The sequence below is a fragment of the Actinocorallia sp. API 0066 genome (assembly GCF_020991275.1).
Lineage (GTDB): Bacteria > Actinomycetota > Actinomycetes > Streptosporangiales > Streptosporangiaceae > Actinocorallia.
In genome coordinates, this window is the sequence record NZ_JAJLQY010000008.1 from 1 (window position 1) to 230,686 (window position 230,686).

The 230,686-nt window shown below is 73.7% G+C and carries 185 protein-coding genes, 3 pseudogenes and 1 riboswitch (1 of these 189 cut by a window edge); of the genes and pseudogenes, 87 read left to right on the plus strand and 101 right to left on the minus strand.

The annotated features are described in order from the left end of the window. Positions 1-254 precede the first annotated feature (254 nt). The 4 genes and pseudogenes from LO762_RS20425 to LO762_RS20440 all read right to left on the minus strand — a co-directional run bounded on the left by LO762_RS20425 (position 255) and on the right by LO762_RS20440 (position 4,375). On the minus strand, positions 255-1,466 hold the full coding sequence (locus LO762_RS20425; protein ID WP_230617431.1) for an acetyl-CoA C-acetyltransferase: 1,212 nt from the start codon (positions 1,464-1,466) through the stop codon (positions 255-257). A 15-nt stretch (positions 1,467-1,481) separates the two neighbouring features. Then, positions 1,482-2,348, minus strand: coding sequence for a MaoC family dehydratase N-terminal domain-containing protein (locus LO762_RS20430; RefSeq protein WP_230617433.1), 867 nt, complete (start codon positions 2,346-2,348; stop codon positions 1,482-1,484). 22 nt (positions 2,349-2,370) lie between these two features. Further along, positions 2,371-3,518 (minus strand): annotated as a pseudogene (locus LO762_RS20435) (acyl-CoA dehydrogenase family protein). Continuing rightward, positions 3,515-4,375: a CoA ester lyase gene (locus LO762_RS20440; RefSeq protein ID WP_230617434.1), complete on the minus strand. Its 861-nt coding sequence runs from the start codon at positions 4,373-4,375 to the stop codon at positions 3,515-3,517. Before LO762_RS20440 ends, LO762_RS20435 begins: the two are co-directional and overlap by 4 nt. A gap of 171 nt (positions 4,376-4,546) precedes the next feature. Between LO762_RS20440 and LO762_RS20445 the strand changes: the two genes are divergently transcribed. Beyond that, the gene (locus LO762_RS20445) at positions 4,547-5,710 is read left to right on the plus strand and encodes a CaiB/BaiF CoA-transferase family protein (protein WP_230617436.1); all 1,164 of its coding nucleotides are present in this window, start codon (positions 4,547-4,549) and stop codon (positions 5,708-5,710) included. Positions 5,711-5,741: 31 nt separating this feature from the next. On the opposite strand, the gene LO762_RS33570 is transcribed toward LO762_RS20445, so the two are convergent. Next, positions 5,742-6,446, minus strand: a complete 705-nt coding sequence (locus tag LO762_RS33570; RefSeq protein WP_230617439.1) for a GntR family transcriptional regulator — start codon at positions 6,444-6,446, stop codon at positions 5,742-5,744. Positions 6,447-6,747: 301 nt separating this feature from the next. Here LO762_RS33570 and LO762_RS20455 point away from each other — a divergent pair, with 301 nt between their 5' ends. Genes LO762_RS20455 through LO762_RS20465 form a run of 3 tightly spaced genes read left to right on the plus strand, consistent with a single transcriptional unit; the run spans position 6,748 to position 10,430 of the window. Continuing rightward, positions 6,748-7,221 (plus strand): MaoC family dehydratase, encoded by a 474-nt coding sequence (locus LO762_RS20455; protein WP_230617440.1) that lies wholly within the window; start codon positions 6,748-6,750, stop codon positions 7,219-7,221. A 27-nt stretch (positions 7,222-7,248) separates the two neighbouring features. Then, the gene (locus tag LO762_RS20460) at positions 7,249-9,270 is read left to right on the plus strand and encodes an AMP-binding protein (protein WP_230617441.1); all 2,022 of its coding nucleotides are present in this window, start codon (positions 7,249-7,251) and stop codon (positions 9,268-9,270) included. Further along, the gene (locus LO762_RS20465; RefSeq protein ID WP_230617442.1) at positions 9,267-10,430 is read left to right on the plus strand and encodes an acyl-CoA dehydrogenase family protein; all 1,164 of its coding nucleotides are present in this window, start codon (positions 9,267-9,269) and stop codon (positions 10,428-10,430) included. Before LO762_RS20460 ends, LO762_RS20465 begins: the two co-directional genes overlap by 4 nt. 199 nt (positions 10,431-10,629) lie before the next feature. On the opposite strand, the gene LO762_RS20470 is transcribed toward LO762_RS20465, so the two are convergent. Further along, complete coding sequence (locus tag LO762_RS20470; RefSeq protein WP_230617444.1) at positions 10,630-12,090, minus strand: PKD domain-containing protein; 1,461 nt, start codon at positions 12,088-12,090, stop codon at positions 10,630-10,632. Between the two features lie 177 nt (positions 12,091-12,267). Then, a complete protein-coding gene (locus LO762_RS20475; protein WP_230617446.1) occupies positions 12,268-12,453 on the minus strand; it encodes a hypothetical protein in 186 nt (61 codons plus the stop codon). Between the two features lie 6 nt (positions 12,454-12,459). On the opposite strand from LO762_RS20475, the gene LO762_RS20480 reads away from it, so the two are divergent. Next, positions 12,460-12,768 carry a hypothetical protein gene (locus LO762_RS20480; RefSeq protein ID WP_230617448.1) on the plus strand — a complete coding sequence of 103 codons (309 nt, stop codon included), beginning with the start codon at positions 12,460-12,462 and terminating at the stop codon, positions 12,766-12,768. A 5-nt stretch (positions 12,769-12,773) separates the two neighbouring features. On the opposite strand, the gene LO762_RS20485 is transcribed toward LO762_RS20480, so the two are convergent. Continuing rightward, a complete protein-coding gene (locus tag LO762_RS20485; RefSeq protein WP_230617450.1) occupies positions 12,774-13,670 on the minus strand; it encodes a helix-turn-helix domain-containing protein in 897 nt (298 codons plus the stop codon). A gap of 202 nt (positions 13,671-13,872) precedes the next feature. Here LO762_RS20485 and LO762_RS20490 point away from each other — a divergent pair, with 202 nt between their 5' ends. The 3 genes from LO762_RS20490 to acs all read left to right on the plus strand — a co-directional run bounded on the left by LO762_RS20490 (position 13,873) and on the right by acs (position 17,566). Beyond that, the gene (locus tag LO762_RS20490) at positions 13,873-14,790 is read left to right on the plus strand and encodes an alpha/beta hydrolase (RefSeq protein ID WP_230617452.1); all 918 of its coding nucleotides are present in this window, start codon (positions 13,873-13,875) and stop codon (positions 14,788-14,790) included. A 125-nt stretch (positions 14,791-14,915) separates the two neighbouring features. After that, positions 14,916-15,539, plus strand: a complete 624-nt coding sequence (locus LO762_RS20495) for a TetR/AcrR family transcriptional regulator (RefSeq protein WP_230617453.1) — start codon at positions 14,916-14,918, stop codon at positions 15,537-15,539. Between the two features lie 92 nt (positions 15,540-15,631). After that, entirely contained in the window at positions 15,632-17,566 is a 1,935-nt protein-coding gene (gene acs / locus LO762_RS20500) for an acetate--CoA ligase (protein WP_230617455.1), read from the plus strand. A 179-nt stretch (positions 17,567-17,745) separates the two neighbouring features. On the opposite strand, the gene LO762_RS20505 is transcribed toward acs, so the two are convergent. Beyond that, positions 17,746-18,519, minus strand: coding sequence for a LuxR C-terminal-related transcriptional regulator (locus LO762_RS20505; RefSeq protein ID WP_230617457.1), 774 nt, complete (start codon positions 18,517-18,519; stop codon positions 17,746-17,748). 248 nt (positions 18,520-18,767) lie between these two features. Between LO762_RS20505 and LO762_RS20510 the strand changes: the two genes are divergently transcribed. Continuing rightward, the gene (locus LO762_RS20510) at positions 18,768-21,089 is read left to right on the plus strand and encodes a hypothetical protein (RefSeq protein ID WP_230617459.1); all 2,322 of its coding nucleotides are present in this window, start codon (positions 18,768-18,770) and stop codon (positions 21,087-21,089) included. Between the two features lie 56 nt (positions 21,090-21,145). After that, a complete protein-coding gene (locus LO762_RS20515; RefSeq protein WP_230617460.1) occupies positions 21,146-21,412 on the plus strand; it encodes a hypothetical protein in 267 nt (88 codons plus the stop codon). 47 nt (positions 21,413-21,459) lie between these two features. Here LO762_RS20515 and LO762_RS20520 read toward each other — a convergent pair whose 3' ends face one another. The 4 genes from LO762_RS20520 to LO762_RS20535 all read right to left on the minus strand — a co-directional run bounded on the left by LO762_RS20520 (position 21,460) and on the right by LO762_RS20535 (position 26,154). Next, positions 21,460-21,789, minus strand: a complete 330-nt coding sequence (locus LO762_RS20520) for a hypothetical protein (protein WP_230617462.1) — start codon at positions 21,787-21,789, stop codon at positions 21,460-21,462. Between the two features lie 2 nt (positions 21,790-21,791). Beyond that, positions 21,792-23,465, minus strand: a complete 1,674-nt coding sequence (locus LO762_RS20525; protein WP_230617464.1) for a SulP family inorganic anion transporter — start codon at positions 23,463-23,465, stop codon at positions 21,792-21,794. Continuing rightward, the gene (locus LO762_RS20530; protein ID WP_230617466.1) at positions 23,465-23,800 is read right to left on the minus strand and encodes a metalloregulator ArsR/SmtB family transcription factor; all 336 of its coding nucleotides are present in this window, start codon (positions 23,798-23,800) and stop codon (positions 23,465-23,467) included. Before LO762_RS20530 ends, LO762_RS20525 begins: the two co-directional genes overlap by 1 nt. 191 nt (positions 23,801-23,991) lie before the next feature. Then, entirely contained in the window at positions 23,992-26,154 is a 2,163-nt protein-coding gene (locus LO762_RS20535) for an MMPL family transporter (protein WP_230617468.1), read from the minus strand. A 253-nt stretch (positions 26,155-26,407) separates the two neighbouring features. Between LO762_RS20535 and LO762_RS32675 the strand changes: the two genes are divergently transcribed. Beyond that, a complete protein-coding gene (locus LO762_RS32675) occupies positions 26,408-27,949 on the plus strand; it encodes a TetR/AcrR family transcriptional regulator (protein ID WP_308104250.1) in 1,542 nt (513 codons plus the stop codon). A 9-nt stretch (positions 27,950-27,958) separates the two neighbouring features. On the opposite strand, the gene LO762_RS20550 is transcribed toward LO762_RS32675, so the two are convergent. Beyond that, positions 27,959-28,918 carry an alpha/beta hydrolase gene (locus LO762_RS20550; protein WP_230617470.1) on the minus strand — a complete coding sequence of 320 codons (960 nt, stop codon included), beginning with the start codon at positions 28,916-28,918 and terminating at the stop codon, positions 27,959-27,961. A gap of 180 nt (positions 28,919-29,098) precedes the next feature. On the opposite strand from LO762_RS20550, the gene LO762_RS20555 reads away from it, so the two are divergent. Beyond that, positions 29,099-30,985: a propionyl-CoA synthetase gene (locus tag LO762_RS20555; RefSeq protein ID WP_230617472.1), complete on the plus strand. Its 1,887-nt coding sequence runs from the start codon at positions 29,099-29,101 to the stop codon at positions 30,983-30,985. A 6-nt stretch (positions 30,986-30,991) separates the two neighbouring features. Here the strand turns inward: LO762_RS20555 and LO762_RS33575 are convergent, their stop codons facing one another. Beyond that, positions 30,992-31,780 (minus strand): hypothetical protein, encoded by a 789-nt coding sequence (locus LO762_RS33575; RefSeq protein WP_308104252.1) that lies wholly within the window; start codon positions 31,778-31,780, stop codon positions 30,992-30,994. A 163-nt stretch (positions 31,781-31,943) separates the two neighbouring features. Between LO762_RS33575 and LO762_RS20565 the strand changes: the two genes are divergently transcribed. Further along, the gene (locus tag LO762_RS20565) at positions 31,944-33,428 is read left to right on the plus strand and encodes an MDR family MFS transporter (protein ID WP_230617474.1); all 1,485 of its coding nucleotides are present in this window, start codon (positions 31,944-31,946) and stop codon (positions 33,426-33,428) included. Positions 33,429-33,500: 72 nt separating this feature from the next. On the opposite strand, the gene LO762_RS20570 is transcribed toward LO762_RS20565, so the two are convergent. Further along, positions 33,501-34,421 (minus strand): triacylglycerol lipase, encoded by a 921-nt coding sequence (locus LO762_RS20570; RefSeq protein WP_230617475.1) that lies wholly within the window; start codon positions 34,419-34,421, stop codon positions 33,501-33,503. A gap of 162 nt (positions 34,422-34,583) precedes the next feature. Between LO762_RS20570 and LO762_RS20575 the strand changes: the two genes are divergently transcribed. After that, positions 34,584-35,786, plus strand: coding sequence for a CdaR family transcriptional regulator (locus tag LO762_RS20575; protein ID WP_230617476.1), 1,203 nt, complete (start codon positions 34,584-34,586; stop codon positions 35,784-35,786). An 82-nt stretch (positions 35,787-35,868) separates the two neighbouring features. Beyond that, positions 35,869-36,789 carry a TIGR03564 family F420-dependent LLM class oxidoreductase gene (locus LO762_RS20580; RefSeq protein ID WP_230617478.1) on the plus strand — a complete coding sequence of 307 codons (921 nt, stop codon included), beginning with the start codon at positions 35,869-35,871 and terminating at the stop codon, positions 36,787-36,789. A gap of 41 nt (positions 36,790-36,830) precedes the next feature. Here the strand turns inward: LO762_RS20580 and LO762_RS33130 are convergent, their stop codons facing one another. Further along, positions 36,831-37,214, minus strand: coding sequence for an Lrp/AsnC family transcriptional regulator (locus tag LO762_RS33130; protein ID WP_374201583.1), 384 nt, complete (start codon positions 37,212-37,214; stop codon positions 36,831-36,833). A gap of 132 nt (positions 37,215-37,346) precedes the next feature. Here LO762_RS33130 and LO762_RS20590 point away from each other — a divergent pair, with 132 nt between their 5' ends. Together LO762_RS20590 and LO762_RS20595 are read left to right on the plus strand one after the other, a co-directional pair. After that, positions 37,347-38,114: an AzlC family ABC transporter permease gene (locus tag LO762_RS20590; RefSeq protein WP_230617482.1), complete on the plus strand. Its 768-nt coding sequence runs from the start codon at positions 37,347-37,349 to the stop codon at positions 38,112-38,114. Then, complete coding sequence (locus LO762_RS20595) at positions 38,114-38,443, plus strand: branched-chain amino acid transporter permease (protein ID WP_230617485.1); 330 nt, start codon at positions 38,114-38,116, stop codon at positions 38,441-38,443. The genes LO762_RS20590 and LO762_RS20595 overlap by 1 nt, the downstream gene beginning before the upstream one ends. Positions 38,444-38,493: 50 nt before the next feature. On the opposite strand, the gene LO762_RS20600 is transcribed toward LO762_RS20595, so the two are convergent. From LO762_RS20600 to LO762_RS20610, 3 genes are read right to left on the minus strand one after another with little or no spacing between them, the layout of a single operon-like run. After that, entirely contained in the window at positions 38,494-39,588 is a 1,095-nt protein-coding gene (locus LO762_RS20600; RefSeq protein ID WP_230617486.1) for an acyl-CoA dehydrogenase family protein, read from the minus strand. Beyond that, the gene (locus LO762_RS20605; protein ID WP_230617487.1) at positions 39,585-40,775 is read right to left on the minus strand and encodes an acyl-CoA dehydrogenase family protein; all 1,191 of its coding nucleotides are present in this window, start codon (positions 40,773-40,775) and stop codon (positions 39,585-39,587) included. The genes LO762_RS20600 and LO762_RS20605 overlap by 4 nt, the downstream gene beginning before the upstream one ends. Next, complete coding sequence (locus tag LO762_RS20610) at positions 40,775-41,530, minus strand: SDR family oxidoreductase (RefSeq protein WP_230617488.1); 756 nt, start codon at positions 41,528-41,530, stop codon at positions 40,775-40,777. The genes LO762_RS20605 and LO762_RS20610 overlap by 1 nt, the downstream gene beginning before the upstream one ends. Positions 41,531-41,680: 150 nt before the next feature. Between LO762_RS20610 and LO762_RS20615 the strand changes: the two genes are divergently transcribed. The 3 genes from LO762_RS20615 to LO762_RS20625 all read left to right on the plus strand — a co-directional run bounded on the left by LO762_RS20615 (position 41,681) and on the right by LO762_RS20625 (position 45,362). Further along, positions 41,681-42,277: a TetR/AcrR family transcriptional regulator gene (locus LO762_RS20615; protein ID WP_230617489.1), complete on the plus strand. Its 597-nt coding sequence runs from the start codon at positions 41,681-41,683 to the stop codon at positions 42,275-42,277. A gap of 79 nt (positions 42,278-42,356) precedes the next feature. After that, a complete protein-coding gene (locus LO762_RS33955) occupies positions 42,357-43,853 on the plus strand; it encodes a pyridoxal-phosphate dependent enzyme (RefSeq protein WP_374201581.1) in 1,497 nt (498 codons plus the stop codon). A gap of 726 nt (positions 43,854-44,579) precedes the next feature. Continuing rightward, complete coding sequence (locus LO762_RS20625) at positions 44,580-45,362, plus strand: hypothetical protein (RefSeq protein ID WP_230617706.1); 783 nt, start codon at positions 44,580-44,582, stop codon at positions 45,360-45,362. 189 nt (positions 45,363-45,551) lie between these two features. Here the strand turns inward: LO762_RS20625 and LO762_RS20630 are convergent, their stop codons facing one another. Then, a complete protein-coding gene (locus LO762_RS20630; RefSeq protein ID WP_230617490.1) occupies positions 45,552-45,953 on the minus strand; it encodes a DUF3291 domain-containing protein in 402 nt (133 codons plus the stop codon). A gap of 68 nt (positions 45,954-46,021) precedes the next feature. Between LO762_RS20630 and LO762_RS20635 the strand changes: the two genes are divergently transcribed. After that, positions 46,022-46,600: a TetR/AcrR family transcriptional regulator gene (locus LO762_RS20635; protein ID WP_230617491.1), complete on the plus strand. Its 579-nt coding sequence runs from the start codon at positions 46,022-46,024 to the stop codon at positions 46,598-46,600. Between the two features lie 75 nt (positions 46,601-46,675). Here LO762_RS20635 and LO762_RS20640 read toward each other — a convergent pair whose 3' ends face one another. Beyond that, positions 46,676-47,116 carry a nuclear transport factor 2 family protein gene (locus LO762_RS20640; RefSeq protein ID WP_230617492.1) on the minus strand — a complete coding sequence of 147 codons (441 nt, stop codon included), beginning with the start codon at positions 47,114-47,116 and terminating at the stop codon, positions 46,676-46,678. Between the two features lie 14 nt (positions 47,117-47,130). Continuing rightward, entirely contained in the window at positions 47,131-48,006 is an 876-nt protein-coding gene (locus LO762_RS20645) for a TIGR03619 family F420-dependent LLM class oxidoreductase (RefSeq protein WP_230617493.1), read from the minus strand. A gap of 138 nt (positions 48,007-48,144) precedes the next feature. Between LO762_RS20645 and LO762_RS20650 the strand changes: the two genes are divergently transcribed. Continuing rightward, positions 48,145-48,906 carry a TipAS antibiotic-recognition domain-containing protein gene (locus tag LO762_RS20650; protein ID WP_230617494.1) on the plus strand — a complete coding sequence of 254 codons (762 nt, stop codon included), beginning with the start codon at positions 48,145-48,147 and terminating at the stop codon, positions 48,904-48,906. Between the two features lie 274 nt (positions 48,907-49,180). On the opposite strand, the gene LO762_RS20655 is transcribed toward LO762_RS20650, so the two are convergent. The 4 genes from LO762_RS20655 to LO762_RS20670 form a co-directional block, all read right to left on the minus strand. Continuing rightward, positions 49,181-50,722, minus strand: coding sequence for an MFS transporter (locus tag LO762_RS20655; protein WP_230617495.1), 1,542 nt, complete (start codon positions 50,720-50,722; stop codon positions 49,181-49,183). A gap of 495 nt (positions 50,723-51,217) precedes the next feature. Further along, complete coding sequence (locus tag LO762_RS20660) at positions 51,218-51,772, minus strand: TetR/AcrR family transcriptional regulator (protein ID WP_230617496.1); 555 nt, start codon at positions 51,770-51,772, stop codon at positions 51,218-51,220. Positions 51,773-52,042: 270 nt separating this feature from the next. Next, the gene (locus tag LO762_RS20665) at positions 52,043-52,558 is read right to left on the minus strand and encodes an SRPBCC family protein (protein WP_230617497.1); all 516 of its coding nucleotides are present in this window, start codon (positions 52,556-52,558) and stop codon (positions 52,043-52,045) included. A 73-nt stretch (positions 52,559-52,631) separates the two neighbouring features. After that, positions 52,632-53,555, minus strand: coding sequence for a glycosyltransferase family 9 protein (locus LO762_RS20670; protein ID WP_230617498.1), 924 nt, complete (start codon positions 53,553-53,555; stop codon positions 52,632-52,634). A 356-nt stretch (positions 53,556-53,911) separates the two neighbouring features. Here LO762_RS20670 and LO762_RS20675 point away from each other — a divergent pair, with 356 nt between their 5' ends. The 19 genes and pseudogenes from LO762_RS20675 (at position 53,912) to LO762_RS20770 (ending at position 101,787) form a co-directional block, all read left to right on the plus strand. After that, the gene (locus tag LO762_RS20675) at positions 53,912-54,949 is read left to right on the plus strand and encodes a 3-oxoacyl-ACP synthase III family protein (RefSeq protein WP_230617499.1); all 1,038 of its coding nucleotides are present in this window, start codon (positions 53,912-53,914) and stop codon (positions 54,947-54,949) included. Further along, positions 54,942-55,172: an acyl carrier protein gene (locus tag LO762_RS20680; protein ID WP_230617500.1), complete on the plus strand. Its 231-nt coding sequence runs from the start codon at positions 54,942-54,944 to the stop codon at positions 55,170-55,172. Before LO762_RS20675 ends, LO762_RS20680 begins: the two co-directional genes overlap by 8 nt. Further along, complete coding sequence (locus LO762_RS20685; protein WP_230617501.1) at positions 55,169-55,921, plus strand: 2-oxo acid dehydrogenase subunit E2; 753 nt, start codon at positions 55,169-55,171, stop codon at positions 55,919-55,921. Before LO762_RS20680 ends, LO762_RS20685 begins: the two co-directional genes overlap by 4 nt. After that, entirely contained in the window at positions 55,918-56,991 is a 1,074-nt protein-coding gene (locus tag LO762_RS20690) for an alpha/beta fold hydrolase (protein ID WP_230617502.1), read from the plus strand. The genes LO762_RS20685 and LO762_RS20690 overlap by 4 nt, the downstream gene beginning before the upstream one ends. Next, positions 56,988-57,731 carry a thioesterase II family protein gene (locus LO762_RS20695; RefSeq protein WP_230617503.1) on the plus strand — a complete coding sequence of 248 codons (744 nt, stop codon included), beginning with the start codon at positions 56,988-56,990 and terminating at the stop codon, positions 57,729-57,731. The genes LO762_RS20690 and LO762_RS20695 overlap by 4 nt, the downstream gene beginning before the upstream one ends. A 23-nt stretch (positions 57,732-57,754) precedes the next feature. Then, on the plus strand, positions 57,755-76,483 hold the full coding sequence (locus tag LO762_RS20700) for a type I polyketide synthase (RefSeq protein ID WP_230617504.1): 18,729 nt from the start codon (positions 57,755-57,757) through the stop codon (positions 76,481-76,483). 12 nt (positions 76,484-76,495) lie between these two features. After that, a pseudogene (locus tag LO762_RS20705) lies at positions 76,496-86,485 on the plus strand (type I polyketide synthase); the annotation flags it as partial. 8 nt (positions 86,486-86,493) lie between these two features. Then, positions 86,494-89,646 (plus strand): beta-ketoacyl synthase N-terminal-like domain-containing protein, encoded by a 3,153-nt coding sequence (locus tag LO762_RS33580; RefSeq protein ID WP_308104259.1) that lies wholly within the window; start codon positions 86,494-86,496, stop codon positions 89,644-89,646. Then, the gene (locus LO762_RS20720; RefSeq protein ID WP_230617506.1) at positions 89,643-91,529 is read left to right on the plus strand and encodes an HAD family hydrolase; all 1,887 of its coding nucleotides are present in this window, start codon (positions 89,643-89,645) and stop codon (positions 91,527-91,529) included. Before LO762_RS33580 ends, LO762_RS20720 begins: the two co-directional genes overlap by 4 nt. An 83-nt stretch (positions 91,530-91,612) precedes the next feature. Beyond that, positions 91,613-92,587: an LLM class flavin-dependent oxidoreductase gene (locus LO762_RS20725; RefSeq protein WP_230617507.1), complete on the plus strand. Its 975-nt coding sequence runs from the start codon at positions 91,613-91,615 to the stop codon at positions 92,585-92,587. 101 nt (positions 92,588-92,688) lie between these two features. Further along, positions 92,689-94,323 carry an ABC transporter substrate-binding protein gene (locus tag LO762_RS20730; protein ID WP_230617508.1) on the plus strand — a complete coding sequence of 545 codons (1,635 nt, stop codon included), beginning with the start codon at positions 92,689-92,691 and terminating at the stop codon, positions 94,321-94,323. Continuing rightward, complete coding sequence (locus tag LO762_RS20735; RefSeq protein WP_230617509.1) at positions 94,308-95,300, plus strand: ABC transporter permease; 993 nt, start codon at positions 94,308-94,310, stop codon at positions 95,298-95,300. The genes LO762_RS20730 and LO762_RS20735 overlap by 16 nt, the downstream gene beginning before the upstream one ends. Continuing rightward, positions 95,297-96,109 (plus strand): ABC transporter permease, encoded by an 813-nt coding sequence (locus tag LO762_RS20740; RefSeq protein ID WP_230617510.1) that lies wholly within the window; start codon positions 95,297-95,299, stop codon positions 96,107-96,109. Before LO762_RS20735 ends, LO762_RS20740 begins: the two co-directional genes overlap by 4 nt. Further along, the gene (locus tag LO762_RS20745) at positions 96,106-97,683 is read left to right on the plus strand and encodes an ABC transporter ATP-binding protein (protein ID WP_230617511.1); all 1,578 of its coding nucleotides are present in this window, start codon (positions 96,106-96,108) and stop codon (positions 97,681-97,683) included. The genes LO762_RS20740 and LO762_RS20745 overlap by 4 nt, the downstream gene beginning before the upstream one ends. Positions 97,684-97,776: 93 nt before the next feature. Next, positions 97,777-98,964: a cytochrome P450 gene (locus LO762_RS20750; protein ID WP_230617512.1), complete on the plus strand. Its 1,188-nt coding sequence runs from the start codon at positions 97,777-97,779 to the stop codon at positions 98,962-98,964. Continuing rightward, on the plus strand, positions 98,961-99,167 hold the full coding sequence (locus LO762_RS20755; RefSeq protein ID WP_230617513.1) for a ferredoxin: 207 nt from the start codon (positions 98,961-98,963) through the stop codon (positions 99,165-99,167). The genes LO762_RS20750 and LO762_RS20755 overlap by 4 nt, the downstream gene beginning before the upstream one ends. Next, positions 99,164-100,336 (plus strand): acyltransferase, encoded by a 1,173-nt coding sequence (locus LO762_RS20760; protein WP_230617514.1) that lies wholly within the window; start codon positions 99,164-99,166, stop codon positions 100,334-100,336. The genes LO762_RS20755 and LO762_RS20760 overlap by 4 nt, the downstream gene beginning before the upstream one ends. Positions 100,337-100,370: 34 nt before the next feature. Continuing rightward, positions 100,371-101,585 (plus strand): cytochrome P450, encoded by a 1,215-nt coding sequence (locus LO762_RS20765; protein ID WP_230617515.1) that lies wholly within the window; start codon positions 100,371-100,373, stop codon positions 101,583-101,585. A 7-nt stretch (positions 101,586-101,592) separates the two neighbouring features. Then, entirely contained in the window at positions 101,593-101,787 is a 195-nt protein-coding gene (locus LO762_RS20770) for a ferredoxin (protein ID WP_230617516.1), read from the plus strand. A 95-nt stretch (positions 101,788-101,882) separates the two neighbouring features. Here the strand turns inward: LO762_RS20770 and LO762_RS20775 are convergent, their stop codons facing one another. After that, positions 101,883-102,356, minus strand: coding sequence for a MarR family winged helix-turn-helix transcriptional regulator (locus LO762_RS20775; protein WP_230617517.1), 474 nt, complete (start codon positions 102,354-102,356; stop codon positions 101,883-101,885). A 43-nt stretch (positions 102,357-102,399) separates the two neighbouring features. Further along, positions 102,400-102,957 (minus strand): Type 1 glutamine amidotransferase-like domain-containing protein, encoded by a 558-nt coding sequence (locus LO762_RS20780; protein WP_230617518.1) that lies wholly within the window; start codon positions 102,955-102,957, stop codon positions 102,400-102,402. A gap of 167 nt (positions 102,958-103,124) precedes the next feature. On the opposite strand from LO762_RS20780, the gene cysS reads away from it, so the two are divergent. Both cysS and LO762_RS20790 read left to right on the plus strand, forming a co-directional pair. Next, positions 103,125-104,525, plus strand: a complete 1,401-nt coding sequence (cysS, locus tag LO762_RS20785) for a cysteine--tRNA ligase (RefSeq protein WP_230617519.1) — start codon at positions 103,125-103,127, stop codon at positions 104,523-104,525. Positions 104,526-104,663: 138 nt separating this feature from the next. Then, the gene (locus LO762_RS20790) at positions 104,664-106,082 is read left to right on the plus strand and encodes a hypothetical protein (RefSeq protein ID WP_230617520.1); all 1,419 of its coding nucleotides are present in this window, start codon (positions 104,664-104,666) and stop codon (positions 106,080-106,082) included. Between the two features lie 35 nt (positions 106,083-106,117). On the opposite strand, the gene LO762_RS20795 is transcribed toward LO762_RS20790, so the two are convergent. The 9 genes from LO762_RS20795 to LO762_RS20835 form a co-directional block, all read right to left on the minus strand. Then, positions 106,118-107,164, minus strand: a complete 1,047-nt coding sequence (locus tag LO762_RS20795; protein WP_374201582.1) for a ParB N-terminal domain-containing protein — start codon at positions 107,162-107,164, stop codon at positions 106,118-106,120. Between the two features lie 81 nt (positions 107,165-107,245). After that, entirely contained in the window at positions 107,246-108,631 is a 1,386-nt protein-coding gene (locus tag LO762_RS20800; RefSeq protein WP_230617522.1) for an aldehyde dehydrogenase family protein, read from the minus strand. 39 nt (positions 108,632-108,670) lie between these two features. Beyond that, positions 108,671-110,260 (minus strand): class I adenylate-forming enzyme family protein, encoded by a 1,590-nt coding sequence (locus tag LO762_RS20805; protein ID WP_230617523.1) that lies wholly within the window; start codon positions 110,258-110,260, stop codon positions 108,671-108,673. Next, positions 110,257-110,520: an acyl carrier protein gene (locus tag LO762_RS20810; RefSeq protein ID WP_230617524.1), complete on the minus strand. Its 264-nt coding sequence runs from the start codon at positions 110,518-110,520 to the stop codon at positions 110,257-110,259. The genes LO762_RS20805 and LO762_RS20810 overlap by 4 nt, the downstream gene beginning before the upstream one ends. A 58-nt stretch (positions 110,521-110,578) precedes the next feature. Beyond that, a complete protein-coding gene (locus tag LO762_RS20815; protein ID WP_230617525.1) occupies positions 110,579-112,147 on the minus strand; it encodes a pyridoxal phosphate-dependent aminotransferase in 1,569 nt (522 codons plus the stop codon). A gap of 20 nt (positions 112,148-112,167) precedes the next feature. Continuing rightward, on the minus strand, positions 112,168-113,010 hold the full coding sequence (locus tag LO762_RS20820; protein WP_230617526.1) for a TauD/TfdA family dioxygenase: 843 nt from the start codon (positions 113,008-113,010) through the stop codon (positions 112,168-112,170). After that, entirely contained in the window at positions 113,007-113,714 is a 708-nt protein-coding gene (locus LO762_RS33585) for a cupin domain-containing protein (RefSeq protein WP_230617527.1), read from the minus strand. Before LO762_RS33585 ends, LO762_RS20820 begins: the two co-directional genes overlap by 4 nt. A gap of 15 nt (positions 113,715-113,729) precedes the next feature. After that, positions 113,730-114,800, minus strand: coding sequence for an SIS domain-containing protein (locus LO762_RS20830; protein WP_230617528.1), 1,071 nt, complete (start codon positions 114,798-114,800; stop codon positions 113,730-113,732). Then, complete coding sequence (locus tag LO762_RS20835; RefSeq protein WP_230617529.1) at positions 114,797-115,603, minus strand: BtpA/SgcQ family protein; 807 nt, start codon at positions 115,601-115,603, stop codon at positions 114,797-114,799. Before LO762_RS20835 ends, LO762_RS20830 begins: the two co-directional genes overlap by 4 nt. A gap of 173 nt (positions 115,604-115,776) precedes the next feature. Here LO762_RS20835 and LO762_RS20840 point away from each other — a divergent pair, with 173 nt between their 5' ends. Genes LO762_RS20840 through LO762_RS20850 form a run of 3 tightly spaced genes read left to right on the plus strand, consistent with a single transcriptional unit; the run spans position 115,777 to position 120,003 of the window. Further along, positions 115,777-116,316, plus strand: a complete 540-nt coding sequence (locus LO762_RS20840; protein WP_230617530.1) for a hypothetical protein — start codon at positions 115,777-115,779, stop codon at positions 116,314-116,316. 40 nt (positions 116,317-116,356) lie between these two features. Continuing rightward, a complete protein-coding gene (locus LO762_RS33590; RefSeq protein ID WP_230617531.1) occupies positions 116,357-118,201 on the plus strand; it encodes an ABC transporter ATP-binding protein in 1,845 nt (614 codons plus the stop codon). Further along, on the plus strand, positions 118,198-120,003 hold the full coding sequence (locus LO762_RS20850) for an ABC transporter ATP-binding protein (protein ID WP_230617532.1): 1,806 nt from the start codon (positions 118,198-118,200) through the stop codon (positions 120,001-120,003). Before LO762_RS33590 ends, LO762_RS20850 begins: the two co-directional genes overlap by 4 nt. 18 nt (positions 120,004-120,021) lie before the next feature. On the opposite strand, the gene LO762_RS20855 is transcribed toward LO762_RS20850, so the two are convergent. From LO762_RS20855 to LO762_RS20890, 8 genes are all read right to left on the minus strand, one after another. After that, on the minus strand, positions 120,022-120,987 hold the full coding sequence (locus LO762_RS20855; RefSeq protein WP_230617533.1) for an LLM class flavin-dependent oxidoreductase: 966 nt from the start codon (positions 120,985-120,987) through the stop codon (positions 120,022-120,024). Continuing rightward, positions 120,984-122,000: an aldose epimerase family protein gene (locus LO762_RS20860; RefSeq protein ID WP_230617534.1), complete on the minus strand. Its 1,017-nt coding sequence runs from the start codon at positions 121,998-122,000 to the stop codon at positions 120,984-120,986. The genes LO762_RS20855 and LO762_RS20860 overlap by 4 nt, the downstream gene beginning before the upstream one ends. Positions 122,001-122,109: 109 nt before the next feature. Beyond that, complete coding sequence (locus LO762_RS20865; protein ID WP_230617535.1) at positions 122,110-123,093, minus strand: ABC transporter permease; 984 nt, start codon at positions 123,091-123,093, stop codon at positions 122,110-122,112. Positions 123,094-123,097: 4 nt separating this feature from the next. After that, entirely contained in the window at positions 123,098-124,129 is a 1,032-nt protein-coding gene (locus tag LO762_RS20870) for an LLM class flavin-dependent oxidoreductase (protein ID WP_230617536.1), read from the minus strand. 31 nt (positions 124,130-124,160) lie between these two features. Beyond that, a complete protein-coding gene (locus LO762_RS20875; protein ID WP_230617537.1) occupies positions 124,161-125,768 on the minus strand; it encodes an ABC transporter substrate-binding protein in 1,608 nt (535 codons plus the stop codon). 21 nt (positions 125,769-125,789) lie between these two features. Further along, positions 125,790-127,421, minus strand: coding sequence for an ABC transporter ATP-binding protein (locus LO762_RS20880; RefSeq protein ID WP_230617538.1), 1,632 nt, complete (start codon positions 127,419-127,421; stop codon positions 125,790-125,792). Continuing rightward, positions 127,418-128,221 carry an ABC transporter permease gene (locus tag LO762_RS20885; RefSeq protein ID WP_230617539.1) on the minus strand — a complete coding sequence of 268 codons (804 nt, stop codon included), beginning with the start codon at positions 128,219-128,221 and terminating at the stop codon, positions 127,418-127,420. The genes LO762_RS20880 and LO762_RS20885 overlap by 4 nt, the downstream gene beginning before the upstream one ends. A gap of 161 nt (positions 128,222-128,382) precedes the next feature. Next, the gene (locus LO762_RS20890; RefSeq protein WP_230617540.1) at positions 128,383-129,153 is read right to left on the minus strand and encodes an IclR family transcriptional regulator; all 771 of its coding nucleotides are present in this window, start codon (positions 129,151-129,153) and stop codon (positions 128,383-128,385) included. A gap of 142 nt (positions 129,154-129,295) precedes the next feature. Here LO762_RS20890 and LO762_RS20895 point away from each other — a divergent pair, with 142 nt between their 5' ends. Genes LO762_RS20895 through LO762_RS20905 form a run of 3 tightly spaced genes read left to right on the plus strand, consistent with a single transcriptional unit; the run spans position 129,296 to position 132,164 of the window. Beyond that, positions 129,296-130,495 carry an LLM class flavin-dependent oxidoreductase gene (locus tag LO762_RS20895; RefSeq protein ID WP_230617541.1) on the plus strand — a complete coding sequence of 400 codons (1,200 nt, stop codon included), beginning with the start codon at positions 129,296-129,298 and terminating at the stop codon, positions 130,493-130,495. Further along, positions 130,492-131,451: an ABC transporter substrate-binding protein gene (locus LO762_RS20900; protein ID WP_230617542.1), complete on the plus strand. Its 960-nt coding sequence runs from the start codon at positions 130,492-130,494 to the stop codon at positions 131,449-131,451. The genes LO762_RS20895 and LO762_RS20900 overlap by 4 nt, the downstream gene beginning before the upstream one ends. Continuing rightward, complete coding sequence (locus LO762_RS20905; protein ID WP_230617543.1) at positions 131,448-132,164, plus strand: class II aldolase/adducin family protein; 717 nt, start codon at positions 131,448-131,450, stop codon at positions 132,162-132,164. Before LO762_RS20900 ends, LO762_RS20905 begins: the two co-directional genes overlap by 4 nt. Positions 132,165-132,169: 5 nt before the next feature. Here LO762_RS20905 and LO762_RS20910 read toward each other — a convergent pair whose 3' ends face one another. From LO762_RS20910 to LO762_RS20925, 4 genes are all read right to left on the minus strand, one after another. After that, the gene (locus LO762_RS20910) at positions 132,170-134,086 is read right to left on the minus strand and encodes a WD40 repeat domain-containing serine/threonine protein kinase (RefSeq protein ID WP_255687313.1); all 1,917 of its coding nucleotides are present in this window, start codon (positions 134,084-134,086) and stop codon (positions 132,170-132,172) included. Positions 134,087-134,241: 155 nt separating this feature from the next. Further along, a complete protein-coding gene (locus LO762_RS20915) occupies positions 134,242-135,240 on the minus strand; it encodes an aldo/keto reductase (protein WP_230617702.1) in 999 nt (332 codons plus the stop codon). A gap of 2 nt (positions 135,241-135,242) precedes the next feature. Continuing rightward, positions 135,243-135,794, minus strand: coding sequence for a hypothetical protein (locus LO762_RS20920; RefSeq protein ID WP_230617545.1), 552 nt, complete (start codon positions 135,792-135,794; stop codon positions 135,243-135,245). Between the two features lie 85 nt (positions 135,795-135,879). Then, a complete protein-coding gene (locus LO762_RS20925; RefSeq protein ID WP_230617546.1) occupies positions 135,880-138,636 on the minus strand; it encodes a LuxR family transcriptional regulator in 2,757 nt (918 codons plus the stop codon). Positions 138,637-138,885: 249 nt separating this feature from the next. On the opposite strand from LO762_RS20925, the gene LO762_RS20930 reads away from it, so the two are divergent. Beyond that, complete coding sequence (locus LO762_RS20930) at positions 138,886-140,301, plus strand: MFS transporter (protein WP_230617547.1); 1,416 nt, start codon at positions 138,886-138,888, stop codon at positions 140,299-140,301. A 275-nt stretch (positions 140,302-140,576) separates the two neighbouring features. Here LO762_RS20930 and LO762_RS20935 read toward each other — a convergent pair whose 3' ends face one another. From LO762_RS20935 to LO762_RS20970, 8 genes are all read right to left on the minus strand, one after another. Next, a complete protein-coding gene (locus LO762_RS20935; protein WP_230617548.1) occupies positions 140,577-141,332 on the minus strand; it encodes an AfsR/SARP family transcriptional regulator in 756 nt (251 codons plus the stop codon). A gap of 144 nt (positions 141,333-141,476) precedes the next feature. Further along, entirely contained in the window at positions 141,477-142,862 is a 1,386-nt protein-coding gene (locus LO762_RS20940; RefSeq protein ID WP_230617549.1) for an L-serine ammonia-lyase, read from the minus strand. A 77-nt stretch (positions 142,863-142,939) separates the two neighbouring features. Next, positions 142,940-143,314 (minus strand): glycine cleavage system protein GcvH, encoded by a 375-nt coding sequence (gene gcvH / locus LO762_RS20945; protein ID WP_230617550.1) that lies wholly within the window; start codon positions 143,312-143,314, stop codon positions 142,940-142,942. Between the two features lie 25 nt (positions 143,315-143,339). Then, entirely contained in the window at positions 143,340-144,437 is a 1,098-nt protein-coding gene (gcvT, locus tag LO762_RS20950; RefSeq protein ID WP_230617551.1) for a glycine cleavage system aminomethyltransferase GcvT, read from the minus strand. Between the two features lie 329 nt (positions 144,438-144,766). Continuing rightward, a riboswitch (glycine riboswitch) is annotated at positions 144,767-144,864 on the minus strand. 151 nt (positions 144,865-145,015) lie between these two features. Beyond that, positions 145,016-145,891, minus strand: a complete 876-nt coding sequence (locus tag LO762_RS20955; RefSeq protein WP_230617552.1) for an amidohydrolase family protein — start codon at positions 145,889-145,891, stop codon at positions 145,016-145,018. Then, positions 145,888-146,871, minus strand: coding sequence for a 3-hydroxyacyl-CoA dehydrogenase NAD-binding domain-containing protein (locus LO762_RS20960; protein ID WP_230617553.1), 984 nt, complete (start codon positions 146,869-146,871; stop codon positions 145,888-145,890). The genes LO762_RS20955 and LO762_RS20960 overlap by 4 nt, the downstream gene beginning before the upstream one ends. Beyond that, the gene (locus LO762_RS20965) at positions 146,868-148,802 is read right to left on the minus strand and encodes an acetoacetate--CoA ligase (RefSeq protein WP_230617554.1); all 1,935 of its coding nucleotides are present in this window, start codon (positions 148,800-148,802) and stop codon (positions 146,868-146,870) included. The genes LO762_RS20960 and LO762_RS20965 overlap by 4 nt, the downstream gene beginning before the upstream one ends. Then, a complete protein-coding gene (locus LO762_RS20970) occupies positions 148,799-149,563 on the minus strand; it encodes a crotonase/enoyl-CoA hydratase family protein (protein WP_230617555.1) in 765 nt (254 codons plus the stop codon). The genes LO762_RS20965 and LO762_RS20970 overlap by 4 nt, the downstream gene beginning before the upstream one ends. A gap of 129 nt (positions 149,564-149,692) precedes the next feature. On the opposite strand from LO762_RS20970, the gene LO762_RS20975 reads away from it, so the two are divergent. Further along, positions 149,693-150,112, plus strand: coding sequence for a MarR family winged helix-turn-helix transcriptional regulator (locus tag LO762_RS20975; protein WP_230617556.1), 420 nt, complete (start codon positions 149,693-149,695; stop codon positions 150,110-150,112). A 66-nt stretch (positions 150,113-150,178) separates the two neighbouring features. Next, positions 150,179-151,918, plus strand: coding sequence for an amidohydrolase family protein (locus LO762_RS20980; protein ID WP_230617557.1), 1,740 nt, complete (start codon positions 150,179-150,181; stop codon positions 151,916-151,918). A gap of 13 nt (positions 151,919-151,931) precedes the next feature. On the opposite strand, the gene LO762_RS20985 is transcribed toward LO762_RS20980, so the two are convergent. The 7 genes from LO762_RS20985 to LO762_RS21015 all read right to left on the minus strand — a co-directional run bounded on the left by LO762_RS20985 (position 151,932) and on the right by LO762_RS21015 (position 159,038). Beyond that, entirely contained in the window at positions 151,932-152,447 is a 516-nt protein-coding gene (locus LO762_RS20985) for a hypothetical protein (RefSeq protein ID WP_230617558.1), read from the minus strand. A 73-nt stretch (positions 152,448-152,520) separates the two neighbouring features. Beyond that, positions 152,521-153,204, minus strand: a complete 684-nt coding sequence (locus LO762_RS20990; RefSeq protein WP_230617559.1) for an enoyl-CoA hydratase-related protein — start codon at positions 153,202-153,204, stop codon at positions 152,521-152,523. Positions 153,205-153,206: 2 nt separating this feature from the next. Then, the gene (locus LO762_RS20995) at positions 153,207-153,974 is read right to left on the minus strand and encodes a TetR/AcrR family transcriptional regulator (RefSeq protein ID WP_230617560.1); all 768 of its coding nucleotides are present in this window, start codon (positions 153,972-153,974) and stop codon (positions 153,207-153,209) included. A gap of 314 nt (positions 153,975-154,288) precedes the next feature. Further along, positions 154,289-155,434 carry a Gfo/Idh/MocA family protein gene (locus LO762_RS21000; RefSeq protein ID WP_230617561.1) on the minus strand — a complete coding sequence of 382 codons (1,146 nt, stop codon included), beginning with the start codon at positions 155,432-155,434 and terminating at the stop codon, positions 154,289-154,291. A 23-nt stretch (positions 155,435-155,457) separates the two neighbouring features. Beyond that, on the minus strand, positions 155,458-156,510 hold the full coding sequence (locus tag LO762_RS21005) for an ABC transporter substrate-binding protein (protein ID WP_230617562.1): 1,053 nt from the start codon (positions 156,508-156,510) through the stop codon (positions 155,458-155,460). 48 nt (positions 156,511-156,558) lie between these two features. Then, positions 156,559-157,560, minus strand: a complete 1,002-nt coding sequence (locus LO762_RS21010) for an ABC transporter permease (RefSeq protein WP_230617563.1) — start codon at positions 157,558-157,560, stop codon at positions 156,559-156,561. Then, a complete protein-coding gene (locus LO762_RS21015) occupies positions 157,557-159,038 on the minus strand; it encodes a sugar ABC transporter ATP-binding protein (RefSeq protein WP_230617564.1) in 1,482 nt (493 codons plus the stop codon). The genes LO762_RS21010 and LO762_RS21015 overlap by 4 nt, the downstream gene beginning before the upstream one ends. A 104-nt stretch (positions 159,039-159,142) precedes the next feature. Here LO762_RS21015 and LO762_RS21020 point away from each other — a divergent pair, with 104 nt between their 5' ends. The 3 genes from LO762_RS21020 to LO762_RS33595 all read left to right on the plus strand — a co-directional run bounded on the left by LO762_RS21020 (position 159,143) and on the right by LO762_RS33595 (position 162,147). Further along, on the plus strand, positions 159,143-160,345 hold the full coding sequence (locus tag LO762_RS21020; RefSeq protein ID WP_230617565.1) for an ROK family transcriptional regulator: 1,203 nt from the start codon (positions 159,143-159,145) through the stop codon (positions 160,343-160,345). A gap of 91 nt (positions 160,346-160,436) precedes the next feature. Beyond that, positions 160,437-161,444: a sugar phosphate isomerase/epimerase gene (locus LO762_RS21025; RefSeq protein WP_230617566.1), complete on the plus strand. Its 1,008-nt coding sequence runs from the start codon at positions 160,437-160,439 to the stop codon at positions 161,442-161,444. 115 nt (positions 161,445-161,559) lie between these two features. Beyond that, positions 161,560-162,147: an XRE family transcriptional regulator gene (locus tag LO762_RS33595; protein ID WP_230617567.1), complete on the plus strand. Its 588-nt coding sequence runs from the start codon at positions 161,560-161,562 to the stop codon at positions 162,145-162,147. A 22-nt stretch (positions 162,148-162,169) separates the two neighbouring features. Here LO762_RS33595 and LO762_RS21035 read toward each other — a convergent pair whose 3' ends face one another. Genes LO762_RS21035 through LO762_RS21055 form a run of 5 tightly spaced genes read right to left on the minus strand, consistent with a single transcriptional unit; the run spans position 162,170 to position 169,256 of the window. Continuing rightward, positions 162,170-163,942: an ABC transporter ATP-binding protein gene (locus LO762_RS21035; protein ID WP_230617568.1), complete on the minus strand. Its 1,773-nt coding sequence runs from the start codon at positions 163,940-163,942 to the stop codon at positions 162,170-162,172. Beyond that, entirely contained in the window at positions 163,939-164,751 is an 813-nt protein-coding gene (locus LO762_RS21040; protein WP_230617569.1) for an ABC transporter permease, read from the minus strand. Before LO762_RS21040 ends, LO762_RS21035 begins: the two co-directional genes overlap by 4 nt. Beyond that, positions 164,748-165,698: an ABC transporter permease gene (locus LO762_RS21045; RefSeq protein ID WP_230617570.1), complete on the minus strand. Its 951-nt coding sequence runs from the start codon at positions 165,696-165,698 to the stop codon at positions 164,748-164,750. Before LO762_RS21045 ends, LO762_RS21040 begins: the two co-directional genes overlap by 4 nt. A 52-nt stretch (positions 165,699-165,750) precedes the next feature. After that, positions 165,751-167,667 (minus strand): prolyl oligopeptidase family serine peptidase, encoded by a 1,917-nt coding sequence (locus LO762_RS33600; RefSeq protein WP_230617571.1) that lies wholly within the window; start codon positions 167,665-167,667, stop codon positions 165,751-165,753. Then, positions 167,640-169,256 (minus strand): ABC transporter substrate-binding protein, encoded by a 1,617-nt coding sequence (locus LO762_RS21055; RefSeq protein WP_230617572.1) that lies wholly within the window; start codon positions 169,254-169,256, stop codon positions 167,640-167,642. The genes LO762_RS33600 and LO762_RS21055 overlap by 28 nt, the downstream gene beginning before the upstream one ends. Before the next feature lie 252 nt (positions 169,257-169,508). Here LO762_RS21055 and LO762_RS21060 point away from each other — a divergent pair, with 252 nt between their 5' ends. The 4 genes and pseudogenes from LO762_RS21060 (at position 169,509) to LO762_RS33965 (ending at position 172,158) form a co-directional block, all read left to right on the plus strand. Next, a complete protein-coding gene (locus LO762_RS21060) occupies positions 169,509-170,489 on the plus strand; it encodes a patatin family protein (RefSeq protein ID WP_230617573.1) in 981 nt (326 codons plus the stop codon). Positions 170,490-171,013: 524 nt separating this feature from the next. Further along, positions 171,014-171,178, plus strand: a complete 165-nt coding sequence (locus tag LO762_RS21065; RefSeq protein WP_230617574.1) for a hypothetical protein — start codon at positions 171,014-171,016, stop codon at positions 171,176-171,178. Beyond that, a pseudogene (locus LO762_RS33960) lies at positions 171,151-171,720 on the plus strand (erythromycin esterase family protein); the annotation flags it as partial. The gene LO762_RS21065 and the pseudogene LO762_RS33960, both read left to right, overlap by 28 nt. A gap of 15 nt (positions 171,721-171,735) precedes the next feature. After that, entirely contained in the window at positions 171,736-172,158 is a 423-nt protein-coding gene (locus LO762_RS33965) for an erythromycin esterase family protein (RefSeq protein WP_374201584.1), read from the plus strand. Here LO762_RS33965 and LO762_RS21075 read toward each other — a convergent pair. Beyond that, on the minus strand, positions 172,067-172,777 hold the full coding sequence (locus LO762_RS21075) for a TetR family transcriptional regulator (RefSeq protein WP_230617575.1): 711 nt from the start codon (positions 172,775-172,777) through the stop codon (positions 172,067-172,069). The two genes, LO762_RS33965 and LO762_RS21075, sit on opposite strands and share 92 nt — an antisense overlap. A gap of 170 nt (positions 172,778-172,947) precedes the next feature. Between LO762_RS21075 and LO762_RS21080 the strand changes: the two genes are divergently transcribed. Both LO762_RS21080 and LO762_RS21085 read left to right on the plus strand, forming a co-directional pair. Further along, positions 172,948-174,111 (plus strand): acyl-CoA dehydrogenase family protein, encoded by a 1,164-nt coding sequence (locus LO762_RS21080; protein WP_230617576.1) that lies wholly within the window; start codon positions 172,948-172,950, stop codon positions 174,109-174,111. A gap of 41 nt (positions 174,112-174,152) precedes the next feature. Continuing rightward, entirely contained in the window at positions 174,153-175,337 is a 1,185-nt protein-coding gene (locus LO762_RS21085) for a thiolase family protein (RefSeq protein ID WP_230617577.1), read from the plus strand. 512 nt (positions 175,338-175,849) lie between these two features. Here the strand turns inward: LO762_RS21085 and LO762_RS21090 are convergent. Next, positions 175,850-176,518 (minus strand): TetR/AcrR family transcriptional regulator, encoded by a 669-nt coding sequence (locus LO762_RS21090; RefSeq protein ID WP_230617578.1) that lies wholly within the window; start codon positions 176,516-176,518, stop codon positions 175,850-175,852. A 148-nt stretch (positions 176,519-176,666) separates the two neighbouring features. Between LO762_RS21090 and LO762_RS21095 the strand changes: the two genes are divergently transcribed. Further along, entirely contained in the window at positions 176,667-178,283 is a 1,617-nt protein-coding gene (locus LO762_RS21095) for an MFS transporter (RefSeq protein WP_230617579.1), read from the plus strand. After that, entirely contained in the window at positions 178,280-179,821 is a 1,542-nt protein-coding gene (locus LO762_RS21100; protein ID WP_230617580.1) for a 4-hydroxyphenylacetate 3-hydroxylase N-terminal domain-containing protein, read from the plus strand. Before LO762_RS21095 ends, LO762_RS21100 begins: the two co-directional genes overlap by 4 nt. Before the next feature lie 56 nt (positions 179,822-179,877). On the opposite strand, the gene LO762_RS21105 is transcribed toward LO762_RS21100, so the two are convergent. Continuing rightward, positions 179,878-182,247 (minus strand): MMPL family transporter, encoded by a 2,370-nt coding sequence (locus LO762_RS21105; protein ID WP_230617581.1) that lies wholly within the window; start codon positions 182,245-182,247, stop codon positions 179,878-179,880. Between the two features lie 148 nt (positions 182,248-182,395). Here LO762_RS21105 and LO762_RS21110 point away from each other — a divergent pair, with 148 nt between their 5' ends. After that, positions 182,396-183,064, plus strand: coding sequence for a TetR/AcrR family transcriptional regulator (locus LO762_RS21110; protein WP_230617582.1), 669 nt, complete (start codon positions 182,396-182,398; stop codon positions 183,062-183,064). Between the two features lie 606 nt (positions 183,065-183,670). Then, a complete protein-coding gene (locus tag LO762_RS21115; protein ID WP_230617583.1) occupies positions 183,671-184,255 on the plus strand; it encodes a GNAT family N-acetyltransferase in 585 nt (194 codons plus the stop codon). A gap of 1,299 nt (positions 184,256-185,554) precedes the next feature. On the opposite strand, the gene LO762_RS21120 is transcribed toward LO762_RS21115, so the two are convergent. Beyond that, a complete protein-coding gene (locus LO762_RS21120; protein WP_230617584.1) occupies positions 185,555-186,205 on the minus strand; it encodes an HD domain-containing protein in 651 nt (216 codons plus the stop codon). 263 nt (positions 186,206-186,468) lie between these two features. Here LO762_RS21120 and LO762_RS21125 point away from each other — a divergent pair, with 263 nt between their 5' ends. The 9 genes from LO762_RS21125 to LO762_RS21165 all read left to right on the plus strand — a co-directional run bounded on the left by LO762_RS21125 (position 186,469) and on the right by LO762_RS21165 (position 196,259). Further along, a complete protein-coding gene (locus tag LO762_RS21125) occupies positions 186,469-186,684 on the plus strand; it encodes a heavy-metal-associated domain-containing protein (RefSeq protein WP_230617585.1) in 216 nt (71 codons plus the stop codon). Beyond that, the gene (locus tag LO762_RS21130; protein WP_230617586.1) at positions 186,681-187,622 is read left to right on the plus strand and encodes a hypothetical protein; all 942 of its coding nucleotides are present in this window, start codon (positions 186,681-186,683) and stop codon (positions 187,620-187,622) included. The genes LO762_RS21125 and LO762_RS21130 overlap by 4 nt, the downstream gene beginning before the upstream one ends. A 28-nt stretch (positions 187,623-187,650) precedes the next feature. Continuing rightward, positions 187,651-189,894 (plus strand): cation-translocating P-type ATPase, encoded by a 2,244-nt coding sequence (locus tag LO762_RS21135; protein ID WP_230617587.1) that lies wholly within the window; start codon positions 187,651-187,653, stop codon positions 189,892-189,894. Between the two features lie 259 nt (positions 189,895-190,153). Next, on the plus strand, positions 190,154-190,645 hold the full coding sequence (locus tag LO762_RS21140; protein WP_230617588.1) for a MarR family winged helix-turn-helix transcriptional regulator: 492 nt from the start codon (positions 190,154-190,156) through the stop codon (positions 190,643-190,645). Positions 190,646-190,738: 93 nt separating this feature from the next. Further along, on the plus strand, positions 190,739-191,569 hold the full coding sequence (locus tag LO762_RS21145) for an SDR family NAD(P)-dependent oxidoreductase (protein ID WP_230617589.1): 831 nt from the start codon (positions 190,739-190,741) through the stop codon (positions 191,567-191,569). A gap of 243 nt (positions 191,570-191,812) precedes the next feature. Continuing rightward, a complete protein-coding gene (locus tag LO762_RS21150; RefSeq protein WP_230617590.1) occupies positions 191,813-193,096 on the plus strand; it encodes a metallophosphoesterase in 1,284 nt (427 codons plus the stop codon). A gap of 287 nt (positions 193,097-193,383) precedes the next feature. Further along, positions 193,384-193,563, plus strand: a complete 180-nt coding sequence (locus LO762_RS21155) for a hypothetical protein (RefSeq protein WP_230617591.1) — start codon at positions 193,384-193,386, stop codon at positions 193,561-193,563. 217 nt (positions 193,564-193,780) lie between these two features. Next, positions 193,781-194,299, plus strand: coding sequence for a DUF6790 family protein (locus LO762_RS21160; protein ID WP_230617592.1), 519 nt, complete (start codon positions 193,781-193,783; stop codon positions 194,297-194,299). Between the two features lie 331 nt (positions 194,300-194,630). Further along, the gene (locus LO762_RS21165) at positions 194,631-196,259 is read left to right on the plus strand and encodes a GMC family oxidoreductase (protein ID WP_230617593.1); all 1,629 of its coding nucleotides are present in this window, start codon (positions 194,631-194,633) and stop codon (positions 196,257-196,259) included. 3 nt (positions 196,260-196,262) lie between these two features. Here LO762_RS21165 and LO762_RS21170 read toward each other — a convergent pair whose 3' ends face one another. Continuing rightward, complete coding sequence (locus LO762_RS21170; protein WP_230617594.1) at positions 196,263-197,033, minus strand: DUF3152 domain-containing protein; 771 nt, start codon at positions 197,031-197,033, stop codon at positions 196,263-196,265. Next, complete coding sequence (locus tag LO762_RS21175) at positions 197,030-198,490, minus strand: MFS transporter (protein WP_230617595.1); 1,461 nt, start codon at positions 198,488-198,490, stop codon at positions 197,030-197,032. The genes LO762_RS21170 and LO762_RS21175 overlap by 4 nt, the downstream gene beginning before the upstream one ends. 533 nt (positions 198,491-199,023) lie before the next feature. Here LO762_RS21175 and LO762_RS21180 point away from each other — a divergent pair. Continuing rightward, a complete protein-coding gene (locus tag LO762_RS21180; RefSeq protein WP_230617596.1) occupies positions 199,024-199,611 on the plus strand; it encodes a TMEM165/GDT1 family protein in 588 nt (195 codons plus the stop codon). A 50-nt stretch (positions 199,612-199,661) separates the two neighbouring features. Here the strand turns inward: LO762_RS21180 and map are convergent, their stop codons facing one another. Then, positions 199,662-200,429 carry a type I methionyl aminopeptidase gene (gene map / locus LO762_RS21185; protein WP_230617597.1) on the minus strand — a complete coding sequence of 256 codons (768 nt, stop codon included), beginning with the start codon at positions 200,427-200,429 and terminating at the stop codon, positions 199,662-199,664. Between the two features lie 52 nt (positions 200,430-200,481). Here map and LO762_RS21190 point away from each other — a divergent pair, with 52 nt between their 5' ends. Both LO762_RS21190 and LO762_RS21195 read left to right on the plus strand, forming a co-directional pair. After that, positions 200,482-200,751: a helix-turn-helix domain-containing protein gene (locus LO762_RS21190; RefSeq protein ID WP_230617598.1), complete on the plus strand. Its 270-nt coding sequence runs from the start codon at positions 200,482-200,484 to the stop codon at positions 200,749-200,751. Between the two features lie 85 nt (positions 200,752-200,836). Then, entirely contained in the window at positions 200,837-203,221 is a 2,385-nt protein-coding gene (locus LO762_RS21195; RefSeq protein WP_230617599.1) for an FdhF/YdeP family oxidoreductase, read from the plus strand. 14 nt (positions 203,222-203,235) lie between these two features. Here the strand turns inward: LO762_RS21195 and LO762_RS21200 are convergent, their stop codons facing one another. The 8 genes from LO762_RS21200 to LO762_RS21235 all read right to left on the minus strand — a co-directional run bounded on the left by LO762_RS21200 (position 203,236) and on the right by LO762_RS21235 (position 208,000). Next, on the minus strand, positions 203,236-204,258 hold the full coding sequence (locus LO762_RS21200; protein WP_230617600.1) for an ABC transporter permease subunit: 1,023 nt from the start codon (positions 204,256-204,258) through the stop codon (positions 203,236-203,238). Further along, positions 204,255-205,148, minus strand: coding sequence for an ABC transporter ATP-binding protein (locus tag LO762_RS21205; RefSeq protein ID WP_230617601.1), 894 nt, complete (start codon positions 205,146-205,148; stop codon positions 204,255-204,257). The genes LO762_RS21200 and LO762_RS21205 overlap by 4 nt, the downstream gene beginning before the upstream one ends. Further along, positions 205,145-205,537 carry a GntR family transcriptional regulator gene (locus tag LO762_RS21210; protein ID WP_230617602.1) on the minus strand — a complete coding sequence of 131 codons (393 nt, stop codon included), beginning with the start codon at positions 205,535-205,537 and terminating at the stop codon, positions 205,145-205,147. Before LO762_RS21210 ends, LO762_RS21205 begins: the two co-directional genes overlap by 4 nt. 80 nt (positions 205,538-205,617) lie before the next feature. Beyond that, the gene (locus tag LO762_RS21215; RefSeq protein WP_230617603.1) at positions 205,618-206,037 is read right to left on the minus strand and encodes a DoxX family membrane protein; all 420 of its coding nucleotides are present in this window, start codon (positions 206,035-206,037) and stop codon (positions 205,618-205,620) included. A gap of 230 nt (positions 206,038-206,267) precedes the next feature. Next, the gene (locus LO762_RS21220; RefSeq protein WP_230617604.1) at positions 206,268-206,900 is read right to left on the minus strand and encodes an HAD-IA family hydrolase; all 633 of its coding nucleotides are present in this window, start codon (positions 206,898-206,900) and stop codon (positions 206,268-206,270) included. A gap of 233 nt (positions 206,901-207,133) precedes the next feature. After that, positions 207,134-207,298 (minus strand): hypothetical protein, encoded by a 165-nt coding sequence (locus LO762_RS21225; protein ID WP_230617605.1) that lies wholly within the window; start codon positions 207,296-207,298, stop codon positions 207,134-207,136. A 19-nt stretch (positions 207,299-207,317) separates the two neighbouring features. Beyond that, on the minus strand, positions 207,318-207,722 hold the full coding sequence (locus LO762_RS21230) for a DUF2795 domain-containing protein (protein WP_230617606.1): 405 nt from the start codon (positions 207,720-207,722) through the stop codon (positions 207,318-207,320). 2 nt (positions 207,723-207,724) lie between these two features. Next, positions 207,725-208,000: a hypothetical protein gene (locus LO762_RS21235; RefSeq protein WP_230617607.1), complete on the minus strand. Its 276-nt coding sequence runs from the start codon at positions 207,998-208,000 to the stop codon at positions 207,725-207,727. Positions 208,001-208,213: 213 nt separating this feature from the next. Between LO762_RS21235 and LO762_RS21240 the strand changes: the two genes are divergently transcribed. Both LO762_RS21240 and LO762_RS21245 read left to right on the plus strand, forming a co-directional pair. After that, a complete protein-coding gene (locus LO762_RS21240; RefSeq protein WP_230617608.1) occupies positions 208,214-208,870 on the plus strand; it encodes a hypothetical protein in 657 nt (218 codons plus the stop codon). A gap of 199 nt (positions 208,871-209,069) precedes the next feature. Beyond that, entirely contained in the window at positions 209,070-210,101 is a 1,032-nt protein-coding gene (locus LO762_RS21245; protein WP_230617609.1) for a glycosyl hydrolase family 18 protein, read from the plus strand. Positions 210,102-210,105: 4 nt separating this feature from the next. Here the strand turns inward: LO762_RS21245 and LO762_RS21250 are convergent, their stop codons facing one another. Then, positions 210,106-211,278, minus strand: a complete 1,173-nt coding sequence (locus tag LO762_RS21250; RefSeq protein ID WP_230617610.1) for an ATP-binding protein — start codon at positions 211,276-211,278, stop codon at positions 210,106-210,108. A gap of 161 nt (positions 211,279-211,439) precedes the next feature. On the opposite strand from LO762_RS21250, the gene LO762_RS21255 reads away from it, so the two are divergent. Continuing rightward, positions 211,440-211,721, plus strand: a complete 282-nt coding sequence (locus LO762_RS21255; protein ID WP_230617611.1) for a DUF6343 family protein — start codon at positions 211,440-211,442, stop codon at positions 211,719-211,721. Positions 211,722-211,728: 7 nt separating this feature from the next. On the opposite strand, the gene LO762_RS21260 is transcribed toward LO762_RS21255, so the two are convergent. The 5 genes from LO762_RS21260 to LO762_RS21285 all read right to left on the minus strand — a co-directional run bounded on the left by LO762_RS21260 (position 211,729) and on the right by LO762_RS21285 (position 216,366). Next, positions 211,729-212,313: a helix-turn-helix domain-containing protein gene (locus LO762_RS21260; protein WP_230617612.1), complete on the minus strand. Its 585-nt coding sequence runs from the start codon at positions 212,311-212,313 to the stop codon at positions 211,729-211,731. A 110-nt stretch (positions 212,314-212,423) separates the two neighbouring features. Continuing rightward, a complete protein-coding gene (locus tag LO762_RS21265) occupies positions 212,424-213,455 on the minus strand; it encodes an FAD-dependent monooxygenase (protein WP_230617613.1) in 1,032 nt (343 codons plus the stop codon). Positions 213,456-213,789: 334 nt separating this feature from the next. Further along, entirely contained in the window at positions 213,790-214,101 is a 312-nt protein-coding gene (locus LO762_RS21270; protein WP_230617614.1) for a DUF6191 domain-containing protein, read from the minus strand. Between the two features lie 318 nt (positions 214,102-214,419). After that, entirely contained in the window at positions 214,420-215,619 is a 1,200-nt protein-coding gene (locus tag LO762_RS21275) for a serine hydrolase (RefSeq protein WP_255687462.1), read from the minus strand. Between the two features lie 78 nt (positions 215,620-215,697). Continuing rightward, entirely contained in the window at positions 215,698-216,366 is a 669-nt protein-coding gene (locus LO762_RS21285; RefSeq protein ID WP_230617615.1) for a TetR/AcrR family transcriptional regulator, read from the minus strand. A 145-nt stretch (positions 216,367-216,511) separates the two neighbouring features. On the opposite strand from LO762_RS21285, the gene LO762_RS21290 reads away from it, so the two are divergent. From LO762_RS21290 to LO762_RS21305, 4 genes are all read left to right on the plus strand, one after another. After that, on the plus strand, positions 216,512-217,828 hold the full coding sequence (locus LO762_RS21290) for an amidohydrolase (protein WP_230617616.1): 1,317 nt from the start codon (positions 216,512-216,514) through the stop codon (positions 217,826-217,828). Positions 217,829-217,957: 129 nt separating this feature from the next. Continuing rightward, on the plus strand, positions 217,958-218,551 hold the full coding sequence (locus LO762_RS21295) for a hypothetical protein (RefSeq protein ID WP_230617617.1): 594 nt from the start codon (positions 217,958-217,960) through the stop codon (positions 218,549-218,551). Positions 218,552-218,663: 112 nt separating this feature from the next. Next, positions 218,664-218,822: a DUF3073 family protein gene (locus LO762_RS21300; RefSeq protein ID WP_230617618.1), complete on the plus strand. Its 159-nt coding sequence runs from the start codon at positions 218,664-218,666 to the stop codon at positions 218,820-218,822. Beyond that, positions 218,823-219,191, plus strand: a complete 369-nt coding sequence (locus LO762_RS21305; RefSeq protein ID WP_230617619.1) for a metalloregulator ArsR/SmtB family transcription factor — start codon at positions 218,823-218,825, stop codon at positions 219,189-219,191. It begins immediately after the preceding gene. Between the two features lie 68 nt (positions 219,192-219,259). Here the strand turns inward: LO762_RS21305 and LO762_RS21310 are convergent, their stop codons facing one another. After that, positions 219,260-220,804: an acetate--CoA ligase family protein gene (locus LO762_RS21310; protein WP_230617620.1), complete on the minus strand. Its 1,545-nt coding sequence runs from the start codon at positions 220,802-220,804 to the stop codon at positions 219,260-219,262. Between LO762_RS21310 and LO762_RS33605 the strand changes: the two genes are divergently transcribed. Further along, a complete protein-coding gene (locus tag LO762_RS33605) occupies positions 220,786-221,844 on the plus strand; it encodes a phenylacetate--CoA ligase family protein (RefSeq protein ID WP_230617621.1) in 1,059 nt (352 codons plus the stop codon). The two genes, LO762_RS21310 and LO762_RS33605, sit on opposite strands and share 19 nt — an antisense overlap. Before the next feature lie 320 nt (positions 221,845-222,164). Here LO762_RS33605 and LO762_RS21320 read toward each other — a convergent pair whose 3' ends face one another. Next, the gene (locus LO762_RS21320; RefSeq protein ID WP_230617622.1) at positions 222,165-222,812 is read right to left on the minus strand and encodes a response regulator transcription factor; all 648 of its coding nucleotides are present in this window, start codon (positions 222,810-222,812) and stop codon (positions 222,165-222,167) included. Then, entirely contained in the window at positions 222,809-223,954 is a 1,146-nt protein-coding gene (locus tag LO762_RS21325) for a sensor histidine kinase (protein ID WP_230617623.1), read from the minus strand. Before LO762_RS21325 ends, LO762_RS21320 begins: the two co-directional genes overlap by 4 nt. A gap of 162 nt (positions 223,955-224,116) precedes the next feature. Here LO762_RS21325 and LO762_RS21330 point away from each other — a divergent pair, with 162 nt between their 5' ends. After that, positions 224,117-224,581, plus strand: coding sequence for a DUF6326 family protein (locus LO762_RS21330; RefSeq protein ID WP_230617624.1), 465 nt, complete (start codon positions 224,117-224,119; stop codon positions 224,579-224,581). Positions 224,582-224,617: 36 nt separating this feature from the next. Here the strand turns inward: LO762_RS21330 and LO762_RS21335 are convergent, their stop codons facing one another. From LO762_RS21335 to LO762_RS33135, 3 genes are read right to left on the minus strand one after another with little or no spacing between them, the layout of a single operon-like run. Next, positions 224,618-225,085 carry a YdeI/OmpD-associated family protein gene (locus tag LO762_RS21335; protein ID WP_230617625.1) on the minus strand — a complete coding sequence of 156 codons (468 nt, stop codon included), beginning with the start codon at positions 225,083-225,085 and terminating at the stop codon, positions 224,618-224,620. A gap of 56 nt (positions 225,086-225,141) precedes the next feature. Further along, positions 225,142-226,359, minus strand: coding sequence for a hypothetical protein (locus LO762_RS21340; protein WP_230617626.1), 1,218 nt, complete (start codon positions 226,357-226,359; stop codon positions 225,142-225,144). A 30-nt stretch (positions 226,360-226,389) separates the two neighbouring features. After that, positions 226,390-226,725: a PadR family transcriptional regulator gene (locus tag LO762_RS33135; protein WP_304523679.1), complete on the minus strand. Its 336-nt coding sequence runs from the start codon at positions 226,723-226,725 to the stop codon at positions 226,390-226,392. A 251-nt stretch (positions 226,726-226,976) separates the two neighbouring features. On the opposite strand from LO762_RS33135, the gene LO762_RS21350 reads away from it, so the two are divergent. Continuing rightward, a complete protein-coding gene (locus LO762_RS21350; RefSeq protein ID WP_230617628.1) occupies positions 226,977-227,801 on the plus strand; it encodes an aldo/keto reductase in 825 nt (274 codons plus the stop codon). A gap of 332 nt (positions 227,802-228,133) precedes the next feature. Here the strand turns inward: LO762_RS21350 and LO762_RS21355 are convergent, their stop codons facing one another. The 4 genes from LO762_RS21355 to LO762_RS21370 form a co-directional block, all read right to left on the minus strand. Next, positions 228,134-228,367 (minus strand): hypothetical protein, encoded by a 234-nt coding sequence (locus LO762_RS21355; protein ID WP_230617629.1) that lies wholly within the window; start codon positions 228,365-228,367, stop codon positions 228,134-228,136. 44 nt (positions 228,368-228,411) lie between these two features. Next, positions 228,412-228,741, minus strand: a complete 330-nt coding sequence (locus tag LO762_RS21360; protein ID WP_230617630.1) for a hypothetical protein — start codon at positions 228,739-228,741, stop codon at positions 228,412-228,414. A gap of 89 nt (positions 228,742-228,830) precedes the next feature. Continuing rightward, entirely contained in the window at positions 228,831-229,406 is a 576-nt protein-coding gene (locus LO762_RS21365) for a recombinase family protein (protein ID WP_230617631.1), read from the minus strand. Positions 229,407-229,847: 441 nt separating this feature from the next. After that, positions 229,848-230,686, minus strand: the end of a protein-coding gene (locus LO762_RS21370) for a ricin-type beta-trefoil lectin domain protein (RefSeq protein WP_230617632.1). Its footprint extends 1,417 nt past the window's final position; only the last 839 of its 2,256 coding nucleotides appear in the window; its start codon lies off the right edge, out of view — the gene reads right to left on this strand; its stop codon occupies positions 229,848-229,850.

Sequence of the window (230,686 nt, forward strand, 5' to 3'; positions counted from 1 at the left end):
AAGCACGCGCTTCCCGGCGAGGCCGAGCGCCACCGCCGTTCCGGTGAGCCCGACGATCAGTGTGAGCCAGTACATCGGCCCTGTCCTTCCGTGTCCGGTGGGTCCGCCCGTGGGGCGGCGTCACCGAGGATTCAGATGCCCCGCTGGTCGGGGCCGGCGCTGATGAGGTGCGGCGCTGTGCAGGATATGCGGCCGCGCGCGGGCGCGCGTAACCGGGGCGTCACCGCCACGCCGTACGGGACGTCAGCGGCGGCTCAGGAGACCCGCTCGAAGATCGCGGCGAGGCCCTGGCCGCCGCCGATGCACATGGTCTCCAGCCCGTAGCGGGCCTCGCGGCGCCGCATCTCGCGGGAGAGGGTGGCGAGGATGCGGGTGCCGGTGGCGCCGACGGGGTGGCCGAGGGAGATGCCGGAGCCGTGGACGTTGAGCCGGTCGAAGTCGGCGGCGCCGAAGTCCCATTCGCGGGTGCAGGCCAGGACCTGGGCGGCGAACGCCTCGTTCAGCTCGATCAGGTCGATGTCGGACAGCTTGAGCCCCGCCTTGTCGAGGGCGGCGGCGGTGGCGGGCACCGGCCCGATGCCCATGATCTTGGGCGCGACCCCGGCGACGCCCCAGGACACGAGCCGGACGAGGGGCCGCAGCCCCAATTCGGCGGCCTTGTCCGGGTGGGTGACGACACAGACGGCGGCGGCGTCGTTCTGCCCGCTGGCGTTGCCCGCCGTCACGGTGGACTCCGGGTCCTGCTTGCCGAGCACGGGGCGGAGCGCGGAGAGCGTCTCCAGCGAGGTGTCCGCGCGCGGGTGCTCGTCGGTGTCCACCACGACGGTGCCCTTGCGGGTGGTGACGGGCACCGGGATGATCTCCTCGCCGAACACGCCCGACCGCTGGGCGGCGACGGCGCGCTGGTGCGAGGCCAGGGCCAGTTCGTCCTGTTCGGCGCGGGTGATCCCGTACTGGCGGCGCAGGTTCTCCGCCGTCTCCAGCATGCCCCCGGCGACGGGGTAGTTCTTGCCGCCGGGGGTGGCCCGGCCGCGGTTGAGCGCGTCGTGCAGCATGACGCCGCCGCCCTTGGCGCCCCAGCGCAGGTCGGTCGCGTAGAAGATCACGTTGCTCATGCTCTCGGCGCCGCCCGCGACGATCACCTCGCTGACCCCGGCCTGCACCTGCGTCGCCGCCTGGAGCACGGCCTGGAGCCCGGAGCCGCACCGCCGGTCGACCTGCATGCCGGGGACGGTGATCGGGAGCCCGGCGTCGAGGGCGACGACCCGGCCGATGGCGGGCGCCTCGGCGGACGGGTAGCAGTTGCCCAGCACCACGTCGTCGATGGCCTCGGGGTCGATGCCGGTGCGGTCGAGCAGGCCGCGCAGCGCGACGGTGCCGAGTTCGGCGGAGGTCAGTGCCTTGAGGGAGCCGCCGAACCTGCCGATCGGGGTGCGGACCGGCTCACAGATGACTGCTTCACGCATTGGGGGAGTGCCTTCCTAGTCGAGGTCAACGGTGAGGCTGGTGCACGGCCCCGCTTCGACGCCGCCGGGCCCGTACAGGCCGAGCGCGACGCCGCCGTCGCCGGGCTCGCCGACGAGCCGGGCGGGCTGCCCGCAGAACAGCGGCGCCCGGTTGCGGTGCCGGAACCGGGTGACGCGGCCGGGCCCGCCCTCCAGTCGGAGCACCTCGGCGAGCGCGAGGGTCATGAGCGGGCCGTGCACGACGAGCCCGGGGTAGCCCTCCACGCGGGTGGTGTAAGGCCAGTCGTAGTGGATGCGGTGGGCGTTGGCGGTGGCCGCCGAGAACCGCATGAGGAGTGTCGGGTCGGTGGTGAGGTCCCACGTCCAGGCGTCCGCCCGCTGGAAGGGCGCGCCGGACGGCATCAGCGCGGCGGCGTTCGCGACCGGGGCGGCGGTGGCCGAGGGCGAGCCCGCCTCCCGGTAGATGATGTCCTGGTGCTCCTCGACGCACAGCACGTCGCCGTCGAGGAGCCGGGTCCGCACCACGACGACGACGAGCTCGCCCGACCGTCCGGATTTGCGCGTCACGGACTCGACGGACGCCTCGCGGGTGATCGTCGCGCCGACCCGCAGCGGCGCGTGGAACGCCACCGCGCCGCCCGCGAACATCCGCCTGGGCAGCTCCACCGGCGGCAGGAACGTGCCGCGCGCCGGGTGCCCGTCGAGGCCGACGACGGACGAGACGGGCCAGCGCGGCAGCGCCACCCAGTGCCACAGCGGCGGCAGCTCGTCGCCCGGCACCGGGGCGGGGAGCCCGTCGTCGAACAGCGCGGCGAGCGCGGCGACGGGGGAGGGGTCCACCAGTTCGGCGCTGGTGACGGTGTGCGGTTCCCAGTTCTCCACGGAGGGGTGGCCTTTCCGGAGGTCAGATGCGGTTGCGGGCGATGAGCTGCGCGGCGATGACGTTCCGCTGGATCTCGTTGGTGCCCTCGCCGACGATCATCAGCGGGGCGTCCCGGAAGTAGCGTTCCACGTCGTACTCCTTGGAGTAGCCGTAGCCTCCGTGCACCCGGATGGCGTCCAGGGCGACCTGCATGGCGGCCTCGGAGGCGAACAGCTTGGCCATTCCGGCCTCCATGTCGGCGCGTTCGCCCGCGTCGAGCTTCGCGGCGGCGTCCAGGGTGAGCAGCCGGGCGGCCTGCATCTTGGTGGCCATGTCGGCGAGCATGTTGCCGACGGACTGGTGCTTCCAGATCGGCTTGTCGAACGACTCGCGCTGCTGGGCGTACCGGACGGCGTCGTCGAGCGCCGCCTGGCCGACGCCGAGCGCCCGGGAGGCGACCTGGATGCGGCCGACCTCAAGGCCGCGCATCATGTGCGCCCAGCCCTGGTTCGGGATGCCGCCCAGGACGGCGTCGGCGGGCACCTTCTGCGCGTCGAAGACCAGCTCGCACGCCTCGATGCCGCGGTAGCCGAGCTTGGGGATCTTGGCCGAGACGGTGAGGCCCTCGCCCGGTTCGACGAGCAGCACGCTCATGCCCTTGTGCGCGGGGACGGCGTCCCGGTCGGTGATGCACAGCAGGCCGTACAGGCTGGAGTGCGCGGCGTTGGAGTCCAGGTCTTGGAGCCGGTGATCGTGTAGCCGTCGGCGCCGGGGGTGGCGACGGTGCGCATGGCCTGGAGGTCGCTGCCGCCGCCCGGCTCGGTCAGCGCCATCGTGGCGCGGATCTTGCCTTCGGCCATCTGCGGCAGGTACTTCGCCTTCTGCTCGGGCGTGCCGAACGTCCGGATCAGGTAGGAGATGACGGAGTGGCCGCCGGTCGCGCCCGCGAGGCTCATCCAGCCGCGCGCCAGCTCCTCGGTGACCCTGGCGAAACACGCGGTGCTGACCTCGGTGCCGCCGTACTCGGCGGGCACGAGCAGCCCGAAGAACCCGAGTTCCTTCATCTCGTCGATGAGCTCGCCGGGGTAGACGTCGTCCTGCTCGAACTCGCGGACGCGCGGGCGGACCCGCTCGTCGACGAACTCCGCGACCATCGCGACGATCTGCTGTTCGTCCTCGGTGAGCCTCATGATGCGTTCCCTTCGTGTTCGGTCCTGAGGAGCCGCCGGGCGCGGTCCAGCACCGGCTTGTCGATCATCTGCCCGTCCAGCGCGATCGCGCCCGCGCCCGCCGCCGCGGCGACGACCGCCTCGGCCCAGCGCACCTCGTCGGCGGTCGGCCGCAGCGCGGCGGCGGCGACCGGCACCTGGCGCGGGTGCACGCACAGCTTGCCGGTGCAGCCGAGGCGGCGCGCGTACCGGACGTCGTCGGTGAGGAGGCCGTCGTCGGAGAGGTTCCCGGTGACGCCGTCGACGGGCCCGGTGAGCCCGGCCGACGCCGAGGCGAGCACGAGCGCGGAGCGCGCCGCGTACAGGGCGTCCCGGTCGGCGGGGTCCACGCCGAGTTCGGCGGCGAGGTCGAAGCCGCCGAACGCGAGGCGCCGCACGCCGGGCACGGCCGCGATGTCCCGGGCGGCGAGCACGCCCCTGGCCGTCTCGATCAGGGCGATCAGCGGGGTGGCCGCGCCGAGGTGCGCGACGAGCCGCCGGACGACGGCGGGGTCCTCGGCCTTGGGCAGCATGACGGCGCAGCGGTGCCCGGCGAGCGCGGCGGTGTCGGCGTCGTGCCAGCGGGTGCCGTGCGCGTTGACCCGGACGGCGCAGGTGTGGCCCGCGGCGATCCACTCGGCGGCGTGCGCGCGTGCCTCGTCCTTGCGGCCGGGCGGCACCGCGTCCTCCAGGTCGATGATGACGAGGTCGGCGCCCGCGGCGGCGGCCTTGGCGAACCGTTCCGGCCGGTCGCCGGGGACGAACAGCAGGGTGGCGGCGTCCCGCGCGCGGCGCGCGACGGCGGTGAGCAGCCCGTCGTCTGGGCCCGGTTCTGTCATCTTCCAACTACCACCTGTCATCGGGCCGGTGCGGCACGGGGCGCTGTCCCGCAGACAAGTATCATATATTATGTTTCACCACCAAACAGGACGGCGGGCGCCCCCGTGCTGTGCCGATCTGGGCGCTTGTGATACCTCATATATGACACATCATGCGGAAAGTAGGCGGATATGGCGGAGTGGAACGACGGCGGCGCGGCGGGGCCTCTGGCCGGGGTCAGGGTCGTGGTGCTGGCGGGCATGGGCCCCGTCCCGTTCGCCGGGATGCTGCTCGCCGACATGGGCGCCCACGTCGTCAGGGTCGCCAGGCCCGCGCGCCGCGCCGCCCGCGCCCTCGGGCAGACCGACGGCCTGCGTGAGGACCAGGACGTGGTCAACCGCGGCGTCGCGACGGTCGAGGCCGACCTGAAGGACCCCGCCGACGTCGCCGCCGTGCTCGGCCTCGCCGCGCACGCCGACGTGTTCATGGAGGGCTACCGGCCCGGCGTCGCCGAACGGCTCGGGCTCGGGCCCGACGCGGTGCGCGCGGCCAACCCGGCAGCCGTCTACGCGCGGCTCACCGGGTACGGCCAGAGCGGGCCGCTCGCCCGCGCGGCGGGCCACGACATCAACTACGTCGCGCAGTCCGGCGCGCTGCACGCGCTGGCCCGGCCCGGCGAACCGCCGCGCCCGCCGATCAACCTGCTGGGCGACTACGCGGGCGGCGGCGCGTTCGCCGCGTTCGGCATCGTCTGCGCCGTCCTCGAAGCCCGCTCCTCCGGCCACGGCCAGGTCCTCGACGTCGCGATGATGGACGGGGTCGCGCTGCTCACCGCGCGGCTGCACGGCCTGCGCGCGGCCGGGCTGTTCCGGGACGAGCCGGGCACCAACTGGATCGACTCCGGCGCCCCGTTCTACGACACCTACGCCTGCGCGGACGGCCGCCACCTCGCGGTCGGCGCCCTCGAACCCGACTTCTACCGGGAGTTCGTCGCCCGGCTCGGCGTGGACACCGCGGACTGGCCCGCCCAGGACGACACCGCCGCGTGGCCGAGGCTCCGCGCGCTCATCGCCGCCGCGCTCGCCACCCGGACCCAGGCGGAGTGGACGGAGGTCTACGAGGGCACGGACGCGTGCGTCACCCCCGTCCTCACCTTCGAGGAGGCCGCCGCGCACCCGCACAACGCCGAGCGCGGCCTCTACCACCGGGTCGGCGGGGTGCTGCACCCCGCCCCCGCGCCCCGCCTCAGCCGCACCCCGGGCCGACCGCCCGCCGTCCCGACGACGGACCGCGCCGACCTGGCCACGCTCACCAAGTCCTGGCGGGCCGCCGACGGCGTGGGAAGCCCCGCGTGACGCGAGGCCGCCGGGCCGACACGGGGACGGCTCAGGCGGTTTCCCGGTCGTCCCACAGGCCGCGCTCCTCCAGGAGGTCGACGATGTGGTCGGCGCCCTCCAGGATGTGCGCGGTCATCACCGAGCGCGCCTTGCGGGTGCTGCGCTCGCGCATCGCCTCGATCAGCAGGGTGTGCTGCGCGTGGGCGGAGTCGATCCGGGATTCGAGGGTGGCGTAGAAGCGGTTCGGGAGGTGCTTGACGACGCCGGTGAGCAGCAGCGCGAGCCGGTAGGAGTCGGCGGCGAGGTTGATCTCGCGGTGGAAGGCGTGGCCGAGCCGGGTGACGAGGTCGGTGTCGCCCCGGCCCATCGCCTCCTCGTGCCGCTCGGTCAGCTCCTCAAGCCGGGCGATCGCCTCGGGTGTGATCCGCTTGGCGGCGCGCGCGCCGAGTTCGCCCGCGAGCTGCGCCTGGACCCAGAACAGGTCGCGCACGTCCTGGCGGGTGAAGGGCGCGACGACGAACCCGCGGCGCGGCACCTGCTGGACGAAGCCCTCGCTGCGCAGCGTCAGCAGACCCTCCCGGACGGGGGTGTTGCTGACGCCGACGGCCTCGGCGATCGGTTCGATGCGGAGAAAGTCGCCGGGCTTGAGCCGCCCCGACATGATCTGTTCGCGGACGTACCCGGCGACCTCGTCGGGAAGCTGGCGTCGCCTGTTCTGGTCAAGGGGTGCCACCACGCCGTCCGCCGTCCACACGATCGTCCCACCTTACTGAGCGGTATGTTAAAACGGATAATATACTGTGTCTGATGTTCTGGGACGGCATGTGATCATATCCGTGCGGTCTTATGGAGATGGACCCCGTGGACACCTGCCGTCCGCGGGGCTCTCCGGCGCCTGGTGGTGCGCCCTCCGCCTCGGTTTTTCTCCTCGCGGGTGACACCCGCCCGCTTCGCGTTTTCCGAATCTCCTTCGGCTCTGGGCATTGTTCGAACTTCGTGCATCATATATTGTGTCGCCACGTCACCTTGTCCACCCCGTAGAGGAGGGTCCCCTCATGCCAGGTCTGTACTTCGAGGAGTTCGAGCCCGGCGCCGTCATCGAGCACCAGACGCGCCGCACGGTCACCGAGACCGACAACGTCCTCTTCAGCACGCTCACCCTGAACCTGGCCCCGCTGCACCTGGACGCCGAGTACAGCAAGAACAGCATCCACGGCCAGCGCCTGGTGAACAGCCTGTTCATCCTCGGCCTCGTCTCCGGCATCACCGTGCCGGACACCACCCAGGGCACCACCCTCGGCAACCTCGGGTTCCAGGAGGTCAAGTTCCCGAACCCGGTGTTCCACGGCGACACGATCCACGTGCGCACCGAGATCGTCAGCAAGCGCGAGTCCAAGAGCCGCACCGACTCCGGGATCGTCATCTTCCGGCACTACGGCCTCAACCAGCGCGACGAGATCGTCTGCGACGCGACCCGCGCGGGCCTGATGCTGAAGCGCTCGGCCGCCGAGCAGCCCGCGCACGCCTGATCGCGGACCCCACGAGAGGACTCGCTCATGCATGAGGCCGAAGGGGCCGGCGGGCCGCGCACGCCCGCCTGGACGCCCGACGCCGCGCACCGCGCGCGCAGCAGGCTGCTGGCCGCCGTCGGCCGCCAGGGCCACGGCGACCTGAAAGACCTGCTCGACGCGTCGGTCGCCGACCCCGAGACATTCTGGCGCGACGTCGTCGACGACCTCGACATCACCTTCGACACCCCGTTCGAGCGGGTGCTCGACGACACCGAGGGCAAGCAGTTCCCGCGCTGGTTCCCCGGCGGGAAACTCAACGCGGCGACGCTGTGCGCGCACCGCCACGCCACGGGCCCGCTCGCGGACAAGACGGCCGTCGTCTACGAGGGCGACAGCGGACAGCGCCGCACCCTCACCTTCGCCGAACTGGACGCCCAGGTCCGCACGTTCGCCGCCCAACTCGCCGCGCTCGGCGTCCGGCGCGGCGACCGGGTCGTCCTGTTCGTCCCGGTGGTGCCCGAGGCGATCGTCGCGTTCCTGTCGATCGCGATGCTCGGCGCCGTCTCGGTCCCCGCGTTCACCGGCTACGGCGCGGAGGCGCTCGCGACCCGGCTGCGCGACTCCGAGGCGGTCGTGCTCATCACCTCCGACGGCACGACGCGGCGCGGCAAGAACGTGCCGATGAAGCGGACCGCGGACGAGGCGCTGGAGGCGGTGCCCTCGGTCCGGCACGCGGTGGTGGTGCGGCACACCGGCCAGGACGTCGCGATGCGTCCCGGCCGCGACGTCTACTGGGACGAGCTGCCCGCCGACCCCGAGCCGGTCGAGACGGCCGACACCGAGGCGAACGACCCGTACACGATCGTCTACACCTCCGGCACCACCGGCAGGCCCAAGGGCATCGTGCACTCGCACGCAGGGCTCGCGGTGAAGGCGGCCACCGACTTCGCTTACGGCTTCGACGTGCACGCCGACGACGTCGTCGCCTGGATCACCGACCTGGGCTGGCTGGTCGGGCCGCTCCTCATCACCGGGCCGCTCCAGCTCGGCGCGACCATCGTCGTGATCGAGGGCGTCCCGGACTACCCGTCGGCGGACCGGATGTGGCGGATCATCGAGCGCAATGGCGTCACCGTGCAGGGCATCGCGCCCACCGGCGCCCGCGCGATCAAGGTCGCCGACGACGGGCAGTGTTCATCAGGGGCCGGGCGCTTCGCGGGCCCGACTTCGTCGGGAGCGCCCGACCCCGGCCCGTATACCGGCCTGGACACGCTGCGCGCGTTCGTCTCGACCGGTGAGGCGTGGGACGAGCCGACCTGGTGGTGGCTGTTCGAGAAGGTCGGCGGCTCGACCCGGCCGATCGTCAACTACAGCGGCGGCACCGAGGTCGGCGGCGGCATCCTCATCGGCTACCCCTTCCTGCCGATGGACGCCGCCGCCTTCAACGGCCCGCTGCCCGGCGTGGACGCGGCCGTCTTCGACCAGGACGGCAAGGCGGTGACCGACCAGGTCGGCGAGCTCGTCATCCGGAACACCTTCCCCGGCATGACGCACGCCTTCTGGCAGGACCGCGAACGGTACCTGGAGACGTACTGGAACCGGTGGGACGACGTGTGGGTGCACGGCGACCTCGCCAGCGTCGACGGCCAGGGCGCCTGGGTCGTGCACGGCCGCTCCGACGACACGATCAAACTGTCGGGACGCCGCGTCGGCCCCGCCGAGATCGAGACGGCGCTCCTGCGGGACCCGAGGATCGCGGAGGCGGCCGTCATCGGCGTGCCCGACGAGCGGCGCGGCCAGCGGGCCGTCGGGTTCGTCGTGGTGCGCGGCGGCGGCGAGGTGGACCACGCCGACCTGGAGGCCACCGCGCTGGCGAACGCGGGCAAGTCGTTCGCGCCGGCGCTGCACGTCGTGAAGACGCTGCCGAAGACCAAGAACGGAAAGATCATGCGCCGCGCCATCAGGGCCCGGCACCTCGGGGACCCGGTGGGGGACATGTCGTCGCTCGACCCGGCGACGCCCCTGGAGGACATCCCCGTCGCGCGAGAGCAAGGAGAACGACAGTGACGAGCACCGACGAGAGCAGCGTCGAGGTCGTCCGCAAGGCGACCCGCGAACTCGCCAGGAAGTTCGACTACGAGTACTGGCTGGAGAAGGACCGCAAGCACGAGTACCCGTGGGAGTTCGTCAAGGCGTTCGCCGACGGCGGCTGGCTCGGTGCGATGATCCCCGAGGAGTACGGCGGCATCGGGCTCGGCCTCACCGAGTCGGCCGTCATGATGCAGGAGATCGCGGCTTCCGGCGCGGGTATGAGCGGCGGCTCGGCCATCCACTTCTACGTCTTCCCGCCCGCGCCGATCCTGCGGCACGGCTCGGAGGAGATGAAGCGGGAGTTCCTGCCGAAGCTGGCCTCCGGCGAGCTGCTCATGGCGTTCGCCGTCACCGAGCCGACGGCCGGTGTGGACACGTCGCGGATCAAGACCAAGGCCACCAAGATCGACGGCGGCTATGTGATCAACGGCCAGAAGGTCTGGATCACCAACGCGCAGAACGCGCAGAAGATCCTGATCCTTGCCCGGACGTCGCCGCGCACCGACGAGAAGCCGCTGCACGGCATGACCCTGTTCTTCACCGACCTGGACCGGTCGCGGATCACCGTCCGGGAGATCGAGAAGCTGGGCCGCGCCGCGATCGACTCCAACGAGCTGTTCATCGACAACCTCGAGGTCGGCGACGCCGAGGTGGTCGGCGAGGTCGACAAGGGCTTCTATTACCTGCTGGACGGCCTCAACCCCGAGCGCACCGTCGTCGCGATGGAGGGCATCGGCCTCGGCCGGGCCGCGCTGGAACTCGCCACGAAGTACGCCAACGAGCGGATCGTGTTCGACCGCCCGATCGGCAAGAACCAGGCGGTCGCGCATCCGCTCGCGGACGCGTGGATCCGGCTGGAGGCGGCCGAGCTCGTCTCGATGAAGGCGGCGGCGCTGTTCGACGCGCACGAGCCGTGCGGCCCGGAGTCGGCGGCGGCGAAGTACCTGGGCGCGGAGGCCGGCTACGAGGCGTGCGACCGCGCGCTCCAGGTGCACGGCGGCTTCGGCTACGCCAGGGAGTACCACGTGGAGCGGCTGTGGCGTGAGGTCCGCCTCCTGCGCAACGCGCCGTTCTCCCAGGAGATGGTGCTGAACTACCTGTCCACCCAGGTGCTGGGGCTGCCCAGGTCCTACTGAGAGGCGTCGCGGCGACGCGTGTCCGCTCCCCGAAGCCCGTGCCCCGCCGGTCCGCCGCGCGGGGCACGGGCTTTTTCGCGTCCCGGAATCCGGGGGGAGAACGGGAGAGGCGCCTCCCGGGGAGAAGGAGGCGCCTCGGTGAGGGGCGGCCGTCAGGGGTGGGCCGTCCGGTGGCCGTGAGCGGGGTGGGGGCCCACGGTCAGCGCAGGGTGACCTTGGTGCTGGCCTTGGCCGCGGCGCCGCCGGAGCAGTGCGCGGTCTGGCCGGTGTAGACGAACGCGGTGGAGCAGCCCTCGTTGTCGGTGACGACGACGGTGACGGTGTGGGTGCCCTTCGCCCCGTAGGTGTGCGAGACGGTGGGCTCCGTGGTGGTCTTGGTGGTGCCGTCACCGAACGTCCACCGGTACTTGGCGACGGTGCCGTCGGGGTCGCGGGACTCCTTGGCGGAGAACGTCCGGGTCAGGCCGTCGGTGCCGGTGACCTTGAGCGCGGCGACGGGGCCGAGGTTCGGCGTGAACAGGCCGGACGGGCCGTCGGAGAACGACACGCCGGAGTCGACGGAGGGCCGCGCCGACGCGGTCAGGCTCCCGTCGGGCTTCACGTCGTAGGTGTGGATGCGGGAGTTGCCCTGGGTGGTGAGGGCGTCGATGAGGAGCACCTTGGTCTCGTCCGGCGACAGGACGGCCCGGCCGGGCAGGGTGCCCGACGGCGTCGGGTACGGCGAGCCGGGCAGCGCGGTGAGCGCGCCGTCCGCGCCGATCGTGAAGCCGGAGAGCGCGCCCGCCGCCGACGGCACGTAGACGCGGGAGGAGTCGGCGGTGATGGCGAAGCCGTGCGGGAGCCCGACCGTCTTGTAGGGCGAACCCGGGGTCGGGGTGAGCTTGCCGTCCGCGCCGATCCGGTAGCCCGAGACGTCGCCGCCCATCTCGTTGGCGATGTAGAGGTGCTTGCCGTCCGGGGTGACGCTCGGCAGCGCGGGGAACGTGCCCGCCTTGTACTCGGCGATCTTGGTGAGCCCGCCGTCCGCGGCGATCTTGAACGCCGTCACGTTGTTGGCGATGAAGCCGGTGACGTACAGGTGGTCGCCGTTCGGGGTGATCACCGGCTGGCTGAGCGTGCTCAGGCCGGGAATGCGCGCCTCGGGCCTGCCCGTCGGCTTGAGGGTGCCGTCCGGCTTGATGTCGTAGGAGCGCACCTTGCCGTTGAGGCCGCCGATCGTGGCGAACACCCGCTTGCCGTCGGGGGTGACGGCCACGCCGATCACCGGTGTCTCGGTGTCGGTGGTGCCGCCCGGGATCTTGGTGAGCCCGCCGTCGGCGCCGAGCCGGAAGGCGTGGATCGCCTTGTCCTGGAGGCTTCCGACGTAGACGGTCTTCGCGTCGGGGGTGATCGCCAGCGCGAAGCCGGTGCCCGCCGCGAACGGCGTTCCCGGCACCGGCGTCAGTTCGACGTCGGCGCCGACGCCGAACACGCCGACGTCCATCGAGGCCGTCCCGCCGACGAGCAGGTACCGGGACGGGGAGGGGGCGGCCGCCGTGGCGGGCGCCGGGGCCGTCACCCCGAGCGCGGCGAGCGCCAGCGCCGTCGCGCTGAGCAGGGCGGCGGGCCGTTGGGGAAGGTTCCTCTCCCTGTTCTCCAGTCCATTCTTACGCGCAGTCATGTCCACCTCGGTCAGTTCGGGTCACGGACTTTCCATCCGTGTCGCCCTGACCGTAATGAGAGACGCCGAGCCATGGTGATCAGGAATCTGGACACTCTTTCGGAAAGTGACCGGGAATCCGGACACGTCATTTCCGCGCGGCCCCGCGAAAAAGCACACCCACGTTATCTGGAATTCTCACGGAGAACGGCGGCGGCCGCCGTCCGGGGCGTACCTGCGGATTCCGCTGACGGTCCGCGTCTGCGCCTCGCCCTGGGCCCGCAGCAGTTCCAGATAGCCCCTGACCTCGGTGACGGCGAGCATCTGCTCGCGCGCCGGGAGGGCGTCCAGCGGGCGGAGGTCGCCCAGACGTGCGTCGCCCAACTGCGGATGGAGGCCGCCCGTGACCCGCGCGACCCGCGCCTGGCCGCGCTGGTCGGCGAGCTGTCGGTGCGGGACGCGAACTTCCGGCGCTGGTGGGGCAGCCACCAGGTCGCGATCCGCGGCATGGGCACCAAGGTGCTGCGCCACCCCGTCGCGGGGGAGCTGACCCTGGACTGGGACACGCTGTCCTGCGTCACCGACCCCGACCAGCAGCTCGTCACCTGGACGGCGGAGCCGGGCACCCCCTCGCACGACGGACTGCGGATCCTCGCCTCGTGGGCGGCGAGCGAGGGGCACATCTCCGCCGAGTTCTGACCGCCCTAGCCCGGATCCGCGCCGGGCCTCCCCCGGTTCCGCCTCTGGCCGGACGTCCCGGAGCCGTCCGCCGTCCATGACGCGAGGATGCGCAGGCCGTCATGGGACGGCGTGCCGGGCTCGGCGGTCCACACGATCAGCTGCTGCTCCGGGTCGCTGACGCAGGCGAGTGCGTCCCAGTCCAGGGTGAGCTCGCCCGCCACCGGGTGGCGCAGCACCTTGGTGCCCTTGGCGCGGGTGGACACGTGGTGCTCGCCCCACCAGCGGCGGAAGTCGGGGTCGCGCGCCGACAGTTCGGCGACGAGGTCGGCCGTCCGCCGGTCCGCCGGATCGCGGCCCGCCTCCATCCGCAGCATCGCGACGGCGCTGTGCGCGATGTTCGCCCAGTCGCCGTGCAGCGCGCGCATTCCCGGATCGGTGAACAGCAGCCAGAGATAATTGCGCTGCCGTTCCGGGATCCGCGCGAAATCGGTGAGCAGCGCGGCGGCCATCGGATTCCACGCGAGAATGTCCATCCGGCGGCCGAGGACCAGGGCGGGCGTGGTGGTGAGTTCGTCGAGGAGCCGCCGCAACTGCGGCTGCACCTTCCGCGCCGAGCTCCGGCGGGGCAGCGCCGCCTCCTTGCCCGCGAGCTCGAACAGGTAGGCGCGCTCGTCGTCGTCGAGCCGCAGCACGCTCGCGAGGGCCGTCAGCACCGGCTCGGACGCGCTGCGCCGCCCCTGCTCAAGCCGCGTGTAGTAGTCGATGCTGATCGAGGCGAGCAGCGCCACCTCCTCACGCCGCAGCCCCTTGACGCGCCGTTTCGCCCCGCCCTCCGGCAGGCCCACCTCCTTCGGGCTGAGTTCGGCCCTGCGGGCGCGCAGAAAAGCACCCAGTTCACTCGGCCGCGCGTCGTCCCTCATACCCCCGAGTCTCGCACTACCCGCCCTGGGGTTGGGCGCCGCGCCCGAACGAAAATTGCCGTCTTGGGGAGGACAGGGGAGTCCCTGGACACGATTGCGGGGGACAGAATCGTCCCCTTGTGACGGATGTGCCCAGATGGCAGTGTCAAGAACGTGACAGGGAGTTCACGACCGTTATTCATCAAAGAAAAGGTAAAAGCCCATGAAGATGAACGTCACCTTTCCCAGCGCCGGACTGAACCTCGCGGGCCACCTGTATCTGCCCGACGACTACACCGGGACGGAGCGGCGCGCGGCCGTCGTCGTCTCGCACCCGTTCGGCGGGGTCAAGGAGCAGACCGCGGGCCTCTACGCCGAGCGGCTCGCCGGACGCGGCTTCGTCACCCTCACGTTCGACGCCGCCTACCAGGGCGAGAGCGAGGGCGAGCCCCGGTTCCTGGAGAACCCCTTCCAGCGCGCGGAGGACGTCAGGAGCGCCGTCACGTTCCTCACCACCCGCGGCGAGGTCGATCCCGACCGGATCGGCGCGCTCGGCATCTGCGCGTCCGGCGGCTACGTGCCCTTCGCGGCGCAGACCGACCACCGGATGAAGGCCGTCGCCACCGTCAGCGGCGCCGACATGGGCTCGCTGTTCCGCGACGGCCTAGGCGGCGACCAGGCCCCCGAGGTCCTCGCGGGCATGCTGGACGAGGCGGGCCGGGACCGCACCGCCGAGGCGCTCGGCGCCGAGCCGCGCCTGGCGCACGTCGTTCCGGAGACCGACGCGGACGCCGAGGGCGCGCCCGACCTGTACCGGGAGGGCCACGACTACTACCGCACCCCGCGCGCGGAGAACCCGCACGCGCCCAACTGGTTCGTCGCCCGCAGCGTCGACCAGATCGCCCAGTACGACTCCTACGCGCTGGTCGGGCTGATCTCCCCGCGCCCGCTCCTCATGATCGCGGGCACCGAGGCGGACACCGCCTACTTCAGCAAACTGGCGGTGGAGCGGGCCGGTGAGCCCAAGGAGCTGTTCTGGGTGGACGGCGCCAGCCACATCGACCTCTACGACAAGGAGGCTTACGTGCCGCTCGTCCTCGACAAGCTCACCGACTTCTTCACCCGCAACCTCTCCGCCTGACCCCGCCCGGCCCCGACGCCCGGGTGGGGCCGGTTCATCCCTATTGTGGTGACTTATGGGGATTTGGTGGAGAAATGGGGTGGGTTGGGGGCGGACGGGGGCAGCCGGTTCCTAGGTTGAGCTGCATGGGGAGCACCGGCGGGGGGATGTGTGAGGACGACAGGATCACCGGTGTGGCGCTGCGCCTCTTCGCCGAGGTCGGATACGACAACGTCGACACCCGGATGATCGCCGACGCCGCGGGCGTGGACGCGCGCACGGTGGCCGCGCACGGCGGCAAGAGCGGGCTCTACAAGCGGATCTTCGAGAACTTCTACCGGCGGCAGAGCACGATGCTCGACGAGGTCGAGCACAAGTACGCCGACGACCAGGAGGGGCAGCGCCGACTGCTGGAGGAGATCCTCGACTTCTACCTGGACCACCCGTACGAGATGGCGGTCTGGCAGCACCGCGGCATGCGGGACGCCGCCGACCTCGACGGGCTCGACGCCTACTACTGGAACATGGTCTTCCTGCGGCACCGCGAGGTGGTCGGCCGCGCCGTCGCCTCGCGCCCCGACTTCCAGATGCTGTTCAACCTGCTCGCGGGCGGCCTGCGCGGCTTCCTGTTCGGCGGCATCATCACCGGCGAGGGCGAGCTGCTCGGGCCGGACAGCCGCGAGGGCCGCCGCCTGTTCCGCGAGCAGATGCACCGGCTCCTCGTCCTCGTCGTCGGCGCGGGCCTGGTCGACGAGGCGGCCAGGACGTGACCGGGGCCACTACCCACTTTGGTGGCTAGGGCCCTCCTCCTCCGACGCCTACCGTGGGCGTCCCGACGGTCTCGGAGCAGAGGAGGAGGACTGTGGGGAACGCGTCTGTGGAAGAGCTGTTCGAGCCCGCGCCGGAGTTCAGGAGCGCGGCGAACCTGGGCCCCGCCGTGTACGAGGAGGCGGCGCGGGACAGGCTGGGCTTCTGGGCCGAGCAGGCGGGCCGCCTGGACTGGGCCGAGCCGTTCACCGAGGTGCTCGACTGGAGCAACGCCCCCTTCGCCCGCTGGTTCGTCGGCGGCAGGCTGAACGCCGCCTACAACTGCGTGGACAGGCACGTCGTCGCTGGCCGCGGCGACCGGGTCGCGCTGCGCTTCGTCGGCGAACCCGGCGACGAGCGCACCCTCACCTACCGCGAGCTCCAGGACGAGGTCTGCAAGGCGGCCAACGCCCTCACCGCGCTCGGCGTGGGCACCGGCGACCCGGTGGCGATCTACCTGCCGATGATCCCCGAGGCCGTCGTCGCGATGCTGGCGTGCGCCCGGATCGGCGCCCCGCACACCGTCGTGTTCGGCGGGTTCAGCGCCGACGCGCTGCGCAGCCGGATCAACGACTTCGGCGCCAAGCTGGTGATCACCGCCGACGGCGGCTACCGCAGGGGCGCCGCCTCCGCTCTGAAGCCCGCCGTGGACGACGCCCTGACGTCCTGCCCCGACGTCGCGCACGTCCTCGTGGTCCTCCGCACGGGCCAGGACGTCGCGTGGTCGCGGGGCCGCGACGTGTGGTGGCACGAGGCGGTCGCGGCGGCGTCGCCCGAGCACGAGGCCCCGGCCCTGGACAGCGAGCATCCCCTGTTCGTCATGTACACCTCCGGCACGACCGGCAAGCCCAAGGGCATCCTGCACACCACGGGCGGCTACCTCACCCAGGCCGCCTACACGTTCTGGGGGGTCTTCGACCACAAGCCCGACGACGTGTACTGGTGCACCGCCGACGTCGGATGGATCACCGGCCACTCCTACGTCGTGTACGGGCCGCTCGCCGCCGGGGCCACCCAGGTCCTCTACGAGGGCACCCCGGACACCCCGCACCGGGGCCGCTGGTGGGAGATCATCCAGCGGCACAGGGTGTCGATCTTCTACACGGCGCCGACGGCGATCCGCACCTGCATGAAGTGGGGCGCGGAGATCCCGGCGGGCTTCGACCTGTCGAGCCTGCGCGTGCTGGGGACGGTCGGCGAGTCGATCAACCCCGAGGCGTACCGCTGGTACCGGCGCACCATCGGCGGCGACCGCACGCCCGTCGTGGACACCTGGTGGCAGACCGAGACCGGCGGCCACATGATCACCCCGCTGCCGGGCGTCGCCGCCGCCAAGCCGGGCGCCGCGATGACCCCGGTGCCGGGCGTCAGCGCCGATGTCGTGGACGACGCGGGCAAGCCGGTCGCGCCGGGGGAGAGCGGCTACCTGGTGCTCACCGAGCCGTGGCCCGCGATGGCCCGCACGATCTGGAAGGACCCCGACCGGTTCGTCGAGACGTACTGGTCGCGCTGGGAGGGCTACTACTTCGCCGGGGACGGCGCCCGCCGCGACGCGGACGGCGACATCTGGCTGCTCGGCCGGGTGGACGACGTCATGAACGTGTCGGGGCACCGGCTGTCCACCACGGAGATCGAGTCCGCGCTCGTCGCGCACCCGGCCGTCGCGGAGGCCGCCGTGGTGGGCGCGTCGGACGAGACGACGGGCCAGGCCGTCGTCGCCTACGTGATCCTGCGGGAGGGCGCCGACGTCGGCGGCGACCTCACCGAGGAGCTGCGCGGGCACGTCGCCAAGGAGATCGGCCCGATCGCCAAGCCGCGCCGGGTGCTGCTGGTGCCGGAGCTGCCCAAGACCCGCTCCGGCAAGATCATGCGGCGGCTGCTGCGGGACGTCGCGGAGAACCGCGAGATCGGCGACGCCAGCACTCTGGCCGACGCCTCGGTCATGGACCTCATCCGGGACGGCATGACCGCCGCCCCCGCCGAGGACTGACCGGGAAAGAGGACCGAAGGACGGCGCCCCGGGGCGACGGGGTGCCGTCCTTCCCATCTCCACGGTACCCCCGGTACGGCCCTGGACGGCGCGCCCCGCCCCAGCTCCAGGGCCGTGTTCGCTTGCGCTCAGGGCGCTCGGGCGACCTCGGACTCCGTCGGGAGCGCGCCGGGGCGTGATCAGGCGCGGTGCCGGTAGAGGTGCACGGCCTCAGCGCGGGAGCGGGCGCCCAGCCGGGTCATGAGGGCGCGCATGTAGGTCTTGACGGTCTGTTCGCTGAGGCCCAGCCGGGCGGCGATCTCCGCGTTGCGCAGGCCCAGTTCGACCAGCTCGACGACCTCGCGCTGCCGGGCGGTGAGGAGGCCGTCGGCGGCGGGCTCAGAGGCGCCGAGCAGGCTGATGAGGTCGGCCCTGGTCTCCGGGTCGCGGGTGGTGCTCGCGATCGTCTGGAGGCGCTCCCTGAGCGGCGCGGGCAGGTCGGCGGGGGCGCGCAGCCGCCGGTCCACCTCGTCCCGGACGGTCAGCTCCAGCGAGATCGCCCGCGCCTCGGCCGCCAGACCGCGCAGCACGTCCGGGGTGAGCGCCGTGTCATCGCGGGTGCCCGCGTACAGCAGCCCGCCGATCCGCGGCCCCCGCATCAGCGGCACGACGGCGAGCCCGACGACGCCCTCGCCGAGCACCTGCGGGTCGTAGTCGTGCGTGATGTCGCGGGCCCCGGCGTACCGGGGGACGGCCAGCGGCCCGCCGCGCAGCATCGCCTTGCCGCCGAGCCCGCGGGTCGGCCTGATCACCAGCGACGTCAGCGCGGACGTCTCGCCGCCCGCGCAGAAGCTCACCGGCACGGTCCGCTCGCCGAACCCGCCGAACACCACGACCGAGGCGCGCTCGCGCAGCCTGCGCGCCGCCCGCGCGAGCAGGCCCTCGTCAGCCGTGCGCATCATCGCCGAAGACATCACCCGTACCGAACATGTGGCGCCGATCACTGGAAACTCCCCCCAATCATGACCCAACCCCCACCAATCAGCAAAGCCCCCGCTTACCGAGCCTGGTGGGGGCGCCGGACGTGCCGGGCGGGAGGCACCGCCCCCGCCCCCGGAGGGCCGCGACGGACGGGCCCGACATGTCGGTGATGCCGCAAAATCCCGTGCTGTGCAGGGGCGGAGTGCGATACTGCGGAGGGGCGGCGCGGTGGGGAGGGGATGTGCGGGGCGGGGTGCTGGTCGGGCTCGCGGTCGTGGTCCTGGCGATGGTCGCGGGGCTCGCCGTCGTCGTCGCGGGCGTCGGCGGCGAGACCATGGCCGCCGTGGTGGTGGGGGTCGTCACCGGGGTGCTGGGGCCCGCGCTGAGCGCCGGCGCGGCGTGGCTGTGGCGGAACCGCCGGTGGCGGGAGATCACGTCGGCGGCGGAGGCCGGGCGGGTGCTGGACGGGCTCGCCGACGAGGTGCGCGCGCAGTGGCGGGAGGAGGCGCGGGTGCGGCGGCTCCGGGACGCGGGCGGCCCGGCGGCGGCGCGGCGGCTCGGCGTGCGGTGGGAGTGGGCGGCGGGCGGGGTGACGGGCCGGCCCGAGGACGCTGTCGCAGCGGGCGGGTTCGCCCCGCTCGCGGGCCTGTCCGCGACGACCGCCGACGACCTGCGGGAAGGCGGCCTTGAGGAACTGTTCCGGATCTACGGCGGGCTGGCCTCGGGCCGGATGGTGGTGCTCGGCGGTCCGGGCGCGGGCAAGACGGCGGCCGGGGTGCTCACCGTGCTGCGCGCGCTGGAGCACCGGCGCGGCCTGGCCGAGGCGGAACGGGGCGGGGTGCCCGTCCCGGTGCTCCTCACCCCGTACGGGTGGGACGCCCGGCGGCCGCTCGCCGACTGGGTGGCCGAGCGGCTCACCCGCACCTACCCGGTGCTGCGGGCCGGTGAGCACGGGCCGGACACCGCGCGCAGACTCCTCGCCGAAGGCCATGTCGCGGTCTTCCTCGACGGGTTCGACGAGATGGCGCCGCGGACCCGCGCGGCGGCGCTCCGCGCCATCGACGAGCAGGCCGACTTCCGGATCGTGCTGCTCGCCAGGACCGCGGAGTTCGCCGCCGCCGTCCCGGGCGGGCATCTGCGGGACGCCGCCGCGCTGCGGCTCAGGCCCGTCCCGCCGCGCGCGGCCGCCGACTACCTGGCCCGCTGGCAGGTCGATCCCGCGCCCCCGGCCTGGCGGCGCGTCATCGACCGGCTCAGGGACGCGCCCGACAGCCCGTTCGCGCGGGCCCTGTCGTCGCCGCTCGCGGTGACGCTCCTCAGGGACGCGCGCCTGGACGACGCGGAGATGGACGCCCTCCTGGACGCCGACCGCTTCGGCACGGCGGCCGCGGTGGAGGAGCACCTCCTGGACCGGGTCCTGCCCGTCGCCTATGACAGGGCCGACCACCGGCTGCGCGCCTACGACGTCGCGGACGCCCGCCGCTGGCTCGGCCGCACCGCCGCCCGGATGAGCGCCGCCGGAACCCGGGACCTCGCCTGGTGGCGGACGCACGAGTGGACGCCGAGGGCGGCGCGGGTCCTGGCGATGACCGTGGTCGGCGGGCTTCTCGCCGCCGCTGCCGCCGCGCTCGTCGGCACCGTCGACACGTTCGGTGAGCGCACCACCGCGGGCCCGGGACCGGCCGCGGCGGCGGGCCTCGTCCTCGGTTTTGCGCTCGGCTGGGCGGCGGAGTACCGGGGCCGTGCCGGGACGCGTCCCGCCGCGTTCCGCCCGGGCATGGCGGCGGTCGCGGGGCTCGCCGTCGGGATGGCGGCGCTCCTCACCGTCGGCCCGGCCTTGGGGCCCTGGCCCGCCCTCGCCGTCGCGGGGGGCGCCGCCCTGGCGACGGGCGGCGCGGTCGGCCTCACCTCGGGGAACGGCCCCGGCTGGTCGCCGCGGCGCGCCGTGGGCCGGTCGGGCCGCACCGGCGCGGTGGCCGAGGCTTTTGTCCGTGGGCTGCCCACGGGGCTGGCCACCGCGGTGCCCGTCGCGCTCGCCACCGGGATACCGCTCGGCCTCCGGCTGGGCGCCGTGGCGGGCGTCTGCGAGGCGCTGGCGACGGGCCTGGCGTTCCTCGTGGCGTTCGCCCTCATCGACGGCCGCTCCGGTGCGCTGCCCGCGCTCCTGCCCACGGTCATCGACCCGGTGACGGCGTGGCGGCACGACGTCCGCAGGAGCGTGTCGATCGGCGTGGTGTTCGGTGCCGCGGTCGGCGGCGCGGCGGGCGTCACCGACGCGATCATCATGGCCTCCCACGAGACCCTGCCCGTCGCGCTGGGGGTGGGCGCCGTCACCGCGGTGGCGCTCGGCGCGGGCACCGCCGTCGCGGCGGCCCTCACCGTCTCCGACGCCTGGCGCACCGCGATCTCGTTCGGGCTGCTGTGGCTGCGCGGCGAAGCGCCCCTGCGGACCCTGCGCTTCCTGGAGGACGCGCATCGGCGGGAGGTGCTGCGCGTCGTCGGCCCCTTCTACCAGTTCCGCCACGCCACGCTCCAGGACCGGCTGGCCCCCGACCGGGTGTAGGGCCGCGTCAGGGCGTCAGGGGGCGGCACACCGTTGAGCACCTCTACATCGGGGGCGTGTGGCACCGGCCGTCGAACGGGCGCGCGCTGCCCGTGGTGCGGCCGTCCGACGAGGAGACGATCGGGAGCGTCCCCGTCGCCGACGGCAGGTCGGCGCTGATGGAGCGCCTCGCCGACGAACTGGAGGCGACGTACGCGGAGCGGGCCGCGCTCACCACCGTGCGGAACGGGATGCCGATCGCCCGCTGGACCCGGAGACGGAGATCGGCCCCCAGGTCAGCCCGGCCTGACACCCCGCTGGACGAACGAACGGCGAGGGCCTGACCCGTTCTGGGGGCAGGCCCTGGTGTGGCGGGGTGGTCGGGGGTGGGTCAGCGGGTGTGGGTGGAGCGGCGGAGGGCGGTGAGGCGGGGGCGGCGGCCCGGGGTGAAGAGGGAGAAGAAGGTCTGGGGGGTGCCGTCGGGGAGGACGGCGCGGCTGGTGGAGGGCAGGTGGCCGGACAGGCGGTAGGGGGAGCCGCCGGGGTGGGTGTGGCCTTCGGGGCAGGTGTGGGTGAGGTGGTAGCGGCCGGAGACGGAGCGGCGGGTGACGAGGGCCGTCACCCGGCGCAGGAGCGACGGGCGGCGCCAGGCGCCGGCGATCGTCCAGGCCGTCTCGGGGTAGGTGTCGCCGCAGTCGGGGCATTCCCAGTGAATCGTCATGGTCAGTGGGCCTTCGTGGGGATCAGCAGGTGTGCCCGCGCGTGCGCGAGCGCTTCTTCGGTCGAGGGGAAGACGAGGCCGTCACGGCGCAGCCGGTCGACGACGCCGAGCGGGGCCAGCACCCGTTCGTGCGCGGATTGCAGCCCGGCGAACAGCACGGTCGTCCCGTCGGCCTCAAGACGGGTCACCGCCTCGCCGAGCACCCCGGCGCCGGTCGCGTCCACCGTGGTGAGGTGCGACATGCGCAGGATCACCACCCGGGCGTCGGTGATCTGGGTGAGCTCGCGCGAGAGCCGGTCGGCGGCGCCGAAGAACAGCGGGCCGTGCAGCCGGTAGGTCACGATGTGGTCGGGGGTCTGCGCGAGTTCGTCGTGCGGCGTGCCGGGCTCCGGGTGCGCCTCCCGGTGCAGCCGCGCCGACCGGGCGACCGCGCGCAGCGCGAGCGCCCCGGCGATGACCATGCCGAGCACGACCGCCTTGACCAGGTCGAGCGCGAGCGTCGCGGCGGCCGTGAGCAGCAGCACCGCCGCGTCGCCCCGGGTGGTGCGGGCGAGCGCCAGCAGCGCGGTGACCTCGACCATCCGCACCGCCGTCGCCAGCAGCACCCCGGCGAGCGCGGCGAGCGGGATCTTGCCGACGAGCGGCGCGGCGGCGAACACGATGAGCGCCAGGATCAGCGCGTGTGACAGCGCGGCCAGCCGGGACGCGGCGCCGCTGCGCACGTTCACCGCGGTCCGCGCGATCGCCGCCGTCGCGGGGACGCCGCCGAACAGCGGGGTGACGAGGTTGGCGACGCCCTGCCCGAACAGTTCGCGGTCGGGGTCGTGCCGGGGCCCGGAGCCCATGCCGTCCGCGACCGTCGCCGACAGCAGGCTCTCCAGCGCGGCGAGCGCCGCGACGGCGAGCGCGGCGGGCAGCAGCGCGCCCCACGCGGACGCCGTGAGGAACTCCGCGGACGGCGCGGGCAGCGTCGAGGGCAGCGCGCCGATCCGCGTCACGGGGGAGTGCGCCACCTCCGCCCACACCGTCGCGAGCAGCACCGCCGGGAGCGAGAACGGGATCGACGGCCGCCACCGCGCGCCGAGCAGCATGGCCGCCGCGACGGCGAGCGCGAGCCCGATCGACGCCCACTCCGGATGCCGCGCGAACTCCGCGACGGCCTCGGCGGCGACCGCGACGACGTTCTCGCCCTCCGGCGTCGGCACGCCGAGCGCGGCGGGCACCTGCTGGAGCGCGATGACGGCGGCGATGCCCGCGGTGAACCCCTCGACCACCGGTGTCGGGACGTACCGGACGTACCGCCCCGCACGGCACACCGCGAGCAGGAGCAGGATGATCCCGGCGAGGAACCCGACGGCGAGCACCCCGGACGGCCCGAACCGGTGCACGACGGGCACGAGCACAACCGTCATCGCGCCCGTCGGGCCGGACACCTGGAGCCGGGAGCCGCCGAACACCGCGGCGAGCGCGCCCGCGACGATCGCGGTGACCAGGCCCGCCGCCGCGCCCATCCCGGAGGTGACGCCGAAGCCCAGCGCGAGCGGCAGCGCGACGATCGCGACGGTGATCCCGGCGAGGAGGTCGCGGCGCGGCTGGCGCGTCGCCTCCTTCAGGTCCTCGCGGACGGGCAGGAGGGAGCGGACGGAGGCGGCGAGCCTCCGGACTGCCTTCGGCATCAGCGCTGCTCGGCTTCCTGGAGTTCGGCGAGCAGCCTCTCCTGGCCGATGATCAGCTCGGTGAGGATGCGGCGGGCGGCCTTCATCAGATCGGACACGTCCGGCCCGGCCAGCTCGTACACGACGGTCGAGCCGTCCCTGGTGGCCCGGACGATCCCCTGGCGGCGCAGCACGGCGAGCTGCTGCGACAGGTTGGACGCCTCGATGTCGATCTGCGCCAGCAGGTCGCGGACGGGGGTCGGCCCCTCGCAGAGCAGTTCGAGCACCCTGATCCGCACCGGATGCCCGAGCATCCGGAAGAACTCGGCCTTTGCCTGGTACAGCGGAACCGGCACCTCGCGCCCCATCCTCACCGCCGCGCCTCGCCCGACGATAGAAACCTCACCCCTGTGTCCCGCCCGACGATAGATTGACTTGAAGAATTCTTCAACTCGTCCATCACCCGCGCCGCAACAAAGTGACGAGACTCTCACGAGCCCCGTCGGGCGGAGCCGGGGCCGCGCTCGGCGGCCCCGGCCTCGGTGGGTCAGGAGATCCCGGCGGGCTCGCGGGGGGCGGGCGCGGCCTCGGCGGCGGGGGCCGGGTGCAGCCTGGCGCCCTCGACGTCCAGGTCGGGCAGGATCCGGTCGACGGCCTTGGGCAGCCACCAGGCGGAGCGGCCCAGCAGGGACATGACGGCCGGGACGAGCGTCATCCGGACGATGAACGCGTCGACGAACACCCCGACGGCCAGCGCGAACCCGATCGACTTGATGATCGGGTCGTCCATGAACACGAACCCGCCGAACACGGTGATCATGATGAGCGCGGCCGCCGTCACCACGCGGGCGTTGTGGCCGAGCCCGTTGACGGTGGCCTGCTGGGCGGTGTCGCCGTGCACGAAGTCCTCGCGCATCCGGGACACGAGGAACACCTCGTAGTCCATGGCGAGGCCGAACAGCAGCCCGATGAGCAGGATCGGCAGGAAGCTGACGAGCGGCCCCGGTGTGTCCACCCCGATGAGGTCGGCGAAGTGCCCCTGCTGGAACACCGCCACGGTGAGGCCGAACGTCGCGCCGACCGTCAGCAGGAAGCCCGCCGCCGCCTTGATCGGCACGAGGATCGAGCGGAAGACGAGCATCAGGAGCAGCACGGAGAGGCCGACGACCAGGAGCAGGTAGACGGGCAGGGCGTCGGCGAGCTTGGCGGACACGTCGATGCCGAGGGCTGTCACGCCGGTCAACGCGACATCACCGAGCGTGATGGATGCGACCCCGGCGCGGATCGCCCGGACGGTGTCCTCGGTCTTGACGTCGGTGGGCCCGGTCGTGGGGATCACACCGAGGACGGCGGCGGTGCCCGTCGCGTTGGTCTGCGGCGGCGTCACCGCGAGGACGCCGTCGGTCCGTTCGATGATCGCCTGGGCCTGCCGGGCGGCGGCCTCGGTGGAGCGCCTGTCGTCACCCGTCACGACCGCGATGAGGCGTCCGTTGAAGCCGGGCCCGAAGCCCTCGCTGGTGAGGTCGTAAGCCTGGCGGCCGGGGGTGGACTCGGCCTGGGCGCCCGCGTCGGGGATCGCCAGGCGCATGTCCTGGAGCGGCAGCGCCAGCGCGCCGAGGCCGAGCACGGCGGCGAGCAGCACGGGCACCCGGAGGCGGGTGACGCCGCGGCCCCAGCGGAACCCGAACGCCTCCCTGGCCGGGGCGTCCTTCTTCGTCCGCTGCCCGCGCGAGAGGACGCGCTCGCCGACGAACCCGAGCACGGCGGGCAGCAGGGTGAGCGCCACGACGACCGCGACGGCGACGGTTCCGGCGGCGGCCAGGCCCATCGCGGTGAGGAACGGGATGCCGACCACGGACAGGCCCGTGAGGGCGATCACGACGGTCGCCCCGGCGAACACCACGGCCGACCCGGCGGTGCCGACGGCCCGTCCGGCGGCCTCGGGCCCGGCCAGGCCCTCGACGAGCAGTTGGCGGTACCGGGAGGTGATGAACAGCGAGTAGTCGATGCCGACGGCAAGGCCGAGCATCAGCGCGAGGATCGGCGCGGTGTCCGTCAGGTCCACCACGCTCGTCAGCGCGAACAGCCCTGACATGCCGACCGCGACGCCGACGAGCGCGTTCACCAGGGTCATCCCGGCCGCGACGAGCGACCCGAAGGTCACCACGAGGACGACCGCGGCGATGGCGATCCCGATGATCTCGGAGGAGCCCATCTCCAGCGGCGTGACCACCGCCTCGCCGCCGTGCTCGACCCGCAGGCCCGGCGCGTCCGCGCCGATCCCGGTGAACGCCGCGCGCTGGGCGTCGGTGATCTCGTGCGCCTCGTTCTCGAACTGCACCTGGACGAGCGCGTACCTCGCGTCCTCGGAGACCGCGCCCGTCGCGAACGGGTCGGCCGCCGAGACGACGCCGGGGACGGCCGCCGCGTCGTCGAGCACCGGCTTGAGCCGCGCGGGCGTCAGCGGCCGTTCCGTCTCGGACGCCACCACGACGGTGCCCGTCGCGCCCGCCGCCTGTGGGAAGTCGCGTTCCAGGGCCGTCATCGCGCGCTGCGACTCGGTGCCCGGCATTGTCAGTTCACCGCTCGTGGGGCCGCTGAAGGCCACCGCCGCGCCGCCGATCAGGGCGAGGAGCAGCAGCCAGACGGCGACCACCGCCCGTCGTCGCTGAAAGGACCACCGGCCGAGCCGGTAGAGGAGAGTCGCCACCCCGAAGACACCTTCCATGAGGGTTCGTGTCTGACCAAACGCCCCCATCGTAATTGTCCGATCGGTCAGCGCTGACCGATCGGACAAGCGCCGTGGTGTGGGCTTTCCCACGGTGAGGCTTTACGCCGCTCATACGCCCGTTGCGCAGAGTGGCTTTCTGGCGGGCGGTGATCGCGGAGCGTGGGCTTTGGGGCCATCATTTGCCGACAGATGTTGGTTTTCCGACAGTCGTCGGGAACGGTACCGTGGAGGGGTGACCGACCGCCCCGCCGCACCGTCCCCCGCCGCCCCGGCGCGGGGGAACCGCCGCACGCAGCGCACCCGCGCGCGCCTGCGGGAGGCGCTGCTCGACCTCGTCGCCGAACGCGGCCTCGGCCAGCTCGCCGTGTCCGACGTCACCAAGCGCGCCGACGTCAACCGCTCGACGTTCTACGAGCACTACACCGACGTGCACGACCTGGCGGCGGCCGCGTGCGCGCCGATGTGCGACGCGATCGTCGCGGCCGCCCCGGTGGTGCCGCCCGGCCCGGCGCCGTCCCGCGAGCCGCTCGGCCGGAACGCGCTCACCGCGCTGTTCACCCGGGTCGCCGAGCACGCCGACCTCTACCGGGCGCTGCTCGGCCCCGAGGGCAGCGCCCGCGTGATCGACACGGTGCGGCACCGCCTCGCCGCCGCCCTCCAGCACGGCCTCACCGGCGCCGACCCCGGCGCCGCGCCGCCCGACCCGCGCGCCGCCGCCCTCGCGGGCGCCCTCCTCGGCACCGCCGCCGACTGGCTGGCCCGCCCCCACCCCGAACCCGCCGCGACCCTCAGCGCCGCCCTCTGGCCCCAACTCGACGCCGTCGCCACCGCCCTGAACCCCACCCCGGCCTGCGACGGCACCCCGGACCCGGCGTCCGACGCCGCCGCGCCGCCGCCCGTCCGGGCCACCCCGACCCGCAACGGCCTCCCGGCGTCCGACGCCGCCGCGCCCCTGCCCGCCCAGGCCGCCTCGGTCTTCGACGGCCTCCCGGCGCCCGGTACCGCCGGGCCGCCGCCCGTCCGGGCCGCCTCGGGCTTCGACGGCGTCGCGGATCCGGCGTCCGGCGCTCCGGGGGTCCCCGGCGGCTTCGCTGATCCGGTCTCGGGCCTGATCGCGGACGGGGAGGGCGGCTCAGGGCGTGGGTCGTTCGGGATGCTGTGCGGGTTCGGGCGGCACTCGGCGGCGCGGGGGAGCGGGGAGGGCACCGCCGTGGAGGCCGTCGCCGCGGGGCGGGGGCACGCGCCGCTGCACGGGCAGCTGCTGGAGGCGGCGCTCGTGCTGTTCGTGGAGCGCGGCTACCGGGGGACGTCGTTGCAGGAGATCGCCAGCGCGGCGGGCTGCTCCAAGGCGTCGGTGCTGTACCACTTCTCGGACAAGAAGGCGATCCTGCGGGAGCTGCTGACGCCCGCGATCCAGGGCGTCGTGGAGCTGAACGGGCGGCTGCACGCGGTGCCCGACGACAGGGTGGCGCGGGTCGCGGTCGAGGGGTTCGTGGAGATCGCGCTCCGGTACCGCCGCGAGGTCGCGCTGCTCCTGTCGGACGTGCCCGAGGTCAGCGAGATCCTCGTCGGCCCGGTGGACCTCGCCGCCGTCCTGCTCGACGCGATGGCGGGCCGTTCCCGCGCGCCGGAAGCCGAGCTGCGGGCCTGGACGGCTCTTGGCTGCGTCGTCATGGGCTCGGCGGGCAGCACCGACCTGATCCTCCCGTTCGAGGAGATGCGCGCCCACCTCGTCCAGGCGACCCTGCGCGTCCTGGCCCTCCCGGACGGCTGAGCCGGGGCGTCAGGCGGCCCGGTCGGCGGAGGAGGGCAGCGACCGGACGAACGCGCCCATCTCGGTGAGCGACAGCAGGCCCTCGCGGCAGAAGTCGGCGAAGATCTGGAACACGTGCGGCTGCCGGTCCCAGACGACGAGGGTGACCGGCACCCCCGCCGCGTCCAGCCGCTCGGCCATGAGTTCGGCGTCCAGGCGCAGCACCTCGGTCGAGCCGCAGTGGATGAGCGTCGGCGGCAGCGCGGCGAGCTCCCCGTTGACGGGCGAGTGCGGCGGTTCGGGCGCGCCGCCCGCGAACAGCAGCGCGTTCAGCAGCGGCAGCCGGGCGCTCGGGATGTAGGAGTCGAGCCGGGCGTTGGCGTGCGCGAGCTTGCCCGTGTGGTCGAGGTCGGTGAGCGGGGACAGCGCCACGAGGCCGCCGGGCGCGGGCAGCCCCTCCCGGACGGCCTGGAGCGGCGTCGCGAAGGTGAGGTAGCCGCCCGCCGAGTCCCCGGCCATGACGACCTGGTCGGCGGTGTACCCCTGGTCGAGCAGGTACCAGTAGGCCGCGACGCAGTCCGCGACGGTCGCGGGCAGCGTCACCGAGGGCGCCATCCGGTAGGCGACCGACAGCGCGGGCACCCCGGCCGCCGCCGACAGCCGCGCCACAAGACGCCGGTGGGTGCGCAGCCCGCCCAGCACAAAGCCGCCGCCGTGGAAGTAGAGGATCACCCGCTCGCCGCGCTCCCGGGCCACGCCGGGGCCGTACACCCATTCCGCGCGGAACCCGTCGAACGGGACGGGCACCGTGACCGTCCGGCGCGGCGCGACGAGCACCCGCGACACGGCGTCGATCATCGGCGCGAACCGCAGCCCGCGCGGGGTGAGCGGCCCGAACCGCAGCAGCGGCCGCAGCCAGAACCGCAGCAGGAACACGAACATCCGCGCGGCCAGGCCGATGCCCCGCCGCTCCTCCACCGTGACCGCCACCCGGCACCTCCCACCAAGCAAGCACTCGCTTACCTCGCGCGAGGCTAAGCCGTCGAACCCGCCCCGTCAACCTTCCACCCCGGCCCATCAACGCCGGGCAAGGGGCCCTTGTGCCCTGGCTCACAGGGTGGTGGTTCGATAGCAAGGACGGATAGGCAGGACGAGCGGGAGGGGACGGCCGTGGGTGCCTACGCGGAGGCGTACCGGCGGAGCCTCGCGGACCCCGAGGGGTTCTGGGGCGAGGCGGCGGGGCTCGTCGACTGGACCACACCGCCCACGCGCGTCCTGGACGCCTCGGAGGCGCCTTTCCACCGGTGGTTTCCCGGCGGGGAACTGAACACCTGCGCGAACGCCCTGGACCGTCATGTGGAGGCGGGCCACGGCGACCGGACCGCGCTCATCTGGGACTCCGCCATGGTGCCCGCCAAACGCTCCCACACCTACCGCGAGCTGCGCGACGAGGTGGCGCGGGTGGCCGGGGCGCTGGCCTCCCTGGGCGTCCGGAAGGGCGACCGTGTCGTCGTCTACATGCCGATGGTCCCCGAGGCCGTCATGACGATGCTGGCGTGCGCCCGCCTCGGCGCGGTGCACTCGGTCGTCTTCGGCGGGTTCGCCCCCAAGGAACTCGCCGCGCGGATCGAGGACGCGGAGCCGAAGGTCGTCGTGGCGGCGTCGTGCGGGCTGGAGCCGAACCGGATCGTGGCCTACCAGCCGATCCTCCAAGAGGCGCTGAAGCTGAGCGGGCACCGTCCCGAACACGTCCTCATGCTCCAGCGCGACGCGCACCCGGCCGATCTCGGCCAGCCCGGCTACGTGGACTGGGCGGCCGTGGTGCCTTCCGCCGAGCCCGCCGAGCCGGTGCCGGTCGCCTCGTCCGACCCGCTGTACATCCTGTACACCTCCGGCACGACCGGTCGTCCCAAGGGGGTGCTGCGCACGGCGGGCGGGCACGCGGTGGCGCTCGCCTGGTCGATGGGCGCGGTGTACGACGTGGGCGCGGGCGACGTGTGGTGGACGGTCTCCGACGTCGGCTGGGTCGTCGGCCACAGCTACATCGTGTACGCGCCGCTGCTGGTCGGCGCGACGACCGTCGTCTACGAGGGCAAGCCGATCGGGACGCCGGACGCGGGCGCCTTCTGGCGGATCGTGGAGGAGTACGGGGTGAAGACGATCTTCACGGCGCCGACCGCGTTCCGCGCCATCAAGAAGGTGGACCCGAAGGCCGCGGAACTCGCCAAGTACGACGTCTCCTCCTTGACGGCGCTGTTCCTGGCGGGGGAGCGGCTCGACCCCGAGACGTACCAGTGGGCGTCGGACGTGCTGGGCGTGCCCGTCACCGACCACTGGTGGCAGACCGAGACGGGCTGGCCGATCGCGGCGAACCCGCGCGGGCTGGAGCCGATGCCGGTCAAGCCGGGGTCGGCGACGGTGCCGGTGCCCGGCTGGGACGTCAGGATCGTGGACGAGTCGGGCGCACCGGTCGAGCCGGGCCGTGAGGGAGAGATCGTCATTAGGCTGCCCCTCCCGCCCGGCGCCCTGGCGACCCTGTGGGGCGACGACAAAAGGTTCGTCGCCTCCTATCTGAGCCGTCACGAGGGCTTCTACCACACGGGCGACTCCGGCTATCTGGACGAGGACGGCTACCTCTTCGTCATGGGCCGCATCGACGACGTCATCAACGTCGCGGGCCACCGCCTGTCCACGGGTGCCATCGAGGCGGCGTTGGCGACCCATCCGGCGGTCGCCGAGTGCGCCGTCATCGGCGTGCCGGACGCGCTGAAGGGCCAGCTGCCGTACGGGCTCGTCGTCCTGAAGTCCGGTGTGGAGGTCGATAAGGAGGAGCTGCGGGCGGAGCTCGTCGCCGCCGTCCGCCGCGACGTGGGCGCCGTGGCCGCCTTCCGTGACGTCGCCGTCGTCCCGGCCCTGCCGAAGACCCGCTCCGGCAAGATCCTCCGCCGCACCATGCGCGGCATCGCCGCCGACCGGCCCGAACCCGTCCCGCCGACCATCGAGGACCCCGCCGTGCTGGACGCCCTCACCCCGCTCCTGCGCCGCCCCGCCGAGTAGCCGGGCTCACGGAAACGACGTGACCACCTCGACCGGCCCGTGCAACCGCGCGTTGAGCTCCGCGACGTCCGTGGCCGGAATCCACAGCTCAAGGTGCTCCGCCCCGCCCGCCTGCCGCGTCGGATACCGCCGCGCGAAGGCCGTCTCCACCCGGAACCGGGTGACGAACCCTGAACCCGCGGACTCGACGTTCCACTCCCGCGCGATCGTCTCCGCGTACGCCGCGTTGAGCACCGGGTAGAAGATCGGCTGGTCCGGAAGCCGCGGCGGCCAGGCCCGCATGTCGGCGCCGCGCAGCAGGTCCAGCTCCGCGGGCCCCACCGGACGCCACAGCGTGGTGGTGCCGTCCGGGTGCTCCGTGCGGCCCCGGTGGAGTGCGGCGAGGAAGGCCCGGACGACGGGGTCGGCCGGGTCCGGGTCGTCGATCCGGTCGGCGAACACGGCGTGTAGGCGGGCGCGGCCGAGGGGCTCGCGGCGCAGCAGCCGCCAGGTCCACAGGTTCGGGTGCGGCAGGTCGGCGCACGCCTCGGCCGGGCTGAGCAGCGCGATCGCCTGATCGAGCCGCTCGGGCGTGAGCGGCACGGCGGCGGTGCCGGAGCGGTGCCCGGTGACGGCGGCGAGGGCCGCGGCGGACAGGACGCCCTCGCCGTCCAGGTTGACCCGCTGGACGGTCAGCTCGCCGTCGAGTTCGTGGACGACTCCGTGCGCGAGGGGGCGGCGCCAGCCGTCCAGGGACGCTTCGAGGCGGGCCCGCTCGGCCTGCACCCGCTCGGGGGTGGTCCATGGCTTGTTCATGGGTCAAGGGTGGCAGGAGGGGCGAGGCGGGGTGAACGGGTATTTCGGATAGTTCGGCCGGGGGGAAATGCGCGGCGCTGTTTTGTCGTTGGCGACTCTTAGACTGCGTCGGGTCCCGCCCCCCGAGCCGGTCCCCCGAACGACGAGAGAGGCTTCCCCCGACGTGCAGCAGACCATCGACCTCGACGTCGCCAAGACACCAGCCGCCGGTGATGGTGATGAGGTGATGCCCAGGCACGTCAGGATCGCCATCGGGCTGCCCCTTCTCGCGGCGTTCGTGATGATCCTCAACGAGACGGTCATGGGTGTGGCGCTGCCACGGCTCATGACCGAGTTCACCGTCACGGCGGCCACCGCGCAGTGGCTCACCACCGGCTACCTCCTCACCATGGCGGTGATCATCCCGACGACGGGGCTGATCCTGCAGCGGTTCAGCGCCCGCACCGTGTTCCTCACCGCCACGTCGCTGTTCGCGGCGGGCACCCTGCTGGCGGGCCTCGCCCCGGTGTTCGGCGTGCTGCTCGTCGCGCGGACGGTCCAGGCGTCGGGTACCGCGCTGATCCTTCCGCTGCTCATGACCACGATCATGACCCTGGTGCCCGCGTCCCGGCGCGGCCGCATGATGGGCATGGTGACGGTCGTCATCGCCGTCGCGCCCGCCGTCGGGCCGACGTTCTCCGGGCTGATCCTGTCGTCGCTGTCCTGGCGGTGGCTGTTCCTCGCGGTCCTTCCGATCGCGCTGCTGACCGTCGCGCTGGGCGTCGTCCTGGTGCGGAACACCGACGAGGAGCGGCGCGCGGCGCGGTTCGACGTGCCGTCGTTCCTGCTGTCGGCCGTCGCGTTCGGCGGGTTGATCTACGGGCTGAGCGGCATCGGCGAGTCGGCGGCCGGGCACGCCCCGGTCTCCCCGGCCGTCCCGTTGGTCGCGGGCGCGGTGGCGCTCGCCCTGTTCGCGCACCGGCAGACGCGCCTCCAGCGGCACGACGCCGCGCTGCTCGACCTGCGGCCCTTCGGCGGGCGTGACTTCGTCGTCGGCATCGTCATGCTGGTGTTCAGCATGGGCGCGCTGTTCGGGGCGCTGATCCTGCTGCCGATCCACCTGCAGAACGTCCGCGGCCTCACCACCCTGGAGACCGGTCTCCTGCTGCTGCCCGGCGGCCTCGCGATGGGTCTGATCGCGCCGCTCGTCGGACGGCTCGCCGACAGGTTCGGCCCGCGCCCGCTCGTGCTGCCCGGCATGCTCGCGATGGCTGTCGCGCTGGTCGGCATGGGCCTGCTCGAAGCGGACACCCCGCTCGTGTTCGCCGTGGTGACGCACGTGCTGGTGAGCCTCGGCCTCAGCCTCGCGATGACGCCGCTGATGGCGTCGGCGCTGGGCTCGGTCGAGCCCGCCCTGTACTCGCACGGCAGCGCCATCCTGAACACGCTCCAGCAGCTCGGTGGCGCGGCGGGCACCGCCCTGTTCATCACCATCATGACGGTCAGCTCCAAGGCCGACACGGAGGCGGGCGTCTCCCCGCTGCGGGCCCTGACCTCCGGCATCCAGGACGCCTTCCTGTGGGGCGCGGGCCTCGCCCTCGTCGCCGCCCTCCTCGCCACCCTCGTCCGCCGCCCACCCTCCGCCCCCGACGCCCCCGCCCTCCACTGACCCGGATCCCCTTCCGGTGGAAAGGGGCGCGCGCCCGTCCCCTGAGCGGGGCGGGCGCGCGGGAGGGAAGGGCTAGAGGGGGAGGCCGTAGTTGACGCAGGTGGGCTGGAAGGCGGGGTCGTCGGGGCCGAGGGCGTTGAGGACGTTCTGGAGGGCGGGGCCGTCGGCGAAGAGGCCGATGTGGCCGACGGGGTTGCCGGGGCACTGGTCCTGGAGGAGGACGTTGCGGACGGCGGGCCCGTTGAGGAAGGCGTTGGTGTAGGGCGTGACGACGCGGTCGTGGCGGGTCTGGATGACGGTGTAGCGGGGGCCGGGCACGGTGTCGCCGTCGCCGAACAGGTCGCGCTGGAAGGACGAGTCCACCTCCTGCTGGACGAGGGCTTTGGCACCGAGCAGCGTCAGCACGCTGTTCGCGAAGCCGAGCAGGTTGAGGTTCCGGCCGAGCGTGGTGAGCCCGCTGAGCGTGGTGCCGTGGTTGCTGGGCGCCAGCGCGACGAACGCGCGGACCTTCGGGGCGCCGCCGAGCCGCTTCAGGTAGTAGTGCGGCATCAGCCCGCCCTGCGAGTGCCCGACGAGGTCGACCTGCGTGGCCCCGGTGGCCTGCAGCACCTGGTCGGTGAACTGCCGCAGCTTGTCGGCGGACGCCCTGATGTCGCCGAGCCCGCCGACGCGGCCCGCCGACAGCACCGTCATGCCGTAGTTGAACGCGTAGACGCAGTACCCGGCGTTGGCGAGAGTGGGCGACAGGACCGCCCAGTTCGAGCCGAGGTTGACGAACGTCGCGTGCACGAGCACGACCGGCGTCGGGTGCTCGGGGGACGGCACGCAGTCCCAGTCGTTGGCGCCCGCGACCTTGCCGGGGCTGGTCAGGAAGTTCGACACCGCCGTCTGGAGGGTGCCGACGGGCAGGTCGCCCGTCGCCTGGGCGGGCGCCGCCACGACGCCGACGCCGAGCACGGCGGCGGTCACGGCGGACAGGATTCGGTGACGCATCGGGAGGTCTCCTCGCGGGTGGGGGGTGGGATGCCCGAGGAGCGGGCGCCGGACGTCCCCGGCGTGTGACGCCGTTCACGGGAGCTACCGGTGCCTTTATGATCCAGCGGAGTCAGGTGACCGCACGCTGGGAGATCAGCCAGAGTTTCCGGGGGTTCCGCTGTGACGGATCACAAAACCGACCGGGCGCGCCGGGCCGCGGCGCGCAGCGTCCTCGCGAACGTGTCCGGCCTCGCCGACACGGTCACGCGACGCCTCGTCGCGGAGCTGGCGGAGTACCGGAGGCTGCCCGCCGAGGAGATGGCGGGCGAGGTCCGCGCCGTCATCGAGCGGACGACCCGGGCGTTCGCCCGGGTGCTGGACACCGGCGAGCCGTTCCCGCTCGAGCACCGCGCGGTGCTGCGCGCGTCGGCGGCACGCCGCGCGGAGGAGGGCATCCCGATCGAGGCGGTCGTGAACGCCTACCACCTGGGCGCGCAGGCGTGCGTGGAGATGCTGGGCCCCGGCCTGGCCCCGGAGGAGCTGGCGGTCGCGTACGGGTTCCTGCTGGACACGCTGCGGGTGAGCGTCACCGAGGTGACGGCCGGATACCTGGAGGAGCGGCAGGCGCTCATCGGGGAGCGCGGCGACGCCCGGCAGCGGCTGCTGTCCGCGCTGCTGGACGGGGCCGACGCGCACACCGCGGCGAGCCTGTCGGGGGCGGACCTGCCGCCCGCCTACCTGGTGCTCGCGCTGTCCCTCGGCGCCCACGCGGACGAGCGCCGCGCCGACGTCGACGGGTCGGTCGCGGCCCGGCGCAAGATCCGCAGGGCGCGGGCGGAGCTGGAGCGCAGGCTGGGCGAGCAGGTGCTGGTCCGGTTGCACGCCGACCGGGGGCTGGTGCTGCTGCCGCGCGCCACGGCGGAGCTGGACGCCGGGTGGGCGACGGCGCTGGTCGAGGCGCTGAGCGGGACGGCGGGCGCGCCGGTCGTCGCGGGGGCGGTCCAGGCGGCGCCCGAGGGGGTGCCGGAGGCGGCCCGGCTGGCGGCGGAGCTGCGTGACGTGGCGCTCGCCTTCGATCGTCCGCCCGGCGCGTACACGCTTGACGACCTGCTCATCGAGTACCAGCTGACCCGTCCGGGGCCCGCCCGGGACAGGCTCGCCGCGCTCCTCGCCCCGATCGCGGACAAACCGGAGCTGCTGGACACGCTCGGCCTCTACCTGCGCACCGACCTGAACCGTCGCAAGGTCGCCGCCCGCTACCGCATCCACCCGAACACCGTGGACTACCGCATCCGCAGGGTCGCGGTCCTGACGGGCCTCGACCCGACCCGGCACCGTGACCGCATCACCCTGACGGCCGCTCTCGCCGCCCGTACCGTCTGACCGGCCTCCGGCGTCGCGGCCGTATCCGGCCATCGGGAATGCGCAGTAAACCAGTCGGGTTAGTCGGGTTATGACTCTTGGTGTGGTTCTCTCGGTGACCGGCACGGCGAACGCCGTCGACAGCGCTGTCGAGCGCGGAAGGAGGGCGGCCGAGGAGGGCATCGGCTCGGTGTGGCTGGCGCAGCGGTTCGACTACGACGCGGTGGCGCTGGCCGGGATCATCGGACGCGAGGTGCCGGGCCTGACCGTGGGCACGTCCGTCGTCCCGGTGTTCGGCAGGCACCCGCTGCTCGTCGGCGCGCAGGCGCAGACCGCGCAGGCCGCGACCGGCGGACGGTTCCAGCTCGGCCTGGGCCTGGGCGCCCGCGCGTTCGTGGAGCCGGTGTTCGGCACCCCGTTCGAGCGGCCCGCCGCCCGGCTGCGCGAGTTCCTCACCGCGCTGCGGGCGTTCCTCGCGGACGGCGAGGTCGAGTTCGAGGGCGAGCTGATCACGGCGTCCACCCCGATCCCGGGCAAGCTCGCCGGGGCGGAGCCGCCGGTGCCGGTGCTCGTCGCGGCGCTCGGCCCGCAGTCGCTGCGCGTCACCGGGGAGCTCGCGGACGGCACGCTGCCCTACCTGGCCGGGCCCAAGGCGCTCGCCGAGCACATCGTGCCCGGCCTGACCGCCGCCGCCGAGGCCGCCGGACGGCCGCGGCCGCGCGTGATCGCGGTGCTGCCCGCCGTCGTCACCGACAAGGTGGACGAGACCCGCGAGGAGGCCGCCCGGCAGACGGCCTTCTACGACCAGGTCCCCTCCTACCAGCGCGTCATCGCGTTGTCGGGGGCGGAGCGTGCGGTGGACCTCGTGGAGATCGGCGACGAGGAGGCGATCGCCGCCGCCGTCGCGAGGTACTTCGACGCGGGCGCGACGGAGGTCGTGTTCAGCCAGACCGACCTGGCGGGCCCGGAAGCGGCCGACCGTACCTGGAAGCTCATCGGCGAGCTGAACAAGCAGCGCTCCTGACGTCGACGCGCGGGCCCCGGCCTTACGGGGCCCGCGCACGGTCAGCCCTTGATGCGCTTCATGGTGAGATGTGAATCCACCCGGGAGACGGCCGGAAGCAGCATGATCTCCTGGCTCAGGAACCGCTCGTAAGCGACCTGATCGGCCACGGCGACCCTGATGTAGTAGTCGGGCCTGCCGAACATGCGCCGGAACTCCAGCACCGCGTCCAGCGCCGCGACGCGCGCCTCGAACTCCTCGACGGTCTGGAGGTTGTTCACCGCGATCTCCACCGACAGCACGACCTCCAGCGAACGGCCCAACGCCTCGGGGTTCACCTCGGCCCGGTAGCCGGTGATCACCCCCGCGTCCTCCAGGCGCTTCACCCGGCGCAGACACGGCGGCGGCGTCAGCCCGACCCGCCGGGCCAGCTCCACGTTCGACATCCGCCCGTCCTCGGCCAGGTGGAACAGAATTTCACGATCCACCTGATCGAGTTCTGGATAGTTGCGCACAGGGCCTCAATTCCATAATGGTATGAAACCATATTAGCGGCGTTTCGAACTATTATTGCGTTCATGAATGACGCACGGGTTCGCGGGGCTTTCGCCGCGGCGGCGGGGGACACCGCCTCGGTCGGGCTGAGCCTCTTCCCCCTCGGCGTGAGCCTGGGCGTCCTCGTGGTGCACACGGGGCTCGACTGGTGGTGGGCCACGGTCTTCGCCGCCGTCGTGTACGCCGGATCGCTGGAGTTCCTGCTGCTCGGCCTCGTCGCCGCCGCGACCCCGCTCGGCCAGATCGCGGTGACGGCGCTGCTGGTGAACTTCCGGCACCTGTTCTACGCGCTGTCGTTCCCGCTGCGGCAGGTCCGCCCGCTCGGCCGGGCCTACGCGACGTTCGCGCTCACCGACGAGGCGTACGCGATGACGGCGGGGGGCCGCGCCCGTGGCTGGAGCGGCGCCCGGATCCTGTGGATGCAGGCGCTCTGCCAGCTCTACTGGGTCGCGGGCGCGACGCTCGGCGCGCTCGCCGGGGGCCTCGTCCCGGCCGCCCTGCACGGCCTCGAGTTCGCGCTGACCGCCCTGTTCGTCGTGCTCACGCTCGACGCGTGGCGGGCCCGGCGCGACCCGCCCGTCCCGCTGCTGGCGGCGGCGAGCTTCGCCGTCGCCGCCGCGCTCACCCCGGGAACGCCGCTCCTCACCGCGATGGGCCTGTTCACCGCGGGCCTGCTCGCCCGGCACGCGCTGGCCCGGCGGAAGGCGGCCCGGCTCCTCGTGGTGCCCGAGGCGCTGGCGGTGCCCGTCCCGGCCGCCGCCGCGCCGGTGCCGGAGAGGTGCGCGTCCTGATGTCCGGCACCCTCTATCTCGTCTCCGCCGTGGCCGTCAGCGCGGGCATCACCTGGGGCCTGCGCGCGCTGCCCTTCGCCGTCCTGGCCCCGCTGCGCAGGTCGGCCGCCCTGCGCGCGCTGTCGCTGCAGATGCCGGTGGGCCTCATGCTGATCCTCGTCCTGTACACGCTGCGCGACGTCGACCCCGGCACCTGGCGCACGCTCGCGCCGACGGCCCTGGGGCTTGCCGCCGCCGTCCTCCTCCACCTGCGGACGCGCAACGCGGTCGTCAGCATCCTGGGCGCGACAGCCCTGCACGTCACCCTCGCGACCCTCTGGCAGACCTGACGCGCGCGGGGCCCCGGACATCGCGTTCAGGGCCCCGCGCGCGGTGTGGATCAGGTGGGGAGGTCGACGAGCCCGGCGAGGTGCGCGCGGTGCGCGCCGGGCGTGCCGAAGGCGATCTGGTCGGCCTTGGCGCGCTTCAGGTAGAGGTGGGCGGGGTGCTCCCACGTCATGCCGATACCGCCGTGCAGCTGGACCGCCTCCTCGGCGGCGTGCACCGCGAGCTCCCCGCAGTACGACTGGGCGACGGCCGCCGCCAGCTCCGCGTCGGGCGCGCCCTCGGCGAGCGCCACCGCCGCGTACCGGGCCGCCGCGCCGCCGGACTCCACCTCGGTGAACAGGTCGGCGAGCCGGTGCTTGAGCGCCTGGAAGCCGCCCACGACCCTCCCGAACTGCCTGCGCTCCTTCAGATAGGCGATCGTCGCCCGCAGGCACCACTGCGCCAGGCCCGCCTGCTCGGAGGCGAGCAGCGCCGCGCCCGTCAGCAGGGCCCGCCGGAGCGCCGCCTCGGCGTCGGCCACGACGACCTCCCCGGCCGCCCCGTCCAGGACGACGTCGGCGAGCTGCCGCGTCATGTCGAGGGACACGACGGGCGTGCGCGCCACCGCGTCGGCGCCGACCGCGTACAGCGCGACGGTCGCGCCGTCCCGGACGGGCACGAGCAGGACATCGGCCTCCAACGCCCCGGCGACACTCGTCGCCGTGCCGTGCAGCAGCCCGTCAGGACCACGCCGCACCGGCAGCGGCACCGGCGTGTACGGGGACGCCGACAGCGGCACCGCGAGAGCCGCCGTCTTCTCCCCGGCCGCCAGCTCCGCGAGCAGCGGCCCCACGGCGTCGGCCAGCGCCACGGTCGCGACGACGGCGCTGGTGAGGAACGGCACGGGCGCGGCGAACCGGCCCAGCTCCTCCAGCACGACCCCCGCCTCGCGGGCCGACGCGCCCGCGCCGCCGTGCTCCTCCGGCACGAGCAGCCCGGCCAGGCCCAGGTCGGCGGCGAGCGCCTTCCACAGCCCGGCCACCACGGCGCGGTCGCCGTCGTAGAGCGCGGCGACGGACGCCGGGTCGCACCGGTCGGTGAGCAGCGCCCGGACCGACGCCCGCAGGTCGTCCTCGACGTCGGTGAACAGCAGGTCGAGGTCGCTCACTTGTCGAGTTCCTTCCAGGGGATGTCCTTGTCCACGCGCGGCTCCGACGGAAGCCCGAGGACCCGCTCGGCGACGATGTTGCGGAGGATCTCCGACGTGCCGCCCTCGATCGAGTTGCCCTTGGCGCGCAGGTAGCGGTAGCCCGCGTCCCGGCCGGTGAACTCCACGCCGTCGGGGCGCACGAACGTCCAGTCCGAGTAGCGCAGGCCGTCCTCGCCCAGCAGCTCCACCTCAAGGCCGGACAGCCGCTGGTTGAGCCTGGCGAAGGTCAGCTTCATCGCCGAGCCCTCGGGGCCCGGCTGGCCCTGCTTGAGCTTCTGCCGCAGCCGCAGGCCGGTGATCCGCGCGACCTCCGCCTCGACCCACAGCGTGAGCAGTCGGTCGTGCAGCTCCGGCGTCCTGCGCTCGGGGTGCGCCCGCCAGGTGTCGGCGACGACACCGACCATGCCGCCCCCGCGCGGGACGCCGCCGCCGCTGCCGATCGCGACCCGCTCGTTGTTGAGCGTGGCGTTCGCGACCCGCCAGCCCTCGCCCTCCGCGCCGAGCCGGTGCGCGTCGGGCACCCGCACGTCGGTGAGGAAGACCTCGTTGAACTCGGCCTCGCCGGTGATCTGGCGCAGCGGCCTGACCTCGACGCCCGGGTCGGTCATGTCGCACAGGAAGTACGTGAGGCCCTGGTGCTTGGGGACGTCGGGGTTCGTCCGGGCGACCAGGATGCCCCACCGGGAGTTGTGCGCGCCCGACGTCCACACCTTCTGGCCGTTGACGACCCAGCCGTCGCCGTCGCGGACCGCGCGGGTGGCGATCGCCGCGAGGTCGGAGCCCGCGCCCGGCTCGCTGAACAGCTGGCACCAGATCTCCTCGCCCGTCCACAGGGGCCGCAGGAAGCGCCGCTTCTGCTCCTCGGTGCCGAACGCCAGGATCGTCGGGGCCGCCATGCCGAGGCCGATGCCGTTGGCGCGCACGTTGTTGCCGGGCGCGCCCGCGCGCGCGAACAGCCGGTCCACCTCGGGCTGGAGCTCCTGCGGCAGGCCGAGCCCGCCGTGGCCCTCGGGGTAGGACACCCAGGCGAGCCCGGCGTCGTAGCGGGCGCGCAGGAACGTCAGCGGCTCGGTCGTGGCGGGGTCGTGCTCTGCCAGGAAGGCGGTGACCCGCGCCCGCACGTCATCGCGTGCGGTCTCGGACATCACACGCCTCCGGTCAGGGTCAGGCCGCCGTCCACCACGAGGATCTGGCCCGTCAGCCACGCCGCGTCGGGGGAGAGCAGGAACGCGACGGCGCCGCCGATGTCGTCGGGCACACCGAGGCGCTTCAGCGGGTACGGCGCGGCGACCTCCTCCTCGCGTCCCTCGTACAGGGCCGTCGCGAACTTCGTCTTGACGACGGCAGGGGCGACCGCGTTCACGCGGATGTCAGGGCCCAGCTCCACCGCGAGCTCCTGGGTGATGTGCCCCAGCATCGCCTTGGTCGCGCCGTAGAAGCCGATGCCGGGCGCGGGCTTGATCCCCGCCACCGATGTGACGTTCACCACCGACCCGCCGTGCTCCCGCATCCACGCCTGGTACGCCTGCTGCACCCAGGAGATCGTCGCCAGGCAGTTCACCTCGAACGTCTTGCGGGCGGCGGCCAGGTCCAGGTCGATCATCGGACCGTAGGACGGGTTGATGCCCGTGTTGTTGACCAGGAGGTCCGCGCTCCCGAACGCCTCCACGGCCCGCCTGACGGTCTCCGCCTGGTGTTCGACGTCGTCGGCGTGGCCCGCGACGCCCAGCGCGTGCTCAGGGCCGCCGAGACCGGCCACCGCCTCGTCCAGCGCGTCCTTGTTGCGCGCGGTGATGACGACCTTCGCGCCCTCCGCCACCAGCCGCTCGGCGATGGCGAGGCCGATGCCGCGACTCGCCCCGGTGACGATCGCGGTGCGTCCTGTGAATCTCAAGGTCATGACTGCTCTTCCGTCGTGCGTCGCGGTCGCGGGGCGCGCAGCCGCCCCGACCCGAGGTTACTAAGCGCTCGCTTAGAATGGTGAGGCCAGGGTGCAGCAGTACGGTTTTCCCGTCAACCCCGACCCCGATCCTCGGAGAGGATGGACGCGATGCCCGACACCTCCGACCTTCCCCGCGCCGACGCCACCCGCGCCCGGCTCATGAAGGCGGCCGTCACCGCGTTCGCCGAGAAGGGGTTCCACGGCACCACGACCCGCGACATCGCCACCGCCGCCGGGATGAGCCCCGCCGCCCTCTACGTCCACCACAGGTCCAAGGAGGAGCTGCTCTACCTGATCTCCAGATCCGGCCACGAGTCCACGCTCCGGCTGGTCGAGGAGGCCATCGGCTCGTCCGACGACCCGGTGGCGGCGCTGCGGCGGGTCGTCCACGACTTCGCCGTCCACCACGCCCGCGACCACACCGGCGCGCGGATCGTCAACTACGAGCTCGCCGCGCTCAGCCCCGAACACCTCGCCGAGATCAGGACGATCCGGCGGCGCATCGAACGCGAGATCCGCGCGCTGGTCGAGCGGGGCGTCGCGGCGGGCGCCTTCCACGTGCCCAACGCCAAGATCGCCGCGGTCGCGGTGCTCTCCCTCGGCATCGACATCGCCCGCTGGTACCGGGGTACGGGGGAGTGGACGCCGGAGGACGTCGCCGAAGGGTACGTACAGATCGCCCTACGCATCGTCGGCGCCGCCTGACGCCTCAGGAGCTCGGGCGGCCTGGGCGAGCTGAGCTCCGCCGCTGGCGCCTGATGCCGGGCGGGACCACGATGGGCGCATGACAGTCACCATGCGAGTGCCGTCGCTCGCGGACGTCGCCGCCGCCGCGCGGGCGATCGCCCCGTACGCGCGCAGGACGCCGCTGCTCGAAGCCTCACTCGACGGGCGGCCGCTGCTGCTCAAGCTCGAACACCTCCAGCGCGGCGGCTCGTTCAAGCTGCGCGGGGCGCTCAACGCGATCCTCGCCGGGCCGCCCCCGGCGCACGTCGTCACCGCTTCGGGCGGCAACCACGGGCTCGGCGTCGCGACGGCCGCGTCCCTGCTCGGCGTCGCCGCTACGGTGTACGTGCCCGTCACCGTCCCGGAGGGCAAGGCGCGCAGGATCGAGGCGGCGGGCGCGCGGCTGGTACGGCACGGCTCCACCTACGCGGAGGCCGCTGCCGCCGCCGTGGAGGCCGCCGACCGTCCGGGGCGCCGCTACCTGCCCGCCTACGACGACGCGGACGTGATCGCGGGCCAGGGCACCCTCGCCGCCGAGATCGTCGCGGACGCCCCCGAGGTCGACGCCATCGTCGTCGCCGTCGGCGGAGGCGGACTGGTCGCGGGCACCGTCCTGGCCGCGGGCCCCCGCTCCACAGTCGCCGTAGAACCCCACGGCTGCCACTGCCTGGCCGCCGCCCTGGCCGCCGGCCACCCCGTCGACACCCCCATCGATTCCATCGCCGCCTCCGCCCTAGGCGCCACCCGCCTAGGCACCCTCCCCCACACCCTCCTCACCACCCCCAGAACCGAGCCCCACACCAAAACCGATCCCAGCACCAGCACCAGCACCGAGGCCAGAGCCGGAACCGGGACCGGGGCCGGGGCGGGAACCAGCATTGGCAGCGAGGCCAGCACTGGAACCGAGCCCAGCACCGGCACTGGCACCGGAACCAGCACCGGGACCGGGGCGGGAACCAGCACTGGCAGCGAGGCCAGCACTGGAACCGAGGCCAGAGCCCGAACCGAGGACCGCACCGGAATCGAGGCCAGAGTCGGAACCGATCTCAGCACCGGGACCGGAGCCAGGGCCGGAACCAGCACCGGCAGCGAGGCCAGCACCGGAACCGAGGCCAGAGCCCGAACCGCGGCGAGCACCGGAACCGGCACCAACATCAGCACCGAGGCCAGAGCCGGAATCGAACTCAGCACCGGAACCAGCACTGGATTCGAGGCCAGGGCCGGAACCAGCGCCGGCAGCGAGGCCAGCACCAGAACTAGCACCGGCACTGGGGCCGGAGCCGGAACCAGCGCTGGAATCGAGGCCAGGACCGGAACCGGCACCAGGGCCAGCACCAGGACTGGGGTCCAGGCCGTGGGCGGGACCCGGGTGCGCTCCGTGCTGGTCTCCGACACCGACCTCCTGACCGCCCGAGACCTCCTCTGGGAGCACTTCCGCATCGCTGCCGAACCCGCCGCCGCAGCCCCCCTCGCCGCCTGGCTCATCGGCGCCGTTCCCGACGCTCACCCCTGCCTGGTCATCTGCGGCGCCAACACCGACTGGATCCCCGCCTGACCTCCTGACAACGCCCAGATCCCAGATCTTGCCAACGCAAAGATCCCGGCCCGCCAACCTCGACCCCCAAATCCTGTCACCGTCAAGATCCCACATCTCCCCAACAGCAAGATCCCACCCACCCCACCCCACCCCACGAGCGCGAGGCACAGAACCGGCACTGATCCGCTCCACAAGGGCAGGCACGGGAGGCACCGATATACCTCGCGAGGACGGGACTCGGGTGGAGCAACGATCCGCTGCGTGGCGTGGCGTGGCGTGGCGTGGTGCTGCGCTGCGTGGCGCTGCCTGGCGCTGCGTGGCGCGGCGCGGCACGGGGTGGCGTGGCGTGGCGCGGGGTGGCGTGGTGCTGCGTGGCATGGCATGGCATGGCGTGGTGCTGCGTGGCGTGGTGCTGCGTGGCGCTGCGTGGCGTGGCGCTGCGTGGCGCGGGGTGGCGTGGCATGGCGTGGCGTGGCGTGGCGCGGGGTGGCGTGGTGCTGCGTGGCGCTGCGTGGCGCTGCCTGGCGTGGCGTGGCGTGGCGTGGTGCGGGGTGGCGGGGCGGGGCGTGGCGGGGTGTGGGTGGGGTGGGGGATCGAGGTGTCGCATGAGGGTGGGGGAGGGGTGGCGGTTTGGCGCGTGGGGAGGGAGTGGGAGGGACGTTGGTCTGGGGGAAGGGGGCGGGTGGGCCTTGGCGGGGTGGGGGCGGTAGGGGAAGCTCGGGGTATCCGGAGAAGGGAACGGCGTTGAAGCTTCTGCCCGTTGTGGTGGCTCTGATGGTGGCGGGCACGGCGGCCTGTGCGGGTGACGACGATCCGCCGCAGCCGTCGCCCTCGCCGTCGTCCGCGTCGCCCACCGCGTCCGTGCCGTCCGATGGGACGCCCGTGCCCACCGCGACCGGTTCCGGGGTGCCGCCCGTGCGGCCGTCGCTGCTGCCGGGGCGGTACCAGCCGCTGTGGCCGTTCGCGAGCCTGGAAGCGGTGCGTGCCTGGCAGAAGGCGTACCAGAACGGCGGGGCGGACGCGTGGCACCTCGACGCCGAGCGCACCGCGCTCCGGTTCACCCGCGACCACCTGGGGTTCACCGACATCGACAGGGTGACCAGCCGCAAGATCGAGGGCGGCGACGCGCGCATCGGCGTCGGCTACCGGGCCGAGAGCAGGGACGCGACGGCCGCCGTCCTGCACCTGATCCGGGCCGGGTCCGGGGCCGACGCGCCCTGGGAGGTCGTCGGCACCGACGACGCCGAGCTCAGCCTCACCACGCCCGCCTACGCGTCACAGGTGACGTCACCGGTGCGGGTCGGAGGCAGGATCACCGGCGTGGACGAGAGCCTGCGCGTCACCGTCCTGCGCGCCGACAGCGACAAGCCGCTCGGCACGCACTGCTGCGTCCCGGCCGGAGGCCAGAACACCCCGTGGTCGTCAACGGTCTCGTTCACCGGCTCCGGTGTGCTGACGATCGTCGTCTCCACCGGCGGCCACCTCCAGGAGATCGAGCGGTTCGCCATCACCGGCGTCCGATCCTGACCCCTGCCGTCCTGACGCTGCCGCTCTGACGCTGCCGTCCTGACCCCCGGCCCGTCCCTACGCGGGCCGTCCTGACCCCGGCCGTCCTGACCCCCGGCCCGTCCTTACGCGGGCCGTGCTGACGCTGTCGTGCTGACGTCGGGGGTCCTTACGCGGGCCATTCTGATGCGGTCGTCCCGACGCAGGGGGTCAGGACGGGCGGGCGGCGCGCTGCTCGGCGATCCGGGCGCGCACGGTGTCCCAGGAGACGGGCAGGTCGGCGGGGGAGGAGTTCCAGAAGACGAAGGTCGACTCCTTCATGACGGAGCGCTTGCGGCGCATCGTCGACCTGTGCGGTTCCGTCCCGGCATATGCGCGGATGGCCTGCTCGTCGGTCCAGGCGGAGACCGTCCAGAACGTCCGGCGGAGCGGGTCGGCCTTGAGCGCGACACCGACCGCGCCCGGCGCGCGCAGCGCCTGCCGCCACAGCGCGAGCGACGCGAGGAGGAACCCCGGTGCCTGCGCGAGCGAGCGCACTTCGAGCCGTGACGCCATGACGACGACCTCCGGCGCGTCGGACGCCGCGACGGTCTTCCAGGGGAGCGTGGGCACGGGTTCCACCTTCCTCACGAACGATATCTTGTCAACGACAAGATCTAGGATGTCAGGTAAACTAGACGGTGGCAACATCTATTCCCCCGGAGGTGGACGACATCGGCAAGCAGGGTTATCACCACGGCGACCTGCGCCGGGTGATCATGAACGCCGCGGTCGAGGCCATCGACGCGTCGGGCACCGGCGGGTGGAGCATGCGCGAGTTGGCGCGCCGCGCGGGCGTCTCGCACGCCGCGCCCGCGCACCACTTCGGCGACAAGGAGGGCCTGTTCACCGCGCTGGCGACCGAGGGCTACACGCGCTTCGCCGAGGTCCTCGCCGCGGCTGGCGACGACCTGCTGGAACTCGGCGTCGCCTACGTCGACTTCGCCGCGGACCACCGCGCGCTCTTTGAGGTGATGTTCCGCCCCGAGCTGTTCGACGAGACCGACCAGTGTCTCGCCGCCGCCCGCCAGGCCGCCTGGCGGGCGCTGAACGAGGGCGCCCGCGGTCTCACCGAGACCGCCGGCGCCTCCGCCTCCGTCGCCGCCTGGTCCATCGCCCACGGCTTCGCCGAACTCTGGAACAGCGGCACCCTCACCCCCCCACCCGACACCACCGCCGGAGAATCCGCCCGCCCCGTCCTCAAAGTCCTCCTCCGCTAACCCCCACCCCACCAAGCCCGACGCCCCTCGGCACCCCAGCCCTGCGGGGGTCGTAGGGGCTTGGGGTGGGTGGGGTCAGGGGGTGGTGAGGGTGGCCAGGGCTCGGTCGGGTTCCCAGTGGGCTCGGAGGGAGGTGAGGAGGCCGTTGGGGTTGACGGTGTAGATGATGACGCAGTCGACGGTCATGGTGGAGTCGTCGGCGAGGGTTGTGGTGATGCGGGTGAGGTTGGCGCAGCTCGGGCCGTTGGCGAACGACTCGGTGGTGTGCGCGTGGAAGGACCGCATCATGCCGACGTAGCCGTCCCAGAACGCGGAGATGGCCTCCTTGCCGCGGTGGCCCCCGCCCGCGGGGTCGAGGAAGGACGGGCCGACGGGGTCCTCGATGTGCGCGTCGTCGGCGAAGAGCGCGAGCCACCCTTCCTTGTCCCGCGCGGCGACGCGGCTCTGTGAGTTCTTCGCGGCGGTCCTGGCGGGGTGGTCGGCGTCGGAGGCGTCCCAGGTGTAACCGGTCGTCATCTATAGAACCTGTTCTACTCGCACCGCGCGATGACGTTCTCGGCGAACGCCTCGAGATTGCGGATCTTGGTCTCCAGGGGCTCGGTGTCGGGGCCCTTGATGTACGGGACGCGGAAGCCGACGATCACGTCCGTGACGCCCTTGTCCTCCAACCGCTTCACGCCGTCCACGCTGTAGGCGTCGAACGAGATGACATGGATCTGGAAGGGCGCGTCGGCCTTGCCCTCCTCCGCGCGGATCCGCTGGAGCCGCCCGAGCAGCGCGTCGAGCTCCGCGCCGTCGCCGCCCGCGTGCATCCAGCCGTCGCCGCGCACCACCGCCCTGCGCAGCGCGGCCTCGCTGTGCCCGCCGACGAGGATGGGGATCGGCTCGGTGGGCGCGGGCGTCATCTTCATGGACGCGACGTCGTAGAACTCGCCCTTGTAAGCGAAGTACTCACCGCTGGTCAGGCCGCGCACGATGTCGATGCACTCGTCCATCCGGCGGCCGCGCCGCGCCCACGGGACGCCCAGCGCGGCGAAGTCCTCGGGCCACGGGCTGAGCCCGACGCCCAGCGTGAGCCGGTTCCCGGTGAGCGCGGCGACGGAGCCCGCCTGCTTGGCGACGAGCACCGGCGGCCGGATCGGCAGCTTCAGGACGAACGGCGTGAACCGCAGGGTGGACGTCACCGCGCCCATCGCCGCGGTGAGCACGAACGTCTCGATGAACGCCTTGTCCTCGAGGAACGTCCGGTCGCCGTCCCCGGTGTAGGGGTAGGTGGAGTCGGAGACCTCCGGATAGAGCACGGAGTCCGGAACGGTGATGCTGTGGTAGCCGGCCGCCTCCGCCGCGCGCGCGAGCGGCAGATAGTAGGACGGGTCGGTCATCGCCTCGGCGTAGGTGAACCGCATGCGCCGAGCCTACTAGAACACGTTCCAGTTTCAATGGGTCGAAACGAGGGGCCGGAACCGGCGGGGCGCCGCCACTCCCGCATTGACATTGACGTAACGTCAACTTGTACCGTCATGGTTCAGAGGCAGGAGAAACGCGTGGAGTTGTCGATCCAGGAGGTCGCGCGGATCACCGGGACGACGAGCAGGACGCTACGGCACTACGGCGACGTGGGGCTGCTCGCCCCGTCGCGCGTCGGGGCCAACGGCTACCGGTACTACGACCGGGACGCGATGGTCAGGCTGCAGCGCATCCTCCTGCTGCGGGAACTCGGCCTCGGCCTGCCCGCGATCGCCGAGGTACTGGCCCGGCAGACCGACGTAGCGTCGGCGCTGGCCGCGCACATCGGGTCGCTGCGGCGGGAGCGGGAGCGGATCGACAGGAGGGTCCGCGCGATCGAGCACACCCTTTCCGCGCTGAGCGAAGGAGCAGAACCGATGGCGGAAGAGATGTTCGACGGCTTCGACAACACCCGGTACCGGGAGGAGGTCGAGCGCCGCTGGGGCAAGGACGCCTACGCGCGCGGCGCCGCCTGGTGGGACGCCAAGACCGGCGCCGAGCAGGCGGAGTGGCGCCGCGACCTGGGCGACCTCCTCACCGACTGGGCCCGGCTCGCCGAGTCCGGCACCGCCCCGGACGGGCCCGAGGCCGCCGCGCTCGCCGCCCGGCACGTCGCCTGGCTCACCGCCGTCCCCGGCACGCCCGGCGAGTCGGGCGACGCCGAGGCGCTGCGGAACTACGTACTCGGCCTCGCCGCGATGTACGTCGGCGACCCCCGGTTCGCCGCCAACTTCGGCGGCGAACGGAACGCGGAGTTCGTCCAGCGGGCCCTGGAACACCACGCCGCCACGGCCCTGTGACGACGGCTCACCATGTCCCGGAGGCCAGGAGCCACCAACTCCCGACCCCGCCGTCCGGAGTACTAGCCTCCGGCCCGTGTTCGATGCAGTCCGAGGGGGCGCTTGCGACTGACTTCGTAGGGGAGCGCCCGCCTTGGGCCGTGTTCGATGTGGCGCCGGGGCGCTTGGGCGACCCCGACTTCGTCGGGAGCGCCCGCCCTGGGCCGTGTTCGATGTGGCGCTGGGCGACGTTGACTCCGTCGGGAGTGCTTCGGGGCGGGGGCTTTCGGCCGGGTCAGGAGGCTCCGCCCTGTTTCTGGCCCTTGAGGAGGAACCAGCTGGCGGCCGCGGTCACGAGGAGCAGGACGGCGCTGACGCCCGACGTGATCCGCAGGCCCTCGGTGAACGCCTCCTGCGCGGAGGCGAGCAGCGCCTGGCCCGCCGGCCCGCCCAGCGTGGCGGCGGCCTCCACCGCGCCGCCCATCGAGGCGTGCGCGGCCTCGGCGATCTCCGGCGGGGTGCCCGGCGGCACCGGGAAGCCCCGGTAGACGCCGGTGACCATCGAGCCGAGCAGCGCGATGCCGAGCGCCGCGCCCAGCTCGTAGGCGGTCTCCGCGACGGCCCCGGCCGCGCCCGCCTGCTCCTTCGGCACGCTCGACACGATCACCTCGGACGTCGTCGCGAACGACAGTCCCGCGCCGAAGCCGACGAGCAGCAGCGCGGTGAACAGCAGCGCGTACCCGGTGCCCTGCTGGAGCCACGCCAGCAGCACGAGCGCGCCGCCGATCAGGCCGAGCCCGCCCGCGACGACCGACCGCACCGACGTGCGGCGCACCAGCCAGCCCGCGAGCAGCCCGGTGACGATCGAGCCCGCCGTCGCGGGCAGCTCCGCGAGCCCGGCCCGCAGCGGCGACATGCCCTGGACGAGCTGGAAGTACTGGGAGAGGAAGAACACGAGGCCGGTCAGGCCGAGCACCGAGAACAGGTCGGCCGAGACGGCGGCGGAGAACCCGCGGTGCCGGAACAGCCGCACGTCGATGAGCGGCGAGGCGAGCGTCCGCTGGCGCCGCACGAACAGCGTCAGCGCGGTCACGCCGACCAGCGCGGCGAGCCCGGCCGTCGCCGACAGCCCGTGCCCCGCGAGGTCCTTGATCGCGTAGACGACGCCGATCATGCCGACGAGGGAGAGGCCGACGCTCGGCAGGTCCCACGGCCCCGGCGCCGGGTCCTTCGACTCCGGCAGCAGCTTCGCGCCGACGACCAGCAGCACCGCCATCACCGGCAGGTTGATGAGGAACACCGAACCCCACCAGAAGTGCTCAAGGAGGAACCCGCCGACGACGGGGCCGAACGCGGCGCCCGCCGAGGCGCCCGCGGCCCAGACGCCGATGGCCAGCGACCGCTCGCGCGGGTCGGTGAACAGGTTGCGGATCAGCGCGAGCGTCGAGGGCATGAGCATCGCGCCCGCGAACCCCAGCAGGGCGCGCGCCCCGATGAGCATCTCGGGGCTCGTCGCGTACGCGTTGAGCACGGACGCCGCGCCGAACGCGGCGGCGCCGACGAGCAGCATCCGCTTGCGGCCGATCCGGTCGCCGAGGCTGCCCATCGAGACGAGCAGCCCGGCCAGGACGAACGAGTAGGCGTCGCCGATCCAGAGCAGCTGGGCGCCGGTCGGCGCGAGGTCGGCGCTGATGAACGGGCTGGCCAGGCCCAGGACCGTCGCGTCGACGGCCACCAGCAGCACGGCGAGCACGAGCACGCCGAGCGCGGCCCAGCGGCCGCGCGGTTTCGGCTGGTCGACGCCTTCCGGCAGCGTCTGGTGCGATGCGGTGGACATGTTCCACGTCTCCTTAGACGGGTTTCGTGGCGGGGGATCAGGATCTTGTCGGCGTCAAGAAATGACGCCGTGTTGGGGTGGAGCGCGAGATCTTGTCGATGTCAAGACGCGACGTCATGTGAGGTGGCGCGGCATCTTGTCAGCGTTAAGTTGTTGCGTCGTATCGGGGTGTGGCGCGAGTCTTGTCGGCGTCAAGGCGCGGTGTCGTGCGAGGTGGTGCGGTATCTTTTCGGTGTCAAGTTTTTATGTCGTATTGGGGTGTGGCACGAGATCTCGTCGGCGTCGGGACGTGGTGTCGTGCGGGGTCGCGCGGCATCTTCGGTGTCAGTCAGTACGTCTTGTCAGTGGCAAGACTTGGCGCCCGGCCCCGGTCCTGGCCGGGGAATCGGATCTTGTTGATGTCAAGTCGTGAGGTCTTGCCAGTGTCAAGACATGGTGGGTCGCCCTGGCGAGAATCGGATCTTGTCGGCGTCAAGGTGTCGCGTCTTGTCGGTGTCAGGGTGTGGGGTCGCGGCGTTCGACGCCGCCGAGGAGTAGGCCGAGGATCATCGGGGTGTAGTCGCGGGGGGCGGTGCGCCCGGCCTGGATCGCCCACGCGGCGGCGGCGACGAGGCCGTAGAGGGCTTCGGTGAACCAGATCGGCGACATGTCGATGCGGAACTCGCCGGACTCCTGGCCGCGTCGGAACAGTGCCGAGATGCGGGCGTCGATCCGCTCCCAGCCCTCGTTCATCTCGCCCTCCTCGAAGAGCTGGTTCTCGGTGGACAGGAAGGCGATGAAGCCCGCGACGGGCCGGGTGCCCTCGATGAGCCGGGAGAGCGCCTCCCGGGCGGCGCCGTCGTCCAGCCGGGCGTCCGTGACGACCTGTTCGAGCTGGCGCAGGCCCAGTTCCTCCAGGGCCCGGATCAGCGCGTCCCGCCCGGCGAAGTGCCGGTGCAGGGTGGCCCGGCTGATCCCGGCGGCCTTGGCGATCTCGTCCTGTGTGGCGGTGGCCTTGCGCGCCAGTAGCTCGGCGGCGGCCCGCAGCACCGCGTCCCGATCAAAACTCATGAGACGACAATACACCGAATGAGACAGTAATGTCTCATTCGAGCGGCGAAGTGCTCAACCTCACGCTTCACGAGTGTGGCCGGGCGGCCTCGGCCGTGCCGGTGGAGGCCGCCCTACGGAACGGCACCACTTGCCCGGTGCTCCGCCACCCGGTACCTCGCGAGAGCCCGGTGCTCCGCTACCCGGTACCGCGCGCTGGTGGAGGTCGCCTACGGGACGGCGCCTTGCCTGGTGTCGCGCCGGTGGAGGTCGTCTTACCGGACGGCGTCTTTACCCGGTGCCGCGTCGGGCTCCTTGGCCTGCCGTGGTCCGGCTGGGCTTTGTCGTCCCGCGTGCCGCTGGGCGCTGCCGGGCGGCGGAGCGCTCCACGGTGTGCGCGAGTTCGCGCAGCATGAGCCGGTTGCGCACGTGCAGTACGAGTTCGCTGAGCGGGCCGTGCAGGCCCGCGCTGATGCCGCGCAGCGGGTGCTCGTCGAGGATCACGACGGTTCCGGTGCCCCACGGGATCAGCCGGATCGCGACGCGCACCGACCCGAACGGGCCCGCCTTGATCTCCATTTCGAGCCGCTCGGGCGGTGCGCAGATGCGCACGACGGTCCGGTCGGAGAGCCCGAACGGCCCGTACCGCGCGACGTACTGGAGCGACGCCCCTGGCGCGGGCCACCCTGGATCGACCTCCTGCACCTTCCGGGTGCCGACCACCCATTCGGCGTACTTCTTGCCGTCGCTCAGCACTCCCCAGACGATGTCCGGAGGCTGATCAATGAAGACTTCCCTCACCGCCATGTCCTGGCACCTACCCGAGCCGGGACAAGCCAGGGCAATGCCCCTGTCAAGGCCGTCCACCGGCATGCCGGACTCAGACGGCGTGCAGCGCGGACCTCGCGACGGACAGGACCTCCTGCGGGGTGACGCGCAGCAGCGCCGGATCGGGCGTCTCGGTGTGCAGCTCGGACGGCCTGCTGACGGACCCGTGCCACAGCGTGTGGTGGACGGGCCTGCGGGGCGGGCCGCGCAGGACGGGCGACACAGGGCCGTAGAACGTGACGGACGGCCGCGCGTAGGCGAAGGCGAGCCGCGCCACCCCGGTGTCCCCGCTGATGACGAGCTGGGCCTGGGCGACGAGCGCGGCGAGCCGTCCGGTGTCCAGCCCGGTCAGGGTGCGTCCGGTCGGCAGCCCCGCCGTCTCGGCGACATGCCGTGCCAGCGCGGACTCCCCGGTGCCCGCCGTGATGACGACCTTGTGACCGTCGGCCTCCAGCGCCTCCGCTGTCGCGGCGAACCTTTCGGCGGGCCACCGGCGGCTGCCTGACGACGCGCCGGGGTGGATCACGGTGGCGCCGGGAAGCGGGCTCGGCACGGGCGGCGGCGCGAGGTCGAGGTCGGCGGGATCGGCGGGGATGCCCCACCACTCCAGCAGCCTGCACCAGCGGGCGACCTCGTGTTCGTGCTCCTCCCAGCCGGGTCCGGGCACGCCGGGGGCGCCGAAGCCCATCCGGACCGAGGCGCCCGTCGTCGCGATCAGCTGCCTGCTGACCGGCCCGTTGCCGTGCAGGTCGACGGCGACCCTGGGCGGCGCGCCGCGCCACGGGAGCGGCGCGAGGTCCCACGTCGGCAGCAGCCTGTCCACCGCGCCCGTCAGCTCGATCAGCGGCTCCAGCGGGCGCGGCGCGGCGAGCACGATCTCGTGGTCGGTGAACGCGGTGCGCAGCGCGCGGTACGCGGGCACCCCGCTCAGGAAGTCGCCGAGCCCGAGCACCCGCAGCACCAGGACGGCGCTCATGGGCGCCCCCTCTCCGGCCGCCAGGACGCGCCTGGGGGCCCCGCGGGGGCGTGCGCCCGCTCCGGCGCGGCCCTGCGGGTGCGGACGCTCAAGGCTCCTCCTCAGACGTCGTCGTGCCCGGCGCCGCGACTCGACCCGGGGGCGATGGGAATGCCCGCCCCACCGGCCCGACAAACAGCGCCAAACCACATCTATCCCCTCCCTTTGCCACATCTGTGAACCGCGCCGCCCGCGCCGCGCCACCCCGTCGACCGATGTCCGAGATGTCACTTTTGGGGTGAGGTTAGGGGTTCTTTAGAGGGTTTTCTTAGCGTCCGGAGTGTTGTCAGCGGACCTTGGGAGAGGGGGTGCCCCCCGTGGGACGGACGATACGCGTGGTCGGCGCCGGGACGGCCCTGCCGGGGCCGCCCCTGGACACCGCGGCGCTCGCCGGACGGTTCGGGATGGACGGCCTGTGGCGGCAGTGGGTGGACACGTTCATCGGGACGCGGACCCGCCATCTCGCGCTCGACCTGGAGACCGGCGAGCAGCGCCAGACGCTCGCCGACCTCGCCACCGCCGCCGCCCGCGCGGCGCTGGACCGGGCGGGCCTGTCGGCCGAAGACGTCGACGTGCTCGTGCTCGGCACCGCGACGCCGGACACGCTCATGCCTACGGCCGTCAACGTCGTCGCCGACCGCCTCCGAATAGACGGTGTGCCCTCCTTCCAGCTCCAGTCGGGCTGTTCGGGCGCCGTCCAAGCCATCGACGTCGCCGCGGCCCTGCTCGGCTCGGGCAGGTACCGCACCGCGCTGGTGCTCGGCGGCGACGTCATCGCCAAGCACTACGACGTCACCGCCGACCTGGGCGCGCTGCCCCCCGACGAGCTCGTCAACTACGTGCTGTTCGGCGACGGCGCGGGCGCCGCCGTGCTCACCACGGACGACGTCCCCGGGGCGCCCGTCCTACGCGCCGTCAGGACCCGGCTGTCCGGCCTCGACAGGGAGCCGGGGCAGACGCTCCGCTGGTACGGGCTCGCCGACCGGCACAAAGCGGAGCCGCCCGCCAGCGAGGACTACAAGGCGATCGAGGAGCTCGTGCCCGCGCTCGCCGAGGAGGTCGCCGAAGAGCTGCTGGACGACCTCGGCTGGGACCGCGACGACATCTCTTATCTGCTTCCGCCCCAGCTCTCACCCGTCATGACCGACAAGATCACCTCCCGGCTGGCGTTCCCGCTGGCCAAGGAGGTGTCCTGCGTCGCCGACACCGGAAACACCGGAAACGCCCTGCTGTTCTTCCAGCTGGAAGCGCTGCTCGCCGACATGGCCGCGCCCGCCCGCGCCCTCGCCGTCGCGATCGAGTCCAGCAAGTGGATCCAGTCGGGCCTCGCCCTGGAACGGAGCGCCGATGGCTGAGACCCCGCCCGACTGGTTCGTCGAGATCCTCCGCGACGAACTCGACATCGACGTCACCGCCGACGACCTCACCCGCTCATTGGACGAGCTGCCCGGCTGGGACTCGGTGAAGCTGCTCACCCTGCTCGTCGCGCTGGAGCGGCACACAGGCGCGACGCTGTCGCTGCCCGACCTGCTGGAGGCGCGCACCCTCGCCGCCGTGCACGAGACGGCGACGCGGTGAGCGCCCCGTTCGACGACCGGCGCCGCCACACCCTGTTCTTCCTCGACCAGATCCGCGACTTCTCCCCGGTCTTCCTCGACACCGAGGTGGACGCGACGGCGCTCGTCGCGGACCGGGCGGCGGCGAAGGCGCGGGGCGAGAGGCGGTCGGTCGTCTCCTACATCGTGCACGCCGCCGCCAAGGCACTCGCGGCCCACCCGGACGCCAACGCCGCGATCCGGGGGCGGCTGGAGCCCGTCGTGGCCCGCTACGACACCGTCGCCGCCAAGGTCACCCTCGACAAGACCCTCGACGGACGTCGCGTCGTGCTCGCCACCGTCGTCCCCGGCCTGGAGAAAGCCGACCTCGCCCAGATCCAGGCGCACCTGGACCGGGCGGTCGCCGCCGACCCGGACACCGCCGAGGAGTTCGCGGGGATCCGCGCGCTGCGCGCCCTGCCGTCCGCTGAGGCCCTCGCGCGGTTCCGGGAGGCCGCCGACCGGCTGGAGCTGCGTCCGGCCGTCACGGGGACGTTCAGCGTCACCTCGCTGGGCCACCGGGCCGTCGACGGGTTGCACTCCGTCGGCGGCACCACCGTGACGTTCGGGGTGGGCCGGATCGCCGACCGGCCCGTCGCGCGGGACGGCGCCGTCGTCGTCGCGCCGGTGCTGCGCCTGTCGCTGGCGTTCGACCACCGCGTCATCGACGGGGCGGAGGCCGCCGACATCCTCACCGAGACCAAGGACGCGCTGGAGGGAGACCCGGGATGAACGACCTCGCCGAACTGAAGCGCTTCGCCGTCGCGCACGCCATCTCCCAGAACCTCCCGGAGGACCACTACGCGGGCATCCTCGACGCGATCGGACGCGACGACGGCGACGGGCCCGGCTCCTGGCCGCACGAGTGGATCCGGGCGGGCCGCGCCCACGCGGAGGCAGGAGAGCACCTCGCCGCCGCGCACCACTACACGATGGGCCGCTTCCCCTACGTGGACGGGCCGGGGCGAGCGCGCGCGCTGGACCTCGCCCTCTCCGCGTTCGACGCCTGGCGGGCCGGGCAGGACATCGTGCCTGTGACCGTCCCCTTCGAGGGCCACGAGATCCGCGTCTGGACGACCGGCCTCTCGGTGCTCGCGCCGCGCCCGCTCCTGCTCATGACGGGCGGGATCGTCAGCACCAAGGAGCAGTGGGGCGCCGTCCTGCCGCAGATCGCCGCGTTCGGGATGGCCGGGGCCGTCGCCGACCTGCCCGGCGTGGGGGAGAGCCCGCTGCGCTACCACCGCGAGAGCTGGCGGCTCTTCCCGGCGATCCTCGACGCGCTCGCCCCCCGCGCCCGCGTCAGCGAGAGCTACCTGCTGGCGCTCAGCTTCAGCGGGCACGCGGCGCTCCAGGCGGCCGCGCACGACCCGCGTGTGCGCGGCGTCGTAGGCAACGGGCCGCCCATCAGCGACTTCTTCACCGACGCCTCCTGGCAGGCCCGGGTACCGGCCGTCACGACCGACACCCTCGCGCACCTCGTCGGCGTGCCGTCCCACGAGGTGTACCGGCGGGTCCGGGACTGGGCGCTCACTCCCGACCTGCTCCGCTCGGTGAAGGTGCCCGTCGCCGTCGTCGGCGCCCGGCGGGACGAGATCATCCCGCCGGGCGACCTCGCCCTCCTGCGCGCCACCCTCCCCGACCTGGAGACGGTCGAGCACGACGACGTCCACGGGGCGCCGTCCCACCTCGCCGAGACCCGGCTGTGGAGCCTCCTCGCGGTGCTGCGGATGCGGCCCGACGCCGACTCCGACCTCGTGCGCGGCCTCACCGCCGCCCTGGACGCCGCGAGGGCCGCCCGGTGACGGCGGCGAACGCGCCCGTCCGGGGAGACTGGCTGCGCGTCTTCGCCGCCACCCGCGCGGACGCGCCACGCCTGGTCTGCCTCCCGCACGCCGGAGGCTCCGCGAGCTTCTTCGCGCCGCTCGCGCGCGCGCTGGCACCCCGCGTCAGGGTCCTCGCCGTGCAGTACCCCGGACGGCTCGACCGCCGCCGCGAACCCGCCGTCGCCGACGTGCGGGAGCTCGCCGCGCTCGTCGCCGACGCCGTCAACGCCGAGCCGGGACCGCCGCCCGCCGCGCTCTTCGGGCACAGCATGGGCGCGCTCGTCGCTTTCGAGGCGGTCCGGTCCGGACGGCTCGCGCCCGGCCGGATCTTCGCCTCCGCCGCCCGCTCACCCGACCGCACCCGCGTCGACCCGTCCATCGTGCTCGACGACGACGCGCTCATCGGCGAGGTGCTCGACCTCGGCGGCACCACCCCGGAACTGCGCACCGACCCCGCTTTGCGCGCGCTCGTCCTGCCCGCCCTACGCGGCGACTACCGGGCCCTGCACTCCTACACGCCCGAACCCGGAGCGCGTGTGGACTGCCCCGTCACGGTCCTGACAGGCGACCGCGACCCCCTCGTCCCCGTGCGCGACGCCCTCGGCTGGCGTGACAGCACCACCGGGGCGTTCGACTTCACCGTCCTGCAAGGCGACCACTTCTACCTGACGCCGAGGCTCACCGACGTGGCCGACGCCGTCCGCGCCGCACTCCTTTGACCGACCTCCTAGGGGAGCACGTTGTGACCAGCGAACCGCACGAGCCCGTCCGCCCCGTCGCCGTCGTCGGCGTCGCGTGCCGCCTGCCCGGCGCGGCCGGGCCCCGCGCGTTCTGGACGCTGCTGCGCGAGGGCCGCGGCGCCGTGGGCGAGGCGCCCGCCGAACGCACCACAAGGCTCGCGCCCGACCACCCCGGCGTCCGGTTCGGCGGCTACCTCGACGACATCGCCGGGTTCGACGCCGAGTTCTTCGGGATCTCGCCGCGCGAGGCCGCCGCGATGGACCCCCAGCAGCGGCTCCTCCTCGAAGTCGCCTGGGAGGCGTTCGAGGACGCCGGGATCGTCCCGGAAAGCGCGCGCGGCACGGCGGCCGGGGTGTTCGTCGGAGGGATCGCCGACGAGTACGCGGCGCTGTCCCGGCCCGGCGCCATCGGCAGGCACACGCTCACCGGCACGACCCGCGGCATCCTCGCGAACCGGCTCTCCTACGCGTTCGGGCTGCGCGGCCCCAGCCTCGCCGTGGACTCCGCCCAGTCGTCCTCCCTCGTCGCGGTGCACCTGGCGTGCGAGAGCCTGCGGCGCGGCGAATCGGAGCTGGCGCTGGCGGGCGGCGTCAACCTCATCGTCGACCCGGACGGGACGGCGGCCGTCGCCCGGTTCGGCGGGCTGTCTCCTGACGGGGCGTGCCACACCTTCGACAAGCGGGCCAACGGGTACGTGCGCGGCGAGGGCGCGGCGCTGCTTCTGCTCAAACCGCTCGACGCCGCTCTCGCGGACGGCGACCAGGTGTACGCGGTGCTGCTGGGCGGCGCCGTCAACAACGACGGCGCGACCGACGGCCTCACCGTGCCGAGCGCGGACGCGCAGGCCGACGTCATCCGGCGGGCCTGCGCCGCGTCCGGCATCTCCCCGGCCGACCTCCGCTACGTCGAACTGCACGGCACCGGCACACCCGTAGGCGACCCGCTGGAAGCGCGCGCGCTCGGCCTGGCCCGCCCTGAGGGGCCCGTCCTGCACGTCGGCTCCGTGAAGACGAACGTCGGCCACCTGGAGGGCGCCGCCGGGATCACCGGCCTCCTCAAGACCGTCCTCAGCGTCGCCCACCGCGAACTCCCCGCCAGCCTCAACTTCACCGACCCCAACCCCGCCATCGACTTCACCGCCTGGCGCCTCCACGTCCGCACCACCCCAGGCCCCTGGCCCGGCGACCCCACCACCCCCCTCTTCGCCGGGGTCTCCTCCTGGGGCATGGGCGGCACCAACTGCCACCTCGTCCTCACCCAACCCCCCACCCCGACCACCAAGCCCTCGCTGGCGTCGGCTGAGGGTGGTGTCGGGGGGCCGTTGTTCTTGAGCGGGCGGAGTGAGGGGGCGGTTCGGGAGGCCGCGGGGCGGTTGCTGGGGGCGGGGGAGTTGCCGGTGGGGGTGGCGCGGGAGCTCGCGGTGCGGCGGACGGGGTTCGGGGTGCGGGCGGCGGTCTGGGGGGAGGTGCGGGCCGGGTTGGCGGCGGTCGCGGAAGGGAGGTCGGGGGCCGGAGTTGTCAGGGGGCGGGCGGTTTCTGGCGAGGTGGGGGTTCTGTTTCCGGGGCAGGGGAGTCAGCGGGTCGGGATGGGGTCGGGGGAGAGGGTCTATCGGGAGGCGTTCGAGGAGGTCGTGGGGGTTCTGGATCCGTTGCTGCCTCGGGGGTTGGCGGAGGTCGTCGCTGGGGTGGAGGGGAGCGAGGGGCTGCTGAACCGGACGGTGTTCACGCAGCCCGCGCTGTTCGCCGTCGAGGTGGCGTCCTATCGGCTGCTGGAGTCCTACGGGGTGCGGCCCGCGTTCGTCGCGGGGCACTCGATCGGCGAGGTCGCGGCGGCGCACGTCGCCGGGGTGCTCGACCTGGAGTCGGCGGCGGCGCTCATCGCGGCGCGCGGGCGGCTCATGGACGCGCTGCCGGACGGCGGCGGCATGCTCGCGGTCACCGCCTCCGCCGAGGACGCCGAGGGGCTCCTCGTCGATCTGGGGGACGCGGCGGCGGTCGCGGCGGTGAACGGGCCGTCGTCGGTCGTGCTGTCCGGCGAACTCGGCGCGCTGGAGACGGCGGCCGGGCGCGCGGCGGACGCCGGGTACCGGACCCGGTTCCTCGAGGTCAGCCACGCGTTCCACTCGCCGCTGATGGACCCGGTGCTCGCCGAGTTCCGCGCCGTCCTGTCCGGGCTGCGCTACGGCGAGGCGCGGCTGCCGTTCGTCTCGACGCTCACCGGCGACCTCGTCACCACCACGGACCCCGACCACTGGGTCGAACACGCGCGCCGCCCCGTCCTGTTCGCCCGCGCGCTGGAACGCCTCGCCGAACTGGGCGCCGCCGCGCACGTCGAAGCCGGGCCCGGCACCACACTGGCGACCCTCGCCCGCGACGCCGCCGCCACGCCCGTCGTGCCGCTGCTGGGCCGCGACGGAGACACCGCCGCGTCCCTCGCCCGCCTCTTCGCCACCGGAGTCCCCGTCGACTGGGCCGCCGTCTTCCCTCCGGCCCCGCGCGCGGCCCTCCCCACGTACCCCTTCCAGCGGACGCCCTACTGGCTGCCCGCCTCCGAGCCCGGTGCTTCCCGCCCTCCGGCCCCCGCCACCGCGACGCCTTCCACGGACGCGTCGGCCCTGCCCTCCCGGCCTGGAGCGGACGAGGCGCTGCGGCGCGCTGACGTCGAGCGCGTCGTCGTCGCGGAGCTCGCCGCCGTCCTCGGGTTCACCGACCCGGAGCGGGTCGCGCGGGACGTCGCGTTCCGTGAGCTGGGCCTCGACTCGCTCGGCCTGGTCGAGGTACGCGAGCGCGTCGGGGAGGCGTTGGGCGTCGTCCTCGACCCCGGTGCGCTCTTCGCCCATCCGACCGTGGACGCGCTCGTCGCCCTCCTCGCGACCGAGCCCGAACCGTCCGCGCGTGCCGGGCGCGGGCGCTCCGCCGAGGCGACGGCGCCGGACGACGATCCTGTCGTGATCGTCGGGATGGGCTGCCGCTATCCGGGCGGCGTACGGTCGCCGGAGGACCTGTGGAGGCTGCTCGCGGAGGGCGGTGACGCCATCGGCGCGTTCCCCGAGGACCGGGGCTGGGACCTGGACACCCTCTTCGACGACGAAGGCAGGCCCGGGACGTCGCTGACGCGGCGCGGCGGCTTCCTCGACGGCGTCGCCGAGTTCGACCCCGAGTTCTTCGGGATCAGCCCGCGTGAGGCGCTGGCGATCGACCCGCAGCAGCGGCTGCTGCTCCAGGTCGCCTGGGAGGCCCTGGAACGGGCTGGCATCGACCCGCAGACGCTCAAGGAGACGGACACAGGGGTCTTCGTCGGGGCGACCACGTCGGACTACACGCCGCGCCTGCACGAGGGCGACGGCGTCTCTGACGGCTACCTGCTGACGGGCGGCACCATGAGCGTCGCGTCCGGCCGGATCGCCTACGTGCTCGGCCTACGCGGCCCGGCCCTGACCGTCGACACCGCCTGCTCGTCCTCACTCGTCGCCCTGGACCGGGCGGTCCGCTCGGTGCGCTCCGGCGAGTGCTCCCTGGCGCTCGCGGGCGGCGCTGCCGTGCTGGCGTCGCCCGGCATGTTCGTGGAGTTCTCCCGACAGCGCGGCCTCTCCCCGGACGGCAGGTGCCGCGCGTTCGGCGCCGACGCGGACGGCACGGGCTGGGCGGAGGGTGTCGGCATCCTCGTGGTCGAGCGGCTGTCGCGGGCCCGTCAGGCGGGCCACCGGGTCCTCGCCGTCGTCGCGGGCACGGCGGTCAACCAGGACGGCGCGAGCAACGGCCTCACCGCCCCCAACGGCCGCGCCCAGGAGGAGGTCATCGCCGACGCGCTGGCGGACGCGGGCCTGCGTCCCGCCGAGGTGGACGCGGTGGAGGCGCACGGTACGGGCACCCGCCTAGGCGACCCGATCGAGGCGCAAGCGCTCAGCGCCGCCTACGGGAGCGACCGGGACACCCCGCTTCTCCTCGGATCCCTGAAGTCCAACATCGGGCACGCCCAGGCGGCGGCGGGAGTAGGCGGCGTCATCAAGGTCGTGGAGGCGCTGCGGCACGGCGTCCTGCCCAGGACGCTGCACGCCGACGAGCCCACGCCGCAGATCCCCTGGCCCGAGTCCGGCCTGGCGCTGCTCACCGAGGAGACGGCGTGGCCGGACCACGGCCGTCCGCGCCGCGCGGCCGTGTCCTCCTTCGGCATCAGCGGCACCAACGCCCACGTCATCCTCGAACAGGCTCCCGACGAGCCGCCCGCGCCGTCCGTACCGCCCACCGAAGGCACGGCCCCGCCCGTCCTGCTCTCCGCGCCCGACGAAGACGCGCTGCGCAGGCAGGCCGCCGCCCTGGCGGGCTTCCTCAGGGCCCGGCCGGAGACCGACCCCTCGGACGTCGCGGCCGTCCTCGTGGGCCGCGCCCGGTTCCCGCACGGCGCGGCCCTCGCCCCCGACGCCTCCCTTGCCGACGCCCTACGCGCTCTGGCAGCAGGGGAGGCCGCTCCCGGCGCCGTCACGGGGACGACCGTGCGCGGCAGGACGGTGTTCGTCTTCCCCGGCCAGGGGTCGCAGTGGCCGGAGATGGCGCGGACGCTGCTGGACGCCGATCCGGCCTTCCGCGCCAAGATCGACGAGGTGGCCGCGGCGTTCGCCCCGCACGTCTCGTGGTCGCTGCTCGACGTGCTGCGCGGCGCGCCGGCCGCGCCGACCCTGGACCGGGTCGATGTCGTCCAGCCCGTCCTGTTCGCGGTGATGGTCGCGCTCGCGGCGGTCTGGGAGGCGGCGGGCGTCCGGCCCGACGCGGTCGTGGGCCACTCGCAGGGCGAGATCGCCGCCGCGTACGTCGCCGGCGCGCTCGGCCTCGCGGACGCGGCGCGGCTGATCACGCTGCGCAGCCAGGCGCTGCGGCGCGTGTCGGGCGGCATGGCCTCGGTGGCCCTGGGCGCCGCCGAGCTCGCCGCTCGCGGCTTCCTGGACGGCCTTGAGCTGGCGGTGCGCAACGGGCCGCGCTCGTCGGTCCTGGCGGGCGACACGGACGCGCTGGAGCGCGCCCTGGCCCGGCTGGAGGCCGACGGGGTGCGGGCCCGCAGGATCCCCGTCACCTACGCCTCGCACAGCGCCACCGTCGAGGAGGTGCGGGACGAACTCCTGGAGACGTTCGCGGACGTGCGCGGCGGCGAAGGGCACATCCCCGTCTACTCCTCGGTGACGGGCGAACGCGCCGACACCACAGGGTTCGACGCCGCCTACTGGTACCGCAACCTGCGCGACACCGTCCGATTCGAGGAGGCCGTCCACCGGCTCCTGGACGACGGGCACCGCCGCTTCGTGGAGATCAGCCCGCACCCCGTGCTGACGTTCGCCCTGGAGGAGATCCTCTCCGACCGGGGCGTCACGGGCGCGGTGGGCGGCACGCTCAAGCGCGACGACGGCGGCCCCGACGCCTTCCGCGGGGCGCTCGCCGCCGCCCACCTCGGCGGCGTCCCGGTGCCGTGGAAGCGGGGCGTCGTCCCTGAACTCGTCGCGGATCTGCCCGCCTACGCCTTCGACAGGCAGCGGTTCTGGCTGGCGCCCGCCCGCAGGGGCGCGGGCACGTCGCGGCACCCGCTGCTGGACGACGCGGTGCCGCTCGCCGACGGCGGCGCGCTGCTCACCGGCGCCCTCGACCCCGACCGGCTGCCCTGGCTCGCCGACCACGGCGTCCTCGGCCGCCCGCTCGTGCCCGGCGCCGCGTTCGCCGAACTCGCCCTGCACGCCGGGGCGCGCACCGGCGCGCCGGTCGTCGCCGAGCTGACCGTGCTCGCGCCGCTCCCGCTCGCCAGGGCCCGGCTGCAGCTGCGGGTGGAGCCCGCCGACGACGACGGCCGCCGCGCCTTCGAGGTCCACTCCCGCCCGTCCGACGACGCCGCCTGGACGCTGCACGCGCGCGGCGTCCTGGCCGAGACGGCAGCCGTGCCGCCTTCCCTCCCGGCTCCGGGCCGTCGCGCCGAGCAGGTGGACGTCCGCGCCGTCTACGACACCCTGTTCGCCCGGGGCTACGACTACGGACCCGCCTTCCAGGGACTCGCCTCCGCCACGCGTAGCGGCGCGGCGGGCAGGACCGAGATCCACGCCGTCGTGGCGGGCCCGGCCTCCGGCGACTTCGCCCTCCACCCGGCCCTCCTGGACGCCGCCCTGCACCCGGTCGTCGCCGGGCTCTTCGGCGACACCCCCGACCGCCCCCTCCTCCCGTTCGCCTTCGAGGGCCTGCGCGTGCACGCCCCCGCCCCCGAGACCCTGCACGTCCGCATCACCCCGCTCGGCCCCGATCGCTACCGCCTCACCCTCACCGCCCCCGACGACACCCCCGTCGCCGACATCGCGTCCCTCTCCTTCCGCCCCCTCACCACCCCCACCCCCGCCCTCCCGCCCATCCACCACCTCACCTGGGACCCCCTCCCGGCCCCCACCCCCACCCCCTTCACCCTCCTCCACCCCTTCGGCCCCACCCCTTACCTCCCGCCCACCGGCCACGCTGAGAACGCCCAGGCAGCCGACACACGGGACGCCGCTCCGGCGGCCGCACCCGAGGCGGCCGTGGCCCAGGCCGTCGCCTTCGACGGTGAGGCCGATCAGGTGGCGGCCGCGCCGAACACCGCTGCGACAGCCGCTCCCGAGGGGGCTGTGGCACCGGCGGCGACCTCCGACGGCGAGGCGGTTCGGGTGGGCGCGCGGGGCGGCGCTGAGGCGGCCGCGCCGGGCGGTGGGGCGGTTCGGGTGGCGGCCGACGGAGCGGACCCGGCGCGCGGCGCCGCGGCGGTGTCCGGGGAGGGCGTGGCGCTGGCCGTCGCGGTGGTGCGGGGGCTGGCGGCGGGCGAGACGGCCGTGGTCGCCGTGGGCGGCGGACAGGGTGAGGTGGTGGCGGAGGCGCGGCATCGGGGTGGGGTGGTCCTGGAGTTGATCCGGGAGGCGGTGCGGGGGGACGGGCGTGTGGTGTTCGCGGTGGAGGAGGGGGATCTGGCGTCCGCGCCGGTGGTCGGGCTGGTGCGGACGGCGGCGACCGAGCATCCGGGGCGGTTCGTGCTGGCGCGGGTGGCGGGCAGCGCGGCGGCGGAGACCGTCGCGGGCGATCACGGTGAGCGCGAGGTGGCGGTCCGTGACGGCGCGGTGTTCGCGCCCCGGCTCGTTCCGGCCGAGACCGCTGAGGAGGCGCGGAGCGCGCCCGAGGGGACCGTGCTGGTCACCGGGGGTACCGGCGTGCTCGGCGGGCTGGTCGCGCGGCGTCTGGCGGCCGCTCAGCGGCCCCCGCACCTGCTGCTGGTGTCGCGGGCGGGCCTGGCCGCGCCGGGCGCCGCCGACCTCGCCGCCGAACTGGAGGCGGCGGGCGCCGGTGTGACGGTCGCGGCCTGCGACGTCGGCGACCGCGCCGCGCTCGCCGAACTGCTCGCCGCGATCCCCGCCGACCGGCCCCTGCGCGGCGTCGTCCACACCGCCGGGGTCCTCGACGACGCGACGGTCGTGCGCACGGACGCGGCGAGGCTCGATCGCGTCCTGCGGCCCAAGGCCGACGCGGCATGGCATCTGCACGAGCTCACCGAAGGGCTGCCGCTGGAGAGGTTCGACCTCTTCTCCTCGGCGGTCGCCGTCGTCGGCGCGGCCGGACAGGCCGCCTACGCCGCCGCGAACACCTTCCTGGACGCCCTCGCCGAGCACCGCCGGAGCCTCGGCCTGCCCGCCGCGTCCGTCGGCTGGGGCCTGTGGGACACCGCGACCGGCATGACCGGCCACCTCGACGCCGCCGACCGCACCCGCCTGGCGCGCGCGGGCGTCGGCGCCGTCCCCGTCGAAGGCGCCCTGGAAGCCCTGGACCGCCTCACCTCCGCGCACACCGTCGTGTCGCCCCCCGACCTCGCCGCCCTGCGCGCGGAGGCGGCGGCCGGAAGGCTGCCCGCGCTCTTCTCCCGCCTGGTGCGCCGCCCCGACCGGGCGGGCGAGGGCGCGTTGGGCGCGTGGGCCAGGCGGCTGCTCGCCGAGCGCCCGCAGGACAGGCACCGCACCGCCGTCGCGCTCCTGCGCGAGCAGGTGGCCGCCGTCGTCGGCCGCGCGGGCGACGTGCCCGCCGACCGCGCCTTCAAGGACCTCGGCTTCGACTCGCTCACCGCGATGGAGCTGCGCAACCGCCTCACCTCGCTGACCGGCCTCGACCTGCCCGCCACCGTCGTCTTCGAGTTCCCGACCCCCGCCGCGCTCGCCACGCACCTCCTGGAGTCCCTGGAAGGCGAGCGCGCCGAGGAGGCCGTCACCGCGGCCGCCGTGGCGGACGACGACCCTGTGGTGATCGTCGGTATGGGCTGCCGCTATCCGGGCGGTGTCGCCTCCCCGGACGACCTGTGGGAACTCGTCAGCGCCGGGCGGGACGCCATCGGCGCGTTCCCCGCAGACCGGGGCTGGAACGTCGACACGCTCTACGACCCGGACCCCGATCACCGGGGCACGTCCACCACCCGGCACGGCGGCTTCCTGCACGACGCGGGCGAGTTCGACGCCGCGTTCTTCGGGATGAGCCCCCGCGAGGCGTTGGCGACCGACCCCCAGCAGCGGCTCCTTCTCCAGGTCTCCTGGGAGGCGCTGGAGCGCGCCGGTATCGACCCGCGCGGGTTGAAGGAGAGCGACACCGGTGTCTTCGTCGGCGCGATGTACGACGACTACGCGACCCGCCTACGCGCCGCTCCGGCGGAGCTGGAGGGGCTGCTGTTGGCGGGCACCCAGTCCAGTGTCGCGTCCGGGCGGATCGCCTACGTGCTCGGCCTGCGCGGCCCGGCCCTGACCGTGGACACCGCGTGCTCGTCCTCGCTCGTCGCCCTCGACCTCGCGGTGCGTGCCGTGCGCTCGGGCGAGTGCTCGCTGGCGCTGGCCGGGGGCGTGGCGGTGATGGCGTCGCCGTCGATGTTCGTGGAGTTCTCCCGGCAGCGCGGCCTGTCCCCGGACGGCAGGTGCCGCGCGTTCGGCGCTGAGGCGGACGGTACGGGCTGGGCGGAGGGTGTCGGCGTGCTCGTGGTCGAGCGGCTCTCGCGGGCCCGCGAGCTGGGCCATCCGGTCCTCGCGGTGGTCGCCGGGACCGCCGTCAACCAGGACGGCGCGAGCAACGGCCTCACCGCCCCCAACGGCCGCGCCCAGGAGCAGGTCATCGCCCGCGCGCTGGCGGACGCGGGCCTGCGTCCCGCCGAGGTGGACGCGGTGGAGGCGCACGGCACGGGCACCCGCCTGGGCGACCCGATCGAGGCGCGTGCGCTCATCGCCGCCTACGGCAGGGACAGAAGGGATCCGCTTCTGCTGGGCTCCCTGAAGTCCAACATCGGGCACGCGCAGGCGGCGGCGGGAGTAGGCGGCGTCATCAAGATGGTGCAGGCGTTGCGGCACGGCGTGCTGCCCAGGACGCTGCACGCGGACGCGCCTTCGCCGCACGTGGACTGGGACGCCGCCCCCGTGGCGCTGCTGACGGAGCCGCAGGAGTGGCCCGACAGGCAGGGCCCGCGCAGCGCCGGGGTCTCCTCGTTCGGCATCAGCGGCACCAACGCCCACGTCATCCTCCAGCAGGCCCCGGAAGCGCCCGCCCCCGAGCCCGCCGCCACACCGGTCTGGACTCCAGAGGAAACACAGAAAACAACACTGCTCGTGCTCTCCGCCGTCGGCGACGCGGCGCTGAAAGCACAGGCCAAGGCGTTGCACACGGCCCTGAGCGGGCCCGCAGCGCCGACCCTGGCGGACACGGCCGCCACCCTCGCCCGCCGCACGAGATTCGCCCGCCGCGCCGTTGTTTCCGCTGTTTCCGACGAGGTGTCGGCGGCGCTGGAGGCGCTCGCGGAGGGGCGGCGGCACCCCGCCGTCGTGACGGGCGTCGCGGAGGACGAGCAGCGCCTCGCGTTCGTGTTCTCCGGGCAGGGCTCGCAGCGGCCCGGCATGGCGCTCGGCCTGCTCGCCGCCTCGCCGGTCTTCGCCGCCGCGTTCGACGCGGTGGCCGCGCGGCTGCCGCACGACCTGCGCGGCCTGCTCGCCGGGGACGGCGACGCGCTGCGCGACACCGGCAACGCGCAGCCCGCGCTGTTCGCCGTCCAGGTCGCGCTGTACCGGCTCGCCGAGGCGCACGGCGTCGTCCCCGACCTCCTCGTCGGCCACTCGGTGGGCGAGTTCGCCGCCGCGCACGTCGCGGGCGTGCTCGGCCTGGACGACGCGTGCGCGCTCGTGGAGGCGCGGGGCCGCCTCATGCGGGCGGCGCGCGCCGGAGGCGCCATGGCCGCCTTCGAGGGCGCCGAGGACGAGGTGCTGGCGTTCGCGGAGGGAGCGGCCGACCTCGCCGCCGTCAACGGGCCTACGGCGGCCGTCCTGTCCGGGGACGCCGAGGTGATCGCGTCGCTCGTCGCGCGCTGGAAGGAGACCGGACGGCGCGCGACCGCGCTGAGGGTCAGCCACGCCTTCCACTCGGCGCACATGGACGACGTCCTGGACGACTTCCGGGAGGCGCTCGCGGGCGTGACGTTCGGCCCGGCCGCCGTGCCGATCGTGTCGACCCGGACGGGGCGGCTCGCCGGGGAGTACGAGATGTCGGAACCCGGCTACTGGGTGGCGCAGCTGCGCGGCACCGTGCGGTTCGCGGACGCCGTGCGCGCGGCCCGGGAGGCGGGCGCGACCCGCTTCGCCGAGGTCGGCCCCGACGGCGCGCTCACCGGAGCCGTCACGGACACCGTGGACGACGCCGTGGCCGTCCCGCTGCTGCGCGCGCGCGGCCCGGAGCCCGCCTCCTTCCGCTCGGCTCTCGCGGCGCTGCACGTCGCGGGCGTCCCGGTGGACTTCACGCCGTTCGCCCCCGAGGGGCGGTTCGTCCCGCTGCCGACGTACCCGTTCCAGACCCGCAGGTACTGGCTGCTGCCGTCCGAGGACCGTCCGGCGGACGCCGCCGACCTGGGCCTGGACGCCGCCCCGCACCCGCTGCTCGGCGCGGCGCTCGACCTCCCGGACGGCGGCCGCGTCCTCACCGGCGCGCTCTCCACCGACCGGCACGGCTGGCTCGCCGACCACCGCGTCGAAGGCCGCCCGCTCGTCCCGGCCGCCGCCCTGGTGGACGTCGCGCTCTCCGTGGGCGCCGCCAGCGGCCGCCCCCACCTCGCCGACCTCACGGTGGACGCCCCGATCGTCCTCGACGGGCCCCGGCACCTCCAGGTGGCGCTGGCGCAGGACGGCACCCTCACCTTCCGCACCCGATCCCACAACGCCGACCCCTGGACGACCCACGCCACCGCCTCCCTCACCACCGCCCCCGACGCCGACGGAGGGGCCCGCCCTGAGGACGCCGGGCGCGGGGCGCGTGCGGTCGCCCCCGCAGCCGTGCTGCTGGGTGAGGGCGGCCTCTCCGTGGCGGAGGCGCACCGGCTTCTGGAGGCGCAGGGCTTCGGCTACGGGCCCGCGTTCCAGGGGACGACCGCCGCCTGGAACGAAGGCGACGAGCTGTACGCGGAAGCGGAGCTGCCCGGCGCGCTCACGGACGACGCGGGACGGTACGCCCTGCACCCCGCGCTCCTGGACGCGGCCCTACGCGTGCTGCCCTTGCACGAGCTGGGCGGGACCGCCCGGCGGGTGCCGTACGCGCTGGAAGGGGTCACCCTGCACCGGGCGCACGCCGCGCGGGTGCGGGCCCGGCTCCTTCCCGTCGGCGCGGACGGCTACCGGGTCGAGCTGACGACGCCGGAGGGCGAGCCCGTGCTCACGGTGGCGCGGCTGCGGACCCGCGCCCTCCCGTCCGGCGCGCGGTTGCACGCCCTGCGTTGGGAGCCCTTGGCGGACGCCAGCGCGCGCACGGCCGACGTGGTGGAGGTCGCGGGGCCGCACGAGGCGCTGGCGGTGGTGCGGACCCGCCTCGCCGAGGCCGATCCCGCGCCGCTGACGCTCGTCACGCGGGGCCTGGCGGTGGCGGACGGCGAGACCGCCGACCCGGACGCCGCCGCGGCCTGGGGCGTCGTGCGGGCGGCGCAGGCCGAGCACCCCGGCCTCTTCGCCCTCCTCGACGCCGACCCCGCCGCTGCCCTGAGCGTCTCCGGGGAAGCCTCGGACGTGCCTCTGGGTCTCGCCGCCGCCCCCGCCGTGCTGCCCGACGTGCCGCGTGCCGCGCTCCGCGACGGCGTCTTCCACGTCCCCGTCCTCACGCCGCTGCCCGCCGAGCCGCAGGGGCGGGACGCCGGGCCCGCCCTGTGGGAGCGGAGCGCCGGAGGCGGCACGGTCCTGGTGACGGGCGGGACGGGCGCGGTCGGCCGGGCCGTCGCGAGGCACCTCGTCCAGGAGCACGGCGTCAGGAGCCTCGTGCTGGCGGGGACACGAGGCGAAGCGCATCCGGACGCCGCTGAGATCGTCGCCGATCTGCGCGCGGCCGGGGCCGACCGGGTCGGGCTCGCCGCCTGCGACCCCGCCGACCGCCCGGCCCTCGCCGCGCTCCTCGAAGACATCACCGACCTGACCGGCGTCGTCCACGCCGCCGGGATCACCGGCGACGCCACCGTCGAGCGGCTGACGCCCGACGTCCTCGCCCGCGTGATCGCCCTCAAGGCGGAGGGCGCGCGTAACCTCGACGCGCTCACCCGCGACCTTGACCTCGACGCGTTCGTCGCGTTCGGCTCGGTGGCCGGGGTGCTGGGCACCGCCGGACAGGCCGCCTACGGCGCGGCGAACGCCGCCCTGGAAGCCGTCGTGCGGCGCCGCAGGGCGGACGGGCTGCCGGGCCTGACCGTGCACTGGGGCCTGTGGTCCCTGGACGGCGGCATGGCGGCCGCCCTCACCACGCGCGACCTCGCCCGCCTCACCGCCTCCGGCCTCGCCCCGATGGACCCGGCCGACGCGCTGGCCCTCCTCGACGAGGCGTTGCGCCGCGACCTCCCGGCCGTCGTCGCGGCCCGCCTCACCCCGCGCCCGGCCGACGCGCTGCGCCGGACCCAGGGAGGGGGCGTCGCGGTGCCTCAGGCGGCCGCCGCGGGCTCCGGAGCCGGTGCGGCGGGTCAGGGGCCGGGCGAGGGGAGCACGCGGGCCGGTGCGCCCGTTCCGGCGGGCCGCCGCGACCATCTCGCGCTCGTCGTCGGCGCCGTCGCCGAGGTGCTGGGGTACGGCGTCGGCGAGGTGGACCCGGAGGTGGGGTTCGCCGACCTCGGGCTCGACTCGCTGACGGCGGTCGAGCTGCGCAACCGGCTGAGCGGCGAGCTCGGCGTGCGGCTGCCCGGCGCGATCGTGTTCGACCACCCGACGCCCGACGCGCTCGCCCTGCACCTCGCCTCCCTCGAAGCGGGCCCCGCGCCCGCCGCGCACGAGCCGGAGGCCCCGGCCGCCACGACCGGCGACCCCGACGGCGACGCCATCGCGATCGTGGGGATGGCGTGCCGCTTCCCCGGCGGGGTGCGCACCCCGGCGGAGCTGTGGGAGCTGCTGGCGGAGGGCCGGGACGCGATCACCCCGTTCCCCGAGGACCGCGGCTGGGACCCCGACCTCTTCGACCCCGACCCCGACCGGCCCGGCGCGTCCACCACACAGCACGGCGGCTTCCTGCACGACGCCGCCGAGTTCGACCCCGCGTTCTTCGGGATCTCCCCGCGCGAGGCGCTGGCCGTCGACCCGCAGCAGCGGCTCCTGCTGGAGACGGCGTGGGAGGCGATCGAGGACGCCGGGATCGACCCGGCCCGGCTGCGCGGAAGCCAGAGCGGCGTGTTCGTCGGCGTCATGTACTCCGACTACGGCGCCCGCCTGCACCAGCGCAGGGGCGCGGGCAAGGACCTGGAGGGCTACCTCGTCAGCGGCAGCGCGGGCAGCGTCGCCTCCGGACGGATCTCCTACACGCTCGGCCTTGAGGGCCCGGCCGTCACCGTGGACACCGCGTGCTCCTCCTCGCTCGTCGCCGTCCACCAGGCGTCCCAGGCGCTCCGCCTCGGCGAGTGCTCCCTGGCGCTCGCGGGCGGCGCGACGGTGATGGCGAGCCCCGCGACGTTCATCGAGTTCAGCCGCCAGCGCGGCCTGGCTCCCGACGGCCGCTGCAAGCCGTTCTCGGCGGCGGCGGACGGCACCGCTTGGGGCGAGGGCGTAGGGCTGCTCGTGCTGGAACGCCTCGCCGACGCCCGCCGCAACGGACACCGCGTCCTGGCCGTGGTCAAGGGCTCGGCGGTCAACCAGGACGGCGCGAGCAACGGCCTCACCGCGCCGAACGGGCCCGCGCAGGAGCGCGTCATCCGGTCGGCCCTGCGCGCGGCGGGCCTGCGACCGGGTGAGGTGGACGTGCTGGAGGCGCACGGCACCGGCACCCGGCTGGGCGACCCCATCGAGGCGGGAGCCGTGCTCGCCACCTACGGGGGCGACCGGGAGGGCCGTCCTCCGCTGCTCATGGGCTCGGTGAAGTCGAACCTGGGCCACACCCAGGCGGCGGCGGGCGTCGCGGGCATCATCAAGACCGTCCAGGCGCTCCGGCACGGGAGGGTGCCCGGCACCCTGCACCTGGACGGGCTCAGTGAACACGTGGACTGGTCGGCGGGCACGGTCCTCATCCCGGACCGGACGGTCCCGTGGCCCGAGCGGGAGGGCCCGCGCCGCGCCGCCGTCTCCTCGTTCGGCATCGGCGGCACGAACGCGCACGTCGTCCTCGAAGCCGGACCCCTGGGGTCGGCCGCTTCGGCGGGAGCGCCCGACCCCGGGCCGTCCGCGCACGACGCGGCAGGGCGCCAGGGCCCGGTGCCGTGGGTGCTCAGCGCCCGCACCCCGGAGGAGCTGCGGGAGCAGGCAGCGCGCCTGCGCGCCCGCGTCCTCGCCGATCCGGCGCTGCGCCCCGCCGACATCGCTTACGCGCTCGCCACCACCCGCACCGCCTTCGAACACCGCGCCGCCGTCGTGGGACGGGACCGCGAGGAACTCCTGAGCGGCCTGGACGCCCTCCTCTCCGACACCGCCACTGATCGGGGCGGCTTCCCCTACGTCGTCACGGGGACGGCCGCGCGCGGCAGGACCGCGGTGCTGTTCACCGGGCAGGGCAGCCAGCGCGCGGGCATGGCCGAGGCGCTGCGCCGCGACTTCCCGGTGTTCGAGGCGGCCTTCACCCGGGCGGCCGCGGCGATCCGCGCGGCGGACGGCCCCGACGTCGCCGCCGCGATGGCCGACCCCACGCTCATCGACCAGACCCGGTACACCCAGCCCGCGCTGTTCGTCGTCGAGGTCGCGCTGTTCCGGCTGCTGGAGTCGTGGGGCCTGGCCGCCGACCTGCTGGCCGGGCACTCCGTCGGCGAGATCGCCGCCGCGCACGTCGGCGGCGCCCTCTCGCTCGACGACGCGGCCGACCTCGTCGTGCTGCGGGCCCGGCTCATGCAGGAGCTTCCCGAAGGCGGGCTCATGGCCGCCGTCCAGGCGACCCCGGACGAGGTGGCGCCGTACCTCGGGAGCGGCGTCGACCTCGCCGCCGTGAACGCGCCGCGCTCGGTGGTGCTGTCGGGCGACGCGGACGCCGTCGCGGCGGCGGCCGACGCGCTCGCCGCGCGCGGGCACCGGGTCCGCCGCCTGACCGTCAGCCACGCGTTCCACTCCGCCCGCATGGACCCGATGCTCGACCCGTTCCGCGCGGCCCTGAGCGCCCTCACGGCCGTCGAACCCCGCGTCCCGGTGATCTCCACGCTGACCGGTCGCGAGGCCGGGAGCGTCGATCTGGGGGCCGCCGAGCACTGGTCCGCGCAGGTCCGCGGCACGGTCAGGTTCGCCGACGCGGCGACCAGGCTGCGGGAACTCGGCGCGGCCAGGTTCCTGGAGCTCGGGCCGGACGCCGCGCTGACCGCGATGGTCCGCGAGGGCGACGACACGGCGCCCGCGCACGGGACGCTGCGGCGCGGCCAGGACGACACGGCGGCCCTGTGGGCGTTCGTCGCCGAGGCGTTCACCGCGGGCGTCGCCTGGGACTGGCGCGCGCTGCTCGGCCCGGACGCCGCGCCCGTCCCGCTGCCCACCTACCCGTTCCGGCGGGACCGGCTGTGGCTGCTGCCGCCGCCCGGCGACGCGACGGCGGCCGGGATCGGCGCGGACGAGCCCGCGCACCCGCTGCTGGCCGCCTCCGTGCCCGCGCCGGGCGGCGGCCCCGAGGCGCACACCGCGGTCCTGGCGCACCGCCGCCAGCCGTGGCTCGCGGCGCACGCCGTGCACGGGGTCCCGCTGCTGCCCGCCGCCGCGCTGCTCGACCTGCTCGGCACCCTCGCCGACCGGCACGGCGCGACCGGCCTCACCGAACTCACGCTGCACGCGCCGCTCCCGGTCGGGCCCGACGAGGAGGTCCGCGTCCGCGTCACCATCGACGGCCCGGACGTCAGGGTGCACGCCCGTGCCGCCGCCGACGAGGAGTGGACACTGCACGCCGAGGGAGTCTTCGGCGACGTCCCCGACGCCGCGCCCACCGTCGTGATCCCTGCGGGCCTGGCCTCGGAGGACGTGTCCGGCCTGTACCCGGCGCTCGCCGCGCGCGGCTACGGCTACACCGGCCCCTTCCAGGGACTGCGCGCGCTGTACCGCGCCCCCGACGCCCTCTACGCCGAGGTGGAGGCGGGCGGCGCGGGCGGCGCGGACGGCGTCGACGCGACGGACGACGGCACGGCGGCCGCCCTCATCGACGCCGCCTTCCACGCCCGGATCGCCGACCCGGAAGCGCCCTTCCAGGTCCCGCACACCTTCCACGGCGTCCGTCTGCACGCCCGTCCCACGGGCCGTCTCCTCGCCCGCCTCACCCCGGCCGCCGACGACGCGTTCGCCCTCCACCTCGCCACCCCCGACGGCACCCCCGTCCTCTCGGTGGCCGAGGTGCGCACCCGCGACCTCCCGGCCTCCGCGCTGGCCTCTCGCACCCCCGCCCTACGCCCCTACGAGGTGGCCTGGCTCCCCGCGCCCCAGCCGCCCGCCCCGCCCTCCGCCAACGGCTCCGCCCCCCGAACCGTGTCTGCCGGGGCCCAGGGGCAGGGCGCTTCGCAGGTCCCGACTTCGTCGGGAGCGTCCCACCCCCGGGCTGTGTCTGCTGGGATCCGGGGGCGGGACGCTTCGCAGGTCCCGACTGCGTCGGGAGCGTCCCACCCCCGGATCGTGCTCCTGGAGCGCGGGCCCTTCACCGCTGCGGGGCTGGCCGGAGCGGGGCTGCCCGTCGTGTCGTCGGTGGGCGATGGTGTGGAGGTGGTCGTTGTGGCCGCGCCCTCGGGCGGGGTCCGGGACGACGTGCTCGCTGTGCGGGATCTGTTGCTCACCCTTCCCGAGCGTGCCTATCTGCTCGTCGTGACGCGCGGTGCGGTGCGCGCCGTCGAAGGCGACGGGATCGAGGACGTCGACGCCGCCGCCCTGTGGGGGCTGATCAGGACGGCGGCCCAGGAGGCGCCGGGGCGGGCCGGGATCGTCGATCTCGACGGCGACCCCGCCTCCTTGGCCGCGCTGCCTTCGATCGCCGCATCGCGGCCGGAACAGCTCGCGCTCAGGGCCGGGAACGCGCTGCGGCCGAGGCTACGGCCCGTCGCGGGCGACGCGCCCGGCGCGCCCGACTTCGGCTCGGGCACGGTGCTCGTCACCGGCGCGGGCGGGGCGCTCGGCTCGGCCGTCGCCCGGCACCTGGCGGGCCACCGGCTGCTGCTGGTGAGCAGGCGCGGCGCCGCCGACCCGGTGCTGCGCGGGCTGGGCGCGGAGCTGGACGCCGAGGTCGCCGCCTGCGACCTGGCCGACCCCGGCGCCGTCGCCGCCCTCCTGGACGGCCGCGACCTCAGCGCCGTCGTCCACGCGGCCGGTGCCCTGGAGGACGCCGTCCTGGAGAACCTCACGCCCGACTCCCTCGACCGCGTCCTACGGCCCAAGACGGACGCCGCGTGGAACCTGCACCGGGCGACCGAAGGGCACGGCCTGAAGGCGTTCGTGCTGTTCTCGTCCCTCGCCGGAACCCTGGGCAACGCCGGACAGGCCGCCTACGCCGCCGCGAACGCCTGGCTGGACGCGCTCGCCGAGCACCGCAGGCGGGCGGGCCTGCCCGCGACGTCGCTGGCGTGGGGCCTGTGGGAGGACGGCATGGGCGCCTCCCTGGACGCCGCCGGACGCGCCCGCCTCGACCGGCTCGGCGTCCGCCCGCTGACGCTGCCGGAGGGCCTCGCCCTGTTCGACCGGACGGCGCAGGCGGAACAGGCGGTCCTCGTGCCCGCGAGGCTCAGCCCGGCCCCCGGCGCGGACGTCCCGGAGATCCTGGCGGACCTCGTCCCGCGCGGCGCGAAGACGGCCGAGACAAGGCTCCCCCTGAAAGACAGGGTCGCGGGCCTGCCCGAGGACGCGGCCCGCGAGGAGGTCGAGAAGGCGGTCGCCGCGAGGGTGGCCGAAGCCCTCGGCCTGGGCGACCCGGCGCGCGTCCCGCGTGACCGGGGCCTGTTCGACCTGGGCCTGGACTCCCTGACCGGGGTGGAGCTGCGCACGAGGCTCGGCGCCGACCTCGGCGAACGGCTGCCCGCGACGGTGCTGTTCGACCACCCGACGGTGCGGGCGCTGACCGACCACCTGCTGGAGCGGTGCGCGCCGCCCGGCTTCGACGCGGGAGTGCTGCGCGCCTGGGTCGAGGGCGCGTCGGGCCAGGCCCGCGACGGCCTCGCCGCGGCGCTGCGCGCGGCGCTCGCCGACCTGGACGGCACGGGGCCGCAGGACGGCGCCGAAGAGGACTTCAGCGTCGGTTCAGCCTCCGATGATGAGCTGTTCGGGCTGCTGGACCGAGAACTGAGCGAGTGAGCGGAGCGGTTCATGGCGAACGAGGAACGACTGCGCGACTACCTGAAGCGGACGACGGCGGACCTCCTGCGCGCCAGGGCCGCCCTGGAACGGGCCGAGCAGGCCGCCAGGGAGCCGCTGGCGATCACCGCGGCGGCCTGCCGGTACCCGGGCGGGGTCCGCTCGCCGGAGGACCTGTGGCGGCTCGTGGCGGCCGGGACCGACGCGATCAGCCCGTTCCCCGCCGACCGGGGCTGGCCGCTGGACGACCTGGTGCACCCCGACCCCGACCACGAGGGCACCAGCTACGCGGCCGAAGGCGGGTTCCTGCACGGCGCCGCCGACTTCGACCCCGAGCCCTTCGGGATCAGCCCGCGCGAGGCACTCAGCATCGACCCGCAACAGCGCCTCCTTCTGCTCACCGCCTGGGAGGCGTTCGAGCGGGCGGGCCTGGACCCGCGCGCCCTCGCGGGCGAGTCCATCGGCGTCTTCGCCGGGATCATGTACGCCGACTACGGGTCGCGCCACGTCCGCGCCCCCGAGGGCTTCGAAGGGCACATCGGCACGGGCAGCGCCGCCAGCATCGCCTCCGGACGCGTCGCCTACACCTTCGGCCTGGAGGGCCCGGCCGTGTCCGTGGACACCGCCTGCTCCTCCTCGCTCGTCGCCCTGCACTACGCGGCGCAGGCGGTGCGGCGCGGCGACTGCCGGATGGCGCTGGCGGGCGGCGCGACGGTGATGGCGACGCCTTCGACGTTCATCGAGTTCTCCCGCCAGCGCGGCCTTTCCCCGGACGGCCGGTGCAAGGCGTACGCGGCGGCGGCCGACGGCACCGGATGGGCGGAGGGCGCGGGGCTCGTCCTGGTGGAGCGGCTGTCGGACGCGTTGGAGGCGGGCCGTCCCGTCCTCGCCGTCCTGCGCGGCAGCGCGGTCAACTCCGACGGCGCGAGCAGCACCCTCTCGGCCCCGAACGGCTCGGCGCAGCGGCGGGTCATCCGGGCCGCGCTGGAAGACGCCGGGCTCACCCCGGACGACGTGGACGTGATCGAGGGCCACGGCACCGGGACGGCCCTGGGCGATCCGATCGAGGCGAACGCCCTTCTCGACGTCTACGGGAAGGCACGTCCCTCCGACGACCCGGTGTGGCTCGGCTCCCTGAAGTCCAACATCGGGCACACCCAGGCGGCGGCGGGCGTCGGCGGCGTCATCAAGATGGCGCAGGCGATCCGGCACGGCCTGCTGCCCGCGAGCCTGCACCTCGCCGAGCCGTCCCCGCACGTCGACTGGGCGTCCGGCGGCCTCGCCCCGCTCGCCGAGGCGCGCCCGTGGCCCGAGCGGGAGCGGCCGCGCCGCGCCGCGGTCTCGTCGTTCGGCATCAGCGGCACCAACGCGCACGTGATCATCGAGGCGCCGCCGGTGCCCGTCCCGCGCGCGTCGGCCGACGCGCCGGGCCAGACCGTCTGGCTGGTGTCCGGGCAGAGCCGCGAGGCGCTGCGCGCCCAGGCCGCTCGCCTCCGCGACGCCGTCGCCGCGCGCCCTGAGACGGCCCCTGCGGACGTCGCGCACACGCTGCGCGCCGGACGGGCCCCGCTGCCCGCCCGCGCCGTCGTCGTCGGATCTGACGCCGCCGAGCTGCTGCGCGGGCTGGACGCCGTCGCCGCCGGGCTGCCGTCGCCGCGCACCGCCACCGGCGAGGCGGGCCCGCCCGAGCGTCCGGTGTTCGTGTTCCCCGGCCAGGGCGCGCAGTGGGCGGGCATGGCCGCCGACCTCTACGCGACGTCCGAGGCGTTCCGCGCCGCCTTCGACAGGTGCGCCGACGCGCTCCGCCCCCACCTCGCCGACGACGCGCCCGACCTGCGCGACGCCGTGGGCGACGCGGCCGCGTTGGAGCGGGTGGACGTGGTGCAGCCCGCGCTGTTCGCGGTGATGGTCTCGCTGGCGGAGGTGTGGCGCTCCCTGGGCGTCGTGCCTTCGGCCGTCGTGGGCCACTCCCAGGGCGAGATCGCCGCCGCGTGCGTCGCGGGCGCGCTCACCCTGGCGGACGCCGCCGCCCTCGTCGCGGGCCGGGCCCGTGCCGTCGCGCGGCTGTCGGGCAGCGGCGCGATGGCGTCGGTGGCGCTGCCTGCGGGCGAGGCGGCGCGACGCGCGGGGAAGGGCGTGTGGGTGGCGGCGCTCAACGGCCCCGCCCAGACGGTGGTGTCCGGCGAGGCCGAGGCGGTCGCCGCCTACGTCGCCGCGTGCGAGGCCGAAGGGATCAGGGCCCGCCTCGTGCCCGTGGACTACGCCTCGCACGCCCCGACCGTGGAGCCCCTGCGCGCGGATCTGACGGAGCGGTTCGCGGGGCTCTCCCCGCAGGCGGGGCAGGTGCCCTTCCACTCGACCGTCACGGCGGGCCGCCTCGACGGGTCCGCCCTGGACGCCGCGTACTGGTACCGCAACCTGCGCGAGCCGGTACGGCTCACCGACACCGTGCGGGGGCTGATCGCCGACGGGCACCGCGTCTTCCTGGAGGTGAGCCCGCACCCCGTGCTCGTCCCCGCGCTGCTGGACACCGCCGAGGAGGTGGGCGCGCCCGCCGTCGCGACGGGCACGCTCCGGCGCGACGACGGCGGTCTCGGCCGGGTCCTCACCGCCGCCGGCGACCTGCACGCGGCGGGCGTCCCGGTCGACTGGGAGCCGTTCACCTCCGGCGCGCTCACCGACCTGCCCACCTACGCCTTCCAGGAGCGCAGGTTCTGGCTCGACACCGCCGACGCCGCCGGGCATCCGCTGCTCGGCCCGGCGGTGGAGGCGGCGGGCGGGCAGGGCACCCTGTTCACCGGCGCGCTCCCCGGCGGCTGGCCACGACGGCACACCCTGGACGGCCGTGCCTTCCTGCCCGGAAGCGCGCTCGCCGAACTCGCGTTGGCGGCGGGCGCCCGCCTGGGCCTGCCCGTGCTGGCCGAACTCGTCTTCCTCGCCCCGCTCGACCTCCCCGACGGCCCCGTCACCCTGCAGACGGGTGTCACGCAGGACGGAAGGGTCACCCTGCACGGCAGGCACGGCCAAGGCCCGTGGAAGACCCTCGCCACAGGCGCCCTCGCCGAGGACGACGGCTCCGATCCGCCGCCGTTCCCCGACGCCGTCTGGCCGCCCGAAGACGCCGAACCCGTCGACGTCGAAGGCGCCTACGCCGAACTGGAAGCGCTCGGCGTCACCTACGGGCCCGGCCTGCGCGCCGTCCGCGCCCTGTGGCGGGACGCCGAGGGCCTCACCGCCGAACTCGCCCTGGACGCGCCCGGCGGCGGCCACGAACTCCACCCGGCCCTCCTCGACGGGGCCGTCCAGGCGCTCCTCCTCGCGGGCGACCGCACCCGGCTCACCCCCTTCACCTGGCGCGACCTCCGCCTCCACACCCCGCCCGGCACCCCCGTCCTCCGCGTCCGCCTCACCCCGGCCGGAGCGGACCGGGACGCCGAGTACGGCGTCGTCGCCGCCGACGAGGTCGGGAGCGTCGTGTTCGAGGCGGCGGCCGTCGTCCTCAGGCCGCTCGACGCGACGGCCGAGGGCGCGCCGGAGCCGTCGGCGGCAGCCGCGCCGGTGCGGCCCGTGGCGCGCGCCTCCGCCCACCGGGGCGACAGCCTGGAGACGGTGCGCCGCGCCGTCGCCGCGATCCTCGGGCACGGGTCGGCCCGGTCGGTGCGGCCCGACCGGCCGTTCCGCGACCTCGGGCTCGACTCGCTGCTCGCGGTGCGGCTGCGCGACCACCTTGGCCGCCTCACCGGCCGGAAGCTGCCCGGCACCGTCGTGTTCGACCACCCGACGCCGCGCGCGCTCGCCCGGCACCTCGACGGCCTGACCCGCGAGGACGAGACCCGGGCGCGGGCCCGCGCCGACGACGAGGACCCCGTGGCGGTCGTCGCGATGGCCTGCCGGTACCCCGGCGGCGCGGACACCCCCGAGGCCCTCTGGGAGCTGCTCAGGGACGGCCGCGACGCGGTCGGCCCGTTCCCCGAGGACCGCGGCTGGGACCTCGCCGCGCTCTTCGACGACGACCCCGACCACCCGGCGACGTCCTACGTCCGGCGCGGCGGGTTCCTCTACGACGCCGCCGACTTCGACGCCGACTTCTTCGAGATGAACCCCCGCGAGGCCAGGGCCGCCGACCCGCAACAGCGACTCCTCCTGGAGACGTCCTACGAGGCGTTCCAGCGCGCGGGCATCGACCCGCCCGCGCTGCGCGGCTCACGGACCGGCGTGTACGTCGGCCTCATCTACACCGAGTACGGCGGCCGCGCCCAGGACGACCCGCGTGAGCACGGCGGCTACCTCGGCACCGGCAGCGCGGGCAGCGTCGCGTCCGGCCGGATCGCCTACACGTTCGGCCTGGAAGGCCCTGCCGTCACGGTGGACACCGCGTGCTCCTCCTCCCTGGTCGCGCTGCACCTGGCGGCGCAGGGGCTGCGGCGCGGCGAGTGCGACCTGGCGCTCGTGGGCGGCGCGACGGTCATGGCGACGCCCCAGACGTTCGTGGAGTTCAGCCGCCAGCGCGGCCTGTCTCCGGACGGCCTGTGCCGCGCCTTCTCCGACGACGCGGACGGCACCGGCTTCAGCGAGGGCGTCGGCCTCCTCCTCGTGGAGCGGCTCTCCGACGCCCGCCGCCACGGCCACCCCGTCCTCGCCGTGCTGCGGGGCAGCGCCGTCACCCAGGACGGCGCGAGCAACGGCCTCACCGCGCCGAACGGGCCCGCGCAGGAACGCGCGGTCAAGGAGGCGCTCGCGGACGCCGGGCTGTCTCCGGCCGACGTGGACGCGGTGGAGGCGCACGGCACCGCGACCCGCCTGGGCGACCCGGTGGAGGCCGAGGCGCTCCTCAACACCTACGGGGCCGCGCGCGGGGACGGCCCGCCGCTCCTGCTCGGCTCCCTCAAGTCGAACATCGGCCACACCCAGGCGGCGGCGGGCGTCGGCGGCGTCATCAAGATGGTCCAGGCGCTCCGGCACGGCCTGCTGCCACGCACCCTGCACGTCACCGAGCCGACGGGCCATGTCGACTGGTCGCGCGGCGGCGTCTCCCTCCTCACCGCGAACACCCCGTGGCCCGCGACGTCCCGTCCGCGCCGCTTCGGCGTCTCCGCGTTCGGCATGAGCGGCACCAACGCCCACGTCCTCTTCGAGGAGCCCCCGGCCGTCGAGGGCGACGACGCGGCGCGCGCCGAGATCGAGCCGGTGGTGCTCGTGCTGTCGGCGAAATCCGAATGGTCGCTGAAGGAGGACGCGCGAAGGCTGCGCGACTACCTGGAGCGGCACCCCGACGTCCCGTTGGGCGATGTCGCCGCGGAGGTCGCGAGGACGCGCGGCGCCTACCCGCACCGGGCGGTCGTCGTGGCCGAGAGGCGGGAGGAGGCCCTCGAAGGGCTGGCCGCCGTGGCCGACGGCCTGCCTTCCGCGTACGCGGTGGCCGGGCACGCCGGGCGGACCGAGAGGTCGCCGGTGTTCCTCTACCCCGGCCAGGGCACGCAGTGGCGGGGCATGGCGGTCCGGCTGCTCGACGAGTCGCCGGTGTTCGCGGCGCGGATCGCCGAGTGCGCCGCCGCCCTCGACCCGGTGACGGGCTGGTCGCTGCGCGACGTGCTGCGCGGCGACGGCGACCTGTCCCGGGTGGACGTGGTCCAGCCGGTGCTGTGGGCCGTCATGACGGGCCTGACGGCGCTGTGGGAGTCCCTCGGGGTGCGCCCCGACGCCGTCATCGGGCACTCCCAGGGCGAGATCGCGGCGTCCGTCCCGGCGGGCGCGCTGACCCTCGCGGAGGCGGCGGCCGTGGTCGCGCTGCGGGCGCGGGCGCTGGTGCCGCTGGCCGGGACGGGCGCGATGCTGTCGGTCGCGGCCCCCGCCGACGCGCTCGGCGACCTCGGCGACGGCGTGTCCGTCGCCGCCGTGAACGGGCCCGACTCCACGGTCGTCGCCGGGGAGACGGCCGCCGTGCACCGCCTGCTCGACGCGCTCACCGAACGCGGCGTCAGGGCGCGCCTCATAGACGTGGACTACGCCTCCCACTCCGCGCAGGTCGAACCCCTGGAGGGCGAGATCCTGGCGGCGCTACCCGACCCCGGCCCCTACACCGAGGGCCCTGTACGCGTCTTCTCCACCGTCACCGGAGAGCCCGCGGGCGAGGACTTCGCCAGCGCCGCGTACTGGTACCGGAACCTGCGCCGTCCCGTCCTGCTCGCCGACGCCGTCCGCGCCGCCCTGGAGGCGGGCCACGACGCCGTGGTGGAGGTCGCCCCGCACTCGGTGCTGCGGCTGCCGCTCCAGGAGGCCCTGGAGGACGCCGAGGCCGTCGCGGTCGGCACGCTGCGCCGCGACGAGGGCGGCCTCGCCCGGTTCCTGCTGTCGGCCGCCGAGGCGTGGACCCAGGGCGTCGACGTCGCCTGGACCGCGCACACCGGCCGCGCCCGCGCCGCGCTCCCCGCGCTGCCCGCCTACGCCTTCGACCGCCGCCGCCACTGGCTGGACGCGGCACGTCCGCGCGGCGCCGCCGCGCCGGGCGTCAGGCCCGCCGCGCACCCGTTCGCGCCCGGCGTGGTCCGGCCCGCCGGGACCGACGGGCTGCTCCTGCTCGGCCGTCTGTCCGCCGCCGACCATCCGTGGCTGGCCGACCACGCCGTCAACGGCACGGCCCTGCTCCCGGGCGCGGCCTTCGCCGACCTGGCGGCGTTCGCGGGCGGGCTCGCCGAGACGCCCCACGTCAGCGAACTCCTCCTGCGCCGGCCGCTCCCCGTCGCCGCCCCCGTGGACCTCCAGGTGACGGTCGGCGCCCCCGAGGAGGACGGCGCCCGCACCGTCACCGTGCACTCCCGCCCGGCCGACGCCCCCCTCGCCGACCCCTGGACCCCGCACGCCGAAGCCACCCTCACCGCCCCCGCCACGACCGGCCAAGACGCCCTCCCGGCCTCCTGGCCGCCCGAGGGGGCCGAGGAGATCGACGTCCACGGCCACTACGACACGCTCGCTCTGCGCGGCTACGGGTACGGCCCCGCCTTCCGCGGCCTCCAACGTGCGTGGAGGCGGGACGGCGAGGTGTTCGCCGAGATAGCCCCGCCCGAGCCCACCGGTTTCACCGTCGCCCCGACCGTCCTGGACGCCGCCTTGCACGCGGTGTCCCTCGCCGGGGTCTTCCCCGACGACGGAGCCGTCCGCCTCCCGTTCGTCTGGCGCGGCTTCACCGTCCACGGCAGGCCGGGCGCGGGCCCCCTGCGCGTCCGGCTGCGCAGGACGGAAGCGGGCGTCTCCGTCGCGCTCACGACCGAGCACGGGGAGCCGGTGGCCGACGTCGCGGAGGTCGCGTTCCGCGAGGCCGTCGCCGACGTCGCGGACTCCCTGTTCCGGATCCGCTGGGAGGCCGCCAAGACCGGCGTCCGCCCCCGCCCGGAGGCCCTCACCGTCATCGACGTGCCCGCGACGGCCCCGCAGGACGTCCCCGCCGCCGTCCGCGACACCGCCCTCGACGTCATCGCGAGGCTCCGCGACGGCCTCACCGGAGACGACCTCCTCGTCGTCCGTACCTCCGGCGCGGTCGAGGCGGTCGAAGGCGAGGGCGTGCCTTCCCTCGCCGGAGCCGCCGTCTGGGGCCTGGCCCGCTCGGTCCGCGCCGAGGAGCCGGGCCGCGTCGTCCTCGTCGACACCGACACCCCGGACGACGAAGCCCTCCTGGACGCCCTGACGTCCGGCGAGGAGGAGATCGCCCTACGCGGCGGACGGGTCCTCGTCCCTCGCCTCGCCCCCTGGGAGCCGGGCCCGCGCACCCCGGAGCAGGACTGGCGCCTCGAGGTGGACGAGGGTGAACTCGTCCCGCGCCCGCTGCCCGACCGGCCGCTCGCCGCGCACGAGGTGCGCGTCGCCGTCCGCGCCTCGGGCCTCAACTTCCGCGACGCGATGCTCGTCACCGGCATGTACCCGGGCGCCGCGCAGCCCGGCACCGAGGGCGCGGGCGTGATCCTGGAGACGGGCGCGGGCGTCACCGCCCTGCGCCCGGGGGACCGGGTCATGGGCCTCATCCCCGGCGGGATCGGCCCGGTCGCCGTCACCGACCACCGCCTCCTGACGCCCATCCCTGACGGCCTCACCTTCGCCGAGGCCGCCACGATCCCCGCGGTGTTCCTCACCGCCTACTACGCCCTGTACGACCTCGCCCAGGCCCAACGGGGAGAACGCCTCCTGGTGCACTCGGCCGCCGGCGGTGTCGGCGGCGCCGCCCTCCAGCTCGCCGAACACCTCGGCCTTGAGGTGTTCGGCACCGCGAGCCCCGGCAAGCAGGCGGGCGTGGCGCTGCCGCCGGAGCGGCTGTCCAGCTCCCGCGACCTGTCTTTCGCCGAGGACGCGCGGGCCGCCCTGGGCGGTGTCGACATCGTCCTCAACTCCCTCGCGGGCCCCTTTGTGGACGCGTCGCTGAGCCTGCTCGGCCCCGGCGGCCGCTTCCTGGAGATGGGCAAGACCGACATCCGCGACGAGCTGCCCGACGGCGTCGCCTACCACGCGTTCGACCTCAACGAGGCGGGTCCGCAGCGGATCGGCGAGATGCTCGCGGAACTGGTCGCCCTGTTCGAGGCGGGTGTGCTCCGGCCGCTGCGCGTCACCGCCTGGGACGTCGCCCGCGCCGGGACGGCCGTCCGCCACCTGGGCCTGGCCCGGCACACCGGCAAGGTCGCGCTCCGCCTCCCGGCCCCGCTCGACCCCGAGGGCGTCGTCGTCGTGACGGGCGGCGCGGGCGGTGTCGGCAGCCTCGTCGTCCGGCACCTGGTCCGCGCGCACGGCGTCCGCAGGCTGCTCCTGCTCAGCCGCTCCGGCGCGCTCCCCGACCTGGACGACGCCCCCGGCCCGGGGGCGGCCGCTCCCGACGAAGTCGGGGTCGCGAAGCGGCCGTTCTCCGGGCCCATCGAGCACGGCCTGGGGGCGGCCGCTCCCGACGAAGTCGGGGTCGCGAAGCGGCCGTTCTCCGGGCCCATCGAGCACGGCCTGGGGGCGGCCGCTCCCGACGAAGTCGGGGTCGCGAAGCGGCCGTCCTCCGGGCCCATCGAGCACGGCTTGGAGATCACCGCCAAGGCCGTGGACGTCGCGGACGCCGCCGCTTTGAAGTCCGTCCTGGACGGTCTGGACAGGCCCGTCACGGGTGTCTTCCACGCGGCGGGAGTCCTCGACGACGCCACCCTCGCCAACCTCACCCCGGACCGGCTCGCCGCCGTCCTGCGCCCGAAGGTGGACGGCGCCTGGAACCTGCACGCGCTCACCGCCCGCCACGACCCCGCCGCGTTTGTGCTGTTCTCCTCGGCCGCCGGGATCGTCGGCGGCCCCGGACAGGCCGCCTACGCCGCCGCGAACGTCTTCCTGGACGCGCTCGCCGTCGCCCGCGCCCGAAGCGGCCTCGCGGCGACGTCCGTCGCGTGGGGCCTGTGGCGCTCGGACAGCACCATGCTCGCCGACCTCAGCGCCACCGACGAGGCCCGGCTGACCCGCTCGGGCCTGCTGCCGCTCGCGCCCGACCACGGCCTCGCCCTGCTCGACGCGGCGCTGCGGTCCGGCGACCCCGACCTCGCCGCGATCCGGCTCGACCCGGCCCGGCTGTCCGCCGACGCCGCGCCGCCGCTGCGCTCCCTGGCCAGGCCCGCCGCCGCCCGTCCGGCCGCGACGCGGACGGCGGAGGAGGCGCTGGCGGAGCGGGTCGCCGCCGCGGCCCCGGAGCGGCGCCGCGACCTCATCGCCGGGACGGTCTTCCAGCACGTCCAGGCGGTGCTGGGCCGCGCGCCCGGCGAGCGCGTCGAGGAGGGCCGCAGCTTCCGCGAGCTGGGCTTCGACTCGCTGACGGCGGTCGAACTGCGCAACCGGCTCGGCCGGGCCGCCGGAGTGCGGCTGCCCGCCACCGTCGTGTTCGACCATCCCACCCCGGCCGCGCTCGCCGACCACCTCCTGGGGCTGCTGGCCCCGCGCGAGGAGGCCGACGAGGTCGCGGAACTCCTGGCCTTCATCGACTCCGAGCTGCGACCTTAGGGGAAGCCATGGCCGACGAGAAGAAACTCGTGGAGTACCTGCGCTGGACGACCGAGGAGCTGGCCAGGGTAAAACGGCGGCTGGCCGAGCTGGACGACGCGGGCCCGGTCGCGGTCGTCGCGGCGGCCTGCCGGTTCCCGGGCGGCGTCGCCACCCCGGAGGACCTGTGGCGGGCCCTCGCGGGCGGCGTGGACGCGGTGGGTCCGCCGCCGGAGGGACGTGGCTGGGAGGGCGACGCCCCCGGCGGGTTCCTCCAAGACGCCGGAGGGTTCGACGCCGCCTTCTTCGGGATCTCCCCGCGCGAGGCGGTCGCGATGGACCCCCAGCAGCGGCAGCTCCTCGAAGTCTCCTGGGAGGCGCTGGAGCGCGCCGGTATCGTCCCCGGCAGCCTGCGCGGTAGCCGGACGGGCGTCTTCACCGGTGTCATCTACCAGGACTACGCGCCGCCCGTGGAAGCCGTCCCCCCGGAGCTGGAGGGCTACTTCATGACGGGCAACGCCGCCAGCGTCGCCTCCGGCAGGATCGCCTACACGCTCGGCCTCGAAGGCCCCGCCTTGACGATCGACACGGCGTGCTCGTCCTCGCTGGTCGCCCTGCACCTGGCGGCGGAGTCGCTGCGCAGGGGTGAGTGCGACCTGGCGCTCGCGGGCGGCGTCACCGTGATGGCGACGTCGCGGGTCTTCGTCGAGTTCGGCCTCCAGGGCGGCCTGGCCGCTGACGGCAGGTGCAAGGCGTTCGCGGCGGGCGCGGACGGCACCGGGTTCGGTGAGGGCGCGGGCGTGCTCGTGCTGGAGCGCCTGGCCGACGCGCGCAGGCTCGGCCACCCGGTGCTGGGCGTGCTCCGGGGCTCGGCCGTCAACTCCGACGGCGCCAGCAACGGGCTGACGGCGCCCAGCGGCACCGCGCAGCGCAAGGTCATCGAGGCCGCGTTGCGCGCCGCCGACCTGCGCCCGGAGGACGTGGACGCGGTCGAGGCGCACGGCACCGGCACCGCGCTGGGCGACCCGATCGAGGCGGGCGCGCTCATCGCCGCCTACGGCGACCGTCCGGCCGGGACGCCGCCCCTGCGCCTCGGCTCGGTCAAGTCGAACCTGGGCCACACCCAGGCGGCGGCGGGCGTCGCCGGGGTCATCAAGCTGCTGGAGGCGCTCCGCCACGAGACGCTCCCGCCGACCCTGCACGCCGACGCGCCCTCCCCGCTGGTGGACTGGCCCGAGTCCGTCGCCCTGCTCACCGAGCCCTCACCGTGGCCGCGCGCCGAAGGCAGGCCGCGCCGCGCCGCCGTCTCCTCCTTCGGCATCAGCGGCACCAACGCCCACGTCATCCTGGAGGAGCCCCCACGCGAAGAGGAGGCGGCGCCGCCCACCTCCCCGCAAGGCACCCTCCCTTGGGTGCTCACCGGACGCACCGAGGCGGCGGTGCGCAGGCAGGCGGCCCGGCTGCGCGACACCGCGCTCGGCGGGGCCGACCCGCTGCGGGTCGCCCGCACGCTCGCCACCGCCCGCACCGCGTTCCGGCACCGCGCGGTGGTGCCCGGCGGCGACGTGCCCGCCCTGGACGCGCTGGCCGGGGCGTCCTCGGCCGTCACGACCGCGCGGGACGTCCCGAAGGTCGCGTTCGTGTACAGCGGCCAGGGCACCCAGCGCGCCGCGATGGGCGCCGCCCTCGCCGCCCGCCACCCGGTGTTCGCCGAAGCCTTCGCCGCCGCCGCCGCGGCGGTGGACGCGGCGCGCGGCGACGGCACCCGCCTGCGCGACGTCGTCGCGGCGGGCGGCGCGGCGCTGGACCGCACCGAGTTCACCCAGCCCGCCCTGTTCGCCTTCCAGACGGCGCTGGCCCGGCTCGCCGAGAGCTGGGGCGTGCGGGCCGAGGCGCATCTCGGCCACTCGATCGGCGAGATCGCCGCCGCGCACGTCTCCGGCGCGCTGTCCCTCGCCGACGCGGCACGGCTCGTCGTCGCCCGCGCCCGCGCCATGCAGGACGCGCGCGGCGGCGGCGCGATGGCCGCGCTGCGCGCCACCGGGGAGGAGGTCGCCGCCGCCCTCGCGGTGACGGACGGGGTCGAGGTCGCCGCCGTGAACGGCCCCCGCTCCACCGTCGTCTCCGGCGACGCGGCAGCCGTCCGCGCCCTGGCCGCCGCCTTCCGCGCGAGGGGCGCCCGTACCAAGACCCTCAAGGTCAGCCACGCCTTCCACTCCGCGCACATGGACGGCGCGCTCACGCCGCTCCGCGAGGCCGCCGCCGCGCTGACGCCGACCGAGCCCGAAGGGCTCCTCGTCACCGGCGTCACCGGCGCGCCCGTCGGCGCGGCCGACCTGACGCCGGACCACTGGGCCGCGCAGGTCCGCGCCCCGGTCCTGTTCCACGCGGGCGTGCGCGCCCTCCTGGAGGCGGGCGTGACCCTGTTCGTCGAGATCGGCCCCGACGCCACGATGAGCGCCATGGTCGCCGACAGCCTCGCCGGGACGGGCGGCCGCGCCGCGCCGCTCCCGCTGGTCCGGCATCCGGCGGACGAGGCGGGCAGCGCCGCGCTCGGCGCGGCGGAGGCGTTCGCGCACGGCGTCCCCGTCGTGTGGGACGCGCTGCTCGGCGACGGCCCGGCCGCCGACCCGGCCCGTGTCCCCACCTACCCGTTCGAGCACGAGCACTACTGGCTCGTCCCCGACGCCGTCTCGCCCGTCCGGGGCCGCGACCGCGACCTGTGGGACGCGGTGGACACGCTCGACCCCGGCAGGTTCGCCGCGCTCGTCGGCGGTGTGCCCGTCCCGGACGAGGCGGTCGCCGAGGTGCTCGCCGCGCTCCGCCGCTTCCGCCGGGAGGCCGTGCCCGTCGTCCCCGAGACGCCCCGCGCGCCCGTCGTCTCCCCGTTCGCGGGCGTCCCGGCCGACGAGCGGCACGGTGTCGCGGTGCGGCTGGTGCTGACGGCCGTCGCGGAGACGCTCGGCCACACCGAGATCGCCCCCGACGCCGACCTCACCGAGGTCGGCATCACCTCGCTCGGCGCGGTCCGGATCGCCGAGCGGCTGAGCCGTGAGCTGGGCGTGGAGGTCGGCGCGGGCGCGGTGCTCGACCACCGCACCGCCGACGCCCTCGCCGCCCTCCTGACCGATCTGACGCCCGCCGGGACGGCCCAGGCCGAGACGGCGAGGGCGGGCCGGTGAGCGCGCGGGAGCGGCTCCGGTCGCTGCACAAGGACGGCCTCCTGGAGACGCACTACCACGAGGTCGCCGGGCTGCTCGCCGAGATGGCGCCGGAGGACGCCGCCCGGTCGGCCCGCCTCCTCACCAAGGTCAACGCGCCCGCCGCCCGCGCCGCCAACCCCGCGCTGCCCGCCGTGACGGTGGCGCTCACCGGAGGCGGCCTGCTGGAGGCGCTGCGCACCGCGCTCACCGGGCGGCTGGCCCGCCACGGCTACGTCCCCGAGGTGACGCTGGGCGACTTCGGCACCTACGCCTTCGACCTCGACGACCCGGGCAGCCCCCTGTACGCGGCCCGCCCCCACGTCACCGTCTGCGTGCTCGACCCCACGACGGTCTTCGACGAGGTGCCCATCCCGTTCACCCCGGAGGACGTAGGCGGCGTCCTCCAGGAGAAGCTCGCGCTGTGGCGGCGTCTGGCCGAGCGCTTCACCGCGCACGGCGACGGCGTCCTGGTGTTCAACACGGTGCCGCTGCCGCGCGTCGAGCACGCCCAGATCCTCGACTATCCGGGGCGGGCGCGCCTGGGCGCGCTGTGGCGCGAGGCCAACGCCGCGCTGCTGCGCCTGGGCGAGGAGTTCCCGAAGGTCGTGGTCCTCGACCTCGATCCGCTGCTCACCGGCCCCGAGCACCTGACGGACCCGCGCTTCGCCGTCTACGCGGGCGCGCACCTGTCCGACGCGCTCCAGACGGCGTACGCGCACGAACTCGCCCATCTGGTGCGGGCCAGGACGGGCCGCGCCAAGAAGGTGCTCGCGCTGGACCTGGACGAGACGCTGTGGGGCGGCGTCCTGGGCGACGACGGCGTGGACGGCATCGAGGTCGCGCACACCGGCCGGGGCCCGGCGTTCCACCGGTTCCAGGGCGTCGTCCGCCAGCTCCAGGCGCAGGGCGTGCTGCTGGCCGTGGTCAGCAAGAACGACCAGGAGACGGTGCTCGCCGCGCTGCGCGACCACCCGGACCTGCGGGTCCGCGAGGAGCACTTCGCCGCGGTCCTGGCCGCCTGGCACCCCAAACCGGAGAGCCTCAGAACCCTCGCGAAAGCCCTCAACCTGGGCGCCGACGCGATCGTGTTCGCCGACGACAACGCCTCGGAGTGCGCCGCGGTGGCCGCCGAGATCCCTGAGACGACGGTCCTGCACCTGTCCGGGGATCCGGCCCTGCACACCGAGACCCTGCTCGCCGAGGGCTGGTTCACCGCCGCGTCCCTCACCGACGAGGACAGGGCGCGCACCCGCCTCTACCGCGAGGAGACGGTGCGGTCGAAGTTCCTGGACGCGGCGGGTTCGGCCGCCGACTTCCTCGTGGGCCTGGAGGTCGCGGTGACGCTCGCGCCCGCCGCCCCCGCCGAGATCGCCCGCCTCGCCCAGCTCACCCTGCGCACCAACCAGTTCAACCTGACGACCGAGCGCCTCGCCGAGGCCGACGTCGCGGCCCGCGCCGCCGACCCGCGAGCCCGCGTCCTGGCCGTCACCACCGCCGACAGGTTCGGAGGCAACGGGATCGTCGGCGCCGTCTTCCTCCGCGCCGAACCGGACGCGCTCCGGGTCGAGAACGTCCTGTTGAGCTGCCGTGTCTTCGCGCGCGGCATCGAGCAGGCGGTGCTGGCGACGGTCCTGGCGGCGGCCCGCGACGCCGGGTTCCCCGAGGTCAGGGCCGACTACCGCCCGACGGCCAAGAACGCCAAGGTCCGCGACCTCTACCCGCACTACGGCTTCGCGGTCGCCGGGACCCCGCCGGACGGCTCCGTCAGGCACGCGCACGCCCTCAGGGAGGTGCCCGACGTGCCGGGACACCTGACCCTCACCGCGGCGCCCGACCTGGTGCCCGCTCCGTTGACAACCTGAGGATCCCTCGACCTAGACTTGGCGTGTTCTTTAAGGTGAGGATGCCTCAGGATGACCTGGGGCGGGAAGAAAGGGCGGTACGCGTGCACCTCTCGGTCCACGACACGGTTCCGGTATGGCGCGGCGACACCGGCGGGGACGCCCTCCGCCGGACGATCGACCTCGCGCGCGCGGTGGAGGGCTTCGGCTACCGCCGCCACTGGGTCGCCGAACACCACAGCACCCCGGCGCTGGCCACGTCCGCGCCCGCGGTGCTCGCCGGGCCGATCCTCGCGGCCACCTCGACCCTCACGGTCGGCTCCGGCGCCGTGCTGCTGCCCAACCACGCGCCCTACGCGGTCGCGGAGCAGTTCGGCGTGCTGGCCTCGCTCTACCCCGGCCGGGTCGACCTCGGCCTCGGCCGGGCGACGGGCGGCTCCCCGCAGGCGTCGGCGCGGCTCGGCGACCCCAGGCACGGCGAGTTCGGCGGCCAGATCGCCGAACTGCGCGCCTACTTCTCCGGCGGCGACGGCGGCGTCCGCGCCGTGCCCGAGCCGGAGATCCCGCCGCGGCTGTGGCTGGTCGGCTCCAGCGCGTCCAGCGCGGCCGCCGCCGGACGCCTCGGCCTGCCCTACGTCTACGCCCACGCGATCGTCGGCGGCGGCGCCCCCGAGGCGCTGGACGCCTACCGGGCCGCGTTCCGGCCGTCCGCCGACCTCGCCGAGCCCTACGCGTCCGTCGCCGTCATCGCGGTCGTCAACGACGAGGACGAGCGCGCGCACCGCCTCGCGAACGCGTTCGTGCTCGGCCAGATCCTCATGCGCACGGTCGACCCGAACACCCTGCTGCCGACCGAGGAGGAGGCCGCCGCGCACCGGTTCACCCGGTCGGAGGAAGTGTTCCTGCGGCAGCGGATCGACCCGCAGTTCGTCGGCTCGCCCGCGTCCGTCGCGCCCCGCCTGGACGCGCTGCTGCGCCGCACCCGCCCCGACGAGCTGTTCGTGCTCACCCAGGTTCCCGACCACACGGCGCGGGTCCGCTCCTACGAACTGCTCGCGAAGGTCGTCTCGTCCCTCTGATCCGCGCATCATGCGTCCCTGGGCGGCGCGTTCAGCCGCGCTTTAGCGGCCACCGGCACTGTGTGCGGGAACCACAGACCGCCCTCGGACGAAGGACCAGGATGGGTGCGAGCAAGGCATGGAGATGGGGCGCGGCGGGAGCCGCCGCGGCGCTGGCCCTCACGGCGGGATGTTCCGCCGGAGGGGACGGCGAGGGCACGACGGGAGCGCCACGTGAGGGCGGCGTCCTGAAGCTGGCCCTGGAGAAGGAGCCGGAGTGCCTGGACCCGCACCAGACTCCGACCCAGTCGGGACGGCTGCTGGCGCGCCCGATCCTCGACTCCCTGGTCTACCAGGACCCCAAGGGAACGCTGCACCCCTGGCTCGCCAAGAGCTGGGCGGTGTCCACGGACGGGCTGAAGTACACCTTCAACCTCCGTGACGGCGTCAAGTTCACCGACGGCTCCGCCTTCGACGCGGACGCCGTCGTCGCCAACCTCGACCACGTCGTCGACCCGAAGACGAAGTCGCTGCTGGCCGCGAGCCTCATCAGCGCCTACGACTCGGCGAAGGCGGTGGACCCGAAGACGGTCGAGGTCACGCTGAAGAAGCCCGACTCGGGCTTCCTGGCCGCCGTCGCCACGCCGAACCTCGGCATCCACGCGCCGACGACGCTCAAGGACGACCCGGCGAAGCTGTGCTCGAAGATCGTCGGCTCCGGCCCGTTCCAGAGCGACGGCGGCTTCATCCAGCAGCAGGGCATCACCTACACCAAGAACCCCGACTACGCGTGGTCGCCCGAGGGCGCGGCGCACCAGGGACCGGCCCGCCTGGACGGCATCGAGGTGCAGATCGTGCCGGACGACCCGTCCCGCAGCGGCGCCCTCACCAGCGGCCAGGTCGACGCGGTGACGGCGCTGCCGCCCACCTCGGTGAAGGAGCTGCGCGGGAACGACGCGTTCAAGGTCCACTCGGTCCTCTACCCGGGCGCCAACCACAGCTACTGGCCGAACACCGCGAACGGCACCCTCGCCGACGTGCGGGTCCGCAAGGCGCTGCGCGCGGGCATCGACTGGAAGAAGATCGTCCAGAACGTGTACTTCGGCGTCTACGAGGGCGCCGAGGGCGTGCTGTCCAAGTCCACCCCGGGCTTCGACGCGTCCGTGACGCCCGCCTACGCCTACGACCCGGCGGCCGCGAACGCGCTGCTGGACGAGGCGGGCTGGACCGCCCGCGACGGCGACGGCTACCGCACCAAGGACGGCAAGCGCCTCAAGGTCCGGCACATGTGGTCGGACCCGTCGGTGGAGACCCTCTCGGTCCAGATCCAGGCCGCGGCCAAGGAGATCGGCGTCGAGTTCGTCGAGGAGAACCTCGACGGCGGCACCTTCGTGGACCGCCTCCTCAAGGGCGACTACGAGATCATCGACACCGGCTTCGCCGCCCCCGGCCCCGACGTGCTGCGTGTCCTGTTCTCCAAGGCCAACATCCCGACGCCGGACCGCGGCATCGCCAACAACATGGCGAGGTACGACAACCCGGTCGTCGAGGCCGACTTCGACGCGGCGCTGCGCGCCACCGACCCGGCCGAGCAGCTGAAGATCTACGCGAAGGTCCAGCAGCAGCTCACCGAGGACGCGGCGGTCCTGCCGATCTACACCTCCACCTCGTCGCTGACGGCGCGGTCCGGGGTCCAGGGCGTGGCGTTCCACGTGGACGGGTCCCCGAACCTCACCGAGATATGGCTGGAGTCCTGAAGACGGGCCCGGCGGGGAACGGCGCCCCCGCCGGGACCGGCCGGGCCGAGCTCGTCCGCCTTGTTCTCCTCAGGGCGGGCGGCTCGGCCGCGGTCCTGTGGGGCGCGGTCACCGCCACGTTCGTGCTGCTGCGGGTGATGCCCGGCAACACCGCGGACGTGCTGATGGCCCGCTCCACCACCGCCTCGGCCGAGACCCGCGCCCAGCTCATCGCCGACTACCGGCTCGACGAGTCCGTCGGCGCGCAGTACCTCGCCTACCTGGGCAAGACGGCGCGCGGCGACTTCGGCGACTCCTACGTGCTGCGCAGGCCCGTCACCGAGGTGCTGGCCACCCAGCTCCCGCACACGCTCCTGCTGGTCGCCGCGACCCTCGTGGTGACCGTCGCGGGCGCGGTGGTGCTGGCGGTGCTGAGCGCCCGCGCCGGACGGGTGGCGCGGAGCGTGTTCGCCGGGGTCGAGTCGCTGCTCGTGGCGGTGCCGCCGTTCTGGCTCGGCCTCGTGCTGCTCACCCTGTTCTCCTTCACCCTGCCGATCTTCCCGGCCGTCGGGTCCAGCTCGCTGAGCGGGCTGGTGCTGCCGACGCTGACGCTCGCGGCCGGGCCGCTCGCGCTCGTCAGCGGGGTACTGCGCGAGGGCATGCTGCGGGCGCTGCACGAGCCGTTCGTGCTGACCGCCCGCACCCGCGGCATCAGCGAGACCGCGGTGCACGTCAGGCACGTGCTGCGGCACGCGCTGCTGCCCGCGACCAGCCTGCTCGGCTGGATCGGCGGCAGCCTGCTCGGCGGCGCGGTGATCATCGAGATCGTGTTCTCCCGGCCGGGCGTCGGCAGGCTGCTGCTGACGTCCGTGCAGAACAAGGACCTGCCCGTGGTGATCGCCGTGGTGCTGCTGTCGGCGCTCGTCTTCGTCGTGTTCACCATCATCGTCGACGTGATCACCTGGCTCGTCGACCCGAGGACCAGGGAGGCGGCGTGATCCGCGCGATCCGTCCCGGGCTGTGGCCCGCCGTCGTGCTGCTCGTGGTGCTCGCCGCGATGGCCGCGGTGCCCGGCCTGTTCACCGGCGCCGACCCCGACGCCGCCGACCTCAACGCGACGTTCGCGCCGCCCGGCCCCGACCACTGGCTCGGCACCGACGAGAACGGCCGCGACCTGTGGGCGCGCATCGTCCACGGGGCCCGTCCTTCCCTGCTCATCGGCGGGGGAGCGGTCGCCGTCGCGCTGCTCGGCGGCGCGGTCGTCGGCGTGACGGCGGCCCAACTCGGCGGGCTCGCCGACCAGGCCCTCAGCCGCTCTCTCGAAGTGCTGCTGTCGGTGCCGTGGCTGCTGCTCGTCTTCCTCGTGGTCGCCGTGATGGGGCCCGGAACGTTCCCCGCGATGGTCGGGCTCGCGCTCGTGTCGCTGCCCGGCTTCGCCCGGGTCGTCCGCGCCGAGGTGCTGCGGCTGCGCGCCGCGCCCTTTGTGGAGGCGGCGCGCGGCTTCGGCTGGAGCCGCCTCCAGGTGACGGTCCGGCACGTCGTGCCCAACGCGCTCGGGCCCGTGCTGGCCCTGGCCACCGTGACGCTCGGCGCGACCATCGTCGCCGGGTCGTCGCTCAGCTTCGTCGGGCTCGGCCCGCAGCCGCCGACCGCCGAGTGGGGCGCGATGCTCGCCGCGAGCCGCCGCACCCTGTCGGTCGCGTGGTGGCCCGCCGCGTTCCCCGGCGTCGCCCTCACCCTGGCGGTCCTGGCGATCACCGCCGTCGGCCAGGAACTCCAGCGCCGTGCCGACGGGAGGCACCTGTGACCGCACCGCTCGTCACCGTCCGCGACCTGCGGGTCGACTTCCCCGGGGACGTCGCCGCCGTGCGCGGCGTCTCCTTCACCGTCGATCCGGGCACGGTCGTCGCGATCGTGGGGGAGTCCGGCTCGGGCAAGAGCGTCACCGCGCGCAGCCTCGTCGGGCTCGCGGGTGAGCGCGCCACCGTGCGCGCCAAGACCCTGGAGTTCGAGGGGCACGACCTGACCGGTCTTGACCCGCGCGGTTGGCGCGCGCTGCGCGGCCGCCGCGTCGGGTTCGTGCTCCAGGACGCGCTCGCCTCGCTCGACCCGCTGCGCCGGGTCGGCGCGGAGATCGCCGAACCGCTGCGCGAACACCGGACCGTCCCGTCCCGGCAGGTGCGGGCGGAGGTCGAGCGGCTGCTCGGCGAGGCGGGCGTGCCCGCGCCCGAGGTGCGGGCCCGGCAGTACCCGCACGAGCTGTCGGGCGGGCTGCGCCAGCGCGCCCTCATCGCCTCGGCCCTCGCCGCCCGTCCCGACCTCCTCATCGCCGACGAGCCCACGACGGCCCTGGACGCCACCGTGCAGCGCCAGGTGCTCCGCCTGCTGCGCGCCCGCGCCGACGAGGGCACCGCGATCCTGCTCATCACGCACGACCTCGGTGTGGTCGCCGAGATCGCCGACCACGTCCACGTCATGCGTGACGGCGTGTTCGTCGAGGACGGGCCCGCGCGGCGCGTCCTGGAGGCGCCCGAGCACGAGTACACCCGCACCCTCGTGGGCGCCGCCGCGGGCCACCGGCGCGCCACACCGCCCGGAGAGCCCGCCGTGGTGCTCCGGGCGGAGAACCTGGTGAAGACGTTCCGGCTGCCCGGAAAACGGGTCCTGCGGGCCGTGGACGGCGTCTCGTTCGACGTCGAGGCGGGCCGCACCCTCGGGATCGTCGGCGAGTCCGGCTCCGGCAAGACGACGGTCGGCCGGCTCCTCATGGGCCTCACCCGGCCCGACGCCGGATCGGTGCGGCTGGACGGCAGCGCCTGGACCGAGCTGCGCGGCCGCGACCTGCGCCAGGCCCGCCGCCGCGTCCAGATGGTCTACCAGCATCCGCTCGGCTCGTTCGACCCCCGCTACACCGCCCGGCGCCTGCTCGCCGAGCCCCTCGACGTCGTCGGGGTGCCCGAGGCCGAGCAGGCCGACCGGGCCGCGGAGCTGCTCGGCCAGGTCGGGCTGTCGCCGGACCTGCTGAACCGGCGCGGCCGGGAGCTGTCCGGCGGCCAGGCGCAGCGCCTCGCGATCGCCCGCGCGCTGGCCTGCGACCCCGACGTCATCGTCGCCGACGAGCCCGTCTCGGCCCTGGACGCGTCCGTGCAGGCCCAGGTGCTCGACGTGTTCGCCGAGATCCAGGAGCGCCGCGCCGTCTCCTACGTGTTCATCTCGCACGACCTCGGCGTGATCCGCCGCCTCGCCGACCGCGTCGCGGTCATGAAGGACGGCCGGATCGTCGAGTCCGGAGAAATGGCACAGGTATTCGACGCGCCCGCGCACCCCTATACGAAAGAACTCCTGGACGCCGTTCCCACGCTGCGGCTAAACCACCTCTAAGGCCCGGCTTAACCGCTCTTGTTCCGAAATCGAGATCTGCTTAACGTTCGCAGCAGCGCACCTTTCATCCAGCGCAGGCGAAGGGAACAGGAAATGACGGAGGCACCGCCGTACCCGCAGCCCCGCACGTGCCCCTACGAGCCGCCACCGGGCTACGCCGAGATCGGTGAGCGGGGGCCCATCCTCAAAGTGCGGCTCTATGACGGCCGTGAGGCGTGGATGATCACCGGCTACCGGGAGTCCCGGGAACTGCTGACCCATCCGAACCTGTCGTCACAGCGCACCCATCCGAACTTCCCGATCGTCGCGCCCCGGTTCCGCTCGCAGATCGCCAGGACACTGGCGCTCATCGCGATGGACCCGCCGGTGCACGACACCTACCGGCGGTACCTGAACCCGCACTTCAGCCTGAAGGCGGTCCGCCGGATGCGGCCGGAACTGGAACGGATCGTCAAGGGCTACGTCGACGAGATCCTCGACCACGGGCCGCCCGCCGACCTCGTCAGGCTGCTCGCGGTGCCGCTGCCGTCCCTGGTGATCTGCCGCCACCTCGGCGTCCCCTACGAGGACCACGAGTTCTTCCAGGACTCCAGCGGCGCCGTCATGCTCGGCACCGAGGAGGAGTCCGCGACCGCCGCGCAGAACCTCGTGGACTACATCGACAGCCTCGTCGCCGACCAGGTGAAGAACCCCACCGACGGACTCCTCGGCACCCTCGTGCGCGAACGCGTCGCCACCGGCGACATCGGCCACGACGAACTCGTGTCGATCGCCCTCGTGCTGCTCATCGCCGCGCACGAGACGACGTCCTCGTCGCTCGCGCTCGGCATCATCACCCTGCTGGAGCACCCCGACCAGCTCGCCCGGCTGCACGCCGGCCCGTCGCTGCTGCCGGGCGCCATCGAGGAACTCCTGCGCTACATCGCCACCACCGACCTCGTCGCCACCCGCATCGCCAAGGGCGACATCGAGATCGCCGGTCGGACCATCCGCGACGGCGAGCCCGTGCTCGTCTCCGGCACCCTCGCCAACCGCGACCCGGCCGTGCACGGCGACGCCGACGTCCTCGACATCACCCGCGAGAACCCCCACCACGTGACCTTCGGGTTCGGCATCCACCAGTGCCTCGGCCAGAACCTCGCCCGCATCGAACTCGAGGTCGCCTTCCACGAGCTGCTCACCCGCATCCCCACCATGCGGCTCGCCGTCGACGTCGCGGACCTGCCGATCCTCGGCGCCGGCACCGTCCAGCGCGTCCTCAGCCTGCCGGTGGAGTGGTGAGCACCGTGCGGGTGGAGGCCGACCGCGAGTCGTGCATCAGCGCGGGCCGCTGCATGGCCGCCAACAGCTCCGTCTTCGACCAGGACGACGACGGCATCGTCGTCGTCCGCACCACCCACCCCGCCCCCGAGCACCGCGACAGCGTCCGCAAGGCCGCCTACCTGTGCCCGGCGGGAGCGATCACGCTCAGGAGCGCACCTTGACCGACGACGACAACGACAGACGCACCACCACGACCCGCCTCCCCTCGCTCACCGGAATGCGGTTCTTCGCCGCCTTCCTCGTCTTCGTGTGCCACGCCCTGGTCACCGGCTACTTCCACGCCGGCACCCAGGCCCGGTTCGGGGACTTCGCCTTCGCGGCGGGCTGGCTCGGCGTCGAGTTCTTCTTTGTGCTCAGCGGCTTCGTGCTCGCCTGGGCCGTCCGCGAAGGGCAGAGCAGGACGGCGTTCTGGCGGCGCCGCCTCGTGAAGGTCTACCCCAACCACGTGCTCACCTGGCTCGCCGCGCTCGGGCTCGCCGCCTGGGCGGGGCGCAGCCTCGACCTCGTGGACCTGCTGCCGTCCCTGTTCCTCGTGCACACCTGGCTGCCGCGCGCGGAGTTCATCCTCACCGTCAACGTCGTCACCTGGTCGCTGGCCTGCGACCTGTTCTTCTACCTCGCCTTCCCGTTCCTGTGGGCGGGCATCAGGCGCATCCCCGAGCGGTTCCTGTGGGCCTCGGCGGGCGGCGTCGTCGCCGTCATCGTGGCGCTGCCCGCGGTGGCGCTCGCCCTGGTCCCGGGCGAGCCCCGGATCCCCGGCCAGGAGATGTCCCTCACCCAGAACTGGTTCCTCGTGTCGTTCCCGCCCGTGCGCGCGCTGGACTTCGTGCTCGGCATCCTCATGGCGCGGATCGTCACGGCCCGGCGCTGGATCGGGCTGCCGCCCTCGGCGGCGCTCGGCCTGCTCCTCGTCGGGTTCGCCGCGCAGATCGCGCTGTGGCCCACGGTGTACGGGCTGACCGCCACCGTCGTCGCGCCGATCGCCCTGCTCATCGCCTCCATCGCCGTCGCCGACGTGCGCGGCGACCGGTCGCTCCTGCGGACGCGGCCCCTCCAGTGGCTCGGCGAGATCTCCTTCGCCTCCTACCTCGTGCACTTCCTCGTGCTCGTGTTCGTCCACGAGGCGCTCGGCGCGACCCGCAGCTGGGACGCGCCCGTCGCGCTCGCCCTCGTCACCGCGCTGTGGGTCCTCACCACCGCTCTCGCGTGGGGGCTGTACCGGTTCGCCGAGACGCCGGCGATGCGGCTGTGGGCCGGCCCGAGCACCCTGCGTCCGCGCCCCCGCACCCCCGTGTCCGGCGGCGGCGCACCCGTCCCCGAACCCTCGTGAGAATCCGTGACTCTGTGACAAGGAGGGCCGTGCCTTGACGGTCGACACCGCTCTACTGCCGTCCTATCCGCAGGACCGAAAATGCCCCTACCAGCCGTCGCCCGGTTATCAGGAACTCGGCGGGGAAGGCCCGCTGCACCGGGTCCGGCTGTTCGACGGGAAATGGCTGTGGCTGGTCACCGGCCATTCCCAGGGCCGCCGCCTGCTCGCCGACCCGCGCATGTCCGCGGACCGTTCCCGCGCCGACTTCCCGGTGGTGCTGCCCCGGTTCGAGGCGCCCATCTTCAAACCGCTCGCGCTCATCGGGTTCGACCCGCCGACGCACAGCGTCCACCGGCGGCTCCTCGCGCCGGACTTCAGCCTCAAGCACGTCCGCGCCCTCCGCGCCGACGTGACGGCCCTGGCGCACCGGCTCATCGACCGGATCACCGCCAAGGGCGCCCCCGCCGACCTGCTCAACGACTACGCGCTGCCGATCCCGTCGATGGTCGTGTCGGAACTGCTCGGCGTCCCCTACGACGACCACGAGTTCTTCGAGGCGCGGACCGTGGACCTGCTCCAGGCCAAGTCACCCGAGGGCGCCGAGGCGGCGGGCCAGGCCCTGTGGGACTACCTCGACCGGCTCATCACCGCCAAGGAGCGGGACGCCGCCGACGACGGCGTGATCAGCAGGCTCGCGTCCCGCGTCGACGGCGTCGACCTGACCCGCGACGACCTCCTCCGGATCGCGCTCGCCCTCCTCATCGGCGGGCACGACACCACGTCCCAGATGATCGCGATGGGCGTCGTCACCCTGCTGGAACACCCCGACCAGCTCGACCTGCTGCTGGCCGACGCCGACCTCGTCCCGGCGGCCGTGGACGAACTGCTCCGCGTCGTGTCGGTGACCGACGTGTCCGGCGTCCGGGTCGCGCTGGAGGACATCGAGATCGACGGGTACACCGTCCGCAAGGGCGAGGGCGTGCTCGTGTCGTCGTCGATGACCAACCGCGACCCCGAGGTCTATCCCGACCCGTACCGGGTCGACGTCCGCCGCACCGCGGGCTCGGCCAGCCGCCAGCACATGACCTTCGGGTTCGGCATCCACCAGTGCCTCGGCCAGAACCTCGCGCGGATGGAGCTGGAGGTCGCCTTCACCGTCCTGTTCGAACGGCTCCCCACCCTGCGCCTCGCCGTCCCGCGCGCCGACCTCGCGTTCCGCAAGGGCGGCACCATGCAGGGCGTCCACACCCTCCCCGTCGCATGGTAGGCAGCCGATGAAGGTCACCGCCGACCGGACCCGCTGTATGGCGGCGGGCCACTGCGCCGTCACCGCCCCCGACGTCTTCGACCAGGCCGACGACGGCCTCGTCACCGTCACCGACCCCACCCCGCCCGACCCCGCCCGCGCCGACGTCCTCCTGGCCGAGCGGCTCTGCCCGTCCCGCGCCGTCACGGTCCACGACGCCTGACCCGGTGGGCCTGACACCGTGAGCCCCGTCCGGGGCGCGGGACGCGCCGGTCCCGTGCCCCGGACGGCTCCGCGGAACGGTCCGCCGCCCGGCGGCTAGGGCTTCTCCGGCTCCCGGAGCGTGGTGTGGAGGCGGTCGGCGATCTCGGCGAGCGCGTCCCGCTGCCCGGCCGACAGCGGGTCGAGCAGCCAGCGCCGGATGTGCGCCGCCCGCTTCGGGAAGGCGGCGGTGATGGCGGCGCGGCCCTCCGGGGTCAGCGTGATGATCGCGGCGCGCGCGTTGTCGGGGCAGGGCGTGCGGGTGATGAGGCCGCGCCCGGCCATCCGGGTGAGGTGGTGGTGCAGGCGGCTCTTCTCGAAGTCGGTGACCTCGCTCAGCTCGTAGGGCCGCAGCGACCCGTCCGGGCTCCTCAGCAGCGCCGACAGGAGCGCGAAGTCCGGCTCGGACAGGCCGGTCTCGTGCTGGAGGTCGCGGGCCATCCGCCGCCAGAACACCACCTGGCTCTCGAAGAACGAGCGCCACACCCGTTCCTCGTCCCCGTCGAGCCACCCGCCGCCCGCGTCCGTCATGCCCAGCACCCTACAAGCCCTCCCCGCCCTCGATCCGCGCCGCTCACACGACGGTCCAGTCGTCCCCCTCGACGACGATCGCCTGGCCGTCGCGGAGCGCCACGAACGGCAGGTGGTGGTCGATGAGGTACTGCACCGTCTGCTCGATCTCCAGCGTCTCGGGGTGGTCGGACCGGTAGTGCGGCGCGACGCAGAACGGCAGGATCCCCAGGCCGTCCCAGAGCGCCGGCCCCTCGGGATACCCGTCGGGAACGAACGCGGGGTCGTCCACCTCGCCCTCGATCCCGCGCAGCGTCGGCCCGAGCACACACGCCGCGGCGCTGTACCCCGCATAGACGATCGCGTCGTCCGCGAGCAGTTCTTTCAGCACTTCGTCGGCGCCGCTCAGCCGCAGCGCCCGCCGCAGCACAAAAACACTCCCACCGCGAAAGTACACACCGTCGAATCCGGCGAGCACCTCCCGCACCTTTTCCGGCCCCGCCCCGAAATACCGCCGCAGATCCACCTCGACGGGTTCCAGCCCGAGCCCTTCGAGCGCCTCGAACTCCCGCCGAAGCGAAGCCCCCCTCCGCTCCGCCCCGTGATAGTCATACGCGTTCAACACCACCCCCACCCGCTTCCCCCCGCCCAACAGCCGAACCAACTCTCCGGGCCGATCCCCGACCCCGAACGAAGACAGATAAAGCCGCATGATCACAGTCTAGAAGACGTACGCGGCACATACTGCCGATCTTGTCCCTGGCCTCGGGGAATCTATAGTCTCGACGGATGACGATCCGGCTGTACGACACAAGGCAGCGTCAGATCCGGGACTTTCATCCACTGGTTCCCGGTCGTGCCTCGATTTACCTGTGCGGGGCGACGGTGCAGGGCGCGCCGCACATCGGCCACATCAGGTCAGGACTCAATTTCGACATCCTGCGCCGATGGCTTTCGCACCGGGGGTACGACGTCACCTTCGTCCGCAACGTCACCGATATCGACGACAAGATACTCCGGAAGTCGGCCGAGCAGGGACGGCCGTGGTGGGCGATCGGGTACGAGAACGAGCGGGCGTTCAACGCCGCCTACGAGGCGGTGGGCTGCCTGCCGCCCACGTACGAGCCGCGCGCGACCGGCCACATCCCCGAGATGGTGGAGATGGTCCGGGTCCTCGTCGACCGGGGGCACGCGTACGCGGCGGACGGCAACGTCTACTTCGACATCCGGTCGCTGCCCGGCTACCTCGCCCTGTCCCGGCAGGAGCTGGACGACCTCCTGCACGTCCCGGCCGAGGGCGCGGGCGGCACGGGCAAACGCGACGTCCGCGACTTCGCCCTGTGGAAGGCGGCGGCGCCGGGCGAGCCGTCCTGGGACACCCCGTGGGGGCCCGGCCGTCCGGGCTGGCACCTGGAGTGCTCCGCGATGGCCCACAAGTACCTCGGCGCGGCCTTCGACATCCACGGCGGCGGCATCGACCTGGTCTTCCCGCACCACGAGAACGAGATAGCCCAGGCGCGGGGCTACGGCGACGACTTCGCCGCCTACTGGGTGCACAACGCCTGGGTCACCCTCTCCGGGGAGAAGATGAGCAAGTCCCTCGGGAACTCCGTGCTCGTGCGCGACCTGCTCGCCCGCTGGCGGCCGATCGTGCTCCGCTACTACCTCGCCACCCCGCACTACCGCTCGACCATCGAGTACGGCGACGGCGCGCTGCGCGAGGCGGACGCCGCCTTCACCCGCGTCGAGAGCTTCATCGAGCGCGCCGTCGACCTCGTCGGGCCGCCCCCGGCCGCGCCGGTGCCGGCCGCCTTCGCCGCCGCGATGGACGACGACCTCGGCGTGCCCCAGGCCGTCTCCGTCGTGCACACCGCCGTCCGGCAGGGGAACGTCGCCCTGCGGGCCGGGGACAAGGCGGCGACGTCCGAGCGGCTGGGCGAGGTCCGCGCGATGCTCGGCGTCCTCGGGCTCGACCCGACCGAGCCGCGCTGGAGCGGCGCGCGGAACACCGGCGGGCTGCTCGACGTCGTGGGCGCGCTCGCGGACGTGGTCCTGGAACAGCGCCAGGAGGCACGCGCGCGCGGTGACTTCGCCGCCGCCGACGCGCTCCGGACCAGGATTCAGGAATCCGGACTGGAGATAGAGGATACCGCTTCCGGCCCCCGCTGGAAGCTGCGCGGAATGCCGTGATCCGGCCGTGGGCGCCGTTCGACCGGTGAATATGCGCACTCGAACGGCGGCCCCGCGCACACGCCTTTCCCCGCCGTGGTGCCTTTGGTAGCTTCGCGATCCAGGCACCGCTGGACTTTCCCGAGGAAAGGGGGCGCTTTGTCGGACCGGCCATTCCTGCTGTTCAATTCGCTGACCGACCGGACGGAGGTCTTCCGGGCGTCCGGGCCGGTCGCCGGCGTGTACAGCTGCGGACCCCTCGTCTTCGCGCCCCCACACCTGGGCATCATCCGCGGATATGTGTGCGTCGACGTCATCCGGCGCGCGCTGCGGTGGAAGGGAACACCGGTCCGCCATGTCGTCACGCTGACCGACATCCGGCAGACCCGGGAGAACGCCGCACCGGGCGGCCGGTCGTTCGCGGAGGTCACCGAACACTACGCCGGGATATTCCTGCGGGATCTCGCGACGATGAACGTGCTGCCCGCGCACCATTATCCGCGGGCCTCGGATCATGTCGACGCGATGGTGGAGTTCGCCGGTGAACTGGAGGCGCGCGGTTACGCCTACCCCACCGAGTCGGGGCTGTACTTCGACACGGGAAGGGTCGCCGCCTACGGCGCGCTCGCCGTCATGAACGCGCCGGGCCAGCGGCTCGGCGCGCGGGCGCGACCGGCGCCGGGACGGCGGCGCACGACGGACTTCGCGCTCTGGCGGACGGTCGACGGCGCCCGGCACGGCCGTCAGGGCTGGCCGTCGCCCTGGGGCTGGGGGCTGCCCGGCGGGCACCTGCCCTGTTCGGTGATGAGCCGCGCCCTGCTCGGCGAGCGCTTCGACCTGCACACCGGCGGCCAGCGCCACCGCAGGCTCCACCACGTCAACGAGATAGCGCAGAGCGAGGCGCTCCTCGACGACGGACGCCCGTGGGTCGGGCACTGGAGCCACCACGGTGAGCTCCACATGGGCACCCGCCCGATGGCGCGGGGCACCGCGTCGGGGCTGCCCGAACTCGTCGCCCGGGGGTTCCACCCCATGGCCTACCGGCTGTTCCTGCTCGGCGGCCACTACCGCAACCAGATGAACTACACCGAGGACGCGTTGCGGGCGGCGCAGGCGACGCTGCGCAGGCTCGTCCGCAAACTGGCGCCGTGGGCCGGTGCCGCCCCGCTCACGTCGCACGGCGCGGCGCGGGCCAGGCTCGGGGACGCCGATCCGGTCGCGGCACGGCTGCTGGACGAGCTGGACGCGGCGGTCTGCGCGGACCTCAACACCGCGCGGGCGCTCGCCGTGCTCCAGGCGGCGGCACGGCGCTCCGACCTCAGCCCTGACGGCGGCCGGGTGCTGGTCGCGGCGGCGGACGCCCTGCTCGGGCTCGGGTTGGGCGCGCTCACCGAGCGCGAGCTCGACGGCGCCCCGCGCGCTTTCGTCTCGTCCGGTGCCTCGGACGAGGAGATCGCGCTGCTGGTGGCCGCTCGGGAGGAGGCGCGAGCGGCCGGAGACTGGGCGCGCGCGGACGGGATCCGGACCCGCCTGCTCGCCTTCGGGGTGCCGGTCAGGGACTCCGCGCGACGCGCCTGAGGCGGGCCGGGGCGGACGTCGCGGTCGCGCCGGGCTCAGTCACGCGCCTCGACGCGCTGCGCGAAGCTCAGCCAGTCCTCGGACAGGCGCCGGGCCAGGGAGGCGACGGAGGACGCGCAGTGCGCGGGCACCCCGTCCACGAGCTGCTCCCACATGTCGTTGTCGAAGACGTGGGACCCCATGACGCGCAGCAGCGACCGGCCCGCGTCGGTGAACCGGAGCGACGGGTCACGGCGCAGCCGCTGCAGCGCGACGGCCGGGCTCACCGGGTGGTCGCGCGCGGAGGGCGCGCCGCTCCCGGCGGCCAGGACCACGACCTCGGCGTCGTCGCCGTGGTCCTCCAGTTGCAGGAGGCGGCGGGGGACGGGATCCCGCCCGGCTTTCAGGCGTTCGCGGACGTCGCGCACCGTGGAGACCGCGACGCCCGCCTGTTCGGCGACCTCGCGGAGGGACGCGCCGGGGTTCGCCGCGATGATCGCGGCCGCGGTCCTGCGCCCTTCGGCGGCGTTCAGCGGGCGGACCCTGCCGTCCTTGCCGACGCGCACCCGCGACGGGAGTTCGGCGCCGGGGACGCGGCGCCGGATCGTTCCCACCGTGCGGGCCGACAGGCCGGTCGCCTCGGCGATCAGCCGGTCGGAGAGCTGCGGGTGCGACCGGAAGATCCGCAGCACGGCGGCGGTCCGGTCCGCGGTCGACAGCGGCAGCCCGTGCTTGGCGTTGATCTTGACGGCGATGAGGAACGCGTCGTCCTCGCTGCCGTCGAAGAACTCGACCTCGATGGTGTTCTCGCCGCGCAGCCGGGCGGCGCGCACCCGGTGCATGCCGTCGATGACCCGCATCGTGGGGCGGTGCACGATGATCGGCGGAAACGGAAGGTCCGAACTCGCGAGCCGCCGCACATGCTCGGCGTCCTCCCCGGAACTGCGCGGAGAATGGGCGTCGACAAGGCTGCTTATGTTGATCAGATCCGGAGTCCTGAAGGACTGCGGAGCCAGACCCCCCTGCCGGAAAACAGGGGCTGAGATGCTTTTCACGATTTTCTCCCCGACAGGTGTGCGCACACGCGCGATCATTGTCACCATGGGCTGTCGTCGTTCGACGGCGCACCGGACCGGCCGCCGTGTTCCGTTCTTCCGGCGCGCCGGAGGGGTGGGGCGCGCCGGTCAGCCGAGCCGTGCCGTGACGGTCTTGAACCGCTGGTACTCCGCGAGCGCGAGCGTGCTCAGGTCGGTGCCGTGCCCGGACTGGCGGCGGCCGCCGTGCGGCAGTTCCGGCGTCTGGTCGAGGTGGCAGTTGAGCCAGACCTCGCCCGCGTCGAGCGCGGCCGCCACCGAGAGCAGGGTGTGCGCCGCGGTGCCCCACACGCTCGCCGCGAGCGCCTGCGGCACGCCGTTGGCGAGCCGGACGGCGTCCGCCACGTCGTCGGCCGCCTGGACGGTGAGACAGGGGCCGAACGTCTCCTCGCGCACGGCGGGATCGTCCGGTTCGAGGTCGTAGAGCACCCGGAACGGCGTCCAGTGCCCGTCGGCGTGGTCGCCGTCGAGGAGGCGCAGCTCGCCCGCGAAGCTCCCGCCCGCGCCGGACGCCGCGAGGATCCCGTCGTACCGCGCGAGCTGCGCCGGGTTGTTGAGCGGGCCGAAGTCGGCGCCGCCATGGAAGTCGGCGACCGCCTCGACGAGGCGGTCGACCACCGCGTCGTAGTTCTCGCGCAGGGTGATGACCCGCTCGGGCGCCGCGCAGCTCTGCCCCGCGTTGTAGACGGCGGCCGCCGCCAGCCGCGCGTAGGTCTCGGGCGGGGCGTCCGGCAGGATGACGGCGGCGCAGTTCCCGCCGAGCTCCAGGCTGACCCGGCGCAGTCCGGCGCGGGCGGCGACGTCGAGGCCGCCCGCCACGCTGCCGGTGAAGGCGACCGCGTCAACGGCCGACTCGACGAGGAGGCGTCCGGTGTCCCGCCCGCCGGGCAGCACCCGGAGCACGGAGTCGCCGAGCGTCCGCGCGGCATGCTCGCCGAGGAGGAGCGCCGACTCCGGGGTGGTCTCGGCGGGTTTGAGCACCACGGTGTTCCCCGCCGCCAGCGCGGGCGCGATCCGCCACGCGGCCATGAGCAGCGGGTAGTTCCAGGGGACGATCGCGGCGACGACGCCGAGCGGCTCGTACCGGACCCAGCTCTCCCGGCCGGGCAGGTGGCCGCCGGCGACGGGCGCCTGCGCGGCGCGGGCCGCCCCGGCGTAGAACCTGACGACGTCGGCCGCCGCCAGCACCTCTTCCCTCGCCGCGTCGGCGGGCTTGCCGGTACCGGCCCGTTCGGCGGCGGCGTACTCCTCGACGGCCTCCTCCAGGGAGTCGGCGAGGCGGAGCAGGCGGCGCGACCGTTCGGCGGTGGTCAGGCCCGCCCACGCGGGCCGCGCGGCGGCGGCCGCCGCGACGCCTTCCGCGACCTCCACGGGACCGGCGGCGGGCGGCCCGCCGCGCGGCGTGCCGGTGCGGGGATCGGTGAGCGGCGGGGAATCGCCGCGGCTGAGACCTGCGCGTTCCGGAGTGAGCCTCATAGCCGAGAATATAGGCCAGTAATGTTCTGTTCGACCCGGCTAGTCAGGCGGGGTCAGGCCGAATTCGGCGAGCAGGCGCGGCCGCTGGAGCTTTCCGGTGGGCGTGCGCGGTATTCGGGGCGCCAGGATGATCCGGCGGGGCAGCGCGTGCGGCGGGAAACACGCGCCGAGATGCCGTCTGATGTCGGCCTCGCGCCCGGTTCCGGTGACGACGACCGCGACGACGGACTCCCCTTCCACCGGGTCCGGAACGGCGAGGCAGGCGGCGTCCGCGACCCCGTCCAGGCGGCGCAGCGCGTGCTCCATCTCCTCCAGCGAGACGGCCTCGCCGTGCACCTTCGCGATGTTCTTCAGCCGTCCGGTCAGCACGAGGAGTTCGCGTCCGGTGTGCGGGTCCAGGGCGCGTCGGCCGAGGTCGCCCGAGTGGAACCAGCCGCCGCGGAACGCCTCGTCCGTCGCCTCGGGGTTGCCCGCGTACCGCGACATGACGTTGTGTCCGCGCATGCAGACCTCGCCCACCTCGCCCGGCGGGACGGGTCGGCCCGCCGGGTCGAGCACGGTCACCTCGTTGCCGAAGAGGGGCACGCCGACCGGCGGGACGTCCGTGTCGACCATGACGGCACGGTAAGCGTCGGGGGACAGGTCGATCGGCATCGTGGTGGCGAAGTTGGTCGTCTCGGTCAGCCCGTACCCCTGGACGATCCGGGCGCCGAGCCGCCGGTGGACGTCGTGCGCGGTCCGCACGGACAGGGGCGCGGCGGCGGTGAGGAAGTAGTCGAAGCCGGACGGGAGGCGCGGCTCGCGCCAGGTCGCCAGCAGCGTGTCGAGGACGCTCGGCACCGCGCTGGCGATCCGGGGACGGAACCGCTCGATGAGCCCGGGGTAGGCGAACGGGTCGAAGGCCGCCGCGAGGACGACGTGCGCGCCCGCGCGCAGCGGCGCGAAGAGCGTCGTGTGCACCCCGTTGACATGGTGGACGGGAAGGAAGCCGAGCACCCGGTCGCCCGCGCGCAGCCGGTGGTGGCGGCGCAGCGCCTCGGCGTTGGCCGCCGCGTTGCGGTGGGTCTGCGCGACGGTCTTGGCCGCCGCCGTCGATCCGGACGTGCCGAAGAACAGCGCGTCGTCGTCGAGCCGGACCGCCGCGTCGGCGGCGTCGCCGACCGGGTCGGGCGCCCGCTCGAAGCGCGGCACGGCGACGGCGCCGTGGCCGAGGCGTTCGGCGTCGGCGGGGGAGGCGCACAGCACCGCCTTCGCGCCGCGCGCGGCGAGCTGGTCGTGGATCCGCGCCGGGGGGTCGGCCGGGTTGAGCACGAGGCAGACGGCTCCGGCGCGCAGGAGCCCGAACAGCGCCACCACCGAGGCGGGGTCGTTGACCGGGAGGAGGCCGACGACGTCGTCCCGCGCGACCCCGAGCGCGGTGCGGAGCCAGTGGCGGCAGCGCGCGCTCCACGCGTCGAGCTGGCCGAAGCTCATCGTGGCGGTCGCGCCGTCGGCCGCCACCGAGGTGAGATACGGCAGGTCGGGGCCGGTGCGGGCGCGGGAAACGAGGGTTTCCACGATGGTCGGGTAGCGCGCGCCGTCGGCGGCGGGGTGGGCGTGCGCGCCGTCGTGGTCCGTGCGGGGGCTCACGGCAGCCGTCCCGCCGCGCTCTCGGCCCGCCGAACGGCCTCGGTGAGCGTGCGCACGGACCGGAACGTGGCGCGGTTGACCAGCTCGGCGGGCAGGGTCACGCCGCGCCGCCGCTCCAGTTCGACCATCAGCGACACGACGGCGATCGAGTCCAGGCCGAGGCCGCTGAGGGGCGCGTCCGGGTCGATCCCGGCGGGGGCCGCCCCGTCCTTGAGCCGCCGGGCCACGAGCGAGGCGATGACCTCGGTCAGGTCGTCCATGCGGGTGGTTCTCCCTTCACGTCATGGTGTCGCGGGCGCGGCGTGTTCGAGTGCGGCGTCACCGCGGTCGAACACCGCCGGGCGGCCGGTGCCGGGCGAGCCGGTCGATCGCGGTGGACAGTTCGTCCCAGCGGCGCGCCGTGGTGACGCGGGCGACGCCCCCCGAGAGGCAGAAGGTCAGGATCCCGGGGAAGACCGAGACGCCGGTGTCGTTCAGGAGGCTCCGGAAGCACAGATAGGAGTTGTCGTAGCCGTCGAAGCTCAGCGCGACGTTGATCGAGCAGACGGCGGGCGTCACCGAGATCCCCGGCAGGTCGAGCCGCGCGGTGGCGGCCTCGCGCAGCGCGGTCAGGCTGTCGGTCCTGGACAGCCGTTCCTCCCGGTACCGGGTGTAGGCGCGCTGCAGTGACGCGAGGTCCATCCCGTAGCCGGGGTCGAACTCCGCGAGGTGTGCCCCGGTGACGTCCTCGACCGACGTGATCAGCCAGCGCTCCAGCCGGGCGAGCACCTCGACCAGCGTGTAGAAGACCGAGGGCGGGCCGCCGAAGGTGCTGGACGCGAACTCGTAGTACTCGTCGATGAACGCCGCGTCCGCGATGATCCAGCCGATCTTCAGGCCGGGCGCCGACCAGGTCTTGGACAGGCTGGTGACCCGCACGACGTTCGGGGCCGAGCGCGCCGCCGAGGGCCGGGCGACCGGGCCGAGCCACTCGTGGCACTCGTCCAGGATGATCATCGTGGCCGGGTCGGCCGCCCGGATGAGCTCGGCGAGCTCCGCCTCCCGCACGACCGCCCCCGTCGGGTTCGCGGCGGTCTGGAGCAGCACCAGCGGGGTGTCCGGCCGCAGCGCGTCGATCAGCGGCCGCAGCGTCGTCGTCCCGTCCTCCGACGGCGTCGGCACCAGCCGCACGTCCTTGCGCCGGGCCACCGACTCGACGAGCGGCGGGTAGTTCGGGATGGCGCACAGCGCGGGCGCGGCGGTGCGCGCGGTGTGGAGCAGGATGAAGTCGGCGAGCATGCTGATGGTGAAGGTCGCGCCCATCGTCAGCGCGATGTTCTCCGGGCCGTACGCAGGGCCCGCCGCGCGCGCCGACTCGTAGGCGGCGACGGCCTCGCGGGACGAGGCGCGCCCGCGCGAGTCGGAGTAGCCGTACCAGTCGCGCGACAGCGCGTAGGTGACGGCGTCCTTGAGCGCGCCGGGCAGGCCCCAGACCTCCTCGTCCACGGAGCCGCCGGACAGGATGAGGTCGGCGCGGGGGCGCAGCACGCCGTAGAGGTCGTCCCTGAAGTAGTGGTTGAACAGCTCCTTCACCATCCGCACCGTCGCGCGGGAACCGAGGATCTCCTCGCCCGTCACCCGGCGGCGCGGGGTCGCGGCGCGCCAGCGTTCGGCGAGCTCCGGACGCCGCCCGTCCCGGCCGAGCCTCGCCTCGACCTGGCCGAGCACGAGGTCGCGGAGCTCGAACGGGTCCGACGGGTCGCGGGCCCGGTCGAAGACGTCGGCCAGCCAGGCGTCGGCCGCCGGGTCGAGCCGCGTTCCCCGGGGCCGGGCGGCCGCGCCGGGCGGGCGGTCCGGCTGTGGCGGCGGCGCGGGGACGGCGGCGCGCGGCGTGGCGAACAGAGTCATACGGGACCTCGCAGGACGGTTCAGGGGTGGCGGATCCGGAGCCGTTTGAGATGGCGTCGGCGCGGTCGGCGGGCGGCGCCGGCGGCGCTCCTGCCGTGGAAGGAGAAGGTGTTGTCGATGACCGCGAGCGTGCCGCGCCGCCACCGGATCCCCGTGGCGTTCCGTGGCTGGTACATCGCGGCGAGCAGGGCGCGCAGCGCGCCGTCGACCTCGGCCGGGCTCGCGGCGCCGTCCGGGCAGACCCAGCGGAACGGCGCGTCCCCGAGGTCGCGGAACGCGAAGACGGGCCGCCCCTGGACGTACCGGAGGATGGGCGGGACGTCGTGGTCGCTCCGGCACCTGGTGGCGGCGAGGACACGCCGCTCGTCCGGCGTCAGCGCGTCGTGCACCGAGGCCATCGGGACGAGCACGGTCTGCGCGAGCCGCTCGGCCGGGTCCGCGGCGCAGCACATCAGCACCACGTAGCGCGGCTGCGCCGCCACGGCGCGGTCGCTGCGCTCGGAGTGCAGGGTGAGCGCCGCCGCGCTGAAGGGCTGGCGGGCGGGGTCCTCGGGGTGCGCGTACTCGTCGACGAGGTTGAGGACCACCCCGTGTTCCACCCACGGCAGCACAAAGGGGTCGCTCTCGGGGAGCGGCTTCCCCAGCCCGTCGCCGAACGCGAGGAACCGCTCGGTGGACAGGGGCTCGGCGAGGTCCGCCCGGAGCAGCCCGTCCCGGCCGGGCGGTGCGGACGGGCGCCCCGCCAGGGCGTCCGGCGTGATCGGCGCGCCCGTCGCCTCCGGCAGCGGCAGCCCGCCCTGGAGCACGGCACGGCGCCGGGCGACGTGCGGGTCGGACGGGCGCGGGCGGAAGACCCCGATCACGGCGCACCGCCGCCGACCGGCGCGTGGCCGCAGCCGAGCCGCCGCAGCGCGTGCTCCCCGGGCGCGGACAGGCCGCAGACACGGCAGCGGATCAGGCCGTCGGCGGCGAGCAGGTCGCTGAACGGCACGAGCGTCTGCCTGTCCGCGCTGTCCAGCGCCCGGTGCGAGACCCCCACCGACAGCAGCACGTGGTCGCTGATCGCGCCGACGGCGTGCGGCTGGAGCCCCGCGACGAGGTACGCCTGGCCCGGCGCCGTCTCCAGGATCTCCCCGGCGGCGGTGATCGTGCCACGGCCGCCGACGACGAACAGCAGGTGGTCGCCCCGGTGCACGTGCGGGGCGAATCCCCGGCCCGCCGGCACGTGGATGAGGTCGGCGCCGAGGAAGCCGTTGGACAGGAGCGGCTGGCCCGTGACGCCCTCCACCGAGCCGACGTCGGTGCCGCGCGGCGACATGAGCACGGCGAGGCGCTGCGCGAGGCCGTCGGCGAGCCCGTCGTCGTCGGCCCACCGGGCCAGGGCGACCGCCGTGTTGACCCGGCCGCCTTCGGCCTGGTCCCGCGCCCGCGTCGGGGGCACGCCGAAGGCCAGCAGCAGGAACCGCTGGAGCGCGTCGTCGCGCTCGGCCCGCGGCAGCCCCTCCAGGCGCCGGTAGGCGAGGTCGAGGACTTCCGCCGTCGTAGGGCGCGGCCGTTCTGGGGTCACGATCCAGCCTCCAGACTAGACGGGGGTGAAGGGGACGCGGCCCAGCTCCAGGGCGAGCCGGGCGCCGAGGAACCCCGCGAACACGTGGTGGAGCAGCGGCGTCCACTCCTCGCGGGGCGCGCCGAGGACGGGCAGGAGGACCGATCCGGGCGGCGTCCCGGCGTCGTGCGGGCCGACCACGACGACGGGCCGCCCCAGCGCGACGGCGCCGCGCGCGAGTTCGGCGGCGCGCCCGGCGGCGCGGCCGCGCGGCGCGAGGACGACCAGCGGCGCGTCGCCCGGCCGGGCGTGCCGCTCGACGTGCCACCACTCCTCGAGGTCCTGGCCGAAGGCGGCGACCCCGCACGCCTCGACGACCTTCGCCGCCGCGTACTTCGCGGTGCCGAGCGCGGGGCCCGTTCCGGTGACCGCCAGCGGCCCCGGCCCGTCCGGGCGGGCGGCGACGAGCTTCGCCGCGAGCTCACCGCAGGGCGTCTCGACGGCGGCGGCGGTGCGCTCGACCTCGTCGGGCAGCGCGCGCAACTCCCGCAGCAGCGTTTCCGGCGGGACGGGTCCGCGCCGCCCGGCCAGCCGGACGGCGACCACCGCCAGGGCGGCGAGGCTCGCCTGGTAGGTGAGGATGCCGGGGGACGGCTCGGCGGCCGAGGTCCGCACGACGAGGCGGTGGTCCGCCGCGAGCGCCACGGCGCTGTCCGGATCCGCCGTGACCGCGAGCGTCGCGGAGCCGCGCGGGCCCGCCCGCCGCAGCGCCTCGGCCAGCCGCCGGTTGCGGCCCGAGCTGGAGATCCCGACGACGAGGGTGCCGGTGCCGTCCGCGCCGGGCCCGACCGCGCCGTAGTCGAGGAACCGCTGGGTCGGCACCGGGTCGCAGCGCAGCGCGGCGAGGCTCTCGAACGCCATCGCCGCCGCGAGCGCCGCGTGGTAGGAGTCGCCGCTGCCGGTGAGCACCACCCGCCGGACCGGGCGGGCCGAAGCCGCGCGGACGACCGTGTCGGCTTCGGCTTCGAGCCGGGGGAGGAGCGCGCGCAGGTCGGCGCCCAGCGCGCGGGACTGCCGCAGCATGTGCGCTGCCGAGTACCCGCTCATCCGGCGTCGTCCAGCGAACGCACGATCTCCATGTAGGCGGCGACCTTCTCGGCGCGGATGGGGCCGTTCCAGCCGTCGTCGGTGAGGCAGCCGCCGACGAACGCGCCGTCCGCGCCCGCCAGCAGCCGCCGGGCGTTCTCGTGTGTGGTGTGCCCGGCGAGGAAGAGCGGGAGCCCGGGAACCGCGGCCCGCACCGCCGCGAGCGTCGCCAGCGTCCGCTCCTCGTCGGGGCCGCCGAGGCAGACGGCGTCGGCGCCCACCAGCCGGGCGGCGCGCGCGACGTCGGCGGTCGGCTTGCCTCCGCCGAACCACTGGAAGTGCGTGGAGTCGACGTCGGCGACCAGCTCCACGTCCCACGCGTCGATCGTCCGCCGGTAGGCCATGACGTCGGCGGGCTCGGCGTTCACCAGGCCGTGGTTGCTCATCGTGGCGCCGACCAGCGCGCCCGCCCGCACGAACCCGCCGCCGGCGAGTTTGGCGACCGCGAGCGACGCCCGGGTCGCGTGCCGCATGATCTGGACCCCGACGCGGAACCCGCCGCCGGTCCGCTCCGCGATGGCGCGCACGATCAGGCTCACCGCCGCGATCCGCGCCGGATCGGCCTCGTCGCGGGTGCTGTAGACGCGGTCGGCCGTCTGCACGAGACAGCCGTGCGCGCCGCCCTCGTGCAGCGCGAGCGCCGAGCCGAGGGCGTCCGCCACCACCCGGTCGAAGGAACCCGGAACATAAAAAGGGGTGCCCGGCAAAGGCCCGAGATGGATCACCCCATAACAGACCTTGCCCGGCCGCCTGGAGGTGGCCATCGTGTTATTCCGCCTTCCGCCGCTCGCCATCGGGTCAGGCCGATTGAAACGCGCCGCACCGCGAAATGTCGATCGTGCGGTCGTACCGTTCGACCGCGCGGTATCCGCGGTCGAACGGCGTCGGCGAAATGCGGGGTGGACGAACACGAATCCCGTCACCGATATTTCCGCCCATGGAACCACCGCCTGAGCGGACCTCGGGATGGGAGATCGCCACCGCGCCGGAAGAAGTGCACGACCTCCTGCTCCGGTCCGATTCCCTCGCCGCGTCCGCATACGGACTTCCGGCTCCCCGACGTGATCGGAAGAACACCGAGAGACTCGTGGGATCCGGTTCCGTTCACCTCTTCCGGGACGGGGGCGTCGCGGCGGCGATGTTCACCCTCACCTGGAATCCGCCCTTTTCGCCGGTGCCCGCCTCCTTTCCACGAGTGCGGCGCGCCGCCTACCTCCAACGTCTGGCCGTCCGCCCCGACCGGGTCGCCGACACCGCGCTGCTGGGCCCGATGTGCGTGCGGAAGGCGCTGGAGGAGGCCGTGGGGCTCCGCGCGCAGGCGCTGCGCGCGGAGGCGAACCCCGATCTCACCCGCGTCGTCCGGCTCCTGGAGCTCCTCGGGTTCCGCAGGCACGGGCCCGTGCTCGACGACGGGCGAAGGCGGCGGATCCACCTCCAGCACGATCTCGGAGAACCCCTTGCGACACCTGCGGAATGACCGCCGCGGCCCCAGGCCCCGCAACCCCTTCGCCGCACTGGTGGCCGGCTTCGTCCTGCGCTGGCGGCTGCTCGCGGTCCTGCGCGTCACCGGCCGACCCACCTGGACGCTGCTGTGGGCGGTGAACCTGTCGCTCGCGCTGCTCCCGACGGCGACCGGATGGGTGACCGGACTCCTGGTCGGGCGGCTGATCTCGGACGGCCCCGACCCGCGTGCCCTCGCCGCGCTCTGCATGGCCGTCGGCGTCCTCGTCCTCGCCTCGCAGGGACTGGAGTTCATGCACTCCGCGCTGCGCGTCGGCGCCGCGCAGCGGGTGAACGCCTGGCAGCGCAGGCGGGTGACGAAGCTGGTGACGCGGCCCGGCGGCGCCTGGCGCCTGGAGGAGCCCGGCGTGCGGGACGACCTGTCGCTCGCGGTGCTGAAGGGCCTGCCGAACTGGGTGTTCTACTCGTTCGGCACCGGCGCGGTGGGCCAGCTGGCGATCACCACCCGCACGTTCGGCGCGTGTTTCGCGGCCGTGGTGGTGGCGCGGTTCTCGGTGCCGATCGCGCTCTGCACACTCGCCGCCGCCCTGTTCGCCCGTGCCGTCAGCCGCCGGGAGTGGCTCGCGGAGCACGCCGTCATCCGCGACCTCGCGCCGACGCTGCGCCGGGAGGGCTACTGGACCGAGATCCTCGCCGCGCCGTGGGCGGCCAAGGAACTGCGGACGTTCGGCCTCGCCGACTGGGCGCTCGGCCGGTTCCGCGCCCTGGCGAGCGACCGGGTGGAGCGGGTGGCCGCGGTCCGGCGGAAGCTGATCCGCCGGCTCCTCGCGCCGTTCGCCCTCCTCGCCGTGACCGCCGCCGTCGGCCTGGAGATCCTCACCGTCGCCATGGCCCGCGGCACGCTCTCCATCGAGGAACTGGCGCTCTACTTCAGCGCGTTCTGGGCGATCACCGCGGTGGCCCGGTGGGACACCGAGGCGTTCGACGTGGAGTTCGCCGGGCTGCCCGCGCTACAGGCCACCGACCGGCTGAAGGAGCGGTTCGAGGCGGGGAGCGGGACGGGCGGCGTCCGGCTCGCGGAGTCGGCGACGCCGCCCCGCGTGCGGTTCCACGGCGTGGAGTTCCGCTACCCGGGCGCGCCCCGGCCCGTCCTGCACCGGCTCGACCTGGAGATCGTCCCGGGTGAGGTGCTCGCGCTCGTCGGCGTGAACGGCGCGGGCAAGACGACGCTCACCGACGTCCTCACCGGGCTGCGCACCCCGACCGCCGGATCGGTCACCGTGGACGGGCACCGGCTGGACGGCGTGGACCTGCGGTCCTGGCGCAGGCGGGTCTCCGTGGTGTTCCAGGAGTTCGTGCGCTACGAGCTGTCCCTCCGCGACAACGTCGCGCTCGGCGCCCCGTGGTGCGCGGTGGACGAGGACCGGCTGGACGCCGTCGCGGTCCGGGCCGGGATCGCCGACCTGGTGGCCGCCGCCCCGGCCGGGTGGGACACCCCGCTGGCGCGGGCCCATCCCGGCGGCGTCGACCTCTCCGGCGGGCAGTGGCAGCGCGTCGCGCTCGCCAGGGCGCTGTACGCGGTGGAGTGCGGGGCCCGCCTCCTCGTCCTGGACGAGCCGACCGCGCACCTCGACGTGCGCGCCGAGCACGAGGTGTTCACCCGGGTGGCGCGCGAGACGCCCGGCGTCAGCGTCGTGCTGATCTCGCACCGCCTCTCGACGGTGCGCGCGGCCGACCGCATCGCCGTGCTGGACGGCGGCCGGATCACCGAGACGGGATCGCACGACGAGCTGATGGCGCTGGACGGCGCCTACGCGCGGATGTTCACGATGCAGGCCGAACGGTTCACGGACGAACGGTTCAACGATGAGCGGACATCGGACGGGGTGGTCTTCCCATGAGGCGGTACTCGACGCTGCTGGGCTTCTATCGCGAGTCGTGGCGGAGCGACCGCCGCCTAGTCGGCGCCTTCGCGGGCCTGCTCCTCCTCGACGTCCTCGCGACCGGCGGGTTCGCCGGATCGATGCACGCGCTCCTCAAGGGGGCGCTGGCCGGAGACGTGGTCGCGGTCGTCGTCGCCACGATGGTCGGCTCCGTCAGCTGGACCGTCTCCATCCTCGGCGTGTCGGCCCGGATGAACATGATCTACCTGCTGTCCGAGGCCGACAGCGTGCGGGTGGACGAGCAGATCCTGGCGCTGATCGCGCGGCGCGAGGGCATCGAGCACCTGGAGAGCCCCGAGTACGCGGACCAGGTCGCGCTCGCCCGGGGCGCGGGCGACCTCATCGCGCGGTCGGCGTGGGTGCTGGTCGACGGTGTCGCGGCGCTGGTCCGGCTCGTCGTCGTCCTCGTCGTCTTCGCGCTCATCTCGCCGGTGCTCCTGCTGCTCGCGGCCCTGCTGGTCCCCGCCGTGTGGCTGCTGTACCGCAGCCAGCGCGCGGCGCGCCGCAGCGTCGTGGCGTCCGCGCGGGACGCGCGCCTCGCCGAGCACCTGCACCGGCTCGCCACCGAACCGGTCTCCGGCAGGGAGATCCTGGTGGCCGGCGCGGGCGAGGCGCTGCGCGCGCGGGAGCGGCGGACCTGGGACCGGCTGATCCGGCGCCAGGAGCGGGGCCACTGGACGGCCGCCGCGATCGCCACCGTGGGCTGGGCGCTGTTCGCCGGGGGGTACACGGTCGCCCTGCTGCTGCTCATCCGCGACGTGACCCGAGGCCACGCGGGGCCCGCCGACGTGATCGTGCTGGTCACGCTCACCGGAACGCTCCGCGTCCAGGCCGAGGGCATCGTCAGGTCCCTGCAGCGGATGTCCCACGGCATCAGCGCGCTCGACGCCTTCACCTGGCTGAGGGAGCACAGTGGGCCGCGCGAGGCGGCGCTCCCCGCCGTGCCCGAGGCCGCGCCGGAGGACCGTCACTTGCCCCGGCTCCGCGACGGCATCACGATGAACCGCGTCTCGTTCGCCTACCCGGGCACGTCGGAGACGGTGGTCCGCGAGGTGACCCTGAAGCTCCCCGCCGGAGCGACCGTCGCGTTCGTGGGGGAGTACGGCGCGGGCAAGACGACACTGGTCAAGCTCCTGTGCGGGATGTACGAGCCCACCGAGGGGACGATCGCCGTCGACGGCGTCCCCCTCGCCGAGTTCGCCCCGCGCGACTGGTGGCGGCACCTCACGGCCAACTTCCAGGACTTCGCCAGGTTCCGCCTGGTGGCGCGCGAGTCGGTCGGGATCGGCGACCTCGCCGCGCTCGGCAGGCCGGACCGGATCGCCAGGGCCGTCGCCGACGCCGACGCCGAGGAGGTGGTCGAGCGGCTGCCCGCCGGGCTCGACACGCAGCTCGGCGCCGAGTTCGACGGGGTGGAGCTGTCGACCGGCCAGTGGCAGCGGGTCGCGCTGGCCCGGACCCGGATGCGGGAGGCGCCGCTCCTGTGCGTCATCGACGAGCCGACGGCGTCGCTGGACGCGCGCGGCGAGTACGTCTTCTACCGCCGCCAGATGGTCCTGGCCAGGGCGCTCGCCGAGGCGTACGGGACGGTCACCCTGGTCGTCTCGCACCGGTTCTCGACGGTCCGGATGGCCGACCTCATCGTCGTCGTGGACGACGGCGTGGTGACGGACCTGGGAACCCACGAGGACCTCATCGCCCGCGAAGGCACGTACTCGACGCTGTACCGGATGCAGGCGGACGCCTACCGGATCTCCTGAGGGGCGGCGCGGGTGGCGTCACCCGCGCCGCCGCACCGCCGCGCGCACGGCCGGGGCGACCCGGGTCGCCACGAGTTCGACGGTCCGCCAGTCGACCGGCGGCTTCACCGCGAGCAGGAAGTCCCGCACCCCCAGGTCGGCGTAGGCGAGGAGGTCGGCGACGCAGTCCTCGGGGGTCCCGAACGTCAGGTACTCGCGCCGGATCTCCTCCGGCGCGCCGTCCACCTGTGCCGCCGCCCGCTCAGGGCCACCGGACGGGGACTCGGTGAGCACCGCGCGGAAGGTGAGCGACCCGCGGATGTCCGCCGGGTCGCGACCGGCCGCGGCGCAGTGCCCGGCGAGCGCCTGAAGCTTCGTGCGGTAGGTCTCGGGTGAGCTCGCCAGCGTGTTCCAGATGTCGGCGTGCCGCGCGACGATCCCGAGGGTGCGCCGGGCCCCGTCGCCGCCGATGACCAGCGGCAGGCGCTTCTGGACGGGTTTGGGGGCGAGCCGCGCCCCGTCGAGCCGGAAGTGCTCGCCCTTGAACGTCGTGACGTCCTCGTCCCACAAGCCGCGCAGCACCGTGCACGCCTCGTCGAGCACGTCCAGCCGCTCGGCGGCGGCCGGGAAGGGGATGCCGTACTGCTGGTGGGCGCGGTCGGGGCCGCCCGCGCCGACGCCGAACTCCAGCCGCCCGCCGGAGATGTGGTCCACGGTGGCGGCGACGTTCGCGAGGACGGCGGGGTGCCGCCAGGTCGCCGTGGAGACGAGCAGCGCGCACCGGATCCGCTCCGTGGTCGCGGCCAGGGCGGCGAGCATGGCCGTCCCCTCAAAACAGGGCCAGTCGGGCGGATAGAGGTGGGGGCGGAAGTGATCGAACACGGACACCCAGTCGTAGCCGAGCTCCTCGGCCCCGCGCCAGAGCTCGGCGCAGGCGCCGAACGTCCCGTGCAGCTGGCCCGAGTGGATCCCGAACCGCACGGTGTCGCCGTGGATCTGCGTCACGCGCCCTCGCCCCCGTCGGTCTGGAACTCGTGGACCGTCGTGCTGCGGTACTCCCGGCCGGGGTCGAGCCGGGCGGAGGGGAAGTCCGGCCGGTTCGGCGCGTCGGGGAAGACGCCCGTTTCGAGGCAGAGGCCGCCGCGCGGGCGGCGCGGGTAGCCGTCGGCCGAGTAGACGCCGATGCCCGGCGCGTCGGTCCGCACCCGCATGCGCCGCCCGCCGCGCGGTTCGGTGAGCACCGCCGCCCAGCGGGGGTCGTCGAGGACGAAGAAGTTGTCGATCGCCCGGTCCCCGATCGGACGCTCGGTCGTGTAGTCGAGCGCGGTGCCCGCGACGCGGACCGGGTCGCCGGGGGCCGGCACGAGGTCGGCGTCGAAGCGGAGCCGCCGTGTGGCGTTCAGCGCCAGCGTGTGGCCGTCGATGGTCGTGCCGCCGAGGTTCCAGTAGGCGTGGTTGGTGAATCCCACGACGGTGCTGGCGTCGGTCGTGGCGCGGTGCTCGAAGGTCAGCCGTCCGTGGACGTCCACGCGGTAGACCGTCTCGGCCGTGAGCGTCCCGGGGTATCCCTGGTCGCCGTCCGGGCTCACCAGCCGCAGCCTGACCGCGACGTCCTCGGCGTTCTCCTCCACCTCGGCGTTCCAGACGAGCCGGTCGAAGCCGTGGGTCCCGCCGTGCAGGTGGTGACGCCCTCCCTCGTTGGGGTCGAGAAGGTGCCGTCGCCCGTCCAGGTCGAACGCGCTTCCCGCGATGTTGCGGCAGAAACGTCCGACGGTGGCCCCCAGATAGGGATTCCGCGCGCGTGCCTCGTAGTCGGCGAGATCCCGGTGCCGCAGCACGACATTGTCGATTCGGCCGGACCGGTCGGGAACGCGGACCTCCACGAGGGTCGCCCCGTAGGTCCAGACGAGAACGGAAAGGCCGCTGCCGTTGTCCAGTTCGTATCCCTCGACTTCGCGCGGCTTCTGGCCCGCGTGTCCCGCGCTTTCACCGACCCGGTGCACCCGGATACGCGTCACTTTCCCTCCCCGAATACCGTGTGCCTTTCTTTCGGGGACTCATGGTCGCGGACGGTCCCGAGAAATGTCCAGGAGCGGCGGAGCGGTGGTGGCACACCCGGTGCGGCGCCTATCTTTTCTTTTCGGAGGTCTCCGCCTTTGTTCCGGGAGGCCGGGCGCGGTGGCGCCAGGCGGTGGGGATGCGGGGGTCCAGGAGGGGGGTGGCGAGGTCCACCAGGAGGTTGGTGAGGGCGAAGGTCAGGGAGGCCAGGAGGACCAGGCCCTGGACCACGGCGAGGTCCTGGTGGGTGACGGCGGTGGTGGCGAGGCGGCCGAGGCCCTGCCGGGAGAAGACGGTCTCGACGACGACGGAGCCGGACAGGAGGCCGCCGACCAGGACGCCCGTCATCGCGAGGGTGGGCAGGACGGCGTTGCGGAGCGCGTGGCCGAACAGGACGGTGTGGCGGCCGAGGCCCTTGGCGCGGGCGGTGTCGGCGTAGCCCGTCGTGAGGGCCTCGCCCAGGCTCTGCGCCAGCAGTTGCGCGACGAGCGCGGCGATCGGCAGGGCCAGGGTGACGGCGGGCAGGACGAGCCCGCGCGGGCCGTCGCCGCCGACGGCGGGGAACAGCGGCCACCGGAACGAGAGGACCTGGATGAGCAGCAGCCCCACCCAGAACGTCGGGAGGGCGACGCCGAGCGGCGGCAGCGTGAGCAGCGCCTCCCGGAGCCGGCGCCGCCGGGTCAGCGTCGCGGCGAGCGCGAGCCCGAGCCCGAGCAGCACACCGAGGACGAGCCCGGCGGCGGCCAGCGCCGCGGTCGGCGGCAGCGCCTCGGCGAGCAGCGCGGACACCGGCCTGCGCTGCTGCACCGAGTGGCCGAGGTCGCCGTGCAGGAGCCGGTTCAGCGCCGCGACGTACTGGTCGGCCAGCGAGCCGTCCAGGCCCAGGTCGACGCGGATCGCGTCGATCTCGGCCTCGGACAGGCCCACGTTCGTGCCGACCATGACGGCGACCGGGTCGCTCGGCAGCGCGAACAGGACGAGGAAGGAGAGGGTGAAGGCCGCCCAGAGGACAAAGAGCGTCTGGGCGGCCCGTCCCAGCAGATAGCGGGCCATGGTGTTACAGGCCGGCCGTCAGCGGTCGGCTCGGCAGTTCCCGGCGCAGCACCGGGGCGATCTCGGCGAAGAACAGTTCGAGCGTCTCCCGGTGGTCGGCGCGGCCCAGCACGGTGGCGTCCACGTGGACGTGCAGCGCCTCGTGGCCGAACAGCGCGTGCTGGGCGTGCACCTTGTCGATGATCTGCTGCGGGCTGCCGACCAGCACCGAGCTGTGCGCCACCCACTCCTCGACGTCGTTGTACCTGATCGAGCCGCCGTCGTACTTCCTGTTGACGGCGAGCCGGGCCTCGAACACCGGCCGGTACTTCGCGACGGCCTCCTGGGACGTCCGCGCGCCGAAGTAGCCGGAGGTGCCGATGCCGACGAGGGCGTCCGCCGGGTCGTGCCCGTAGTGCGCCCACCGCTCCCGGTAGTGCCCGATCAGCTCCGCGTACGGTTCGGGCCTGCCCCGCCCGTTCGAGGAGAAGATCGGGTCGCCGTGCCGCGCCGCGAAGTCCGCGGACTCCAGGCTCGACGCGCTGCCGTGCCAGACCCGCGGCCGCCGCTGCAGCGGCCGGGGCAGCGCCTCGGCCGCGTCGAGCGACCTGCCCAGCTCGCCCTTCCAGGTGACGTCGTCGCTCTCCCACAGCCTGCGGAACAGCGCGTAGTTCTCCTGGAGCCGCGCCCACTGGTTGTCCGGCGTGACGCCGAACAGCTTCGCGGTGCGCGGGTAGCCGCCCTTGCCGATCATGAGGTCGAGCCGGCCGCCGGACAGGTTGTCCAGCGTCGCGTAGTCCTCGTAGGCGCGCAGCGGGTCGAGCATGCCGAGCGTGGTGACGGCGGTGAACAGCCGGATCTTCGACGTCAGCGCGGCGATGTGCGCGAGCAGCACGGGCGGCGCGGTGGACACCGCGGGACGGTCGTGCCGCTCCCCGACGCCGTAGCCGTCGAAGCCGAGCTCCTCGGCCAGGACGGCGTCCTCGACCAGCTCGCGGAGCTGGAGTTCGTCGGACCTGTCCTGGGCGGGGACGTGCGGCAGCAGCAGGAACTTCATGGGTACCCTCCGGGGCTTCGGGCGGTCGGGGTCAGGACAGCCAGGCGTCGCGCAGCCTGCCGAGTCCGGAGCTGGCGGTGAACGTGACGCCGTTGACCTTCGCGTCGGTGGCGAGCACCGCGGTCAGTTCGAACACCGGCAGGTACAGGGCCTGGTCCACGACGTGGTGCTGGATCTCGGCGAGCGTCGCGTTCCGGACGGCCGGGTCGCCCTCGCCGATCTGCCGCTGGAGCAGCTTCTCCAGCGCGGGGTCGTCGATCCGGTAGAAGTTCGGCGGCGCGCCGGAGAAGCTGGCGCGCAGGACGTCGCCGTCGGCGTGGGTGGCGTTGGTCCAGAAGAAGTCGTAGTCGCCCTTCTTCAGCCCTTCGAGGAGCTGGGCGCCGGTCTGCTCCAGCAGCTTCAGCTCGATCCCGACCTTCGCGGTCTGCGCCTTGATCAGTTCCAGGGCCTTCTGGTTGACGCTGTAGATGGGGAACCAGCCGACGACCAGGGAGAGCTTCTGCCCGTCCTTCTCCCGGACGCCGTCGCCGGTCCGGGTCCAGCCCGCCGCGTCGAGCAGCCGCGCCGCTTCGGCCGGGTCGAACCTGATCTTCGCGCTGAGGTCGGCGTAACCGGGCGTGGTCTTGGCGAGCACGCTGGTCGCGGGCGCGAAGTCCTTGCTGAGCAGGGTGTCGCGCACCTCGGCGCCGTCGATCGCGAGCGCGATCGCCTTGCGGACGTTGACGTCGGAGACGGCGGGCCGCTCCTGGATCGGCACGAGGCCGAGCACGAGGCCGGGGTTGGGCCGGGCGAGGACCTGCTGGCCGCCGTCCCGGAGCGCCTGGATGTCGGCGGGCGGCACGTCGCCGATGGCGCGGACCTGGCCGGACTGGAGGCCGCCGGTCCGCACGCCCGCTTCGGGGACGGCGGTGAACTCGACCTTGTCGAGGTAGGCGTCACCGGCGCGGTCGTCGCTCGCGGCGGGCCAGGCGTAGCCGGTGCGGCGGCTGATCGTCGCGCCGCTCTGGCTGAACGCGTCGAGCTTGAACGGGCCGCTCCCGACGACCTTGTCGGTGCGCTCCTCGAACGGCAGTTTCAGCGTCGCCTCGCCGACGATGGCCAGGCCGGGGCTGGACAGCGCCTGCAGGAACGGCGCGCTCGGCTTGCCGAACGTGACGGTCACCGCGGCGCCGTCGGCCTTCGCGCCGGTCAGGTTCGCGACGGACGGGGCGAGCGCCGGGTTGAGCTTGGCCCGGTTGGCGATGATGTCGTCGAAGTTGGCCTTGACGACGTCGGCGGTCAGCGGGGTGCCGTCGGAGAACGTGACGCCGTCGCGCAGGTGGAAGGTGAACGCCGTGGCGTCGGTGTTGACGTCCCAGCGTTCGGCGAGCCACGGCCCGATCGCGCCGGTCCCGGGGTCCTGCTCGACCAGCGAGTCGAACAGCTGCCGGGTGAGGTACACCGAGGAGCTGTCGGTGAACGCGCGCGGGTTGGCGCTGAGCGGCGCCGACTGGAGCGCGAACGTCAGCGTGCCGCCGGGCTTGGGCGTGCCGCCGGACGGTGCCGCCTCCTCGGCGGATCCGCCGCAGGCGGCCGACGCGAACAGCGCGAGCCCGGCCACGACGGCGAGGGCGCCGCGGGTTCTTCTTCGTGCGGACATGGGGGGATCTCCTGTTCCTTGTTACTTCGTGGGTTCCGGTGGCGCTGGCACGCGCGCGCCGGGGACGGCCGCGAGCAGCGCCGCCGTGTAGGGGTGCGCGGGCTGGGTCAGGACGTCGTCGGCCGCGCCGAGTTCGACGAGGCGGCCGTGGCGCATCACCCCGATCCGGTGCGCGAGTCGCCGCACGACCGCGAGGTCGTGCGAGATGAACAGGCAGGTGAGGCCGAGCCGTTCCTGGAGCCCGGCGAGCAGGTCGAGGATCTGCGCCTGGACCGTCGCGTCCAGCGCGGACACCGGCTCGTCGCACACCAGCAGGTCGGGTCCGGGCGCGAGCGCGCGGGCGATCGCGACGCGCTGCCGCTGCCCGCCGGACAGCTCGGCGGGCCCGCGCCGCAGCAGCGTCGGCGGCAGCGCGACGAGTTCGGCGAGGTCCGCGACCCGGTCGGCCCGTTCGGCGCGGTTCCCGATCCCGAACGACACGAGCGGGTCGGCGATGATCCGCTCGACCGTCATCCGCGGGTTCAGCGACGCGTAGGGGTTCTGGTAGACGACCTGGATCCGGCGGCGCAGCGCCCGCAGGTCGCGGCCGCGCAACGCGGTGACGTCGCGGTCCTCGAAGAGGACGCGTCCGGCGGTCGGTTCGGCGAGCCGCAGCAGGATCCGCGCGACCGTCGACTTCCCCGACCCGGACTCGCCGACCAGCGCGAGTGTCTCGCCGCGAGCGAGGTCGAGGTCGACGCCGTCCACCGCGCGCAGCGTGCCGCCGCCGCGCAGCCGGTAGTCCCGGGTGACGCCCTCCAGCCGCGCGTGCGCGGGCCCGTCCGCCGCCTTCGGGACGACCGACGGCGCGCGCGGCACGGCGGTGAGCCCGCCGAGTCCGGGCGCCGCCGCGACGAGCGCGCGGGTGCGCCGGTCCCGTGGCGCGCCGATGATCCGGGCGGCCGGGCCGTCCTCCACGACCCGGCCCCCGGCCATGACGACGATCCGGTCGGCCCGTTCGGCGGCGACGCCCAGGTCGTGCGTGACGAGCAGCAGCCCGATCCCGCGCTCGGCGGCGAGTTCGGACAGGTGGTCGAGGATCCGCCGCTGCACGATGACGTCCAGGGCGCTGGTCGGCTCGTCGGCGATGAGGAGGTCGGGTTCGGCGGCGATCGCCATCGCGATGAGCGCGCGCTGGCGCAGCCCGCCGGACAACTCGTGCGGGTACTGGCGCGCGCGGAGCGCCGGGTCGGGCACGCCGACCCGCTCCAGCAGCCCGACGGCGGCGTCGTGCGCTTCCCGTCCTCGGACGAGGCCGTGCGCGGTCAGCGCCTCGGCGATCTGCGCGCCGACCCGGTGCACCGGGTTGAGCGAGGTGCCGGGGTCCTGCGGCACGAGCCCGATCCGCCTGCCGCGCACCGCGCGGAGCCCACGGTCGCCGAGCCCGACGAGGTCGGCGCCGTCCAGCCGGATCCGGCCGCCGGTGATCCGCGCGGTCGGCGGCAGCAGCCCGAGCACGGCGTGCGCGGTGGTGGACTTGCCCGAGCCGGACTCGCCGACGAGCGCCACCGTCTCGCCGCGCGCCACGGTCAGGTCGACGGCGTGCGCGGCGTCGGCGTCGCCGCCCCGGTACCTGACGGTGAGGCCCTCGACGCTGAGCAGCGGCCCGCTCATCGGGGGCCGTCCTGGAGCGCGCGGGACACCCGGTTGGCGGCGACGACGGTGAGGACGACGGCGAGGCCGGGGAAGACGGTGAGCCACCAGGCGGTGCGCAGCGCGTCCCGGCCCTCGGAGACGAGCGCGCCCCACTCGGGGTCGGGCGGCTGGACGCCGTAGCCGAGGAAGCTGAGTGCCGAGACGGCGAGGATCGCGCCCGCGAAGTCGAGCGCGGCCAGCGCCCGGACGGGCCCGAGCGCGTTCGGCAGCACGTGCCGCAGCAGCACCCGCGGCAGCCGCGCGCCGCCCGCCCGCGCCGCCTCCACGAACGGCTCCTCGCGGACCCGCAGCACCTCGGCGCGGGTGATCCTGGCGTACGCGGCGACCCCGGTGACGCCGACCGCGACCGCGACGTTGCGGGTGCCGGGCCCGAGCACCGCGATGAGCGCGAGCGACAGCAGCAGGCCGGGGATCGACAGCAGCAGGTCGACGAGCCGCATGATGAGCGTGTCGGCGGGGCCGCGCAGGAACCCGGCGAGCAGGCCGAGCGCGCCGCCCGCGACCAGCCCGACGAGGGTGGCCAGCGCGGCGGCCGTGAGGGACGCGCCGGTGCCGTGCACGACCCGGGCGAACAGGTCGCGGCCGAGCTGGTCGGTGCCGAGCAGGTGCGCGGGCGACGGCCCGAGCAGCCGGTCGGCGGGGGCGACCGCGAGCGGGTCGCGGGCGGCGAACCAGGACGGGAGCAGCGCCGCGAGACCGGCGAGCGCCAGCCAGACCAGCGCCAGCGCCGGTCCCGGCCTGCCGAAACGCGAGTGCATTCTCTGTCCAATCGATCGGAAAAGTAGGAAACAGGGTCGAGCCCCGCCCGCGAGGCCGCCGAGGGGATCTACCGCGCCATGATGCGGCTGGTTGAGGTGACGCGTCAACTCAAACCTGGCAGGGCCCGCCTCACACCCACGTGAGGCGGGTCCCGTGACGGTTAGGTCAGCACGGTGCTCAGCCGCTCGGCGGTGCCCGTGACCAGGGGTGCGAGCGCCTCCACGCGTGCCGCGTTCTCCGGTGTGTAGGTGAGGCCCACGCCGACGGCGAGTGCGGCGCGGCCCTCGGGGTCGCGCACTGGTGCGGCGACGGTGAGCTGGGTCGGGGTCATCTCGCGGTCGGCGAGGGCCCAGCCGCGTTCGCGGGTCCGGTCGATCTCCGCGCGCAGGTCGGCCAGGTCGGTGATGCTGCGTTCGGTGCGGCGGACGAGGGGGGCGAGTGCCGCCAGGTCCGCCTCCTCCGGGCCCGGCCAGGCGAGCAGGACCTTGCCGAACGCGGAGGTGTGCAGCGGGACGCTGTTGGCGGCGACGTCGTCCCACTCGGCGCCGCCCGACTCGGCGGAGACCTCGCCGACGACGAGGGCCTCGTCGCCGTCGCGCAGGGCGAGCGCCGCGCTGCCCCCGGCCTCCCGCGACAGCCAGCGCAGCTCGGGCCGCGCCAGGTGGAATCCGCGCTGGTGGCTGAGCACCCGGTTGAGCCCGGCGACGGCGCTGCCGAGCCGGTAGCGGCGGGTCGCCGGGTCCTGTTCGAGGAACCCGGCCTGCTCCATGGCCCGCACGATCCGGTAGACGGCGCTGACGTTCAGGTCGAGCCGCCGGGCGATCTCGGAGATGCCCGCGGTGCCGGGCACCGTCCTGAAGTGGTTGAGCACGTCAAAGGCGCGTTCGACCGTCTGGGCGCCGGTCTGCCGTCCGCCTTCGGCACGGGTCACGGTGGGGTCCTCTCGTTCGGCTTGCAGGATGTGAGACTACCTTTTCACTATTTGACATGCCTAGGGGCTGAGTCCTAGTTTTCCTACTGGAAAGACCGGATATTGCCGGGACGCCCTCATCCCCGCATCGGAAGGGGACCCCATGTCAGTGCAGATCCTCTGGTACGTGCAGTCCGCCGACGGGCCCGTCCCGTGGGAGCCCGACGGCGTCTGGGGCAGCGGCCGCGACCGCGTCCTCGCCCAGGCCCGGACCATCGACCGGCTCGGCTACCACGGCGCGCTGCTGCCGACCGGACCGCACGACCCGCTCACCCTCGCCGCCGCGTTCACGCCCGTCACCGAGCGGATGCGGTTCCTCGTCGCGGTCTACCCCGGCATCACCTCGCCGACCAAGCTGGTCGACCAGGCGCTCGCGCTGGACGACCTGAGCGGCGGCAGGCTGCTGTTCAACGTCGTCAACGGGAACGACTCCTGGCTGCCCGAGTACGGGATGCGCCTGCCGCACGACGAGCGCTACGCCTACAGCTTCGAGTACTGGGACGCGTTCCGCCGGATGTTCGGCGGCGACCGGAGCGGCTACGCCGGACGGCACGTGGACCTCGCCGCGCGCACCTTCGACGTGCCGCTGATGTTCGAGCCCGAGGCCGTCCAGCCGTCCATCCCGCTGTGGGGCGCGGGCGCCTCACCCGCCGGGACGGCCCACGCCGCCCGGCTCGTCGACAGGTACCTAGCGTTCGCCGACACGCCCGAGCGGCTCGCCGTCAAGTTCGCCGAGGTGCGCGCGGCGGCGGCCGAGCACGGCCGGAGCCCGGCGTTCGGCACCCGCCTCCAGGTGATCGTCCGCGACACCGAGGAGGAGGCGTGGGCCTACGCGCGCTCCCTGCTGGAGCGCACCTCGCTGGAGGCGGCGGTGCGGATGGCGTCGTGGCAGCTCGGCCCCGACGGGCTCGACACGCCCGTCGAGAGCGACGACCCGCGCGTGCACCGCAGGCTCGCCGCGCTGCGCGCGGGCCGCCTCCCGGACGTGGAGGACCTGGTGTTCGCGCCCCACCTGTGGTCGGGGCCGAGCCCGTTCGGCTTCGACGTGGTGCGCCCCTGGGCCGGGACCTGGCTCGTCGGCACCCCCGCCCAGGTCGCCGCCCGGATCGGCGACTACGCGGCGGCGGGCGCGGACGCGCTCATCCTGTCGGGCTGGCCGCTGATCCCCGAGGCGATCCGGTTCGCGCGCGACGTGTTCCCGCTGCTCGACCTCGACCACGGTTTCCCGATCCCGCCCTACGTCGAGGGCGCCTACGACGACCTCCTCGCGCACGTCCCCGCCCACGCCGGAAGCGCCAGGTGACCGCGACGGCGTGGCTGACCCGCTGCCCGGTGCCGACCGCCTCCGGCGTCGCGCACCGGCTGGGCTGGCTCGACGGGTTCGCGGTGCTGCCGGACGCGCTCGCCGCCCGCCACCTCGACCACGAACTACCCGGACTCTTCCGTGAGGGAGGCAACGTGCCCGCTCTCGCCGCGCGGGCTTCGGGGGCGCCGACCCGGCTGATCGGCCTCACCTGGATCGAGGAGAGGCAGCTCATCGTGGCGGCGCGCGGGAGCGGCATCCGGGGGCCCGCCGATCTCGCCGGACGGCGCGCGGCGCTGCCCGTCCCCGGCCCGGAGCCGGGCGCCGGGGTGATGCGGGCGATGGCGCTCGCCGGGTTCGCGGGCGCGCTCGCCGCCGCCGGGCACGGCCTGGACGCCGTGGCGTTCACCGAGGTGCCGGACGCGCGCGAGGGCGCTGCCTGGACCGTCAACGGCGCGCAGCCCTTCCCGTGGACGGGCCTGGCCGCCGTCGCCGGGGGAGAGGCCGATGTCGCTTACGTGAAGGGCCCTGTGGCGCTCGCCCGTGCGCGCGCGATGGGCCTGGAGATCGCCGTGGACCTCGACCGGCTGCCGGAGCGGCGATTCCGGGTCAACAACGGCACCCCGAGGCCCCTCACCGTGCACGCCGACACGCTGCGCGACCGGCCCGGACTCGTCGTGGAGTTCCTGGCCGCGACGCTGCGCGCCGCTGCCTGGGCCGCCGACCACCCCGAAGAGCTGCGCGACCTGCTGCGCGGGGAGACCGGCGGCGACGCCGGGCCCCTCGATCCGCACGGGCTGCGGCCCGGCCTGTCCGCCGGGCGCCGGGCGCTGCTGCGCGCGCAGCACGGCTTCCTGCGCGCGCACGGGTTCCTGCACCGGGACGTCGATCTCGACGCCTGGACGGACCCCGAACCCCTCCGACTCGCCCACGACCTGCTGAGGAGCACCGCATGACCGTCGATCCCGCCTTCACCGCCGCCGTCCTCGCCGACGCCGCCGTCGCGTTCCGGGTGTTCGCCGAGACCGGCGCGCTGACCGCCGCCGCGACCCTCAGCTTTGTCGTCCGCGCCCCGGACGGCCGCACCCTCGTCGAGGTGAAGCACCCGGACCGCTTCCAGCCGGACGCCGCGCCGCGCGCCGTCCTGACGTCGCTCGACCCGGCGCCGGGGGAGCCGCGCCCGGTCTGCGACGGCGTCCGCTACGCCGAGGTGTTCCGCGCCCATCCGCGCGTCGGCGCGATCTCCCACGTGCACGCCCCGTACTTGGCCGCGTGGGCGCAGACGCACCTGCCGCTGCCGCTGCGCTACGTGCCCGTCCAGCGGCACACGCTCGCCGACCACGTGCCGGTCTACCTGGACCGCCGTGAGGGCGAGGACGCCTTCATCGTCCGCCTCCTGCGCGCCGACCCCGAGCACTTCGCGATCCTGGAGGCGAACGGCGGCGCGACCGTCTGGTCGTCCGGCGGCCTCCTGGACCTGGCCCGCACCATCCTCCTGCTGGAGGAGGCAGCCCAGGCCCAGGCCCTGGCCGCCCCCCTCGGCGGCTCCCGCGACTTCGGCCCCGGCGTCCTCGCCCAACAGTGGTCCTTCTTCGGCCTCGACCAGACCCCCCGAGCCCGCACCCGCCTCACCACCACCGCCGCCACCCACCCCCTGCCCCCCGCCTGACCCGGTCAGAGGCGCCAGAGGCGGATCGTCTCGTCTTCGCAGGCGGCGGCGAGGAGGGCGCCGTCGTGGGTGAGGGCCAGGGCGCTGACGGGGGTCTCGGCCTGGCGGGAGGGGAGGGGGTCGAGCCGGGTGGGGGCGGTCGCGCGCCACAGGCGGACGGTCGTGTCGGATCCGGCGGTGGCGAGGGTCCGGCCGTCGCGGCTGAAGACCACCGACGTCACGTGCCCGGTGTGCCCGGTGAGCGGGGCGCCGAGGGGGTTGTGGTCCGTCAGGTTCCAGCGGCGGATCAGCTCGTCGCCGCCGGTGGTGAGGTAGGCGTCGGCGTGGGCGAACGCGACGGCGTTGACGGAACTGGTGTGGCCGACGAGCGGAATGCCCTTCTCGGCGCGTTCGGCGACGTGCCAGACGCGCGCGGTCCGGTCGGTGCCGCCGCTGGCCAGGAGCGTGCCGTCGTGGCTGAACGCGACGGTGAAGACGGCGGAGGTGTGCCCGGTGAGCGGCTCGCCGAGCGGGGCGCGGTCGGCCGCCCGCCACAGTCGCACCGACGCGTCGTCGCCGCCGGTCGCGAGGGTCCGCCCGTCGGGGCTGAACGCGACCGCGTTGACGGGCCCGGTGTGCCCGCCGAGGGGGCGGCCGAGCCGGGCGCCGTCGACGGCCCGCCACAGCCGCGCCGTCCCGTCCCTGGCGGCCGACACGAGCACGGCGCCGTCCGGGCTGAACGCCACCGACGTGATCTCGCGGCCGTGCCCGGTGAGCGGCCTCCCCACCGGCGCGAGGTCCGCGACCCGCCACAGCCGCACCGCCTCGCCCACCCCGCCGGTCGCGAGCGTCGCGCCGTCCGGGCTGAACGCCACGGACATGACGAACTCGCCCGTCCGCAGCAGGACGGGCGGCTCCACCGCACGCGGCGCCCCGCCGGGCGCACGCCGCTCACGGTCGAGGAGGAACGCGGCGGGCACCGCCGCCGACGCCGCCGCGACGGCGCCCAGCCCCAGCGCGCGGCGCCGGTTCACCCGCCGCGCGCCGGGCACGGTCGGCGCGGGCGGGTCCACCCGCGTCGGCTCCTCGCCGGGCGCCCGCCCGGCCGGTCCCGCCGCCGCCTCGACGGCCCGGCGCATCGCCGCCGCGTCGGGGTACCGCTGTGCGGGGTCCTTGGCCAGCGCCGTCGCCAGCACCGCGTCCCAGGCGGACGGCAGCGCCGGGTTCCGTTCGGTGGGCGCGGCGGGCGCGCTGTGCAGGTGGTGGTACAGCAGCGCGGCCGTGGTGTCGGCGACGAACGGGGGCCGCCCGGTGAGGAGCTGGTACAGCACACAGCCGGTCGAGTACAGGTCGGAGGCCGGTCCCACGGGTTCCCCCGTCACCTGCTCCGGCGACATGTAGACGGGCGTGCCGATCCGCGTCCCGTCAGCGGTGAGCGCGGTCGCGGCCTCGGACAGCAGCCGCGCGACCCCGAAGTCCATCACCTTCACGTGCAGCCGGCCCCCGTCCCGCCGCACCATGACGTTGCCCGGCTTGACGTCCCGGTGCACCACCCCACGCGCGTGGCTGTGCGCCAGCGCGTCGAGCACCGCGAGCACGATCCGGGCCGCCTCCCCGGGGTCCGGCGGCGCGGTCACCAGCAGTTCGGCGAGGGTGTCACCCTCCACCAGCTCCATCACCAGATACGGCACGGCCTCGGCCCCACCCATGTCCACCCCGGCGTCATGCACCGTCACGATGTTCGGATGCGACAGCCCCGCCGCCGCCCGAGCCTCCCGCCGAAACCGCGCCTCCCGATGCGCGTCCCCACCCACCAACCCCGACGGCAGCACCTTCACCGCCACCGCCCGCTCCAACTCCAGGTCCCAGGCCAGGTGCACAACCCCCATCCCCCCACGACCAAGCTGCCGCTCCAGCCGATAACGCCCCGCCAGAACTCCCATCACCCACCCCTGTCCACCGCCGCCCGACCCGGAGGCGGGCGTTCCCGACGAAGTCGGGATTCGCCAGGCGCTCGCCCCCGGGCCAAGAGAACAGGACCAGTGTGCAGCAAAGCAGGCGGAACCGCCCCGCTTCCGGACGAGCGGCGGCGGGCGGGTCAGGACTCGATGAAGGCCATGCTTTGGGGGTTCCAGCGGGCGCCGGAGACGGCGGTGGGGGGGATGGCGGCTTCGGTGGCGGCCAGGTCGGAGGGGGTGAGGGCGAGGAAGGCCGCGTCGATGTTCTCCTCCAGGTGGGCGCGGCGTTTGGAGCCGGGGATGGGGACGACGTCGGGGCCCCGGTGGTGGAGCCAGGCCAGGGCGAGTTGGGCGGCGGTGACGCCCAGGGCTTCGGCGGTCGCCGAGAGGGCGTCGATGAGGGGGAGGTTGGCGGCGATGTTGTCGGGGGTGAAGCGGGGGAGGCCGAAGGCGCGGAAGTCGTCGTCGCCGAAGTGCGCGGTGGAGCGGATCGTGGCGGTGAGGAAGCCCCGGCCCAGCGGCGCGTACGGCACGACGGCGATGCCGAGTTCGCGGCAGACCGGCAGGATCTCGGCCTCGATGCCGCGCGACCACAGCGACCACTCGGTCTGGAGCGCGGCGACCGGCGCGACGGCGGCGGCCCTGCGGAGCGTCTCCGGGCCCGCCTCCGACAGGCCGATCTCCCGGATCTTGCCTTCGCGGACGAGGTCGGCCATCGCCCCGACGGTCTCCTCGATCGGCGTCGCGGTGTCCACGCGGGTCAGGTACAGCAGGTCGATGTGGTCGACGCCGAGACGCCGGAGCGACGCCTCGCAGCTCTCGCGCACGTAGGCGGCGTCGCCCCTGATGCCCGCGCCGACGCCGGGCCCGGGACGGACGACGCCGAACTTGGTGGCGATGACGGCGTCGTCGCGGCGTCCGGCGACGGCCTTGCCGATGAGCTCCTCGTTGGCGCCGTGCCCGTAGACGTCGGCGGTGTCCAGGAGGGTCGCGCCGAGGTCGAGCGCGCGGTGGAGGGTGGCGACGGCCTCGCGTTCGTCGGTCGGGCCGTAGAACTCCGACATGCCGAGGCAGCCGAGTCCCTGCGCGCCGACGGTGAGCGAGCCGATCCTGCGGGTGGGGAGGCGGGTCAGCGTCATCGTCACGCCCGGTACAGCACGATCGACGACTCGTACGTCGTGTGCGCGTCCTTGACGGGCCGGAACGTCCGGTAGCCGATCGCGCCGCGCAGCGGGCCGTCCACCACGACGGCGGGGAACCCGGCGGGCTCGCCCTCGGTGAGCCGCGCGTCGTCGACGAGGCCGCCCGCGCGGATCACGTTGCCGTCGAGCAGTTCGATCCGCTCGCCGAAGTAGGCGATGAAGTGCCCGTCGGACTCGCGCTGGTACAGCATCCGCCCGGCGCCCGCCGTCCGGCCGAGCGGCTCCCCGTCCGGGCCGAAGATCTCCAGCTCGACCTCGGCGAAGTCGTCGACCGTGGGGGTGCCGCCGGTCGGGTCGGGGTTGGTCGAGTGGTACTTGACGACCTTCTCGGTGAGCCCGTGCAGCAGCAGCGCCCGGTCCGGGCCCGCGAGCCCGCCGACCCGGTCGTCGACCGTCTCCGGCGGCGCCGCCACGAGCGGTACCGCCCAGGTGCCGAGGGTGTCCAGCAAGGGGGTGATCTGGTCGGCAAGCAGGCGCAGGTCCACGGTCACGGTTCGCCTCCGTCGGGGCACTGCCGTCCGCCGCTCGGACGGCTTCCCGCGACCCTAGGCAGCGGTTCTCAAGCCGTCCTAAACGTCACCCGCGCGCGGCCTCCGCCTGCTGGAAGGCCAGCGCGAGCTGCATCCGCGAGGTGACGCCAGTCTTGCGGTAGACGCGGGTGAGGTGGACGTCGACGGTCCGTGGGCTGATGGTGAGGCGTTCGGCGATCTCGCGGCGGCTGAGCCCGGTGCAGATCAGCAGCGCGATCTCGCGTTCCCGTCCGGTGAGCCGCCCGAACGCCTCCAGCGCGGCGATCGGCTCGCAGGGGCCGTCCTCCGGCCCGCTGGTCCGGTCGCGCAGCCACGCGGTGAGCGTCTCGGCGCCGGCGCGCCGCGCGATCTCCAGCGCGAGGTCGGCGCACTGCGACGCGCGGCCCGCCGCGCCGAGTTCGGTGTGCACGCGGGCGGCGTGCCCGAGCGTGTAGCACTGGGCGATCGCCATCCCGACGGACGCGAACCGTTCGGCGGCCCGCTGGTAGAGCCGGGCCGCCTCGGCGAGGGAGCCCTGGACGCGGCACAGGTGGCCGCGCGCCAGGTCGGTGTAGGCGAGGTTGTGCGGCATCGGCGCGTCGGCCGTGTGCGCGCGGCTCGCCTCGACCCATGCGTCCAGCGGCATGCCCGCGTCCATCCCGGCGGCGCACAGCAGCTCCCACATCATGGTGCGCTGCCCGGTCGGCACACCGGGCAGGTCGGGGCCGCGCCCCTCGTTGAGGAGCAGCGCGACGCAGTGCACGGGGTCGCCTTCGAGCCAGGAGCACTGGGCGAGGGTGATGGCGGCGAGGGAGGCGCTGCCGTTGACGTTGACGCGCAGCGGCGTCTGGCGGCCGAGCGCCTGCTGGGCGAGGGAGCGGGCCAGGCCGCTGCCGGGCGGCTGCATCCACACCTCGGCGGCGGACTTGAGCGCGACGGCCTGGCAGTGCCGCAGCGCGTTCCCGACGGCCGACTCGATGATCGCGGCGTCGGCCGAGTCGCGGGCCTGCCGCAGCAGCCCGAGGTGCCGTTCGGACTCGCTCAGCAGCACCAGGAGCGTCGGCAGCAGGTAGGTGCCCTGCCTGCGCCGGGCGATCCCGACGGCCCGCCGTAGCTGCCGCTGCCCGTCGTTGTACCGGCCGAGGTACAGGCAGGCGAGCGCGAACGCGCAGACGGCTTCGAGGTGCCGGGCCATCTGGTGTTCGGGCAGCCGGTCGAGCAGCCGCCCGGCCTCCTCGACGGCGGCGGCGCCCTCGGCCACGTCGCCGTCGTCGACGGCGGTGAGCGCGGTCAGCGACAGCAGCCCGGCGCGCACCGGGTCGGCCGCCGCGTGCGCGGCGAGCGCGGCGGCGACCTCGTCGGCGTCGGCGGGCAGCCCGAACATCGCCTCCCGGAACCCGCGCGCGAACACCAGCAGGGCCCGCGCGGGGCCGGTCAGGGACGGGCGGCGCGCGTACTCCTGGAGCAGGTCGAGCGTCTGGACGTCCTGGCTCAGCACCGCCTCGACGCCGGAGACGAACGCGGTGGCCGACGCGAGCGCCGCCTCGTCGGGCCCGGGGTGGTCCAGGCTCGCCTCGTGCACGACGAACAGCAGCTCACGGCTCTCGTCGAGCCGGCCGAGCCGCCCGAACGCGGTGCTGAGCGCGAGCCTGGCGCGCATCCCGAGCGGGCTGGACGGCGCCGTCTCGGCGAGCACCGGCGTCAGGCAGAACACGGCCTCGGTGACGTCGCTGTCGAGCATCTCCTCGGACGCCGCGACGATCTGGTCGAGTTCGCCGCCGCGCACCCGCGCGGAGGAGCTGGCCAGGTGGAACCCGAGCTGCGCCCCGGCCTGTCCGCGCGCGGACAGCCGCTGCACCGCGCGCTGGTGGGCGCTGGCCGCCCAGCACGGGTCGATGGTGCGGCGCAGGAGGGTGCCGAAGACCTCGTCGCGGATGGAGAACAGCGTCTCGATCGGCTGCTCGACCCGGACGAGGTCGCGCCGCACGAGGCTGCGCACGACGGCCGAGGCGACGACCGCGTCCACGCCCGCGACGTCGGTGAGCAACTCGACGTCGAAGCGGGCGCGCAGGATCGCGGCGGCGTGCAGCACGTAGCGTTCGTTCATGCCGAGGTCGCGGGTCTCGTGCAGCACCGCGAACTCGAACGGCGCGACGGCGCCGCCGTCGCGGGTGCGCGCCGCGTGCTCCAGCGCCTGGAGGGCGCGCAGCCGGAACGGGTTGCCCCCGCTGCGGCGGCGCAGCTCGTAGGACGGCCGCACGGGCGACATCGCCGTCATCTGCTCGTCGGTGAGCGGCTCCAGGTCGAGCCGCTCGGTCCCGCCGAACGCGGCGGTGAGCGTGATCGCCTCGATCAGCTCGGGCGGCGCCTGGCCGGGCCGCAGCGACACCACGACGTCCACCAGCGGGGCCGGGTCGCCGTGCGCGAGCGCGACGAGTTCCCGCACCGTCTGCTCGTCGGCGAGGTGCGCGTCCTCCAGGACGAGCAGCTCGCGGGCGGGCCTGCGGCGGCGGGGGAGCGCGGTGACCGAGGCGCCCTCCGCGCGGGCCCGGCCGCGCCGGGCGCGGCGCAGGAGGGTGCGGGCCGCGTCGATCGCGGTCCCGCCCCCGTCCTCGCGGGAACAGCGGTGCACGCTCGCGGGCAGCGCGGTCCACTGCCGTTCCTGGACGAGCGCCGCGAGCAGGTGGGTCTTGCCCGCGCCCGGCTCGCCGACGACGGCGATGAGCCTGCCCTCGCCACCGGTCTCGTAGGTCAGGTCGCACAGCCGGTCCAGGAGGTCGGCGCGCGCCACCGTCAGCCTGTCCTCAAAAGAGTCCGTCTTCATGACCACCCCAAAGCCGCGATAAAACCTACTAAAACAGTAGATTTAGTGGAACTTTACGGCGAGCCGCTGGCTGAGGGTGGACTTGTGATTTGTCTCACGTTTCCCCGCCGTCCTTCCGGCGCCGGAAAGCGGCAGGTCGATGCCGGACGGCCGGTTCCGCTTGACTACCTGAGGGTGCCTCGGGTTACACTCGCGCCGCCTCAACCTGAGGCACCCTCAAGATAATTCGGCGCCACCCTGGAGGCTTGCATGAGCGCTGAGACCGTCCCCGGCACCGCCCCGGCGCCGGTGGACCGCACCTGGGCCCTGGCCCTCGCCGGGATCGTCGGGGCGGAGTTCATGCTCCAGCTCGACGGCACCGTCGTGAACGTCGCGCTGCCGACGCTCCAGTCCGACCTCGACCTGACGATCGCCGACGGCTCGTGGGTCCCCAACGGCTTCTTCCTCGCGTTCGGCGGGCTGCTGCTGCTCGCCGGACGCCTCGGCGACGTGCTCGGGCACCGCCGCGTCTTCCTGTCCGGCCTCGGCCTCGTCGTCGTCGCCTCGCTCATCGCGGGCCTCGCGCCGAACCTGGAGGTCCTCATCGCCGGGCGCGTCCTGCAGGGCGCGGGCGCCGCGCTGGCCGGGCCGACCGGCCTCGCGCTGCTCGCCGCCATCTCGGCGGGCGAACGCCAGCAGCGCGCGTTCGGCCTGTACTCGACCGTCACCGGGCTCGGCGCGTCGGCGGGCATGGTGCTCGGCGGCGTCCTCACCTGGGCGGGCGACTGGCGCTGGAGCCTGCTCGTCAACGTGCCCCTCGGGATCGTGCTCATCGCCGTCGCCGTCAAGGCGCTCGGCCTGCGCGACCCCGAGACCCGCGCACGGCCGCTCGCCCTGCCCAGCGCCGTCCTGGTGACGGCGGCCCTCACCACCGCCGTGTACGGCCTCGTGCACGCCGCCGAGGAGGGCTGGGGCGACCCGGTGACGCTCGGCGCGCTCGCCGCCGCCGTGGTGCTCACCGCCGTCCTGTTCGCCACCGACGCGCGCGCCGCCGAGCCGCTCCTGCCGCTCAAGGTGTTCGCCTCCCGCGACCGCGCGGGCGCCGTCCTCAACCTGCTCCTCCTCGCCGCCGTCCTCACCGGCTTCCTCATCTACCTCGTCCAGTACCTCCAGAACGTGCTGGGGTTCGACGCGCTGCAGAGCGGCCTGGCGATCCTGCCGTTCGGCCTCGCGCTGCTCGTCAGCACCCAGGTGCTCACCAAGCCGCTCAGCAGGTACAGTCTGAAGGCGCGCGGTGTCGGCGGGCTGCTGCCGGTGCTCGCCGGGGTCGGCTGGCTCACCGCGCTGGACGGCGGCAGCTCCTACCTGACCGGCGTGCTCGGCCCGATCATCCTCATGGGCCTGGGCGTCGGCATCGCCATCATCCCGTTCAACATGATCATCCTGACCACGGCGCCGCCGGAGTACGCGGGTGTCACCGCCGGCGTGCTCCAGACCGCCCTCACCATCGGCGGCTCCCTCGGCCTCGCCGTCCTCCTGCTGCCCTACACGGGCGCGGGCGGCCCCGCCGAGACGATCTCCGCCGTCTTCACCCTCGCCTCCGGCCTCCTGGTCCTGGCCATCATCGTCGGCCTCCTCTTCTGGTTCGGCCCCGGCCGCAAACCCCAACCCGCCGAAGCCTCGTGATCCCGACCCCAAGGCCGCGCCCGAATTAATCCGGCACGGGGGGTCGGGCGCTCCCGGGGTCGTCCCGGAGGCCGCCAGGCCGGAGGGGCGGCGCCGGGCTCGCAAAGCGCCCGGCCCCCCGGGCCAAACAAACAGGAGAGCCCGGACGTGGCCACCCGCCCGTCCGGGCTCTCCGTCATTCCCCCCGCCGGGTTCGCCGACCTGACCCAGAAGGTCGGCGGCCCCGGCGTCTTGCGGCCGGGTCCCTGTGCGGGAGGCCCGGCCCGTTCTGTTGGTCAGCCTGCGGCGGCGAGGAGTTCCGGGTCGGCTTCGATGATGGCGGACTGGAGGCGGCGCATCGTGTGGCGTGGGTCCAGGCCCAGTTCGTCCCGGAGGACCCGGCGTGCGGACTGGAACACCTCCAGGGCTTCGGCTCTGCGGCCGGATCGGTGGAGCGCCAGCATGAGCTGTTCGCGGAAGGTCTCGTTCAGTGGGTGTTCCTCGACCCAGCGGGACAGGTCGCGGATCAGTTCGCGGTGTCGTCCGGTGCGCAGGGAGCACTGGGCGATGCCTTCCAGGCACTCCAGGCGGATTTCCTCGGCCCATCGCGCGAACGTGCCGACGATGAGGCCCTGGGGGACGCCGGCGAGGACCGGGCCGCGGAACAGCGCGGCGGCGCCGGTGAGCGCGGCGAGCGCCCGTTCGGGGTCGTCCCGGAGCGCGGCGGTGCCCTCGCCGTGCAGTTGTTGCAGGTGGTGGGCGTCCACTTCGGACTCCTCGACCGTCAGCAGGTAGCGCTGCGCGTGTGTGTGGATGCGCGCGCCGTCCCCGGTGAGGACGTTCCGGCGCAGTTGGGAGATGTAGACGTGCAGGGCGGCGCGCGCCCGGCGGGGCGGCGCGTCCGGCCACAGCTCGTCGATCAGCTCGTCGGTGGAGACCGGCTGGTTCGCGCGGATGAGCAGGGTGGCGAGCAGCGCCTCGACCTTGGGGGCGCTGATCGTCCGGGGCTGCGTTCCGGCGAGCCGCAGCGGTCCGAGCAACTGGAACTCCATGTGTCCTCCCACACGGCCGGCGCGGCCCGGGTGGACGGCCGTCGCCCGACGTCTCGACACAGGAGATTCTCATCGTCCGCGCTCGACGGCACATCAGCGGAAACGCGTACTTCGTCGAGGTATATAGGCGTACGTCGCGGTGGGTCAGCACTCGATGACGTTGACGGCGAGTCCGCCGCGTGCCGTCTCCTTGTACTTGGTGTGCATGTCGGCGCCCGTCTCCCGCATCGTCTTCAACGCGAGGTCGAGGCTGACCTTGTGCGCGCCCGTCCCGTGCACGGCGAGGCGTGCCGCGTTGATGGCCTTCACCGCGGCGATCGCGTTCCGTTCGATGCACGGGATCTGGACGAGGCCGCCGACCGGGTCGCAGGTGAGCCCGAGGTTGTGCTCGATGCCGACCTCGGCGGCGTTCTCCACCTGGGCGGGGGAGCCGCCGAGCAGTTCGGCGAGGCCCGCCGCGGCCATCGCGCAGGCCGAGCCGACCTCGCCCTGGCAGCCGACCTCCGCGCCGGAGATCGACGCGTTGGTCTTGGCGAGCACGCCGATCGCGGCGGCCGTCAGCAGGTACCTGACGACGCCGTCCTCGACGTCGTCGCCGGGCCTGGCCACGAACCGCGCCCAGTAGTGCAGCACCGCCGGGACGATCCCGGCCGCGCCGTTGGTCGGCGCGGTGACGACCCTGCCGCCCGCCGCGTTCTCCTCGTTGACGGCGAGCGCGTACAGGTTCACCCAGTCCATGACGTGCAGCGGGTCGCGGCCGGGCTCGCCGTCCCGGCGGGTCAGCTCCCGGTACAGGGCGGGCGCGCGGCGCGGCACCTTCAGTCCGCCCGGCAGGACGCCCTCGTGCGCGCAGCCCGCCTCGACGCACTCCCGCATCACCCGCCACAGGTCGAGCAGGCCGTCGCGGATCTCCTTCTCGGTCCGCCACGCCCGCTCGTTGGCGAGCATCACGCCGGAGACGGGCAGCCCGGTGGCGGCGCACACGTCGAGGAGCCCGGCGCCGGTGCCGAAGGGGTGCGGCACGGGTGTGGTGTCGGGCACGACGGTGCCGCCGCCGAGTGTGTCGCCGTCCAGGACGAAGCCGCCGCCGACCGAGTAGTAGGTGCGTGCCCTGACGGTGCGGCCGTCGGCGTCCAGCGCGGTGAAGACCATGCCGTTGGGGTGGCCGGGCAGCGACCGCCGCCGGTGCAGCACGAGGTCGTCGTCCCAGGAGAACGCGACGTCCTTGCCGCCGAGGGTGAGGGCGCCCGCCGCGCGGATGGCGGCGACCCGTGCCTCGACCGTCCCGGTGTCGACGGTGGCCGGGTCCTCGCCTTGGAGGCCGAGCACGACGGCCTTGGGCGATCCGTGCCCGTGGCCGGTCGCGCCGAGCGAGCCGAACAGTTCGGCCCTGACCCGGGCGACGCCGTCGAGCAGCCCGTCGGCGGCGAGCCCGGCGGCGAACCGGCGCGCCGCCCGCATCGGCCCGACCGTGTGCGACGACGACGGCCCGATCCCGATCGAGTACAGGTCGAACGCGCTCACCGCCATCGCGCACCCACCCCCGCGCCGTGGGCCGCGACGGTGTCGGCGGGCCGACCGGGTGCGGCGAGGGTGGCGGGCACGGGTCAGGCTCCGATCTGGTCGGTGTAGGCGGCGGCGTCCAGGAGGTCCAGGGGGCCGGTGACGCGGAGGACGAACAGCCAGCCTTCCCCGTACGGGTCCTGGTTGAGGACGCCCGGGTCGTCGATGACCGCCTGGTTGACCTCGACGACCTCGCCGTCGGCGGGCGCGTAGATCTCGCTGACGGCCTTGGTGGACTCCAGCTCGCCGCAGGGCGCGCCCGCGGTGAGCACGACGCCCGGCTCGGGCAGTTCGGCGAACACGACGTCGCCGAGCGCGTCCGCGGCGTGCTGGGTGATGCCGACGCGGGCGGTGCCGCCCTCCTCGGCCAGCAGCCACTCGTGTTCGGCGGTGTACGTGAGGTGCGTGGGAACGGTCATCGGGGATCTCCTGTGCGGTCCGGTGTCAGCGGGAACGGGTGTAGAAGGGCAGGGCGACGACCGTGGCGTCCTCGGGCGTGCCGCGCAGCGACACCCGCACGGCGGTGCCCGGTGCGGCCAGGCGCGGCGGCACGTAGGCCATCGCGACGGGGTGGCGAAGCGTCGGCGACGGCGCCCCGCTCGTCACCACGCCGACCTCCGCGCCCGTCCCGGGGTCCAGGACGGGGTATCCGGCGCGCGGCGACCTGCGCCCGGCGGCGACGAGCCCGACCAGGACGCGTTCGGGGCCCGTCTCCTTGCGCGCGGCCAGGGCGGCGTCCCCGACGAACCCCTCGGGCTTGTCGAAGGCGACGACCCTGCCGAGGTTGGCTTCGAACGGCGTCACGTCGCGGGAGAGCTCGTGCCCGTAGAGCGGCATGCCCGCCTCCAGCCGGAGGGTGTCGCGGCAGGACAGCCCGGCGGGGACGAGCCCGTGCGCGCGGCCCGCGTCGCTGATCTTCGCCCACAGGGCGGGCGCGGCCTCGGGCGCGCAGTAGATCTCGAAGCCGTCCTCACCGGTGTAGCCGGTGCGGGCGAGGAGCACGTCGGTCCCGGCGAGCGTGCCGGACGCGATGGAGTAGTACTTCAGGGCGGCGGCGTCCACGTCGGTCAGGGGGCCGACGATCGAGGCCGAGGCCGGGCCCTGCACCGCGAGCAACGCCCACTCCTCCGACGCGTCGCGCACGACCGCGTCATACGGCGCGGCCCGCTCGGTGAGGGCGGCGGCGACCTCGGGCGTGTTCCCGGCGTTCGCGACGACGAGGAACCTGTGGTCGCCGAGCCGGTAGACGACGAGGTCGTCGATGATCCCGCCGTCGGCGGCGCAGATCATGGAGTAGCGGGCCCGGCCGGGCGTGATCGCGGACGGCCGCCCGACCAGGGCCCGGTCGAGGGTGCGGCCGGCGTCGGGGCCGGTCACCTCGATCTCGCCCATGTGGCTCAGGTCGAACAGCCCGGCCTCCGCCCGGACCGCCCGGTGCTCGGCCGTCTCCGACCCGTACCGGACGGGCATCTCCCATCCGGCGAACCCGGTGAACGACGCGCCGAGGGCGCGGTGCGTCTCGTGAAGCGGAGTCCTCCGCACGTGCAACACCTCACTTGGAAAAGCCGCCGGAACGGCGGACACCACCTGTCTGATCACTCCCCGTAACCGGGGTCGGGGGCACATGGCCGCGCTAAGAACCCGGGGGAGGGGCGTGCGAGGGGTGACGTGGTGCGCGAGGCGCGAGGTGTCGCGGGGGCCGGAAACGGCTGTGACATGCGGGAGGCTCCCTGGTTTCGGGGCGCCCGTGGGCGCCTGCGAAGGGTGACCTCCCCGGCTCTGTCATCTGTACCTGAGAGCTTCACCGCCCCGCGGGGGCGGCTTGCACCGTGGGTGCCCGGCGTCGGAGCCCGGGGCTTTCCAGAGTTCGCCTCATCACAACGGTAGGGGTGCCTGAGAGATTCGTGGGGAGTGTTGCTCCTTCGGCGCCTCGCCCTGGCTCGGACGAGGACTCTCCCGCCGTGATTCAAGCGGCGCGCTATGCGGTTGTGCCCCGCAGCCTAGGGGCCCGCCCCACGCCGGTCAACAAGGCGCGGACACGCCCTCGGTGGGACGAATCACACAGCGGACGGTGACGACGGGCGGCGCGCCCTGCCCTGGCCGGGGCAGGGCGCGCCGGGTCAGGCGTCGCCGCCGAGCCCGAGGACGCGGACGGCGTTGTCCTTGAGGATGAGCGCCCGCGCGTCCTGGCCGATGTCGAGCCTCGCGAAGTCCGACAGCCACCGGTCCGGGGTGATCACGGGGAAGTCGGAGCCGAAGAGCACCTTGTCCCTGAGCCGTCCGGCGGCTGCCTTGACGAGCTGGGGCGGGAAGTACTTCGGCGACCAGCCCGACAGGTCGATGTACACGTTGGCCTTGTGCGTCGCGATGGAGATCGCGGCGTCCTGCCACGGCACCGACGGGTGCGCGAGGATCACGGTGAGGCCGGGGAAGTCGGCGGCGACGTCGTCGATCAGCATCGGGTCGGAGTAGCGCAGCTTGATGCCGCGCCCGCCGGGCAGTCCCGCGCCGATCCCGGTCTGCCCGGTGTGGAACAGGACGGGCACGCCCAGTTCCTCCAATGCCGCGTACAGCGGGTAGTGCGCGGGGTCGTTGGGCGCGAACCCCTGGAGGCTCGGGTGCAGCTTGAACCCGCGCACCCCGTGTCCGGCGACGAGGCGACGCGCCCTGGCGACGGCGGCCGCGCCCGTCAGCGGGTCGACCGACCCGAACGGGATGAGGACATCCGGGTGGGCGGCGGCGAGGTCGGCGATCTCCTCGCTGGACAGCGCGGGATGGCCGAGCGCGGTGCCCGCGTCCACGGTGAACACCACGGCGGCCATCCGGCGTTCCCGGTAGTGGGCGGCGATGTCCGCGACGGTCGGGGTCCGGTTCTGCCCCGCCCTGAAGTAGGCGGCGGACGCGTCGAGGAGTTCGGCGTCGAGCGAGAGGTGGCCGTGCGCGTCCTGTTCGACGTGCACGTGGACGTCGATCGCGGTGAGGTCTGCGATGTTCACAGGGTTCCTCCGAGGGTCGTGGTCGCCGCCTTGGCGGCGACGAGGAGTTGGAGCAGCCGGTCCCGGTCGGCGACGACGTCGGCCGGGTCGGTCCCGGCGAACTCCTCGGCCACTCCGGCGACGACCGCCTCGACGAGGTCGGGGGTGAGGCGGGGCGCGCCGAGGTCGGCCCACCACTCCTCCATGGGCGGCCCGAGGTGTTCCAGCACGTGGGCGATGCCGCCCGAGCCGCCCGAAAGGTGCTGGTTGGCGAACGGGCCGAGCAGCGCCCACCGCAGTCCGGGCCCGTGCGCGATCACCGCGTCGAGGTCGGCGACGCTGGCCGCGCCGGACGCGACGAGCGCGTACGCCTCGCGCCACAGCGCCGCCTGGAGCCGGTTCGCCAGGTGCCCCGGCAGCTCGCGGCGCACTCGCACGGGCCGCCGTCCGAGCGCGGTGTAGAACGCGATCGCGGCCCGCACGGCGTCCTCGCCCGTCCGCGCGCCCGGCACGACCTCGACCAGCGGCACGAGGTGCGGCGGGTTGAACGGATGCCCGACGAGCACCCGTTCCGGGTGCCGCCCGCACGCCCGCTGGATCCGCGACGGCGTGAGGCCCGACGAGCTGGACGCCAGCACCGTCCCGGCGGGCGCGGCCGCGTCGAGCACCGCGAACAGCGCGTCCTTGACGGCCTCCCGCTCCGGCCCGTTCTCCTGCACGAACTCCGCCCCGGCGACGGCCTCGGCCGGATCGCCGGTGAACGCCAGCCGCCCCAACGCCTCGCCCAGCGACCCGTCCGCCCCGCGCACCCGTTCGTCCCGCGCCTCGGTGCCGGACGCCGTGGCGCCGACGAGGCCGGGCCAGTGGGCGGTGACGGCGGCGCGGAGGGCGGCTTCGGCGTCGGGGGAGGGGTCGGTGGCGGTGACGTGGTGGCCGTGCGCGAGGAACAGGGCGGTCCAGCTCGCGCCGATGACGCCGGTGCCGACGACGGCGACCCTCATGACCGGCTCCAGGCGGCGAAGAAGTCCAGGGAGCCGGGGTCGGCGAGGACGTCGCGGCTGGCGACGTCGGCGGGCCTGGCGCCCAGCAGGATGCGTTTCACGGGCACTTCGAGTTTTTTGCCGGTCCGGTTGCGCGGGATCGCGGGCACCCTTTCGACGCGGTCCGGCACATGCCGGGGCGAGAGCTGCGTGCGCAGTGCCGTCTTGAGGCGGGCGCGCAGGTCGTCGTCCAGTTCGCCGCCGGTCGTCTGGACGAACAGGAGCAGTTCGCCGGGCCCGCCCTCGGCGTCCTCCAGGTGCACGACGAGGCTGTCGGCGATCTCGGGGAACTCCTCGGCGACGCCGTAGAAGTCGGCGGTGCCGAGCCGGACGCCGCCCCGGTTGAGGGTCGCGTCGGAGCGTCCGGCGACGACGCAGTGGCCCTCGGGCGCGAACCGCACCCAGTCGCCGTGCCGCCACACGCCGGGGAAGTCCGTGAAGTACGCGGCGCGGTAGACCGAGCCGTCGGCGTCGCCCCAGAACCCGACGGGCATCGACGGCATCGGCTCGGTGATCACCAGCTCGCCCAGCTCCCCGATGACGGGCCTGCCGTCGGCGTCGAACGCCTGGGCCGCGACGCCGAGACAGGGCCCGGAGATCTCGCCCGTCCACACCGGCTGCCAGGGGCTGCCCTGGAGCATGCCGGTGCACACGTCGGTGCCGCCGGAGCCGACGTTGAGGAGCACCCGGTCGCCGAACTGCTCGTGCGCCCAGGTGTAGCCCTCGGCGGCCAGGGCGCTGCCCGCCGCGCCGAGCTGCCGCAGCCGGGGTAGCGCGAACTCCGCGCCGGGCCGCACGCCCTCCTTGCGGCAGGCCATGAGGTAGCCGGGGCTGGTCCCCATGAGGGTCGCGCCCGTCTCCTCGGCCAGCCGCCACTGTTCCCGCAGGTCGGGGTAGGCGGGGTCGCCGTCGATCATCACCAGGGACGCCCGGACGAGCAGCGCCGACACCAGCGTGTTCCACAGCATCCACGCGGTGGTGGAGAACCAGAGCATCCGGTCGCCGGGCCCGAGGTCCCAGCTGAACGTGTGGTTCTTCAGGTGTTCCAGGAGGAGGCCGCCGTGGCCGTGCACGATCGCCTTCGGCCGTCCGGTGGTGCCGGAGGTGAACAGCACGACGAGGGGGTGGTCGAACGGCACCGGCTCGAAACCCTCCTCCGGCGGGCCGGACAGCAGGTCGTCCCAGGTGGGCGCGTCCGCGACGGTGAAATCGCCGTAGGTGACGCCGATCGTCGCCGTAAGGGTGGGCAGGCCCGCGCGGATCTCGGCGACCTCGGCGGCCCGGTCCACGGTCCGCGCGCCGTAGCGGTAGCCGCCGATCGCGAGCAGCACCTTGGGTTCGAGCTGCCCGAACCTGTCGATGACGCTGCGCGCGCCGAACTCGGGCGCGCAGGAGGCGAAGACGGCGCCGAGGCTGGCCGTGGCGAGGTAGGCGACGAGCGTCTCGGGGATGTTCGGCAGGTAGGCGACGACCCGGTCGCCGCGCCCGACGCCGAGCCGCCGCAGCCCGGCGCGCGCCCGCGCGACCCGCTCACGCAGCTCCGCGTAGGTGAGGGAGGAGCCGGGCCGGGTCTGCGACCGCGCGACGACGGCGGTGCGCGGCGCGTCCTCGGGACGGCCGAGCGCGTGCTCGGCGTAGTTCAGGGTCGCGCCGGGGAACCACTGCGCGCCCGGCATCGCGCGCCGCCCGAGCACCGCGCTCGGCGGGGTGTGCGCGCGGACGTCGAAGTACTCCCAGACCGACGACCAGAACCCGTCGAGGTCGGTGACGGACCAGCGGTGCAGGGCCGGGTAGTCGGCGAACGCCAGGCCGCGGGTGTCCTCCAGCCAGCGCAGGTAGCGGCCGATGCCGCTGTTCTCCCAGGCGCCGGGGGTGCTGAGGGGCGCGTTCACCGGCCCACCTTTCCGGCCCGGCCTTCCAGGAAGGCGTGCAGCCGTGCTTTGGCCTCGTCGCTTCCGGCGGCGATGGCCGACATCAGGGATTCCATGAGATACCCCTGGTCGGGGGCGGCCGCGGCGATGCGCGGCAGGGCGCGCAGCACGGCGAAGTTCGACAGCGGCGCGTTCCTGGCGATCCGCTCGGCGAGTTCCAAGGCTCTCGCGAGCCCCGCGCCCTCGTCCACGAGGTAGTGGGACAGGCCCGCCGCCTGGCCTTCGGCGGCGTCGTAGACGCGTCCGGTGAGCATGAGGTCGGCCATCCGGTGCGCGCCGATGAGCCGGGGCACCCGGACCGAGCCGCCGCCCCCGACGAACAGGCCGCGCTGCCCCTCCGGCAGCGCGTAGAACGCCGACGGCTCGGCGACCCGCAGGTGCGCGGAGGCCGCGAGTTCCAGGCCGCCGCCGATGACCGCGCCGCGCAGCACGGCCACGACGGGCACCGAGCCGTCCTCGATCCTGGCGAACGCGCGGTGCCACATCTGGGAGTGCGCGACGGCCTCCCAGGTGGAGCGCTCGGTCATCTCGGTGAGGTCCAGGCCCGCGCAGAAGTGGTCGCCCTCGGCGTCCAGGACGACCGCCCGGACGCCCTCGGGGGGCGCGGTGAAGAAGCTCTCCAGCGCGCCGATCGTGGCGTCGTCAAGCGCGTTCCGCTTGGCCGGGCGGGTCAGCCGCAGCACGGCGACCCGCCCCTTCAGCTCGACGGACGTCGTGGGCATCAAGCCTCCAAAATCAACAGGAATCCTGATAACAGGGTTCCTGATGATGGCAGGTGTGCAACGCTGTTGTAAATACCGGGACCGCTATCCTGTTCGACAGGTTTCCTGAGGGAATGACGGAGGTGGGCCGTGCCCGAACCGCTGCTGCTCTACGCGGTCAAACAGGTCGAACTCGCCACCCGTGCGCGCCTGGACGAGCTGCTGCGCCCGTCCGGGATCACCACCCTCCAGTACACGGCGCTGTCCGTGCTGGAGCGCAGGGACGGCCTGTCCGCCGCGGAGCTGGCCCGGAACTCGTTCGTCACGCCGCAGTCGATGGCCGACATCGTCGGCGCGGTCGAGCGGCGCGGCCTGATCTCCCGCACCGTGGACCCGGCCAACCGCCGCCGCCACCTCCTGCGCCTCACCGACGCGGGCCGCGCCCTCCTCGCCGAGTACGCCGCCCCCGTCACCGCCCTGGAGGAGCGGATGTTGAAGGGCTTCACCGACGCCGAGCGCGCCGCCTTCCGCGACCACCTCAACCGGGCCCGCACCGCCCTGGAGCGATGACCCCTGGGTCATCTTTTTCGCCGCGACCCATTGACACCCCAACCTGAATCGGATTCGCTTTCCGGCATGGGTTCTGACGGCAGGGACTTCGACATCGTCATCCGCGGCGCGCGCTGGTTCGACGGGACGGGCGGCCCGTCGGCCGTCCGCACCCTGGGCCTGCGCGACGGCAGGCTCGCCGCCGTCACCACCGGGGACCTCGACGGCGCCCGGGTGATCGACGCGACGGGCAAGTGGGTCGTGCCGGGCTTCATCGACATCCACACCCACTACGACGCGGAGGTCCTGGCCGCGCCCGGCCTCGGCGAGTCCGTCCGGCACGGGGTGACGACCGTCGTGTTCGGCTCGTGCTCGCTCAGCACCGTGCACGTCGACCCGCTGGACGCCGCCGACCTGTTCAGCCGGGTCGAGGCCGTCCCGCGCGAGCACGTCATCGCGAGCCTGGAGCGCACGAGGACGTGGACGACGGCCGCCGAGTACGTCGAGGCCCTGGAACGGCTCCCGCTCGGCCCGAACGTGACGGCGTTCCTCGGCCAGTCCGACCTGCGCGCCGCCGTCATGGGCCTCGGCCGCGCCACCGACGCCCGGGTCCGGCCGACCGAGGCGGAGATCCGCCGGATGGAGCTGCTGCTGGTGGACGCGCTCAAGGCGGGCCTCCTCGGCCTGTCGGAGATGCGCAACCCCTGGGACAAGCTCGACGGCGACCGCTACCGCTCCCGCACACTGCCGTCCACGTTCGCGACCCGCGCCGAACGCCGCAGGCTCCAGACGATCGTGCGGAGCGCGGGCCGGGTCCTCCAGTCCATCCCGAACCTCACCTACCCCGTCGCGCTGATCCCCGCGCTCGCCGCGTCCCTCGGGCGCGGCGGCCGCAAACCGCTCAAGACCAGCTACCTGACGGCCGCCGACGTCAAGGCCAACCCGCTGCTCATGCACGTCATGGGGCCGCTCGCCCGGATCGTGAACCGGCTCGGCGGCGACTTCCGCTGGCAGCACCTGCCCGTCCCGTTCCAGGTGCACGCCGACGGCATCGACCTCGTCATCTTCGAGGAGTTCGGCGCGGGCGCCGCCGCCCTGCACCTCAAGGACGAGGTCGAACGCAACGCGCTGCTCCGCGACGAGGCGTACCGGCGCCGGTTCCGCCGCGACTACGAGCGCAGGTGGTCGCCGCGCGTCTGGCACCGCGACTTCTACGACGCCCGCATCGTGGACTGCCCCGACGCGTCCGTCATCGGGAAGACGTTCGGCCACGTCGGCGACGAGCGCGGCGTGCACCCCGTCGACGCGTTCCTCGACCTCGTCGTCGAGCACGGCCCGAAGGTCCGCTGGGAGACGACGATCTCCAACCACCGCCCGGCCGCGCTCAACAAGCTCAGCGCGCTGCCGGAGGTCCAGATGGGCTTCTCCGACGCGGGCGCGCACCTGCGCAACATGGCGTTCTACAACTTCGGCCTCCGCCTCCTGCGCCGCGCCCACCACGAGGGCTTCATGACGGTCGAACGCGCCGTGCACCGCCTCACCGGCGAACTCGGCGCCTGGTACACCATCGACGCGGGCTTCCTCCGCGAAGGCGACCGGGCCGACCTCGTCATCATCGACCCCGACCACCTGGACGCCTCCCTGGACGACGTGCACGAGGCGCCGGCCGCCGCCTTCGACGGCCTCGTCCGCATGGTCAACCGCAACGACGCGACGGTCGTCGCGACCTTCGTCGGCGGCACCCAGCTCTACGGCCTCGGCTCCTTCACCCCCGACTTCGAGACCCGCCGCACCGGCCGCTTCCTGCGCGCCCGCGCCGCGAGCTGACTTCGGGCGCCGGTCAGCGGACGGGGCCGTGGAGGGTGTCGGTGGCCCAGGTGGTGACGCGGGACGCCAGCGGAGAGGCGCCGTCGAGGAGGTGGCGGGAGAAGGCGGTGCGCTCATGGGCGAGGACGGCGGCCTCCCAGACGCACGGGGCGAGGCCGGTGCGGGCAGGGCGGAGCAGGTCGGGGCGGCCGGGCGGGCCGGTGAAGATCGCCAGATCGGACATGAACGCCTCGATCCAGGTGTGCACGAGCACGTAGTCGCCGTCGCCGCCCGCGTGCGCGATGAGCACCGCCAGGCCCAGGGAGCCGCGCGGCCCCGCCGACAGGTGCCGGTCGGCGAGGCGCAGCGCGGACTCCAGGTCGCCGTCGGCGACGGCACGGCCCGGCGCCTCGATCCCGTACACCTTCACCAGGTGGCCGCCCGCCTCGCGGGTGCCCCGGGCCAGCACGGTGCGGTCGTGGTGCGCGCCGGACAGCGCGGCGAGGGCGTCCTCGTCCAGCGCCGACGGTAGCTCTCGGTGCTCGATCATGTACCCATCATGCATGATCGTCCGGCCTGTGCCCAGCCGGGTCCTTTTGGACCGGTGCCGTTCCTCCGGGACGTCAGGCGGGCACCGCCTCGCGCAGCGCGGCGAGCGCGGGCGCGAACATCGTCGCCTTGATCGCCTCCAGGGTGCCGCGGTCCTTGCCCGCCAGGGCCCCGACGCGTTCGGCGGCGGTCCTGACGAGCGCGTCGAGCGGCACGGCGGCGTCCACCAGGCCCGCCTCGGCGGCCTCGGGCGCGGCGAACCGGTGGCCGGTCGTCATCGCGGCGACGGCGGCGGCGGGCGTGAGCTTGCCCTGGATGAGCGCGGCCATGCCGGGTGTGAACGGGATGAGGATGTCCACCTCGGGGAAGCAGTAGTAGCCGCGGTCCGCCCGCATGAACCGGAAGTCGTGCGCCGTCGCCAGCATCGCCCCGGCCCCGAACGCGTGCCCGTTGACGGCGGCCGCCGTCGGCACCGGAAGCGTCAGGAACCGGGCGAGAAGCTCCTGGACCCGCGCCACGTAGGAGACGAGTTCGTCCGGATGCGCGCCGAGCCATTCCAGATCGAGCCCGTTCGAGAAGAACTTGCCCCGCGCCGTCGTGACGAGCGCCGCCGCCCCGTCATGCCCGACCACGGCGTCGAGCAGCCCGTGCACCCGGTCCATCCAGTCGGGCGAGAACCGGTTCTCACCCCCGCCGAGGTCGAGCGTGAACACCGACCCCTCACGGTGCAGTGTCGGAAGTTCAGGGGAGAGCGACATGGTTATTCCTCCTGGTGCGTTCCTGCCGAGCTCTTCGCTCCGGTTGTGCCTGTCGAGTCTTTTGTGCCGGATTCCCGCGCGGCGTGTCCGGGCGGCGGAAGCGCGAGCACCGCGCGCACGGCGACTTCCAGCCGCCGCCGCGTGTCCCCGCTGATCGGAGACCCCCCGCCCGCGCCGGGCCCGCCCGCCTCGGGCTCGCCCGCGCCCGGCGGCTCGGTGCCGCGCTCGTCGGGGCCGGGGCCGGGGCCGGGGCCGGGCGCCGGGTGGTCGGGGCGGGGGCTGGCGAGGGGGCGGCGGAACGCGGCGGTGGGGAGGTCGACGACGCACAGGGTGACGACGCCGACGCCCGCGGCGTCGGCGCGCCCCCACAGGGCGCGGGCGAGCGCCTTGAGGAGGGCGAGCAGCCGGGCGTCCAGCGTGGCGAGGTCGGCGCGGACGGCTTCGGCGGCGTCGGGGCCGAGGAGTTTCTCGCGGTCCACCGTCATGAGCATGCGGGCCGCGGCGGGCCGTCGCTCCGCGAACCGGGCGGGCGCGTCGGCCGCCGCGACGACGGCCTCGACGGGCGTGTCCGCCCCGGCCACGGCGGCCTCCAGCACGTCGAGGAATCCGCTGGCGGCGCGCACCCAGACCCGTCCGAGCAGCCCCGGCAGCGACCCGAACGCGTGGTAGATCGCCCCGTTCGACACCCCGGTCTCGGCGGCGACCCCCCGCACCGTCACCGCGCCGGGCCCGCCCTCGGCGACCCGCCGCTCCACGGCGTCCACCACCATCTCAAGATCATGAACCCTCGGTCGCGCCACGCGGCCACCATAACAGAGCAAACGCTCCATAACTACCGCCCCAGCCCCGGACACGTCCACGGTCCGGCCTGACGATCGAGCTCGCCGTCAAAGGCGGGGCGGCGGCAGGAAGCCGCGCGGAGGCGGGCACGCCGAAGGCCCCGCCGGTCCTGGGGGACGGGCGGGGCGGGGCCCGTGGTCCGGGTGGCGCGGCCGGGGTGGCACTCCCCGAGCCGCCCGTCTCGACGCGACGAGCGGCTCGGGGACCCGGGGCGCCGGGGCCGGAAACGGGCCTGGAGGGGCGGCTAGGGGATCGGGGTCCAGTGGGAGTCGGCGGCGGCGCTGGCTTCGACGGCGGCCAGGACGCGCTGGACCTGGAGGCCGTCGGTGAAGCTCGGGGCGGGTGGGGTCCGGGTGGCGACGGCCTCCAGGAAGTCGCGGATCTCGTGGGTGAAGGTGTGTTCGTAGCCGAGGCCGTGGCCGGGCGGCCACCAGGCGCCCGCGTACGGGTGGCCCGCCTCGGTCGCGATGACGCGGCGGAAGCCCGCCTCCTCGGGCGGGAGCGTGTGGTCGTGGAACCACAGGTCGTTCAGGGACTCGAAGTCGAAGGAGAGGCTGCCGAGCGAGCCGTTCACCTCCAGGCGCAGCGCGTTCTTGCGGCCGGACGCGAACCGGGTCGCCTCGAACGTGGCGAGGGCACCGCCCGTCATCCGGGCGAGGAACACCGCGGCGTCGTCGACCGTGACCGGCCCCCGCCCGCCCCCGCCGGGCAGGGGACGTTCCCGCACGAACGTCTCGGTGAGCGCGGAAACCCCGGTGACCGCCTCACCCGTGACGAACTGCGCCATGTCGATGATGTGCGCACCGATGTCGCCGAGTGCCCCCGATCCGGCGCGTTCCCGGTCGAGCCGCCACACCAGCGGATGTTCCGGGTCGACGATCCAGTCCTGGAGGTACTGGGCGCGGACGTGCCGGATCGCGCCGAGCCGTCCGGCGGCGACGAGGTCGCGGGCGAGCGCCACGGCGGGCACCCGCCGGTAGTTGAACCCGACCATGCTGAGCACGCCGCGCGCGGCGGCCTTCTCCGCCGCCGCGGCCATCTCCTCGGCTTCGGCGACGGTGTTGGCGAGCGGTTTCTCGCACAGCACGTGCTTGCCCGCGGCGAGCGCGGCGAGCGCGATCTCGGCGTGCGCGTCGCCGGGCGCGCAGATGTCGACGATGTGGACGTCGTCGCGCGCGACGAGGTCCCGCCAGTCGGTGACGGCGTGCGTCCAGCCGAGGCCGGCCGCGGCGTCCGCGACGCTGGGCGACCGGCCGGCGAGGACCGTCATCGAAGCCCGCACCGGCAGGTCGAAGAACGCCCCGACGCTGCGCCACGCCTGCGAGTGCACGCGGCCCATGAAGGCGTATCCGACCAAGCCGACCCCGAGCGTGGGCCTGATGTCAGTCACAGGGTTCTCCGTTCTCAGGGTGGTCAGGACTCGAAGCCGAGCGGCAGGTACTCGTCGACGTTGTCTCTGGTGATGGTCTCCGAGGCGAGCGTGAGCGACTGCGGCACCTGGTGTTCGACGAGGTCGGTCATGCCCTTGCCCTGCGCGATGAGCCGGGCGAGCCTGACGGCGGACGACGCCATGGTCGGGCTGTAGGTGACGGTCGCTTCCAGCACGCCGCTTCCGGACTGGATCTCCCGCATGGCGTTGGCCGATCCGGCGCCGCCGACCATGAAGAACTCGCCGCGTCCGGACTCCTTGATCGCGGCGAGCACGCCGACGCCCTGGTCGTCGTCGTGGTTCCAGATCGCGTCGATCTTCTTGTGCGCCTGGAGCAGGTTCCCGGTGACCTCGTTGCCGGACTGCACGGTGAACTGGGCGGCCTGCCGGGCGGTCACGGCGAAGCCGTAGGTCTTGAGCGCGTCGGCGAAGCCCTTGCTGCGGTCCTGGGTGAGCGGGAGCGTCGCGATGCCCTGGATTTCCAGGATGACGGGGTTCGCGACGCCCTTGTCCTTGAGTTTCGCGCCGACGTAGTGCCCGGCGGCGACGCCCATGCCGTAGTTGTCGCCGCCGATCCACGTCCGATACGACAGCTTGTCGGGGAAGATCCGGTCGAGGTTGACGACGGGGATGCCCGCGTCGCTGGCCTTGCGCGCGATCTGGTTGAGCTGCTGGCCGTCGTTCGGCAGCAGCACGAGCGCGTTCACCTTCGCGGCGATGAGCGACTCGACGGCGGCGATCTGCGTGTTGATGTCGTCGGTCGGCTCGACCGCCTTGAACTCCACGTCGGAGTACTGGCCGGCGGTCGCCTCGGCGTTCTTGGCGATGGCGGCGATCCAGCCGTGGTCGGCGGCGGGCGCGGAGAAGCCGATGACGACCTTCTGGCCCGGCGCGTCGTTGGCGCCGGTGGAGGCGGGGGCGGGGGCCTGGCTCGCGGACGACTCGGGGTCGTTGCCGGTGCACGCGGTGGCGAGCGCCGCGGTGCCGACGACAGCGCCGCCGAGGAGGAAGCGGCGGCGTCCGACGTTGGGGGACATGGCTCTCCTTGATTCTGTGGGGGTGGGGGGTGGAGACGTGCGGGGGTGCTAGGTCGTGCCGGGGAGGCCGCGCCGCTGGAGCAGCACGGCGACGACGATGATGAGGCCCTTGGCGACGAGCTGGTCGCTGGTGTTCAGCCCGTTGAGGATGAACAGGTTCGTGATGACGGTGAAGATGAGCAGGCCGAGGATCGAGCCGATGATGGTGCCGCGCCCGCCGGTGAGCAGCGTGCCGCCGATGATGACGGCGGCGATCGCGTCGAGTTCGTACAGGTTGCCGTGGGTGGAGGAGCCCGTCGTCGTCCGTGCCATGATGAGGAGCGCGGCGACGCCGCAGCAGAACCCGGACAGCGCGTACAGGTACAGGGTGTGGCGGCGCACGTCGATGCCCGCGAGCCGGGCCGCCTCGGGGTTCCCGCCGACGGCGTAGGTGCGGCGGCCGAACGTGGTCCGGTTGAGCAGCACCCACCCGGCCGCGACGACGGCGGCGAAGACGTAGACGAGGATCGGCAGCCCCAGCCACCGGGTCGTGGACAGCGCGACGATCGCGTCGTTCTCGGGCTTGACGAGCTGTGTCCTGCGGTCGGAGAGCCGCTGCGCGAGCCCGGACGCCGCGACCATCATCGCGAGCGTCGCGATGAACGGCACCATCCGCCCGTACGCGACGAGCAGCCCGCTGACGGCACCGGCGCCCGTCCCGACGAGGACCGCGCACACCGCCATGACGACCGGCCCGTACGACTGGGTCGCCAGCGTCGTCGCCCACACCGAGGCGAGCGCCATGACCGCGCCGACCGACAGGTCGATGCCGCCGCCGATGATGACGAACGTCATCCCGACGGTGATGACGCCGATCGTCGAGGCGAGCGCGAGGACGCTCACGGCGTTGGACGAGGTCGCGAAGTTGTCCGGCTGGGTGAGCAGCCCGACCAGCGCGAGCAGCGCGAGCGCGGCGATGAGGCCGAGGTGGCGGCGGCCGGCGAGCGCGCCCGCCGACCGGGTCAGCGCGGCGGGCGCCTTGACCGCCGCGAGCGTGGGCGTGCCTTTCACAGCGCGCTCCCCTCCATGATCATGTCGAGTACCCGGTGTTCGTCGAGGTCGGCGGCCGCCGCCTCGTGCACGGTGCGTCCCTCGCGGACGACGAGGACGCGGTCGGCGAGGCCGAGCACCTCGGGCAGTTCGCTGGAGACGAGCAGCACCCCGATGCCCGCGTCGGAGAGGCGGCGGATCACCGCGTACAGGTCGGCGCGGGCGCCCACGTCGACGCCCCGGGTGGGCTCGTCCAGCAGGAGGAGGCGGCGCGGGTGCACCAGCCAGCGGGCCAGCACCGCCTTCTGCTGGTTGCCGCCGGAAAGCGTCCGGACGGGACGGGCGGGGTCGTCCGGGCGGATGCCGAGGCCGTCGATCTGGGCGCGGGCGTCGGCGAGCTCCCGTTCGCGGTCCACCCAGCCGAGCCGGGAGTAGCGGCGCAGCCCGCCGAGCGTGATGTTGCGGGTGACGCTCTCGTCCAGAAGCAGCGCCTGCTGCTTGCGCTCCTCGGGGGCCAGGCCCAGGCCGAGCGCGACGGCGCCGCCGATCCCGCGCACCGGTCTCCCGTCGAGCAGCACCCTCCCCGAGGCGGGACGCGCCCCGTAGACGGCCTCCAGGATCTCCGACCTGCCCGACCTGACGAGCCCGGCCAGGCCGACGATCTCCCCGGCCCGCACCGCGAACGACACGTCGGTGACCACGCCCGGCACGGTCAGGCCCTCGACGCGCAGCACCTCGGGCCGGTCGTCGTGGAACCCCGGCGCGGGTCGCGGCGGGAACACCTGGTCCACGTCGCGTCCCGTCATCAGCGCGACGATCTCGCGGGTCGGCGTCGTCGCGGCGGGCAGCCCGGACGCGACGGTCCTGCCGTCCTTGAGGACGGTGACGCGGTCGCCGATCTCGCGGATCTCCTCAAGCCGGTGCGAGATGTAGACGACGGCGACGCCCTGCCCGGTCAGCTCGCGGATGATCCGGAACAGGTTGGCCACCTCGTCGTGCGCGAGCGCGGCGGACGGCTCGTCCATGACGATGAGCCGCGCGTCGTGCGACAGGGCCCGCGCCATGCTCACCACCTGCTTGCCCGCGGGGGGCAGCGTGCCGACCTCGGCGGCCGGGCTGATCTCGCCGTGCCCGAGCCGTGCCAGCAGCCGGACGGCGGCCCTGCCGGTCTCGCCGGTGCTGACGAACCCGAGCCGTGCTTTCTCGTGGCCGAGGAAGATGTTGTCGGCGACGCTCAACCCGTCCACCAGGTCGAGCTCCTGGTAGAGGGTGGCGACGCCGAGCCGGAGCGCGGCGACGGGGCTGGCCAGGCGCACCTTCGCGCCGCGCAGCCGGATCTCGCCCTCGTCGGGCTGGTGCGCGCCCGCGAGCGTCTTGATGAGCGTCGACTTGCCCGCGCCGTTCTGGCCGAGCAGGCAGTGCACCTCGCCCGGCCTGACCTCCAGGTCGACGCCGTCGAGCGCCCGGACCCCCGGGAACTGCTTCACAATGCCGGCCATTACGAGGATCGGACTGCTTATATCCTCCATGTTTGGCGACGATAGGACCGACTTATGATTTCTGTCAACGAAAGTCCGAGGGTGGCCGCGATAAGATGGCGGCCATGTCACACGAACCCCAGACCGCGGCGGGCGCGGGCGCCCTCCTCGCGATCCTGCGGGACGGCAGGGCCCGCACCCGCGCCGAACTCGCCCAGCTCACCGGGCTCGCCCGCTCCACGGTGTCGCAGCGGCTCGACGCGCTGGTCCAGGGCCGCTGGGTGGTGCCGACCGACGACGCGATCTCCTCGGGCGGCCGACCCGCCGCCGCGTTCGTGTTCAACGAGAGCGTCCGGGTCGTGCTCGCCGCCGACCTCGGCGCCACCCACGCCCGGCTCGCCGTCCTCGACCTCGGCATGACGGTGCTCGCCGAACAGGCCGTCGAACTGCCCGTCGACCGAGGCCCCGAAGCCACCCTCGACGACGCCGTCGCCGTGTTCGGCCTGATGCTCGACGGGCTCGGCCGCGGCCTCCCCGACGTGTGCGGCGTCGGCGTCGGCCTGCCGGGCCCCGTCGACCACGCCACCGGACGGCCCGCCAACCCGCCGATCATGCCCGGCTGGGACGGCTTCCCCGTCCGCGAGTGGATCGGCCACCGCGTCGGCGCGCCGGTCCTCGTCGACAACGACGTCAACATCATGGCGCTCGGCGAGCACCGGACCGTCAGGCCCGACACCGACCACCTCATCCTCATCAAGATCGGCACCGGCATCGGCTGCGGCATCATCTCCGGGCGGCGGCTGCACCGCGGCGCGCAGGGCGCCGCCGGCGACGTCGGACACATCCAGGTCGTCTCCGCCAGCGAGGCCGTCTGCCGCTGCGGCAACATCGGCTGCCTGGAGGCCGTCGCGAGCGGCGCCGCCATGGCGGCCGCGCTGCGCGCCGAAGGGATCGACGCGCGGGGCAGCCGCGACGTCGTGGCGCTGCTGCGCGCGGGCGACACCCGCGCGGCCCGGCTGATCCGTCAGGCGGGACGCGAGGTCGGCGGGGTGATGGCCGCGATCGTCAACTTCTTCAACCCCTCGACCATCGTCATCGGCGGCGACATCGCCGAGGCCGGCGAGCACATCCTCGCGGGCGTCCGGGAGGCCATCTACAGCAGGTCACTGCCGCTGGCGACGCAGCACCTGACGATCCGGGCGAGCCGCCTCGGCGACCGCGCGGGCGTCATCGGGGCCGCCTCGATGGTGCTGGAGCACGTGCTCGCGCCGCAGAGCATCGACCGGTCCGTCGCCGTTGACCCGGCCGCGCCGGTCGGGTCACAATGACCGCGTCCGGACGGGGCGGTGGCACGCCCTGACGTCCGGCGCACCACCCGTGACGTGGTCGACGCACACGTCCTCCGTCCGAGGAGAACCCATGCCGCGTCCCGTCACGCTCTTCACCGGCCAGTGGGCCGACCTGCCGTTCGCGGAGGTGTGCCGCCTCGCCTCCGACTGGGGGTACGACGGGCTGGAGATCGCCTGCTGGGGCGACCACTTCGAGGTGGACCGCGCCCTCGCCGACCCCGGCTACGTCAAGGGCCGCCGCGCGCTGCTCGACCGGTACGGCCTGAACGTCTGGACGATCTCCAACCACCTCGTCGGCCAGGCCGTCTGCGACCACCCGATCGACGAACGGCACAGGGCCATCGTGCCCGACCGCGTCTGGGGCGACGGCGAGGCCGAGGGCGTCCGGCGGCGCGCCGCCCGCGAGATCGCCGACACCGCGCGGGCCGCCGCGCTGCTCGGTGTCGACACCGTCGTCGGGTTCACCGGCTCGTCGATCTGGCACACCGTCGCGCTGTTCCCGCCCGTCCCCGACGGCGTGATCGAGCGGGGCTACGCCGACTTCGCCGAACGCTGGAACCCGATCCTCGACGTGTTCGACGCCGAGGGCGTCCGGTTCGCGCACGAGGTCCACCCGAGCGAGATCGCCTACGACTACTGGACGACGGTCAAGGCCCTGGAGGCGGTGGACCGGCGTCCCGCGTTCGGCCTGAACTGGGATCCGAGCCACTTCGTCTGGCAGGACCTCGACCCCGTCGGGTTCCTCCTGGACTTCGCCGACCGGATCTACCACGTGGACTGCAAGGACACCCGGCGCCGCACCGGCAACGGCCGCAACGGCAGGCTCGGCTCGCACCTGCCGTGGGGCGACCCGCGCCGAGGCTGGGACTTCGTGTCCACCGGCCACGGCGACGTCCCCTGGGAGGACGCGTTCCGCGCCCTCAACGCCATCGGCTACGACGGGCCCCTCTCCATCGAGTGGGAGGACGCCGGAATGGACCGCCTCGTCGGCGCCCCCGACGCCCTCGCCTTCATCCGCTCCCTCACCCGCATCGAACCCCCCGCCGCCTCCTTCGACGCCGCCTTCAGCCGACCCTGACCCCCCTTACGCCGCTCGCCGACAGAACCCCCCTCGTGGACGGGGCGGGGGTTCTGGGCGGTGGCCTTCGGCGGGGCGGGGGCGGCATGATGGGGGCTGAGGAAAGGACGGGCGGGTGGGGAACGCAGTGGGCGGCGCGGCGGCCGAGCAGGGCGTGGGCGGTCCGGCGCCGCGCGCCGTGGTCGCGGAGAACGTGCGGCGGATCAGGCTGGCGCGCGGGATGAGCCTGCGGGAGCTGTCGGAGGCGACGGGCGTCAGCAAGGCGCTGCTGTCGCAGATCGAGCGGGGTGTCGCGAACCCGACGATCGAGGTGCTGTCGCGGGTGGCGGCGGCGCTGGGCGAGAGCTTCCTGGAGCTGGCCAGGCCCCGGATGGCCGGTCCCGAGGTGCTGCGCGCCGACCCGGACGGCGGTGCGGCCGAGCAGTCCGTGCGGATGCTGTTCGGCTCGTGGGAGCGCCGCCGCTTCGAGCTGTCCGAGGGCTGGATCCCGGCCGGGACGCGCAGCGTGAAGAACTCCCACGGCCCCGGCTCCGTCGAGTACGCCTACGTCGTCTCCGGCACGGTCACGGTCGCCGCCGAGGGCTGGACGGTCGACCTGGGCCCCGGCGACGCGCTCCGCTTCGCCGCCGAACACGACCACGTCTACACCACCGGCCCCGACCCGGCCCGTGTCCTCACCCTCCTGTCCTACGACGAACTCTGACCCCCGCCGCCGGGCCGCGCTGTCAGGGGCGGGGGATGGGGACGCTGGCGAGGAGGGCGCGGGTGTAGGGGTCGGTGGGGGAGTCGAGGATCTGGGCGGTGGGGCCGGACTCGCGGCAGTGGCCGGAGGCGAGGACGTAGACGCGGTCGGTGATCTGGCGGACGACGGCGAGGTCGTGCGTGATGAACAGCAGCGCCATGGAGAGGGACGAGCGCAGGTCGGCTAGCAGGTCGAGGATCTGGGCCTGGACGGACACGTCGAGCGCGGACACGGATTCGTCGCAGATGAGCAGCCGGGGCCGTCCGGCGACGGCGCGGGCGATCGCGACGCGCTGGCGTTCGCCGCCCGACATGCCGGCGGGCGGCCGTCCGGCGACGTCGGGCCGCAGCCCGACGAGGTCGAGCAGCGCCGCGACCTCGGCCTTCCCGCCGTCCCGTCCGGCGGCCCGCAGCGCCTCGGCGAGCACGGCGCCGACGGAGCGGACGGGGTTGAGCGAGGAGTACGGGTCCTGGAAGACCATCTGGACGCCGCGCAGCACCCGCGCCCGCTCGCCCTTCGGCAGCGCCCGCAGGTCCCCGTAGGACGTCCCGTCGAACGTGATGGCGCCGCCGTCCGGCCGCTCCAGCCCGACGACGCACCGGGCGAGCGTGGTCTTGCCGGAGCCGGACTCCCCGACGATCCCGACCGCCTCGCCGGGCCCGACCCGCAGGTCGATCCCCGCCAGCGCGGGCCGTTTCGCGCCCCGGAACGTCCTAATCAGCCCGCTGATTTCCAGCAGCGCGGGCCCGGACCCTTCGGCGGGCTCAGGCTCGGGCGCCGTCTCCGGCTCGGCGGGCGCGGTCGCCGCGAGCACGTCCGCCCGCACGCACGCCGACGTCCGCCCCGGCCCGGCGGGACGCGGCTCGGGCGTCCCGTCCCGGCAGGCGTCCCCGGCGAGCGCGCACCGGTCGGCGAACCCGCAGCGGCCGAGAACGGCGTCGTGCGCGGGCACCGTGCCGGGGATCGAGGGGATCACCGTGAGCCGCCGGTCCAGCGGCGGTTCGGCCGCGAGCAGCGCCCGCGTGTACGGGTGCCGGGGCGCGGCGCGCACGGCGGCGGCGGGCCCGGTCTCGGCGGTCCGTCCGGCGTACAGGACGAGCACGTCGTCGCTCATCGAGAACGCGACGCGCAGGTCGTGGGTGATGAGCACGAACGCCATGCCGCGTTCGCGCTGGACCCGTCGGATCAGGTCGAGCACCTCGGCCTGGGTGGTGACGTCCAGCGCGGTCGTGGGTTCGTCGGCGATGAGGATCGTGGGGTCGCCCGCCAGCGCGCACGCGAGCCCGACCCGCTGACGCATCCCGCCGGACAGCTCGTATGGCCGCCGCTCCGCCACGTCGGCGGAAAGCCCGACCTCCGCGAGCCGCCGCGCGATCTCCGCCGGCGTGCGCTTGCCGCGCGCGAGCCCGTCGGCGATCTGTTTCCCGACCTTGCGCAGCGGGTTGAGCAGCGTGAACGGGTCCTGGAGGAGCAGCGACACGGTGCCGCCCCGCAACGCCCGCAACGCCTTGGGGTCCCGTGACACCGGCCGCCCGGCCAGCGTGACGTCACCTTGCGCGACGAGCCCGGCGGGCAGCAGCCCGAGGGTGGCCCGGACGGTCAGCGACTTCCCGGACCCGGACTCCCCGACGATCGCCAGCGACCGCCCGGCCTCGACGGCGAAGGACACGTCCGACAGCAGGGTCCGTCCGTCGGCGGCGCGGCCGACGCGGAGCCCCCGGACGTCGATCAGCGGCTTTGTTTCTCCGATGCTCATCGTGCGAGCCTCCGTCGTTCCGCCCGTTCCTGGAGCCAGTCGCCGACGACGGTGACGGCCGCCGCGGTGATGATGATCGCGAGTCCGGGCGCGACGGCCGCCCACGGGTTGGCGAACAGCTGTCCTTTGTTGTCGGACAGGGTGCGCCCCCAGTCGGGTGAGCCCGCCGCGACGCCGAGGCCGAGGAACGACAGCGACGCCAGGGAGACGAGCGCGTAAGCGAAGTTCAGGAACGCGTTCGCCAGCGCCACCGGAAGGATGTTCGGCCAGACGTGCCGCGTCATGATCCGCCAGGAGGTCAGGTTCTGGAGCCGCGCCGCCTCCACGTAGGCGCGGGACCGCTGTTCCAGCACCGCCCCGCGCACCACCCGCGCGTCGGTCGGCGCGAAGAGGACGATGAGGACGAGGATCGCGAGCCAGTACCCGCCGCCCATGACGCCCGCGACGACGACGGCGACGAGCAGCGCGGGGATCGAGAGCATGAGGTCGGCCCAGCGCATCGCGAGGGCGTCGGCGCGGCCGCCGAGGTATCCGGCGGGGAGTCCGATGAGGTTGCCGGTCAGCATCGACCCGGCGCTGACCGCGAGCGCCCCGAGCACGGCGGTGCTCGCTCCGGCGACGAGCAGGCGGAGCACGTCGCGGCCGAGCTCGTCGGTGCCGAGGGGGTGTCCGGGGCCGGGGAAGGTGATGCCGGTGGTGAGGTCCTGGGCGGTCGCGTCGGGCACGAGCAGGCCGCCGAACAGCGCGGCGGTCCCGGTGGCGGCGAGGACGAGCAGCGCGACGGCCACGGCGGGCCCGGGAAGCCTCATCGGGTGTCCTCCCCGAAGCGGACGCGCGGGTCGGCGACGGTGTAGGCGACGTCCACGAGCAGGTTCACGAGGGAGATCAAGAGGGTCAGCAGGAGCGCGAGGGCCTGCACGACGGGCATGTCCTTGAACGTCACGGAGTCCACGAGGAGGGAGCCGAGGCCGGGCAGCGCGAAGGTCACCTCGATGAGGACGGTCCCGGCGAGGGTGCTGGTGACGATGAGGCCGACCGCGGTGAGGATGGGGATGAGCGCGTTGCGCAGCGCGTATCCGGCGACGCGGAGCGGGGGCAGGCCGCGGGCGCGCGCGAAGACGATGTAGTCCTTGTCGAGTTCGCGGACGAGGGCGGTCCGGGTGAACCGGACGAGGAGCCCGGCCGCGCCGATGGCGAGCGCGAGGGCGGGCAGCGTGAGGTGCAGCAGTCTGCCGCCGAAGCCCTCGCCCGCCCCGTAGACGGGGAACCACGGGAGGTGGACGGCGAACGCCATGAGGAGGACGAGTCCGGCGGCGAAGGGCGGCGCGCTCATCCCGGCGACGGCCGTGACGGAGGCGGCCCGGTCCACGGCCCTGCCCTTGCGGAACGCGCCGACGATGCCGAGGGGCAGCCCCAGGAGGACGGCGAGGAGCGTCCCGTAAGCGGTGAGCTGCAGGGTGAGGGGGAGTCGGGAGCCGATGGCGTCGGTCACGGACATCCCGGTGCGGATCGACGTGCCGAAGTCGCCCTGGAGGACGCCGCCGAGCCACCGGAGGTACCGGGTGACGACGGGTTCGTCGAGGTGGTACCGGGCCCGGATCGCCTCCAGCGCCTCGGGGGAGGCGGGCCGGGTGCCGAGCAGTGTTCTCTCGACCGAGCCGGGCGCGAGGTAGAGCAGGCCGAACACGCCGACGGAGAGGATCGCCAGGACGGCGAGGGTGCCGAGCGCCCGCCGGGCCAGGAAACCCGCGCTCACGCGGTCCGGCCGGGCGGGGCGGGGCGGCGGGGCGCGGGGCGGGCGGCGGCGGTCATGCGGCTCCTCCGGGGCCGGGGAGAACTCCGTGGTCGGTGAGCCAGGCGAGGACGCGGTCGCGGGCGTCGGCGCAGTGCTCCGGCTCGACCAGCTCGTGGCCTTCGCGAGGATATGTCACGAGTTGAGTGGTGGTTCCGGCTCTGGCCAGGGCCCGGTAGAGCCGTTCCGCCTCGCCGAGCGTGGTGATCCGGTCGAGTTCGCCGTGCAGGATCAGGGTCGGCGTCGTCACGGAGGCGGCGGCGGTGAGGGGGGAGCGGGCGGCGAGGAACTCCCGGCCGGACGGCGTCGCCGGGTCGGCGCCCGCGTGGTAGAGCGCGTCGTAGCCGCCGCCGAGGGCGCTGGTCGTGCGGAAGCTCACCCAGTCCGGCACGCCCGACATGACGACGGCGGCGCGGAACCGCCCGGTCCTGGTGATCGCGTGCGCGGTGAGGTAGCCGCCGTAGCTGAGCCCGGCGATCGCCTGCCGGTCGGGGTCGGCCAGACCGTCGAGGATCAGCGTGTCCGCGCCGGTGAGGACGTCGTCGAGGTCGGCGCCGCCGAAGTCGCCGATGACGGCGCGGGCGTGGTCCTGGCCCCGGCCGCCGCTGCCGCGCGGGTTCGGCAGCAGCACCGCCGCCCCGGCCAGCGCCAGCGGCACCGCCATGAGGTTGGACTCGCCGGGCGCGAACGCCCGCGCCCACAGCCACGTCGGCCCGCCGTGCACGAGCACCACGAGCGGGAACGGGCCAGGACCCTCCGGACGGAGGAGGAGCCCTTCGATGACGCGTCCGTCCGGGGCCGTCCAGGCGCGCTCCTCCCGGACGAGCCCGTCGGTGAGGCCGCGCAGGCCGGTGTTGAACGCCGTGCGCGGGGTGAACCGGCCTTTGCTGAGGGAGCCCACGACGACCTCCGGCGGGGCGTCCGGCCCGTCCCAGACCGTCGCGGCGCGGTCGGGGCCGCAGGGCGCGAGGGAGGGCTGGCCGTCCCGGCCGCCGAGCGCGGCGGGCGCCGTCCAGCGGGCGCGGACCGTGCCGTCCGCGCCGACGACGCCGCCCTGGACGCCCGTCCCGGCCCATCCGGCGAACCAGAGGGACCGGTCGTCGAGCCAGCCCAGGTCGGTGACGTCGTCCAGCGCCTCCCCGAGGGCGACCCCGCCGGAGGCGAGGTCCACCCTGAGGATCCTCCCGGAGACGATCGACAGGCCCTCCACGACGACCGCGCCGCGCCCGTCCGGGGAGAGCCGTGGCCGGGCGAGCTGCCACGGTGTCGTCAGCAGCGTCCTCGTGGTGCCGTCCCGCAGGTCGATCGCCACGAGGCTGGGCGCGTAGTAGCCGCTCGGCGAGGGGTCGGCGGACACGACGGCGACGGCGGTGTCCCCGCCCCGCCAGTCCGCCTCCCACACGGTGCGCGTGCCGAGATCGACGGGAGACAGGCCGTCCGCTCCCGCGCGGGCGAGGAACAGGCGGCGGAGCCGGGCGCCCGGGACGTCCACGCGCGGGTCGGCGGCCTCCGGGACCCGGACGCCCAGGTGCATGCCGTCCCGGTCGCTGCCGGGGTCGGCGGCCCGCACCAGCAGCCGCCCGTCCGGCGCGGGCACGACGTCCTCGACGGCCCCGTCCACGGGCCGCGACCAGGCGATCGCGCCGGTTCGCGGGTCGATCTCCTCGATCCGGGCGAGGTCGGCCGTCACCGCGACGAGGCGGCCCGTGCCGGGGATCCAGCGCGGCAGGACGTGGTCGGTGCCGGGCAGCGGCCGCGCCGCGCCGGTGCCCGCCGCGTCCATGACGTGCAGCGCCATCCGCCCCTCGGTCGGCACGGTGAAGGCGATCAGGGCGCCGTCGGCGGTGACGTCCGAGGGGAGGCGGGCCGCGGTCAGGGCGGCGTGCGCGGCGCGGGGGTCGGCGGTCACCTCGGCGCGACCCGCGCGGCCCACGGCGAGATGAAGAAGTACGGGCCGTACCCTTCGGCGGTGACCTTCGGGCCGAACGCGGTCGCGGACTGGCCCCACCACAGCGGCTGGTAGGGCAGGTCGGCGGCGGCGAGGCGCAGCGCCTCGCCGATCAGCTCGGCGCGCTTCCTCTCCTCGGTGGTGCCCTTGGCCTGGTCGAGCAGGCCGGTCACCTTGGCGTCGGCGTAGGAGGCGATGTTGGTGCCGCCCTCGGCCGCGTTCGCGCCGTTGAGGAGCTGCTGGGTGAACTCGGCGGGGTCGCCGGTGGTGGCGAAGTACCAGCCGTAGATGAGTCCCTTCTTGCGCTCGGTCAGCTCCGCGATCCACGCCTCCAGGGTGATCTCCTTGACGGTGAGGTCGATGCCGAGGCCCTTGAGGTTCTCCGCGAGGGTCAGCGCCGCCTTGCCGAGCTGGGAGCCGCTGTTGGGGAAGGTCAGCTCGGCCTTGAACCCGTTCGGCACGGAGGAGGCGGCGAGTTCGGCTTTGGCCTTGGCGAGGTCGAACCCGGCCTGCGGGATCGTCGCGTACAGCGCGTCGACGTCGGCGGCGGGCAGGCCCGCCCACTGCGCGGACGACGGCAGTGTGGTGGCCACTTCGGCGTGGCCGCCCAAGACGCTTCTGACGATGCCCTCGCGGTCGACGGCGTGCGCGACGGCCCTGCGGACGTGGATGTCGTCGAACGGCTTGACGGCGGTGTTGAACGCGAGCGCCACGAGGGACCGGTCCGTCGTCGTCTTGACCTCGACGCCCTTGAGGCCCTGCCATTGGGCGAGCTGCTCCAGCGGCACGTTCAGCGCGATGTCGGCCTCGCCCTGGCGCATCGCCAGGAGCCGGGTGGAGTCCTCGGCGATGAAGTCGAACCGGATCCTGCCGATCGCGGCCTTGCCGCCCCACCAGGCGTCGTTGCGCTCCAGGGTGACGTGTGAATCGGGCGCGAACTCGGTGACCTTGTAGGGGCCGGTGCCCAGGATGAGGGTCTCGGGGGTGCCGATCTTGTCGCCGTGCTCCAGGAACTTCCGCGACGTGACAAGCAGCGTGCCGGGAGAGACCGTCCACGCGAACGAGCTGTCGATGGCGTCGAGCTCGATCGTCACCTCGTGCTCGCCGGTCGCCCTGACGGACTTGACGCCCGCGTAGGCGTAGGCGAAGGCCGAGGTGGAGCCCTTCTTGGTGTTGTACTCCAGGCTCGCCACGATGTCGTCGGCGGTCACGGGGGTGCCGTCGGAGAAGGTGGCGTCCTTGCGCAGCCGGTAGACGAAGGTCCTGGCGTCGTCGCTCTTCCAGGACTCGGCCAGCGCGGGCACGAGTTCGCCGTCCGGGCCGACGCCGACGAGGGCCTCCTGGGTGAGGAGGGCGACGACGTAGTTCATGATCCCGGCCTCCTTGCTCGCGTCGAGCGAGCCGAGCGAGGACGGGAGCGCCACCTTGAGGACGTCCAGTTGCCCGCCCTTGGCCGTCTCCGGGGCCTCGGGCGCGCCGCACGCCGTGAGGAACCCGGGCAGCGTCGCGACACCTCCCGCGAGCGCCACCGCCTGAAGGAACGACCGCCGCGACACCCGACCGGACCCGCTCATCCGCCACCTACCCTCTGTTCACCATGGCGTCCACCAGCGGCGTCTACCATAACTATCCGATTGGGCAGAAAGAGTATTTATCCCCACCGATCCAGTCAAGAACTCCCCGGGCCCCGCGAAGGAGCCCTCCGTCACACGGCACGCGGACGGGCACAGAAGAGGGCGAAGGCGAAGATCGGGAAAGGGTCGGAGAAGAGGGGAAGGAAACCTATACTTCGGGCGGTATGGCGGTCCGAGGGCTGGAGGGGCGTCGTGGGGGAGAACGTGCGCGGGCACCGCGTCGGCGAGGTGCTGGCCGAGCGGGCGGCGGCCGGAAGCGTGCCGGGAAAGCGCGATGACGGGTTCCGGGTGGCGCTCGCGATCGAGGGCGGCGGCATGCGGGGCACGGTGTCGGCCGGGATGGCCCTGGCCGTCCGGGACCTCGGGCTGCTGCCGCTGTTCGACGCGGTGTACGGGTCGTCGGCGGGCGCGATCTCGGGGGCGTGGCTGCTCAGCTCCGGCCCGGACGGGCTGCGCGGCTGGACCGACCCCGCGTTCGCCAGGGCGCTGATCCGGCGGCGGAACCTGCTGCGGGCCCGGCCCATCGTGGACGTCGAACGGCTCGTCGAGGTCGTCTACCTGCGCGAGTTCCCGCTGGACTTCGCGTCGGTGCTGGCCAACCCCGTCGAGTTCCACCCGCTGGCCACCGACGTCGTCACCGGCCGGTCCGTCGATCTGCGGCCCACCCTCACGTGCGCCGCCGACCTGCGGCTCGCGCTGCGGGCGAGCGCCGCCCTGCCCGTCCTGGCCGGACGGCCGGTGCCGATCGGCGCGGGCCACTACTACGACGCGGGCGTCGCCGAGTCGATCCCGTTCCGGCAGGCGCTGCGCGACGGCGCCACCCACATCCTCGTGCTGCGCTCCCGCCGCCCGCAGGACACCGCGCCCGAACGCGGCACGCCGTCCCTCGGCACCCGTGTCGTCGCGGGCGTCGGCCTGCGCCGCCACTCGACGGCCCTGCGCACCGCGTTCCTGGCCCGCACCGCCGAACTGGCCGCCGCCGACGTCCTCCTCGCCCGACACGACACGACAACACCCCCCGACGGCCCAGCGATCATGTCGATCCGCCCCGCCCCCGACTCCCCCCGCGTCGGCCGCCTGGAGTCCCACGCCCCCGTCCTCCAAGCCGCCTTCACCGCCGGTTACACCGCCATCACCACCCACCTCACCCCCGCCCTCCCCTCACCGCCTTGACCATCCCGCGCGGCCCCGCCCCGACGACGGCGCCGGGGCGCGCCGCCACGCGCCTGCCCCGCGCACCTACGCCGAACGCCTTGACCATCCCGCGCGGCCCCGCCCCGGCGATGATGATGGGGTGCGCCGTGCACGCCGCCCCACGTACCTACGCCGAACGCCTTGACCATCCCGCGCGGCCCCGCCCCGGCGATGATGATGGGGTGCGCCGTGAACGCCACCCCGCGTACCTACGCCGAACGCCCTGATCATCCCGCTGGTGAGCTTCGGCGGCCATGCCGTGCCTGTGCCCGTTCCTCCCGGAGCCGCGCGACCGGCGGCGCAAGTGGTCCTCGCCGCGCTATGACGCCCTGTTCTGCCCGTTCATGCCGGGTCATCAATGCTTGCCCGAGTCATGCTGTTTGCGCATTCCTCATGCCTGAGGGGGTGAGTTGGTCTGTTGGGGGGCGAGGTTCGGTCATGTGGCGGTTCGTGCCTTCTGCGTGGGAAAGGGGTGGGCGATCGGCGGAGTCCGGGAGTGCGCCATGGACGCGGCGGTGCTCGGGCGGGACGCGCTGCCGCTGGAACGGGACGGGGATCTTGATCCGCTGCTGGCGCGGATCGGTGACGCGCGGTTCGTGCTGGTGGGGGAGGCGAGCCACGACACGCACGAGTTCTACCTGTGGCGGGCCACCCTCACCCGGCGCTGATCGCGGAACCGGGGTTCTCGTTCGTCGGCGTCGAGGGGGACTGGTCGGACTCTGCCCGCATCCACCGCGCCATCACCGGCGCCGGCCCGTCCGACAAGGCGGTGCGGGCGTTCACCCGCTGGCCGACGTTCCTGTGGGCGAACCGCGAGGCCGCGGAGTTCTCCCGCTGGCCGCGCGCCTAAAACACCGCCCACCCGCCGAACCACCGCGTCAGCTTCCACGGCCTCGACGTCTACAGCCTGTGGGACTCCCTACACGCCCTCCTCAGGTACGTCCGGGAGCGGCTGCCCACACAGGAAGCGGCCGTGCTCGCCGCGACGGCCTGCTTCGACGCCCACGGCCACGACCCGCAGAGCTACACGCTCACGACCCGCGCCGTGCCCGAGGCGTGCGCCGACGAAATCGCCGACCTCCTCACGGCCGTCCACACCCACGCCGGTCCCGACGAGGCGGGGTTCGGCGCCCGCCAGAACGCGGAGGTCGTCGCCGGGTCGGCCACCTACTACCGGGCGATGCTCCAGGGCGGCCCCGACGCCTGGAACCTACGCGACACACACATGGCCGACACCCTCGACCGACTCGCCGCCCACCACAGCCCGGGGGCTGCCGCTCCCGACGAAGTCGGGCCCGCAAAGCGGCCGGCCCCGGGCCCATCGAACACGGCCCGGGCGTTGTTCATCGTGCCGCCGCCGAACGGACGTCCGGCCTGGTGGGACGAGTCCGTCCCGCACCGCGCGATCGGCGTCGTGTACGGCCCGGAGGGCGACAGGTTCCGCAACTACGTGCGGACTGAGCCGGGCCGTCGCTACGACGCGTTCCTGTGGCTGGACCGCACGACGGCGCCGCACCCGCTGCACGAGAGCCAGCGCGCGATCCGGAGCCGGAGACCTACCCGGGCACGTTCTGACCCCCGGCGGCCGACTGGATCTGCTCGGCGATGCGCCACAGCGGGGTGTCGGGCCGGGCGACGACGACCATGACCTCGTCGGATGCCGCCTTCTCCGTGGTGCCGTGGGTGAACCAGGGGTGGAGGGCGGCGGCGACGTCGGTGATCGCGGCGGTGAGGCGGGCCCGCACGTCGGGTTCGCCGCCCTCGCGCAGCCAGGTCCGCAGCACGTGGTTGTGGGCGGCGGCGACGGACGCGGCGGCGACCTCGTGCTGGAGGCGGAACCGGTCGCGGTCGGCGGGGTCGCGGCGCGCGTCGAGGTAGCGGGCGAAGGCACGCTGGTAGCGGCTGGTCGCGCCGATCTCCCAGTCGCGCAGGGCCGGGACGCGGCGGGTCAGCTCGTACCGGCGGACGGCGGTCTCGGGGTCCTCGGCGTACATGTCCAGGACGATCCGTGCCGCGTCCGCGACGACCTCCAGGGGGGCGCGCAGCGGCGACGCCGCGTCGAGGAAGGCGGTGACCCGCTCCAGGCAGGCCCCGTGGTCGGGGAAGACGGCGTCCTCCTTGGCCCTGAAGTGCCGGAAGAACGTGCGCCGCGCCACCCCGGCGGCCGAGGCGATCTCGTCGACGGTGGTGGCGTCGAAGCCCCGCTCCAGCGACAGGCTGATCGCCGCTGACATGAGCGCCCGCCGTGCGTCGCGCCTCCCGGACATGCGCCCCTCCCGATGACTGCGGCCTCCGCGTCGTGGTCGTCCGGGCGGCTCGCGGGCCCGGTGCGGCCGGGAGCGCCCTGCCCCGGGCGTCAACGGTACACCGGACCCTTCCCGGATGGCACATAGTGTCTTATGCTCTGTCACTAAGTGACATTCGAGGAGGAGTCGGGATGAGTGTGGACCTGTACGGGCTGTCCGAGGAGCACACGATGCTGCGCGAGGTGGTACGGGCCCTCGCCGACGAGAAGATCGCGCCCCGCGCGGCGGCCACCGACGAGTCCGGGGAGTTCCCCTGGGACGTCTACAAGGACCTCGTCGAAGCCGGATTCCACGCCGTGCACGTGCCCGAGCAGTACGGGGGCGCGGGCGCCGACGCGCTCGGCGCGGTCCTCGTGATCGAGGAGGTCGCCCGCGCGTGTGCCTCGTCCTCGCTCATCCCGGCGGTCAACAAGCTCGGCACGGTGCCGCTGCTGCTGTCGGCGTCGGAGAAGATCAAGGCCGAGTACCTGCCGAAGGTCGCCAGCGGCGAGTCGATGTTCGCCTACGCCCTCTCCGAGCCGGAGGCCGGATCCGACGCCGCGTCGATGAAGACCCGCGCGGTCCGCGACGGCGACGACTACGTTCTTGACGGTGTCAAGATGTGGATCAGCAACGCCGGAGTCTCGGACTTCTACACCGTCATGGCCGTCACCGAGCCGGGCGTCGGCGCGCGCGGCATCTCCGCGTTCGTCGTGGAGAAGGCCGACCAGGGCGTCTCGTTCGGCCCGAAGGAGAAGAAGCTCGGCATCAAGGGCTCCCCGACCCGCCAAGTGATTCTTGACGGTGTCAGGATCCCGGCCTGGCGCATGATCGGCGAGCCCGGCACCGGCTTCAAGACCGCCCTCGCCACCCTCGACCACACCCGCATCACCATCGCCGCTCAGGCGCTCGGCATCGCCCAGGGCGCCCTGGACTATGCGGTCGGCTACGTGAAGGAGCGCAAGCAGTTCGGCAAGGCCATCGCCGACTTCCAGGGCCTCCAGTTCATGATCGCCGACATGGCGATGAAGCTGGAGGCGGCCCGGCAGCTCACCTACGCGGCCGCCGCGAAGTCCGAGGCCGCGATCCACGGCGCGAAGATCAAGGACCTGACGTTCTTCTCCAGCGCCGCCAAGTGCGCCGCGTCCGACGCCGCCATGGAGATCACCACGGACGCCGTCCAGCTGCTCGGCGGCTACGGCTACACCAGCGACTTCCCGGCCGAGCGGATGATGCGCGACGCCAAGATCACCCAGATCTACGAGGGCACCAACCAGATCCAGCGCCTGGTCATGGCCCGCCAGATCCTCCGCTAGGCCCCGCCCGCCCCCTCCCCCCAGCAGCAGAAGGAGCCCGCATGAGCACCCCCGAGCGGATCGTCATCCTGGACGGCGCGCGCACCGCGATCGGCGGTTTCGGCGGCGCGTTCAAGGACGTGCCCGCGCACGAGCTCGGCGCGACCGCCGCGAAGGCCGCCCTGGCCCGCGCGGGCGTCGCGCCCGAGGACATCGGCGAGGTCGTCATGGGCTGTATCGGCCAGGTCGGCCCGGACGCCTACAACGCCCGCCGGGTCGCCCTCGCCGCCGGTCTATCGGTCTCCACCCCCGCTTACACGGTGAATCGTTTGTGTGGGTCCGGTTTGCAGGCGATTTGGTCGGCAGCGATGCAGATGCGCTGGGACGGGCTGGACTTCGCGCTGGCGGGCGGCGACGAGAACATGTCGCGGATGCCGTTCTACGACTTCGGCGCGCGTTCCGGCTACAAGCTGGGCGACCGGAAGCTCGTCGACGGCACCGTCGGCATGCTCACCGACCCGTTCCACGGCATCCACATGGGCGTCACGGCCGAGAACGTCGCCACGAAGTACGGGATCAGCCGGGAGCGGCAGGACGAGTTCGCCGCCGAGTCGCAGCGCCGCGCCGCGACGGACGCGGCGAGGGCGGCGTTCGCCGAGGAGATCACTCCGGTGGAGGTCGGCGGCCGCAAGCCCGTCACCGTGACCGAGGACGAGCACCCGCGGCCCGGCACGACGGTGGAGACGCTCGCGAAGCTGCGTCCGGCGTTCGTGAAGGACGGCACGGTGACGGCGGGCAACGCCTCCGGCATCAACGACGGCTCCGGCGTCGTCGTGCTGGCCAAGGAGACCGCCGCGGCCGAGCGCGGCCTGCGCGGCCTGGCCGTGATCGAGGCGGTCGCGACGGCCGCGATGGAGCCCGAGCTGATGGGGTACGCGCCCGTCCTGGCGCTGGCCAAGCTGTTCGAGCAGACCGGCACCGCCCCGTCCGACATCGACGTGGTCGAGCTGAACGAGGCGTTCGCGTCGCAGGCCGTCGCGGTGATCCGGGACGCGGGCCTGGACCCGGAGCGCACCAACCCGTACGGCGGCGCGATCGCGCTCGGCCACCCGGTCGGCGCGACCGGCGGCATCCTCACCCTCCGCGTCGCCAAGGACCTTGTCCGCCGCGACCTGGAACTGGGCGTCGTCACCATGTGCATCGGCGGCGGCCAAGCCCTCGCCGCCCTCCTCCGCCGCGTCCCCTAACCCCCACCCCTGAGCCCCCAGAGCGCGTCCAACGAACACCACCCGACCCCTGCGAAAGGAAGCCGCGCCCAGAGGCCCAGGCCCCGTCCCCGGGAGACCACCCGACCCCTGCGGAAAGACGGCCCGCCCAAGGGCCGAGGCCCCGGCCACGTTCGGGGGAGACCGGGGGACAACGCGCCCAGGGGCCCAGACCCCTGGGCGCGTCCGGCGGACACCGCTCGGTCCGGTGCGGAGGGACGGCGCGCGCAGGGGCCGAGGTCCCGGCCGCATTCGGGGGAGATCGCTCGGCCCGTGTGGAAGGACGGCCTGCCCAAGGGTCGAGGCCCCGGTCCCGTCCGGCGAACGCCGCTCGGTGCCGTGCGGAAAGGCGGCGCGGGGATAGGGCCGAGGCTCGGCCGCGTTCTGGGGCACCGCTCGGCCCTGTGTGGGGGAACCGTGCTGAGGGCGGGTGCGGAGGGGGCGCCGTGTGGCGGTCCGAGCGCTGCGGCTTCGTGAGGGGAGTTCGCGGCCCGTCACCCGTGTGGGGCGCGGCGGGTGACGGGGGCGCTCCAGAGGCCGACGATCGCGTCGGTGAGGGAGGTGGACAGGTCGTCCCAGCTCGCGGGGTCGGCGCGGCCCTCGGCGATGTCGCGCTCCCGTTCGGCGCACAGGTGCACGATGAGGTGGCGGCCCATCGCGCCGCGCTGCGCCCGGACGTCGTCGGGCAGGTCGGGGACGCACCGGCGCATGCCCTCGACGAGCAGCCGCAGCGACGGCGAGCCCGCCGACTCCTCGGCGGTGATCCGGTGCAGTTCCGGGTCGGTCGCCAGCTGCGCGCCGAACCGCGCCCACCACGACGGCGTGCCCAGGTCCGCGAGGTGCGCGGTGACGGGGCGCACCAGGCACACGACCCAGTCCCGGACGTCGGTCGAGCCGAACGCGTCGGCCACGAGGTGCACCCTGTGCCATTCGATCCGTTCGGCGTGCGCGCGCGCGATCGCCCGGACGAGGTCGATCTTGGCGCCGAAGTGGTAGCCGACGGCCGCGCTGTTGCCCTGCCCGGCCGCCTCGCTGATCTGCCGGTTCGACACCGCGGCGACGCCGCGTTCGGCGAACAGCCGCTCGGCGGTCCGCAGGATCAGGTCGCGGGTCGCGCCGCCCCGCTCGGGCCGTGTCCCGCCCTTCGCCGTCCCTGTCGCCATCGCCCCGCCGTCCTCGGTTCTCGGTCGCCGCACGCCAACCTCGCGGGCATCGCCGCTCCCGTCAAGTCAATCACATGATTTAATCCGTTCGAGCAGGTGACTTAACCCGGCGCGGGCCCGGCCGCGCCCGTCCGGACGGAGAACCCCCATGCCCCGAGCACTGGCCTATCCCGCGCAGGCCCGGCCCGGCGTCCTCGTCGCGGTCCTGGCCTTCGCGGGCATCACCGTCGCGCTCATGCAGACCCTCGTGATCCCGCTGGTGCCGCGGCTGCCCGGCCTGCTCGGCGCGTCCACCGGCGACACCGCCTGGACGGTCACCGCGACGCTGCTGGCCGCCGCCGTCGCCACGCCCGTCGTCGGCAGGCTCGGCGACATGTACGGCAAGCGGCGGATGCTCCTGGTCAGTCTCGGTCTGCTCGTAGCGGGCGCCCTCGTCGTCGCCCGGTCGGACTCGCTCACGCCGATGCTCGTCGGGCGGACGCTCCAGGGCCTGGCGGCGGGGGTCATCCCGCTTGGCATCAGCGTCATGCGCGACGAGCTGCCGCCGGACCGGCTCGGCTCGGCCACCGCGACGATGAGCTCGTCCCTCGGCGTCGGCAGCGCGCTCGGCCTGCCCGCCGCGGCGCTCATCGCCGACCACGCGCACTGGCACGCGCTGTTCTGGACCGCCGCCGGGCTCGGCCTCGTCGCGATGGGGCTGGTCGCCGCGTTCGTCCCGGAGTCGCCGGTGCGGGGCGGCGGCCGCTTCGACGTCGTCGGCGCGCTCGGCCTCTCGGCGGCGCTCGTCTGCCTGCTCCTCGTGGTGTCCAAGGGCGCCGACTGGGGCTGGGCGAGCCGCACCACCCTGCTCCTGCTGGGCGCGGCCGTCGCGGTGCTCGCCCTGTGGACGCCGTTCGAGCTGCGCGTCCGCCGACCCCTCGTGGACCTCCGGACGGCCGCGCGTCCCCGCGTCCTGCTGACGAACGTCGCGTCCGTCGTGTTCAGCTTCGCGATGTTCGGGATCGCGCTCGTGCTGCCGCAGGTGCTCCAGCTGCCCGAGGCCACCGGCTACGGGCTCGGCCGGACGATGCTCGCCGTCGGCCTCGTCATGGCGCCGCAGGGCCTGGTGATGATGGCGGTGGCGCCGGTGTCCGCGCGGATCTCGGCGGCGCGCGGGCCCAGGACGACGCTGATGCTGGGCGCGCTCGTCGTCGCCGCCGGATACGGGCTGAGCCTCCTGATGATGGCGGAACTGTGGCAGTTCGTCCTGGTCGGGTGTGTCATCGGCGCGGGGATCGGCTTCGGGTACGGGGCGATGCCCGCGCTCATCATGAGCGCCGTGCCCCTCTCGGAGACGGCCGCCGCCAACAGCCTCAACACCCTCATGCGCGCGATCGGCACGTCGGTGTCCAGTGCCGTCACGGGCGCCGTCCTGGCGGGCATGACGGTCGCCGTGGGGTCCGCCGCCTTCCCGTCGCTGGACGGGCTCCGCCTTGTCCTGGCCGGCTGCGCCGCCGCGTCCCTGGTCACGGTGGCGATCGCGGCCTTCATCCCGCCCGCGCCGGGGGAGCGCGGGGACGCCCCGGTTCCGGAGCCGCTCGCGCCGGCGAAGACCGCCCCCGAGGTCGCTTTAAGTAGCCAATCCGCTACTAATGGTGCTCGAAGGCGGGTGGAGTGGGCATGTCTCACCGTACGGACCCGTCAGGCCGGGTGGCTTCGCGGTGTCCGTCGAGCTCCGGCGGGCTCTGCCCGTTCCGTCCGTCCGAGAAAGAGGAACCCGACATGACCGACTCCCTCGACGTGGCCACCGCGGTCGGCGCGCGGACCGAAGCCCGCCCGCAGACGGGCGCGGAGTACCTGGAGAGCCTGCGCGACGGCCGCGAGGTGTGGATCTACGGCGAGCGCGTCAAGGACGTGACGGCGCATCCGGCGTTCAGCGGCCCGGTCCGGTCGATCGCCCGGCTGTACGACGCGCTGCACGACGGGACCGTCCCGACCGTCCCGACCGACACCGGCAACGGCGGCTACACCCACCCGTTCTTCCGGACGCCGCGCTCGTCGGCGGACCTCGTGACGGCAAGGGACGCGATCGAGGCGTGGGCCCGCCTCACGTACGGCTGGATGGGCCGTACCCCGGACTACAAGGCCGCGTTCCTCAGCACCCTCGGTGTGAACGACGCCTTCTACGCGCCCTATGACGCCAACGCCCGGCGCTGGTACAAGGAGTCGCAGGAGAAGGCCCTGTACTGGAACCACGCGCTCATCAACCCGCCGGTGGACCGGGGCAGGCCCGTCGACGAGGTGGCCGACGTGTTCGTGCACGTGGAGAAGGAGACCGACAGCGGGCTCGTCCTGTCCGGCGCGAAGGTCGTCGCCACAGGGTCGGCGATGACGCAGATGACGTTCATCGGCCACGGCGGCGCGCCCGTCCAGGACAAGCGGTTCGGCATCGTCGCCGCCGTCCCGACGGACACGCCCGGCCTCAAGCTCATCGGCCGGACCTCCTACGCGCAGACCGCACGGCAGGCGTCCACCCCGTTCGACTACCCGCTCACCAGCCGCTTCGACGAGAACGACGCGATCCTCGTCCTGGACAAGGTGCACGTCCCCTGGGAGAACGTCTTCCTGTACGGCGACCTGGAGAAGTTCAACGGGTTCCTCCGCTTCTCCGGCTTCAACGCCCGCCTCACCCTGCAGGCCGCGACCCGGATGGCGGTGAAGCTGGACTTCCTGAGCGGGCTGCTCCTGAAGTCGCTCGCCCTCACCGGCACCAAGGAGTTCAGGGGCGTCCAGACCAGGCTCGGCGAGGTGCTCTCGCTGCGCGCCATGGTGTGGTCGCTCACCGAGGCGATGGTCCGCAACCCGGAGCCGTGGGTGGGCGGCAGCGTCAACCCCGACCCCAAGGCGGTGGACGCCTACCGCTGGATCAGCACCGTCGCCTATCCGCGCGTCCGCGAGGTCGTCCTGAAGGATCTGGGGTCGGCCCTGATCTACCTGCCTTCACATGCCTCCGATTTCGACAGCCCTGAACTGCGCCCCTACCTCGACCGGTATGTGCGCGGCTCCGGCGGTGTGGACGCGGAGGAGCGGGTGAAGACCCTGAAGATGCTGTGGGACGCCGTCGGCACCGAGTTCGGCGGACGGCACGAGCTGTACGAGCTCAACTACCAGGGCAACCACGAGCAGGTCCGTCTGGGAGTCCTGTTCAACCACGAGGGGCGCGGCTGGAGCCGGAACCTCGTCGACTTCGCCGAACAGGCCATGGCCGACTACGACCGGTCCGGCTGGACCCTGCCCGACCTCGCCGCGGACCCCTCGGTCTGACCGACGCGGACGGGGGCCGGTGCGCGCGCCGCACCGGCCCCCGCGACCAGGGGGTGTCAGACGCCGACGGGTTCCGGCGCCTCCTGCTCGGGCTCGTCCTCGGCGTCCCGCTTCGACTTGGCGAGCAGCTCGCTGAGACGGCCGCCTTCGACGTCGAGTTCGGGCAGCGCCTTGTCGACCCGCCGGGGCAGCCACCAGGCGCGGTCGCGTAGGAGCGCCATCGTGGCGGGCACGAACACCATGCGGATGAGGAACGCGTCGACGAGGATGCCGAACGCCAGCGCGAACCCGATCTGGGTGACCATCGGCTCGGGGTTGAACACGAACCCCGCGAACACCGACACCATGATGACGGCGGCGGCCGCCACCACCCGGCTCGCGCCCGCGAACCCGCGCCGGACCGCCTCGTGCGCGTCCGCGCCGTGCACGTGCGCCTCGCGCATCGACGTCACGAGGAACACCTGGTAGTCCATCGCCAGCCCGTACAGCACGCCCGTCACGATGATGGGGAGCATGCTGACGACGGGCGTCTGGGCGTCCAGGCCGAGCAGGCCCTGCGCCCAGCCCCACTGGAACACGGCGGTGGTCGCGCCGAGCGCCGCGACGACGCTGAGCACGAACCCGGCCGTCGCCTGGAGCGGGATGAGGATCGAGCGGAACACGAGCGTCAGGATGACGAGCGACAGCAGCAGGACCGTCGCGAGGTAGAGGGGCATCGCGTCGGCGAGCCGGTCGGACACGTCGATGGACATCGCGGTGACGCCCGTGACGCCCACCTCCACGCCCGTCCCGGCGATCGTGTCGGCGTGCGCGCGCAGGTCGAGCACGACGTCCTTGGTCGCCTCGGCGTCCGGTCCGGTGGTGGTGACGACCTGGAAGACCGCCGTGTCGTCGGCGGCGTTCACGCCCACCAGCGTCGCGCCCGCGATCCCGTCGACGGCGGTGAGCCGCTGGTGCACCCCGACGAGCTGACGCGGCTCCAGAGCCCCGTTCTCGGCGTGCGCGGCCACCAGCAGGGGTCCGTTGAATCCGGGCCCGAACGCGTCGCTCACGGCCGTGTAGCTCTGCCGCTGCGGCGTCGCCGGGTCGTAGGACGCGCCGGTCGGCAGCGCGAGGCGCAGGTCGAGCGCCGGGATCGCGAGGAGCAGCGGCAGCAGCACCGCGGCGCACGCGGTGACGATCCGGTGCCGGACGAGGAAGCCCGCGAACCGGCGCGCGAACCGGCCGTGCTCCTCGTGCCTCCCCTCGGGGCGCGCCTTGCGGCGCGGCCTGATCCGGTGCCCGGCCAGGCCGAGCAGCGCGGGCAGCAGGGTCAGCACGGTGGCCACGACGACCGCGATCGTCGCGGCGGCGACCAGCGCCATCGTGGTGAGCAGCTGGATCCGCGCGACGGTCAGGCCGAGCAGCGCGATGACGACGGTGAGCCCGGCGAAGAACACGGCGCTGCCCGCGGTGCCCGTCGCGCGGGCGGCGGCCTCCTCGGGTGCCAGGTCGTCCTCGCTCATGAAGCGGCGGGCCCGGTTGATGAGGAACAGTCCGTAATCGATGCCGACCGCGAGGCCCAGCATCAGCGCGAGCACCACGGTGATGGACTGCATGTCCACGAGGTGCGACAGGGTGAACGCGCCGCCGACGCCGACCGCGACGCCCGAGATCGCGATGACCAGCGGCAGCCCGGCGGCGACGACCGAGCCGAGCGTGATGAGCAGGACGATCGCCGCGACGCCGACACCGATGAGCTCGCCGATCCCGACGAGTTCCGGCATCTCCGACATGGCCGCGCCCGGCAGCACCTCGATGCCCGTCCCCTCGACGGCCTGCTCGGCCGCCGCCACGGTGTCCTCGATGGTGCCGGACGGCAGCGAGTGCGTCTGCTCGTCGAACTGGAACTGCAGCAGCGCGACGGTGCCGTCGGCGGAGACCAGCACGCCGGGGACGGGCGTGCCGTTCGCCGTCAACTGGGTCGGTGAGCCGGGCGGCACCGCGCCGGGCACGGTCTGCCCGTCGGCCATCAGCGGCGTCGGGCCGCCGTGCGGGATCGCCGCGGACGCCCGCAGCAGCACGCTCCGGTCGCCCTTGACGGCCTCGGCGGCCAGCACCTCACGGGCGTCCACCACGTGGTCGTGCCGGTAGACGGCGTCCACGGCGGCGAGCAGCGCGGGCGCGCGGCCCGCCTCGTCCACCCTGCCGTGCTCGACGCGGAACGCCAGGACGCCCTGGCCTCCGGCCGCCTCGGGCATCCGCTCGGCCAGCTCGTCGATGACGTTCTGGGCGGGCGTGCCGTCGATGCGCAGTTCGTTGGTGAGCTGCGTAGGGTTGGCGATCAACAGTCCGCCCAAGACCCCGAGGACGGTGAGCCAGGCGCCGATCACCCGCCACGGCCTGCGGTAGGCGAACCTGCCGAGCCGGTACAACCACACGGACACGATGACCTCCCTCGCCTTCCCCGGCGGCGGCCACCGCCGAGGGGCGCGCTTAAGTGATAGCGAACTATCGAAACGATAGGACGCTCTCACTTAGTGGAGACGCGCCCTGACGGGAATGGGAGTGGGATCACAAGGAAAGGCCAAGGTAGTGACCAAGCGAACACACGGCGACACGGCGCGCCGTGCCCCGGCCCGCCGAAGGGCCGACGCGGCCTCCAGCGCCGCCCGCATCCTCGCCGCGACCCGCGCCCTCGTCGGCCCCGGCATCGACAAGGTGTCCCTGGAGGACATCGCCGCCGAGGCCGGTGTCGGCATCGCCACCCTCTACCGGCACTTCCCCAACCGCGAGGCCCTCGCGCGCGCCGTCTACGAGGACCTGTTCGCCACCGAGGTCATGCCCTTCCTGGACGAGGCGGCGCGGCACCCGTCACCCGTCGCCGCGCTGCGCGCGGTCGCCGAGAAGACCCTCGAACTCATCGACTCCGAACGCGGCCTGTTCGACCGCGCCGGCGTCTTCTCCGAAATCACCATGGAGGCCCTCACCCGCGCCTCCGCCCCCATCCAGGCCATCCTGAAGCGCGGCCAGGACCTCGGCGAGATCCGCCCCGACCTCACCCCCGACGACATCCCCCGCTTCCTCGTCTTCGGCATCGCCGGCATGGCCCTCCCCGGCGCCACCCCCGCCACCCGCACCCGCCTCCTCACCCTCCTCTTCGACGCCCTCCACCCCGCCCACACCACACCCCTCCCCCCCGCCCCTCCCGAAGACCTCCAGACCACCATCCGCTCCACCCCCCACCCCGACCCCGACCACTAACCCACCACCCCACCCGGCAGACCCGCACCCCGTCGTCCCGCCTTCAACGCCACCATGCGCGGTCCCCGAACGCCTCCTCCGCTGTCGCGACAATCCGCGCCCAGTCCTCGGCGCGCCGCCCGTCATGCCGGACGAACAAGGCCCCGCCCCCGATCCCGGCGACGACCCCCGAGCCCGTCGGCCTGGACCCCGCACCAAACCCTCAAGAACTGCCGCTCGAACCGAGCCCGCATCGACGTCCCCAAAACCCGACCAAGCCCCCGCAGCGCTGCGTCGCACGGAGACCCCAAGCCGTCGCGCGGGCTTCCCGCGAGCACCCTGCCCTCCACGGAACCCTCGGCCCACCACGCAGTGCCGCGCCCATGACTGCCCAGAAGCCCGCCAGGCCGCCCCGCAGCGTTCCCCCGCTACCGCCCTTCACGGAGCCCCAATCCACGACCCGCCGCGCAGAGTCAGCTCCAAAGTGCTCAGAGGCCCCGCTAAACCGCCCTGCGGGGTTCCCTGCGACCGCCCCCACGGAGCCCTCGACCACGGCCCCCGCGCAGAGTCGGCCCCAGGAGCCCGCCAGCCGCTCAGGGAGTGGCACAGCGGAATAGCCTGCACTCCATGGCGAACGTCCTGAGAACCGAGCGGCTCATGCTGCGGCGGTGGCGCGACGACGACCGCGCGCCGTTCGCGGAACTCAACGCCGATCCCGAGGTGATGGCGCACTTCCCCACGCCCCTGACCCGCGCGCAGAGCGACGAGCTGATCGAGCTGATCGAGTCCCGGTTCACCCGGTCCGGATTCGGCCTGTGGGCTCTAGAAGTCGCCGCGACGGGGGAGTTCATCGGATTCACCGGCCTGTCACTCCCGCGTTTCACCGCGCACTTCACCCCCACCGTCGAAATCGGCTGGCGCCTCAGCCGAACCGCGTGGGGCCACGGCTACGCGACCGAAGCCGCTCAACGCGCCCTGTCCTTCGGCTTCAACGACCCGGCCCTCCGCGAGATCGTCGCGATGACCACCACAACGAACACACGCTCCCAGGCCGTGATGCGCCGCCTGGGCATGACCCACAACCCGTCCGACGACTTCGACCACCCGCTAGTACCTCCCGGCCCCCTCAAACGACACGTTCTGTGGCGCCTCACCGCCCAGCAATGGACCACCACCCCACACCCCGGCGATCTTCCCCACCACCAACCCTGAACTTACTTTGTAAAGGCGCCGGGCCTTAGGCAGCGAAGGGCACTTGACCAGCGAGGCCGTCCGCGTCGCTGACAGTGGCACCGAGATCTGACGGTCGGCGTTCGAGCCGCGCTCGGACGAACCATACGGGCATCGCCCAGGGCGCGCCCTGTCGCAAGACGAGAAGGTCGTGTAGGTGTACCGGCCCGACACCATGGCCGGACGTGCCGTTCTGGCGCCAGTGGTGGTGGAACTGGCTCGGCTCGGCCGCCACCGGCGACCTGGGCGAGTCCAGCGCCTACCGGCAGCCGGTCGCCGAGGTGATCGGCGCACGGCTCGGCTGGACGGCGCTGCTGTGCGCCGTCGGGCTCGCCCTCGCCGTGACGACTTCGACCAATGGGTCGTCCTGGACGCACGACCGGCGCGCCCGTCGCCCGCGCCGACCTGGAGACCATCGGCCACGGCGCACGGCATCTGACGCATCCGGCGGACGGCCATGCCCCGCTGGACGTCGGCGAAGGCCAGGACGACGTCGCCGTCTACCGCAGGGCCCTGACCGCCAGGGGACTCGCCCTCAACCGACCGCTACCCGAGGGACGACCGGTGCCTGATCGCTCTGGCCCCCGATGGAGGTCGGTTCATGGCGGTTGACCACGGCCAAGCTGACGTAGCCTTCCACCTACCCGACCGGCGAGGCCCTTCTCCAGTTCCCCGCCGACGCCTTCCCACCAGTCAAGAACGTGACCGGCGAGACCCCGAAGCTTCTCCCTGGAATGGGCAGGTGGCTTCCTCACCCCGGACACCGCGATCGTCGTCTTCTCCGAAGCATCCAACGACGACGCGGAGCCGTCCCCTGGCTATCGCGTCAACCTACGCTCCGGCCAGGTCGAATCACGCTTTGCGGGCGACAACGAGCATCCCTACGACATCGAGTTCCTCGGAGACGGCTCCTGGCTCACTACCGACCCGTCCGGCCACCCGATCCGCCGGTCGGAGTCATGACACCCATCCGCCGCCCGTGCTTAGCCGTGCCTGGCGAGTCCCGGCCGGGGTCCCCGGAGGCGGGGGAATGAGCCGGAGAAGCCGGAGGTGCCTGTGGTTTCACCGGGTCGTCCGCGCACTGGGCGAGCGTACCGATGACCGTCCACGCGGGGCGCCTCGCCGGAGCGACGGTCGGGGAGCTATCGGTCGCTTTTGTGTGGTTGCCGTAGGTGTGCCTGGGGAGGCAGGACAGCGCGTGGATGGCCGAGAAAGCCGAGGGTTTTCCGATCGGCGGGATTCCCGTTGGGCCGGAGCGTGTTCAGTGCTCGGTTCGGCTGGTCACTTGATTCGCTGGCCGTAGCGGGCGGAGAGCGTGAGCAGGTCGGGGTCGCCGAGGGTGGCGCGGAGGTTCTCGAAGCGGGTGACCTTGTCCTCGCCGAAGCGGGCGACGCGGGCGGCGAAGGTCGCGGGGCTGACGAAGGCGGGCGGGGTGCTCTTGGTGTGGAACTTGTCGGCGAACATGACAAGTTCCTCTTCCGGGGTCGCCGGGACGTAGTCGGCGACGGGGATCGGCAGCCCCTGGCGGGTCACGTCATCGCGGGTGACGCCCATGCCGGTGTGGCAGGAGCAGAACCGGCAGAGCTCCTCGGGCAGGCCCTCCTCCCGGAGAAGATCGTGGCCGAGGACTCCGTGGCGGATGTACTCCCGGTGATCCAGGGTGCCGTCCCGGTAAAGCCGGTAGACCCCGATGTCGTGCAGCAGGCTTCCGGCGCGGACGAGCGCGGCGTCCACGGGGACGGGGGAGCGGGGGACGAGCTGCTCGGCGAGGGCGCAGACGATCAGGCTGTGGCCGTAGACCTGGTCGAACGCCTCGCGGGTCGGCGCGTGTCTCTCGTGCAGCGCGCGGATCTCCGCGTCGGTGGGAATCGAGAGGAGCGCCGCCTCAGCGCCGGATCCGTCGTGCCGGGGGTCGGTGGGGGCTGGCGGCATCGGGGCGGCTCCTCGGACGGCGAATGTGCTGGTCACCCAGCCTACGTGCTGCCGGGCCGCTGATACCCCCGAGGGGTTCAGGTCGATCAGTCGAGGAGAACGCCGAACTTTCCGCCGTCACCCCCTTCCCTTCGGAATACCCTACGGGGGTATGGTGTTGTCACCGATGACGGGATCATCCGCCTCGCGGAGATCTCGCCGAGGATGCCCGACATCCATGGCTTGACCGGTTTTGTAGTTCTGATCAGCTCGGAGGACGCGACATGGCCACCACCGCCACCTTCACCGTTCAGGGTATGACCTGCGGACACTGCGTCAGCTCGGTCAAGGAGGAGGTCAGTGAGGTGCCGGGTGTCACCGGCGCCGCGGTGGACCTGTCCACCGGCCTGCTGACCGTCACGAGTGACGCCCCGGTCGCGCCGGACACGATCGCGGCGGCCGTCGCCGAGGCCGGATACACGGTGGTGGATCAGCGATGAGCACCGCAGTCCGGATCGGCGCCTACGGGGCCGGGCTCGCCGTGGTGTTCGCCGCCGCCTACGGCGTCGGCGGCGCCGTAGGCGAGATCGGCCCCGCCCCCAGCGAGACCTCCCACACCACACACGCCGCGCCGGGCCAGACCCCGGCGGCCCAGACCGCTTCCGATACCCCCGGGGGGCTTCAGGTGTCCGCGCACGGCTACACCCTCGACCTGGAGACCGACCGCACGAAGGCAGGCCAGGACGGCACCCTGCGCTTCACGATCCGTGACGCGCAGGGTGAGCCGGTCACCGCGTACCGGACCGTCCACGACAAGGAACTCCACCTCATCGTCGCGGACCGCGACCTGACCGTCTTCCGGCACCTGCACCCCGTACGGGACGCAGAAGGCGTCTGGACCACGCCCGTCGACCTCCCGCGCGCCGGAAGCCACCGCGTCTTCGCCGACTTCACGCCGGAGGGCGCGGCGGCCCTCACCCTCGGGGCCGACCTCGCCGTCGCGGGGCAGTACGAGCCCGCCGCCCTACCCGAGCCGTCGACCGCCGTGACCGTCGACGGATACACCGTCAGCCTGCGTGGCGACGTGCCCGTCGGGGCCTCCGGCACGCTGACGTTCACCGTCAGCCGCGACGGTGCCCCCGTGGCCGGACTCGAGCCCTATCTGGGCTCCTACGGCCACCTGGTCGCCCTGCGCGCCGGAGACCTCGCCTACCTGCACGTCCACCCGACGAGCGAGGCCGACGAGTCGGTCTCCGACAGCCCGGAGGTCGCCTTCGCGGTGAGCGCGCCGAGCGCGGGTGCCTACCGCCTGTTCCTCGACTTCAAGATCGACGGCGTGGTGCGGACCGCGGCGTTCACCGTGCACGCCGGTGCGGTGGGGAACGGCCCGGTGCCGCTACCTTCGGAGTCCGATGAGCACGGCGACCACTCCCACTGATCCCCGGGACGCGAAGAAAGGAGAGGTGATGTCCTCCCTCACCGAAGCGCCGCCGCGGAGCGGCTCCGTCGAACTGTCGATCGGCGGCATGACCTGCGCGTCCTGCGCGAACCGGATCGAGCGCAAGCTGAACAAGCTCGACGGGGTCACCGCGACCGTGAACTACGCCACGGAGAAGGCCAAGGTCACCTTCCCCGCCGACCTCGACCCCCGGGAACTCGTCGCGACCGTGGAGCAGGCGGGCTACACCGCCGCGCTCCCCGAACCCGAGCGCGACGAGCAGAACGGCCAGGACGAGGAGCAGGACGAGCTCGCGCCGCTGCGGGCGCGGCTGGTGACGGCCGTGGCGCTGAGCGTCCCGGTGATCGCGATGGCGATGATCCCGGCGCTGCAGTTCGACTTCTGGCAGTGGCTCTCCCTTACCCTCGCCGCGCCCGTCGTCGTCTACGCGGGCTGGCCCTTCCACCGGGCCGCGTGGACGAACCTGCGGCACGGCACGGCGACGATGGACACGCTGGTGTCGCTCGGCACGCTGGCGGCGTTCGGCTGGTCGCTGTGGGCGCTGTTCCTCGGCACCGCCGGCGCGCCGGGCATGACGCACCCGTTCAGCCTGACGATCGCCAGGACCGACGGATCGGGCAACATCTACCTGGAGGCCGCGGCGGGCGTCACGGCGTTCCTGCTGGCCGGACGGTACTTCGAGGCGCGCTCGAAGCGGCGTGCCGGCGCGGCGCTCCGGGCCCTGCTGCACCTGGGCGCCAAGGACGTCGCGGTGCTGCGCGACGGCGTCGAGATCAGGGTTCCGACGGACCGCCTCCAGCCGGGGGACAGGTTCGTGGTCCGCCCCGGCGAGAAGATCGCCACGGACGGGATCGTCGAGGACGGCACGTCTGCCGTGGACGCCTCCATGCTCACGGGCGAGTCCGTGCCCGTCGAGGTCGGGCCCGGCGACACCGTCACCGGCGCGACCGTGAACGCGGGCGGCCGCCTCGTGGTCAGGGCGACCCGGGTGGGCGCCGACACGCAGCTCGCCCGGATGGCGCGCCTGGTCGAGGAGGCCCAGACCGGCAAGGCCGAGGTGCAGCGCCTCGCCGACCGGGTGTCCGGGGTGTTCGTGCCGATCGTCATCGCGCTGGCGCTGGGCACGCTCGGCTTCTGGCTCGGAACCGGCGCGGGCGCGGCGGCGGCCTTCACGGCGGCGGTGGCGGTGCTGATCATCGCCTGCCCGTGCGCGCTGGGCCTTGCGACGCCGACGGCGCTGCTTGTGGGCACGGGCCGCGGCGCCCAGCTGGGCATCCTCATCAAGGGGCCGGAGGTGCTTGAGTCGACGCGCGCGGTGGACACGGTCGTGCTGGACAAGACCGGCACCGTCACCGAGGGGCGGATGACCCTCGTGGACGTGATCGTGGCCGAGAGTGAGTCGCCGGAGGACGTGCTGCGTCTCGCGGGAGCCCTGGAGGACGCTTCGGAGCACCCGATCGCGAAGGCGATCGCCCGGGGCGCCGTCGAGCGGGTCGGTGTGCTTCCGGCCGTCGAGGACTTCACGAACGTGGAGGGCCTGGGCGTGCAGGGCGTCGTGGACGGCCACGCGGTACTGGTGGGCCGCCCGCAGTTGCTCGCGGAGTGGGCGCAGCACCTTCCCGCCGATCTCGCCGAGGCGCTGAGCCAGGCGCAGGAGGCGGGCCGGACGGCCGTCGCCGTCGGTTGGGACGGCGCCGCCCGAGCCGTCCTGGTGGTCGCCGACGTCGTCAAGCCGACGTCGGCCGAGGCCGTCGCCGCGCTCAAGGCTCTCGGCCTGGAGCCCGTGCTGCTCACCGGCGACAACGCCGCGGTGGCCCGGACGGTGGCCGCCGAGGTCGGCATCGACACGGTGATCGCCGACGTCCTGCCCCAGGACAAGGTGGCCGAGGTCGCGCGGCTGCAGGCGGCGGGCCGGACGGTCGCGATGGTCGGCGACGGCGTCAACGACGCCGCCGCCCTGGCCAAGGCCGACCTGGGACTGGCGATGGGCACGGGTACCGACGCGGCGATCGAAGCGTCGGATCTCACTCTCGTACGGGGGGACCTGCGCACGGCGGCGTCCGCGATTCGTCTTTCGCGCCGGACGCTGCGCACCATCAAGGGCAACCTGTTCTGGGCTTTCGCCTACAACGTGGCGGCCCTTCCGCTGGCGGCGGCGGGGCTCCTCAACCCCATGATCGCGGGCGCGGCGATGGCGTTCTCCAGCGTCTTCGTCGTCTCCAACAGCCTCCGGCTGCGCACCTTCAAGTAAATCCCTCGCACGCTGAGGCCCGCCCGCCACGGCGGGCCTCAGCCGTTTCCACCCCGCCCGCACCGCCGCGCAGCTGACGACGACGGCCGCCGCGACCCCGGCGGCGATGACGATCCTTCGTGTGGTGTCGATGTCCATGCCCGCAGCCTGTCACGAATCCTTGACAGTCCGTTTTCTCCCTGTGGATAACTCAGTTAGTGGAGGGCGCAGGCGGAACGGTGCGGAGGTAGGGGAGAGGCGGTCGGCTTAGCATGGGGAGATGGAGTCGGGTGCGGGTGGGGTGCGGGACGCGGATGGTCGTGCGTTGGGGCGGATCGAGCTCGCGGTTTCGGCGGTGGGTCGGTGGAGCGAGAGCAGGCATGTCCGGGCGGAGGTGGCGCGGCGGGCGGGGTGCGATCTGCAGCCGAGTGAGTTGCGGCTGCTTGAGCACTTCGCGCTGGTGGCGCCGATGCGGATCTCGGACATCGCCGACTGCATGGGGATCGACATCTCGACGGCCTCGCTCCAGTTGCGGCGGCTCCGGAGCGAAAGGCTCGTGGAGCGGATCAGGGACGAGTCCGACCTGCGGGTGACGCTGATCGCCATCACGGAGGCGGGACGCGACGTCGTCGCGCGGGTCCGTGCGGCGCGGCGGGCGCTGCTGGCGGAGGTCTTCGCCGGGACGGACGCGGCGGAGCTCGACCGGGCCGCGGAGGTGCTGCTGCGGGTCCAGGCGCACATGCTCGCGGGAGCCGCCGCCCCGCACGTCTGAATCCAAGGACGGCCGCGTCATCGATCCGGCTTGTGCCAACCTCCGGTCATATGCTTTGATCAATCAAAGTAAATCGACAGACGGGGGACGCTCATGAAGACGGCTGTGATCACCGGTGGCACCGACGGCATCGGCAGGGGCCTCGCCGACGCCTACCTGGGCAAGGGGTACGAGGTTCTGATCGTCGGAAGGAACACGGACAAGGGGAAGCGCTTCCTGGACGAGGCCGCCAGAGCGGGTGCGGGCTCCAGGGCGCACTTCCGAGAGGCCGACCTGGGCCTCGTCACCGAGAACGAGAAGCTGATCGAGGAGATCGCCACGGCGTTCCCCGCCGTCGATCTGCTGGTGCTCGGCGCCCGGTACCACCGGTCCGCCTGGACGCCCACCGCCGAAGGGTACGAGAGCACGTTCGCGCTGTTCTACCTCAGCCGGTTCCTGCTCAGCCACGGCCTCGCCGACCGGCTTGAGCGCGCCGAGCACCCCGTCGTCCTGAACTTCGGCGCCTCGGGCCAGGCCGGCCCCGTGCGGTGGGAAGACCCGCAACTCGTGCGCGGCTACCACGGGGTCGGTGCGATGGGGCACTGCGGCCGGCTCAACGACCTGCTCGCCGTCAGCTTCACGGACCTGCGCCCGGACAGCGAGATCCGCTACGTGGTGAACCACCCGGGCGTGGTGGCGACCAGCTTCGCGGGGGAGTACGACCCGATGACGGCCGCGCACGTCGCGGAGATGAGGGCGACGGCCAAGCCGGTGGCGCGGAGCGTCGCCCAGATCCTCCCGTACCTGGAGCCGTCGCGCGCGAACGGGAGGCTGACCGCCGTCCTGGAGGGCCGCCGCGTACCCGTTGACACCGGGCTCTTCGACAGCGCGGAAGCCGCCCGCCTCCACCGCATGACCGAGGCGCTCCTCGGACGACACGCCTAACGAACTTACTTTGTAAAGGCGCTGGGCCGGAGCTGTCGCTCCGGCATGGACACGCCACACAAAGGACTAAAGGCTCAATAACCAGGAGAATCGATACTGTTTGTGGTGCTATGCAAGCTGTCGGTGTTCGGTCCTGGTTCGCGGACCGGAGTGGGGTGCGGGATACTGCGGGTGGCTTGGGGGAATCGGGTGTGCTCCGTCCTCGCGTAGCCGTGTGTCGGATCGGGAGGGGGCGGCTGGGCCGTGGTCGTGGTGTTCGTGCTGGTGGGTGTGTTGTTCCTCAGTGTCTTCGCGTGTCTGCACTGGTACGTGTGGCGGCGGACGGTGCGGGAGACCACGGTGCCCGGTTCGGCTTGGCGCAGGGCGGGCACCGTCCTGTTCGCGGCCGGTCCCGTGCTGATGGTGGGGGCGTTCGTCGGCGGACGGGTTGGCTTGCCGTTCTGGCTGGTCCAGGTCCTGGCATGGCCCGGCTACCTGTGGGTCGCGATCGCGCTGTACCTGCTGCTGGCCGTCGTGGCCGGAGAGGCCGTGCGGCCGCTGCTGCGCCGCTGGCTCGCGCGGCGGGACGCGCTCGCCGTGACCGGGGCCGAACGGCCCGCGTCATCCGAGTCGACGGTCGTGGCGGAAGGCTCCGGTGAGCGCGCGGGCGGCATCGCGGTCGAGACGCCGCCGGTCGAGGCGCAGGACAGCGGACCGGAGGACCCGGCGCGACGTCTGTTCGTGGCACGGCTCGTGGCCGGGACGGCGGGCGCCATCGCCGTCGGGACGGTCGGATACGGCACCTACGGTGTGCTGCGGGGGCCGCGCGTGCAGCGCGTGCGGGTGCCGCTGGCGAAGCTGCCGCGGTCGGCGCACGGATTCCGGATCGCGGTGGTCAGCGACGTGCACCTCGGCCCGATCCTGGGCCGCGGGTTCGCGGAGAAGGTCGTCGCGACGGTCAACGGGACCCGGCCCGACCTCATCGCGGTGGTCGGCGACCTGGTCGACGGGACCGTGGCGGAACTCGCGTCGGCCGCCGCGCCGCTCGCGGGCCTGCGGGCACGGCACGGCGCGTTCTTCGTGACGGGCAACCACGAGTACTTCTCCGGCGCCGATGAATGGACCGGCCACGTCCAGGAACTCGGCCTGAGACTGCTGGCGAACACGCGGGTGGAACTGCCCGGATTCGACCTGGCCGGAGTGAACGACGTCGCCGGCGAAGGGTACGAGGACGGCCCGGACCTCACGGCCGCCCTCGCCGACCGTGACCCGGCGCGCGCCTCGGTGCTGATGGCGCACCAGCCCGTCCTGGTGCACGAGGCCGTCAAGCACGGCGTCGACCTACAGCTGTCGGGGCACACCCACGGCGGCCAGCTGTGGCCCATGACGGCGGTCGCCGAGCTGGCGAACCCGACACTGGCCGGACTCGAACGATTCGGCGACACCCAGCTGTACGTGACACGCGGCGCGGGCGCCTGGGGCCCGCCGACCCGCGTGGGCGCCCCGTCGGACGTGACCGTCGTAGAACTCGTGTCCCTCCAGGCGTAAGACAACCGGGACAGCCCGGCACGACGTAGCTCCGGACGTTCAACCAGGGCCGGACGCCCTCCAACCGGACGACACCGGGGGCGGGCGCTCGTAGATCGTCCCCGGTGGTTGACGCAGGTTGGACGACAGCTGTGCGGACGTCAGTGGCGATAGCGGGGTTTGGCCCTGCTCGGGGAACGCCGGGGCTCGTAGATCGTCCCCCGTGGGCAACGGTGCAGGTTTGACGACATCGGGGCGACGTTGACGGGATACAACGCGAGTGGCCCCCCCGGCCGGACAACGCCCGTGTGCTCCCCATCGGTCTCGCCCCTGCCTCGCGAGCCGGTGAAGACGTCAGGCAGGCGGTTCTCGCGGTGCTGGGCAGGTTCCTGCTGGCGCTCGCTGTCGTGGTGTACGTGGGCCGTGGACTCCTTTGGCTCGGTGTTATGGAATGGGTGTCGGGCGTGGTGGTCGAGTGGGCGGCGTGATGTTGTTGGGCGTGCGCTCTGGTGTTTGGTCCCCGTCCTGGGATGGGGCGTGGTGTCTGGTGGGGGTTTGTGGTCTGGTGGGCGGGGGCTTCTTGGCCCGGGGCTCAGGTGGGTTGTGCTGGCGGGTTGAGTTGAGAGGGTGGCCTGGTTGGTTGGGGGGTGGGGCGCGAGTAGTAAGGTTGTGATCACTGTCTGTGGGGATGTCGGGGGGGCTCTGATGCAGGTGGCGGTTGTTGTTGTCGCGCTGGTGGGCGCGGTGTTGCACTGGTTGCGGAAGCGTCGGCACGTGACGGGGCCCGCGGAGGGGGTGGACACGTTCCTGGTGTGGTGGCTGGCGGTGGCCGTCGGGGTCGGGGGGCTTCTGGGGGCGGGGGCGCATCTGTTCGACGGGCCGGCGACGGCGGAGTTGATCGGGTACACGCGGGGCGACGGCGGGTTCCAGTTCGAGAACGCGATGGGCGACCTGGCGATCGGTGTGGCGGGCGTGCTGTGCGTGTGGTTCCGGGGGCACTTCTGGCTCGCGGTGGTCATCATCATGTCGATCCAGTACCTGGGGGACGCGGGCGGCCACCTCTACTACTGGCTCGCGGAGGGCAACACCAGGCCGGGCAACATCGGGCCGCCGCTGTGGCTGGACTTCATCGAGCCGATCGTCGCGTGGGCGCTGTACGCGGTGTCGAGGGCACGCGGCGGTGACGCGTTGCAGCCGGGGTCGCGCTCCCGCGTCTCCCTGTGACTTCGGTCTCAGGACCCGTCGGCACAGTCCCGGCTGCCCGGGCGCTCTCGGCTGTCTTCGCGGCTGGCGGCTGGCTCCGCGACAGACCATCCGTGGCCGGGCAGACGGATGGCGCGGAGGAGTATCCGAGCGTCTACCTGCTCGGCGGACGCCCGCGCTGAGTCCGCGCGCGAGGGTCGAGGCGTCGGGAGGGGGTTGCCGGGGCTTGAAGGGCGCGGCGTGAGGGCGTCGGCGAAGCCGGGTGTGGCGGATGGGTGTGTGGGCGGGGGAAGGCTGCCGAAGTGGGGGGATGTGCTGGAATTCCCGGTGGGCCGGGTGGTTCTGCGCTAGCGTGACGCCGTCGTCACGGATCGAAGGGCGGGCCCGGATGTTCGACTATGTGGTGGTGGGTGCGGGGTCGGCGGGAAGCGTGCTGGCGGCACGGCTGTCGGAGGATCCGCGGGTGAGTGTGCTGCTGGTGGAGGCCGGCGGCTCGGACCGCAATCCGATGTTCCACATCCCCAAGGGGTTCGGGTTGGCGATGGTCGACCCGAAGGCGTCGTGGATGTACCCGACCGTGCCGTTCGGGCCGCGCGGCGCGCACGAGATCTGGCCCCGGGGCCGGGTGCTGGGCGGGTCGAGCGCGATCAACGGGATGGTCTACAACCGGGGGCAGCGGGCCGACTGGGACGCGCTCGTGGAGCTCGGCAATCCCGAGTGGGGGTGGGACACGATACTTCCGGTGTTCCGCAGGTTGGAGCACCACGCGCTGGGCGCGTCCGACACGCGTGGGTCGGGCGGGCCGCTGCGGGTGGCGGGGCCGGCCGAGCCCGAGCCGCTGTGTGAGGAGATGATCGCGGCGGGCGCGGCGCTCGGCCTGAAGGTGACCGACGACCCGAACGAGTTCGACGACGAGCGGATCGGTTACACGATCGCGACGATCTGGAAGGGCCGCCGGGTGAGCGCGGCGCGGGCGTTCCTGCGTCCGGCGGCGGGCCGGGCGAACCTGAAGGTCGTGACGGGCCAGACGGCGACGCGGCTGCTGCTGGAGGGTGAGCGCGCGGTCGGTGTTGAGGTGCGGGACCGGTCGGGTGTGCTGCATGAGGTGCGGGCACGTCGTGAGGTGCTGCTGTGCTTGGGCAGCCTGAACACGCCGCGGCTTTTGCAGCAGTCGGGGATCGGCCCGGCGGACGTGCTGGGCGAGGCGGGTGTGCCGGTGCGGGTGGAGCGGGAGCTGGTGGGCGCGGGCCTGCGGGAGCACCGCTGTCTCGTCGCGAAGTACCGGCTGCGGGACAACCTCGGCTACAACCGGCACCTGTCGACGCCGTTGCGGCAGGCGGTGACGGGCGTGAAGTACCTGGCGACGCGCCGCGGTCCGCTGGCGACGCCGGCCTATGACGTGATCGCGTTCGTGAAGTCGGATCCGTCGTTGGACCGTCCCGACGGGCAGTTGCTGCTCGGCCCGATGTCGCCGGGGACGTTCGAGGCGGGTGAGAAGGTCGCGGTGGAGCGTGAGCCGGGGCTGAGCTGTGTCGGTGTGGTGCTGCGGCCGGAGGCGACGGGCCGGATCGCGATCACCGGCGCGGATCCGGAGTCGCCGTTGCTGGTCGACCCGAACTACTTCGGTGACGCGCGGGACCGGGCGACGGGCGCCGCGCTGTTCCGGCGGATGCGTGAGCTGTTCGAGGCCGAGCCGATCGCGTCGCGGATCGCGCACGAGACGCTGCCGGGCGCGGACGTGCGGTCCGAGGAGGAGATCATCGAGGCGTCGCTGGACCGGGGCTACTGCGGTTACCACGCGGTCGGGACGTGCGCGATGGGTCCGCAGGAGGAAGCGGTGGTGGATCCGCTGCTGCGGTTGCGCGGGGTGGAGGGCGCGCGGGTCGTGGACTGTTCGGTGCTGCCGACGATGGTCGCGGGCAACCTGAACGGGCCGATCATGGCGTTGGCGTGGCACGCCGCTGACGTGATCAAGGGGTAGGGGTCACAGGTCCCGGTCGGGGTGCGGCCAGGGGCCGGGGCGGCAGCCGAACAGCGACTTGGTCTGCTGCACCATGACGGGCGCGCGCCTGCCGGGGCCGGGGCAGGCGGCGTGCCCGTGGCCGAGGCCGTGCCCGACCTCGTGGTTGATGAGGTACTCGCGGTAGGTGGCGACGTCGGCGCGGTAGGACGGGGCGCCGGTCGCCCACCGGTCGGCGTTGATGACGGCGCGGCCGTTCTGGAAGCACGACAGGCGCAGGCCGACGTCGAGTGGGCGGCAGCGTCTGCGGGTCTCGGCTGGGCTGGTCAGCGACACCTGTAGCCGGGCTGGCCCGGAGGGGACGCGTTCGAAGCGGGCCCAGCCGCGCGGGTCGTTGAGGATGGTGTGGACGGCGGCGGCGAACTCGGCGGGACCGTAGGGCAGGCCGTCCTCGACCTCCACCGTGTACCGGATGAGGGATCCGGTGCCGCCGCGCGCCTTGGCCGTGCCGGGCGCGGTGCGGTAGCGGCCCGAGGCGCGGCGGGGGATCGGGAGAGGCGTGGGTTGGACCCTGCCGTTGACGACGCGCGGTACGTCCGCGCTGTCCTGGGTGGGGGAGGGGGCGGGGCTTGACGGGCTGGGCGCGGCGGGGCTGGCGGCGGTCGGGGGAGGGGTGGTCGGGCCGGGTGCGAGCGCGACGGCGGCGGCGGTGAGGGTGGCGGCGAGGGCCAGGGCGGTGAGGGCCGGGAGCCGCGGGGCGCGCACGAAGGGTCGGGTCTCTCTATCGACGATCACGGAGCGTCAATGATCTTACCTGTGTGCGTGGGTGCGTCGGGCGTGGTTCCGGCGGTTCCCGGTGCGGGTACGGCCGCTGGGACGGTCGGGGTCGCCGCGTCGGACGGCATGGCTTGAAGGTCCGGGGCTGCCGCGTCGGTGGGGGTCGGGGTGCGGCGGGGGATGGCCAGGACGGTCGCGGCGGCGGCAGCGGCGATGACGGCGGCGACGACGAGCACGGTGCGCAGGCCGTCGAGGGACGGGGCGGTGGTGGTGCCGAGGGGGATGGTCATGTGGGCGAGGATGACGCCGACGACGGCCGAGCAGGTGGAGGTGCCGAGGGCGCGGGCCAGGGAGTTGAGGCCGTTGGCGGCGGCGGTCTCGGAGACGGGGACGGCGGCCATGATGAGGGCGGGCATCGCGGCGAACGCGAATCCGACGCCGACGCTGACGGTGAGGGAGAACAGCAGCACGCCCCACACCCAGGACATGAGGCCGAGCGCCAGCAGGTAGCCGCCGCAGATGACGAGCGCGCCGGTGAGGAGGGAGGCGCGGGCGCCGTGCCGTCCGGACAGGCGGGCGGCGAGCGGGGCGACGAGCATCATGCCGAGGCCGCCGGGCGCCATCCACAGGCCCGCTTGGGTCATGGACAGGCCGAGTCCGTAGCCCGTCGCCTCCGGCTGTTGGAGGAGCTGTGGGGTGACGAGGGACATGCCGTACATGGTGAAGCCGATGAGGATCGACGCGATGTTGGTGAGGAGGACCTGGCGGCGTGCGGTGGAGCGGAGGTCGACGACGGGGGAGGGGATGCGTAGTTCCCACCAGCCCCACACGGTGAGGATGAGGGCGGCGGAGGCGAAGAGGGTGAGGGTGAGCGGAGCGGTCCATCCCCAGTCGCCGCCCTTGGAGATGGCGAGGAGGAGGGGGAGGAGTCCGGCGACGAGGCCGGTCGCTCCGATTCCGTCGAAGCCGCCGCCGGCCCGGACGGGCGATTCGGGTACGACGAGGAACACCAGGACGGTGACGAGGGCGCCGGCGGCGGCCGCGACCCAGAAGAGGACCTGCCAGCCGGTGTGTTCGGCGAGGAAGGAGGAGACGGGCAGGCCGAGGGCGCCGCCGACGCCGAGGGACGAGCTCATGAGCGCCATCGACGTGCCGAGCCGTTCGGGCGGCAGCACGTCCCGCATGACGGAGATCCCGAGGCCGATGACGGGCAGGCCGAGCCCTTGGAGGGTGCGGCCGACGATGACGGGGCCGAGTGTTCCGCCGACGGCGCAGACGACCGATCCGGTGGTCAGCAGGAGGGTGCAGACGAGCAGGAGGCGGCGTTTGCCGTACAGGTCGCCGAGGCGTCCGGCGACGGGGGTGGCGACGGCGCCCGCGAGGAGCGTCGCGGTGATCGCCCAGGAGGCGTTGGCGGGGGTGGTGTCGAGGATCACGGACAGTTCGGGGATGAGCGGGACGATCAGGGTCTGCATGAGGGAGACCGTGATCCCCGCGCCGGACAGGACGGCGACGACGGTCCGGGCCTGGGAGGGGGTGCTTTGTGACTCGCGGCTTGGGCGGGAGCGCCGACCCCCGGTTTGTGTCCGATGCGGTTCGGGGGCGCTCTTAGGAGCCCGGCTTCGTCGGGGAGCGCCGCCGAACCGGGGGCGCGCGGCGGGAGGTCTCAAGGTCGCTCCACGAGTGGGGGGATCGCGGACCGCGCCATCATAGGCATGGAGTGGATCTTCGTTGGGGGTCGGGCCGAGGGGATGCGGGAGGCGTGTGGGGGCGCGTACACTGGGCGGCGCGAAGGGGAGTAGTCCCGCGATACCGGTACGTCGACATACTGGCCGCAGTAGCGGCCCGGCGGCCGGGCCGTGTCGTGAGGCGCGGTGGACGAGACCTTCGGCAAGGCATGACGGCGCCCGCCGTTCGGCGGGTGCTCCAGTTGTGCCGGGCCGAACGGTGTCGTCCCGCTCCAGGCGGGTTCCGCCAGGTCCGGTACCGGCGGAAAGACGCGGCACCTGTGTCCTTCGATCTCCTGGCGGTGTTCACCGCCTTCGGCCTGATCTTCCTGGCCGAGCTCCCCGACAAGACGATGTTCGCGTCCCTGGCGATGGGCACGCGGATGCGGCCGCTGTACGTGTGGTTGGGCACCTCGACGGCGTTCGCGGTGCATGTGGTGCTCGCGGTCGGCGCGGGCGGCCTGCTGGGGTTGCTGCCCGACATGGTGGTGAAGCTGGTGTCGGCGGCGCTGTTCGGGCTCGGCGCGTTCCTGCTGCTGCGCGGCGGTGACGGCGACGACGCGGACGAGGCGGGGGGCGGTGGCGGGATCGTCACCGGGTTCTGGCCGGTGTACACGACGGCGTTCATGGCGGTGTTCGTGAGCGAGTGGGGCGATCTCACCCAGATCACGACGGCGAACCTGGCGGCGACGAACGGGCCGCTGCCGACCGCGGTCGGGTCGGCGGCGGCGTTGATGACGGTGTCGGCGCTGGCGTTGCTGGTGGGCCGGTTCATCGCCAAGCGGGTGCCGTTGCGGACGGTCCAGCGGATCGGCGGGGTGTGCATGGCGGCCCTGGCGGCGTGGTCGCTGATCGAGGCGTTCGCCTGACCGAGCCGATCTGAGCCGGGCCGGGCCGGGCCGATCCGGGCCGGGTGGCGTCAGGGCAGGGTGAGGACGCGCGGGCCTTCGGGGGTGATCGCGATGGTGTGCTCGATGTGGGCGGCCCGTGATCCGTCGGTGGTGCGCAGGGTCCACCCGTCGGGGTCGGTGCGGTAGGCGTCGGACCCGCCGGACAGGAGCATCGGTTCGATGGCGAGGGTGAGGCCCGGCTTGAGGGGGAAGCCTCGGCCGGGCCTGCCACGGTTGGGGACGTGCGGGTCCTCGTGCATGCCGCGGCCGATGCCGTGGCCGCCGAAGTCGCGGGGCATGCCGCATCCGGCGTCGGCGGCGACCGCGCCGACCGCCGCGGAGATGTCGCCGATCCTCGCGCCCACCCGCGCGGCCTCGATGCCGGCGTCCAGGGCCCGGCGGGTGGCGGCGATGAGGGCGAGGTCGGCGGGGCGCGGGGTGCCGACGGTGAAGCTGATGGCGGCGTCGCCGGTCCAGCCGTCGAGGTGGGCGCCGCAGTCGATGCTGACGAGGTCGCCGTCGCGCAGCCGGTAGGCGGTGGGGACGCCGTGGACGATGGCGTCGTTGACGGACGCGCAGATGACGGCGGGGAAGGGTACGGGCGCGAACGAGGGGCGGTAGCCGAGGAACGGCGAGGTGGCCCCGGCGGCGGCGAGGACGGCGCGTGCCGTCTCGTCGAGGTCGAGGAGGGTGACGCCGACGTCGGCGGCCTCCTGGACGGCGGCGAGGGCGCGGCCGACGACGCGTCCGGCCTCCCGCATGCCCTCGAGTGCCTTGTCGTCCTTGAGTTCGACCATGGTGCCGTGCCTTCCGTGACCCAATACTTATACCGGTATTAGTATCACGGCCATGGTACGTCCTCCGCTGACCCCGCAAGAGCGCCTGCGCGGCGAGCTCCTCGGTGAGCTGCTGCGCCGCGCCCGCGGCACCCGGCCCATGACCGAGATCGCCGCGCGGGCCGGGCTGTCGCCCGAGACGCTGCGCAAGATCGAGACGGGCCGGGCGCCGACCCCGGCGTTCTTCACCGTCGCGGCGCTGGCCTCCGCGCTCGGCCTGTCCCTGGACGAGATGGCGCGGGCCGCGGCGCCCCGGGAGGACGATCCACGGCTCACCGCCTGACCTGTTCGTGGCGGTTTGCGGGTTTTGCTGAAACCTTGGGGCGGGCCGGGCGTACCCGGGCCGCGTCCCGGTGAGGACCTTCGGCATGACCAAGGACAACCCGGACGCGCGCGACGACTTCGGTGTCGGCACCCCCGGACGGCGCAACCCCGGCCGCGGCCCGGCCCCCGACGGCGGCTACACCTTCCGGCCCGACACCCACCCGACCGCCGGATGGGGCGCCGCCCGCAGCGTCGCCGAGGTACTGTGGCGCACCCGCGAGCCGTTCGCCGGGACCGGCGCGATCCTCAGGATGAACCACGAGGACGGCGGGTTCGACTGCCCCGGCTGCGCCTGGCCCGACGACCAGCACGGGCTGCGCCTGGACATCTGCGAGAACGGCGTCAAACACGCCACCTGGGAGATGACCCACGACCGCGCCGACCGGGCGTTCTTCGCCGCGCACACCGTCACCGAACTGCGCACGTGGAACGACCACGACCTGGAGGCCGCGGGCCGTCTCACCGAACCGCTCACCTACGATCCTGACAGTGACAAGTACGTGCCGATCGGCTGGCGCGACGCGTTCGCGCTCGTCGGCGACACCCTGCGCGGCCTGGACTCCCCCGACCACGCCGCGTTCTACACCTCGGGCCGGCTGTCGAACGAGGCGTCGTTCCTGTACCAGCTGTGGGCGCGGGAGTTCGGCACCAACAACCTGCCGGACTGCTCGAACATGTGCCACGAGGCGAGCGGGAGGGCGCTGCGCGCCTCGCTCGGCACCAACAAGGGCACCGTCGACCTCGACGACTTCGACCGCGCCGACGCGATCTTCGTGATCGGCTCGAACGCCGCGTCCAACGCGCCGCGCATGCTCACCGCGCTCGCCAAGGCCTACCGGCGCGGCGCGCAGATCGTGCACGTGAACCCGATGGTCGAGGCGGCGAGCCGCCGCACGATCGTGCCGCACGAGCTGCTGTCGATGGCGACGTTCCACGCGACGCCGACCGGCACGATGTCGGTCCAGCCGCGGATCGCGGGCGACATGGCGTTCCTGCGCGGCATGGCCAAGGCGCTCCTGGAGACGGCCGACACCGATCCGGAGGCGCTCGACGGCGAGTTCCTGGCGCGGCACACCACCGGGTTCGCCGCCTACCGGTCGCTGGTGGAGGCGACGCCGTGGCCGCTGCTCGTGGACGAGTCGGGCGTGCCGGAGGCGGTGATCCGCGCCGCCGCCGGGGTGTACCGCAGGGCGCGGCGCACGATCATGTGCTGGTGCCTGGGCGTCACCCAGCAGGAGCACGGCGTCGACACGATCCGGGAGATCGCCAACGTGCTGCTGCTGCGCGGCAACATCGGCACGGAGGGGGCGGGTGTCTGCCCGATCCGCGGGCACAGCAACGTCCAGGGGAACCGGACGTGCGGGATCGACCACAACCCCGGCGCCGAGTTCCTGGACCGGCTCGCCGCCGCCTGCCGGATCGACCCGCCGCGCACGCCCGGCCTGGACGTGGTGCGGACCCTCCAGGCGATGCGCGACGGCGCGGTGCGGGTGTTCGTGGCGCTGGGCGGGAACTTCGCGCTGGCCGTGCCGGACACCGCCCGCACCGCCGCGGCGCTGCGCGGCCTCGACCTGACGGTGCAGGTCAGCACGAAGCTGAACCGCAGCCACCTGGAGCACGGGCGGCGGGCGCTGATCCTGCCGTGCCTGGGCCGCACCGAGCTGGACCGGCGCCGCGCCGGGGTGCAGGGCGTCACCGTCGAGGACTCCATGAGCATGGTGCACTTCTCGATCGGGCGGCGCCGCCCCGCGTCCGGGCTGCTGCTGTCGGAGCCGGCGATCCTGTGCGGGATGGCCCGCGCGACCCTGCCCGACAGCGCCACCCCGTGGGAGACCTACGCCGAGGACTACGACACGGTCCGCGCGACGATGTCGCACGTGCTGGACGGGTTCGAGGACTTCAACCGAAGGGTCCGCCGCCCGCACGGGTTCCGGATCGCGCAGCCCGCCCGCGAGCGGGTGTTCCTGACCCCGTCCGGCCGCGCCGAGTTCCACACCGCGCCGCTCACCCCGGCCGTGCCGCCCGCCGGGCACCTGGTGCTCGCGACGGTCAGGTCGCACGACCAGTGGAACACCACGATCTACACCGACAACGACAGGTACCGGGGCCTGGAGAACCTGCGGACGGTCCTGTTCATGAACCGCGCCGACATGGCCGAGCGGAGCCTCGCGCCGGGCGCCCTCATCGACATCACGTCCGTGGCGCGGGACGGCGGGCTGCGGACCGTCCACGGGTACACGGCGCTGCCGTACGACCTGCCGCGCGGCAGCGCCGTCGGCTACATGCCGGAGCTGAACGTGCTGTGCCCGGCGGGCGACTACAGCACGCAGAGCGACCAGCCGCTGATGAAACACCTGCTCGTCACGGTCGCGCCGTCCCGCGCCCCGGCACGGGACGCGCACGCGGCGGCGGGCGCGGCCGAGCCGTAGCCGGTCGCCGCGCGTCAGGACACGCGGCGGCGCAGCCACCAGAACGCGAAGCCCGCGAGGCCCGCGGTGAGCGCCGCGTACACGCCCGCCTCGGCCCACTGGAGCGGCCAGAACCGCTCGGCCGGGTGGTAGGTGAGCCGCTGCCGGAATCCCAGCTCGCCGACCCGGCCGACGCACTCGGCCGTCGGGCCCCCGGCGTCGCCCTCCGAGCACGGCCCGGACGTCAGGTACAGCGGCACCGTCGGCACGACCCGCCCGGCCGCGTCCACCGTCTCGTTCGCGAGGATCCACGCGCCCGAAGGGCCCTTCACGTCCAGCCGCACCGGGCTGTCGGGCCCCTCGGCGTAGAACGACGCGAGGTTCTCGCGGGTCACCGTGACCGTCTCCACGACCGGCGGCAGCAGGTGCGGGCGGACCAGCAGCGGCATCGCCAGCTGGACGAGCGCGAACCCGGCGAGCGTCACCGCCATCGCCGCGAGCGTCCGCCGCGCCACCATGCCCGCGACGACGCCGAGCGCGCACGCGAACGCCGCGAACGCGACGGGCACGAGGCCGCGCGCGTCGAACAGGACGGGGTCCATGCGGGGCAGGTCGGCCGCGCCCGCGGCGTCCACGGGCCGCGACCACCAGCCGACCGCGAGGCTCGCGAGCCCGGCCGCGGCCATCGCCGCCGCGCCGACCAGGGCGAGCTTCACCGCGAGCCACCGGGTCCTGGTGACGCTCTGGTTCCACACCAGCCGGTGCGTGCCCGCCTCCAGCTCCCGCGCGACGAGCGGCGCGCCCCAGAACAGGCCGATCAGGCCGGGCACCGCCAGGACGAGGACGACGAGCGTGAGGTAGCCGCCGCGGTGGTCGGCGAAGAACTCCTGGGCGAACGTCGCGCAGTCCCCGCCGCGCGCCGCGCACGCGGCGCGGCCGGACGTCCATGCGTCGGCGATACCGGGGCCCGTGACCGCGAGGGCCGCGGCGAGCGCGGCGAGCAGTCCGGCGGCGACCGCCGCGGGCAGGCGGAACTGCCGCCAGGCGAGCCAGATCATCGCCGGACCTCCAGGACGGGTCGGGCGGCGTCGCGCGCGCCCGCGCTCATGTAGGACAGGACGAGGTCCTCCAGGTCGAGGCCGCTCACCCGCCAGGCCGGGTCGAGGACGGGTTCGCGGGTGCGGACGACGAACGTGGACTGCCGGCCGGTGTGGCTGGCGGCGACGACGTGCTGGTCGGACGGCAGCCGGGCGCCGTCGCGGCGCGGCCCGGTGAGCCGGTGGTGGGTGGCCAGCAGGTCCTCCACCTCCCCGGCGACCTGGACGCGGGAGTCGACGAGCACGACGACGTAGTCGCAGGTCCGTTCCAGGTCCGACACCAGGTGGGACGACAGCAGGACGCTCATGCCGAGGTCGGCGACGGCCTCCATGAGGCCCTGGTGGAACTCGCGGCAAGCGAGCGGGTCGAGCGCGGCGACGGGCTCGTCGAGGATGAGCAGGTCGGGGCGTTTGGCGATGCCGAGGGTGAGGGCGAGCTGGGCGCGCTGCCCGCCGGACAGGCGCCCGGCCTTGGCGGACGGGTCGAGGCCGACGCGGGCGATCCGGTCGGCGGCCGTGGCGGCGTCCCAGCGCGGGTTGAGGCGGGCGCCGAGGGTGAGGTGCTCGGCGACGGTCAGGGACGCGTAGGTCGGGGTGTCCTGGGCGACGAACGCGACGCGTCCCAGGTGGGCGGGGGAGGCGGCGGGGGCGCGGCCGAGCACGCTGACCGTGCCGGTGGTGGGGGCGAGCTGCCCGGCGGCGACGCTGAGCAGCGTCGTCTTTCCGGCGCCGTTCGGGCCGACGAGGCCGACGACGTGTCCGGCGGGGACGTCGAGGTCGCAGTCGCGCAGCGCCCAGCGGCGGCCGTAGCGCCTACCGAGGCCCTCGGCCCTGAGGACGGGGGCGCTCACGCGCTCGCCTCGCGGGAGGCGGCCTGAAACGTGGCGTGGAACAGCGCTTCGATGCTCTCGTCGTCCAGGCCCGCGAGCCGGGCCTTGGCCAGCCAGCGGCGCAGCTCCTCGCGCAGCGGCCCGTGCGCGGCGAGCGAGGCGTCGGCGAGCGTCGCGGTGACGAACGTGCCGAGGCCGGGCCGGGCCGCGACCAGGCCCTCGTGCTCCAGCTCCCGGTAGGCCTTGAGGACGGTGTTGGGGTTGACGGCGAGCGTGCCGACGACCTCCTTCACCGTCGGAAGCCTGTCGCCCTCCTTGACCAGGCCGAGCCGCAGCGCGTGCCTGACCTGCCGCACGATCTGCTGGTAGGGCGGGACACCGGATCTGGTGTCCAGGTGGAACTCGATCACCCACCCACCTCCATTCATCTAGTTAACTAGCACTATAGATGAAGGGAGGATAAGCCGCCGGTAAGACGAAGCGCCCGGATTCAGGCCCTGCGGCGGCAGTCCAGGAGACCGTCGATGACGAGGCCCAGGCCGATGCCGAGCAGCCAGACGTCCTTGGAGACGGCAAGACCCTCGTCGGTCGGCCAGATGCTGCCCGGCTTGTGCATGCCGGGCGTGCGCCAGTACATGCCGAGCAGGCCAGCCGAGAAGTTCGCCAGCGCCGCCCCCGCCACCAACGACGGCACGACCGGGGTGAGCAGCGCGAGGCCCGTCGCGATCTCCGCGGCCGCCACACAGCGCAGGAACCGGGCGGGCGGGATCTGCCCGAGGAACGGGTAGGCGCTCGCCGCCATCGCGTGGATCCCGGCGGCCTGGCGGTCGTCCCCGCTCCACTTGCCGAGGCCCGTGTGCAGGATGTAGGCGCCCGCCGCGATCCGCGCGGGCGCGTGCCCCGGCCTCATGCCCCGCCCCCGCCGTGTGTGCGCTGCCTCATCGGCTCCCCCTCGCGTCGTGGATCCCTCCATGTCGCCGCATACCCGGCGCACGGTCGGCCGAGCCCAACGGGCGGGCCAACAATGCGCAGGATTCAGGGGTCGACGATCCGCCGCGACGGTCTCGAACAACTCCGCTCCGGGCGTCGGCACCGGCGTCACACCACCGCCCGAACCCGTCGCCGGGCTCCTCGCGCGGCTCACGCCGTCCTGGCGGCCCGGAACAAAGCGAGGAGGTCGGGAAGCCCGCCGGGCAGGTCGAGGTCGGCGTGCAGGCCCTTGAGGGCCGCCACGGGGCAGCCCGCGCCGCGGCCTGCGGCGACGCCGGGCGCGGCGTCCTCCACCACCAGGCAGCGCGCGGGCGGCAGGCCCAACTCCGCACAGGCCAGCAGGTACCCCTCCGGGTCGGGCTTGCCGCGGCGCACGTCCTCGACCGTCACCAGCAGCGGCGCGGTGATCCCGCACGCGCCCAGCCGGGCCTTGGCCAGCCGGACGTCCGCGCTCGTCACCACCGCCCACGGGAACCGCGCCTCCGCCAGCGCGCCGACCAGGTCGAGCGCGCCCGGCACCGGCACCACGTCGCCCAGGTCCTCGTACTGGAGGGCCATCTGGCGGGCGGCCGACACCGCGACGGCCTCGGCGTCCCACGACGGGAACAGGCCGGAGATCGTCACGTCGGACGGGCTGCCGTGCGCGACCGCGAGCACCTCGTCCAGGCGGGCGCCGTGCTCGGCCGCCCACACCTCCCACGACCGCTCCACCGCCGCGTCGGAGTCGACCAGGGTGCCGTCCATGTCGAACAGGATCGCGTCGATCAGCGCGAGGTCCACCATGCTCGTGAGTCCACGAACCCGGCCCGGGGGGCGCTCCCGACGAAGTCGGGGCCGCCAAAGCGCCCGCCGGGCCGAATGAACACAGGCCGGGGGGCGCTCCCGACGAAGTCGGGGCCGCCAAAGCGCCCGCCGGGCCCATCGAACCCAGCCCGGGGGGTGGCCGCTCCCGACGGAGTCGGGGTCGCGAAGCGGTCGGCCTCCGGGCCTATCGAACACAGCCCGGGACCGGACGGTCACACGCGGGTCTGGGGTTCGTAGCCCTCGTCCTGGCCGCCGACGCCGTCGGCGGGGGCGATGGGCGGGAACGACGGGCCCGGCGTGTGCTCCTCGGCGAAGTCGGGCTCGTCGTCGGGCGGGGGAGGGCGCTCGGCGGGCTGCTCGTCGCGGTGTTCACGCATGACGGCCTCCTCAGGGTGGTTACACGCGCCGTGCCTCGTGGCCGATGCCCAGGTCCCGCAGGATCTGCGGCAACGCGAGGTAAGCCTGGTCGGGCAGTTGCGACAGCCGGGTCAGCGCCACGTCGGGCGCGCCCGCCTTGCGGGCATGCGCGGTCAGCGTGCCGGGCGTCGCCGGGTAGCGGACGCCCGCCAGCAGCGACGCGAAAGCGCTGCGTTCCTGGACCTCCTGCGGGGTCAGGCCGGGCGGGGCGCCGCGCCGGTCGTCGAGGGTGGCGGTGGGGTCGCGGCCGGTGTCGGTGTCGATCGGCTCGGGGTCGTCCCACGGGCGCGTCCGGACCGGGCCGCCGCTGCGGGTGAGGCCCTCGGTCTCCCGCCGCATCTCGTCGTCCAGACGGAATCCGTGCTTGTTGCCGCTCTTGTCCATATTCAGCCGCCTTTGTGGTGGTCGGTCGGGGCGGAGGCGCGCGGCCTGCGGCGCGAGGCGTCGTGCTCCTCGGCCGCGCGCACCCCCGCCTCGTCGGCGCTTCCCGCGTCGGGGGAGGGTCGGGTGACGCCGGGCACCCCCGTCCCGCTCACGCCCGGCTTGTCGCGTTCGGCCGGGACCGTCCGGCCCCTGGCGTCGGCGCCCCTGGTGACGGGGGCGAAGAACCTGTCGCGTGTCACCTCCGGGGCGTCCCCAAGATTGTTGTCCTTTTTGTCCATATTGGGCCCCTACCCCGTCCGCGCCGGAACCAACACCCGACCCGCCGGGTCTTCACCTTCCCTCCCGCGACGTGCCCTGGGTCCCGCTACATCCGGTTCGCCGGTCGCGTCCAGAAATGTACGAAGATCGCCGCCGGTCGGTAGGGTGACCAAGATCAGTCGGTGAAGGCGGCGCGCCCGAAGGGCGCGACGAGACGTCCGAGGGAAGTGAGCATGCGCGTACGGATCATGTCGCTGGGGATCGCCGGAGTGGCCACGGCCGGGCTGCTGGCCGGCTGCGGCGGCGAGCCGGAGCCGGTGGCCGCCCCGCCCGTCGCCCCGCCCATCGAGGCGGTGTCCAGCACGCCCGAGCCCGCGGTGGAGCCGAGCACCCCCGCCGCCGCGCCGACGCCCGTGGCCGCCGAGCCGGGGACCGAGTTCAAGATCGGCGAGCGCGCGGTGGTGCGGGTCCGGAGCGGCGGCATGTTCGCCGTCGTCGGGATCACGGTCACCGCGATCGAGCCGGCCGACCGGGACCTGTTCGCGCAGGCGCTCGGCTCCAAGATCAAGGCCGACAAGCGGGACCCGTACAACGTCCGGTACACCATCGAGAACCTCGGCGGGATCGAGCCGTTCCGGATCCTGACGCCGCTGCTCGACATCGCCGGCCCCGACGGCGCCAGCGCCAGCGCCCCCGGCCGGCTCGTGTTCCTGCGCCCGATGCAGGGCTGCGAGCACGTCCGCCCGACCGAGTCGTCGTTCGCCCAGGTGGGCGCCACGATCGAGACCTGCCGGGTGCGGGCCGCCCCGAAGGGCACGCCGGTGACCGGGGTCAGGTACGACGACGCCGAAGGCGGCTACCTGGACAGGCCCCTCATCTGGAACAGGTGACGCCCGCCGTTTCACTCACCCTCCGCGCCCCTAGTGCCTCGTACCGTCGTCGCGCCGTGAAAAACACCTCAGATCGGTACGGATCACCGGCTTGGGGCGGGTCCCGCGCCCTCTAGGCTTTGGGCGACGCCTCCCCTGGACGCGGCGGGCGCCGACCCGCCCCCGGGAAGGCGGACCAGAGCACGGAGGAGTCACACGCATGAGGGGTGTCCACCTGGGCATCGGGGTGGCCGCGGGCGTCACGGCGGGAGTCCTGGGCGTCGGCGTCCTGGCGGCGGTCGGCGGGGAGGAGCCCCGCACCGCGCCCGTCCCCACCGCCACGGGCACGGGCACGCCGCCCGCACCGCAGGGGCCCACCCCGATCCCGCCCGCCCCCTACCTGCACCTCGGCTGGGGCCACCCCCCGGACGTCAAGGCGGTCATGGACGCCACCGGCGTCACCGCGTTCACCCTCGCGTTCGTGCTGTCCGGCGGCGGCTGCGACGTCACCTGGGACGGCCGCCGCCCCCTGGACTCCGCGCCCGACGCGGCCGCCGTCAAGGCCATCCGCGACGCCGGGGGACAGGTCCACATCTCCGTCGGCGGCTGGTCGGGACGTAAACTCGGACCCCGCTGCCGCACCGCCAGGGCGTACGCGGACGCCGTCCAGAAGGTCGTGGACGCCTACCGGCCCGACGTCCTGGACTTCGACATCGAGAACGACGACGAACTGCGCGTCGCCGCCGTCCAGGACCGCATCCTGAACGGGATGAAGCACCTCAAGACAGCCAACCCCGACCTGCGCCTGGTGATCACCACGAGCACCGGCAAGAAGGGCCTCGACAAGTGGGGCGAGCGGCTCATCGAACGCGCCGCCGAACTCCGCACCCCCGTCGACAACTACACGATCATGCCGTTCAACTTCGGCGGCAGCACCGACATGTACGCCGACACCGTCGCCGCCGCCGAGTCCTTCAAGGCGCTCCTGCAGCGCGTCCACGGCTGGGACGACGCCACCGCCTGGCGCAACGTCGGCCTGTCCGGCATGAACGGCGTCTCCGACGGCAAGGAGACCACCACCCCGCGGACCTGGACGCGCATCCGCGACTGGGCGTCCTTCCGCGGGATCGGCAGGTTCTCCTTCTGGTCGGTCAACCGCGACCGGCCCTGCGCCGGGCCCGCCGACGGCTCCTCCTGCTCCGAGACGGCCCAGGAGCCCTGGGAGTTCACCCGCATCACGGCCGGGTTCTGACCGCTCAGCCCGTCCGCAGCGGCAGCCGCAGCTCCAGCACCGCGCCGGGCGAGCCGTCGGCCACGACCAGCGACCCTCCGTGCGCGTGCGCGATCTCCCGCGAGATCGGCAGGCCCAGGCCCGTCCCGCCAGGATCGGCCTTGCGCGCGTCCGCCCTGCGGAAGAACCTCGCGAACACCGCCTCCCGGTCCTCCGGCGGGATGCCGGGGCCGTCGTCGGCGACCCGCAGCACCGCCAGCCCGTCCTCCACCCCCACCGACACCTCGATCCGCGCCACCGCGTGCCGCTCCGCGTTCGCCAGCAGGTTCGCCACCAGCCGCGCCAGCCGCACCTTCGACCCCGCCACCGTCACCCCGCCCTCCAGCGTCACCGCGAGCTTCAGCCCCTGCGGCGCCCGCCGCGCCAGATCCCCCTCCACCAGCGCCGCGAGATCCACCGGGTCGACGGGCGCGGGACCGCCCGACTCCAGCCGGGCCAGCTCCAGCAGGTCGGCGACGATGTCGCCCAGATGCTCGGCGTCCTCCAGCGCCGCCCGCAGGATGTCCTGCGGATCGGCCATGGGATCCTCCAACGCCACCTGCAGCCGTGTCTGCAGGCCCGTGATCGGGCCGCGCAGGTCGTGCGAGGTGTCCGCGACGGCCCTGCGCTCCCGCTCCCGCAGGCCCCGCAGCCGCCGGTTGGCCTCCTCCAGCTCGACCGTCCTGGCGAACAGGTCGGCCTCCACCACCTGCATCCGCGCCTCAAGCCCGTACAGGCCCGGCGGCGAGTCGAACCGGTGGCCGCGGACCTGCTGCACGAACGCCGTCGCCTCCTCACCCCGGTGGATCACGTACCGGACGGCGCCCGTCCCGTCCAGCACCGGCGCGTTCATCAGGCTCCAGTAGCGCTCCTCCACGATCCCGTCCGGCCGCTCCACGTCGTAGCGCAGCAGCGGCATCACGTCCACCCGCCGGTCGGCCACCACCCGCTCCAGCGACGCCCGCAGCAGCGCCGGTCCCTGGTCGAACGCGCCGCCCGGGAACCGCTCGTAGATCAGCTCGCCGATGAGCTGCTCCCTGGCCCAGCCCGACGCCGCCTCGTAGGCCCGGTTCACCGCCAGGAACTCCGCCCCCGGCGACAGCACCGCCGTCGGGATGGGCATCGCCTCGAACACCGCGGCGAAGTCGACTCCGCTCACGTCGACCCCCTTCCCGACCGGGCTGGCCGTCTCCCCCCACGTTCGCACCCGACCCCGCCCCCGGACCTCCAAGACCGCACCAAGGAATCCTGACTTTTCCCCCCGCGCCGATCGCCGGGCGGGAGAGGTTTGCCGGGACCCGTCCGGGCAAGGGCACACCTATGGACCCACAGGACGGACGCGACGGGAAGAACCGGCGGATCTCGCACCGGCGGGCGGGCACCGAGCCCGTCACCGCGCGCAGCGCCCTCGGGCTGCGCGCCGGGATGTCCGCGGTCGCCCTCCTCGCCGCCGTCGTCGCCGGCGTGGTGTTCGCGCTGCGCGCCATGGGCGGCGCGGGGCCGGGCGCCGCGCCCTGGGTGATCACCGGGATCTGCGCCGCCGTCGCCGTCATCGCCGCGATCGACCTCGCCGTCATCTACCGCAGGTCCAAGGAGCCCTGACGCCCCGTCACCCTTCCCGGCCCTGGGGACGGGCCCGCAGGTGCGCGCGCTCGCCCTGGCGGCCGAACAGGCTGAGGATCTCCACCGGCCGCTCGCCGGCCGCGCCGAACCAGTGCGGCACCCGCGTGTCGAACTCCGCCGCCTCACCGGGCGCCAGCACCAGGTCGTGCTCGCCCAGCACCACCCGCAGGCTCCCGTTGAGGACGTACAGCCACTCGTAGCCCTCGTGCGTCTGCGGCTCGGGATGGCGCCGCGCCGGATGGATCACCAGCTTGTACGCCTGGATCCCGTCCGCCCTGCGGGTCAGCGGCAGCATCGTCATCCCGGGCCGCTCCACCGGCCGCAGATGGACCCGCGGATCGCCCGTCGCCGGCGCGTCCACCAGGTCGTCGAGCGTCACCCCGTACACCCGGGCCAGCGGCAGCAGCAACTCCAGCGTCGCCTTCCGCGTCCCGGACTCCAGCCGCGACAGCGTGCTCACCGAGATCCCCGTCGCGGCCGTGACCTCCGTCAGCGTCATCGCCCGCCGGGCCCGCAGCTCCCGCAGCCGAGCCCCGACCCCGCCGAGCACCCGCCCCACCTCGTCGTCCATGCCCCCACCGTGCCAGACCGGCAACACCCTTTGCCAGCGGGCCTGGGCTCCCAGGTCGGCGGGCGTTGACGAGCGCTCCGGCGGCACGCCCGCCGATCCGCGTCAGGGTGTCAGGCGCGGGTGAAGGACGTGCTGAAGGAGCGTCCGGCCGAGACGCGGCGGCGCATGTCGGCCAGCCGCAGGTACTCGTAGCGCCGCAGGGCCTCTTCGGGGGAGGTCGTGCCGGTGAACGCGTCGGCGAGGGCGGCGGCGTCCGTCACGGCCTCCTCGAAGCCCGCGCCCGTCATCGGCGTCTGCGCGTGCGCGGCGTCCCCGAGGAGCGCGATCCGGCCGCTGACGACCCGGTCGGGCAGGTACTCGGCGATCGGCGTCGCGATCACCTCGCGGTCCCGGAACGCCTGGACGACGGCGGACCGCCACGGCTCGTCCCAGGTCCGCTCGGCGAGGTCGGCCATGGCGCCGTAGATCCGGCGGAACAGCGCGTTGCGCGCCGGGTCGAACCAGCCCCAGCCGAAGCGGGTGACCTCGGCGTCGCCGTCGACCAGCGGGTACACCGCGAGCATGCCGCCGCCGTCGGGGAAGAAGTCGGGGCCGCCCGCCCGGCCCCGGTACTCCGGCGGCAACTCGGACTGGCCGAGCCACACGACGTATCCGGCGTACGCGGCGTGCGGGCGGGCCGCGTCGACGTGGAGGCGGACGACGCTGCGGTAGCCGTCGGCGCCGACGAGCGCGTCCGCCGTCCAGGTCCGGCCGTCCCTGGTGCGGGCCCACGCGGCGGTGCCGTCCTGTCCGACCTCGGCGACGTGCTCGCCCTCGACGAGCGTGATGAGCGGCTCGGCTTCGACGGCCTTGCGCAGCGCCTGGTGGACGTCCCACCAGGCGTGGGGGAGTACCCCCTGGCTGGTCGACGCGCCGCCGAGGACCTCACGGACGGTCCGCCACGCGCCGTCGCCTATCGCCCGGTGCAGCCGCGCCCCGGCGACGAGGATCGCGACGCCGCGCTGGGTCCGCCCGGTGGTCCGCTCCAGCACCGTCGAGGACCGGCCCTGTGCCGCGAGGGCGAGTGCCGTCGTCAGCCCGCCGAGCGAGCCGCCCACGATGAGCGTCTCGACGGTTCCGGACGCCGTGTTCGTCGCCTGCATGGGAATGACGTCCTCCTGACCGGGCCTGCCGCTTTCACGTGTGGGTCCGCGGTTCGCGAGCCCACGCTCACGATGCCAGCCGGAACCCGTCGCAAACAGGGGCTACCCGTGTCCTGGGCCTCGTCTGTCCCCCAGTAACCTTACTGTGTAAAGGCGCCGGGCCGGGCTGGGCCCCACCACCCCACAGAAACCCACCAACAAAACGGACTAAAGACTCATCAATCAAGGCCGGTGCGCGGCCTGGTGGGGGTTCTGTCGGCTTTGACGAGGTGCCGCGGGTCGATCGGAACGCCGCCGTGGCCCGTCGATCTGGTTCCGCACGTGCCGGGCGCCGTCACCGGTGGTCCGGACGGATGACGGCGGTGCCGCCGTCCAGGTCGATCCGGGTGCGCGGCGGCGCTCCGTCCCCCTCCTCGTCGCGGAGCATCAGCGACGTCCGCCGCTGGTCGAGTTCGTACCGCTTCGTCGCGTGGAACAGCGCCTGCAACTCGTCGATCCCGGCCGCCGACACCGCTCTCCCCTGCTCCTCGGTCCGCCACGGCAGCCGCAGCCGCCGATGCGCCGCCAACCCGAGCCGGTCCACCGCCGCGAGCACCACCAACAGCAGCACCAACCCGGGAACCGTCAGGAACAGCACAACCGCCATGCCACACCAACGCCCCACCCCACCCCCCGGTTCCCGCGCGCGGTGCCCGGCGGAGGCTGCGCTCATGCTCAAGGGAATCGAGTGCTCCGCCCGCCTGCGAGCAAGGCGGCCAAGCCCGGACCGCTGAGAAACCAGATGGGCCTGTACGACCACACCTTCCGCAGACATCGCCGATCGGCCGTGGGGCCCTGACGGTTCCGGTGGCGGACGAGGCACGCGTCGTGCCGTTGGCGATGTCGAGGGCCTGCTGCCGGGAAGGTGGGCGGGGGTCGTCTGTGGAGGCGGCGCGACGGGGGTGGGCGCGTGGGGCTTCGGGGGTTAGGGGTGGGTGGCCAGGGCACGGAAGACGGTGTAGGTTTCGCGTTCGTCTTGTTCGGTGCCGTGGTCGCTGAGTTTGACGATGACGGTGCGGGTGGCGGGGTTGACGTAGGTGTACTGGCCGTGGATGCCGATGGCGGAGTAGTCGGTGGGGTCGGTGGGTGAGTGGTGCCACCATTGGGCGGAGTAGCCCCAGGGGCCCAGGGCGTGGGGGGAGGGGGTGGCGATGCGGGTGATCCAGGAGGTGGGGACGATCTGCTGTCCGGCGGCGCGGCCGTCGTCGAGGACGAGTTGGCCGATGCGGGCGTAGTCGCGGGCGGTGGCGTTGACGCAGCAGTACGCCTTCTCGGTGCCGCCGGGGCGGTCGAGGTTCCAGGTGGCGGTGTGTTCGGCGCCGACGGGTTTCCAGAGGCGTTCGGTGAGGAGGTCGGCGAGGGGGATGCCGGTGACGCGGGTGAGGATGAGGCCGAGGATCTGGGTGTCGACGCTGCGGTAGTCGGCGCGGCTGCCGGGGGTGAAGGCGAGGTCGCGGTGGTCCTTGACGAAGGCGGGCAGGTCGTGGGTGAGGTACATGCGGGCGGTGCCGGTGAAGGGCCAGTACTCCTTGTAGTTCTCGGACACGTTGATGCCGGAGGCCATGTCGAGGAGGTCGCGGACGGTGACGGTGTCGTAGGCGTCGCCGGTGCGCAGTTCGGGGAGCAGGTCGGTGAGGCGGGCGGCCTCGGTGAGTTCGCCGCGTGCGATGGCCTGGCCGACGAGGAGGGAGATGATGGATTTGGCCATGGACCAGGAGGAGAGGCGTGTGGTGTCGGTGACGCCGTCGCGGTACCACTCGTGGGTGACGGCTCCGTCGCGTAGGATGACGAGGGCGTTGGTGTGGGTGAGGTCGAGGAAGCGTGCGACGGTGATGTGGTCGCCCTTCCAGGGGACGGTGTCGGGTAGGGCTTGTGGGGTGGTGGGGAGTGGTGTGGGTGGTCCGGTGGTGATCTCGCGGGTGGGGAAGAGGTCGCCCCAGCGGGAGGGTTGGGCGTTGAGGACCTGGTAGAGGGTGTGGGGCGGGGGGACGTCCATGGCGGTGGTGGTGGCGTAGGCGGCGCCGGTCAGGAGTGTGAGGGCGGCGGGTGTCGCGATGAGGGCGCGCCGGAGGGTGCGGCGTCGGCGGGGCGGGGTTGGTGTTGTCGTGTCGTGGGGGGAATCCATACTGGGGTCTCCGTCTCTTGTGGGATGGGGTCGCCCATCCCGGGGGTCTTCTGCCGCTGCCGTGGGTCGGCGCGGTGGTCATGCGTGGGGGTCGCCTGGGTGGATGGAGGCGGCGACGGAGAGCCAGAGGGCGTGCAGGAGCGCGGTGAGGACTTCGTCGGAGCCGTGGCGGGCGAGGTCGGGCAGGTGGCGGGTGATGGCGGGGTACCGGTCGGCGGGGAGGGTGGCGTAGGCGCCGGCCCAGGCGCGTTCGTCCGCTGCGCGGACGTGGTCGGGGAGGACGGCGTAGCCGGCGAGGGTGCCTGCGTAGGCGAGGATGGTGTCGGCGAGCATGCGTTGGTGGCGGGTGACGGCTTCGCCGCGGAGGCCGACTTCTTCGAGGGCGGTGAGCATCATTTCGATGACGGCGAATTCGCCGGGGCCGCGGGTGGTGCGGGCGGCGATGGCGGCGCCGACGTAGGGGTGTGCGGTGTAGACGGTGACGACGCTGCGGGCGAGTGCCTGGAGGCGTTCGCGGGGTGGGAGTCCGGTGGGGACGGCGGCGGCCGCCATGGTGAGGAGGCGGTCGCCGACGGCGAGGAGGAGGGCGTCGCGGTCGGTGAAGTGCCGCCAGACCGCTGATCTGTCGGCGCCGAGTTCCGCGCCGAGTGCTCGGCCGGTGAGGCCGTCGGGTTCGCCGCGTGCGGCGACGCGGATGGCCGCGTCGACGATGATCTCGGGTGAGAGCCGTGCGCCGCCTCGTCCCACCGTGTCTCCCTTGTGTCGATCGTTGGTGTCATCAGTGATGACACCAACGATACTCCGGGGATTGCCTGGTTTGCTCCTCGCTGGCGGGAGGTGGGGTGGCTCGCCCTGGGTATTCCTGGAGGAGTTCCGGATCTGAGGAGAGGCCATGCAGGACACGGGCGCAGCGGCGGGCCGGGAGCGGCGGATCCCGGATGACTGGCATGACCGGTACGGTGCCGCGCTGGCTGAGCTGTACCGGGATCTGCATCGGCATCCGGAGTTGTCGTTCCAGGAGCATCGGACGGCTGCCGTGTTGGCGGCGGAGTTGCGGAAGACGTCGGCCGAGGTGACGGAGGGGGTGGGTGGTACGGGGGTCGTCGCGGTTCTGGCGAACGGTGACGGGCCTGTGGTGATGCTGCGCGCGGACATCGACGCGTTGCCGATGGAGGAGAAGACGGGTCTGCCGTATGCGAGTACCGCGACGGGTACGGATCCGGAGGGTGTGACGGGTCCGGTGATGCACGCGTGTGGTCATGACATGCACGCGGTGTGTCTGTTGGGTGCGGTCGTCCTGTTGGACGAGCTGCGTTCGTCGTGGTCGGGGACGGTCGTGGCGGTGTTCCAGCCCGCCGAGGAGGTCGCGGCGGGTGCGCGGGCGATGTTGGACGACGGTCTGTTGGACCGGTTCCCGAGGCCGTCGGTCGTGTTGGGGCAGCATGTGGGGCCGTTGCCGGCGGGGATGGTCGGGCATCGGTCGGGGCCGGTGATGGCGGCGTTGGACGCGTTGCGGGTGCGGCTGTTCGGGCGTGGCGGGCACGGGTCGCGGCCGGAGAACACGGTGGACCCGATCGTGATGGCGGCTTCGACGGTGTTGCGGCTCCAGGGGATCGTCGCGCGGGAGGTCGCGGCGGCCGAGGCGGCGGTGGTGACGGTGGGGAGTCTGCGCGCCGGGACGAAGGACAACATCATCCCTGACCACGCCGATCTCGGGATCTCGGTGCGGACGTTCACGCCGCAGGTCCGTGAGCGGGTGCTGGCGGCGGTCACCCGGATCGTCAACGGGGAGGCGGCGGTGTCGGGTGCGGAGCGTGTCCCGGAGATCAGTCGTGAGCATGGCACTCCCGTGCTGGTGAGTGATCCGGCCGCGACGGATCGGACGGTCGCCGCGTTCGCCGGGCATTTCGGGTCGGACGCGCTCCTGCCGATGCCGCAGTTGACGGGGAGTGAGGATGTCGGGTATCTGGGTGCCGCCGCGGGGGTGCCGACGGTGTTCTGGTTCTGGGGTGGCCTCGATCGTGACACGGTGTTGACCGCGTTCGCCGAGGGCCGCTTCGAGCGGGACATCCCGGGTAACCACTCTTCGCTGTTCGCGCCCGTGGTCGAGCCGACGCTCAGGACCGGTGTGGAGGCCCTGACCGTGGCGGCGTTGACGTGGCTGGGCGCGGGTGCGGGTGGGAGGGAGGTGGTGGTGGGGCGGGGGTGAGGGCGTGGAGGGCAAACGCGAAAGCTGTCACATTCCGGTCAGAGGTGAAGAACTTTCGCCTATTGACCGGCCTGTCATGGCTTTTTACTGTCGCAGTGGCATCCCCACCACCCCAGCAAGGAGCCACTCATGAACGCTCTCCGCAAGGCCGCCGTGCTCGGCGCCGCGTCGGTCGCCGTGGTGGCGCTGGCGTCGCCCGCGCACGCGGCCACCCCCGTGTACAACGCGGCGACCAGCGCCGTGTACTCCGGCAACGTCCAGGGCGCGCTCATCGGCACGGCCTCGGTCACCACGTCGCTCGGCGGCGGCACCTGCAGCTCCTCCACCCTGGGCGGCGGCGTCACGAGCGGTGGCGCGCTCACCCTCACGTCCGCGAGCTTCGCCGACTGCGGCGACACGACCGTCACGGCGCAGAACCTGCCGTGGGCGGGCGGCTCGTTCGACGCGACCACCGCGGGCCCCGGCGGCCGTGACGGCACCGTCACCATCGCCGGGTTCCGCGTGCGGGCCGTCGTCAGCGTCTTCGGCATCACGTGCGTCTACGGCGGGACGGTCGTCGGCAACGCGTTCAATAACGCCGACCTGGACGTCACCATCAGCCAGTCGCTCGGCAAGCAGTCGGGCAGCAGCTTCCTGTGCCCGGGGAGCGCGACCGTCACCGCCGCCTACGCCATCCGCGGTGAGACGAGCCCCGGCGTCTTCACCACCCCCCTCGCCCTCTGACCCGTCTCCCGGCCTCCGCCTCCGGGCGGAGGCCCCCGGGAACACCCACCGTTGCCTACTTGCTAAACTTCGCAAGTAGATGACAGGCGCGGAACCCGAAGGGAGTCCGATCGTGGGACGCGGGCGGGCCAAGGCCCAGCAGCGCAAGATCGCGCGGGCGCTGAAGTACGACGGCGGTAGGGTCGATCTCGACAGGCTCCGCCACGACCTGCGGGTCGGTGACGGCGAGGAGCGGCACGACCACCTCGACCCCGAGCACGAGGACGAATGAATGACCGGTGACGCCGCGCGCGGCACGGCGGTGCGGGCACCGCTCTACCAGGTGAAGGCCGAGCTGTTCAGGGCGCTGGCGCACCCTGCCCGGATCCGGATCCTGGAGCTGCTCGGCGATCGTGGCCATTCGGCCGGTGAGCTGGCCCGGGAGATCGGTATCGAGCCGGCGCACCTGTCGCAGCAGATGGCGGTGCTGCGCCGGACGAACCTGGTCGTCGCCCACAAGGAGGGCACCAGCGTTCACTACGCTCTCGCCGATCCCCAGTTGGCCGATCTCCTGAGGATCGCCCGCGACATCCTCACCGCGTCCCTGGCCGGTCAGGCCGATCTCCTCGCGGACCTGCGCGCCACCACCCCGCCGTCCTGAACCGGGCCCGCGACGCCGCACCGGGCTTTGCGGACCGGGCCCGTGAGACGGGCCCGGTCGTTGGGCGGTCAGGTGTTGTTGGCGAGGGAGGTGGCCTTGAGGGCGCGGGCGGGGTCGTTGAACACGGGGATCCCCGCCGTGCGGAGGATGCCGAGGCCGTCGGGGGCGAGTTCGCCGGGCACGGCCCACGACACGATGATGGGTTTGCCGGTCGTGGCGCGCAGGTCGGTGATCTGGCGGGCGATGTCGACGGCCATGGGGTCGGCGACGGTGGAGATGGTGACGGCGACCGCGTCGACCTCGGTGGAGTCGAGCATCAGCCCGAGGGTCCTGCCGAAGATCGAGAAGTCGGCGGTGACGCGGCCGGTCAGGTCGACCGGGTTGGCGACCGCCGCGTATTCGGGCAGCACCCCCCACAGCGCGTCCTGCAACGCGGCGCTGAACGTCGGGACCTGGTACCCGTACTGGGTGCACAGGTCCGCCGTCATGGAACACGCCCCGCCGGAGGTGGACAGCACACCGATCCGTGCGCCGGCGGGCAGGTCGGGGAGCGCCGCGCGGATCTCCAGCGCGTCGAGGAGTTCGGTGGTGGAGTCGATGAGGGTGGCGCCCGCGCGTTCCAGGAGGGCCCGGTAGACGGCGTAGTCGCCGGCGATCGCGCCGGTGTGGGACTGGACGGCGCGGGCGCCGACGTCGGAGCGGCCGTTCTTGAACACCAGCACGGGTTTGCCCGCCGTGGTGGCGCGGGTGACGGCGGCGAGGAGCGCGCGCCCGTCGGTGACGCCTTCGAGGACGACGACGATGGTGTGGGTGTCGGGGTCGTCGGTCAGGTGTTCGAGGTAGTCGGTGACGGTGAGGGCCGCCTGGTTGCCGACGCTGATGAACCGGGAGATGCCGATGCCGCGTTCCCATGCCATCGCGGTGAGGCCGCCGCCGATGGCGCCGCTCTGTGCGACGAGTCCGACGCCTCCGGCGGGTGTGGCGGTCATGTCCTGTGCCTGGCTGAAGGTGACGTACACGTTCTTGCCGGGGCTCATGACGCCGACGGTGTTGGGGCCGGACAGCAGGATGCCGTGCCGGTCGGCGGCTTCGACGAGGCGTTGTTCGAGGTTGTGGTCGCCGACCTCGGAGAACCCGGAGCTGATCACGACGGCGGCGGGGATGCCCGCCGCGCCGGCCTGCTCGATCACGTCCACGACCCCTGAGGCGGCGACGACCACGCACATGAGGTCGACTGTTCCGTGTGGGATGTCCGCGATGGACGGGACGGCCGGGTATCCCTCGATCTGGTCGGCGGTCGGGTGGACAACGATGACGTCCCCGGGGTAGCCCTTCTTCTTGAGGTAGCCGATGATGCGGTTGCCCGGCAGGACGGTGCCGCTGGCGCTCGCGCCGATGACCGCGACCGACCGCGGCTCCAGCAGCTTCCCGAGGTCGTGCCGGGGCCGGGCCGTGCCGGACGACGGTGCGGGCGGGTCGTCGGACGTGGCGATGCGGGCGTCCACGACGAGCGGGCCGCGGCCGGTGACGACGAGGGGGTTCAGGTCGGCTTCGGCCAGGCCAGGCACCAGGCGCTGCGCGCGACGACGAGATCGTGCAGATCCAGGCGTCATCGGGCAGCACCGGCAGCCCGTCCTACGTGGGGCTGACCGCCTCCGACATCACCACCTGGTGTGAACTGGGCGCCCGCGCCCTGTACGCCAACGGGTTCCGGCCCGGCGACCGCGTGTTGCACGCGTTCGGGATGAGCAAGGGGTTCGTCGGTGCGCTGCCCGTCACCCAGATCCTCCAGTACATGGGCATCGTCGACATTCCCATCGGCGCCGAGGCCGGCGCCGACCGGCTGCTGCGCGTCCAGGCCGACCAGCGGCCCAACGCCCTCATCGGCACCCCCTACTTCCTGGCCTACCTCGCCGAGCAGGCGCCCGACATCGTCGGGAAACCCGCCACGGAACTGGGCGTGCGGGCCATCAGCGTCGGCGGTGAGCCCGGCGGCGGCATCCCCGCCGTCCGCGACAACCTCCAGGCGCTGTGGGGCGCGACCGCCCGCGAGATGCTCGGCGGCACCGACATCGCCTGCACCTACTGGGGCGAGTGCGAAGCGGGCGACGGCATGCACTTCCTGTCACCCGACCTCATGGTCGCCGAACTCATCGACCCCGACACCGGCGCCGCCGTCACACCCGTCGAGGGCGCCCACGGCGAACTCGTCTACACCGCGCTACGGCGGCGCGCCTCGCCGCTGCTGCGGTTCCGGACCCGCGACCACGTCGTCGTCACCGGCACGTCCTGCGCGTGCGGCCGGACCGGGTACAAGGTCCGCTGCGTCGGCCGCACCGACGACATGCTCATCGTCCGCGGCATCAACGTGTTCCCCTCCGCCCTCAAACAACTCGTCCTCGAGTTCACCCCCGAAGCGACCGGCGAGATGCGGATCCGCGCCGACTTCACCGGCCACTCCACCCAGCACCCCCTGAAACTCGTCGTCGAACACGCCGCCGACCTGCCACCCCACCACCACGACGACCTCCGCACCCGCCTCGAAACCCGCATCCGCTCCGCCCTCAACGTCAAAACCACCATCACCCTCGTCCCCGAAGGCACCCTGAAACGCCCCGACCACATCAAAGTCGCCCTCATCGAACGCGTCTAACCCCACCTACCCCGCGACCCCCCACCATAACCCCTGGTCAGCGGCGAGGCCGTCCCGCGGCTCCTGCTTCGCCGAACGCCCGACGTCGACGAAGCGCCCCGGCCGCCGACACGCCGCCCGCGACGCCCAAGTCCGCCGCGCGGTAGGGGCAGCCCGCACGAGGTGACAGCCGGTCGACCTCCAGAGCGCGTTCTCGTCGTCGCCCGTCCACCGCTGCGGCGGCCGCCGCGCGGATCGCGGTGTCGGTTTGGTGGCGAGCCGGGTCAGGTCCTCTGGTCGGACGGTCGGGCTTCGGTGATGGTCTTGTGGACGGTGCCGAGTCAGACGCGGCCGGTCTCGTGGGCCCACATGGCGACCTCGACGCGGTTTCGGGCGCCGAGCTTGCGCATGAGGCTGGCGAGGTGGGCTTTGACGGTGCTCGGGGTGATGTGGAGCTCGCCGGCGACCTCATTGTTGGTGCGGCCCTGGGCTACGAGCACGAGGACTTCCTCCTCGCGGGCGGTGAGCGGCTCTCTCGGCTGCCTCGGCGGTGAGGTCTCCGCGTGGGCGAACGCCGCGAGCAGTCGGACGGTCACGCTGGGGGCGATCAGTGCGTTTCCGTCGGCGGCGGCGTGGATGGCCTGGGTCAACAGGGCGGGTCCGGCGTCCTTGAGCAGGAACCCGCGGGCGCCGGCCTTGAGCGCGCCGTGGACGTACTCGTCGAGGTCGAAGGTGGTGATGACCACGATCGGCAGGGGGTCGGTGACGTCGGGCCCGGCGAGGCGCCGGGTGGCCTCGATGCCGTCCATCAGCGGCATCCGGATGTCGAACAGGCCGACGTCGGGGCGCAACAGGAGCGCCAGGCGGACCGCCTCGCGCCCGTCGGCGGCCGCGCCGACCACCTCGATGCCGGGTTGGGCGTCGAGCAGCATGGTCAGCCCGGTGCGCACGATGGGCTGGTCGTCGGCGATGAGGACCCTGATGCTCATCGTGGTGCCCCGGTTCGGGGCAGGACCGCCTCCACCCGCCAGCCCCGCGCGGCGGCGGGGCCCGCGTGGAAGGTGCCGCCGAGCAGCGCGGCGCGTTCCCGCATGCCCACCAGGCCGTAGCCCGCCGGGGCGCGGCCGCCGGCGGCGGAGCCGTCGTCGTCGACGGTCAGCCGTACCTGGTCGGTGTCGCCGGTGACGGCGACGGTGACCCGGGTCGCGTGGCGGGCGTGCCGTCGGGCGTTCGTGACGGACTCCTGGGCCAGGCGGTAGATCGCGGCCCCGACCGCCGGGCTGAGGTCGTCGAGCTCGCCGGACAGCCTCACCTCGACGCGGGGACGCGTCCGGCCCTCGGTGGCGAACCGCTCGACCTCGGCGACGCTTGGCCGCGGCGCGAACTCGGTGTCCTGTGCGGAGCGGAGCACACCGACGATGGCGCGCAGCTCGGTGAGGGTGCGGGTCGCCGCGTCCTCGATGACGGCCAGGGCCTCGATGGCACGCTCGGGGTGGGAGGCCGCGACGGCACGTCCCGCTTGGGCCTGGATGGCGATGCCCGAGACGTGGTGGGCGACGGTGTCGTGGAGTTCACGGGCGAGCAGTTCGCGTTCGCGGGCCTTGGCCTGGTCGATGTCGCGGACGCGGATCTTCGTGCGATAGCGGATCGCGGCGCCGAGCGCGGCGGCGAACAGGAAGAACGCGTATCCGGCGACCATCTCCGCCACGCTGCCCGTTTCGGCGACGCACGTGATGGCCAGCCAGAGCAGGATGACGCCGAGGCCGCTGGCGGCTTCCCGGCCGGAGCCCCACCGGAACAGGGCGTAGGTGATGAGCAGGGTGGCCGCGACACTCGAGGGCAGAGTGCCTTGCGATCCGGTGAGGACGCGGACGAGGTCGACCACCGTCACCGTGCCGAAAGCCACCGCGGACACGACGAGCGGGTGGGTGCGTCGCCACGGAAGGGGGGCGACGACCGCGAGCACGGCGACGAGTAGCAGCGGGAGCGGCGCCATGTCCTCGCGGAGCGCCGCTTCCAGCACGGACCAGCAGATCAGTACCGCGACCAGGGCCCAGTCCCGCGGCCTCCGGTCCGAGGGACGCGCGGGTCGGGGTTCGGCCCACAGCGAGCGGAGTGCGTTGGTGGCCATCTTGGACAGCCTAGGCAGCCCGCGTGTCCGGTGTATCCGCCGAAAGTACAAGAAGTCGGCTGTGCCAACGACCAGGTCGGAGCAGGCTCCGGGGCTGATGTGCCCGCCGACGGCATCCGCGAAGGTGGAAGCACCCACCTGATCAAGCCAAGGAGCACGGTGATGAGAACACCTCAACCCCACACCGCACCAGACAATCCGCCGTCCCAGAGCACGCTGGAAGACCTGCGTCTGCCCGTGCAGGCCAAGCTCGCCGCGGCATGGACCAGCTTCATGTTCCTCTACATCTACGTCGACTACCTCGCCCTGTACAAGCCCGGCTTCCTGGACGACCTCCTGGCCGGCGTCGTCCACGAGTTCGACCTGGGCCCGACCTTCGTCGCCGTCGCGCTCACGCTCATGGCCATCCCGATCCTCATGATCCTGCTGTCCGTGACACTGCCCGCCCGTGTCAACCGCACCGTCAATCTCGTCGTGGCGACGCTCTACATCCCCGTCACGGTGTACAACGCGGCAGGGGAGCCGTGGTCCTACTCCTACTTCTACGGCCTCTCCATCGGACTCGAGGTGCTTCTCCTGGCCTTCGTCCTGCGCTCCGCCTGGAACTGGCCACGCCGCCCGGCGTGACCGCCCGGCGCCGGGCCGGGTGCTCCGGGGGCCGGTTCAGGGCTTGGGGCGCTGCTTGATTCCCGCTTCCAGCAGGCCGACGACTTCAGCGACGCGTTGTGCCCGTACCTCGGGGCGGCGTGTGGTGGCGTCGATCCAGCGCAGGTAGGCGTTGCGGTAGAACTGGGCGAGGGAGTCGAAGAAGGCGCCGGCGGCGGGGCTGGCCTCCAGGGCGGCGGCGACGTCCTCGGCCAGGTCCGCCCGCTGAGGCCCTTCAGGCGCCAGGACCACCTCGACGTGGGCGCCCGGCCGCACGCCGCAGCGCACCCAGGCCGGGCCGAGCAGGAACCCGCGCCGCCCGTCGTGCTCGCCGATCACCGCGCGCACGCCCACCCCGTTGACCGTGCCCGCCACATGGTGGACGGACTTGGGCGCCCAGACCGCGTCGGGGTCGAACGGCACGGGCACGAACATGCGGCCCTGCCCGCCCGGCCGGCTCTGGACGCTGTACCGCTGCTCTCGCACACCCCTGATCCTGTCACGCCGTCCGTGGCCTGCGCGGCGTCATCGTCTTCGACGCCCTAGGGCCCGGTCGGCGGGCGGCGCAGTCGGCCGAGGGCCGTGCCGAGCGCGGCGCCGCCCGCCATGCCCACCGCCCACACGGTGAGCATGGTGAGGAGGAACTCCGGGCGCAGCACGTCGAGGACGGCCGACTGCCACGTCGGCGGGACCGCGTCGCCCGTGCTGAGGTATCCGGCCCTGCGGCTCGCCCACACCACCGCCTCCGGGACGGCCACCACCAGCACCGCCACAAAAGCCGCGGCGCCGGACATCATCCCGGTGCGGAGCCCCGAACCGAACGACCGGTGCCGCCACGCGGCGGCGAGCGCCACACCGAGCAGGACGGCGCCGGGGAACGTCAGCCAGAAGCCGAGGATGCCGCCTTGGCCGTGTGCCAGCGACCAGCGCGACGCCGTGAACGACCCCGCCGCGACCACGGCCGCCACCCCCAGGGCCCACGCCCACGCGCCCGCCAGCCACCCCGTCCGGAGCGCCGCCCACGCCCCGCCGACGGCGAAACCGCGCCGCTCGGCGGGCGCGTCGACCGCGGCGAGCTCCGCGCGCAGCGCGGCGCCCCACGTGGCGCGGTTCGCGGGCAGGCTCGCGGTGGCCAGGTCGAGGAGGAGCTGCCAGACGTCACGCGGCGTCGCGGTCGCCGGGCGGGCGGCGAGGGCCGCCGTCAGGATCGGCCACGGGACGCACCAGGCGAGCGCGAGGAGGAACGCGTCGAACGGCACCAGCAGATCCCCGTCCGCGAGGTTCGCGACCACCGGGAACCCGCCCGGCTCGGCCAGATAGGCGGCCCGCACCGGCAGGTACGCGGCCGCGACACCGCCCGCCACCGCGCCCAACACGAACAGGCCCACGACCGTCCCGGCCCCGAACCCGCGCGCCCGCGTCACCGCCACCGCGCCCAGACACGCGACCGCCGCGCACCCGACCGCGCCGAACAGCCCGAGAACGAGCGCGAGCAACACCACGTCGAAGCCCTCGCGCGGCCCGCCGGACACCACCGCGAGGTACGCCCACTCCGCCCCGGCCGTCACCAGGCCCGCGCCGACGCCGACGGCGAGCAGCCACCGCCGCACCGGCCGCCGCACCCCGTTCCGCAGGGCCGCGCGCATGGCGGCGGGCGCGCCGCCGTCGCGGACGGCGCCACGGAGCCTCACGGCCAGCACCACCAGCGCGGGCACCGCCGCGGGAGCGACCAGAATCAGAAACGGGACGAACGCGGACATCGGGGGCCTCCTGGCAGCGTTGGTAGGCGGTCAAGCAGTCCCGGGTGCGAGCCGCGCCGGACGTGAGCCCGCCGCGCGATCCCGCTCGGCCTCGGCGGCCTCCGCCGCCGCGGTGGCCGCGAGCTCGCCCCCCGCGGCGGTCAGCCGATACAGGTGCCGGGCCGGCCGCCCCCGCGGCGGCGACGTCTCCCACGCCGTCTCCACCAGCCCCCGCTCCGCCAACCGCATCAGAATCGGATACACCGTGCCCGCCTTCAACCCCAGCCCCCGACACAACTCATACCCATGACTCCACCCCGCCCCCGCCGCCCCAAGCCGCACCAGCACAGCCACCGTCTGCGGAGACAACCGCCTTCCACGCACCATGCCCCGATTATCTACCTAGATAGACTTAACCGCCACCCCAAAAACCGCGATGGCCACCGACACCGTCACGCCACTGCGGCCCACCGGGCGGGCATTGAGCACCCGACACCCGGCGACCGCGAACGGTGTCTCCCTCCCCGCCGCGTCCGCTGCCCGCTGATCCCGACGGCACCGTGCCCGGGGCCTGCCGGCGGTTCCCCGTGTGGCCGGAGCCCGCGCTAGCGTGGGGGCCTCACGACGGGAGATCACCGATGGACACGTTCGCGATCGCGGGAGAGCTCGTCGTCGGCCGGGTCGGGTTCGGGGCGATGCGGCTGCCCACCGGCCCAGGCCCGGACCGGGACCGGTCGATCGCGGTCGCGCGGCGGGCCGTGGAACTCGGCGTCACCCTGATCGACACCGCGCACCTGTACGGGTGGGGCGCGAACGAGGAACTGCTGGCCGAGGCGCTGCACCCCTACCCGGAGGGGCTGCTCGTCACCACGAAGGTCGGTGTCGCGCCGACGGCGCCCGGTCGTGAAGCGGATCTCTGCGGCAGGCCGGAGTTCCTGCGCGCCCAGGTCGACGACGGGCTGCGGCGCCTGCGCGTCGAACACCACGACCTGCTCCAACTGCACCGCGTCGACCCCGCGGTGCCGCTCGCCGACCAGGTCGGCGCCCTGCGGGACCTGCGCGACGCCGGGAAGATCCGCCACATCGGCCTGTCGGAGGTGACGGTCGGGCAACTCGCCGAAGCACGCGAGATCGTCGAGATCGCCAGCGTGCAGAACCGGTACAACCTCCTCGACCGCGAACACGACACCGTCGTGGACGCCTGCGAACAGGCAGGCATCGCCTTCCTGCCCTGGCGCCCCGTCCACCCCGCCACCCTCACGCCCGACGCCGACGCCATCAACACCGTCGCCGCCGAACTCGCCGCCACCCCCGCCCAGATCGCCCTCGCCTGGCTCCTACACCGCTCCCCGGTGATCCTCCCCATCCCCGGCACCTCCTCCCTCACCCACCTGGCCGACAACACCGCCGCCGCCTCCCTCCACCTGTCCGACGACCACCTCTCCATCCTCAACCAACCCTGACACCACCCCCACCGCACGTCGGCCCCAGCGGCCCAGGCCGCCCCCGTCACAAACTACGGGAGACGGCCCCGCAACGAGGACGCCTCCATCAACGACCCTCACACGCGCCGGTGAGCCGGGACCGTCAGGTGTCGGACAGGGCGCCGTCGAGGAGGGGGAGTAGCCGGTCCCAGTGGCGCCGCAGCGCGGAGGGGTCGAAGGCGTCGGTGTCAGACACGGTGGGTAGATCTCGGAGGTGTGTAGGCGACCCCCTCGGCGTCCAGGGCCTCGTTGAGCTCGCCGAGGCCCTTCGGCGTGACAGCCCCGGCGGCGTCAGGAGCGGGGTGGCCTGGTCACGTGCGCAGGTGGACGAGTACGTGCTGTGCGCGGTCCGCCTTGAGGGTCTTGTGGACGACGCCGATGGAGACCTTCACGCCTGTGGCGATGGTGCGGATGGATTCCCCGCGCCGGTGGCGGTCGAGGATCGCGGCGCGTTTGTCGTTGTCGACGGGGCGGCGGCCGCCGACCTTGCGGCCTGAACTCCTACAGCAGCGGCGAGGGCAAAGTAGCTGAGCGTGATCGGTCATTGTGGCTGTGGCGGTGGGACCGGCTGGCCGGGGATCAGGTCGGCTCAGGTCAGCGGCAGATCCACGCGACGGCCGAACCCGAACTCCTCTGCTTCGTCATCAGTGACCATGGCGAACACCCCGGGGGGAACACCGTCGAGCGTTGCGGTGCGAGACGCGGTGGCCAGCAGGGCTTCTTCCTTCGCCCCGGTCAGGAAGAAGACGTAGACGTCTCCGAACTCCTCGCCATCATCGAAGACCTCGACCTCGCCTTCGTCTTCCAGGCGGCACAGGAAGTCTTCGATCACGTCGATCCACGGATAGGGATACTCGCCTTCGGGCACGGCCGGCGCCGGGTGAAAGGGGACATGGATCTCAACGACTATGGTGGCCACGCGCCCATCTTCGCGAAAGATCAACAGACCGGCCAAACGGCCCGGGAGTCATGGCTTGAGCAGCAATGGAACGCGGCTGGGAACTGTCGTCAGTTGGCAGGGGTGCCCTCAGACGCGGCCTTGAGGGTCTTGTGGACGACGCCGATGGAGACCTTCACGCCTGCGGCGATGGTGCGGATGGATTCCCCGCGGCGGTGGCGGTCGAGGATGGCGGCGCGTTTGTCGTCGTCGACGACGGGGCGGCGGCCGCCGACCTTGCCCTGGCGGCGGGCGGCCTCCAGCCCGTCCTTGGTCTTCTTCACGATGTCGCGGCGCCGGTCCTCGGCGAGCGCGAGGGCCAGGTCGAGGATGAAGGAGCGCTCGGTGTGCTCTCCGGCCCCGATGCCCTCCAGGACCTTCACGCCGACGCCCTGCTGGAACAGGTCGTTGAGGACGATCAGCCCTTCCAGGAGGTCGCGGCCGAGCCGGTCGACCTCCTGGACGCAGAGCAGGTCGCCTTCGCGGATGTAGGACAGGGCGGTGAGGAGGTCGGGCCGGTCGGCGGTGGCGAGCTTGCCGCTGGTCTTCTCCTCGAAGACCTTCCAGCAGATCGGGCCGAGGGCGTCGTGCTGCCCCTGCGTCTTCTGTTTGTCGGTGCTGACCCGGACCAGGCCGATGAGCGCCACGGGACCTCCTTCCGTTCATCAAACGTCTCGTGCGATGAATCTGAACGGTAGCAGGGCGCGGGTGAAGATGAACGGGAAAATGAACACCCGAACCGGACACGACACACCGAGGCCCTGGCTCGGCGGGGTTTCCTGGTCGTGTTCGTCAAACGGTCGTTTAACGAACACGACCGGGAAGCCTTGCCGTGAACGCCCCGAAGCGCTTCCTGTCACATTCAGGCGATATACCCGCCGAAGGAGAGGGTGAGGCCTCGTCAAGATCCGGGGCTTCGCAGGTGCGGTGCTCTGCCTGAACGGCCTATTGGGTGGAGGTCATACAGGCACGATGAATAGGACCACAACGATGAGGAAGATCGCGATGATCGAGACCAGCGCGAGTCCCGCGAACATGAGTGCTTTTGCTATATTACTCATTCTTTTTCCTTTCCAGCTTCATTGCCCTCACCCATTTGTGGCGCTCCAGTACCACGTGCCATCGGCGTGCGCGTACACGTTGAGTGCCGGGTGCTTGTAAACACAGACCTTGGGCACGGTGACCGGACCGATGCCTACGCCGGGGAAGACGCAGCGCTTGACGGTCGCCGAGACCTTTCGCGCCCATCCGCTCTTCGCACCCATGCTCGCGTAGTTGTAGTCGTAGGTGAAGTAGTCCCTCGCCGTCAGGACGGCGCTGAAGGCGTCGACATTCGTAAGGAAGGTACGCGAAGTGTGGCTTGTGATCTTCTTGTTCTTGAAGTTGTAGCGGACTTCAAGATTCGTTTGCCACTGTGTAGTCCCGGCCAGGGCCTTCTGCTTGATGTATGCGATCACGCTGCGCCCCCCGGAGGAGGTCTTCCATCCGCCCCAGACCCCGCGATGGCTGCCCTCGGCCGGAGCGACTCCGATGGAATCGGGAACGCTATTTTGGTAGTCCTCGGAATTCCCGGTGGTCTGGCTTATGCTGCTGGATCCGGTTGACTCGCCGGATTCATCGAATGCCCTCGTTTCGACACCGAAGGAGACATTGCCTTCATCGGCGAGCACGACATTGGCGTCGACCGTTTCTGGCTTGATGAAATAGCCCTGCGCGATCACCTGAAGATAAATGGTGCCGCCGGAGTGGTTCGTCACCGTCACCTGGCCCTCGTCTGAGGGGATGACGGTGTCGAATCCGGAGGTGTCGTCTCCGGAACCCCAGTTGACGGATCCGACGCGTGGGTCGGTCTGTCCTGTGGGATAGGCGCTGAGCCAGCCCTTGTTCGTGGGGCTGTACACGTTGAAGGTGAGAGCGGCTGCAGAGA

Excerpts from the sequence above, each read along its gene's own strand:
- LO762_RS20835 (WP_230617529.1), bottom strand. The coding sequence starts at position 115,603 with ATGGCCACCTCCAGGCGGCCGGGCAAGGTCTGTTATGGGGTGATCCAT.
- LO762_RS20775 (WP_230617517.1), bottom strand. The coding sequence starts at position 102,356 with ATGACGGACGCGGGCGGCGGGTGGCTCGACGGGGACGAGGAACGGGTG.
- LO762_RS21295 (WP_230617617.1), top strand. The coding sequence starts at position 217,958 with ATGAACGCTCTCCGCAAGGCCGCCGTGCTCGGCGCCGCGTCGGTCGCC.
- LO762_RS21355 (WP_230617629.1), bottom strand. The coding sequence starts at position 228,367 with ATGACCGATCACGCTCAGCTACTTTGCCCTCGCCGCTGCTGTAGGAGT.
- LO762_RS20655 (WP_230617495.1), bottom strand. The coding sequence starts at position 50,722 with ATGTCCACCGCATCGCACCAGACGCTGCCGGAAGGCGTCGACCAGCCG.
- LO762_RS21130 (WP_230617586.1), top strand. The coding sequence starts at position 186,681 with ATGAGCACCGCAGTCCGGATCGGCGCCTACGGGGCCGGGCTCGCCGTG.
- LO762_RS21100 (WP_230617580.1), top strand. The coding sequence starts at position 178,280 with ATGACCGACTCCCTCGACGTGGCCACCGCGGTCGGCGCGCGGACCGAA.
- LO762_RS20730 (WP_230617508.1), top strand. The coding sequence starts at position 92,689 with ATGGGTGCGAGCAAGGCATGGAGATGGGGCGCGGCGGGAGCCGCCGCG.
- LO762_RS20910 (WP_255687313.1), bottom strand. The coding sequence starts at position 134,086 with ATGGGAGTTCTGGCGGGGCGTTATCGGCTGGAGCGGCAGCTTGGTCGT.
- LO762_RS21095 (WP_230617579.1), top strand. The coding sequence starts at position 176,667 with ATGCCCCGAGCACTGGCCTATCCCGCGCAGGCCCGGCCCGGCGTCCTC.
- LO762_RS20870 (WP_230617536.1), bottom strand. The coding sequence starts at position 124,129 with ATGAAGTTCCTGCTGCTGCCGCACGTCCCCGCCCAGGACAGGTCCGAC.
- LO762_RS20590 (WP_230617482.1), top strand. The coding sequence starts at position 37,347 with ATGAATGACGCACGGGTTCGCGGGGCTTTCGCCGCGGCGGCGGGGGAC.
- LO762_RS20865 (WP_230617535.1), bottom strand. The coding sequence starts at position 123,093 with ATGGCCCGCTATCTGCTGGGACGGGCCGCCCAGACGCTCTTTGTCCTC.
- LO762_RS21065 (WP_230617574.1), top strand. The coding sequence starts at position 171,014 with ATGGACGCGGCGGTGCTCGGGCGGGACGCGCTGCCGCTGGAACGGGAC.
- LO762_RS21075 (WP_230617575.1), bottom strand. The coding sequence starts at position 172,777 with ATGTCCGGGAGGCGCGACGCACGGCGGGCGCTCATGTCAGCGGCGATC.
- gcvH (WP_230617550.1), bottom strand. The coding sequence starts at position 143,314 with ATGACCGTTCCCACGCACCTCACGTACACCGCCGAACACGAGTGGCTG.
- LO762_RS20995 (WP_230617560.1), bottom strand. The coding sequence starts at position 153,974 with ATGGTGGTGGACGCCGTGGAGCGGCGGGTCGCCGAGGGCGGGCCCGGC.
- LO762_RS20505 (WP_230617457.1), bottom strand. The coding sequence starts at position 18,519 with ATGTCTTCGGCGATGATGCGCACGGCTGACGAGGGCCTGCTCGCGCGG.
- LO762_RS20770 (WP_230617516.1), top strand. The coding sequence starts at position 101,593 with ATGAAGGTCACCGCCGACCGGACCCGCTGTATGGCGGCGGGCCACTGC.
- LO762_RS20815 (WP_230617525.1), bottom strand. The coding sequence starts at position 112,147 with ATGACTCTGTTCGCCACGCCGCGCGCCGCCGTCCCCGCGCCGCCGCCA.
- LO762_RS20985 (WP_230617558.1), bottom strand. The coding sequence starts at position 152,447 with ATGATCGAGCACCGAGAGCTACCGTCGGCGCTGGACGAGGACGCCCTC.
- LO762_RS21160 (WP_230617592.1), top strand. The coding sequence starts at position 193,781 with ATGCAGGTGGCGGTTGTTGTTGTCGCGCTGGTGGGCGCGGTGTTGCAC.
- LO762_RS20640 (WP_230617492.1), bottom strand. The coding sequence starts at position 47,116 with ATGACGACCGGTTACACCTGGGACGCCTCCGACGCCGACCACCCCGCC.
- LO762_RS21025 (WP_230617566.1), top strand. The coding sequence starts at position 160,437 with ATGCCGCGTCCCGTCACGCTCTTCACCGGCCAGTGGGCCGACCTGCCG.
- map (WP_230617597.1), bottom strand. The coding sequence starts at position 200,429 with ATGGTCGAACTCAAGGACGACAAGGCACTCGAGGGCATGCGGGAGGCC.
- LO762_RS20595 (WP_230617485.1), top strand. The coding sequence starts at position 38,114 with ATGTCCGGCACCCTCTATCTCGTCTCCGCCGTGGCCGTCAGCGCGGGC.
- LO762_RS21255 (WP_230617611.1), top strand. The coding sequence starts at position 211,440 with ATGGACCCACAGGACGGACGCGACGGGAAGAACCGGCGGATCTCGCAC.
- LO762_RS20795 (WP_374201582.1), bottom strand. The coding sequence starts at position 107,164 with ATGGTGACAATGATCGCGCGTGTGCGCACACCTGTCGGGGAGAAAATC.
- LO762_RS20935 (WP_230617548.1), bottom strand. The coding sequence starts at position 141,332 with ATGGAGTTCCAGTTGCTCGGACCGCTGCGGCTCGCCGGAACGCAGCCC.
- LO762_RS21265 (WP_230617613.1), bottom strand. The coding sequence starts at position 213,455 with ATGCAGGCGACGAACACGGCGTCCGGAACCGTCGAGACGCTCATCGTG.
- LO762_RS20990 (WP_230617559.1), bottom strand. The coding sequence starts at position 153,204 with ATGTCGCTCTCCCCTGAACTTCCGACACTGCACCGTGAGGGGTCGGTG.
- LO762_RS20970 (WP_230617555.1), bottom strand. The coding sequence starts at position 149,563 with ATGCCCACGACGTCCGTCGAGCTGAAGGGGCGGGTCGCCGTGCTGCGG.
- LO762_RS21225 (WP_230617605.1), bottom strand. The coding sequence starts at position 207,298 with ATGCGTGAACACCGCGACGAGCAGCCCGCCGAGCGCCCTCCCCCGCCC.
- LO762_RS21120 (WP_230617584.1), bottom strand. The coding sequence starts at position 186,205 with ATGCCGCCAGCCCCCACCGACCCCCGGCACGACGGATCCGGCGCTGAG.
- LO762_RS21055 (WP_230617572.1), bottom strand. The coding sequence starts at position 169,256 with ATGAGCGGGTCCGGTCGGGTGTCGCGGCGGTCGTTCCTTCAGGCGGTG.
- LO762_RS20960 (WP_230617553.1), bottom strand. The coding sequence starts at position 146,871 with ATGAGGGTCGCCGTCGTCGGCACCGGCGTCATCGGCGCGAGCTGGACC.
- LO762_RS20885 (WP_230617539.1), bottom strand. The coding sequence starts at position 128,221 with ATGCACTCGCGTTTCGGCAGGCCGGGACCGGCGCTGGCGCTGGTCTGG.
- LO762_RS20455 (WP_230617440.1), top strand. The coding sequence starts at position 6,748 with ATGCCAGGTCTGTACTTCGAGGAGTTCGAGCCCGGCGCCGTCATCGAG.
- LO762_RS21140 (WP_230617588.1), top strand. The coding sequence starts at position 190,154 with ATGGAGTCGGGTGCGGGTGGGGTGCGGGACGCGGATGGTCGTGCGTTG.
- LO762_RS20440 (WP_230617434.1), bottom strand. The coding sequence starts at position 4,375 with ATGACAGAACCGGGCCCAGACGACGGGCTGCTCACCGCCGTCGCGCGC.
- LO762_RS21035 (WP_230617568.1), bottom strand. The coding sequence starts at position 163,942 with ATGAGCATCGGAGAAACAAAGCCGCTGATCGACGTCCGGGGGCTCCGC.
- LO762_RS21125 (WP_230617585.1), top strand. The coding sequence starts at position 186,469 with ATGGCCACCACCGCCACCTTCACCGTTCAGGGTATGACCTGCGGACAC.
- LO762_RS20525 (WP_230617464.1), bottom strand. The coding sequence starts at position 23,465 with ATGCCGAAGGCAGTCCGGAGGCTCGCCGCCTCCGTCCGCTCCCTCCTG.
- LO762_RS20800 (WP_230617522.1), bottom strand. The coding sequence starts at position 108,631 with ATGAGGCTCACTCCGGAACGCGCAGGTCTCAGCCGCGGCGATTCCCCG.
- LO762_RS21320 (WP_230617622.1), bottom strand. The coding sequence starts at position 222,812 with ATGAGCATCAGGGTCCTCATCGCCGACGACCAGCCCATCGTGCGCACC.
- LO762_RS20980 (WP_230617557.1), top strand. The coding sequence starts at position 150,179 with ATGGGTTCTGACGGCAGGGACTTCGACATCGTCATCCGCGGCGCGCGC.
- LO762_RS21020 (WP_230617565.1), top strand. The coding sequence starts at position 159,143 with ATGTCACACGAACCCCAGACCGCGGCGGGCGCGGGCGCCCTCCTCGCG.
- LO762_RS21310 (WP_230617620.1), bottom strand. The coding sequence starts at position 220,804 with ATGACGCCTGGATCTGCACGATCTCGTCGTCGCGCGCAGCGCCTGGTG.
- LO762_RS20425 (WP_230617431.1), bottom strand. The coding sequence starts at position 1,466 with ATGCGTGAAGCAGTCATCTGTGAGCCGGTCCGCACCCCGATCGGCAGG.
- LO762_RS21220 (WP_230617604.1), bottom strand. The coding sequence starts at position 206,900 with ATGGTGGACCTCGCGCTGATCGACGCGATCCTGTTCGACATGGACGGC.
- LO762_RS21175 (WP_230617595.1), bottom strand. The coding sequence starts at position 198,490 with ATGCAGACCCTGATCGTCCCGCTCATCCCCGAACTGTCCGTGATCCTC.
- LO762_RS21270 (WP_230617614.1), bottom strand. The coding sequence starts at position 214,101 with ATGGCGGTTGTGCTGTTCCTGACGGTTCCCGGGTTGGTGCTGCTGTTG.
- LO762_RS20895 (WP_230617541.1), top strand. The coding sequence starts at position 129,296 with ATGTCAGTGCAGATCCTCTGGTACGTGCAGTCCGCCGACGGGCCCGTC.
- LO762_RS21245 (WP_230617609.1), top strand. The coding sequence starts at position 209,070 with ATGAGGGGTGTCCACCTGGGCATCGGGGTGGCCGCGGGCGTCACGGCG.
- LO762_RS21190 (WP_230617598.1), top strand. The coding sequence starts at position 200,482 with ATGGTACGTCCTCCGCTGACCCCGCAAGAGCGCCTGCGCGGCGAGCTC.
- LO762_RS20485 (WP_230617450.1), bottom strand. The coding sequence starts at position 13,670 with ATGAGGGACGACGCGCGGCCGAGTGAACTGGGTGCTTTTCTGCGCGCC.
- LO762_RS21350 (WP_230617628.1), top strand. The coding sequence starts at position 226,977 with ATGGACACGTTCGCGATCGCGGGAGAGCTCGTCGTCGGCCGGGTCGGG.
- LO762_RS21340 (WP_230617626.1), bottom strand. The coding sequence starts at position 226,359 with ATGTCCGCGTTCGTCCCGTTTCTGATTCTGGTCGCTCCCGCGGCGGTG.
- LO762_RS21260 (WP_230617612.1), bottom strand. The coding sequence starts at position 212,313 with ATGGACGACGAGGTGGGGCGGGTGCTCGGCGGGGTCGGGGCTCGGCTG.
- LO762_RS21015 (WP_230617564.1), bottom strand. The coding sequence starts at position 159,038 with ATGGCCGGCATTGTGAAGCAGTTCCCGGGGGTCCGGGCGCTCGACGGC.
- LO762_RS20735 (WP_230617509.1), top strand. The coding sequence starts at position 94,308 with ATGGCTGGAGTCCTGAAGACGGGCCCGGCGGGGAACGGCGCCCCCGCC.
- LO762_RS20610 (WP_230617488.1), bottom strand. The coding sequence starts at position 41,530 with ATGACCTTGAGATTCACAGGACGCACCGCGATCGTCACCGGGGCGAGT.
- LO762_RS21200 (WP_230617600.1), bottom strand. The coding sequence starts at position 204,258 with ATGATCTGGCTCGCCTGGCGGCAGTTCCGCCTGCCCGCGGCGGTCGCC.
- LO762_RS33965 (WP_374201584.1), top strand. The coding sequence starts at position 171,736 with ATGGCCGACACCCTCGACCGACTCGCCGCCCACCACAGCCCGGGGGCT.
- LO762_RS21080 (WP_230617576.1), top strand. The coding sequence starts at position 172,948 with ATGAGTGTGGACCTGTACGGGCTGTCCGAGGAGCACACGATGCTGCGC.
- LO762_RS21115 (WP_230617583.1), top strand. The coding sequence starts at position 183,671 with ATGGCGAACGTCCTGAGAACCGAGCGGCTCATGCTGCGGCGGTGGCGC.
- LO762_RS20470 (WP_230617444.1), bottom strand. The coding sequence starts at position 12,090 with ATGACTGCGCGTAAGAATGGACTGGAGAACAGGGAGAGGAACCTTCCC.
- LO762_RS20645 (WP_230617493.1), bottom strand. The coding sequence starts at position 48,006 with ATGCGGTTCACCTACGCCGAGGCGATGACCGACCCGTCCTACTATCTG.
- LO762_RS20830 (WP_230617528.1), bottom strand. The coding sequence starts at position 114,800 with ATGAGCGGGTACTCGGCAGCGCACATGCTGCGGCAGTCCCGCGCGCTG.
- LO762_RS20670 (WP_230617498.1), bottom strand. The coding sequence starts at position 53,555 with ATGAGCGCCGTCCTGGTGCTGCGGGTGCTCGGGCTCGGCGACTTCCTG.
- LO762_RS20570 (WP_230617475.1), bottom strand. The coding sequence starts at position 34,421 with ATGCGTCACCGAATCCTGTCCGCCGTGACCGCCGCCGTGCTCGGCGTC.
- LO762_RS20490 (WP_230617452.1), top strand. The coding sequence starts at position 13,873 with ATGAAGATGAACGTCACCTTTCCCAGCGCCGGACTGAACCTCGCGGGC.
- LO762_RS21005 (WP_230617562.1), bottom strand. The coding sequence starts at position 156,510 with ATGTCCCCCAACGTCGGACGCCGCCGCTTCCTCCTCGGCGGCGCTGTC.
- LO762_RS20840 (WP_230617530.1), top strand. The coding sequence starts at position 115,777 with ATGGAACCACCGCCTGAGCGGACCTCGGGATGGGAGATCGCCACCGCG.
- LO762_RS20680 (WP_230617500.1), top strand. The coding sequence starts at position 54,942 with ATGGCTGAGACCCCGCCCGACTGGTTCGTCGAGATCCTCCGCGACGAA.
- LO762_RS20905 (WP_230617543.1), top strand. The coding sequence starts at position 131,448 with ATGACCGTCGATCCCGCCTTCACCGCCGCCGTCCTCGCCGACGCCGCC.
- LO762_RS20850 (WP_230617532.1), top strand. The coding sequence starts at position 118,198 with ATGAGGCGGTACTCGACGCTGCTGGGCTTCTATCGCGAGTCGTGGCGG.
- LO762_RS33130 (WP_374201583.1), bottom strand. The coding sequence starts at position 37,214 with ATGTCGAACGTGGAGCTGGCCCGGCGGGTCGGGCTGACGCCGCCGCCG.
- LO762_RS20520 (WP_230617462.1), bottom strand. The coding sequence starts at position 21,789 with ATGACGATTCACTGGGAATGCCCCGACTGCGGCGACACCTACCCCGAG.
- LO762_RS21275 (WP_255687462.1), bottom strand. The coding sequence starts at position 215,619 with ATGGATTCCCCCCACGACACGACAACACCAACCCCGCCCCGCCGACGC.
- LO762_RS33580 (WP_308104259.1), top strand. The coding sequence starts at position 86,494 with ATGGCCGACGAGAAGAAACTCGTGGAGTACCTGCGCTGGACGACCGAG.
- LO762_RS20875 (WP_230617537.1), bottom strand. The coding sequence starts at position 125,768 with ATGTCCGCACGAAGAAGAACCCGCGGCGCCCTCGCCGTCGTGGCCGGG.
- LO762_RS21215 (WP_230617603.1), bottom strand. The coding sequence starts at position 206,037 with ATGAGGCCGGGGCACGCGCCCGCGCGGATCGCGGCGGGCGCCTACATC.
- LO762_RS20605 (WP_230617487.1), bottom strand. The coding sequence starts at position 40,775 with ATGTCCGAGACCGCACGCGATGACGTGCGGGCGCGGGTCACCGCCTTC.
- LO762_RS20915 (WP_230617702.1), bottom strand. The coding sequence starts at position 135,240 with ATGACGCTGACCCGCCTCCCCACCCGCAGGATCGGCTCGCTCACCGTC.
- LO762_RS21290 (WP_230617616.1), top strand. The coding sequence starts at position 216,512 with ATGCAGGACACGGGCGCAGCGGCGGGCCGGGAGCGGCGGATCCCGGAT.
- LO762_RS21135 (WP_230617587.1), top strand. The coding sequence starts at position 187,651 with ATGTCCTCCCTCACCGAAGCGCCGCCGCGGAGCGGCTCCGTCGAACTG.
- LO762_RS20750 (WP_230617512.1), top strand. The coding sequence starts at position 97,777 with ATGACGGAGGCACCGCCGTACCCGCAGCCCCGCACGTGCCCCTACGAG.
- cysS (WP_230617519.1), top strand. The coding sequence starts at position 103,125 with ATGACGATCCGGCTGTACGACACAAGGCAGCGTCAGATCCGGGACTTT.
- LO762_RS20495 (WP_230617453.1), top strand. The coding sequence starts at position 14,916 with ATGGGGAGCACCGGCGGGGGGATGTGTGAGGACGACAGGATCACCGGT.
- LO762_RS20810 (WP_230617524.1), bottom strand. The coding sequence starts at position 110,520 with ATGGACGACCTGACCGAGGTCATCGCCTCGCTCGTGGCCCGGCGGCTC.
- LO762_RS21040 (WP_230617569.1), bottom strand. The coding sequence starts at position 164,751 with ATGAGGCTTCCCGGGCCCGCCGTGGCCGTCGCGCTGCTCGTCCTCGCC.
- LO762_RS33575 (WP_308104252.1), bottom strand. The coding sequence starts at position 31,780 with ATGAACAAGCCATGGACCACCCCCGAGCGGGTGCAGGCCGAGCGGGCC.
- LO762_RS21090 (WP_230617578.1), bottom strand. The coding sequence starts at position 176,518 with ATGGCGACAGGGACGGCGAAGGGCGGGACACGGCCCGAGCGGGGCGGC.
- LO762_RS20690 (WP_230617502.1), top strand. The coding sequence starts at position 55,918 with ATGAACGACCTCGCCGAACTGAAGCGCTTCGCCGTCGCGCACGCCATC.
- LO762_RS20480 (WP_230617448.1), top strand. The coding sequence starts at position 12,460 with ATGGAGGCCGCCCGTGACCCGCGCGACCCGCGCCTGGCCGCGCTGGTC.
- LO762_RS20880 (WP_230617538.1), bottom strand. The coding sequence starts at position 127,421 with ATGAGCGGGCCGCTGCTCAGCGTCGAGGGCCTCACCGTCAGGTACCGG.
- LO762_RS20930 (WP_230617547.1), top strand. The coding sequence starts at position 138,886 with ATGAGCGCTGAGACCGTCCCCGGCACCGCCCCGGCGCCGGTGGACCGC.
- LO762_RS21305 (WP_230617619.1), top strand. The coding sequence starts at position 218,823 with ATGACCGGTGACGCCGCGCGCGGCACGGCGGTGCGGGCACCGCTCTAC.
- LO762_RS20665 (WP_230617497.1), bottom strand. The coding sequence starts at position 52,558 with ATGGCGGTGAGGGAAGTCTTCATTGATCAGCCTCCGGACATCGTCTGG.
- LO762_RS20445 (WP_230617436.1), top strand. The coding sequence starts at position 4,547 with ATGGCGGAGTGGAACGACGGCGGCGCGGCGGGGCCTCTGGCCGGGGTC.
- LO762_RS21240 (WP_230617608.1), top strand. The coding sequence starts at position 208,214 with ATGCGCGTACGGATCATGTCGCTGGGGATCGCCGGAGTGGCCACGGCC.
- LO762_RS33955 (WP_374201581.1), top strand. The coding sequence starts at position 42,357 with ATGACAGTCACCATGCGAGTGCCGTCGCTCGCGGACGTCGCCGCCGCC.
- LO762_RS21325 (WP_230617623.1), bottom strand. The coding sequence starts at position 223,954 with ATGGCCACCAACGCACTCCGCTCGCTGTGGGCCGAACCCCGACCCGCG.
- LO762_RS21235 (WP_230617607.1), bottom strand. The coding sequence starts at position 208,000 with ATGGACAAAAAGGACAACAATCTTGGGGACGCCCCGGAGGTGACACGC.
- LO762_RS20660 (WP_230617496.1), bottom strand. The coding sequence starts at position 51,772 with ATGAGTTTTGATCGGGACGCGGTGCTGCGGGCCGCCGCCGAGCTACTG.
- LO762_RS20925 (WP_230617546.1), bottom strand. The coding sequence starts at position 138,636 with ATGAAGACGGACTCTTTTGAGGACAGGCTGACGGTGGCGCGCGCCGAC.
- LO762_RS21230 (WP_230617606.1), bottom strand. The coding sequence starts at position 207,722 with ATGGACAAGAGCGGCAACAAGCACGGATTCCGTCTGGACGACGAGATG.
- LO762_RS33135 (WP_304523679.1), bottom strand. The coding sequence starts at position 226,725 with ATGGTGCGTGGAAGGCGGTTGTCTCCGCAGACGGTGGCTGTGCTGGTG.
- LO762_RS21085 (WP_230617577.1), top strand. The coding sequence starts at position 174,153 with ATGAGCACCCCCGAGCGGATCGTCATCCTGGACGGCGCGCGCACCGCG.
- LO762_RS21195 (WP_230617599.1), top strand. The coding sequence starts at position 200,837 with ATGACCAAGGACAACCCGGACGCGCGCGACGACTTCGGTGTCGGCACC.
- LO762_RS21330 (WP_230617624.1), top strand. The coding sequence starts at position 224,117 with ATGAGAACACCTCAACCCCACACCGCACCAGACAATCCGCCGTCCCAG.
- LO762_RS20460 (WP_230617441.1), top strand. The coding sequence starts at position 7,249 with ATGCATGAGGCCGAAGGGGCCGGCGGGCCGCGCACGCCCGCCTGGACG.
- LO762_RS21145 (WP_230617589.1), top strand. The coding sequence starts at position 190,739 with ATGAAGACGGCTGTGATCACCGGTGGCACCGACGGCATCGGCAGGGGC.
- LO762_RS20940 (WP_230617549.1), bottom strand. The coding sequence starts at position 142,862 with ATGGCGGTGAGCGCGTTCGACCTGTACTCGATCGGGATCGGGCCGTCG.
- LO762_RS20615 (WP_230617489.1), top strand. The coding sequence starts at position 41,681 with ATGCCCGACACCTCCGACCTTCCCCGCGCCGACGCCACCCGCGCCCGG.